Origin of the sequence: Erythrobacter litoralis (assembly GCF_001719165.1) — a bacterium.
Taxonomy (GTDB): domain Bacteria; phylum Pseudomonadota; class Alphaproteobacteria; order Sphingomonadales; family Sphingomonadaceae; genus Erythrobacter; species Erythrobacter litoralis.
In genome coordinates this window covers 616,273-841,965 of sequence record NZ_CP017057.1, presented here as the reverse complement: position 1 = coordinate 841,965, position 225,693 = coordinate 616,273, and the positions used below count along the sequence as shown (strand labels likewise).

The 225,693-nt window shown below is 65.0% G+C and carries 211 protein-coding genes, 4 tRNA genes, 1 pseudogene and 1 riboswitch (2 of these 217 cut by a window edge); of the genes and pseudogenes, 106 read left to right on the top strand and 110 right to left on the bottom strand.

What is annotated here, in order from left to right; genetic code table 11:
• From Ga0102493_RS03970 to Ga0102493_RS16600, 3 genes are all read left to right on the top strand, one after another.
• On the top strand, positions 1-3,036 hold the 3' portion of the coding sequence (locus tag Ga0102493_RS03970; RefSeq protein WP_034904521.1) for an SDR family NAD(P)-dependent oxidoreductase. 624 nt of this gene lie to the left of the window's left edge; only the last 3,036 of its 3,660 coding nucleotides appear in the window; its start codon lies off the left edge, out of view; it ends in the stop codon at positions 3,034-3,036.
• A 127-nt stretch (positions 3,037-3,163) separates the two neighbouring features.
• Complete coding sequence (locus Ga0102493_RS03965) at positions 3,164-3,619, top strand: recombinase family protein (RefSeq protein WP_081845674.1); 456 nt, start codon at positions 3,164-3,166, stop codon at positions 3,617-3,619.
• Positions 3,580-3,672, top strand: coding sequence for a hypothetical protein (locus Ga0102493_RS16600; RefSeq protein WP_418251664.1), 93 nt, complete (start codon positions 3,580-3,582; stop codon positions 3,670-3,672). The genes Ga0102493_RS03965 and Ga0102493_RS16600 overlap by 40 nt, the downstream gene beginning before the upstream one ends.
• A gap of 416 nt (positions 3,673-4,088) precedes the next feature.
• Here the strand turns inward: Ga0102493_RS16600 and Ga0102493_RS03960 are convergent.
• The 3 genes and pseudogenes from Ga0102493_RS03960 to Ga0102493_RS03950 all read right to left on the bottom strand — a co-directional run bounded on the left by Ga0102493_RS03960 (position 4,089) and on the right by Ga0102493_RS03950 (position 7,316).
• Positions 4,089-4,855, bottom strand: a pseudogene (locus tag Ga0102493_RS03960) (IS5 family transposase).
• Positions 4,856-5,934: 1,079 nt separating this feature from the next.
• Positions 5,935-6,618 carry a DUF2490 domain-containing protein gene (locus tag Ga0102493_RS03955; RefSeq protein ID WP_034906033.1) on the bottom strand — a complete coding sequence of 228 codons (684 nt, stop codon included), beginning with the start codon at positions 6,616-6,618 and terminating at the stop codon, positions 5,935-5,937.
• Between the two features lie 95 nt (positions 6,619-6,713).
• Complete coding sequence (locus Ga0102493_RS03950; RefSeq protein WP_034906036.1) at positions 6,714-7,316, bottom strand: phosphoribosyl-AMP cyclohydrolase; 603 nt, start codon at positions 7,314-7,316, stop codon at positions 6,714-6,716.
• A 195-nt stretch (positions 7,317-7,511) separates the two neighbouring features.
• Between Ga0102493_RS03950 and Ga0102493_RS03945 the strand changes: the two genes are divergently transcribed.
• Genes Ga0102493_RS03945 through Ga0102493_RS03930 form a run of 4 tightly spaced genes read left to right on the top strand, consistent with a single transcriptional unit; the run spans position 7,512 to position 11,644 of the window.
• Positions 7,512-8,600: a sensor histidine kinase gene (locus Ga0102493_RS03945; protein ID WP_034906039.1), complete on the top strand. Its 1,089-nt coding sequence runs from the start codon at positions 7,512-7,514 to the stop codon at positions 8,598-8,600.
• Positions 8,597-9,256, top strand: coding sequence for a response regulator (locus tag Ga0102493_RS03940; RefSeq protein ID WP_034906042.1), 660 nt, complete (start codon positions 8,597-8,599; stop codon positions 9,254-9,256). Before Ga0102493_RS03945 ends, Ga0102493_RS03940 begins: the two co-directional genes overlap by 4 nt.
• The gene (locus tag Ga0102493_RS03935; protein ID WP_034906045.1) at positions 9,253-11,202 is read left to right on the top strand and encodes a sensor histidine kinase; all 1,950 of its coding nucleotides are present in this window, start codon (positions 9,253-9,255) and stop codon (positions 11,200-11,202) included. Before Ga0102493_RS03940 ends, Ga0102493_RS03935 begins: the two co-directional genes overlap by 4 nt.
• Positions 11,203-11,212: 10 nt before the next feature.
• The gene (locus Ga0102493_RS03930) at positions 11,213-11,644 is read left to right on the top strand and encodes a response regulator (RefSeq protein ID WP_174544530.1); all 432 of its coding nucleotides are present in this window, start codon (positions 11,213-11,215) and stop codon (positions 11,642-11,644) included.
• Positions 11,645-11,920: 276 nt separating this feature from the next.
• On the opposite strand, the gene Ga0102493_RS03925 is transcribed toward Ga0102493_RS03930, so the two are convergent.
• A tRNA-Ser gene (locus tag Ga0102493_RS03925) sits at positions 11,921-12,011 on the bottom strand.
• A gap of 233 nt (positions 12,012-12,244) precedes the next feature.
• On the opposite strand from Ga0102493_RS03925, the gene Ga0102493_RS03920 reads away from it, so the two are divergent.
• From Ga0102493_RS03920 to Ga0102493_RS03905, 3 genes are all read left to right on the top strand, one after another.
• Positions 12,245-13,345 carry a peptidylprolyl isomerase gene (locus Ga0102493_RS03920; RefSeq protein WP_034906047.1) on the top strand — a complete coding sequence of 367 codons (1,101 nt, stop codon included), beginning with the start codon at positions 12,245-12,247 and terminating at the stop codon, positions 13,343-13,345.
• Complete coding sequence (locus Ga0102493_RS03915; protein ID WP_034906049.1) at positions 13,342-13,656, top strand: DUF1905 domain-containing protein; 315 nt, start codon at positions 13,342-13,344, stop codon at positions 13,654-13,656. Before Ga0102493_RS03920 ends, Ga0102493_RS03915 begins: the two co-directional genes overlap by 4 nt.
• Positions 13,657-13,879: 223 nt before the next feature.
• Complete coding sequence (locus tag Ga0102493_RS03905) at positions 13,880-14,398, top strand: CBS domain-containing protein (RefSeq protein ID WP_034906055.1); 519 nt, start codon at positions 13,880-13,882, stop codon at positions 14,396-14,398.
• Positions 14,399-14,408: 10 nt separating this feature from the next.
• Here the strand turns inward: Ga0102493_RS03905 and Ga0102493_RS03900 are convergent, their stop codons facing one another.
• Positions 14,409-16,499 (bottom strand): RelA/SpoT family protein, encoded by a 2,091-nt coding sequence (locus Ga0102493_RS03900; RefSeq protein WP_034906058.1) that lies wholly within the window; start codon positions 16,497-16,499, stop codon positions 14,409-14,411.
• 51 nt (positions 16,500-16,550) lie between these two features.
• On the bottom strand, positions 16,551-17,408 hold the full coding sequence (gene hemF / locus Ga0102493_RS03895; protein WP_034906061.1) for an oxygen-dependent coproporphyrinogen oxidase: 858 nt from the start codon (positions 17,406-17,408) through the stop codon (positions 16,551-16,553).
• 162 nt (positions 17,409-17,570) lie between these two features.
• On the opposite strand from hemF, the gene pdeM reads away from it, so the two are divergent.
• The 8 genes from pdeM (at position 17,571) to Ga0102493_RS03855 (ending at position 26,989) form a co-directional block, all read left to right on the top strand.
• Entirely contained in the window at positions 17,571-18,275 is a 705-nt protein-coding gene (gene pdeM, locus Ga0102493_RS03890) for a ligase-associated DNA damage response endonuclease PdeM (RefSeq protein WP_034906063.1), read from the top strand.
• 98 nt (positions 18,276-18,373) lie between these two features.
• Positions 18,374-18,892: a translation initiation factor IF-3 gene (gene infC, locus Ga0102493_RS03885; RefSeq protein WP_034906065.1), complete on the top strand. Its 519-nt coding sequence runs from the start codon at positions 18,374-18,376 to the stop codon at positions 18,890-18,892.
• A 408-nt stretch (positions 18,893-19,300) separates the two neighbouring features.
• Positions 19,301-20,446, top strand: a complete 1,146-nt coding sequence (locus tag Ga0102493_RS03880) for a DUF547 domain-containing protein (protein WP_051698376.1) — start codon at positions 19,301-19,303, stop codon at positions 20,444-20,446.
• A 175-nt stretch (positions 20,447-20,621) separates the two neighbouring features.
• On the top strand, positions 20,622-21,764 hold the full coding sequence (locus Ga0102493_RS03875; protein WP_034906066.1) for a DUF547 domain-containing protein: 1,143 nt from the start codon (positions 20,622-20,624) through the stop codon (positions 21,762-21,764).
• 122 nt (positions 21,765-21,886) lie between these two features.
• Positions 21,887-23,083 (top strand): DUF547 domain-containing protein, encoded by a 1,197-nt coding sequence (locus tag Ga0102493_RS03870; protein ID WP_150132414.1) that lies wholly within the window; start codon positions 21,887-21,889, stop codon positions 23,081-23,083.
• Positions 23,084-23,220: 137 nt separating this feature from the next.
• The gene (locus tag Ga0102493_RS03865) at positions 23,221-24,672 is read left to right on the top strand and encodes an SLC13 family permease (protein WP_081845762.1); all 1,452 of its coding nucleotides are present in this window, start codon (positions 23,221-23,223) and stop codon (positions 24,670-24,672) included.
• A gap of 165 nt (positions 24,673-24,837) precedes the next feature.
• Positions 24,838-26,157 (top strand): cystathionine gamma-synthase family protein, encoded by a 1,320-nt coding sequence (locus tag Ga0102493_RS03860; RefSeq protein WP_034906071.1) that lies wholly within the window; start codon positions 24,838-24,840, stop codon positions 26,155-26,157.
• Entirely contained in the window at positions 26,150-26,989 is an 840-nt protein-coding gene (locus Ga0102493_RS03855; RefSeq protein WP_034906074.1) for an SDR family NAD(P)-dependent oxidoreductase, read from the top strand. Before Ga0102493_RS03860 ends, Ga0102493_RS03855 begins: the two co-directional genes overlap by 8 nt.
• A 26-nt stretch (positions 26,990-27,015) precedes the next feature.
• On the opposite strand, the gene Ga0102493_RS03850 is transcribed toward Ga0102493_RS03855, so the two are convergent.
• Positions 27,016-27,549 (bottom strand): J domain-containing protein, encoded by a 534-nt coding sequence (locus Ga0102493_RS03850; protein WP_034906076.1) that lies wholly within the window; start codon positions 27,547-27,549, stop codon positions 27,016-27,018.
• A 194-nt stretch (positions 27,550-27,743) separates the two neighbouring features.
• On the opposite strand from Ga0102493_RS03850, the gene Ga0102493_RS16105 reads away from it, so the two are divergent.
• The gene (locus Ga0102493_RS16105) at positions 27,744-27,884 is read left to right on the top strand and encodes a hypothetical protein (protein WP_161490037.1); all 141 of its coding nucleotides are present in this window, start codon (positions 27,744-27,746) and stop codon (positions 27,882-27,884) included.
• A gap of 64 nt (positions 27,885-27,948) precedes the next feature.
• Here Ga0102493_RS16105 and pal read toward each other — a convergent pair whose 3' ends face one another.
• From pal to hisB, 13 genes are all read right to left on the bottom strand, one after another.
• Positions 27,949-28,476, bottom strand: a complete 528-nt coding sequence (pal, locus tag Ga0102493_RS03845) for a peptidoglycan-associated lipoprotein Pal (RefSeq protein ID WP_034906079.1) — start codon at positions 28,474-28,476, stop codon at positions 27,949-27,951.
• A gap of 67 nt (positions 28,477-28,543) precedes the next feature.
• A complete protein-coding gene (gene tolB, locus Ga0102493_RS03840) occupies positions 28,544-29,965 on the bottom strand; it encodes a Tol-Pal system beta propeller repeat protein TolB (protein WP_034906082.1) in 1,422 nt (473 codons plus the stop codon).
• Positions 29,962-30,771 (bottom strand): hypothetical protein, encoded by an 810-nt coding sequence (locus Ga0102493_RS03835; protein WP_034906085.1) that lies wholly within the window; start codon positions 30,769-30,771, stop codon positions 29,962-29,964. The genes tolB and Ga0102493_RS03835 overlap by 4 nt, the downstream gene beginning before the upstream one ends.
• Before the next feature lie 13 nt (positions 30,772-30,784).
• On the bottom strand, positions 30,785-31,237 hold the full coding sequence (locus Ga0102493_RS03830) for an ExbD/TolR family protein (protein WP_034906088.1): 453 nt from the start codon (positions 31,235-31,237) through the stop codon (positions 30,785-30,787).
• Positions 31,237-31,944, bottom strand: a complete 708-nt coding sequence (gene tolQ, locus Ga0102493_RS03825; protein WP_034906091.1) for a protein TolQ — start codon at positions 31,942-31,944, stop codon at positions 31,237-31,239. The genes Ga0102493_RS03830 and tolQ overlap by 1 nt, the downstream gene beginning before the upstream one ends.
• A gap of 3 nt (positions 31,945-31,947) precedes the next feature.
• Complete coding sequence (locus Ga0102493_RS03820; RefSeq protein WP_034906093.1) at positions 31,948-32,400, bottom strand: YbgC/FadM family acyl-CoA thioesterase; 453 nt, start codon at positions 32,398-32,400, stop codon at positions 31,948-31,950.
• 115 nt (positions 32,401-32,515) lie between these two features.
• Entirely contained in the window at positions 32,516-32,896 is a 381-nt protein-coding gene (locus Ga0102493_RS03815) for a histidine triad nucleotide-binding protein (RefSeq protein WP_034906096.1), read from the bottom strand.
• A gap of 8 nt (positions 32,897-32,904) precedes the next feature.
• Positions 32,905-33,225, bottom strand: coding sequence for a phosphoribosyl-ATP diphosphatase (locus Ga0102493_RS03810; protein ID WP_034906099.1), 321 nt, complete (start codon positions 33,223-33,225; stop codon positions 32,905-32,907).
• Positions 33,226-33,278: 53 nt separating this feature from the next.
• Complete coding sequence (gene hisF / locus Ga0102493_RS03805; RefSeq protein WP_034906102.1) at positions 33,279-34,061, bottom strand: imidazole glycerol phosphate synthase subunit HisF; 783 nt, start codon at positions 34,059-34,061, stop codon at positions 33,279-33,281.
• Positions 34,058-34,345 (bottom strand): hypothetical protein, encoded by a 288-nt coding sequence (locus Ga0102493_RS03800; protein WP_150132413.1) that lies wholly within the window; start codon positions 34,343-34,345, stop codon positions 34,058-34,060. Before Ga0102493_RS03800 ends, hisF begins: the two co-directional genes overlap by 4 nt.
• A 12-nt stretch (positions 34,346-34,357) precedes the next feature.
• Entirely contained in the window at positions 34,358-35,086 is a 729-nt protein-coding gene (hisA, locus tag Ga0102493_RS03795) for a 1-(5-phosphoribosyl)-5-[(5-phosphoribosylamino)methylideneamino]imidazole-4-carboxamide isomerase (RefSeq protein WP_034906107.1), read from the bottom strand.
• Positions 35,083-35,709, bottom strand: a complete 627-nt coding sequence (gene hisH / locus Ga0102493_RS03790) for an imidazole glycerol phosphate synthase subunit HisH (RefSeq protein WP_034906110.1) — start codon at positions 35,707-35,709, stop codon at positions 35,083-35,085. The genes hisA and hisH overlap by 4 nt, the downstream gene beginning before the upstream one ends.
• Positions 35,702-36,325 carry an imidazoleglycerol-phosphate dehydratase HisB gene (gene hisB / locus Ga0102493_RS03785; RefSeq protein WP_034906111.1) on the bottom strand — a complete coding sequence of 208 codons (624 nt, stop codon included), beginning with the start codon at positions 36,323-36,325 and terminating at the stop codon, positions 35,702-35,704. The genes hisH and hisB overlap by 8 nt, the downstream gene beginning before the upstream one ends.
• Before the next feature lie 138 nt (positions 36,326-36,463).
• On the opposite strand from hisB, the gene Ga0102493_RS03780 reads away from it, so the two are divergent.
• The 3 genes from Ga0102493_RS03780 to gmk are packed head-to-tail and all read left to right on the top strand — an operon-like array spanning position 36,464 to position 38,102.
• A complete protein-coding gene (locus tag Ga0102493_RS03780) occupies positions 36,464-36,961 on the top strand; it encodes an SspB family protein (protein WP_034906113.1) in 498 nt (165 codons plus the stop codon).
• 7 nt (positions 36,962-36,968) lie between these two features.
• Entirely contained in the window at positions 36,969-37,394 is a 426-nt protein-coding gene (locus Ga0102493_RS03775) for a hypothetical protein (protein WP_150132412.1), read from the top strand.
• 45 nt (positions 37,395-37,439) lie between these two features.
• Positions 37,440-38,102, top strand: a complete 663-nt coding sequence (gene gmk / locus Ga0102493_RS03770; protein WP_034906114.1) for a guanylate kinase — start codon at positions 37,440-37,442, stop codon at positions 38,100-38,102.
• A gap of 18 nt (positions 38,103-38,120) precedes the next feature.
• Here the strand turns inward: gmk and Ga0102493_RS03765 are convergent, their stop codons facing one another.
• The 4 genes from Ga0102493_RS03765 to Ga0102493_RS03750 all read right to left on the bottom strand — a co-directional run bounded on the left by Ga0102493_RS03765 (position 38,121) and on the right by Ga0102493_RS03750 (position 41,819).
• A complete protein-coding gene (locus tag Ga0102493_RS03765; protein WP_034906118.1) occupies positions 38,121-38,390 on the bottom strand; it encodes an usg protein in 270 nt (89 codons plus the stop codon).
• A gap of 158 nt (positions 38,391-38,548) precedes the next feature.
• A complete protein-coding gene (locus tag Ga0102493_RS03760) occupies positions 38,549-39,364 on the bottom strand; it encodes an SDR family oxidoreductase (protein WP_034906121.1) in 816 nt (271 codons plus the stop codon).
• Positions 39,365-39,376: 12 nt separating this feature from the next.
• On the bottom strand, positions 39,377-40,516 hold the full coding sequence (locus Ga0102493_RS03755) for an acyl-CoA dehydrogenase family protein (RefSeq protein WP_034906122.1): 1,140 nt from the start codon (positions 40,514-40,516) through the stop codon (positions 39,377-39,379).
• A gap of 109 nt (positions 40,517-40,625) precedes the next feature.
• Complete coding sequence (locus Ga0102493_RS03750) at positions 40,626-41,819, bottom strand: acyl-CoA dehydrogenase family protein (protein ID WP_034906125.1); 1,194 nt, start codon at positions 41,817-41,819, stop codon at positions 40,626-40,628.
• Between the two features lie 262 nt (positions 41,820-42,081).
• On the opposite strand from Ga0102493_RS03750, the gene Ga0102493_RS03745 reads away from it, so the two are divergent.
• The 4 genes from Ga0102493_RS03745 to Ga0102493_RS03730 all read left to right on the top strand — a co-directional run bounded on the left by Ga0102493_RS03745 (position 42,082) and on the right by Ga0102493_RS03730 (position 47,348).
• Entirely contained in the window at positions 42,082-43,587 is a 1,506-nt protein-coding gene (locus Ga0102493_RS03745) for an MFS transporter (RefSeq protein ID WP_081845763.1), read from the top strand.
• Positions 43,588-43,690: 103 nt separating this feature from the next.
• Positions 43,691-45,025 carry an acyl-CoA dehydrogenase family protein gene (locus tag Ga0102493_RS03740; RefSeq protein ID WP_034906127.1) on the top strand — a complete coding sequence of 445 codons (1,335 nt, stop codon included), beginning with the start codon at positions 43,691-43,693 and terminating at the stop codon, positions 45,023-45,025.
• Between the two features lie 141 nt (positions 45,026-45,166).
• Positions 45,167-46,255, top strand: coding sequence for a Zn-dependent alcohol dehydrogenase (locus Ga0102493_RS03735; protein ID WP_034906130.1), 1,089 nt, complete (start codon positions 45,167-45,169; stop codon positions 46,253-46,255).
• A gap of 10 nt (positions 46,256-46,265) precedes the next feature.
• Positions 46,266-47,348: a phosphotransferase family protein gene (locus tag Ga0102493_RS03730; protein ID WP_034906133.1), complete on the top strand. Its 1,083-nt coding sequence runs from the start codon at positions 46,266-46,268 to the stop codon at positions 47,346-47,348.
• A 264-nt stretch (positions 47,349-47,612) separates the two neighbouring features.
• Here the strand turns inward: Ga0102493_RS03730 and Ga0102493_RS03725 are convergent, their stop codons facing one another.
• Positions 47,613-50,171 (bottom strand): S8 family peptidase, encoded by a 2,559-nt coding sequence (locus tag Ga0102493_RS03725; protein ID WP_083228515.1) that lies wholly within the window; start codon positions 50,169-50,171, stop codon positions 47,613-47,615.
• Positions 50,172-50,388: 217 nt separating this feature from the next.
• On the opposite strand from Ga0102493_RS03725, the gene dapD reads away from it, so the two are divergent.
• The 3 genes from dapD to Ga0102493_RS03710 all read left to right on the top strand — a co-directional run bounded on the left by dapD (position 50,389) and on the right by Ga0102493_RS03710 (position 51,901).
• Positions 50,389-51,225 (top strand): 2,3,4,5-tetrahydropyridine-2,6-dicarboxylate N-succinyltransferase, encoded by an 837-nt coding sequence (gene dapD, locus Ga0102493_RS03720; protein ID WP_034906135.1) that lies wholly within the window; start codon positions 50,389-50,391, stop codon positions 51,223-51,225.
• 132 nt (positions 51,226-51,357) lie between these two features.
• Complete coding sequence (locus tag Ga0102493_RS03715) at positions 51,358-51,666, top strand: hypothetical protein (RefSeq protein ID WP_051698381.1); 309 nt, start codon at positions 51,358-51,360, stop codon at positions 51,664-51,666.
• A gap of 19 nt (positions 51,667-51,685) precedes the next feature.
• A complete protein-coding gene (locus Ga0102493_RS03710) occupies positions 51,686-51,901 on the top strand; it encodes a hypervirulence associated TUDOR domain-containing protein (protein ID WP_034906137.1) in 216 nt (71 codons plus the stop codon).
• 51 nt (positions 51,902-51,952) lie between these two features.
• Here the strand turns inward: Ga0102493_RS03710 and Ga0102493_RS03705 are convergent, their stop codons facing one another.
• Positions 51,953-53,293 (bottom strand): dipeptidase, encoded by a 1,341-nt coding sequence (locus tag Ga0102493_RS03705; protein WP_034906139.1) that lies wholly within the window; start codon positions 53,291-53,293, stop codon positions 51,953-51,955.
• Between the two features lie 41 nt (positions 53,294-53,334).
• On the opposite strand from Ga0102493_RS03705, the gene Ga0102493_RS03700 reads away from it, so the two are divergent.
• Together Ga0102493_RS03700 and Ga0102493_RS03695 are read left to right on the top strand one after the other, a co-directional pair.
• A complete protein-coding gene (locus tag Ga0102493_RS03700; protein WP_034906140.1) occupies positions 53,335-53,832 on the top strand; it encodes a cupin domain-containing protein in 498 nt (165 codons plus the stop codon).
• Between the two features lie 10 nt (positions 53,833-53,842).
• Positions 53,843-54,076, top strand: coding sequence for a DUF3253 domain-containing protein (locus Ga0102493_RS03695; protein WP_034906143.1), 234 nt, complete (start codon positions 53,843-53,845; stop codon positions 54,074-54,076).
• Between the two features lie 12 nt (positions 54,077-54,088).
• Here Ga0102493_RS03695 and Ga0102493_RS03690 read toward each other — a convergent pair whose 3' ends face one another.
• Together Ga0102493_RS03690 and Ga0102493_RS03685 are read right to left on the bottom strand one after the other, a co-directional pair.
• Positions 54,089-54,337, bottom strand: a complete 249-nt coding sequence (locus Ga0102493_RS03690) for an SWIB/MDM2 domain-containing protein (protein ID WP_081845785.1) — start codon at positions 54,335-54,337, stop codon at positions 54,089-54,091.
• A gap of 30 nt (positions 54,338-54,367) precedes the next feature.
• Positions 54,368-54,955, bottom strand: a complete 588-nt coding sequence (locus Ga0102493_RS03685) for a YbhB/YbcL family Raf kinase inhibitor-like protein (protein ID WP_034906149.1) — start codon at positions 54,953-54,955, stop codon at positions 54,368-54,370.
• Between the two features lie 274 nt (positions 54,956-55,229).
• Between Ga0102493_RS03685 and Ga0102493_RS03680 the strand changes: the two genes are divergently transcribed.
• Positions 55,230-56,699, top strand: a complete 1,470-nt coding sequence (locus Ga0102493_RS03680) for a S41 family peptidase (RefSeq protein WP_034906152.1) — start codon at positions 55,230-55,232, stop codon at positions 56,697-56,699.
• Positions 56,700-56,705: 6 nt separating this feature from the next.
• On the opposite strand, the gene Ga0102493_RS03675 is transcribed toward Ga0102493_RS03680, so the two are convergent.
• From Ga0102493_RS03675 to Ga0102493_RS03655, 5 genes are all read right to left on the bottom strand, one after another.
• A complete protein-coding gene (locus tag Ga0102493_RS03675) occupies positions 56,706-57,104 on the bottom strand; it encodes a response regulator (protein WP_051698427.1) in 399 nt (132 codons plus the stop codon).
• Positions 57,104-58,138 (bottom strand): photosensory HWE-family sensor histidine kinase LovK, encoded by a 1,035-nt coding sequence (lovK, locus tag Ga0102493_RS03670; protein ID WP_051698429.1) that lies wholly within the window; start codon positions 58,136-58,138, stop codon positions 57,104-57,106. Before lovK ends, Ga0102493_RS03675 begins: the two co-directional genes overlap by 1 nt.
• Before the next feature lie 216 nt (positions 58,139-58,354).
• Positions 58,355-58,738 (bottom strand): hypothetical protein, encoded by a 384-nt coding sequence (locus Ga0102493_RS03665; RefSeq protein ID WP_034906158.1) that lies wholly within the window; start codon positions 58,736-58,738, stop codon positions 58,355-58,357.
• Positions 58,735-59,184 carry a COG3650 family protein gene (locus tag Ga0102493_RS03660; RefSeq protein ID WP_034906161.1) on the bottom strand — a complete coding sequence of 150 codons (450 nt, stop codon included), beginning with the start codon at positions 59,182-59,184 and terminating at the stop codon, positions 58,735-58,737. The genes Ga0102493_RS03665 and Ga0102493_RS03660 overlap by 4 nt, the downstream gene beginning before the upstream one ends.
• Positions 59,185-59,294: 110 nt before the next feature.
• Positions 59,295-59,867, bottom strand: a complete 573-nt coding sequence (locus Ga0102493_RS03655) for a fasciclin domain-containing protein (protein ID WP_034906174.1) — start codon at positions 59,865-59,867, stop codon at positions 59,295-59,297.
• Positions 59,868-60,094: 227 nt separating this feature from the next.
• On the opposite strand from Ga0102493_RS03655, the gene Ga0102493_RS03650 reads away from it, so the two are divergent.
• A complete protein-coding gene (locus tag Ga0102493_RS03650) occupies positions 60,095-61,366 on the top strand; it encodes an FAD-binding domain-containing protein (RefSeq protein ID WP_034906178.1) in 1,272 nt (423 codons plus the stop codon).
• A gap of 32 nt (positions 61,367-61,398) precedes the next feature.
• Here the strand turns inward: Ga0102493_RS03650 and Ga0102493_RS03645 are convergent, their stop codons facing one another.
• The 5 genes from Ga0102493_RS03645 to Ga0102493_RS03625 all read right to left on the bottom strand — a co-directional run bounded on the left by Ga0102493_RS03645 (position 61,399) and on the right by Ga0102493_RS03625 (position 63,526).
• Entirely contained in the window at positions 61,399-61,824 is a 426-nt protein-coding gene (locus Ga0102493_RS03645) for a DUF6491 family protein (protein ID WP_150132411.1), read from the bottom strand.
• A gap of 91 nt (positions 61,825-61,915) precedes the next feature.
• On the bottom strand, positions 61,916-62,260 hold the full coding sequence (locus Ga0102493_RS03640) for an HPF/RaiA family ribosome-associated protein (protein WP_034906182.1): 345 nt from the start codon (positions 62,258-62,260) through the stop codon (positions 61,916-61,918).
• A 168-nt stretch (positions 62,261-62,428) separates the two neighbouring features.
• Positions 62,429-62,662, bottom strand: a complete 234-nt coding sequence (locus Ga0102493_RS03635; protein ID WP_034906185.1) for a hypothetical protein — start codon at positions 62,660-62,662, stop codon at positions 62,429-62,431.
• Positions 62,663-62,774: 112 nt separating this feature from the next.
• Complete coding sequence (locus Ga0102493_RS03630) at positions 62,775-62,987, bottom strand: cold-shock protein (protein WP_034906188.1); 213 nt, start codon at positions 62,985-62,987, stop codon at positions 62,775-62,777.
• Positions 62,988-63,283: 296 nt separating this feature from the next.
• On the bottom strand, positions 63,284-63,526 hold the full coding sequence (locus Ga0102493_RS03625; protein WP_034906190.1) for a hypothetical protein: 243 nt from the start codon (positions 63,524-63,526) through the stop codon (positions 63,284-63,286).
• A gap of 261 nt (positions 63,527-63,787) precedes the next feature.
• Here Ga0102493_RS03625 and Ga0102493_RS16225 point away from each other — a divergent pair, with 261 nt between their 5' ends.
• Positions 63,788-63,925: a hypothetical protein gene (locus Ga0102493_RS16225; RefSeq protein WP_169739064.1), complete on the top strand. Its 138-nt coding sequence runs from the start codon at positions 63,788-63,790 to the stop codon at positions 63,923-63,925.
• A 77-nt stretch (positions 63,926-64,002) separates the two neighbouring features.
• Here Ga0102493_RS16225 and Ga0102493_RS03620 read toward each other — a convergent pair whose 3' ends face one another.
• The 4 genes from Ga0102493_RS03620 to thiC form a co-directional block, all read right to left on the bottom strand.
• Positions 64,003-64,530 carry a DUF3833 family protein gene (locus Ga0102493_RS03620; RefSeq protein ID WP_034906192.1) on the bottom strand — a complete coding sequence of 176 codons (528 nt, stop codon included), beginning with the start codon at positions 64,528-64,530 and terminating at the stop codon, positions 64,003-64,005.
• Positions 64,527-65,018: a c-type heme family protein gene (locus tag Ga0102493_RS03615; protein ID WP_051698431.1), complete on the bottom strand. Its 492-nt coding sequence runs from the start codon at positions 65,016-65,018 to the stop codon at positions 64,527-64,529. Before Ga0102493_RS03615 ends, Ga0102493_RS03620 begins: the two co-directional genes overlap by 4 nt.
• Positions 65,019-65,155: 137 nt before the next feature.
• Positions 65,156-65,536: an EthD domain-containing protein gene (locus tag Ga0102493_RS03610; protein ID WP_034906195.1), complete on the bottom strand. Its 381-nt coding sequence runs from the start codon at positions 65,534-65,536 to the stop codon at positions 65,156-65,158.
• A 67-nt stretch (positions 65,537-65,603) separates the two neighbouring features.
• The gene (gene thiC / locus Ga0102493_RS03605; protein ID WP_034906197.1) at positions 65,604-67,484 is read right to left on the bottom strand and encodes a phosphomethylpyrimidine synthase ThiC; all 1,881 of its coding nucleotides are present in this window, start codon (positions 67,482-67,484) and stop codon (positions 65,604-65,606) included.
• 334 nt (positions 67,485-67,818) lie between these two features.
• On the opposite strand from thiC, the gene Ga0102493_RS03600 reads away from it, so the two are divergent.
• Positions 67,819-69,627 carry a patatin-like phospholipase family protein gene (locus Ga0102493_RS03600; protein ID WP_034906199.1) on the top strand — a complete coding sequence of 603 codons (1,809 nt, stop codon included), beginning with the start codon at positions 67,819-67,821 and terminating at the stop codon, positions 69,625-69,627.
• Between the two features lie 19 nt (positions 69,628-69,646).
• Here the strand turns inward: Ga0102493_RS03600 and Ga0102493_RS03595 are convergent, their stop codons facing one another.
• Positions 69,647-70,636, bottom strand: a complete 990-nt coding sequence (locus Ga0102493_RS03595) for an MBL fold metallo-hydrolase (RefSeq protein ID WP_236922287.1) — start codon at positions 70,634-70,636, stop codon at positions 69,647-69,649.
• An 89-nt stretch (positions 70,637-70,725) separates the two neighbouring features.
• On the opposite strand from Ga0102493_RS03595, the gene Ga0102493_RS03590 reads away from it, so the two are divergent.
• Positions 70,726-72,777, top strand: coding sequence for an alpha/beta hydrolase family protein (locus tag Ga0102493_RS03590; protein ID WP_169739065.1), 2,052 nt, complete (start codon positions 70,726-70,728; stop codon positions 72,775-72,777).
• A 106-nt stretch (positions 72,778-72,883) separates the two neighbouring features.
• Positions 72,884-73,651 (top strand): hypothetical protein, encoded by a 768-nt coding sequence (locus Ga0102493_RS03585; RefSeq protein WP_034906203.1) that lies wholly within the window; start codon positions 72,884-72,886, stop codon positions 73,649-73,651.
• An 87-nt stretch (positions 73,652-73,738) separates the two neighbouring features.
• Here Ga0102493_RS03585 and Ga0102493_RS03580 read toward each other — a convergent pair whose 3' ends face one another.
• A complete protein-coding gene (locus Ga0102493_RS03580) occupies positions 73,739-74,830 on the bottom strand; it encodes a MipA/OmpV family protein (RefSeq protein WP_051698383.1) in 1,092 nt (363 codons plus the stop codon).
• Positions 74,831-75,143: 313 nt separating this feature from the next.
• Between Ga0102493_RS03580 and crtY the strand changes: the two genes are divergently transcribed.
• The 7 genes from crtY to Ga0102493_RS03545 all read left to right on the top strand — a co-directional run bounded on the left by crtY (position 75,144) and on the right by Ga0102493_RS03545 (position 83,682).
• Positions 75,144-76,421 (top strand): lycopene beta-cyclase CrtY, encoded by a 1,278-nt coding sequence (gene crtY, locus Ga0102493_RS03575; protein WP_081845767.1) that lies wholly within the window; start codon positions 75,144-75,146, stop codon positions 76,419-76,421.
• A gap of 56 nt (positions 76,422-76,477) precedes the next feature.
• Complete coding sequence (locus Ga0102493_RS03570; protein WP_034906419.1) at positions 76,478-77,989, top strand: phytoene desaturase; 1,512 nt, start codon at positions 76,478-76,480, stop codon at positions 77,987-77,989.
• Between the two features lie 17 nt (positions 77,990-78,006).
• Positions 78,007-78,588, top strand: coding sequence for an LOG family protein (locus tag Ga0102493_RS03565; protein ID WP_034906422.1), 582 nt, complete (start codon positions 78,007-78,009; stop codon positions 78,586-78,588).
• Between the two features lie 16 nt (positions 78,589-78,604).
• Positions 78,605-79,573, top strand: a complete 969-nt coding sequence (locus tag Ga0102493_RS03560) for a phytoene/squalene synthase family protein (RefSeq protein ID WP_034906205.1) — start codon at positions 78,605-78,607, stop codon at positions 79,571-79,573.
• 32 nt (positions 79,574-79,605) lie between these two features.
• Positions 79,606-80,139: a hypothetical protein gene (locus tag Ga0102493_RS03555; RefSeq protein ID WP_034906208.1), complete on the top strand. Its 534-nt coding sequence runs from the start codon at positions 79,606-79,608 to the stop codon at positions 80,137-80,139.
• Complete coding sequence (locus Ga0102493_RS03550) at positions 80,136-82,001, top strand: acetyl/propionyl/methylcrotonyl-CoA carboxylase subunit alpha (RefSeq protein WP_034906424.1); 1,866 nt, start codon at positions 80,136-80,138, stop codon at positions 81,999-82,001. Before Ga0102493_RS03555 ends, Ga0102493_RS03550 begins: the two co-directional genes overlap by 4 nt.
• A 127-nt stretch (positions 82,002-82,128) precedes the next feature.
• Positions 82,129-83,682 carry an acyl-CoA carboxylase subunit beta gene (locus Ga0102493_RS03545; protein WP_034906211.1) on the top strand — a complete coding sequence of 518 codons (1,554 nt, stop codon included), beginning with the start codon at positions 82,129-82,131 and terminating at the stop codon, positions 83,680-83,682.
• A gap of 3 nt (positions 83,683-83,685) precedes the next feature.
• Here the strand turns inward: Ga0102493_RS03545 and Ga0102493_RS03540 are convergent, their stop codons facing one another.
• The gene (locus Ga0102493_RS03540) at positions 83,686-84,954 is read right to left on the bottom strand and encodes a multidrug effflux MFS transporter (RefSeq protein ID WP_034906213.1); all 1,269 of its coding nucleotides are present in this window, start codon (positions 84,952-84,954) and stop codon (positions 83,686-83,688) included.
• 223 nt (positions 84,955-85,177) lie between these two features.
• On the opposite strand from Ga0102493_RS03540, the gene dinB reads away from it, so the two are divergent.
• Entirely contained in the window at positions 85,178-86,269 is a 1,092-nt protein-coding gene (gene dinB / locus Ga0102493_RS03535; RefSeq protein ID WP_034906427.1) for a DNA polymerase IV, read from the top strand.
• Here dinB and Ga0102493_RS03530 read toward each other — a convergent pair.
• The 4 genes from Ga0102493_RS03530 to Ga0102493_RS03515 form a co-directional block, all read right to left on the bottom strand.
• A complete protein-coding gene (locus Ga0102493_RS03530) occupies positions 86,266-86,757 on the bottom strand; it encodes an NUDIX hydrolase (RefSeq protein WP_034906216.1) in 492 nt (163 codons plus the stop codon). The two genes, dinB and Ga0102493_RS03530, sit on opposite strands and share 4 nt — an antisense overlap.
• Positions 86,745-87,368, bottom strand: a complete 624-nt coding sequence (locus tag Ga0102493_RS03525; protein ID WP_034906219.1) for a 6-phosphogluconolactonase — start codon at positions 87,366-87,368, stop codon at positions 86,745-86,747. The genes Ga0102493_RS03530 and Ga0102493_RS03525 overlap by 13 nt, the downstream gene beginning before the upstream one ends.
• A gap of 106 nt (positions 87,369-87,474) precedes the next feature.
• Positions 87,475-87,933 carry a Dps family protein gene (locus Ga0102493_RS03520; protein WP_034906220.1) on the bottom strand — a complete coding sequence of 153 codons (459 nt, stop codon included), beginning with the start codon at positions 87,931-87,933 and terminating at the stop codon, positions 87,475-87,477.
• Positions 87,934-88,090: 157 nt separating this feature from the next.
• Positions 88,091-88,654 carry a hypothetical protein gene (locus tag Ga0102493_RS03515; protein ID WP_034906222.1) on the bottom strand — a complete coding sequence of 188 codons (564 nt, stop codon included), beginning with the start codon at positions 88,652-88,654 and terminating at the stop codon, positions 88,091-88,093.
• 136 nt (positions 88,655-88,790) lie between these two features.
• Between Ga0102493_RS03515 and Ga0102493_RS03510 the strand changes: the two genes are divergently transcribed.
• The 7 genes from Ga0102493_RS03510 to Ga0102493_RS15665 all read left to right on the top strand — a co-directional run bounded on the left by Ga0102493_RS03510 (position 88,791) and on the right by Ga0102493_RS15665 (position 95,696).
• Positions 88,791-89,585, top strand: a complete 795-nt coding sequence (locus Ga0102493_RS03510) for an SDR family oxidoreductase (RefSeq protein WP_034906225.1) — start codon at positions 88,791-88,793, stop codon at positions 89,583-89,585.
• Between the two features lie 105 nt (positions 89,586-89,690).
• Positions 89,691-90,761, top strand: coding sequence for an NAD(P)-dependent alcohol dehydrogenase (locus Ga0102493_RS03505; RefSeq protein WP_034906227.1), 1,071 nt, complete (start codon positions 89,691-89,693; stop codon positions 90,759-90,761).
• Between the two features lie 239 nt (positions 90,762-91,000).
• Positions 91,001-91,999: a DUF6733 family protein gene (locus Ga0102493_RS03500; RefSeq protein WP_051698394.1), complete on the top strand. Its 999-nt coding sequence runs from the start codon at positions 91,001-91,003 to the stop codon at positions 91,997-91,999.
• A 291-nt stretch (positions 92,000-92,290) separates the two neighbouring features.
• Positions 92,291-92,920, top strand: a complete 630-nt coding sequence (locus Ga0102493_RS03495) for a peroxiredoxin (protein ID WP_034906230.1) — start codon at positions 92,291-92,293, stop codon at positions 92,918-92,920.
• A 156-nt stretch (positions 92,921-93,076) separates the two neighbouring features.
• Positions 93,077-94,552: a cytochrome ubiquinol oxidase subunit I gene (locus tag Ga0102493_RS03490; protein ID WP_051698395.1), complete on the top strand. Its 1,476-nt coding sequence runs from the start codon at positions 93,077-93,079 to the stop codon at positions 94,550-94,552.
• Complete coding sequence (gene cydB / locus Ga0102493_RS03485) at positions 94,549-95,556, top strand: cytochrome d ubiquinol oxidase subunit II (RefSeq protein ID WP_034906232.1); 1,008 nt, start codon at positions 94,549-94,551, stop codon at positions 95,554-95,556. Before Ga0102493_RS03490 ends, cydB begins: the two co-directional genes overlap by 4 nt.
• The gene (locus Ga0102493_RS15665; RefSeq protein WP_081845769.1) at positions 95,556-95,696 is read left to right on the top strand and encodes a DUF2474 domain-containing protein; all 141 of its coding nucleotides are present in this window, start codon (positions 95,556-95,558) and stop codon (positions 95,694-95,696) included. Before cydB ends, Ga0102493_RS15665 begins: the two co-directional genes overlap by 1 nt.
• Here Ga0102493_RS15665 and Ga0102493_RS03480 read toward each other — a convergent pair.
• Together Ga0102493_RS03480 and Ga0102493_RS03475 are read right to left on the bottom strand one after the other, a co-directional pair.
• Complete coding sequence (locus Ga0102493_RS03480; RefSeq protein ID WP_199796948.1) at positions 95,693-96,601, bottom strand: TauD/TfdA dioxygenase family protein; 909 nt, start codon at positions 96,599-96,601, stop codon at positions 95,693-95,695. The genes Ga0102493_RS15665 and Ga0102493_RS03480 overlap by 4 nt on opposite strands.
• Positions 96,602-96,797: 196 nt before the next feature.
• Complete coding sequence (locus tag Ga0102493_RS03475) at positions 96,798-97,235, bottom strand: FKBP-type peptidyl-prolyl cis-trans isomerase (protein WP_034906238.1); 438 nt, start codon at positions 97,233-97,235, stop codon at positions 96,798-96,800.
• Positions 97,236-97,485: 250 nt separating this feature from the next.
• On the opposite strand from Ga0102493_RS03475, the gene Ga0102493_RS03470 reads away from it, so the two are divergent.
• From Ga0102493_RS03470 to Ga0102493_RS03445, 6 genes are all read left to right on the top strand, one after another.
• Positions 97,486-98,127, top strand: coding sequence for an NAD(P)-dependent oxidoreductase (locus tag Ga0102493_RS03470; protein ID WP_034906241.1), 642 nt, complete (start codon positions 97,486-97,488; stop codon positions 98,125-98,127).
• A gap of 68 nt (positions 98,128-98,195) precedes the next feature.
• Positions 98,196-99,146 carry a GAF domain-containing protein gene (locus Ga0102493_RS03465; RefSeq protein ID WP_034906243.1) on the top strand — a complete coding sequence of 317 codons (951 nt, stop codon included), beginning with the start codon at positions 98,196-98,198 and terminating at the stop codon, positions 99,144-99,146.
• A 176-nt stretch (positions 99,147-99,322) separates the two neighbouring features.
• Positions 99,323-100,843: an aldehyde dehydrogenase gene (gene adh / locus Ga0102493_RS03460; protein WP_034906437.1), complete on the top strand. Its 1,521-nt coding sequence runs from the start codon at positions 99,323-99,325 to the stop codon at positions 100,841-100,843.
• Between the two features lie 100 nt (positions 100,844-100,943).
• Positions 100,944-102,092: an L-threonine dehydrogenase gene (gene yiaY, locus Ga0102493_RS03455; RefSeq protein WP_034906246.1), complete on the top strand. Its 1,149-nt coding sequence runs from the start codon at positions 100,944-100,946 to the stop codon at positions 102,090-102,092.
• 216 nt (positions 102,093-102,308) lie between these two features.
• The gene (locus tag Ga0102493_RS03450) at positions 102,309-104,738 is read left to right on the top strand and encodes a M1 family metallopeptidase (protein ID WP_034906249.1); all 2,430 of its coding nucleotides are present in this window, start codon (positions 102,309-102,311) and stop codon (positions 104,736-104,738) included.
• Entirely contained in the window at positions 104,738-105,226 is a 489-nt protein-coding gene (locus Ga0102493_RS03445) for a DUF6702 family protein (RefSeq protein WP_034906253.1), read from the top strand. Before Ga0102493_RS03450 ends, Ga0102493_RS03445 begins: the two co-directional genes overlap by 1 nt.
• A 50-nt stretch (positions 105,227-105,276) precedes the next feature.
• Here the strand turns inward: Ga0102493_RS03445 and Ga0102493_RS03440 are convergent, their stop codons facing one another.
• The 7 genes from Ga0102493_RS03440 to Ga0102493_RS03410 all read right to left on the bottom strand — a co-directional run bounded on the left by Ga0102493_RS03440 (position 105,277) and on the right by Ga0102493_RS03410 (position 115,009).
• A complete protein-coding gene (locus Ga0102493_RS03440) occupies positions 105,277-106,248 on the bottom strand; it encodes a CorA family divalent cation transporter (protein ID WP_081845770.1) in 972 nt (323 codons plus the stop codon).
• A gap of 935 nt (positions 106,249-107,183) precedes the next feature.
• Positions 107,184-107,858, bottom strand: a complete 675-nt coding sequence (locus Ga0102493_RS03435; RefSeq protein ID WP_150132410.1) for a hypothetical protein — start codon at positions 107,856-107,858, stop codon at positions 107,184-107,186.
• A 331-nt stretch (positions 107,859-108,189) separates the two neighbouring features.
• Positions 108,190-108,263 (bottom strand) — tRNA-Gly (locus Ga0102493_RS03430).
• Positions 108,264-108,354: 91 nt separating this feature from the next.
• Entirely contained in the window at positions 108,355-109,149 is a 795-nt protein-coding gene (locus Ga0102493_RS03425; protein ID WP_051698397.1) for a mechanosensitive ion channel domain-containing protein, read from the bottom strand.
• 70 nt (positions 109,150-109,219) lie between these two features.
• Positions 109,220-110,668 carry an efflux transporter outer membrane subunit gene (locus tag Ga0102493_RS03420; protein ID WP_034906259.1) on the bottom strand — a complete coding sequence of 483 codons (1,449 nt, stop codon included), beginning with the start codon at positions 110,666-110,668 and terminating at the stop codon, positions 109,220-109,222.
• The gene (locus tag Ga0102493_RS03415; protein ID WP_069297451.1) at positions 110,665-113,841 is read right to left on the bottom strand and encodes an efflux RND transporter permease subunit; all 3,177 of its coding nucleotides are present in this window, start codon (positions 113,839-113,841) and stop codon (positions 110,665-110,667) included. The genes Ga0102493_RS03420 and Ga0102493_RS03415 overlap by 4 nt, the downstream gene beginning before the upstream one ends.
• A 7-nt stretch (positions 113,842-113,848) precedes the next feature.
• Complete coding sequence (locus Ga0102493_RS03410; protein ID WP_069297450.1) at positions 113,849-115,009, bottom strand: efflux RND transporter periplasmic adaptor subunit; 1,161 nt, start codon at positions 115,007-115,009, stop codon at positions 113,849-113,851.
• A 253-nt stretch (positions 115,010-115,262) separates the two neighbouring features.
• Between Ga0102493_RS03410 and Ga0102493_RS03405 the strand changes: the two genes are divergently transcribed.
• From Ga0102493_RS03405 to Ga0102493_RS03395, 3 genes are all read left to right on the top strand, one after another.
• Entirely contained in the window at positions 115,263-116,756 is a 1,494-nt protein-coding gene (locus tag Ga0102493_RS03405; protein WP_034906263.1) for a CoA-acylating methylmalonate-semialdehyde dehydrogenase, read from the top strand.
• Between the two features lie 235 nt (positions 116,757-116,991).
• Complete coding sequence (locus tag Ga0102493_RS03400) at positions 116,992-117,303, top strand: I78 family peptidase inhibitor (RefSeq protein ID WP_034906265.1); 312 nt, start codon at positions 116,992-116,994, stop codon at positions 117,301-117,303.
• The gene (locus tag Ga0102493_RS03395) at positions 117,300-117,698 is read left to right on the top strand and encodes a RidA family protein (protein ID WP_051698400.1); all 399 of its coding nucleotides are present in this window, start codon (positions 117,300-117,302) and stop codon (positions 117,696-117,698) included. Before Ga0102493_RS03400 ends, Ga0102493_RS03395 begins: the two co-directional genes overlap by 4 nt.
• Positions 117,699-117,789: 91 nt before the next feature.
• Here the strand turns inward: Ga0102493_RS03395 and Ga0102493_RS03390 are convergent, their stop codons facing one another.
• Complete coding sequence (locus Ga0102493_RS03390; protein ID WP_051698403.1) at positions 117,790-118,194, bottom strand: hypothetical protein; 405 nt, start codon at positions 118,192-118,194, stop codon at positions 117,790-117,792.
• Positions 118,195-118,301: 107 nt separating this feature from the next.
• Here Ga0102493_RS03390 and Ga0102493_RS03385 point away from each other — a divergent pair, with 107 nt between their 5' ends.
• Genes Ga0102493_RS03385 through mmsB form a run of 5 tightly spaced genes read left to right on the top strand, consistent with a single transcriptional unit; the run spans position 118,302 to position 122,615 of the window.
• Complete coding sequence (locus tag Ga0102493_RS03385; protein WP_034906267.1) at positions 118,302-119,447, top strand: acyl-CoA dehydrogenase family protein; 1,146 nt, start codon at positions 118,302-118,304, stop codon at positions 119,445-119,447.
• 47 nt (positions 119,448-119,494) lie between these two features.
• Positions 119,495-119,872 (top strand): hypothetical protein, encoded by a 378-nt coding sequence (locus Ga0102493_RS03380; protein ID WP_150132409.1) that lies wholly within the window; start codon positions 119,495-119,497, stop codon positions 119,870-119,872.
• 4 nt (positions 119,873-119,876) lie between these two features.
• Complete coding sequence (locus Ga0102493_RS03375) at positions 119,877-120,932, top strand: enoyl-CoA hydratase/isomerase family protein (RefSeq protein ID WP_069297449.1); 1,056 nt, start codon at positions 119,877-119,879, stop codon at positions 120,930-120,932.
• Entirely contained in the window at positions 120,929-121,723 is a 795-nt protein-coding gene (locus Ga0102493_RS03370; RefSeq protein ID WP_034906277.1) for an enoyl-CoA hydratase-related protein, read from the top strand. The genes Ga0102493_RS03375 and Ga0102493_RS03370 overlap by 4 nt, the downstream gene beginning before the upstream one ends.
• A 25-nt stretch (positions 121,724-121,748) precedes the next feature.
• Positions 121,749-122,615: a 3-hydroxyisobutyrate dehydrogenase gene (gene mmsB / locus Ga0102493_RS03365; protein ID WP_034906280.1), complete on the top strand. Its 867-nt coding sequence runs from the start codon at positions 121,749-121,751 to the stop codon at positions 122,613-122,615.
• Here mmsB and Ga0102493_RS03360 read toward each other — a convergent pair.
• Complete coding sequence (locus Ga0102493_RS03360; RefSeq protein WP_034906282.1) at positions 122,602-123,336, bottom strand: Nmad3 family putative nucleotide modification protein; 735 nt, start codon at positions 123,334-123,336, stop codon at positions 122,602-122,604. The two genes, mmsB and Ga0102493_RS03360, sit on opposite strands and share 14 nt — an antisense overlap.
• Positions 123,337-123,427: 91 nt before the next feature.
• On the opposite strand from Ga0102493_RS03360, the gene Ga0102493_RS03355 reads away from it, so the two are divergent.
• Entirely contained in the window at positions 123,428-124,264 is an 837-nt protein-coding gene (locus tag Ga0102493_RS03355) for a glycosyltransferase family protein (RefSeq protein WP_034906285.1), read from the top strand.
• A 28-nt stretch (positions 124,265-124,292) separates the two neighbouring features.
• Positions 124,293-125,663, top strand: coding sequence for a lipopolysaccharide biosynthesis protein (locus tag Ga0102493_RS03350; protein WP_051698405.1), 1,371 nt, complete (start codon positions 124,293-124,295; stop codon positions 125,661-125,663).
• A 4-nt stretch (positions 125,664-125,667) separates the two neighbouring features.
• On the opposite strand, the gene gcvPB is transcribed toward Ga0102493_RS03350, so the two are convergent.
• The 15 genes from gcvPB to Ga0102493_RS03275 all read right to left on the bottom strand — a co-directional run bounded on the left by gcvPB (position 125,668) and on the right by Ga0102493_RS03275 (position 148,153).
• Entirely contained in the window at positions 125,668-127,212 is a 1,545-nt protein-coding gene (gene gcvPB, locus Ga0102493_RS03345; protein WP_034906457.1) for an aminomethyl-transferring glycine dehydrogenase subunit GcvPB, read from the bottom strand.
• 35 nt (positions 127,213-127,247) lie between these two features.
• Positions 127,248-128,621: an aminomethyl-transferring glycine dehydrogenase subunit GcvPA gene (gene gcvPA, locus Ga0102493_RS03340; protein ID WP_034906288.1), complete on the bottom strand. Its 1,374-nt coding sequence runs from the start codon at positions 128,619-128,621 to the stop codon at positions 127,248-127,250.
• 60 nt (positions 128,622-128,681) lie between these two features.
• Entirely contained in the window at positions 128,682-129,053 is a 372-nt protein-coding gene (gcvH, locus tag Ga0102493_RS03335) for a glycine cleavage system protein GcvH (RefSeq protein ID WP_034906290.1), read from the bottom strand.
• A gap of 3 nt (positions 129,054-129,056) precedes the next feature.
• Positions 129,057-130,178 (bottom strand): glycine cleavage system aminomethyltransferase GcvT, encoded by a 1,122-nt coding sequence (gene gcvT, locus Ga0102493_RS03330; RefSeq protein ID WP_034906292.1) that lies wholly within the window; start codon positions 130,176-130,178, stop codon positions 129,057-129,059.
• Positions 130,179-130,359: 181 nt separating this feature from the next.
• Positions 130,360-130,467: riboswitch (glycine riboswitch) on the bottom strand.
• Positions 130,468-130,589: 122 nt separating this feature from the next.
• Positions 130,590-133,232, bottom strand: coding sequence for a methionine synthase (gene metH / locus Ga0102493_RS03325; protein ID WP_034906294.1), 2,643 nt, complete (start codon positions 133,230-133,232; stop codon positions 130,590-130,592).
• A gap of 2 nt (positions 133,233-133,234) precedes the next feature.
• Entirely contained in the window at positions 133,235-134,296 is a 1,062-nt protein-coding gene (locus Ga0102493_RS03320) for a homocysteine S-methyltransferase family protein (protein WP_034906297.1), read from the bottom strand.
• The gene (metF, locus tag Ga0102493_RS03315) at positions 134,293-135,252 is read right to left on the bottom strand and encodes a methylenetetrahydrofolate reductase [NAD(P)H] (RefSeq protein WP_034906300.1); all 960 of its coding nucleotides are present in this window, start codon (positions 135,250-135,252) and stop codon (positions 134,293-134,295) included. Before metF ends, Ga0102493_RS03320 begins: the two co-directional genes overlap by 4 nt.
• A 26-nt stretch (positions 135,253-135,278) precedes the next feature.
• On the bottom strand, positions 135,279-136,304 hold the full coding sequence (locus Ga0102493_RS03310; RefSeq protein WP_051698406.1) for an ArsR/SmtB family transcription factor: 1,026 nt from the start codon (positions 136,302-136,304) through the stop codon (positions 135,279-135,281).
• 83 nt (positions 136,305-136,387) lie between these two features.
• The gene (locus tag Ga0102493_RS03305; RefSeq protein ID WP_034906302.1) at positions 136,388-137,344 is read right to left on the bottom strand and encodes an SDR family NAD(P)-dependent oxidoreductase; all 957 of its coding nucleotides are present in this window, start codon (positions 137,342-137,344) and stop codon (positions 136,388-136,390) included.
• A gap of 86 nt (positions 137,345-137,430) precedes the next feature.
• Positions 137,431-138,474 (bottom strand): phytase, encoded by a 1,044-nt coding sequence (locus Ga0102493_RS03300; protein WP_034906303.1) that lies wholly within the window; start codon positions 138,472-138,474, stop codon positions 137,431-137,433.
• Positions 138,475-138,487: 13 nt separating this feature from the next.
• Entirely contained in the window at positions 138,488-141,343 is a 2,856-nt protein-coding gene (locus Ga0102493_RS03295) for a TonB-dependent receptor (protein ID WP_236922286.1), read from the bottom strand.
• 198 nt (positions 141,344-141,541) lie between these two features.
• The gene (locus Ga0102493_RS03290) at positions 141,542-142,525 is read right to left on the bottom strand and encodes a protochlorophyllide reductase (RefSeq protein WP_034906305.1); all 984 of its coding nucleotides are present in this window, start codon (positions 142,523-142,525) and stop codon (positions 141,542-141,544) included.
• A gap of 92 nt (positions 142,526-142,617) precedes the next feature.
• A complete protein-coding gene (locus tag Ga0102493_RS03285; RefSeq protein WP_081845773.1) occupies positions 142,618-143,994 on the bottom strand; it encodes a TolC family protein in 1,377 nt (458 codons plus the stop codon).
• The gene (locus tag Ga0102493_RS03280; protein ID WP_034906308.1) at positions 143,991-147,101 is read right to left on the bottom strand and encodes an efflux RND transporter permease subunit; all 3,111 of its coding nucleotides are present in this window, start codon (positions 147,099-147,101) and stop codon (positions 143,991-143,993) included. Before Ga0102493_RS03280 ends, Ga0102493_RS03285 begins: the two co-directional genes overlap by 4 nt.
• Positions 147,098-148,153, bottom strand: a complete 1,056-nt coding sequence (locus tag Ga0102493_RS03275) for an efflux RND transporter periplasmic adaptor subunit (protein WP_034906312.1) — start codon at positions 148,151-148,153, stop codon at positions 147,098-147,100. Before Ga0102493_RS03275 ends, Ga0102493_RS03280 begins: the two co-directional genes overlap by 4 nt.
• A 400-nt stretch (positions 148,154-148,553) precedes the next feature.
• Between Ga0102493_RS03275 and Ga0102493_RS03270 the strand changes: the two genes are divergently transcribed.
• Positions 148,554-149,762, top strand: a complete 1,209-nt coding sequence (locus tag Ga0102493_RS03270; RefSeq protein ID WP_034906314.1) for an acyl-CoA dehydrogenase family protein — start codon at positions 148,554-148,556, stop codon at positions 149,760-149,762.
• A 29-nt stretch (positions 149,763-149,791) separates the two neighbouring features.
• The gene (locus Ga0102493_RS03265; protein ID WP_034906317.1) at positions 149,792-150,931 is read left to right on the top strand and encodes an acyl-CoA dehydrogenase family protein; all 1,140 of its coding nucleotides are present in this window, start codon (positions 149,792-149,794) and stop codon (positions 150,929-150,931) included.
• 228 nt (positions 150,932-151,159) lie between these two features.
• Here Ga0102493_RS03265 and Ga0102493_RS03260 read toward each other — a convergent pair whose 3' ends face one another.
• Together Ga0102493_RS03260 and Ga0102493_RS03255 are read right to left on the bottom strand one after the other, a co-directional pair.
• A complete protein-coding gene (locus tag Ga0102493_RS03260; protein WP_034906319.1) occupies positions 151,160-152,569 on the bottom strand; it encodes an FAD-binding oxidoreductase in 1,410 nt (469 codons plus the stop codon).
• Positions 152,569-153,945 (bottom strand): hypothetical protein, encoded by a 1,377-nt coding sequence (locus Ga0102493_RS03255; RefSeq protein ID WP_051698407.1) that lies wholly within the window; start codon positions 153,943-153,945, stop codon positions 152,569-152,571. Before Ga0102493_RS03255 ends, Ga0102493_RS03260 begins: the two co-directional genes overlap by 1 nt.
• Before the next feature lie 127 nt (positions 153,946-154,072).
• Here Ga0102493_RS03255 and Ga0102493_RS03250 point away from each other — a divergent pair, with 127 nt between their 5' ends.
• The 5 genes from Ga0102493_RS03250 (at position 154,073) to Ga0102493_RS03230 (ending at position 158,773) form a co-directional block, all read left to right on the top strand.
• The gene (locus Ga0102493_RS03250) at positions 154,073-154,819 is read left to right on the top strand and encodes a 2-keto-4-pentenoate hydratase (RefSeq protein WP_034906322.1); all 747 of its coding nucleotides are present in this window, start codon (positions 154,073-154,075) and stop codon (positions 154,817-154,819) included.
• Positions 154,820-154,943: 124 nt separating this feature from the next.
• Complete coding sequence (locus Ga0102493_RS03245) at positions 154,944-156,005, top strand: 2,5-dihydroxypyridine 5,6-dioxygenase NicX family protein (RefSeq protein WP_199796949.1); 1,062 nt, start codon at positions 154,944-154,946, stop codon at positions 156,003-156,005.
• Entirely contained in the window at positions 155,956-156,795 is an 840-nt protein-coding gene (locus Ga0102493_RS03240) for an alpha/beta fold hydrolase (RefSeq protein ID WP_081845774.1), read from the top strand. Before Ga0102493_RS03245 ends, Ga0102493_RS03240 begins: the two co-directional genes overlap by 50 nt.
• Positions 156,792-157,769: an MDR family NADP-dependent oxidoreductase gene (locus tag Ga0102493_RS03235; protein ID WP_034906331.1), complete on the top strand. Its 978-nt coding sequence runs from the start codon at positions 156,792-156,794 to the stop codon at positions 157,767-157,769. Before Ga0102493_RS03240 ends, Ga0102493_RS03235 begins: the two co-directional genes overlap by 4 nt.
• The gene (locus Ga0102493_RS03230) at positions 157,766-158,773 is read left to right on the top strand and encodes an NADP-dependent oxidoreductase (RefSeq protein ID WP_051698408.1); all 1,008 of its coding nucleotides are present in this window, start codon (positions 157,766-157,768) and stop codon (positions 158,771-158,773) included. The genes Ga0102493_RS03235 and Ga0102493_RS03230 overlap by 4 nt, the downstream gene beginning before the upstream one ends.
• A gap of 27 nt (positions 158,774-158,800) precedes the next feature.
• Here Ga0102493_RS03230 and Ga0102493_RS03225 read toward each other — a convergent pair whose 3' ends face one another.
• A complete protein-coding gene (locus tag Ga0102493_RS03225; protein WP_051698409.1) occupies positions 158,801-159,637 on the bottom strand; it encodes a fumarylacetoacetate hydrolase family protein in 837 nt (278 codons plus the stop codon).
• Positions 159,638-159,684: 47 nt separating this feature from the next.
• Here Ga0102493_RS03225 and Ga0102493_RS03220 point away from each other — a divergent pair, with 47 nt between their 5' ends.
• Positions 159,685-160,584 (top strand): LysR family transcriptional regulator, encoded by a 900-nt coding sequence (locus Ga0102493_RS03220; RefSeq protein ID WP_034906334.1) that lies wholly within the window; start codon positions 159,685-159,687, stop codon positions 160,582-160,584.
• 7 nt (positions 160,585-160,591) lie between these two features.
• Here the strand turns inward: Ga0102493_RS03220 and Ga0102493_RS15895 are convergent, their stop codons facing one another.
• Positions 160,592-161,794: an acyl-CoA dehydrogenase family protein gene (locus Ga0102493_RS15895; protein WP_034906336.1), complete on the bottom strand. Its 1,203-nt coding sequence runs from the start codon at positions 161,792-161,794 to the stop codon at positions 160,592-160,594.
• 148 nt (positions 161,795-161,942) lie between these two features.
• Here Ga0102493_RS15895 and Ga0102493_RS03210 point away from each other — a divergent pair, with 148 nt between their 5' ends.
• Both Ga0102493_RS03210 and Ga0102493_RS03205 read left to right on the top strand, forming a co-directional pair.
• A complete protein-coding gene (locus Ga0102493_RS03210; RefSeq protein WP_199796950.1) occupies positions 161,943-163,553 on the top strand; it encodes an AMP-binding protein in 1,611 nt (536 codons plus the stop codon).
• Positions 163,550-164,041, top strand: a complete 492-nt coding sequence (locus tag Ga0102493_RS03205; RefSeq protein ID WP_051698412.1) for a nuclear transport factor 2 family protein — start codon at positions 163,550-163,552, stop codon at positions 164,039-164,041. The genes Ga0102493_RS03210 and Ga0102493_RS03205 overlap by 4 nt, the downstream gene beginning before the upstream one ends.
• A gap of 37 nt (positions 164,042-164,078) precedes the next feature.
• Here the strand turns inward: Ga0102493_RS03205 and Ga0102493_RS03200 are convergent, their stop codons facing one another.
• The 7 genes from Ga0102493_RS03200 to Ga0102493_RS03170 form a co-directional block, all read right to left on the bottom strand.
• The gene (locus Ga0102493_RS03200) at positions 164,079-165,002 is read right to left on the bottom strand and encodes an NmrA family NAD(P)-binding protein (RefSeq protein ID WP_051698414.1); all 924 of its coding nucleotides are present in this window, start codon (positions 165,000-165,002) and stop codon (positions 164,079-164,081) included.
• A 65-nt stretch (positions 165,003-165,067) separates the two neighbouring features.
• Positions 165,068-166,303: an acyl-CoA dehydrogenase family protein gene (locus Ga0102493_RS03195; RefSeq protein ID WP_051698416.1), complete on the bottom strand. Its 1,236-nt coding sequence runs from the start codon at positions 166,301-166,303 to the stop codon at positions 165,068-165,070.
• 13 nt (positions 166,304-166,316) lie between these two features.
• Positions 166,317-167,042: a hypothetical protein gene (locus Ga0102493_RS03190; protein WP_034906338.1), complete on the bottom strand. Its 726-nt coding sequence runs from the start codon at positions 167,040-167,042 to the stop codon at positions 166,317-166,319.
• Positions 167,039-167,623, bottom strand: a complete 585-nt coding sequence (locus Ga0102493_RS03185; RefSeq protein WP_051698419.1) for a cytochrome b — start codon at positions 167,621-167,623, stop codon at positions 167,039-167,041. The genes Ga0102493_RS03190 and Ga0102493_RS03185 overlap by 4 nt, the downstream gene beginning before the upstream one ends.
• A gap of 13 nt (positions 167,624-167,636) precedes the next feature.
• Complete coding sequence (locus Ga0102493_RS03180; RefSeq protein ID WP_161490036.1) at positions 167,637-170,093, bottom strand: TonB-dependent receptor; 2,457 nt, start codon at positions 170,091-170,093, stop codon at positions 167,637-167,639.
• A 206-nt stretch (positions 170,094-170,299) separates the two neighbouring features.
• Positions 170,300-170,791, bottom strand: coding sequence for a DUF2141 domain-containing protein (locus Ga0102493_RS03175; protein ID WP_081845780.1), 492 nt, complete (start codon positions 170,789-170,791; stop codon positions 170,300-170,302).
• Positions 170,792-170,890: 99 nt separating this feature from the next.
• Positions 170,891-173,122: a TonB-dependent receptor gene (locus Ga0102493_RS03170; protein ID WP_034906342.1), complete on the bottom strand. Its 2,232-nt coding sequence runs from the start codon at positions 173,120-173,122 to the stop codon at positions 170,891-170,893.
• Between the two features lie 276 nt (positions 173,123-173,398).
• Here Ga0102493_RS03170 and Ga0102493_RS03165 point away from each other — a divergent pair, with 276 nt between their 5' ends.
• Entirely contained in the window at positions 173,399-173,710 is a 312-nt protein-coding gene (locus Ga0102493_RS03165) for a hypothetical protein (RefSeq protein ID WP_034906345.1), read from the top strand.
• 21 nt (positions 173,711-173,731) lie between these two features.
• Here the strand turns inward: Ga0102493_RS03165 and Ga0102493_RS03160 are convergent, their stop codons facing one another.
• Positions 173,732-174,181 (bottom strand): hypothetical protein, encoded by a 450-nt coding sequence (locus Ga0102493_RS03160; RefSeq protein ID WP_150132407.1) that lies wholly within the window; start codon positions 174,179-174,181, stop codon positions 173,732-173,734.
• A 356-nt stretch (positions 174,182-174,537) separates the two neighbouring features.
• Positions 174,538-175,236, bottom strand: coding sequence for a Crp/Fnr family transcriptional regulator (locus Ga0102493_RS03155; protein ID WP_034906351.1), 699 nt, complete (start codon positions 175,234-175,236; stop codon positions 174,538-174,540).
• 138 nt (positions 175,237-175,374) lie between these two features.
• On the opposite strand from Ga0102493_RS03155, the gene Ga0102493_RS03150 reads away from it, so the two are divergent.
• From Ga0102493_RS03150 to Ga0102493_RS03140, 3 genes are all read left to right on the top strand, one after another.
• Positions 175,375-177,096 carry an amidohydrolase gene (locus tag Ga0102493_RS03150; protein WP_199796951.1) on the top strand — a complete coding sequence of 574 codons (1,722 nt, stop codon included), beginning with the start codon at positions 175,375-175,377 and terminating at the stop codon, positions 177,094-177,096.
• A gap of 213 nt (positions 177,097-177,309) precedes the next feature.
• Positions 177,310-178,638 (top strand): TrkH family potassium uptake protein, encoded by a 1,329-nt coding sequence (locus Ga0102493_RS03145; RefSeq protein WP_034906354.1) that lies wholly within the window; start codon positions 177,310-177,312, stop codon positions 178,636-178,638.
• Positions 178,628-179,287: a potassium channel family protein gene (locus Ga0102493_RS03140; RefSeq protein WP_034906357.1), complete on the top strand. Its 660-nt coding sequence runs from the start codon at positions 178,628-178,630 to the stop codon at positions 179,285-179,287. Before Ga0102493_RS03145 ends, Ga0102493_RS03140 begins: the two co-directional genes overlap by 11 nt.
• A 285-nt stretch (positions 179,288-179,572) precedes the next feature.
• On the opposite strand, the gene Ga0102493_RS03135 is transcribed toward Ga0102493_RS03140, so the two are convergent.
• A complete protein-coding gene (locus Ga0102493_RS03135; protein ID WP_034906359.1) occupies positions 179,573-180,919 on the bottom strand; it encodes a tetratricopeptide repeat protein in 1,347 nt (448 codons plus the stop codon).
• Between the two features lie 150 nt (positions 180,920-181,069).
• On the opposite strand from Ga0102493_RS03135, the gene Ga0102493_RS03130 reads away from it, so the two are divergent.
• A complete protein-coding gene (locus tag Ga0102493_RS03130) occupies positions 181,070-181,897 on the top strand; it encodes a hypothetical protein (protein WP_034906361.1) in 828 nt (275 codons plus the stop codon).
• A 220-nt stretch (positions 181,898-182,117) separates the two neighbouring features.
• On the opposite strand, the gene Ga0102493_RS03125 is transcribed toward Ga0102493_RS03130, so the two are convergent.
• Positions 182,118-182,561, bottom strand: coding sequence for a hypothetical protein (locus Ga0102493_RS03125; RefSeq protein ID WP_069297447.1), 444 nt, complete (start codon positions 182,559-182,561; stop codon positions 182,118-182,120).
• A gap of 671 nt (positions 182,562-183,232) precedes the next feature.
• On the opposite strand from Ga0102493_RS03125, the gene Ga0102493_RS03120 reads away from it, so the two are divergent.
• The 3 genes from Ga0102493_RS03120 (at position 183,233) to Ga0102493_RS03110 (ending at position 185,680) form a co-directional block, all read left to right on the top strand.
• Positions 183,233-184,567 (top strand): site-specific DNA-methyltransferase, encoded by a 1,335-nt coding sequence (locus Ga0102493_RS03120; protein WP_034906365.1) that lies wholly within the window; start codon positions 183,233-183,235, stop codon positions 184,565-184,567.
• Positions 184,560-184,985 carry a DUF5681 domain-containing protein gene (locus Ga0102493_RS03115; protein WP_051698423.1) on the top strand — a complete coding sequence of 142 codons (426 nt, stop codon included), beginning with the start codon at positions 184,560-184,562 and terminating at the stop codon, positions 184,983-184,985. The genes Ga0102493_RS03120 and Ga0102493_RS03115 overlap by 8 nt, the downstream gene beginning before the upstream one ends.
• Before the next feature lie 179 nt (positions 184,986-185,164).
• Complete coding sequence (locus Ga0102493_RS03110; protein WP_034906366.1) at positions 185,165-185,680, top strand: hypothetical protein; 516 nt, start codon at positions 185,165-185,167, stop codon at positions 185,678-185,680.
• Between the two features lie 200 nt (positions 185,681-185,880).
• Here Ga0102493_RS03110 and Ga0102493_RS03105 read toward each other — a convergent pair whose 3' ends face one another.
• The 4 genes from Ga0102493_RS03105 to Ga0102493_RS03090 form a co-directional block, all read right to left on the bottom strand.
• On the bottom strand, positions 185,881-188,736 hold the full coding sequence (locus Ga0102493_RS03105; RefSeq protein ID WP_069297446.1) for a Z1 domain-containing protein: 2,856 nt from the start codon (positions 188,734-188,736) through the stop codon (positions 185,881-185,883).
• Positions 188,737-188,749: 13 nt separating this feature from the next.
• Positions 188,750-189,730, bottom strand: coding sequence for a PD-(D/E)XK motif protein (locus Ga0102493_RS03100; protein ID WP_034906368.1), 981 nt, complete (start codon positions 189,728-189,730; stop codon positions 188,750-188,752).
• Positions 189,727-191,154, bottom strand: coding sequence for an ATP-binding protein (locus Ga0102493_RS03095; RefSeq protein ID WP_034906370.1), 1,428 nt, complete (start codon positions 191,152-191,154; stop codon positions 189,727-189,729). The genes Ga0102493_RS03100 and Ga0102493_RS03095 overlap by 4 nt, the downstream gene beginning before the upstream one ends.
• 206 nt (positions 191,155-191,360) lie before the next feature.
• Positions 191,361-192,875: a DNA cytosine methyltransferase gene (locus Ga0102493_RS03090; protein WP_034906373.1), complete on the bottom strand. Its 1,515-nt coding sequence runs from the start codon at positions 192,873-192,875 to the stop codon at positions 191,361-191,363.
• Between the two features lie 41 nt (positions 192,876-192,916).
• Between Ga0102493_RS03090 and Ga0102493_RS15645 the strand changes: the two genes are divergently transcribed.
• On the top strand, positions 192,917-193,336 hold the full coding sequence (locus Ga0102493_RS15645; protein ID WP_081845788.1) for a very short patch repair endonuclease: 420 nt from the start codon (positions 192,917-192,919) through the stop codon (positions 193,334-193,336).
• A gap of 111 nt (positions 193,337-193,447) precedes the next feature.
• Here the strand turns inward: Ga0102493_RS15645 and Ga0102493_RS15890 are convergent, their stop codons facing one another.
• Genes Ga0102493_RS15890 through Ga0102493_RS03080 form a run of 3 tightly spaced genes read right to left on the bottom strand, consistent with a single transcriptional unit; the run spans position 193,448 to position 198,111 of the window.
• Positions 193,448-193,999, bottom strand: a complete 552-nt coding sequence (locus Ga0102493_RS15890; RefSeq protein WP_034906376.1) for a hypothetical protein — start codon at positions 193,997-193,999, stop codon at positions 193,448-193,450.
• A gap of 31 nt (positions 194,000-194,030) precedes the next feature.
• The gene (locus Ga0102493_RS03085) at positions 194,031-197,282 is read right to left on the bottom strand and encodes a DEAD/DEAH box helicase (protein WP_051698435.1); all 3,252 of its coding nucleotides are present in this window, start codon (positions 197,280-197,282) and stop codon (positions 194,031-194,033) included.
• Entirely contained in the window at positions 197,275-198,111 is an 837-nt protein-coding gene (locus tag Ga0102493_RS03080; RefSeq protein ID WP_034906380.1) for a hypothetical protein, read from the bottom strand. The genes Ga0102493_RS03085 and Ga0102493_RS03080 overlap by 8 nt, the downstream gene beginning before the upstream one ends.
• Before the next feature lie 338 nt (positions 198,112-198,449).
• On the opposite strand from Ga0102493_RS03080, the gene Ga0102493_RS15640 reads away from it, so the two are divergent.
• The 5 genes from Ga0102493_RS15640 to Ga0102493_RS03065 all read left to right on the top strand — a co-directional run bounded on the left by Ga0102493_RS15640 (position 198,450) and on the right by Ga0102493_RS03065 (position 203,385).
• On the top strand, positions 198,450-198,623 hold the full coding sequence (locus Ga0102493_RS15640; RefSeq protein WP_081845783.1) for a DUF3489 domain-containing protein: 174 nt from the start codon (positions 198,450-198,452) through the stop codon (positions 198,621-198,623).
• Positions 198,624-198,781: 158 nt separating this feature from the next.
• Positions 198,782-200,284 (top strand): IS21 family transposase, encoded by a 1,503-nt coding sequence (gene istA / locus Ga0102493_RS03075; RefSeq protein ID WP_034901634.1) that lies wholly within the window; start codon positions 198,782-198,784, stop codon positions 200,282-200,284.
• Entirely contained in the window at positions 200,281-201,117 is an 837-nt protein-coding gene (istB, locus tag Ga0102493_RS03070) for an IS21-like element helper ATPase IstB (protein ID WP_034901636.1), read from the top strand. The genes istA and istB overlap by 4 nt, the downstream gene beginning before the upstream one ends.
• Before the next feature lie 221 nt (positions 201,118-201,338).
• On the top strand, positions 201,339-201,704 hold the full coding sequence (locus tag Ga0102493_RS16595; protein ID WP_081845728.1) for a DUF2924 domain-containing protein: 366 nt from the start codon (positions 201,339-201,341) through the stop codon (positions 201,702-201,704).
• 22 nt (positions 201,705-201,726) lie between these two features.
• The gene (locus Ga0102493_RS03065; RefSeq protein ID WP_034905590.1) at positions 201,727-203,385 is read left to right on the top strand and encodes a recombinase family protein; all 1,659 of its coding nucleotides are present in this window, start codon (positions 201,727-201,729) and stop codon (positions 203,383-203,385) included.
• Positions 203,386-203,557: 172 nt separating this feature from the next.
• On the opposite strand, the gene Ga0102493_RS03060 is transcribed toward Ga0102493_RS03065, so the two are convergent.
• A tRNA-Thr gene (locus Ga0102493_RS03060) sits at positions 203,558-203,633 on the bottom strand.
• Positions 203,634-203,674: 41 nt separating this feature from the next.
• A tRNA-Cys gene (locus Ga0102493_RS03055) sits at positions 203,675-203,748 on the bottom strand.
• 191 nt (positions 203,749-203,939) lie between these two features.
• On the opposite strand from Ga0102493_RS03055, the gene Ga0102493_RS03050 reads away from it, so the two are divergent.
• Positions 203,940-204,719 (top strand): acyl-CoA thioesterase, encoded by a 780-nt coding sequence (locus Ga0102493_RS03050; RefSeq protein WP_034905517.1) that lies wholly within the window; start codon positions 203,940-203,942, stop codon positions 204,717-204,719.
• Positions 204,720-204,759: 40 nt separating this feature from the next.
• On the opposite strand, the gene Ga0102493_RS03045 is transcribed toward Ga0102493_RS03050, so the two are convergent.
• From Ga0102493_RS03045 to Ga0102493_RS03015, 7 genes are all read right to left on the bottom strand, one after another.
• Positions 204,760-205,602 carry a crotonase/enoyl-CoA hydratase family protein gene (locus Ga0102493_RS03045; protein ID WP_236922285.1) on the bottom strand — a complete coding sequence of 281 codons (843 nt, stop codon included), beginning with the start codon at positions 205,600-205,602 and terminating at the stop codon, positions 204,760-204,762.
• Positions 205,603-205,681: 79 nt separating this feature from the next.
• The gene (locus tag Ga0102493_RS03040; RefSeq protein WP_051698270.1) at positions 205,682-206,077 is read right to left on the bottom strand and encodes a winged helix-turn-helix domain-containing protein; all 396 of its coding nucleotides are present in this window, start codon (positions 206,075-206,077) and stop codon (positions 205,682-205,684) included.
• On the bottom strand, positions 206,074-206,496 hold the full coding sequence (locus tag Ga0102493_RS03035) for a JAB domain-containing protein (protein WP_034905515.1): 423 nt from the start codon (positions 206,494-206,496) through the stop codon (positions 206,074-206,076). Before Ga0102493_RS03035 ends, Ga0102493_RS03040 begins: the two co-directional genes overlap by 4 nt.
• 10 nt (positions 206,497-206,506) lie before the next feature.
• On the bottom strand, positions 206,507-207,082 hold the full coding sequence (locus Ga0102493_RS03030; protein WP_051698269.1) for a hypothetical protein: 576 nt from the start codon (positions 207,080-207,082) through the stop codon (positions 206,507-206,509).
• Between the two features lie 13 nt (positions 207,083-207,095).
• On the bottom strand, positions 207,096-207,443 hold the full coding sequence (locus Ga0102493_RS03025) for a hypothetical protein (protein ID WP_034905513.1): 348 nt from the start codon (positions 207,441-207,443) through the stop codon (positions 207,096-207,098).
• Positions 207,444-207,473: 30 nt separating this feature from the next.
• Positions 207,474-208,118, bottom strand: a complete 645-nt coding sequence (locus Ga0102493_RS03020; RefSeq protein ID WP_236922284.1) for a helix-turn-helix transcriptional regulator — start codon at positions 208,116-208,118, stop codon at positions 207,474-207,476.
• A gap of 142 nt (positions 208,119-208,260) precedes the next feature.
• On the bottom strand, positions 208,261-209,445 hold the full coding sequence (locus Ga0102493_RS03015) for an LL-diaminopimelate aminotransferase (protein WP_034905511.1): 1,185 nt from the start codon (positions 209,443-209,445) through the stop codon (positions 208,261-208,263).
• Positions 209,446-209,578: 133 nt separating this feature from the next.
• Between Ga0102493_RS03015 and Ga0102493_RS03010 the strand changes: the two genes are divergently transcribed.
• The 8 genes from Ga0102493_RS03010 to Ga0102493_RS02975 all read left to right on the top strand — a co-directional run bounded on the left by Ga0102493_RS03010 (position 209,579) and on the right by Ga0102493_RS02975 (position 217,019).
• The gene (locus Ga0102493_RS03010; RefSeq protein WP_034905508.1) at positions 209,579-211,525 is read left to right on the top strand and encodes a PHA/PHB synthase family protein; all 1,947 of its coding nucleotides are present in this window, start codon (positions 209,579-209,581) and stop codon (positions 211,523-211,525) included.
• Between the two features lie 146 nt (positions 211,526-211,671).
• Positions 211,672-212,514, top strand: a complete 843-nt coding sequence (locus tag Ga0102493_RS03005) for a phasin family protein (RefSeq protein WP_034905507.1) — start codon at positions 211,672-211,674, stop codon at positions 212,512-212,514.
• A gap of 269 nt (positions 212,515-212,783) precedes the next feature.
• A complete protein-coding gene (gene clpS, locus Ga0102493_RS03000; RefSeq protein ID WP_034905581.1) occupies positions 212,784-213,143 on the top strand; it encodes an ATP-dependent Clp protease adapter ClpS in 360 nt (119 codons plus the stop codon).
• 28 nt (positions 213,144-213,171) lie between these two features.
• Positions 213,172-213,681: a DUF427 domain-containing protein gene (locus Ga0102493_RS02995; protein ID WP_034905506.1), complete on the top strand. Its 510-nt coding sequence runs from the start codon at positions 213,172-213,174 to the stop codon at positions 213,679-213,681.
• A 138-nt stretch (positions 213,682-213,819) separates the two neighbouring features.
• A complete protein-coding gene (locus tag Ga0102493_RS02990; RefSeq protein WP_034905505.1) occupies positions 213,820-215,049 on the top strand; it encodes an LptF/LptG family permease in 1,230 nt (409 codons plus the stop codon).
• 15 nt (positions 215,050-215,064) lie between these two features.
• On the top strand, positions 215,065-216,162 hold the full coding sequence (lptG, locus tag Ga0102493_RS02985; RefSeq protein ID WP_034905503.1) for an LPS export ABC transporter permease LptG: 1,098 nt from the start codon (positions 215,065-215,067) through the stop codon (positions 216,160-216,162).
• A gap of 2 nt (positions 216,163-216,164) precedes the next feature.
• Positions 216,165-216,692, top strand: coding sequence for a GNAT family N-acetyltransferase (locus tag Ga0102493_RS02980; RefSeq protein WP_034905501.1), 528 nt, complete (start codon positions 216,165-216,167; stop codon positions 216,690-216,692).
• A gap of 63 nt (positions 216,693-216,755) precedes the next feature.
• Complete coding sequence (locus tag Ga0102493_RS02975; protein ID WP_034905499.1) at positions 216,756-217,019, top strand: hypothetical protein; 264 nt, start codon at positions 216,756-216,758, stop codon at positions 217,017-217,019.
• A gap of 10 nt (positions 217,020-217,029) precedes the next feature.
• Here the strand turns inward: Ga0102493_RS02975 and Ga0102493_RS02970 are convergent, their stop codons facing one another.
• On the bottom strand, positions 217,030-218,124 hold the full coding sequence (locus Ga0102493_RS02970) for a fatty acid desaturase family protein (RefSeq protein ID WP_034905497.1): 1,095 nt from the start codon (positions 218,122-218,124) through the stop codon (positions 217,030-217,032).
• A 148-nt stretch (positions 218,125-218,272) separates the two neighbouring features.
• Here Ga0102493_RS02970 and Ga0102493_RS02965 point away from each other — a divergent pair, with 148 nt between their 5' ends.
• Both Ga0102493_RS02965 and Ga0102493_RS02960 read left to right on the top strand, forming a co-directional pair.
• Positions 218,273-219,478, top strand: coding sequence for a hypothetical protein (locus Ga0102493_RS02965; RefSeq protein ID WP_051698284.1), 1,206 nt, complete (start codon positions 218,273-218,275; stop codon positions 219,476-219,478).
• 284 nt (positions 219,479-219,762) lie between these two features.
• Positions 219,763-220,578, top strand: a complete 816-nt coding sequence (locus Ga0102493_RS02960; RefSeq protein ID WP_034905495.1) for a response regulator — start codon at positions 219,763-219,765, stop codon at positions 220,576-220,578.
• Between the two features lie 31 nt (positions 220,579-220,609).
• Here Ga0102493_RS02960 and gsrP read toward each other — a convergent pair whose 3' ends face one another.
• Positions 220,610-222,304 carry an HWE-family sensor histidine kinase GsrP gene (gene gsrP, locus Ga0102493_RS02955; RefSeq protein ID WP_081845727.1) on the bottom strand — a complete coding sequence of 565 codons (1,695 nt, stop codon included), beginning with the start codon at positions 222,302-222,304 and terminating at the stop codon, positions 220,610-220,612.
• Between the two features lie 191 nt (positions 222,305-222,495).
• Here gsrP and Ga0102493_RS16515 point away from each other — a divergent pair, with 191 nt between their 5' ends.
• A complete protein-coding gene (locus Ga0102493_RS16515) occupies positions 222,496-222,789 on the top strand; it encodes a NepR family anti-sigma factor (protein ID WP_069297444.1) in 294 nt (97 codons plus the stop codon).
• Entirely contained in the window at positions 222,789-223,418 is a 630-nt protein-coding gene (locus Ga0102493_RS02945) for a sigma-70 family RNA polymerase sigma factor (protein ID WP_034905492.1), read from the top strand. The genes Ga0102493_RS16515 and Ga0102493_RS02945 overlap by 1 nt, the downstream gene beginning before the upstream one ends.
• A gap of 96 nt (positions 223,419-223,514) precedes the next feature.
• Here Ga0102493_RS02945 and Ga0102493_RS02940 read toward each other — a convergent pair whose 3' ends face one another.
• Both Ga0102493_RS02940 and Ga0102493_RS02935 read right to left on the bottom strand, forming a co-directional pair.
• Positions 223,515-224,123 carry a superoxide dismutase gene (locus tag Ga0102493_RS02940; protein ID WP_034905490.1) on the bottom strand — a complete coding sequence of 203 codons (609 nt, stop codon included), beginning with the start codon at positions 224,121-224,123 and terminating at the stop codon, positions 223,515-223,517.
• Between the two features lie 112 nt (positions 224,124-224,235).
• Positions 224,236-225,498, bottom strand: coding sequence for a dicarboxylate/amino acid:cation symporter (locus Ga0102493_RS02935; protein WP_069297443.1), 1,263 nt, complete (start codon positions 225,496-225,498; stop codon positions 224,236-224,238).
• A gap of 106 nt (positions 225,499-225,604) precedes the next feature.
• Here Ga0102493_RS02935 and glmM point away from each other — a divergent pair, with 106 nt between their 5' ends.
• Positions 225,605-225,693, top strand: the 5' portion of a protein-coding gene (gene glmM / locus Ga0102493_RS02930; protein WP_034905488.1) for a phosphoglucosamine mutase. It continues 1,249 nt past the right edge of the window; the window shows 89 of its 1,338 coding nt (coding positions 1-89); the start codon lies at positions 225,605-225,607; its stop codon lies off the right edge, out of view.

Genomic DNA, 225,693 nt, shown 5'->3' with positions numbered 1-225,693 from the left:
GGGCCGATCGAAAGCGATCGCATCCGCACCGTTTTCGCGGCGATGGACAAGGTACAGAACCAGCCGGAGAACACGACCGCCGACTATTTCACCGGACGCATGGCGCTGACCCGGCCGGTGAACGGCAAGCTCGACGGCAAGCCGCTGCCCGCCCCCGCCGACATCGCGGGCGCCTGCCTGTTCCTCGCCAGCGAGGAAGCGGGCGGCATCACCGGCGAGGAAATCGACGTGACCCACGGCCTTTCGGCCACCCGCAATTCCTCATCGACCTACATGACCCGTCCCTCGATGCGGTCGCTCGACGGCGCGGGGCTCGCGATTTTCGTGGTCGCGGGCGAGGATTGGGGCGAAGCGCTCGAAAGCGCCAAGGTGCTGATCGGCGCAGGCGCGAGGGTTAGGCTGGGCCTGGCGCGCAATGCCGATGTCGCGCAGGCGAAAGCGCGGCTGAAAGCTCAGGCTATAGGCGAAGAGCTTACCGTCACCCGTTTCGCGCGATCCGAACCGCAAGCGATGGAAGAAGCGCTCGCCGAATTCGAACGCGATGCGGGCGGGCCGATCACCGGTGCGATCGTGCTGCCGGTGAAGCCCGCAGGCCATTTCTCCGGCCCGCTGCTCGGCGCGGAAGACAGAACGGTCGACAACTTCATGGAGACCGAGCTGGTCGGCGCCATTGCGACTGCGCGCAGCCTTGCACGTTACTGGCGCGCGCACGATGACCTGCCTTCCCCGCCGCGCTGCGTCTTCATGACCAATCCGGGCGACGGGGCGGGCAATTGCTTCGCCAACGTGCTTTCGGCCGGGATCACCCAGCTGATCCGCATCTGGCGCAACGAGGAGCGCGTGCAGGCCGACAACGCAGAAACGGGCCACGCAGTGTGGTCGAACCAGATCGTGCGCCACACCAATGCGGAAGGCGAGAACATCCGCTTTGCCGCAGGCCACGCCACCCGCGTCCTGTTCCGCGAACAGCGCATTGCCGAGATCGACCTGAAACTGCCCGCCTCTATCGCCGAGGAAACGGGTGCAAGGAAGGCGATGGTCGGCTTTGCCGAGAACATCACCGGGCTGCATCTCGGCAAGGTTGCCTTCATCACCGGGGGCTCCGCCGGGATCGGCGGGCAGGTCGCGCGCCTGCTGGCACTGGCGGGCGCGAAGGTGATGATGGTCGCAAGGCGCGAAAGCGAGCTCGTCGCCGCGCGCGAGCGGATCGTGGGCGAATTGCAGGACATCGGTTTTGCCGGAGTCGAGCGGCGCGTGAAGATCATGGCCGATGTCGACGTCAGCGACTTTGCCAGCCTCGACAAGGCGATCGATGCTACGCTCGAGGAATTCGGGCGGATCGACTACCTCATCAACAATGCCGGCGTTGCGGGCGCGGAGGACATGGTCGTCGACATGGAGCCCGAGGCGTGGCGCTTCACGCTCGATGCCAACCTCATCTCGAACTACCATCTCATGAGCCGGGTCGTCCCACTGATGAAGGAGCAGGGATCGGGCTACGTCCTCAATGTCTCCTCCTATTTCGGCGGCGAGAAATTCCTCGCGGTCGCCTATCCCAACCGCGCCGATTATGGCCTGTCGAAAGCGGGACAGCGCGCCATGGTCGAGAATTTCTCGGCCTATCTCGGCCCCGAGGTGCAATTCAACGCCATCGCCCCCGGCCCGGTCGATGGCGATCGCCTGTCGGGCACGGGCGGCAAGCCCGGGCTGTTCCAGCGGCGGGCGAAGCTGATCCTCGAGAACAAGCGGTTGAACGCGGTCTATGAAGCGGTGATCGAGGCGATCCGCGGCGGCGCCGAGGCGGAGAAGATCCTCACGCGGCTGTCGCGCAATTCAACGGCCACGCTTTCCCACGATGCCGAGGCGCCCGAAACGCTGCGCAAGCTCGCGCTCGATTTCGCCGCGCAGGGCGACGGGGTGTGCACCTGGGACCAGTATCTTCTGACCGAAGGCATGGCGCAGCGCCTGCTGGTGCGCCTGCAACTGGGCGGTCTGCTGATCGGTTCGAACGAATGGACGCAATATTGCGAGCCGGGCGGTGCGACCTGGCTGAAGCTGGTCCCGCCAGAGGACAAACCATTCCTGCCCGCCGCTCAGGTCGACAAGGTCGCCGATGGCGTCGGCAAGGGGGTGATTTCACAGCTGCATCTCGGCGCCATGCCGACCGAAGCGGAAGTCGCCCAGGCGACCGTCTTCTTCCTCGCCGACCGCGCGGTGTCGGGAGAAACCTTCATGCCATCGGGCGGCCTGCGCGTCGAACGTTCCAACACCGAGCGCGAAATGTTCGGCAGCCCCAAGCCCGACCGGATCGAGAAGATGGCGGGCAAGACCGTGTGGATCATGGGTGGACATCTTGCCGATTATGTCGCGGAGACGATCCGGGTCATGGTCGAGGATTGCAAGGTCGCCCATGTCGTCCTGATCACCGGCAATGCTGCGCGCGAGAAAGCGGTGCGCGAACTGCTTCCCGGGGGGATCGGTGACGACGCGCTTCACGTGCTCGTTGCGGGCGATGCGATCGAACAGGCGATGGACGAGGCGCTCGGCCGCTGGGGCCGGCCGACCACGATCGTCTCCATGCCGCCCGAACCGCTGCCCGAAACGCTGCTCGATGGCGGGAAGGTCCTGCCGACAAAGCAATTCGCCAAGATGGTCGAGGACCAGGTCACCCGGCATTACCGGGTCGCGCGCAAGGCCTCGCTCTACGATCACTGCCAGCTCGTGCTGGTCTCGCCCGACGTACCCTATGGCAGCGACGGGGCCGGCTTCGCGCTCGCCAATTTCGTCAAGACCAGCCTCCACGCCTTTACCGCCACGGTCGCGGTCGAGAACGAGCGGCTGGTCCACGACGTGCCCGTCAACCAGATCAACCTCACCCGCAGGGTCCGCAGCGAGGAACCGCGCGACGAGGAGGAGCACGCCGAGGAGTTGAAGCGCTTCACCCGCGCGGTCCTGTTGGTCGGCGCGCCGCTGCCCGATGCGCAGGATTCGCGCTATCGTGCGCGCATCTATCGGGGGACTTCGATGACGGTGTGATGGCGCAGGCGGGTGTGGCCGCCTTTTCGTTCATCAATGCTCTTCCATCAGGTATCCGCACCGATCGAGGCCAAGGCCGTCGAGAACATCGCGTTCTACCGCTGCGGGCGCTGGATTTCGCGCTACGATGTCGGTTTCGACCCGGCCCGGTTCTCGGCCGATGCAGGCGCCTTTCACGACAGCCAGCAACGTCTTCAACACCGCCAACTCGATGGGGCGCCTCACGCTCAACATGCTGCTGAGCTTCGCGCAGTTCGAGCGAGAGGTCACCGCCGAACGGATCCGCGATAAGATCGCCGCCTCCAAGGCCAAGGGCATGTGGATGGGCGGCATCGTCCCGCTCGGCTACGAGGCCTTCGGCCGGACGCTCACCATAGTGGAGGAGCACGCCGCGCTCATACGCGATCTCTTCCGGGTCTATTGCAGGATCGGCAACGTCCGGCTGCTCAAAGAGCAGCTGAACGATGATGGAGTGAAGGTCCCGGAGCGTTTTTTACCGCGACCGGGCGCAAGATGGGCGGCGTCCCGTTCACCCGCGGACAGATCTACAAGATCCTCTCCAACCCGATTTACATCGGCGTGATCCATCACGAGGGGCAGACGTATGATGGCCACCTAAGCAATCATCGAGCCTGACCTCTGGGCGAAGGTGCAGGAGCAGCTCGCCGCCAACCGGCAGGGTGGGCAGCGGACACCCACGATCAAGGCGCAAAGCCTGCTCGCCGGCGAGGTGTTCGACGAACACAGCGAACCCCCGGTAGCCAGCAACGCCTGCAAGAGCAAGGTTCGCTATCGCTACTACGTCGCTCGCGAGCGGGAGTCGGCTGACACCGCAACAGATCGCATCCGCATCCCAGCCCGAGAGCTCGAGGCGGCGGTGGTCGGGCGCCTGACTGACGCGCTCGACGATCCGCTATCGTTGCTAACCTTGCTCGGAGCAGATCTCGACCGATCCACCATCGAAGGAGCGCGCGCTCAAGCAAGTGCTCTAGCAAAGCGGTTGCGGTCACGAGACAGGGAACTCGTTCGCGACATACTGGAGTCTGCAACGGTTAGGTCGTGGACTCATAATTTCTGGTCCAGAGCCGGATGGCTGCGAGAGCCACGGCTGCGAGGAAGTTGCTAGCGAGTTTGTCGTATCGAGCGGCGATGCGGCGGAAGTGCTTGAGCTTATTGAAGAAGCGCTCGACTGGATTGCGCTGACGATAGAGCTCGACGTCGATCACGCGCTGCTGTTTGCGATAGCGGGGCGTCGGAGTGCAAGTTTGCCCTCCGGCATCTGCGACCAGCGTGAGCAGGGCATTGCTGTCGTACGCGCGATCCCCGATCACAACGGCACCTGGGCTAAGATCGGCGAGCAAGGCACCTGCTGCACGACTGTCATGCTGCTGACCGGGAGAGAGGATCAGGCGAACGGGCAGTCCGCGCTCGTCGACGACCGCATTGATCTTGGTGCTCAATCCGCCACGAGAGCGACCGATGGCGTTATCCGGACCCCCTTTTTTGCCCCCGCGGCGTGTTGATGCGCGTGGATGATCGAACTGTCGATCAAAGCCATCGAACGCGGACTTCGCGCCGCAAGCGCCTCGAATACACGCAGCCACACGCCCGCTTTCGCCCACCGGTTGAAACGATTGTAGACCGTGGTGTGCGGACCGTAGCGCTCGGGCAGATCGCGCCACGGCGATCCGGTTCGCAGCACATAGAAGATCCCATTGAGCACTCGCCGGTCATCCACTCGCGCCACACCGCGCGGACGGTTCGGCAACAAAGGCTCGATGATCGCCCATTCGGCATCCGACAAATCAAAACGCGCCATCTCCAAGGCTCCTTCCGCAAACCTTGAATCAGCCTCTCCCAAAATACGCAAGATCTATGAGTTCAGAACCTAGTACCGAGGGGATTGCACTGACGGTCGCGGCCGACCAACTGCGCCGAGTTCTCTCTGACCCTCTGAGCGAACATAACGAGGCACAGCTTACGCTCGACTGCAAGGTTCGTCTGAAGCGAACGGGCATGGCCATGCGGCTCGTGGAACCCGGCGGTACAAGCGTTCACGACGAGATCGATCGATCGCTGGTCGAATTGCTCGTGCAAGCACGCAAGTGGTGGGAACGCCTTTCTGACGGGAAACAACGATCGCCGCCCTCGCCCGCGAGCAAGTCATCAACGACTCTTGGATCAGCAGGGTCGTCAGGCTCGCCTTCTTGTCGCCGGAGATTGTCGATCGCGTTATCGCTGGAACGCAGCCAACCGCCCTGAACGGCACGGCCCTGACAACGGCCAATCTCCTCCCGGGGTCTTGGAACGAACAAGCGAGGCTCTTGGGCCTCACTTGATCGGCTAAGTTCAGCGATCCCAAGAGCGCAGCGCGACGCGTTGACCTTTCTCGTTGCGGCTAGGCGCCAAGTCCGGTGTGGCGAAAATAGCCTCCAGAGAATTCCGCCCAATCCGGCTACGTATGGGCGAGTTGCGAAATCTCTGACACCGCGGAGCGTCGCGAAACGCCGCGGAATTGCGGGCCTGAGGCGGACCCGCCGCAGATCTGCAGAAAAACTCAGACTAGGTGGCGGAGCAGGAGGGAATGCGAATAGCCCCACACCGATCTGATATCCAACATGAAGTTTTAGCCAATCAGGGAACTTTACCCCGCCCCCTACCCCCGAAATCGGCACGAATTTCTATCGACCTCAGAAGCGCCTCCATGCTTGTCCGCGAAAAAAGCACCGCAGCTTCTGTCATGATAGCGCCACCAGCCGCCCTTCTCCGATCGACTCCTGGCAAAACCTCGGACTGAGCCTTGCGACGAAGGTGTTCAAGGTCGCGAAAATCAGGGGCGCGGTCAGGGCGTGGAGCTGCGATGACGAAAAGGTGGTCTTGCGATGAGGTGAGCACCGATCAGAACGACATGAACACGTTCACGTTCGCGACGTGGTCCATCCGGTTTTCGCCTTCGCGAAACACGGTCTGGTTGAGATAGCCCGGCACCACCTCGATCCCCTTGGCAAGCGGGATCGAGACCCCGGCAAAGTTTCGCCAAATGCTCAACCCGCCGCGTTGAAAGTCGGTGTCGTTCAGCTCGATGAATGGCTCGGTATAGGCAACGAACTTGGTGTTCTCGCTGATCGGCACGCGCAGCTGGACGAAATTGCGAAGCCGCCACGAGGTTCCCTCGCCTTCTTCGAAGGTGCGCTGTTCTAGTCGGGTGCGACTGTCGAGGGTGATGCCGTCGCGATCGATCAGCCTCATGTTCAATTCCTGGTAGTAGCGGTGCTCGTTGACTTCGACCGGGCCGACAGGGTCGGTCAGGATGTAGGCGTAACCCCCGCCGATGCTGACGTCCTCATTGAGGCGGTAGCCCACCAGCATGCGCAACAGCAGCTGGCCCAGGCGGTCCGCATCGTTGGTGAAACGCTCCTGCGCCTCGCCGCGCACGAACCAGTCGCCGTCCTCGTCCACGTCGATCACGATGAACTGGCCAGTCCAGATGTTGAAGTCGTCCTCGGTCGCGGCGGCGGGCGAGGCGGCGAGAGTGGCTGCGCAAAGCGCGATGGCCGGGGGGAGGAACGAGGGGCGGGCCATGGGGCGGCTGCTCCGACATATAGAGGGCGGGAGGGGGCTGAAGTGGCTCCGCCGGTCCAGGCCATGCGCGCAGGACCGGCGGGCCGGATGCGGGCTCAGCCGCCGCTGTAGGGAATGGTCGAGCTGTGGACCGCCATCTTCAGCTTGCCCTCTTCGTCGCGGATGTAGCCGATCGTGTATTCGACCTTGGTTTCCGCACCGCCGGCAGCCGGGGTGAAGTAGTAGTTCCCCATCGCGACCGCCATGTGACAGACATTGTTCATGATCCCGGTGTTCTGCCAGCGGACCTTGCTCCACGGCTTGATCGCGAAGCCCTTGTCCTCGGGGAAGGATTCGTTGCCGCCCACGAAATAGGAAAGCGCGCCGTCGAAGCTGGGGCGGAACTGCTCGACTGCCGCCAGCGTTGGCTTGAACAGGACGAGGCTGAGATCATAGGCGTAGAATTCATCGATGTGATCGGCCGCAGCGGCGCGGTAGTCGCCGCCATCCTGAAAGACCTTGCCGATCTTCACGATGCCGGCGCCCCACTGTTCCTGGCGGGCGATGACCTCTTTCTCGGTGATGCATTCGAGCTGTTCCTCGGTCGGCTGCATGTTGGTGCCCGCACCGATGGGAGCGGTCGCCGCCTGGGCATAGCCCGGCGTGCAGGCGACCAGCGCGGCGCTGGCGGCGGCGATGACAAGGGATGTCGTCTTCATGGCAGTTTCTCCATCTGCACGTGTGTTCATTTGCGCCCGGCAGCGGGGCCACCCGGTTAGAGCGGGGTCTTGCGTCGCAGCGCGCGGTGGAGAGATATGGACTGTCGGACGCCCGCAAATCGGCCATGCGGCGAGCCTTCCAGCCTAGGCCGAATGGCCTATGCGCTTTGCCGGGAAGGCTCTAATCTAGCGGCCATGTCCAACCGCCCCTTCGCGCTTGCATCCGATGGCGAGACGATCGCCGAACTGCGGGAACTCTATCGCGCTGCCGAGGCGCGCGCCGCTCGGCTGCGACTGCTTTCCGCATCCGGCCGCGAACTGGCCGAGGCGGACACCGCTTCGCTCGAAGCGGTCATCCAGCGCTGCGCCGAGCGCTTGGCCTGGTTTACCGGCAGCGGGTCCGCCTTCGTAATGTCCGCCGACAATGCCGAGGGCATCGCGATCAGGGCTCCGGGACCGGGCGGCGCGGTGATCGCGAAGCTGGCGATACCCGGCCTCGACGGGCTTGAGGCGATACCCGATCCAGAGGACCGCGAGGCCTTTCGGATGCAGCTCGAAATGATGGGCTCGACCATCGACCGGATCGAGCGCGAGCGCGAAAGGGCCGAATTGCTCCGCGCTTTGCAGGAACGCGAGCGGCGCCTCGCCCTGCTGCTCGAGAAGGTTTTCACCGCGCAGGAGGAGGAACGCCGCCGGGTGAGCCATGAACTGCACGACGGCGTCGCCCAGACCGCAACCGCGCTGGTGCGCCTGCTCGAGCGGGCCGAGAGCGCAGGCCTCGCCGCCGGTCCTGCCCCCAAGGAGATCGCGCGAAGCCTTGTGGCCGAGCTGCGCCGGGTGATCGCGGGCCTGCGCCCGACGCTGCTCGACGATCTCGGCCTTGCCGCCGCGCTGCAATCGCTGGGCGACGGGCTGGAGCAGGAGGGGTTCGAGGTCCGCCTGGCCCTCGGCGACGCGGACGCGCGGCTTGGCCCCCTCACCGAAACGGCCTTGTTCCGGGTCGCGCAGGAGGCCGTTTCCAACATCCACAAGCACGCCGGCGGGCCGTGCCGGGTGACGATCGAGGCACGGCTGGGCGATGATCCGGTGGTCCTCAGGATCGCGGACCAAGGGCGCGGGCCTTCTAGCGCAACGCGCGATCACGGCGCCTTTTCCGGGCACAATGTCGGCATCGATGTGATGCGCGAGAGGATGGCGGCGCTCGGCGGCACGGTCGACTGGCGCGGCGAGGCGGGGCACGGGGTATCGGTAGAAGCCCGCCTGCCTCGCGGAGCCCCCGGATGAGCGGCGCGCGGGTCCTGATCGTGGACGACCACCAGCTCGCCCGCGAAGGCCTCGGCGCCTTGCTGGCCGGCAAAGGCTACGAAGTGGTCGGCCTCGCCGGAACCGGCGAGCAGGCGGTCGAACTCGCGCGCGATCTCGCGCCCGAAGTGGTGCTGATGGACGTGCGCCTTGGCGAAGGCATCGACGGGCTCGAGGCAACCCGGCAAATCGCCGCGCTCGACCTGCCGGTCAGGGTGCTGATGCTGTCGCTTCACGACATGCCGGGCTATGTCCGCGAGGCGCTCGGCGCGGGCGCGGCAGGCTATGTGCTCAAGGATACCGCGATCGACGACCTGTGCGCCGCGATCGAACAGGTGCTCGCTGGCCAGTCGGCGCTACCGCTGGAGCTTGTCAACGCGGCGCTTCGCGTTGCGCCTGCGACCCGCCAGAGCTTGTCTAACGATCTCGAACAGATTCTGACGAAGCGCGAGCGGGAAGTCGTGGAGCTGGTGGCCGAAGGTCTCACCAACAAGGAAATCGCGCGCCAGCTCGGCATCAGCCCGGCGACGGTCAAGGTCCATGTCGAGCGCCTGATCGGCAAGCTCGGCGTTGCCGACCGGACGCAGGCGGCGGTGCTGGCGGTGCGCTTGAAGGCGGAGCGGGCGGGAGCGAAATGAGCGAAGGACGTTCCGTCTCGTTCACCCGCATCTGGACCGATCGTCCGCTCGCCTTCAAGGGGCTGGTGGTTGTCGCGCTGCCGCTCGCGATCCTGCTCGGTTCGCTGGTCTCGCTCTATCTTGCCAGCAGCGCCGAAACCCGCGCCGAGGATGACGTGCGCCGCGCCTTCGCGATCCAGCGCGACATCTATCAGGTCCACGCCCTGCTGGCCGAGGCGGCGACCGGGGTGCGCGGCTATGCGCTGACCCGCGAGGACCGCTTCCTCGAACCATACCGCACCGCCGAGGTCGAGCTTCCTGCCACGCTGGAGCGGCTCGATGGCGCGATCGAGGACCCGGTGGTGAGCCGCCATTTCGTCGACCTGCTGCGCGTAACGGAGGAAAAGCGCGCCAGCCTCAGGGCCACGGTTGCCCTCGCAAAGGCCGACGAGACGGCTTCGCCCGAAGAGATCGAGCAGGCGCTGATCGCCAACAAGCTGACGCTCGACACGGTGCGGCGCGAGATCGAGAAGATTCAGCGGCGCGAGGCGGTGGTCCTCGACGAGCGGCGCGCGCTGGTCGATGATGTCCGCGACCGGTTCCTCGTGCTGACCGCGGTAAGCGGGCTGGTCGGCCTGCTTGGCAGTCTTGCAGCGGTCTACCTCTTTTCGACCGGGATCGTGAGGCGGGTTAGCAAGCTCGAAGGAAACGCCGAGCTGCTCGCGCGCGGCGAGCGGCTCGTTGAACTGCCCGAGGAAGCGGACGAGATCGGGCGGCTGACCGTGCGGCTGATCAAGGCAAGCGCGCTGTTGCGCAAGCGCGAGGAAGACTTGCGCGCGAGCGAGGAGCGCTTCCGACTCGTGATCGAACGGGTGCGCGACTACGGCATCTTCACGCTCGACCCGCGCGGGACCGTGACGAGCTGGAACCTTGGCGCGGAACGCATCAAGGGATGGCAGGCCGAGGAGATACTCGGCGAGCATTTCAGCCGCTTCTACCCCGAAGAGACCCGCGATTACCTGCCCGCACAGATGCTCGAACGCGCGCGGGCAAATGGCTCGGCCGAGGACGAGGGCTGGCGCGTGCGCAAGGACGGATCGCGCTTCTGGGCCAATGTCATCATCACCGCGCTGCGCGACGAGGCCGGGCAATTGCAAGGCTTTGCCAAGGTGACGCGCGACATGTCCGAACGCCGCCGCAGCGAGGAAGCCCTGAAGCTCGCGCGCGAAGAAGCGATCGCGGCAAACCTCGCCAAGAGCGAGTTCCTCTCGCGCACCAGCCACGAATTGCGCACGCCGCTCAACGCCATTCTCGGGTTCGGTCAGTTGCTCGAGATTGATCTCGAAAGCTTCAGCCCGCCGCATCAGGAAGCGGTCGAGCGGATCACGCGGGCCGGCCGTCACCTGCTCTCGCTCATCAACGATCTGCTGGATATCTCGAGCATCGAGGCAGGCGGCGCCGAGCTCGAACCCGAAACGATCGATGCGGCGAAAGTGCTCGGGGAAGCGCGCGACCTTGCCGAGCCCATCGTGCTGAGTGCCGGGCTGCGCTTCGACCTCGTTCTGCCCGCGAAGCCGCTCTCGCTGACGGCCGACCGGCGTCGGCTCACGCAAGTCATCCTGAACCTCGTCGCCAACGCGGCCAAATACAACACACAAGGGTCTTTCGTCCGGATGGGCGCACAAGCGCAAGGGAATGGCGCGGTGACCTTCTTCGTCGAGGATGACGGTCCGGGCATAGCTCCCGGCAATGTCGCGCGCCTCTTCACCGCGTTCGACCGTCTCGGGCAGAACCAGCGGACCAAGACCGAGGGGACCGGGCTGGGTCTGGCCCTTTCCAAGACGCTCATTCAGTCGATGGGCGGCGAGATCGGCTATACGGCGCTCGAACCGGGAGCCCGCTTCTGGTTCCGGCTCGGCGGCGAGGCGGCCGGGCTTCGGGAAGTGGAAGAAATGCAGGAGCGTTGAAGGAGCGGACATGAAACTGATCGACAGCGAAGAACTTCTTTCCTGCCGGATCCTCGCGATCGACGATGAGGAAGCGAATGTGCGCCTGCTGGCAAATCTCCTCGAGCGCGAGGGTTACCGCGACGTGCATTGCCTGACTGAGCCGACGAAGGCGCTGGAGACCTACATCGCGCTTGCGCCCGACCTCGTCCTGCTCGATCTCATGATGCCGGAAGTCGACGGGTTCCAGCTGCTCGAGGCCTTTTCCCGCCACGATTGCGAGGATGAATTCCGCCCTGTGCTCGTCCTGACCGCCGACACAACGATTCAGGCGCGGCGCAGGGCGCTGGCCCTGGGAGCGAAGGATTTCGTTTCGAAGCCGTTCGACGTGATCGAGGTCGGTCTGCGGATATCGAATTTGCTGGAGACGCGCATGCTCTACGAAAAACTGCGCGCTGCGTAGCGCGCGCGATATCTCGGATCAAGCCAGCGAAAAGCGAACCGCTCTGGTCGCCGATCGAGCAAGTCCGCGTCCCACCCAATTCCGTCATTCCGCAAGGCTTGGCACTCGCCCCAAAGCGGACCGGGAGTTTTATCTTCGGCAGCGCTAAAGGAGGGGATTTGGCGATATCCTGAGTGCTGCCATACGCAAGTTTGCCGCCTGAACGGCCGGCAAGGCAAGTGAGAACGGCGCACTCGGTTAACCAATCAGGCGATTGTTTCTGTGATATAAAATGGTTGGCGGAGCAGGAGGGATTCGAACCCTCGATACGGGGTTGCCGTATACACACTTTCCAGGCGTGCGCCTTCGACCACTCGGCCACTGCTCCGCGCTTGCCATGGGGCAAGGCGCGGCTCCTAGCCATGAACCGCGCGGTTCGCAAGGCGCTCTGAGTGCGCGGGCGATGGGAAGCGCACCGGGTTTGTGGTAAACGAGTCGCTCAGGACGGCGCTGCGCGGAATGGCATTCCCTGCGAACGCCGCCTCGAAAACCCCTTTCCGCCCCCGAAAATGCTTGGAAAGGGGTTTTTGATTGGGCGTGGGCTGTGGCACATCCTTGCCCATGAGAAACGTGCTCCTCCCCGCCGTAGCGGCATTCGCCCTTGCCATGCCGGTCGCCGCTCAGGACGCTCCCGAGGGAGCACCATCGCCCGCCGACATCGTCAACGCCGCGCCGCAGGAGGACTGGGTGGTAATTCCGCCCGAGGACCTGCTGGTGATGACGCTCGCGGCCGACGCCGAGGGGAACGCGCGCAAGGTCGTGATCCAGCTGATGCCGCCGCCTTTTTCGCAAGGCTGGGTCGAGAACATCCGACGGCTCGCGCGCGAGCGCTGGTACGACGGGACGAGCGTCAACCGGGTGCAGGACAATTACGTCGTCCAGTGGGGCGATCCCAATTACGACAACCCCGAGGCGGAGGGGGCCGAAAAGCCGCTGCCCGAGGGGCTGAACGTGATGGGGGAGGATGAATACCCTTCATCCACCATAGACGTGACGCTTGCTACCAATGGCGAAGAGCTCACCGATGAAAACCGTGCGACTTGGGATGATTGGGATTGGTCAAATTCGAGAGACCCGGAATTTCACAATCAAGCTACTGATGTGCGCGCGACCCAAACAGCCGCGACATTTGCTGGGTGGCATCAACGCGACGCTTATGCGGAATGGGTCGAATTCTTCCAAGGGTGGCCTGTCGGTACGGAAGGTGAAAGCGCGGATGCGCCGTGGTGGCCCGTCCACTGCTACGGCATGGTCGGCGTCGGCCGGAACTATTCGCCCGACACCGGCTCGGGCGCGGAGCTCTACACCGTGATCGGCCACGCGCCGCGCCATCTCGATCGCAACATCGCGCTCGTCGGGCGGGTGATCGGGGGGATGGAGCACCTCTCCAGCCTGCCGCGCGGCTCGGGCGCGCTCGGCTTCTACAGCGCCGACGAGCGGGACAAGCGCACGCCGATCCTTTCGGTCCGGATCGCCAGCGACCTGCCCGAGGAGGAACGGCCGCTCTACGAATATCTCTCGACCGAGAGCGAGAGTTTCGAGCGCTATGTCGCGGCCCGCGCCAACCGGCGCGATCCCTTCTTCATCGTGCCGGCAGGCGGCGCGGATATCTGCAACATTCCCGTGCCGGTGCGCGCGTTCGAATACGCGGACGACGAGTGAGCGATAGCCTTGCCGCGACTCTTCCCCTGACGCGCTGGGAGGGCGAGCGGGGCACCTATCACCTCGTCACATTCACCGGCGCCCAAGCCGAGGAACTGGCCGCGCGGGCGATGATGCAACGGCTCGAAACAGGCCGGGCGCGCGGCTTCGGATCGCTCAAGGTGACGGCGCGGATCGGGGCGAGCGAATGGCGCACCTCTATCTTTCCGCAGAAGGGCAAGGCCGAGTGGATACTGCTGGTCTCGCGCACAGTCATCCGCGCCGAAGACCTCGCGCCCGGCGACCCCGCGCACGTCATCCTGACCTTTTGAGGGAACGCAGGCCCAAGTCCCTCATTAACCTATGTATGACGGACCAAGCACCTAGCGCGGGAACGTCCCCGCAACCCCGCCCCGACCATTTTCGCGCGCGCAATCCGCGGGCCGCTTCGGCCGGTCCCTTCGCGCGCTTCTTCCGCCGTCGCGGCGCGCTCGACCTGACCCGCGATGCTTCCGGCCACCGCCGCTATGCCTGGCTGCATGAGGATATGCTGACATGAAAATCGCCGACCGCAAGGAATTCGCCAGCAAGGCGCCGCCGCTTACCGTCCCGCCCGAGACGATGGTCTATGACGCCGTCACCCAGATGGCGGAGAAGAATTTCGGTTCGGTGATCGTCACCGACGGCGATCGGCGCGTGCTCGGCGTGATGACCGAACGCGACATCTTCCGCCGGGTGATCGGCGCAAGCCGTGACCCCAAGACGACCCCGGTGAGCGAGGTGATGACGACCGAAGTGCGCATGGCGCACAAGGACGACAACGTGCTCGACTGGCTGCAGGTCATGTCGAACGAACGCTTTCGCCGCCTGCCGGTGGTGGACGAGGACAACCGCCTCGTCGCGGTGATGAGCCAGGGCGATTTCGTGAGCTATACCTGGCCGCAGCTCCTCACCCAGTTCTCGCAGATGGCGCAGGCAACGCTGACGCCTGCGTTCAACCCGCTGATGATCGTCTTTGGCGGGTTGGTCTATGCGGTGCTGGTGGTGCTGATCGTGGTCGCCTTCATCGGCTAGGAGAACCGGCTTACATCCGTTCGGCCTGCGCGACCGCATCGCTCGCGCGGAGGGCGGAAAGGATGCGGGTCAGGTGGGCGAGATCCTGCACTTCGGCGGCAATTTCATAGCTGGTGAAGGGATGGTCGAGCTGGGTCTGCAGCAGGCTGGTGACGTTGGCCTTGTTCTGAGCGAAGATCCCCGCCATTTCCGCGAGCGTGCCGGGCCGGTCGTAAAGCGTGACGCCGAGCCTGCCGACCGCGCCCTGCGAACGCTTGCCCCATGACAGGTCGAGCCAGTCGGTATCGACGCCATTGGCAAGCTCGAGGCAGTCGATTGCGTGGACCAGCACCGTCTCGCCCTTGCGCCTGATGCCTACGATGCGGTCTCCCGGGACCGGGTGACAGCAGGTCGCAAGCTCGAACGCGACGCCGGGCGTCAGGCCGCGGATCGAGATGACCCGCTCGCGGCTCGGCCATTCCTCGTCCTCCTCCAGATCGGCGGTGCAGCCGGGCACGAGCGCCTCCATCACCTCGCGGTCGCTCAGCTTGGCCGCGCCGATCGCGAACATGAGATCCTCCGGCTCCTCCATCTCGAGCCGTTCCAGCGCGACCTTGATCGCCTTCTTGCCGATCCGTGCCGGGACACGCGCGGCGATCTCGTCGAACAGCTTTTCGCCGATCGAGGCGACTTCGGCGCGTTCCTTCATCCGCACCGAACGGCGGATCGCGGCGCGCGCCTTGCCGGTGACGACGAAACCCAGCCAGGACAATTGCGGCTCGGCATTCGTGCCCTTGATGATCTCGACCACGTCGCCATTATCGAGCGGGGTGCGCAGCGGCATGTGCCTCCCGTTGATCTTCGCGCCGACCGTGGCGAGGCCGAGATCGGTATGCACGGCAAAGGCGAAATCGACCGAGGTCGCGCCCTTGGGCAGCTGGAACAGCGCCCCCTTGGGCGTGAAGGCGAAGATGCGGTCCTGGTAGATCGCCATGCGCGTATGCTCGAGCAGTTCCTCGGCATCGTGGCTCGCATCGACGATCTCGATCAGGTCGCGCAGCCAGCCAACCTGCCCGTCGGCCTTGTCGTGCTGTTTGTAGGCCCAGTGCGCGGCGAGGCCGAATTCGTTGCGCCGGTGCATCTCCCGGGTGCGGATCTGGACTTCGACCCGCATCGAATTCTCGTACATCAGCGAGGTGTGCAAGCTGCGGTAGCCATTGGTCTTGGGTGTTGAGATGTAGTCCTTGAACCGCCCGGGCAAAAATTGCCATGTCGTGTGAAGGACGCCCAGCGCGCGGTAGCAATCCGTTTCGCTGTCGGTGATGACGCGGAACGCCATGATGTCCGTCACCTGCTCGAAGGAGACGTGGCGCTCGCTCATCTTGAGCCAGATCGAATAGGGATGCTTCTCGCGCCCCATCACCTCGACCTTGAGCCCGGCCTCGGCGAGGCATTGCTTTATCCTGAGCGCGATCGCATCGACCTGTCCGCCGTCCTGGCTGCGCAGCTGTTCGAGCCGTTTGGTGATCGTCGTATAGGCTTCGGGCTCCAGCTCGCGGAAGGCGAGCGCCTGCATCTCGCGCATGTATTCGTACATCCCGACGCGCTCGGCGAGCGGGGCGTAGATATCCATCGTCTCGCGCGCGATGCGCTGGCGTTTCTCAGGCTTCTTGATGAAATGGAGCGTGCGCATGTTGTGCAGGCGGTCGGCCAGCTTGACCAGCAGGACGCGGATGTCCTCGGACATGGCGAGCAGGAACTTGCGCAGGTTTTCCGCCGCCCGCTCGTTTTCGGGCATGGCCTCGATCTTGGACAGCTTGGTCACGCCGTCGACCAGCCGCGCGACCTCCGGTCCGAAATGCTGCTCGATATCGTCGATCGTCGCGAGCGTGTCCTCGACCGTGTCGTGAAGCAGCGCGGTTATGATCGTCTCCTGGTCGAGCTGGAGATCGGTCATCAGGCCGGCGACCTCGATCGGATGGCTGAAATAGGGATCGCCGCTCGCGCGCTTCTGGGTGCCGTGTTTCTGCACGGTGTAGACATAGGCACGGTTGAGCGCCGCCTCATCGGCGTCCGGGTCGTAGGTCTTGACCTTCTCGACGAGTTCGTATTGGCGCAGCATCGCTTGCGAATATGTGCCGCGCCTGCGCGCACGGCAAGCGTTAAGGGCGCATCAGCTCCACGTCGCCCTTGGCGGCAGGCTCATCAGAATCGCATCGATATTTCCGCCGGTCTTCAGGCCGAAGATCGTGCCGCGATCGTAGACCAGGTTGAATTCGGCATAACGGCCCCGGTATTCGAGCTGGCGCGCTTCGTCGGAGGCGTCGAAATCCTGTCTCATGCGCTTGCGCACGAGCTTGGGGAAAATGTCGAGGAACGCTTTTCCAACATCCTGCGTGAAGGCGAAATTGCGCTCGAAGCTAGCGTCATCGGTGCATTCGAGGTGGTCGTAGAAGATCCCGCCCACGCCGCGATGGCATTCGCGGTGTGGGATATAGAAATAATCGTCCGCCCATTTCTTGTAGCGTTCGTAATAGGTCGGGTTGTGGGCCATGCAGGCCGCGCGCATCGAGGCGTGGAATTCCTCGGTGTCGTCTTCATAGGGGATCGGCGGATTGAGATCAGCGCCGCCGCCGAACCATGCCTTTTCCGTGGTGAGGAAGCGCGTGTTCATGTGGACCGCAGGGACATGCGGGTTCGCCATGTGCGCGACGAGGCTGATGCCGGTCGCGGTGAAGCCGGGAGCCTCGGCGCTCGCACCGTTGACCTGGCCTGCGAATTCCTTGGAGAAATTGCCGCGCACGGTCGAAACGTTGACCCCGACCTTCTCGAACACCTCGCCCTTCATCAGGCCCTGAACGCCCCCGCCGGGGTCCTCGTTGCCTTCTTCCTCGCGGTCCCAGGGCGTGTACTGGAAGGCGGCATCGGACCCGGCCTCGCGCTCGATCGCCTCGAATTCGGCGCAGATATTGTCGCGCAGCTGCTCGAACCATTCCTTCGCCCGCGCGGTGTGGGCTGCCCAATCGCTCATTCGTGATCCCCGTCCTGTAACCGTGTTTGACATCGAGCATCGACACAGGCGCCCGGCGTGTCAATTGGCTTTGACAGGGATGGAGGGCAATTCGGTGGACGGATGATGGGCCGTACGATCGGGCACTTGCCTTCATGCGGCAGGCGGGGCACAGGAGCGCGCATGGTTCCCGTTTCGTTCGCCCCCCTCGAACTCGCCGGAAAGGAATTCGCCCTCACGAAAAGCGGCGCGCTCTACTGGCCTCGCGAGCGCGCGCTGCTGGTCGCGGACCTGCATCTCGAAAAGGGCAGCTGGTATGCGAGGCACGGCGCGCTGCTGCCGCCCTATGACAGCCGCGAAACTCTCGAGCGGCTGGCCGACGCGGTCAAGGCGACGGGCGCGCGGCGCGTCATCACGCTGGGCGATAATTTCCACGATGACGCGGGGACCGAGCGGCTCGACCCTTACGCCGCTGGCATGCTGGAGGCGCTCACCCGCGCGCTCGACTGGGTGTGGATCACGGGCAATCACGATGCGGGGCAGCACCGATCCTTCGGGGCCGAGCTCGCCGAGGAGATGGAGATTTCCGGAATCGTCCTCAGGCACGAAGCGAAGCCGGGCGAGACGAAGGCGGAACTGTCCGGCCACTTCCACCCCAAGCTGCGCATGAAAGTGCGCGAGCGGCACATCGCGCGACCCTGCGGGGTGGTTAGCCGGTCGGGCGCATCCGAACGCATGATCCTCCCCGCCTTTGGCGCCTATACCGGCGGGATGGATGCGGGCGCGCCGGAAATCCTCGCCGCGCTAAGCCCGGCGCACGAAGTCGACGCGGTGATGGCGGCGAAGGACAGGCTGGTGCGCTTCCCGCTGTTTCGCGCGGCAGCCTAAGACTCCATCTGGCGCAATCGCGCGTTTCCGATTACATTGAAGACTCAACCCAAGGCAGTAACAGGAGAACACACATAGCCCGTCCACCCCGGCGTTCGATGGCCCCGCCCGTCAAAAGCGGCCCTCGCTACGATCAATTCATCCAGGTTCCAAAGGTCCGCGTCATCGACGACGAGGGCGAGAATCTCGGAGTCATGTACACCCGCGAAGCTGTCGAGCAGGCCCAGGAGAAGGGGCTGAACCTCGTCGAAGTGTCCCCCAATGCGGACCCGCCCGTGTGCAAGTTCCTCGATGTCGGCAAATACCGCTACGAAGCCCAGAAAAAGGCCAATGCGGCGCGCAAGACGCAGAAGACTCAGGACATCAAGGAAGTTAAGATGCGTCCGAACATCGACACGCACGACTACGACGTGAAGATGAAGAACGTGAACAAGTTCATCGGCAATGGCGACAAGGTGAAGGTCACGCTCCGCTTCCGCGGGCGCGAAATGGCGCACCAGCATCTCGGCATGGACCTGCTCAGGCGGGTCCAGGAAGACGTCGAGGAGATCGCCAAGGTCGAAGCCTTCCCGCGCCTCGAGGGGCGCCAGATGCTGATGGTGCTCGCGCCCAAATAGGCGCGGGGCCGCCCGGCTTCCGGAACATTCGTCCACGCACCTGCGGCCGCGCGCAAGCGGGCTTCACAGCCGGCACGCGCGCGTCTGCAGGCGTGCGTGGGATCGTGGCATTCGAAGGGCCGGGTCGCCGCCAGACGGAAGGAACTCCGTTCGTCGTCGACGAACGGCTTCACGCCTTCGACAAAGCACAAAATGCACCCGATTGCGGCGCACATCCGTAAGATTTTTCGCGCTATAAGGACTGACAAGGGCGAAGGCGGAAAACTCCATTCCCGCCGATCGCCCGGCGCGCCTGTCAGTCCCCGCTATCAGGCGCGCCCCGGACAAACGTTGCGATGTCCCTGCGCGGGGATGTCGGCATGCAGACAAGGGCCTGACAAGGCCACGAGAAACGAAAGACAGGTAGACGTGACGAGACATCCCCGCCCCGCCCCGCGCTCTCTCACCGCGCTCGCGGCCCTTGCCGCAGCCGCCCTCGGCTCGCCGCTTGCAGCGCAGGCAAGCCTCGCTGTCGAACCCGAATACCGCACCTTCGTGCCCCAGGAAAACCCGAACGAGGACGGGATAGACTATTCGATCTGGACCGAGGCGATGAAGAACCTTGTCGTCTCGATGGGCCCCTCGCTGCGCCAGGGCGCGGGCCGGCCCGACCCCAGCTTCGGATCGCGCCGCCAGTACGGCCATGTCTCGCGCTATCGGCTCGAAGGCAACAGGCTCATGTTCAGCTTTCTCGACGACGCGGTGATCGACAGCTTCACCGAATATCGCCGCGATCTCGAGGCGACCGCCGACAAGATCGACATCCAGAAACTGTCGCGCAACGAACAGCTCGCCTACTGGATCAATCTCCACAATGTCGCCGTGGTCGAACAGATCGCAAGAAGCTGGCCGGTGCGCCAGCCGCGCGAGATCAAGGTCGACGGCGTGCCGCTCGACGAGGCCGGGTTCATCACGGTCGAAGGTGTTGCCCTCAGTCCGCGCGACATACGTGAGAAGATCGTCTATCCCAACTGGCGCGATCCCAAGGTCATCTACGGCTTCTGGCGCGGCGAGATCGGCGGGCCGTCGATCCAGCGCGAGGCCTTCAACGCCGAAAACGTCGCGCGCCTGCTCGAAAAGGGCGCGAGCGAATTCGTCAATTCGCTGCGCGGGACCGAAAAGGCGGGCGACACGCTCGAAGTCTCCGAACTCTACCGCGAGGCAGCACCCTTCTATTTTCCCGATTTCGAGAAGGACGTCCGTGCGCACCTGCGCCAATACGCCAAGCCCGAGGTGATCGCGATCCTCGATGGCACGACGCAATCGCGCGCGACGATCCGCGAATGGGACATCGCCGATCTCGCCGGAGGCGTCCGCGAGCCGACCTACCAGAACATCACGTCCAACGGAGTCGCGGTGACGACCCGCATCCCGCAGAGCATGGCGCGCCTGCTCGCCCAGCGTGAACAGAAGTTCCAGAAGATCATTCGCGAAGGCCGCACCGGAACGGTGACCTTCAGCAATCTCAAGCTGCCCGGAGAGGAAGGCGAAGAGACCGACGGCGAGGTGAAATGAGCGTGCGCGGGGCACGCTCCGCGCAGCAACGAAGCGGCCCCGGTGACCTGCACGGCACGGGCTGGTCCGCCAAGGCCGAAGGCCGCCGGTCCCCCTGCCGGCGGCCTTTGTCGTTTCCGACGTCTTACTATGGATTTTGCGCGGCACACTTCTATCCTGCGCGGCGATGTTACGCATGATCGTTCCGATGCTCGCACTGGCCGCCGCCGCGTTAGGCGCGCCCCCCGCCCTCGCCCAGCCCGCCCTCGCCCAGCCCGCCCTTGCACCGCCCCAGGAGGCACGCTCCGCCCCGGCGAGCGAGGGAGAGGACCGCTTCGACACCTTCGATCCGAAAGCCGAACGGCGCGAACACCGCATCGATTATTCGGTCTGGACCGAGGCGCTCCGGGCCTTCGTGATCGACATGGGGCCGCCGCTCAGGAAGATGCCCTTTGCGGGCGCCGGAACGCTTGGCACTAACATCAGGGTCGGGCACAATTCGATTTACCGCCTCGACGGGGCGATGGTCGGATTTTCGCTGATGGACGTCGAGGTCATGGTGAATATCGGCCAATATCGCCGCGATCTCGAGAAGGTCGCCGACGAACTCGACATCCAGTCGCTCCCTCGCAACGAACAGCTCGCCTATTGGCTCAACCTCCACAATGTCGCGATGATCGAACAGGTCGGCGCGAACTGGCCCGAGCGCCAACCGCGCGAGATCGAACTGGACGGCGTTCCGCTCGATGAAGCGCGCTTCATCACGGTCGAGGGCGTCGCGCTTTCGCCGCGCGACATCCGCGAGAGGATCGTCTTCGCCAACTGGAAAAGCCCGGAGGTATTCTACGGCTTTTGGCGCGGCGAGATCGGCGGCCCGGCGATGCAGCGCACGGCGTTCGACGGGCGCACTGTCGGCCAGCAGCTAGCCGACGCGGCCGGGGAATTCGTCAATTCGCGGCGCGGCACGGAAAAGCGCGGGCGCACGCTTCACGTCTCCGAATACTACGCCGAGATCGCGCGTTACTTCTTCCCCGATTTCGAACCCGACCTGCGCGCGCATCTGGCCGAATATGTCGAGGGCGAGGTTGCCGACATGCTCGCGCGGAGCGAGCGGATCGAGCCGAGCCTCTACGAGCACGACATCGCCGATCTTGCCGGAGGAAGGCGCAACGGCGCCTTCTTCGCCAAAGGGCGGCTCGATCCGGGAGCCGCGGCTCTGCTTGAGCAGCGGGCGCAAAAGCTCCGCTACGTGCGCCGCAAGATGCCGCCGGAAGGGCGGATCTTCTTCAGCAATATCGACCTCCCGGGTGATCCCGATAACAAGAGCGAAGTCGAATAGGCGCCGCGCCAACAGGAATTGATATTCGAGGGCGTTTCCATGTAACATCATGTCATGGCGCGAGCCATGACGGGGCGAACCAAAAGACAGGCTCGTTGGGCCTGCCGATCGAAGGAGTCGCGATGATGAAGAAATCTGCCCTTGCCACCTCCTCCCTTGCTGTCGCTGCTCTGCTGGCGACCGGGCTATCCCCCGCGCTGGCCGAAAACGCCATGACCGCCGCCGCTTTCACGGCGGACCAGGGCGTCGCAGCGCCGGACCCCCTTGCCCGCTTCGTCCCAGCCGCAGACCGGACCGATCACACGATCGACTACCGCCATTGGGACGAGGCGCTGGCCTGGTTCGTCATCCCGATGGGCCCGCCGCTTCGCATCACCCCGCCCCCGAAGGCCGAACCGCGGCTCGGCACGCGCATCACCTATGGTCACACCTCGCGCTTCCGGCTCGAGGGCAATCGCATCGCCTTCTCGATGCTGACCGACGAAGTCCGCGCGGCTCTGACGGAGTATCGTCAGGACCTGGAGCGGGTCGGGACCGAGCTCGACCTCGCCCGTCTCCCGCGCAATGAACAGCTCGCCTATTGGCTCAACCTGCACAATGTCGCGGTGATCGAGGCGCTCGCCCACGAATATCCGCTGCGCACCCCGGCGGAAGGTCGCTTCGGAACGAACGACGAGAGTTTGCAGGACGCCACGCTCGTGACGGTGAAGGGCGTCGCGCTGTCCCCGCGCGACATCCGCGAGAGGATCGTATATCCCAACTGGCGCGATCCCAAGGTCATCTACGGCTTCTGGCGCGGCGAGATCGGCGGGCCGTCGATCCAGCGGCTCGCCTATAGCGGGGCGAATGTCGACACCCTGCTCGATTTCGGGGCGGAGGAATTCGCCAATTCGCTGCGCGGGGTCGATGCCTGGGGCGGGCGCCTGCGCGTCAGCCGGATCTACGACGAGGCAAAGCCCTTCTATTTCGCCGACGAGGACGTCCTGCGCGATCACCTGCGGCAGTACGCGCGCGAGGACGTGCAGGAACTGATCGAGAAAAACGCCCGCGTTTCCTACACCATCTATGACGAGGACATCGCCGACCTGATGTTCGGCAAGGGCGATCCCGACCTCAACGTCCTGTGCACAGTCGACGAAACTTCGATCGGAGCCGCCTGCACCTTGGCGGGCGCGATCCCCGATGCGGCGGCGATGCGGCTGATGGAAGAGCGCGCGCAGAAACTCTATCGCGCGTGGAAGCGCGGCATCCGCACCGGTATGGTGATCTTCGGCGACGGGACGGATGGCGAGTACGGGGAGCCCAAGGAGGTCCGCTGACCGCTCGCGACCCCTTCGCCTCGATCGCACGGCGGGCTTGCCCTTGCCTTCCGGCTCCGCGATGAATGGTCCGCCGCGGGCCGGCGCGCCTGACCAAAGCGACCCGCGCCGCGGCAAGGAGGGGGAGCTTCATGCGAATGGATGCGCGCCGGATCGGTCTCGTCGTCGGCCCGCTCGCCTTCGCGCTGACGGTCTTCGCCCCGCCCCCTGCCGCCATGCAGGCCGAAGCATGGCTGGTCGCCGGGCTCGTCGTCTGGATGGCAAGCTGGTGGATGACCGAGGCGGTGCCGCTCACCATGACCGCGCTGCTCCCGTTCCTCGTGCTGCCCTTCGGCGGCGTTGCGACCGCGGCCGAGACCGCCAGCACCTATTATTCGCCAATCCTTTTCCTGCTGCTGGGCGGCGCCTTCATCGCGCTTTGCATAGAACGCACCGGGCTCCACAAGCGCCTCAGCCTCGCGATCCTGCGCATGGTCGGGGCCGGCGGAGGCAAGACGCAGCTTCTGCTCGCCTTCATGATCGCGGCAGCCCTGCTTTCGATGCTGATCTCGAACACCTCGACGAGCCTCATCATGATGCCGATGGCGCTCGCGGTGCTTGCCGGAGGAGAGGCGCTGCCCAAGGGAAGCGGCCCGGCCCCGACCACAGGCGCGAACGGCGCGCCCGATAAGGAAGGCCTTTCGGGAGCGCTGCCGATGGGCATCGCCTTCGCCTCCTCGATCGGCGGGCTGGGCACGATCGTCGGCTCGCCCACCAATGCCATCGCGATCGGGCTGCTCGATTCCGGCATCGGGATGCGGATCAGTTTCGCGCAATGGACGCTCTATGGCCTGCCCATCGTGATCCTCGGCGTGCCGATCGCGGCCTTCATCATCGCCCGGTTCCAGCACGTGGCGGACCATGACTTCGACGTGGCCGCCGCGCGCGAGGCGATTGCCTGCAAGCCCGGCTGGAGCGCGCCCGAGCTGCGGCTCACGGTGATCGTCGCGCTGACCTTCCTTGCCTGGATGACGCGTCCACTCGTCACGCCCTTCCTGCCCGAGGGATCGTGGGGTGACGGGACCATCGCGGTCATCGCGAGCTTTGCGCTGTTCCTTTTGCCCGATGGGACCGGGCGGCCGCTGCTGGTCTGGCGCGAGGCCGACCGAGCGCCCTGGGGGATCATCTTGATGTTCGGCGGGGGCCTCGCGCTCGCTGCGGGGATGCAGCAATCGGGCCTTGCCCAATGGCTCGGCCAGGCGCTGCTCCCGCTCGAGACCTGGCCGCTTCCGCTGGTCGCGCTGGCGATCGTGGCGATGATCATCGTCGTCACCGAATTCGCGAGCAATGTCGCAACCGCCAGCGCGATCATCCCGGTCGTGGCCGCGCTCACCATTGCCCTTGGCGTGGACCCGATCCTGCTCGCGATGCCGGCCGCGCTCGCTTCGAGCTGGGGTTTCATGCTGCCCGCCGGGACCGGCCCCAATGCGATCGCGTGGAGCACCGGGCGCATCCGGATCGAACGTATGGTCGGAGCCGGCCTCGTGCTCGATCTGGTCGGCGTGGTTCTGATCGTCGCGGGCGTCTGGGCAGTGGCCGCGCTGGTCTAGCCCGCGCCTTGCGCGTCCAAGCCGCGCGCGATAGTTCGTTGTGGCGAGTCCCGTGCAAGGGAGATGCGTTCCTGCGGAGGTTAGGAACGGGCGCCCCGGGCCTCGCACGAAAGAGAGAGAGCTCCTGCCTTCCTGGGAGCGTGAGACAAGGAAGGGAATCCGCACATGACGGACGCCATCGACGCTACCGATACTCCGACTCCGCGCCGCAAGCCGAAGCCCGAGAACACCACCATCGCCGGACGCGAATTGAAACCCTCGACCCTGATGATGGGGCTGGGCTACGATCCGGTGCTTTCCGAAGGCTCATTGAAGGCCCCGATCTTCCTCACCTCGACCTTCGCTTTCGAAAGCGCGGCCGCGGGCAAGCGACATTTCGAAGGCATTACAGGGATGCGCGAAGGCGGTGCCGAAGGCCTCGTCTACTCGCGCTTCAACGGGCCGAACCAGGAAATCCTCGAGGATCGCCTCGCCGTTTGGGACGGGGCGGAAGACGCGCTGACCTTTTCATCGGGGATGACCGCGATCTGCATCCTGATGATGGCCTATGCGAACCAGAATGATGTGATCGTCCATTCCGGGCCGCTCTACGCTGCGTCGGAAGGCTTCGTCGCCAAGGTGCTGAGCCGCTTCGGCGTCACCTATGTCGACTTTCCCGCAGGCGCCAGCCGGGAGACGCTCGATGAGGTCATGGCGAAAGCGAAGCGCCAGGCCGACGAGCAGGGCGGCAAGGTCGCGCTGGTCTATCTCGAAAGCCCCGGCAACCCGACCAATGTGCTGGTCGACATCGAAGCGGTGAAAGAGGCGCGCGATGCCGCTCTCGACGGGCAGGAGACCCCGATCGCGATCGACAACACGTTCCTTGGCCCCCTGTGGCAGCGCCCGCTCGATCACGGCGCGGACATCGTCGCTTATTCGCTGACCAAGTATGTCGGCGGCCATTCGGACCTCGTCGCGGGTTCGATCGCGGGGGCGAAGAAATGGATGGACCCGGTCCGCGCGCTGAGGAACACGATGGGCGGGATCGTCGATCCGAACACCGCCTGGATGCTCCTGCGCAGCCTCGAGACGGTCGAACTGCGCATGCAGCGCGCGGGCGAGAACGCGGCGAGGGTCTGCGCCTTCCTCAAAAGCCATCCCAAGGTCGCAGGGCTCGGCTATCTCGGCATGATCGAGGACGCGCGCCAGCAGGACATCTACGACCGCCATTGCCTCGGCGCGGGTTCGACCTTCTCGCTGTTCCTTGAAGGGGGTGAGGAGGAATGCTTCCGCTTCCTCGACAACCTCACCATCGCCAAGCTCGCCGTCAGCCTCGGTGGGACCGAAACGCTGGCGAGCCATCCGGCGTCGATGACTCACCTTTCGGTTCCGCATGCGCGCAGGCAGCAGCTCGGCATCACCGACAGCCTCGTGCGGATCAGCATCGGGATCGAGGACGCGGACGACCTCATCGCCGATTTCGAGCAGGCTCTCGAACATGTCTGACCCGCGAAAGCCCGTCTTCCTCGTGATCGGGGCGGGCGCAGGGATCGGCGGGCAGGCGGCAAAACGCTTTGCAGCGGGCGGGTATCACGCGGTGCTCGCCCGCCGCTCGGATGAAGAGGGGCTGGCCCGGCTTGTCGCGGAGATCGAGGAAGCCGGCGGCAGCGCCACGCCCATGCTGATGAACGCGGCCGAGGACGGGGCGATCGAGGACCTCGTCGAGCATGTCGAGCGCGACATCGGTCCGATCGAGACGATGATCTACAATCTCGGCGCGCAGATCGGGAACCGCAGCCTTGCCGATACGCCGCACCGAATCTTCGAACTGGGCTGGCGGCTCGCCTGTTTCGGGCTGTTCCGGCTTGCCCATGCGGCCTTTCCCTCGATGGTGGAGCGGGCAAGGCGCGGCGGGCGACACGGCACCTTGCTCGTCACATCGGCCACGGCCGCGATGCGCGGCAATGCCGGGCAGCACAGCCATGCCGCCGCGATGGGGGGGCGGCGGATGCTGTGCCAGACCCTCAACGCCGAATTCGCGCCCAAGGGCATCCACGTCGCCCATGTCCTCGTCGATGGCGCGGTGGACAGCCCCGATACGCTCGGAAAGCTGCTTGGCGACAAGTACGAGGCGTTCAAGGCGAAAAAAGGTCCAGAAGGCGTGATCGATCCCGCCGTGCTGGCCGAGACCTACTGGCATCTCGCACAGCAGCCGCGCAATTGCTGGAGCCACGAAATCGACGTGCGGCCGTGGACCGATGTTCCATGGTGGAACGACAATCCGAACCCGGAGATCGATTCGAAAGGCAAGGGCTTCGCGGGTCCGGAAGCGGATTGATCGGTAGCGCGCCTAGCCGCGCGCCCCTATCCCCGCCACGTGCGCCTTTCCTCGCCGGCGCGCAGTACCTCGTAGGCGACCTGCAGCGCCTGGAATTCGCGTGCGGCCTCTTCATCGCCCGGCTTGACGTCGGGGTGGACCTGCTTGGCGCGCTGGCGATAGGCCTTCTTGATCGTCTCGAATTCGGCATCCGCCTCGAGTCCGAGCAGTTCGAGCGCGCGCATTTCGTCGGCGCTGCGCGATCCGTCGCCCGACCCGGCCCAGCCGTAATGCGCGCTTTCGGCATAGCCTGCGCTCTCGGCCCGCTCGGCCTTGGCGCGGGCTTCCTTCTCCGCCTTCTCGAGGCCCTCGAAATAATCCCATTTCGAATTGTATTCGGCCGCGTGGCGCTGGCAGAAATACCAGCGTTCCGGGCTGTTCGGCGCCTTGGGTGCGGGGCAGTCGCCCTTTTCCTCACAGCCGTGCCGATCGCACAGGCGCACCGTCGTCGCCTCGCGCGAGGCGTCGTAGCCGCGCCAGCGCGGAAAGCCCCAGTCGTTCGAGCGGCGCACGCGGCTCATGCGCGCGCGTCCGGACTGCGGGCGGTCATGACGTTGATCGATGGCATAGGGGCGTCAGTCTAGGGAAGCTGGGCGCGAAAGCAAAGCATGGTAAGCGGGGAACCAGTTTCTATATGAAATGTTGCATTGCGAAAGCCCATTCGGCTGCAATGACATTGAAGGACCCGCAAAGGGCCGCAGGAAGGACGCAAGTGATGAGTCAGCAACTCGCCTTTTCCAGCATCGCATCGGTGCTCGCCATGGCGTGCCTGTGCCTTGCGGCGGGGTCGCTCGAACGCGCCGATGCGCCGACCCTCGAGACGCTCGCAGTGTCTTCGCTCGAAGAGATAGCCTGAAGGCCTGACGGTCCGAGGCGTGCGGCCCGCCCCGCCATGAAGGCGGGACGGGTCCGATTTTCGATCAATTGATCACAACGCTCGCCGCGCGGCGATTGCGCGCCCATGCCTCGGGCGTGGAAGCGAGCGCCACCGGGCGTTCCTTGCCGTAGCTGACAGTGCGGATGCGATCGGGCGAAACGCCGAGGCTGACGAGGTAGTTCTTCGCCGCATTGGCGCGCCGTTCGCCCAGCGCGAGGTTGTATTCGCGTGTGCCTCGCTCGTCGGCATGCCCCTCGATCGTGAAGTTCACCTGCGGATAGCGCGCGAAATACTGCGCCTGCGCCTGCAGCGCGGCGGCATCCTGGCTGTCGATATTGTAGCGATCGGTGTCGAAATAGACCGTGGTCGAGGACCCCACCGCATCGGCGAAATGTTCCTGCGTGCCGACCGTCGGGCCGGTCGGGGTCGGAGCCGGCCGGGTATCGGTCGGGGCCGAGGTTTCGGCAGGAGCAGGTGGCAATTCCTCGGGCGCCTCCTTGGAACAGGCGGCAAGCGCGAGGGAAGACGTGACAAGCGCAGCGGCAGCGCAGCGCGAAAGGGAGATGTTCATTGGTCTGCTCTCCTTGTTTGGCCGGGCATCGTTGGCTGGCCCGGGCAGTCTAACACGAAAAACGCTGTCAGGGACGAATCGGTCCCCATGCCGGATCCGACGCGTCCACCGGCGTCGGCAATCTCCTCTCGTTGCGACCCGTAAGGTCGACTTGCCACAGGGACGAACGGCCGGAATTGCGGGCCGTCCGGAAGAACTGGATGATGCGGCCATTTGGCGCCCAGGTCGGGGCTTCGTCCTGCCAGCCGCGCGTCAGGACGCGCATGCTGCCGCCCGATGGCGTCATGACGGCGACGTTGAAATCGCCGGCGATCCGCGTGAAGGCGATCTGGTCGCCGCGCGGACTCCATTCAGGCGTCGCGCAGCGACCGCCGAAGAAGCTGATGCGGCGCTGGTTCGTACCGTCAGCGTCCATGACATAGCATTGCTGCGCGCCCGACCGGTCGCTTTCGAACACGATCTTGCTGCCGTCGGGCGAATAGGACCCGGCGATGTCGATGCCCGGCGCGCTGGTGAGCCGCTCGGGAGTGCCGCCCGTCACCGGCACGCGGTAGATGTCGGTGTTGCCCGCGACCGCCATCGAATAGAGGATGTGGCGCCCGTCGGGCGACCAGCGCGGGGCGAGCGTCGGATTGGCGTTCTCGGTGACGAGCTGCTGCCGCCCAGAACCGATGTCGTAGACATAGATCCGCGGGTTTCCATCGACATAGGAAAGATAGAGGATCTTCGAATAATCGGGCGAATAGCGCGGGGTGAGCGCGGTCGCGCTGCCCAGCGTGATGAAGCGATGATTGGCCCCGTCCGAATCCATCACCGCAAGGCGCTTGACCCGGTTATCCTTGGGGCCGGTCTCGGCGATATAGGCGATGCGGCTGTCGAAGAACGGGTCCTCGCCCGTCAACCGGGCATAAATGAGGTCCGAGCATTTGTGCGCCGCGCGCCGCCAGTCGGCCGGGCGCACCACCCAGCCTTCGCGGATCAATTCGTCCTTCAGCGCGACATCGTAGAGATAGCAGCCAACCACGAGCTTTTCGTCGTCGCGAGCGCGGACATAGCCGTGGACGAGCATTTCCGCGCCCCGCCCCGACCAGCTGCCCCAGGCGGGCGAGGTGATCTGGGAAAAATCGGGCTGCGGCAGGCTGTCCGGGCCGACCGGCTTGAACAGGCCGTTATTCCTGAGGTTCGCGGTGATGACCCGCGCGATCTCGCGGCCGAGCGCCTCGGTCCCATCGGTGCTGGCAGGGGTCGGCCGGTTGCGATCGGTCGCAAAGGCGGGGATCGCGACACCGATATCGGACCAGTCGCTTTCGTCGGTGACGGTGAAGGTGAGCCCGCCCTCGGCATCCTCGCCCGAGGCCTGCGTACCGGTGGTTTCGACCTCGCCGCCTTCGGCAAGCGGTTCTCCGAGATCGGTGGTCTGGGCGACGAGGGGAGACGGCGCGCAGGCGAGCGCGGCGACAGAGGCTAGAAGCGTGAAAGTTCGGGTCATCGGGAAAGGTTCCTATCGAAACGCGCGCCCCGGATCGACTTCCAGGCTTCGTAATATTCGTCCGGAAGATCGAAGGGCGCGGCGAGTTGCACGGCGCGGATGGCGCGTTCGGCGTGGAGCGCCTGCTGGGCGCGATTAGCGTCGTTGACGCCCCCTTGCCGCAGGACGCGCGGACGGCCCTTGAGGCTGCCGTCCTCGTTGAGGTCGAAGGCGAGTTCGGTGACCAGCAATTCCGCATCGGCCCCGCTCGGCGCAGTCCAGTGGGGGCGGATCTGGCGGACAATCGCCTGAATGATCGAGGCCTTCGCGCTCGCCCCGATCTGCGAAGCGGGGATGCGGGTTTCGTCGGTCGTGGTCGACGAGCCCGCGCCTTCGAGGAAATTCTCGCCGATCCGGCTGCCGCCTGCCGGCTCCTCGCGCGCAGGGCGGCTCGGCGTTCCGCGGGCAGGCTGGCGGTCGGGGCGGCTGCGCTCGCGGCTTGGTGCGGACTCGCGGGCAGCGGTGCGGGTCGGGGTTTGCGGCGCAGGAATTTGCGCGCGGGTTTCGGCAGGCACGGCCTCGGCCTCAGGCGCGGGACTTTCGGCCAATGTCGGCGCGATTGCGGCGCGGCTTTCGGGAACGGGATCGGGAGCGGTCGCCTCAAGCCCGACTTCGCTTGCGAGGCTCACCGTCATGCGTTGACTGACGGGAGGCGGCGGCGACATGCTCCATTGCAGCGCCAGCACCGCGACAAGCAGCGCATGCAGAACCAGCGCGGCCAGAAGGCCGGTGCGGTCCTCGCTGCGGAATGTGGCGGTCTCTCCCATGCTCACCCAATCGCTATGGCGGTGAAACTGAACCGTCGGTGACCAATTCGATGCGGGTGAAGCCCGCGCGGTTCATCTCGCCCATCACCGCCATCACCCGGCCATAATCGAGCCCGCGGTCGCCGCGAAGCACGAGCGTGGGAAGCTTCCCGTCCCCACCCCGGCCTATCGCCGTCAGCGCATCGGGAAAGCCGCCAACGGGCACGGCCTCGTTCTCGAGGTAGATGCGCCCTTCGCCATCGATGCTGACCGTCACGGTGTCGGGCACTTCCTCGACCGGGTTGGCGCGGCTTTCGGGCAGTTCGATCGGCACGCCGACGGCCGGCAGCGTCACCGTCACCATGAAGATGATCAGCAGCACCAGCATGACATCGACCAGCGGCGTGACATTGATCTCAGCCATCGCCGCCCGGCGCGAGCGGCGGCGGCCCTTGCCGCGCGAGGAGGGGGAGAGCGAGACGCCCATCAGGCCTTGTCCAGCTCGCGGCTGAGCCCGGCATGGACCCGGTCGGCAAAGCGCTGCAGCCGCGCCTCGTACTGGTTCACGCGGTTCGAGAAACGGTTGTAGGCGATGACGGCAGGGATCGCAGCGAACAGGCCGATCGCGGTCGCGAACAGCGCCTCGGCAATGCCGGGGGCGACCACGGCGAGCGAAGCGCTCTGCTGCGCGCCGATCTGGAAGAAACTGTTCATGATGCCCCACACCGTCCCGAACAGGCCGACAAAGGGCGCGACCGAGCCCGTGCTCGCGAGGAAACCGAGCCGCCCGGCGAGTTCATCCGCCTCGAACGCGACCTGGCTTTCCATCGCCGCCGCAATCCGTTGGCGCGCGGCATCGGCGTCAAGCTTGCCCGCGCTGGTCGACTTCTTCCATTCCTCGAGCCCGGCCGCCGCGATCCGCGCCGAGGGGATCTCGCGCCGCTGCTGCTTGGTAAGCGTCGCCTCGCGGTCGCGCGTTTCCCAGAATTCCGTCTCGTAATCGCGCGACTTCTTTTCAAGATTGCCGGTGCGCAGGGTGAAGGAGACGATGATCGTCCAGGTCCAGATGCTAGCGAGGATCAGGCCGATCATCACCGCCTGCACGACGATGTCGGCCTGCAGGAACAGCTCGAGCGGGTCGAGCCGGGTGGGCCCGGCCGCCGGGGTGGCGGCAGCAAGCAGGGTGATCGGCACGGCTCAGTTCTCTCCTTGGTCCATGAATTCGCGGAAGGCGCCGCGCCACTGCGCGGGCTGGCGTCGCGGGCGGCCTTCGGGGCTGATGAAACCCACGCGAAGGGTGGCTTCGCACAGGTCCTCTCCATCGCGGCGCGCGACTTGGTGCATCCGGCAGCTTGCCGCGCCGAGTTCGGTGCAGATCGTCTCGATCACCACGTCATCGTCCAGCTTTGCCGGGCGCAGATACTTGAGGTTCACTTCGGAGACCGCATATGCCCCCTCGCCCGCCTCGATCGCGGCGCGCTGGTCGATTTCGAGCAGGCGCAAAAGATCGGAACGCGCGCGTTCGAACCAGCGCAGGTAATTGGCGTGGTAGGTGATGCCCGACAGGTCGGTGTCCTCGTAATAGACCCGCACGGCATAAAGGTGCCGCGCGCCGTCGATCATGCCGCCGGGAGGTGTCGGTTGGGTCATCGGCCTCGCGATTAGCGTTAACGGGATTCGCTGGCCAGAACCATTTGCAGGCCGTGCCTGAACAGCGGCGGAACGCCCTCGGTTCGCGTCCGGCCGCTTCAGTCGCGCGTCCGGATCATCGCTTCCAGATCATCGGGCCGAGCGGTTCGCCGCCGAAGATGTGGACATGGAGATGCGGCACTTCCTGCCCGGCATGGGGGCCGACATTGGCGAGCGCGCGGTAGCCGGGTTCAACAAGCCCCTTTTCGCGCGCGACATGGCCCACCGCCCGAACGAAGCCCGCGATCTCTTCCGCAGAGGCGCTGGCGCTGAAATCGTCCCAGCTGACATAGCGCCCCTTGGGAATCACCAGCGTGTGGTTCTCCGCCTGCGGGTTGATATCCTCGAAGGCGTAGGCCCATTCATCCTCGTAGACCTTGGTCGACGGGATTTCTTCGCGCAGGATTTTCGCGAAGATGTTGTCGTCGTCATAGGGCTTCGTCGCGTCGATCGGCATGGGGTCTCCTACTCCTTGGCGCTCCTGCTGGCCTTTTCCTCGATGCCCGACAGCCCCTCGCGCCGTTCCAGTTCGGCGAGGACATGGTCGAGCGACACGCCGCGCGCTGAGAGCAGGACGAGGAGGTGGAAAATGAGGTCCGCGCTTTCGCCGACCAGTTCCTCGTTGCTGCCCGCCACGCCTGCGATCACCGTCTCGGTCGCTTCCTCGCCCAGCTTCTGCGCGATCTTGGGCAGGCCCTTGGCGTTGAGTTTCGCGACGTAACTTTCGTCCGGCGAAGCGGCCCGGCGGGCGGCGATGGTTTCCTCGAGGCGGTGCAGCGTTTCCATGGCCGCCCCAATGCCCTCAATCGCCCCGCGCGGGCAAGCCCGCATCGCGCATTTCAGTCGCCGCGAGCCGGGAGGCCGGCGTCGCGGAGGGCCTTGTGCGCCTCGGCGATGGAATGCTGGCCGAAATGGAAGATCGAGGCGGCAAGGACCGCGCTCGCATGGCCCTCGCGCACGCCTTCGACTAGATGATCGAGATTGCCGACCCCGCCGCTCGCGATGACGGGGACGCTCACGGCATCGGCGATGGAGCGGGTGAGTTCGAGATCGTAGCCCTTCTTCGTCCCGTCGCCGTCCATGCTGGTGACGAGGAGTTCGCCCGCGCCCAGATCGGCAAGGCGCCGGGCGTGGTCGAGCGCGTCGATGCCGGTGGGATTGCGGCCGCCATGGGTGAAGATCTCCCATTTCGGCGGCTCCTCGCCCGTCGTCGGCACGACGCGGCGCGCATCGACGCTGGCGACGACGCACTGGCTGCCGAATTTCGCGGCGATGTCGCGCACCAGTTCGGGCCGGGCGACCGCTGCCGAATTGACCGCGACCTTGTCAGCACCTGCGAGCAGCAGCGCGCGCGCATCCTCGGGCGTGCGCACCCCGCCGCCCACGGTCAGCGGCATGAAGCACACCTCGGCGGTGCGGCGCACGATATCGAGCAGCGTCCCGCGCCCTTCGTGGCTGGCGGAAATGTCGAGGAAGCACAGCTCGTCCGCGCCCGCGGCATCATAAGCGCGCGCCTGTTCGACCGGATCGCCGGCATCCTTGAGATCGACGAAATTGACGCCCTTGACCACGCGACCCTCGGCCACGTCGAGACAGGGAATGACACGGATGCGGACGGTCATGGAGACTCCTGCGGCGAGGCTGCGACAAAGACGCCGTTCGCAAGGCATTCATCGCCCTCGCACGTCCCGTCGAGCCCGAAGATGAGCAGGTAGGGCCAAAGGAAGCTTGCGAAGAATGCCCCCGCCATGCCGAATGCAAGTCCGTTCGACCCGAAACGCGGGGCCAGGAATTTGGCTACGGCAAGCGCGAGGAGCAGGAAAACGACCACATTGATCAGCGCATATTCGACCGTGCCGACGGTGATCCCGGCAAGAAAGGTGAGCCCGAGGAAAAGGAAACCCATCAGCCGCATGGCTCAGGCGCGCGCCCCCATCGCGATCGCCGCGGCAAGATCGAGCTTGCCCTCGTAGAGCGCGCGGCCCGTGATCACGCCCTCGATACCCTCATGCGCGTGGACCGACAGGATGTGGATGTCGTCGAGCCCGCGGACCCCGCCGCTCGCGATGACGGGAATGTCGACGCTGCGCGCGAGGTCCACGGTCGCGTCGATGTTGACGCCCTTCAGCAGACCGTCACGCCCGATATCGGTGAAAAGCAGCGAGGCGACGCCCGCATCCTCGAACCGCCGGGCGAGATCGACCACGGGCACGTCCGAAACCTCGGCCCAGCCTTCGGTCGCCACCATGCCATCGCGCGCATCCACCGCGACGACGATGCCGCCTTCCCATTCGCGCGCCATGTCCTTGACGAAATCGGGGTCCTTCAAGGCGGCGGAACCCATCACGACCCGCGCCACGCCGAGGTTGAACCAGCCCTCGACCGTCTTGGCATCGCGGATGCCTCCGCCGAGCTGGACGTAGCCCGGAAAGCGTTCGACGATCGCCTCGACTGCGGCGCGGTTTTCAGGGCGCCCGGCAAAGCTGCCGTCAAGATCGACGACGTGGAGATGCTCGGCCCCGGCTTCGGCAAACATCATCGCCTGCGCGGCCGGATCATCGCCATAGGTCGTGGCGCGATCCATGTCGCCTTCGGCAAGGCGCACGACCGCGCCGCCCTTCAGATCGATGGCGGGAAAGACGATCACGGATACCACTCCAGAAAACGGCTCAGTGTCGCAAGGCCATAGGCCTGGCTCTTCTCGGGATGGAACTGCACGCCCACCATGTTGTCCCGCGCGATTGCGGCGACAAGACCCTCGCCGTGATCGGTCAGCGCGGCGACGTCTGCGGCGCGCTCGGCGACGAAATGGTAGGAATGGAGGAAATACGCCTCGCCGCCTTCGAACACCTGATGATCGCGGGCATGGGGCAGGAGGCCGACATCGTTCCAGCCCATGTGCGGCACCTTGATCGCCGGGTCGGCGGGTTCGATCAGCCGGACCTCGCCCGGGATCCAGCCCAGCCCCCTGGTCGTGCCGTGTTCCAGGCCGCGGGTCGCGAGCAATTGCATGCCGACGCAGATGCCGAGGAAGGGCGCACCGCCAACATGAACCCGCTCGGTCATCGCCTCGATCATGTGCGGGACCGCCGTCAGCCCCTTGGCGCAGGCCCTGAACGATCCGACCCCGGGCAGCACGATCCGGTCGGCCGCGCGCACGACATTGGGATCGTCGGTGACCGTAACGTTGGCTCCGACCCGTTTCAGCGCGTTGTGGACCGAATGGAGGTTGCCCGCGCCGTAATCCACGAGGGCCACCACCTCACCCACCGAGCTGCCCCTTCGTGCTCGGGATCGCCTCGCCCTTTCGAGGGTCGCGTTCGACGGCGGTTCGCATGGCCCGGGCGAAACCCTTGTAGAGGCTTTCGCAGATGTGGTGATTGTTGCTGCCGTAGATGAGTTCCATGTGCAGCGTGATCCCCGCGCTCTGGGCGATCGAATGGAACCAGTGTTCGATCAGTTCAGTGTCCCATTCACCGAGCTTTTCCTGCGTGAAGCCCGCCTTCCACACAAGGAAGGGCCGCCCCGAAATGTCGAGAGCGACGCGGCTGAGCGTCTCGTCCATCGGCGAATAGGCATGGCCGTAGCGGCCGATCCCTGCCTTGTCGCCCAATGCCTCGGAAAGCGCCTGGCCGAGCGCAATCGCCGAATCCTCGGTCGTGTGGTGCTGGTCGACGTGGAGGTCGCCTTCGACCTTCATGGTCACGTCGATCAGCGAATGACGGCTGAACTGTTCGACCATGTGATCGAGAAAGCCGATCCCGGTCGACACGTCATAGGCACCCGTCCCGTCGAGATCGACGGTGATGGCGATTTTCGTCTCGGCGGTCTCGCGCGATACCGAGCCGGTGCGCCTTGGCCTGGAGCTGTCGGAAACGCTGGTCATGGCCGCGCTATAGGCATGTCGCCGCCGCACGCAAGTGGGGCTCGCCGCAAGTGGCCCGTGCCGGCCGGGGGCAAAAGCGGGCGGGCGCGCACGAAACGCTTGACCGCGCTGGCAAGGCTCGCCACGATTCACCACGATATGAGCGAAGAAACGCCCGACAGCCTGATCCCCTACGACGAAATCGTGCAGGAAGCGCTGCGCGCCGTCGTCGGTCGCGTGCTGGGCGAGATCGAGCGCGGCGGCGGGAGCCTGCCGGGCAACCACCATTTCTACATCACCTTCAAGACGGCCGCGCACGGCGTTTCGATCCCCCAACACCTGCGCGAACGCTTTCCCGACGAGATGACGATCGTGCTCCAGAACAAGTTCTGGGACCTCGAAGTGCGCGAGGAGGATTTCACGGTCGGGCTTTCTTTCAACCAGATCCCGGCCAAGCTTCAGATCCCCTTTGCGGCGATCACCGCATTCGTAGACCCGGCGGTCGATTTCGGCTTGCAATTCCAGACCTCGGTGGAGGAACTTCCGCACGAGGAACACGATGATGCCGAAAATGACGGTGAGACGGTCGTAACCGATGGGGGCGAGGACGGCGACGGATCGAACGTCGTGACGGTGGATTTCGGAAGGAAGAAATAACGCCGCGATGGCTTTGACCCCATCCCCGCAAGACGCCGATCGGCAGGATCCCGAAGACCCGGACCGGCTCCCCCCCGCCGACGGCCCGAAAGTCCGCCGTGCAAGCCGGGCCATGCCGAGCCCCGACCCCAACACCAACCTGATGATCGCCGACATCGTCGTTCGCGGCGGCAGCCTGTTCCTGAGGCGCAAGCTCAAGGACCGGATGCTGCTGGAGGAATACGATCCAGAACAGGTCGCGAAATTCAAGGACGGCAGGGGATTGCTGCGCACGCTCGGCCTTTTCGGCGCGAGCCGGCTCGCCACGGGATCCATGCCGGGCCTCGCCCTGGTCGCCGGAGGGCTCGCAGCGAAGACGATCTACGACCGCGGGAAGGCGCGCCAGCTCCGCCGACGGCGGGCGCGCAAGGAAAGCGCGTCGCGCGGCTCCTGATCGCTCCCCCTTGATTTACGTGGCCGCTTTGCGGCAACGGGGCGCATGGACAGCCCTTCCCCAGTTTCCCCGATCCAGTCGCCCGCGTTGAGGCGCCGCGGCCTGATGTTCATCCTTTCCTCGCCATCGGGCGCGGGCAAGACGACGCTGTCGCGCATGCTTCTGGAACAGGACCCCGAAATCAAGCTCTCGGTCTCGGTCACCACCCGCCCGCCGCGTCCGGGCGAGGTCGACGGGGTGCATTACCATTTCAGAAGCGATGCCGAATTCGATGCCATGGTCGAGGAGGACGATTTCTACGAATGGGCCCACGTCTTCGGCTATCGCTACGGCACGCCCAAGGGGATCATCCGCGCCGCCTTGAAGGAAGGGCAGGATTTCCTGTTCGACATCGACTGGCAGGGCACGCAGCAGCTTTACCAGAAGGACCAGCAGGACGTGGTCCGGGTGTTCATCCTGCCGCCCTCGATCGAGGAACTGCACCGCCGCCTGCGCAGCCGTGCCACCGACAGCGAAGAGGTGATCCAGAGCCGGATGGAACGCGCCCGGGCCGAAATCAGCCACTGGGACGGCTATGACTACGTCGTCATCAACGATGACGTGCAGCAATGCTTCGGCAAGGTGCGCGAAGTCCTCGATGCCGAACGGATGAAGCGCCAGCGCCAGACCGGGCTCATCCCGTTCGTGCGCGAACTGATGGCCGGCTGACCGCCGCGCCTGCGCATCTCATCCAAGCAGGAATTCCCCGTCGACATGGCGGAATTCGCGCGGGCCGAGGGTATGCTGGTGGGCGATCCGGACCGAATGGATCGCCGCCTCGATCTCGCGTCGCCAGTGGTCGAGGAAGCGGAACAGGATCGGATAATCCGGCGCCTCGTCGTAATCCTGCCAGACGAATTGCTGGATGAGCGAGGGGTAGTCGGGGAAGAAATAGAAGATCTCGGCCGTGAGCAGGCCCTCGCCCCGAAGCTGTCTTTCGAAATCCCTGTCCGCCATGCGCGCTCCTTCGCGTCAGCTTCCTCTCTCATGAGGGATGCTGCCGCGAAAGGAGTGCGCGGTCAATTGTTTCAAGCCCCGGTTTTCCCCCGACATTTCCTTGCCCGGGGAATGCGTGGCGCGTGGCACTCCTTGCGCCGAAGTGCCAAAGCCGTTGCTCAGCCCGCCGGGTCGCTGAAGCTTCCGGGCAGCGCCGCGTTCACGACCCCGCCATCGACGGTCAGCGTCTCGCCCACGACATAATCGCCCGCCCGGCTGCAAAGGTAGATCGCCGCGGCCGCCATGTCCTCGGGGCTGCCGATCCGCTTAGCCGGGATGACGCTGGCCGACGCGTCGGGCGCGTTCTTGGCGGCCTTGTTCATCTCGCTGGCGAAGGCGCCCGGCGCGATCGAGGTGACGATGATATTGTCCTGGATCAGCCGCGCCGCCATGCGCCGGGTGAGCTGGATGACGCCCGCCTTCGAGGCTTGGTAGGCATAGGTCTCCCACGGATTGATCCGCTGCCCGTCGATCGAGGACACGTGGATCACCTTGGCCGGATGATCACCCTTGCCACCCGCTACGAGCAGTTCGTGAAGCTTCTGCGTCAGGAAGAACGGCGTCTTGACGTTGAGGTCCATCGTGCGGTGCCAGCCGGCCTCGGAGAATTCGAGATAGGGCTGGCCCCATGCAGCGCCCGCATTGTTGATGAGAATGTCGAGCCTGTCCTCGCGCTTGGCCATTTCGGCGGCGAGGGATTCGATCCCGTCCATCTGCGACAGGTCTGCGGGGATGCCGATCACCTTGCCCTCGCCGAAGGTCTCGTCGAATTCGGCGATGGTCGCTTCCATCTGCTCGACCTTGCGCGCCGAGATGTAGACGCGCGCCGCACCCGCCGAGAGCAGGCCCTCGACGAACATCTTGCCGATCCCGCGGCTGCCCCCGGTGACGAGCGCGATGCGCCCATCGAGGCTGAAAAGTTCCTGCACGTTCATTGTGTTATCCCCTCAATAGCCCGACATTTCGGCGACGCGGTTCGCGTGGTAATAGGAATCGCCGAGGAATTCGGCGAGCGCCCGGTCGCGCTTCATGAACAGGCCGATGTCGTATTCGTCGGTCATGCCGATGCCGCCATGCATCTGGACGCCTTCCTGCACCGCGAGGCGCGCGGTCTTCGCGACCTTGGCCTTGGCGACCGAGGTCATCATGTCCGCGCTTTCGGCGCCCGCATCGAGCAATTGCTGGGTCTTGATCGTGACCGCACGGGCGATCTCGACTTCGGAATAAAGATGCGCTGCGCGGTGCTGAAGCGCCTGGAATTCGCCGATCAGCTTGCCGAACTGCTTGCGCTGCTTGAGATAGTCGACCGTCCGGTCCATCGCCCCGCGCGCGACGCCGACGCCTTCGGCCGCCGCGCCGATGCGCCCGGCGCGCAGCATGGCATCGAGCACTTCGCGCCCGCCATCGACCTCGCCGATCACCGCATCGCCATCGAGTTCGACGCCGTCGAATTTGGTGTAAGTCGCCATCGAGCTGTCGACGAGGCGCACCGCGTCATGGCTCATGCCCTTGGCATCCTTCGGCACGGCGAAGAGGGTGATCCCCTCCGCCTCGTTGTCAGAGCCCGAGGTGCGCGCGGCGACCACGATCATGTCGGCGCTGCCGCCGTATACGACGAAGCTCTTGGAACCGGTCAGGAGGAAACCATTGCCCGATTTTTCCGCCCGGGTGGTGATGCGCTCGGGCCGGTGCTTGGCCGTCTCGTCCACCGCGACGGCAAAGACGCTGTCGCCCGCGACGAGGCCGGGCAGGTAACGCGCCTTCATGTCGTGCGAACCGTGGCTAAGCGCGGTCGCGGCAAGCACGGAGGAGGTGAGGAACGGCGAAGGGGTGAGATTGCGCCCGATTTCCTCGAGCACGATGCCCGCCTCGACATAGCCCATGCCGAGCCCCCCCTGATCCTCCTCGACGAGGATGCCGGTAAAGCCGAGCTCGGCCATCTGCTTCCACAATCCGTGACCGAAGCCGTCCTTGCAATCGCGGTCGCGCCAGTGGCGCAACTGCTTCTGGATGTTGCCTTCCTCGGCCATGAAGCTGCTGGCGGTGTCGGCCAGCATTGCCTGATCTTCGTCGTGGTAAAGGGGCATGGCGGACGGGTTCCTCTCTGTGTTCTGTGTCTCGTCTGGTTATCCGATGGTCAGCGGGCCGCTCCCGTATCGCCGGAAGCGGCCCGCTCGTCATTCATGGCTGGCCGGATCAGCCGCCCGGCAGTTCGAGAATGCGCTTGGAAACCACGTTGAGCATGACTTCCGAAGTGCCGCCCTCGATCGAGTTCGCCTTGGTCCGCAGCCAGCTCCTCGCCGGCTTGCCGCCGCCGGTGTCCTCGCTCTCCCATTCGAGGCTGCGCGAGCCGCCCGCTGCCATCATCAGCTCGTGGCGGCGCTTGTTGAGCTCGGTCCCGGCATATTTCATCATGTTCGGCTGGGCGGGATGGGCCCTTCCAGCCTTGGCCTCGTCGAGGAATTTCTCGCCCATCGCGGAATAGGCGAGCGCGTCGACGTCGAACATGGCGAGCTCTGCGCGCAGGACGGGGTCGAGATCATCGCCGGTCTTCGCCGCGTGGCGCTTCATCGCCGCGCCGATCGCCGCAGTGCGATCGCCGCCGCCCGCGCCCGAGATCATTTCGCGCTCATGGCCGAGGAGATACTTGGCCACGTCCCAGCCGCGATTGACCTCGCCCACCTGCGCGGGGATGTCCTCGCCATAGGACTTGGGCACGGCGACATCCTCTAGGAAGGTCTCGCAGAAGGGCGAATTGCCGCTGATGAGCTTGATCGGCTTGGTCGAAACACCCTTGGTCGCCATGTCGATCAGCATGAAGGTGATGCCCTGGTACTTGTTCGCCTTGTCCGTACGAACGAGACAGAAGATCCAGTCGGCCTGGTCGGCATAGGACGTCCACACCTTCTGGCCGTTGACCACCCAGTGATCGCCCTTGTCCTCACCATAGGTCTGCAAGGACACGAGGTCGCTGCCCGAACCCGGCTCCGAATAGCCCTGGCACCAGCGGATTTCGCCGTGCGCGATTTCGTTGAGAAAGCGCTGCTTCTGTCCTTCGGTGCCGAAATGGAGCAGCGCCGGGCCGAGCATCCAGATGCCGAAGGAGGAAAGCGGCGGGCGCGCATCGATGCGGGCCATTTCCTCGCGCAGGACCTTGGCCTCGGGAGCCGAAAGGCCCGCGCCGCCATATTCCTTGGGCCATGCGGGAACGGTGTAGCCCTTTTCGACGCAGGCCTCGAACCAGGCTTTCTGCGCATCGTTCTTGAAGCTGGCATTGCGCCCGCCCCAATAGACGTCTTCTTCATCGCGCACGGGTTCGCGCATTTCGGCCGGGCAGTTCGCCTCGAGCCACTTGCGCGTTTCCATGCGGAATTGTTCCAGATCGCTCATGATCCGACTCTCCTCAGCTGTTCGTAAGCTCCCACTTGACCTTTACGTTAGCGTGATTTTCGCGGGGCCTGCAAGCGCTCTTGGCCCGCGGATCGGCCAAGACGCGATGCCGTAGCGTCAGGGCGCGCGCGCCCCATTCGATTGACGAAGCGCCCCCGCCGGGCCACTCTGCCGGGCGAGAGACGAGAGGAAACCGAGGGATGATCGCTGTATCCGGATTCGCCGGAAGCAAGCGCGTGCGCCTTGATGGGGGCAGGCCCGCATGAGCTTCGTGAAGGGCAGGCTGCCGCTCCGGCTCAAGATCGTGCACGGTTCGGGCGCGATCGCCTTTGGAGTGAAGGACGGCGGGTTCTCCTTCTTTCTCCTGCCCTTCTACAACCTCGTGCTGGGGGTCGAGGCCTGGATCGTCTCCGCCGCGCTGGCGACGGCGCTGGTGGTCGATGCTCTGGTCGATCCGCTGATCGGGCATCTTTCCGACCGCACCTATACCCGCTGGGGCCGCCGCCTGCCGTGGCTCTACATCGCGCCGATCCCGCTCGCGCTGATGTGGACCCTGCTGTGGTCGCCGCCCTTCACGGGCGCGCCGTCCTTCATCGAGATCGTCATGCTGGCGGTGGGGGTGCGGCTGCTGCTGTCGGCCTGCGAAGTGCCCTCGGTCAGCCTCGTGCCGGAAATCACCGAGGATTATGTCGAGCGCACCACGCTGTTCCGCTTCCGTTTCCTGTCGGGCTGGTTTGGCGGGCTGCTGATGATGATCCTCACCTTCAGCGTGTTCCTGCCGACACCCGAGGCGCAATTGCAGCCCGAAGGCTATGCCGCCTACGGCATCGCCGGGGCCTGCATCATGGCGGTGTCGGTGATCGGTTCGGCGGCGGGGCAGCACCGGATCGTGGCGAAGCGGCCCGAAAAGCGTCCCCCGCCCTTCTCGCTCACCGGCGCCTTTGCAGAGATCTTCGATGCCTTCCGCGAGCGGGCCTTTCTCATCTTCGCGCTCGGCGGGCTCGCGGCCTATGTCAGCCAGGGCATGACCTTTTCGATGACGCAATATCTCAACCTCTATGTCTGGCAGTTCAGCGAAACGGCCTTCCAGGCATACCCGCTGGTGCTCGGCGCGTCGGTGGTGCTGATGTTCCTGCTGGTCGGTCCGCTGCACAAGCGTTTCGGCAAGCCGGCGAGCGCTGCCGGCGGCGCGATCGCGGCGCTCGCCATCATCGCGGTACCCTATTCGCTGTTCCTGCTCGGCGCGTGGCCCGAAGTCGGCGGGACGCCTTCGACGGTCATGGTCATGGCGTTCTTCCTGTTCGCAAACACGGCGGGCATCGTCTCGATCATCTCGGCGACCTCGATGGTGGCCGAAATCGTCGAGGCGTTCGAGGAACGCACCGGCAAGCGCGCGGAGGCGACCTTCTATTCGGGCAACTGGCTGGTCCAGAAATGCGCGACCGGGGGCGGCATCATGCTGACCGGGCTCGTCATCTCGCTCATCGGCCTCGAACCCGGCACCCCGCAGGCCGAGGTCGAAGCGGGCGTGACCGCCGAACTCGCCCTGCTCTATCTCGGCGCGCTTGCCCTGCTGACCGTGGTTTCCGCCTTCTGGCTCGCCCGTTTCCCTATCACCCGCGAACAGCACGAGGCGCGCGTTGCGGCACGCCATGCCCGCGCCGAGGAGGATGGCGGGGAACCGGATACCGAAGCGCTCGCCGGAGAGCTCCGCCCCGGCCTGCGCGCCGGTGCAAGACCGCCCAAGGAACGCCCCCAGACCGGATAAGGCAAGGCGCCCATCGCAAATAGGAGCTTGGCGCTGGCATTTGCCTCTGCCACGGTTGGACGAGAGATTCGATTGCAAATCAGGACGAGAGAGGAACTCCCCCATGGATTTCGAACCCACCGAACGCCAGGTCTATTGGCGCGACCGCGTGCGCGGTTTCATCGAGCAGCACGTTCGCCCCAATGTCCCGGTCTATGACGAACAGGACCGCGAAGGCGATCGCTGGAAGGTCCTGCCCATCGCCGAGGAGATGAAGGCCAAGGCCAAGGAGCAGGGAATCTGGAACCTGTTCATGCCGCCGCGCAATGACAGCCATCACCATGTCGACGACAGCTTCGAATTCGAAGGTCCGGGCCTTACCAATCTCGAATACGCCCTGTGCGCCGAGGAAATGGGCCGCATCGGCTGGGCATCGGAAGTGTTCAACTGTTCCGCACCCGACACCGGCAACATGGAAGTGTTTCACCGCTACGGCACGCGCGAACAGAAGGAGGAATGGCTCCGCCCGCTGATGAACGGCGAAATCCGTTCCGCCTTCCTGATGACCGAGCCCTACACCGCATCCTCGGACGCGACGAACATCGAGACCCGGATCGAACGGGACGGCGACGAATACGTCATCAACGGGCGCAAGTGGTGGTCTTCGGGCCTCGGCGATCCGCGCTGCAAGGTCGCGATCGTAATGGGCAAGACCGATTTCGAGGCGCAGCGCCACGCCCAGCAGTCCATGATCCTGATGCCGATCGACACGCCCGGCGTGAACATCCTGCGCCACCTGCCCGTCTTCGGCTATGACGATGCCCCGCACGGCCACATGGAAGTCGAGATGAAGGACGTGCGCGTTCCCGCCTCGAACATCCTGCTGGGCGAAGGGCGCGGTTTCGAGATCGCGCAGGGCCGCCTTGGCCCGGGCCGCATCCACCACTGCATGCGCACGATCGGCGTCGCTGAGGAAGCGCTGGAGAAGATGTGCAAGCGCCTGCAGGAACGCGAAGCCTTCGGCAAGCCGATCTACAAGCATTCGGTGTGGGAGGAACGCGTCGCACGCGCCCGCATCGACATCGACATGACCCGCCTGCTCTGCCTGAAAGCGGCCGACATGATGGACAAGGTCGGCAACAAGGCGGCGAAGCAGGAAATCGCGATGATCAAGGTGCAGGCCCCCAACATGGCGCTGCGCATCATCGACGACGCGATCCAGGCCCATGGCGGCGGCGGCGTGTCGGAGGATTACGGCCTCGCCCGCTCCTACGCCAACCAGCGCACCCTGCGCCTCGCCGACGGGCCGGACGAGGTCCACGCCCGATCGATCGCGCGGATGGAATTCGGCAAGCACGCGCCGCAGGAAGGGCCGAGCGCAAATGCGCTGCGTTCCGGCCCTGCCCCGGCCAATGACAGCGACACGATGAGTTCGGGCGACATGGGGGTCGCGCGCTGACACGCGTTCGCCTGTAGGCGTACTGGTTCACGTCGTACATGCGGGGGGCCGCCTTTAGAGGGGTCCCCTGCTCTTCTGCAGCGCCTCACCCCGTGTTGGAAAGGCGCTCGGGCAATCAATTTCAGACGGAGAGGAAAATCCATGGCCAAGGCCGCCATCCTTGAAAAACCGGGCGAAGGCCTCGTCATCGGCGAGGTAGACTATGCCGATCCCGCCCCGCACGAAGTCCTGATCGACACCAAGGCCTGTGGCCTTTGCCATTCGGACCTCCATTTCATCGACGGCGCCTATCCCCACCCGCTCCCCTGCATTCCCGGGCACGAGGCGGCGGGCGTGGTCCGCGCGGTCGGCAGCGAAGTGAAGACAGTGAAGCCGGGCGACCACGTCGTCTCGTGCCTGTCCGCCTTCTGCGGCCATTGCGAATTCTGCGTGACGGGCCGCATGGCGCTATGCCTCGGCGCCGATACGCGCCGGGCGAAGGGGGCTGCACCGCGCATGACGCGAAAGGGCGGCGACCCGGTCAACCAGATGCTCAACCTCTCCGCCTTATCGGAGCAGATGCTGATTCACGAACACGCCTGCGTTTCTATCGACAAGGACATGCCGTTCGACCGCGCCGCGGTGATCGGCTGCGCGGTGACGACCGGCGCGGGGACGATCTTCAACGCGGTCAAGCTGACGCCGGGCGAGAGCGTGGCGGTGATCGGCTGCGGCGGCGTCGGCCTTGCCGCGATCAACGCCGCGAAGATCGCGGGAGCCGCGAAGATCATCGCCGCCGACCCGCTGCCCGAAAAGCGCAAGCTCGCCGAAGTGCTCGGCGCGACCCACACGGTCGACGCCCTGGCCGAGGACGCGGCGATGCAGATCATCGCAATCAGTGGCGGCGGGGTCCATTACGGGATCGAGGCGGTCGGGCGGCAGTCCAGCGCCGATCTCGCGGTCAAGTCGCTGCGCCGCGGCGGGACAGCGGTGATCCTCGGCATGATGCCGCTCGACTGCAAGGTCGGGCTCGGCGCGATGGACCTCCTAGGCGGCAAGAAATTGATGGGCGCGATCATGGGAATGAACCATTTTCCGGTGGACCTGCCGCGCCTCGTCGATTTCTACATGCGCGGGCTTCTGGACCTCGACACGATCATCGCCGAGCGGATTTCGCTCGATGACGTGAATGCAGGCTTCGACAAGTTGCGCGATGGCCATTCTGCGCGCAGCGTGGTGGTGTTCGATTGAGGCTGACACGATGACAGATGCACCGCAGATCGATTTCGACAAGGAAATGGTGGGCACGGTCGAAGTGCCCGAGGCCGACCGGCTCGACCTCGAGGCGCTGACCGCCTGGTTCGAGGCGAATGTCGAGGGGTTCGAAGGACCTATCAGCTACACCAAGTTCAAGGGCGGCCAGTCGAACCCGACCTACAAAATCGAGACGCCCGGGGCGAAATACGTCCTCAGGCGCCAGCCCTTCGGCAAGCTGCTGCCCTCCGCCCACGCGGTGGACCGCGAATACACCGCGATGACCGGGCTTTACCCGACCGGTTTTCCGGTCCCGCGCACCTATGGCCTGTGCGAGGACACCGACGTGATCGGCTCGAAGTTCTTCGTGATGAGCATGGCCGACGGGCGCAGCCTGTGGAACGGGGCGCTGCCGGGCATGTCGCCGGAGGAGCGCCGCGCGATCTACCACGCGCTGATCGACACGATGGCGGACCTGCACATGAACGATCCCGCCGCGATCGGCCTCAGCGATTACGGCAAGCCGACCGATTACTGCGCGCGCCAGATCGCGCGCTGGTCGAAGCAGTACAAGCTGTCCGAAACCGAGCACATGGAGCAAATGGAGCGGCTGATCGAATGGCTGCCCGAGACGATCCCGGCGCAGCACAATTCATCCGTCGTGCACGGCGATTACCGGCTCGACAACGTGATCTTTGACAAGACCGAGCCGAAGATCATCGCCGTGCTCGACTGGGAGTTGTCGACGCTGGGCGATCCGATCGCGGATTTCAGCTATCTCATGCTCAACTGGCACAATCCCGCGGACGGACGCGCGGGTCTGCTGGGGCTCGATCTCGAGGAACTCGGCATTCCGAGCAAAGAGGAGGCGGTGGACCGCTACGTCGCGCGCACGGGCTATCCCGTGCCGCCGATGGACTGGTATTTCGCCTACAACCTGTTCCGCCTCGCCGGCATCATGCAGGGGATCAAGAAGCGGGTGATCGACGGAACCGCTTCCTCCGCCCACGCCAAGGCGATGAGCGACCGCGTCGCGCCGCTGGTCGAGCGCGCGCACGAATTCGCGCTGAAGGCCGGGATGCCTGAATAGGGGCAAGAAAGGGCGCGGGGGCCCCTGGGCAGCCGCTCGCACTTCTGCCGCGATCCTTCATGGCGCGGGTCCCTGCCACGGCTCATCTCGCGATACCCTGCGCAGGCATGGACCTCGGGCCGGATGGCGCTCCGACGCGCGGAGTCCCTCGCGGGCCCGCCGGGCGTATTCCTTTCCGCACGTTTTCGCGCCTTGGTCCGAACCCGCATGAGGTCCCTTCCTGCGCCAAGGACTCGCATTGGGGCCAAAGGCAGAGGCTCTCTCTCAGAACCCCGCGCTGACGCTCACCACCGCGCCGGCATCGGCCGGGGCATCGGCGAAATGGCCCGGCTGGATGCGGTAGAACAGGCTGACCGTCGCATTGCCGAAAGCGCGCGCGCCCCACGGGCCCTGCCCCAAGGCGAAGGGCGTCGCCCAGGCCATCTCGCCCATCACCTCGCGCCCCGCCGGTTCGAGCGAGACCGCCTGCCGCGCGACCACCGGGCTCCGGCTGGCATAGTCCCACCCGGTCGCAAGGTCGAAATCGAGCCCCCCGCCCTCGACCCGCAGGGGCTGGCTGAGCCTGAAGCCGATCCGGTCGGCAGCGCCGAGCGCGCCCGTCTTCGCAAGGTCGAGCGACCATCCCTGCGTCACGAGCGCCGAGCCCTCGCCGAGCAGCGCTCCGGCGCGCGGGCGCGTGATCCCGCCGCGCACGGCGCCCGACAGGCTCCAGCCGGGGGCGACCTCGCCCGCCAGCGCGCCGTCGATGAAGACCGTGTCCGCGCCCGATATGCCGAGAGCGCGGTGAAAATGCGCGCCGAGCAGCGTCTCCTCCTCAGCCAGCCAGGTCGCGGATAGCCGCGCCTCGGCACTCCCGAATCGGCGGTCGGCGGCGAGCGCGATGCTCGTCGTCGCGCGGGTTTCGGGAAGGCCGTAGATCACCTCCTCGGCGCGGCGGTTTTCGCCCAGCCATGCGCGCCCGCGCTCGGCCGAGAGCGTGATGCCCCATGCGCCCAGGCCCTGCCGCGCAGCGACGGCGAGGTCGCTGCTGACGGTGAAGCCTTCGTCGAGCCCGGCCTCGGGCGCGATCTGGAAAGCGGGGCGCGCCGGGGGCTTCCCGGCCCCGCCGCGCGCGCCTCCGCCAAGCCCCCGCGCGAGCCCGAGCGCGCCCTGCCCGAGCGCGAAGCCCGCCTCGAGATCGTCGCCGAGCCGCCCCGTCACGCGCGCGGCGAGGACCCGCGGGCCGTCGGCCTCTTCGGGCGCGAGGCGGAGTTCGCGCGACCATTGCAGGCCCGCCGCACGCTCCGTCTCGCCCAGCGTCAGCGCGAAGGACATTGCCTCGCCCACCGCGGCGCGGGTGAAGCCGGGCCGCTCGACCGCGCCCGCGAGCCGCCGGACCTGCGCCGCGGCGCGGGCGCGCCCGCCGAGGTCGCGGCGATAGGCGCGCTCGTAACGGTCGAGCACCACGCTCGTCAGGCGCATCGCGCCCAGCGCATCACCCATCGCCGCCGAGCCAACCGCGATATCCTCCCCCGCGGCGAGCGCGACCCCGCTCCCGGCAAGCGTAGTCGTCCCCTGCGGCGCGAAGGCCGCCGCGATGTCGAGGATGCCGCGTCCGTAGATCGCATCCACCCCGCCCGTCCCGGCGTCGCGCGCCGAGGTCAGCAGGATCTCGGCAATGTCCGCGCCCGAGAGGTTGGGAAAGGCCTCGGCCAGCAGCGCCACCGCCCCCGACACCTGCGGTGCGGCGAAGCTGGTGCCGGAAAAGAGCGTGACGAATTGCTGCCCGTCGATCGTCTCGATGAAGAGATCGCCATTGTCATAGACACAGCAGATCGCCTCCCCCCGCGCGGCGAGGTAGGAGGCGGCGAAGGACCCGGCGCGGTTGCTGAAGGCGGAGATCGTGCCCGCATCGTCGACCGACCCGACGATGATGACGTTCGCCCCGCCCGCGTCGGCCAGCGCCTGAGCGAAGGGATCGGGTTCGAACGGATCGATGTCGGGGTCGGACCCGTCGCCCCCGTTTCCCGCCGCTACCACGATGACGAGCCCCGCATCCGATGCGCGGCGGACCGCGTCAAACAGCTCGCGCGAGATCCCGCCCCCGCCGAGCGAAAGGTTCACCGCCTTCGCCCCGTTCGCCACCGCGACGTCGATCCCGCGCGCGATGTCGTTGTCAGCGAAGCGGCACGAGAGCGTCGGGTCGGCGAGCGTGTCGCCAGCGCAGGAGCCCGGCAGATCGGCCCGAAGCGCGAGCACCTGCGCCTCGAACGCGATGCCGAGCACGCCGTCGCCATTGCGCGCGGCGGCGGCGACGAGGCTGACATTCGTGCCGTGGTCGTCTTCGGGATCGATCCCGCGGCTTCCGGCGACGTCCTGCGAGGCGGGATGGACGCGGCCGGCGAATTCCGGGCTGTCGGAATCGAGCCCCGAATCCACAACCGCGATCACCTGCCCCTCCCCGGTGAAGCCATCGCGCCACGCGCTGTCCGCGCCGTGGAAAGCCGGCCCGTCGGAACGGCGGAATTCGGCTGTGTCGAAATTGGTCGGCGGCGGCGGTGGTGGCGGGGGAGGGGGAGGCGGCGGCGGAGGGGGCGGGGGCGGCGGGGGAGTGGACACGACACCGCCGCCCCCGCCCCCGCCCCCTCCGCCGCCGCAGGCCGCAAGCGCGGCGCAGGCGAGCGCGGCCAGCGCGCCGCGGCCCGCCTTGCCCGTCGGGGTGCAGCGCCAGCGCACCGGGGCGCGCGGGTCGGGAGTGGGGGCGACCGGGCTGCGACCGATGTCAGGATGGCCGACGTCAGGACGGGCGGTGCCAGGACGGGCGGTGTCAGGACGGGCGGTCATGGAGTCCCCTCTTACGGTTGCGGGGTGGATTTTCGATGAACAGTCTCGCGCGACGGTAGCAGCCTCGCGCGCGCCCGTCGCTCGCCTTTGCCGCCAAACCGGTTGTGTCTCCCGCACAGCCCTCTCCCGGCGCGCGTCGCCCTTAGCGATCCAAGGCGCTTGCCCAGCCCCGCCCGCCCGGCTAGCAGCCCAGCCGACAGCGCGAAGCGGAGGCTCCATGACCGACACTCTCATCACCCAGATCGAGGAAGCGTGGGAACACCGCGCCGACATCACCCCCGGCAGCGAAATCCGCGGCGCGGTGAGCGATGCGCTCGAACTGCTCGACAGCGGGGAGGCGCGCGTCGCCGAGTCCGACGGCAGCGGCGGCTGGAAAGTCAACCAGTGGCTCAAGAAGGCGGTGCTGCTGTCCTTCCGCCTCCAGGACAACCGCCTGATCGAGCACGGTTCGGGCGGGGCGGCAGCCTTCGACAAGGTGCCGAGCAAGTTCGCCGGCTGGGGCGAGCGGCGCTTTCGCGAATGCGGTTTTCGCGTCGTCCCCGGCGCGGTCGCGCGGCGCGGCAGCCATATTGCCAAGGGCGTCGTCCTGATGCCGAGCTTCGTCAATATCGGCGCCTATGTCGACGAAGGCACGATGGTCGACACCTGGGCGACGGTCGGGTCCTGCGCACAGATCGGCAAGAACGTGCACATCTCGGGCGGCGCGGGGATCGGCGGGGTGCTCGAACCGCTGCAGGCCGACCCCGTCATCATCGGCGACGGCGCCTTCATCGGTGCGCGCTCCGAAGTCGCCGAAGGCGTGCGCGTGGGCGAAGGCGCGGTGCTTTCGATGGGCGTCTATCTCGGCGCATCGACCAAGATCGTGAACCGCGAAACCGGCGAAATCCATCGCGGCGAAGTGCCGCCCTATGCCGTCGTCGTTCCCGGCTCGCTCCCCGGCAAGCCCCTGCCCGACGGCAGCCCCGGCCCGTCGCTCTATTGCGCGGTGATCGTCAAGACGGTGGACGCGCAGACCCGCTCCAAGACCGGGATCAACGAGCTCCTGCGCGACTGAGGGCCTTTTTCCCGGGGGCTCCTCCGCCGCCCCGCCAGCCCCTTACGCCGCTGTTGCGTGTCCTCTTTTCGGAACGGGCCAGCCGCGCTTCCGTTGGTTCGATGAGACATTCACCCAAGGGAGGGCAGGCTCATGGCCGATACCGACAACAACAACAACCAAGGCGTCCGTATCGAGGATGACGCCGCACGCGCAGGCGAGACGTCCGGGCGGGCGCGCTGGATCCTCATCATCTCGACCCTGATCGCGATCGTCGCGATGAGCATCGCGTGGATCATCCCCGCTTTGCAGGAAGGCGATGTCGAAAGCGCCGAACTCGCCACCGAGCGCGCCGAGGAATTGCGCGAGGACGGGGTCGAGGAGCAGAACATCCCGGCGGTCCCGACGACGCAGCCGAGCGCGCCCGAATCGACGGTCGAGGAACCGGTCACGGGCGAATGACGCACGAGCGGAGAGAGAGATGAGCAACAGCTTCCAAACCGGCCAGTACGTCAAGTGGAACTGGGGCGATGGCGAAGGCCAGGGACAGGTCGAGGACCGCTTCGAACGCGAGGTGACCCGCACCCTCAAGGGCTCGGAAATCACCAGGAACGGCGATGCCGACAACCCGGCCTACCTCGTCAAGCAGGAGGACGGCGACCGCGTGCTGAAGCGCGGCAGCGAACTCGAGGACTGAGACCGCTCCTGATGGATGCGGGCCGACGCGATGAGGTCTACCGGACCTTGCTCACTCGGCTTTCGGGATGAGCGTTTCGATCGGCGGCTCGTCCCGCACGCTCGCGGCGTAACGCTGCGCCTGGCGCAGGACTCGCACCGCGTTGCGGCTCGCGATCATCTCCAGCTCGGCCTGCGAATAACCCCGACGGGCAAGCTCGGCGAAGAGCGCGGGATATCCGGTCACGTCCTCGAAACCCTCCGGTCCCGTCGGCATGCCGTCGAAATCGCCGCCGATCCCGATCGATTCGATCCCTGCGACCTCGCGGACATGGTCGATATGGTCGGCCATGTGCTCGATCCCGGTGGCGGGTTCGGGATTGGCCGCGTCCCATTCCTCCATCGCGGTCTCGATCCTGAACGGCTGGCCCTGGAACAGCGATTCCTGCCGCGCCTGTTCGGCCGCGCGGGTCGCGAACCACTGGCGGCGTTCCTCGTTGAGATAGCCGGGCAGCGCGACCACCATGACTATCCCGCCATTGTACGGCAGCCGGCGCAGAACGCTGTCGGGCACGTTCCGTGGATGGCCGTTGACGGCGCGCGCGCCCGAATGGCTGAAGATCACCGGAGCCTTCGCCACCTCGAGCGCGTCGACCATCGCCTCCTCGCTGACATGGGAGAGGTCGACAAGCATGCCCAGCCGGTTCATCTCGCGCACCACGTCCATGCCGAATTTGGTGAGGCCGCCATGTTCGGGCGTGTCGGTCGCGCTGTCGGCCCACGGCGTGTTCTTGTTATGGGTGAGCGTCATGTAACGTACGCCGAGATCGTGCATCTGCCTCAGCACGGCAAGGCTCGACCCGATCGAATGACCGCCCTCCATACCCATGAGCGAGGCGATGCGCCCGGCACGAAAGGCGTTTTCGACATCGTCGGCGCTGCGGGCGAAGACGAGTTCGTCATACCGGTCGATCAGGCGGCGCGTGACGTCGATCTGTTCGAGCGTCATCTGCACCGCTTCCGCCTCGCTGAGGGAGGTGGGGACATAGACCGACCAGAACTGCGCGCCGACCCTGCCCTCTGCCAGCCGGGCGAGGTCGGTCTGCATGGTGCGGCCCTGCGGATGGGTTTCCCCGGTCGCGCTGGTGTCGGTAAAGTCGAAATTGGACAATTGGTTGTCGAATCGCGCCCGCAGCTGGATCGGCACGTCGTTGTGCCCGTCGAAGACCGGCGCCATTTCCAGCGCGGCGTTGGCGGTCTCGACCGCGGGATCGAACACTGTCTCGGCGCGCTTCGCCTCGGGCCCGGTGGTCCGCGGCCCCGGATCTGCGGGGCGCGTATCCTGCGCGATGGCCGGCAAGGCGGCCCCTGCAAGCAGAAAGGCAAGGAGCGGGCGGGCGGCGAGTTGCATCATGGCGGGCTCTTTCTCTAGAGGCTGCGCCGAAAGGAATTTCCATGACGCAAGCCGGGTCCGCCCCGATCAATAGCGCCGAGGCGATAATCGAACAATTGCAGCTTCAGCCGCATCCCGAAGGCGGCTGGTACCGCGAGACATGGCGCAGCGGAGCGCAGCCGGGTACGGATGGCGCGCGCGCGGCCGGGACGGCGATCCTGTTCCTGCTGAAAGCGGGCGAGGCCTCGCACTGGCACCGGGTCGATGCCGAGGAACTGTGGATCTGGCAGGCGGGTGATCCGCTCGAACTGGGCCTCGCCGAGGGGGACTTCGCGCAGCCGACGAGCGTGCGGCTGGGTGCCGATGTCGCGAATGGAGAGGCGCCGCAGGGCGTGGTGCCGACCGGGCACTGGCAACGGGCCCGCCCGCTCACGCCCGAAAGCGGCGCGCAGGGCTTCTCGCTCATTTCCTGCGTGGTGGTGCCGGGATTCGATTTCGCGGGCTTCGAACTGGCCCCGCTGGGCTGGGAACCGGGCGAGGGCGCGCCGACAGCGCAGTGACCGCGCGCGCATGACCGCCGAAGCGGCCATTCTAGCGCTGCTGGAAGAGCGCGCCCCCGGCAGGACGATCTGCCCGACCGAGGCCGCGAAAGCGCTCGCCGGGGCGGGCGGCGACTGGCGCGCCCGGATGAACGAGGTCCACATAGGCGTAGATACCCTGCTCGAAGCGGGCGAAATCGCGCTGTCGTGGAAAGGGGAGCCGCTCGGCCAGCGGCGCGGAGCCTATCGCATCGCGCGCCGCTGACCGGTCAGGGCTTCAGCTGAGGTGCTTGGACACCGCCGCCGTCATCTTGAACATCGAGATCTGGTCCTTCCCGATCACCGCGCCAAGCTTGGCGTCGGGATTAATCTGGCGCTTGTCCTTCTGATCCTGAAGGTTGTTCGCCTTGATGTATTCCCAGACCTTCGAGGTGACCTGGGCGCGGGTCATCGGACCCTTGCCGACCACCGCTTCGAGGTCCCCCGAAAGCTGCACCGGTTTCTGTAGCGCGTTATTGCCAGCCATCATCCTTCTCCTTTTATCATGGCAGGTAAGTCAAAAGTCGTCATCCGCCGGGGCGTAGTCGTCGGCGGGTGTCCCGGTGAAAGGCGCGTTGAGGACGGCACAGGCCGTCACCGATCCTGCGAGCGCCTTGATGATGTCCTCGCGCGTGGCGCCGGGCATGGTGGTCAATGGCAGGTCCGTGGCAAAGGCCTGGAACACGTAATGCCGCGTCTCGCCCAGCGGCGGGTTGGGCAACAGCCATTCCGAATTGCCAAGAGCATTCTTGCCCGTGCGCGGCGGGGTTTCGCCTTCAAGCAGCTTGCCCTTCTGCCCGGGCAGGCCCCAGACGAGCCAGTGGCATTGCGGCTCGACCGCGTCACTCGAGGCGTCCTCGGCGACGATCACGATTTCTTGGCTGCCCGGCGGCGGCGCGGTCCATTCGAGCGGCGGGGCGACCGCGTCCTCCTCCTTGGCGGTGAAGCACGGGTCGAGCTGGTCCCCGGCGGCGAAGGCCGGGCTCGACAGCGCAAAGCCGCCCTTCGCGAGCGTGCGCTCGTCCCCCAGCCGCGCGATGGCAAGGCCGCCGTGGCGCGCGCCCGAAGGCAGTTTCGATGCGATCCATTGGGGCAATTCGGTCATGACTCGGTCGCTCTCATTCCTTCCTGCTAGTGCGGTTGCCCCCCCGATAGTAGAGAGGGCCAGGCCTTTTTGCCCCGGTTTCTGCGGAAAACCCGCCGGACCGGGGCTCGAAAAGGGGCCAAGAGCGCACGGGATGCGTCCCGATCGCCGCCGAAACGCCCGCGCCGCCTTGCCCAAGCGCCCCCTTCATTGCATGAAGAAAGCGGATTCGCACCCCCGCGGATCCGTCCAAGCTATCGTTCATGCAGTCCTTTTTTCCGGAGTCGCACATCCCATGAAGATCGGTCGCACCGCGCTTACCGCCACGCTCGCGCTCGCCCTCGCCGCTTGCGGCGGCGGCGGATCGAACCCGCCGCCGACCTCCGGCGGGCCGAGCCCCACGCCGACACCGACCCCGACGACCGCGGCCTGCACCGCGGCGGAGGAAATCGACTACGCCAATGCGGTCCTGAACGAGTGGTATCTCTTCCCCGACCTGCTCGACGACACGGTCGACCCGGCGGCCTTCAACGACGTGCAGGACTTCCTCGACGCACGCGTCGCCCCGGCGCGTGCGCAGGACATCGACCGCGGCTTCACCTTCGCCACCTCGATCGAGGAAGAGAACGAGCTCATCAATTCCGGCTCGAGCGCGGGCTTCGGCGTGCGGCTTGCCTATGACACGGCGAACAACCGCGTCCTCGCGCTCGAAGCCTTTGAGAACGGCAACGGTTTCGCCGCCGGGATCGACCGCGGAACCGAACTGCTGGCGATCGGCACGACGACGACCAATCTCCAGCTCGTCAGCAACCTGATGGCGAGCGGCGGGCCGCAGGCCGTGATCAACGCGCTCGGCCCGTCCGATCCGGGCGTGACGCGCGTCCTGCGCTTCCGCACCGCGGACGGCACGGTGATCGAGCAGAGCGTGGCCAAGAGCGAGTTCTCGCTCGACCCGATTTCGGACCGCTACGGGGTGCAGATCATCCAGGACGGGGCGAAGAAGGTCGGCTATCTCAACCTTCGCACCTTCATCGTGCGCGATGCCTCGGCCCAGCTCGAGGACGCCTTCGACCTCTTCCGCGGTGAGGGCGTCACCGAGCTCATCATCGATTTCCGCTATAATGGCGGCGGGCTGGTGGATGTCGCCGATACGCTCGGCGACCTGCTCGGCCGGGGCCGCGTGGGCGACGTGTGGAGCCGCACCGTGTTGCGCCCGTCGAAATCCGCCGACAACGAAACCGAGTTCTTCGATTTCGAGGACGAAGCGATCCAGCCAACCAAGATCGCCTTCATCGGGCGCGGCGGGACCGCCTCGGCGAGCGAGCTCGTCATCAATTCCATGGTCCCCTATCTCGGCAATAATGTCGCGCTGGTCGGCACCAACACCTTCGGCAAGCCGGTCGGCCAGTTCGGCTTCGATCTCGAGCGGTGCGACCTGCGCGTACGCGCGGTGACGTTCAAGACCGTCAATGCCGACGATGAAGGCGACTATTTCTCGGGCCTCGCATCGACCGTGCCAAACACCTGCGCGGCGCCGGACGACATCTTCGAGCCGCTCGGCGATCCGGCCGAGGATTCGGTCGCAGCCGCGCTCGATTTCCTGGCCGGGCGCAGCTGCAACCCGATTGCCGCACAGTCCGACAAGGGCATTGCCGGGGCTAGCGCGGAAAGCCAGCGCGCGATGGTGCCGCTCGGCGATACGCGGCGCATGCTCCAGCCGCGCAGGCCCAATCCTGCGCAGTTCGAGATTCCGGGTCTTTTCTAGGACGCCTTAATCGATCGGTTCGCCTCGGTCGCGCCCGCCATTGCAGCGGTCGCAGCGGGTAATCGCGGCGGCGATCACGTCGTCGGCGCTCGCGGGCTTGGCGATGAGATCGGCATCGAGCCGGCGGATGCGTTCGTCATGGCGATCGAGATCGCCCGAATGGAGCAAATAGGGAATGCCGAGCCGGCCCAGTTCCTCGGCCACCGGCAGGCAGGTCTCGCCGCCCGCGAGGCTGACATCGAGCACCGCCACATCGACCCCGCCAAGCGTCGCCAGCCGTTCGAGCGCCCCCGCGCAGTTCGACGCGGGCACGGCATCGCAGCCAAGATCCTCGGCCGCGAATTCGAGATCCATGAGGATGATCGGTTCGTCTTCGAGGAGGAGGATCTTGCAGACACCGGCCATCAGATCGCGCGCGCCGGGACCGTGATCGTCGCGGTCAGTCCGCTCTCCTTCCATTCGCGCTCGATCCGCCCGCGCGCCGTGGCGAGCATGCGGTCGACGATCGCGGTGCCGGTCCCGGCCTCTATCCGCCTCGCATCGACTGCCGGGCCGCCGCTTTCCTCCCAGCGGATGACGAGCGTCGTGTCGCCCTCGCCGGATTCCCATGCGACGCGGACCCGGCCATCGGGATCGGTCCAGGCGCCATGCTTCATCGCATTGGCGGCCATTTCATGGAGGATCATGCCGACGATGGAGATGATCGCAAAGGGCATGCGGGCGTTCTCGCCCTCGAGCGTCAGCCGCCCCGATCCCTGGTCGTAGGGAGTGAGCACGGCACGGATCGCTCCGCCGATATCGATGCTGCCCGACGATGCATCGTCGAGCGTGGTTTCGTAGGCGCGGCCCAGCGCCTGGATGCGGGCATTGATCTCCGCCGCCTCGGACTGGATGCCTCGCATCCGTCCGGTAACGTTGACGATACCGGAAATCACCGCGAACATGTTCTTCATCCGGTGCGAAAGCTCGCGCGCCATTTCGCGCGCGTGCTGTTCCTCCGCCCGCGCGGCGCGCACGTCGGACACGTCCCACTGGCTGCCGAAAAAATAGACGAGTTCGCCCGCATCGTTGTAGATCGGGCCGAGATGGAGCGCGTTCCAGAAGGTCGTGCCGTTCTTGCGATAATTGAGCAGTTCGACCACGACCACGTCCTCGTTCGCGATCGCCTCGCGGATGCGGGCGACGGGTTCGGGATCTGTCTTTGGTCCCTGCAGGAAGCGGCAGTTCCGGCCGAGGACCTCCTCTTCCGAATAGCCCGTCAGCTGGCGAAAGGCGCGGTTGGCGAAGACGATTGGATGGTCGGGTGCATGCGGATCTGACAGGCAGATCGCCATGCGGGTCTGGGCCATGGCCTGTTCGAACAGGACCCCCGATGCGCCCGAGAAACGATCCCCCGTCTCGCCGGCACGAAACCGGTCGGGCGCGTCGTCGAAGCGCATGAGCGCCTGCTGGCTCAGCCTGGGTTCGCTTTGGTCGTCAGTGCTCACGTATCTTCCATCCCACGGTCTTGGCGCCGGAGCGAATGTCGGCGCTGTGACCCGAACATAGGTTGCTTTTCTACAACGGCAGATTCGGGTGCTCGGTTCCGATAGGGATCAAGTCATTGATCGGGATACGTTTTTCCTGCGACGCATTCGCATCAAGCACAGCCGGCGTCAGAGATCGCCCCCGCGTGAAAGCAGGAAAGCGAGGAAACCGACCGCGAACAGAGCGTCGATCACCACCGCGCTCGCCACCAGCAGCGATCCGTCCGCGCCGAAACCCTGCGGCGCGAACAGGGCTGCGGTCCCGACCTTGGCGATGACGCCCGCCCACAGCACCGGGGCGAGCCGTTCGGGATCGCGCGCGGCCTGGAGGTAGACGATCCCGAAAGCGAAGACGAACAGCCCGATCAGCCGCGCATCGAAGCTGGCGGCGGGAGATAGCATGCCGAGCAGGCCGACCACGAAATTGAACGCGGCGGCAAGCCACAGGAAGAGCCGCCAGCCCTGCCCCACCGGGCGGCGCCCGATCGGCGCTCCGAGACGGCCTTCGTTCATGGCGCGGCGGGCCCGGTAAAGCCCTGCGTATCGGTGAAGGCGCAGCCCGCAAGGTCGCGCTCTCCCACCTCGGCGATGGCGGTGAAGGGATAGGTGCGATCGCTCATCCCGTCGCTGCATTCGCCCGGCGTGATGGTGACGGTGACGCCATCGCCGCTATCGAGCGTGCCGGTAAAGCCAAGCCCGTTATTCCCGGCGAACCGTTCGACCGCGAAGCGCTGCCCATCGATGTTCTCGGGCGTGGAATAGGCGGCCGCGCCTTCGGCCTGGTCGATCGTCATGCCCCAGAACGGTTCGGTCCCGGTGACTTCGATCACTTCGCCTTCGCCGATCCCGGAAAAGGGTTCGGTATCGCGGTCGATCGCGTCCCCGTCCCCACCCCCGCAGGCGGCGAGCGTGAGGCCAGCGGCGATCCCGACCAGGCCGGCTCGGGGGGCGTGCGACATCGTGTTCTCTCTCCTTGGCGCGGACACCGGTCTAATGGGTCAGCCGCCCATATGCAAAAGGCGGACCCGCGAGGGCCCGCCTTTCCACAATATTCCGGATGAACCGAAGCTTATTCGGGCATCAGCACCGTGTCGATGACGTGGATCACGCCGTTCGAGGCCTCGACATCGGTCGCGGTCACGGTCGCGGTGTTGCCCGCGGCATCGGTGATCATCACCTGCCCGTCGACCAGAGTCGCGGTGAAGGTGCCGCCACCGACCGTCTCGACCACGAGGCCTTCCTCGCCCGCGTCCTCGATCGCGCTGGTCACGGCCGCGGCATCCATCGCGCCTTCAACGACGTGATAGGTGAGGATCGACTTCAGCTTGTCGGTTTCCTCGGTGGTGAGGGCCTCGACCGTGCCCTCGGGCAGCTTGGCGAAGGCTTCGTCGGTCGGCGCGAAGACGGTGAAGGGCCCTTCGCCCGACAGCGTCTCGCCCAGTTCCGCCGCGCCCACGGCGGCGACGAGCGTGGTGAAGTTGCCATCGCCTTCGGCCACTTCGGGGATCGTGCCCGGCGCAGTCGCGTCTTCGGCCATGGCGGTTTCATCGGCCATCATGTCATCGGTTTCGGCGGCTTCCTCGGCGCAGGCGGCAAGGCCCAGCGCAATGGCGGAAGCGAGCGTGATCTTGAGCATTTTCATCGGGGTAGCTCCTTGAATTGCATTCGTGGATGCGCGCTCATCGGCGCGCGGCTAGTGGACGGGCCGGCGCGTCATCCAGCCCCCCTCACCGCGCCAATGCATAAGGTCGCACAGGCGTTCCATCTTTTTGCCACAATTTACCCGCCACGCGCGGTGAATCGCTGCGGTTCGCGCCGGAAACGGCCCGCACGCCGGAACCCGAACGGGGGCGCGCGGTTACAAGCGGCATGGACTGGACCCCGACCCGCGCCCGTGCGCTCGACCGCCTCGCCCGTTTCCTGCCGAGCGCGGGGATCGATTACGCCGAGACCCGCGGCTTCGACGACGGCCCCGTGGGCGAGGCGCCGGGCGAGCGTGGCCGCGCCAATGTCTCGCAATTGTCGCCCTGGCTCCATGCCGGCCTGATCTGCGAGGCCGAGGTGATCGAGGCGGTGCTGCGCCAGCACAGCCCGCGAGAAGCTGCGAGCTTCGTCTCCGAGATATTCTGGCGGGTCTATTTCAAGGGCTGGCTCGAACAGCGGCCGGGCGTGTGGGACAGCTTCCGGAGCACGCGCGAGGCGGCTTTCGACAAGATCGATGCGAATGCGGGCCTGCGCACCGCCTACGAAGAAGCGATCGAAGGGCGCACCGGCATCTCCGCTTTCGATACATGGGCGCACGAACTGGTCAAACACGGATATCTCCACAACCATGCGCGCATGTGGTTCGCGAGCATCTGGATCTTCACGCTGAAGCTCGATTGGGAACTGGGCGCGGATTTCTTCCTGCGGCACCTGCGCGACGGCGATGCGGCCTCGAACACGCTGTCATGGCGCTGGGTCGCGGGACTGCACACGCAGGGCAAGACCTATGCGGCGCGGGCCGACAACATCGCCCGCTACACCGCCAACCGGCCGGGCGGGCCGCTTGCCGCGCAAGACCTCGCCGACGAGGCCGAGCCGCTGACCGAGGCGCGCGAACATGGTCGCCAGCCGCTCGATCTGCCCGGTCCCGTCGCGCCCGAGGCGCTGGCCGAGCCTTATGCGCTTCTCCTCCATGACGAGGCGGCGAGCCATGTCCCGCTCGCCCTGCCCGCCGCGCCTTCGCTGGTGATCGGCGCGGCCCGGCCCGAATCCCGTTCGCCGCGCGGCGTCGGCGGCCCCGCAGCGCAATTCGCGCGCGGGGCGGTGGCCGGCGGGATGGAGGATGCGCGCCGCGCCTTCGAGTGCGAGGGCATTTCGTGGGAGGAAGGGGGCGATCTTGGCGCGATCCTGGCCGAAGCGGGAATGGACCGGGTCGCCTGTCCCTATCTGCCGGCCGGCTGGACGCGCGATGCGCTGATGGAGCAGCTCGGCCCGCTGGCGCGGGACGAGCGGGTGATCTGGCTGCTCGGCGACCTCGCGCGGGCGACATGGCTGCATGCGCGGGCCGGGTTCTTCCGGGTCAAGAAGGAGATCGAACCGATCCTCGGCGAACTCGGCATCACCGGCGCCAATCCGCCCGAAGGCCTGCCGGGCTGAGATCACTCCTTCGCCCCGGCGCGGGTCCCTTCCTAGCCGGGTGCGAGCCTGCGGATCATCTTCACCTGGCAGCGTTGCGGGCCGAGATTGGGGTCGGGCACGATCAGGTCGACTTCCAGCCCGCGGCACACCCGGCCGACGCCAGCGCTGGTGTCGAACGCGATCGAGCGGGCGAAGGCAAGCTCGCCGCAGCGGCTGAACAGTTCGAACAGGAAGGTGTCGCTTGCGCGGACGTCGACATAGATCCGGCTCGCGCCGTCCGGGCCTTCGGGCGCGTTGCGGAAACCGGTGACATTGCGCGGAAAGAAACAGTCGCGCCCGCCCTCCGCGTCCGCTGCGATCGCGCTCGATCCGCGTTCTTCCAACGGCGCGAAGGCGGCGATGACAGCGGCGCAGCAGGCAGCGGCGAGAGCGCGAAAGGCGAGACGGGGAAGGCTGGAATCGCGCATGATTTGCATGCGGTGCATTCTAGCATGGCCGCAGGGCGGCGCTCCGGCAGCTCGCCATGTCTGCGGCACGGATAGGCCGCCCGGGCCCGTTCCGGCGCGCTTACAGCACCTTGTCCGGGCGCGGTTCGTGCCTGTGCTTCTCACCCTTGCCGAAATGCCGTTCGAGCCGCTGGGCGAGCGTGTTCGCGGCCTTGCGCGCGGCGTCGTCGACCTTGGCCGCCTTTTCGGTCACGCCAATCGGCTTGCCGCCGCGCGGGCGGGCCTCGATCGTGCAATGCTTGTCGTCCGCGCCATGCTTGGAGCCGTTCTCGTCGGCTACATGGACCTCGACGCGCGTCAGACGTTCCTCGTAGCGGGCGAGCTTCTGGCGGACCATCTCCTCGATCCGCTCGGCGACATTTTCGGTCCCCATGACGGAACTGTTGGAATTGAACTGGAACTGCATCGCGGCTTTCTCCTCTCTTTTCTCTTGTCGGTCAGCCTATCGGACGACTGCCCTGACCTGCAAGCTGGGAAATGAACCCGGGATTGCCAGAGGAGAGAGTGAGAAAGATCGGGATGCGGACGCGCGCGCCGCGCGATCGGCGCATGCGAAGCGAGCCTTTCGGCAGGCTCAGTCCTGGGAGGCCGCCTCGGCTGCTTCGGCTGCTTCGGCTTCGCGCCGGGCGGTGCGTTCGGCATCGGCCTTCTCGCGTTCGAGAGCCGTCTTGCGGGCCTGTTCGGCAAGGCCGCGCCAGGTCTTTTCCGAGCGCAGTTCGCGCTGGCGGACGTTTTCGAGCTCCGCCTTCTTCGCGGCATCGGCCGCGGCATCGGCGCGTTCGGTGTAGAATTCGTAGGTCTGGGCCATCGAGGGGCCTCCTGTCGGTTGGCGGGACGGCAGCGCGTCCGAAGGGAAAGGGCGATAGAGAGGGGGCGCGCGCAGCCTCGCAATGCGAGACCGCGCGCGCCGGCCCTTCGCCTTAGTCCGCCGCGACGAGGTTGATCGCGCTTTCCTTGCCGTTGCGGCCGACTTCGACCTCGTAATTGAGGCGCTGTTCGCGATCGAGCGTCTGCATGCCGGCGGCATGAACGGCGGTGATGTGGACGAAGCTGTCGCCCGAACCGTCGTCGGGCTGGATGAAGCCATAGCCCTTGTCGGTGTTGAAGAATTTCACGGTGCCAGTCTTGGCCATAAGTCGTTCCTTTCGAAGAACGTTGGTGTTGCCCGCCCCGCAACGCGCGGGGCCGGTTGTGCGTCAAATCGTTCAGGGGAAAGGAAGTCGTCGTCTGGTTTACGCCGGGGGCCAGTTGCGCATGCGCAGTAGGCCAGGCGGCGAGTCAAGCGCGAAGTCCGTCGCAAATTCCGACGTCAGCACACTCTCCATAGCACGGCCCGCGCGTTTTACCTAATCGGATCGTGTCGCAGGTCGCAAAGAGGGCCCCCGGATCGCTCCGGAGGCCCCTTTCGCTCGCTGGTTCGCTTCGCAAATCAGCCCTGCTGTTTCGCGCCGCTGTCGCCGGCGCCCTGTTCCATCTGCAGGTTGGTCGCGTGGGCCTTGCCGCCATCGATCTGGCGCGTATCGTATCCGTAACGCTGATCGGCACGCGGTTCCTGGGCCTGCTGCTGCAGGTCGGACTTGTTGAACGGCAGGGCATCGCCGCCCTTGTCCGGGGTGATCATCCCGGAGCCCTTGCCGGTTTCGTAGGACTTGATCTTGCCATAATGGGTCATGATGATGCTTCCTTTATTGTCCGCACGGGCAGCCGAATCTGGCCGCTTGTGCACGGCGCCAAAAGTCAATTTGAAATAAATGGACCCAAAATACGGTCTTCAGGATTTCATTGATGGACCGGTAGCCCTATTGATATGGCTATTCTGCCATCCATTTCAATGACTGCCCTATGAGTATTTCATCTTTATTTTAAAGTCATTGACGCACCTGTCGCAAGCGCGCAAGGTGCCGCCGGGCATTCCGCCCGATTGGAAAAGATCATGGCCAAGGGCCAGGCGAAGAAGAGCCGCGAATCGCGCAAACCCAAGGCGAACAAGGGTGCGCCGAAAACCAATGCCAGCCAGCCCAGTCTCAAGCCCGGGATGATCAAGGGGCTGGAAAACATGAAGAACAGCTAGAATGGCGGCCTGCGCGCCCTCCGCGGGGCGCGCGCCGTCGCCGATAAAGCTGCGCCTGCCTTGCGCAGGAGCGCGCCTCACGACGTCTTCACGATCTCCTCAGCCAGCACCGCGACAGTCGCGCCGAGCAATTCCACCTTCAGCTCGTTGTAGGCGCTCCGCCCGTCCGGGGCCAAGGTCAGCCGCTGGGTCACGTCGTAATTGCCGTCCATGCGGTACTGGATCGTCAGCAGGTTCCCCTTGGCATAAAGCTCGACCAGCCCGTCGGCGTCGGTCAGCGTGCCCTCCCAGCGCCCCTCGCCCGCCTTCCTGATCTCCCAGCGGCGCGTGCGCGGGGCCTTGTCGCCCTCGGTCACCACCTGCACCAGTTCGAGCACGCCGGGGCGCAGCATCCGTCCGGCGCTCTCGACCCGCACCGGGACCGTGCCGGACAGCAGCTTGGAAAGCTCGCCTCGTCCCACGCTTTCGCCGAGGAAGAACACCATCGGGTCGAAATAGGGCGCCTCGGCGCGCGCGATGGGATCGAAGCCTTCCTGCGGCGTCGAGGCGCAGCCGATCAGCGCGAGCGGGGCCATCACGGCGGCAATGCCTGTGCGCCAACTCATGCGCCTAAGCTCCCGGCGGGCCACGATATGAGCAGCGCGCCGCGCAAGGTTCCGGGCGCGAAGCCGGTCGCGGCATCCTCGGGATAGAGGCTCACGATATGGGCGGCTAGATCGGGGTCGATGTCGCGGCCATGGCAGGTCGAACAGGGTTGTTCGGCCATCGGGATCGCGCTCATGAAATGGACCTTGCCGTCCTCGGCGCGCCAGATGCGCCTGGCCGGCGCGCCGCCTGCCATCGGCGCTTCGGCGAGCGCGTCATATCGTCCCTGCATTTCGCCGGGCACGCTGCCCTCGGGATTGCGGTTGCGCGCGGCGATACGGCGGATTTCGGCCCCGCTTTCCTGCGACGCGGCCTCGGCCAAGGCGGGCGCGACGTCGCGGCACACGCTCACCGCGTTTTTCGGCCCGCCCGCTTCGAGCGCGCTTTGCAATTGCATCCTGAGATCGGCGGCGAAACGCTGCGCGATGGGCGCGGATCGCGCGGCCACGGCGGCTTCGTCGAGCGGTGCGGGCTCCTGCTCGCTCTCATCCGCACAGGCCGCGAGCCCAAGGGCCGCCCCCGCGAGAAGCAAACCACGTCTGATGTTCCGAAACGCTTTCATGATATCTCCCGCCTGCCGCGAGCCTACACGATCACTTCGCTGGCCGCGCTGAAGAAATAGCGACTGCGCTCGAAATGGATGAACCGCGCCTCGTCCGCGGCAAGGATGGCGGCGTGGCGGCGCCCTTCCTCGCTTTCGCCCACGCGGGCGAGCGCCTCTTCGCTGTCGAACCAGATTTCCGCGACGCCGTCATAGTCTTCGCCCTCGCCGCAGGGGATGCCCTGGGCGCTGGCGAAGCGGCGGGCCATGTCGCTCGTCAGCGTGTGCTGCTGGACATAGCGCCGGATGCCGAGCGCCTCGCTCGCCGCCGCGACCAGCGGGGCGTGGGTGCCGCGCCAGTAGCGCTGGAATTCCTCGCGGGTGAGCGCGGGCAGGCGGTGGAGGCAATAGGTGATGCGGATCATGCGCGCTTGCCTTTCCGGGGCGAGGCCGGACCCGGCGGGGGCGAAACCCCGCCGGGTCCTCTCATCCCTATTCGGCCGCGTCTTCGGGCAGATAGAGGCGGCGGCCCTTTTCGTCGTAGAGCCTGCTCATCTCCTCCATGCCCTTCTCCGCCTCCTCGACAGCCTCGGGCGAGGTCGCGGCAAGGAAGCTGTCGGGGTCCGAATTCTGCTTCGCGGCGAAATCGCGCACTTCCTGGCTGATCTTCATCGAGCAGAATTTCGGCCCGCACATCGAGCAGAAATGCGCGGTCTTGGCGCCTTCGGCGGGCAGGGTCTGGTCGTGATATTGCTCGGCCGTGTCGGGGTCGAGGCTGAGGTTGAACTGGTCGCGCCAGCGGAACTCGAACCGCGCCTTGGAAAGCGCATCGTCGCGAACCTGCGCCGCCGGGTGGCCCTTGGCAAGATCCGCCGCGTGGGCGGCGAGCTTGTAGGTCACGACCCCCACCTTTACGTCGTCGCGATCGGGCAGGCCCAGATGCTCCTTGGGCGTGACGTAACAGAGCATCGCGGTGCCGTACCAGCCGATCTGCGCCGCGCCGATGCCGGAGGTGATGTGATCGTATCCCGGCGCAATATCGGTGACGAGCGGACCCAACGTGTAGAACGGCGCCTCGCCGCAGGCGGCGAGCTGCTTTTCCATGTTCTCCTTGATCTTGTGCATGGGAACATGGCCCGGCCCTTCGATCATCACCTGCACGTCCTGTTCCCAGGCGCGCTTGGTCAGTTCGCCCAGAGTGTAGAGTTCGGCGAACTGGGCTTCGTCATTGGCATCCGCGATCGATCCGGGGCGCAGCCCGTCGCCGAGCGAATAGGCGATGTCGTACGCCTTCATGATCTCGGTGATCTCGTCGAAATGCTCGTAGAGGAAGCTTTCCTTGTGATGGGCAAGGCACCATTTCGCCATGATCGAGCCGCCGCGCGACACGATCCCGGTCACGCGCTTCGCCGCCATCGGCACGAAGGGCAGGCGCACGCCCGCATGGATGGTGAAATAGTCGACGCCCTGTTCGGCCTGTTCGATCAGCGTGTCGCGGAAGATTTCCCAGGTCAGGTCCTCGGCGACGCCGCCGACTTTCTCCAGCGCCTGGTAGATCGGCACGGTCCCGATCGGCACGGGCGAGTTCCTGATGATCCATTCGCGGGTGTCGTGGATGTTCCGGCCCGTCGACAGATCCATGATCGTGTCCGCGCCCCAGCGGGTCGCCCAGACCATCTTTTCCACTTCCTGCGCCACGTCCGAGGCCACGGCGGAATTGCCGATATTGGCGTTGATCTTGACGAGGAAATTGCGCCCGATCGCCATCGGTTCGGATTCGGGGTGGTTGATGTTGGACGGGATGATCGCGCGGCCCCGGGCGACTTCGCTGCGAACGAATTCGGGGGTGATGTAATCCGGGATTTCCGCGCCCCAGCTTTCGCCGTCGCGGATCAGGTCCTTGGCGATTTCGCGGCCGAGATTCTCGCGCTCGGCGACATATTCCATCTCGGGCGTGATGATGCCCTGCCTTGCATAATGCATCTGCGAGACATTGCCGCCCGCTTTCGCGCGCAGCGGGCGTTTGACGACATTGGGGAATTGCGCGACGCCGCCCGAACGGTCGGGACCAAGCTGGCCGTTATCCTCGGGCTTGACCTCGCGGCCGTCATATTCCTCGACATCGCCGCGGCCCATGATCCAGTCGCGCCGCAGCGAAGGCAGGCCCGCGTGGATGTCGATATTCGCTTTGGGATCGGTATACGGGCCGGACGTGTCATAGACCCGCACCGGATCCTCGCCCCCTTCGAGCATGATCTCTCGCATGGCGACGCGCACGCCGCTGCCGGTGCGCGCGCCGACATGGATCTTGCGGCTGCCGCGGATCGGGCCGGTGGTGACGCCGATTTCGACGGGTGAATTGATGTCGGCCATGCGAAGCTCTCCTCATGCGCGAAGAGAGCGGTTTCTGGATGCCGACCAGACCACTCCCTCCGCCGATGCTAATCGGTTCAGGTTCGACGGGTCGTGTGGAGCATACCCACACCTCTCAGGCTTTCCGTTCGCCCATCAGCACTCAAGGCGATGATGGTGGAGCTGCCTCCCCGGGGTGATGCGAAAGGTAGAGCCTTTGCTGGCCAGTGTCGAGAGCCAGTGTGCAGCGGCCACTGTGAGGACCTAGCCCGAGATGCACGGGCCGCTCACGACAGCTTTGCACCCGCACGCGGCTGCGCTAGGCAGGAAAGGCGGGCCGAAGGGGAATGCGCCGGTGACGGAAAAGCGGTTTTCGACGGGACCGAAGGCAGGCGATCTTGCGCAGATCGAGGCTTTCGCCGCGCTGAGCGAGACCGCGCTCGCCGCGCTGCGCGATGCGGCGCATCTTGAAAGCGTGAAAGGCGGCGAATTGCTCGTCCGTCACGGCGATGCGGCGGAGACGCTTTATCTCGTCGCCTCCGGGCGGTTTCACGTCCAGCTTCCCGATGGCCGCGTCGTGGCCGAGATCGAGGCGGGCGAGCCGATCGGCGAACTCGCCTTCTTCGCCGGCGGCACGCGCACCGCCGATGTCCGGGCGAGCCGCGACAGCACGGTCTATGCCCTCACCCGCGAGGCCTACCGCAAGGTCTCCGGGCAGCACCGCGAGATCGCCGACACGATTCTCGCCGAGATCGCCCGCCGCCTGGCGCGCACCACCGCCAGTTCCGCCGCCATGCCCGCGCGCCCTGGCCGGGTCGTCGCCCTGCTTCCCGCCGGGGCCACGCGCCTGCCCGAAGGCCTCGCCGAACGGCTCGCCGAAGCGCTCGGGCGCCATGACAGCGTGCGCCTCGTGCGCGAATCCGACTGCCCCGCAGGGCTCGATCCCGGGAGCGAGCGCTTCGGCGACTGGATCGCCGAGCTGGAGGGCAGCGCCGCGCGCATCCTGCTAAGGGCGGGCGAGGCGGAGGACTGGAACCGCGCCGTCGCGCGCAATGCCGACGACCTGATGCTGGTCGCCCCGCTGGCCGAAGGCGGCGGGGCGCTGTCCCCGTTCGAGGAATACGTCCTGCCGCTGTTCCTTGAACACGACCGGATGCTGCTGCTCTGGCGTGAGCGTTCGGCGCAGGAGATCGCGGGTTCGGCGCGCTGGCTCGATCCGCGCGCGGTCAAGCTGCACCATCATGTCGCGCTCGACGATCCTGGCGACATCGCGCGCGTCGCGCGCTTCATGGCGGGCCGCGCCAACGGCATCGTCCTGGCGGGCGGCGGGGCGCTGGGCTGCGCGCATATCGGCGTAATGCAGGCCCTCATCGAAAACGGCGTGCCGATCGATTTCTACGGCGGGACCAGCGCCGGGGCGGCGATGGGCGGCGCGCTCGCACAGGGGCTCACACCGAGCGAGACGCTCGACCAGATGGAGGCGATGTTCATTTCGCGCCGCGCGATGAAGCGGATGACGATTCCCGTCCATTCGCTGCTCGATCCGCGCGTCTTCGATGCGGAATTGCGGGCGCGCTATTCGGAAAAGGACATTGCCGACCTGCCGTTCAACTTCCTCGCCGTCTCGACCAACCTTTCGACCAACAGGGTCCATGTCCATCGCCGCGGCCCCTTGTGGGAGGCAGTGCGCGCGTCCGGTTCGCTGCCGACGATCCTGCCGCCCTTCATCACCGGGGAAGGCGACGTGCTCGTCGATGGCGGCGTGCTCGACAATCTGCCGGTGGAGATCATGCGCGCGGCCAAGGCCGGGCCGAACGTGGTGGTCGCGCTGCGCGCCGATGCCGGGGCGGCGTGGCGGATCGAGGCGCGCTATGGCGACGTGCGCACCCCTGCCCGGCTTGCTCGCGACCTTCTCCTCAGGCGCAGGCCCGAGCGCGCCTTTCCAAGCCTGATCGAGATCATGTCGCGTTCCATGGTGGTGTCTTCGCAGGGTGCGGTCGAAGCCGCGCTTGCAAAGGCCGATGCGCTGGTCGTCCCGCCGATACCGCAGACCATGCAGATCCTCGACTGGCATCTGGGGCGCGAGGTCGCCGAGGCCGCGCGCCGTTTCACCGCCGGGGAGATCGAGCGCCGGGATGATCTTGCCGCGATGAAGGCGCGCTGAGCGGCCTCGGCAGGCCCGGCTAGGACGAAAGGCAGACCCGCATCCCCCGTCGCGCCACAGCAAAGCCCGCAGCATCGACCGCACGGCTCTGGGCGCTGGCGGGATCGCGCAGCGGATTGGTGTGGTTCATGTGGATGAAGCGGACCTTGGCCCGTTCGGCATCGGGCAGGGATGACAGCCGCTCCATGACAGCCTTCGCCCGCGGATGCGGCACCGCGCTCATGTCGCGCTCGCCCAGTTCACCGTCATCCCAGAAGGTCGCGTCGATGAAGGCGTAGTCCACCCCCGCGACGAGCTGCTGGAGGCTGGTCGGGGACTGCGCCTCGAACGTCTCCCAGCTGTCGATGTCGGGCAGGTAGAGCGCGCGCAGGTCCGGCGTCATGATGACGAAGCCGACGGTTTCCGAAAACTCGTCGCGATGGGGCACGCGGATCGGCAGCACGCCGAAATCGTCGGTCAGCACGGTGAAGGCCCCCTCCGCCATTTCGACGAGCGTGATGTTGCCGTTATCGACCAGCTGGCTCCACGGCCCGTTGGCGCGCAGGAAACCCGCCATGCGCGGCATCGCGAAGACCGGCACGCCGCGCGCGCCCGCGGCTTCGGTGCCGAGCCATGCAAGGCCGAAATAATGCCCGATATGCGCGTGGGTAAGGAAGATCCCGTCGATCCCCAGCCCCTGCGCCGGCGGTTCGAGAGAATCGAGCGCGGCAAGCTGCCGGGTGATCGCCGGGGTCGCATCGAACAGGTAGCGTGCCCCTGCCTCGCGGTCGACTAGGGCGAGCGAGGTCGGCAGCAGGGGCTCGCCGGCATCGTTCGCATGGCCGATCTGCGGCGCGCCCGCGTCCTGTCCCGTCCCGAGCACGACGAGTTCGCGCAGGCAGGCCGCCTGCCCGCTCGCGCCGGGTTCCTCCGCCGCCGCGCCGTGCGTCGGCCCGGACAGCGCCAGCGCCATCACCATCGCCAGCGCCAGCGCCAGCGCCGCCGATACGCCCAACCTCGCCCGCATCATCGTCTCCCCCGCCACATTGCGCTTCGAGGCATGAACGTTATGGAGAGGCGCAGCAAGAGAACACCGCAATGAGAGGAGCTCAAGCCCGCATGACCCGCATCACCCGCATCACCCTTTTCGCCGCCGCGCTCACCGCGTCCGTCTCGCTCGCCGCCACGGCAGCCCATGCCCGGCCGATGACGCCGGAGGACGTGGCAAAGATCGAAGCGCTTGGCGCGTTCGCGGTCTCGCCCGACGGCAAGCGCATCGCCTACACCACCGGATCGCGTCCCGACGTCACCGAGGGCGAGGACGATGGCGGCTATCGCGGCGAATTGAAGATCGCGACCGGCCCGGGAGAGGCGCGCGCCTATCTGCCCGCCGATATCAGCCCCGGACAGGTCGCCTTCACTCCCGACGGTTCGATGGTGACCTTCCTCTGGGCAAAGGGCGATGACGACACCGCCGTGTGGGGCGTGCCGGTAGCGGGCGGGACCTATGAAAAGCTTGCCGCGGTGCCGGGGACGGGCGTGCGCTCCTACGAGATCGCGCCCGATGGTTCGACGATCTACATGCTGGCAGGCCCCGGCGAGGACGAACAGCGCACCGCCGAGGCCGAGGGCGGCTTCGACGCGAAGGTCTACGAGGAGGAATTCCGGCCCGCACGCATGTTCGCAGCCCAGCTGGGCGGAGGCCTCGACGAGGCCCCGCGCGAGATCGCCCTGCCCGGCTTTGTCAGCGCTTTCGACGTGTCGCCCGACGGCACGCGCGCTCTCGTCCAGACCGCGCCGACGCCGCTGGTCGACGACAGCTACACCAAGATGCGCGTCAATCTCATCGACCTCGCCAGCGGCGATGTGACTGCAATCGTCGAAACGCCGGGCAAGATCGGCGATGTCGAATGGGCGGGAGACGGTTCGCAATTGTCGCTCATCGCCGGCGTCGACATGAACGATCCGGCGGCGACGACGCTGCATCTCGTCGATGCTTCCTCCGGGACCTACCGCGCGCTCAATGCGGGCGCGGCCGAAGCGGCGGTGGATGCCGAATGGCTCGAAAGCGGGCGGCTCGCCGCGGTCATCCATGTCGGGACCGAGGCGCGATTGAGGCTTTACGATGCCGATGGCAGCGTCGCGCAGGAATACGATCCGGGCGAACTCATCCTCACCCGGATCGAGGCGGCGGGCGGCACATTGGCGGTCGCCGCCGACACGCCACGCCACCCCAGCGAGCTGTTCGTGTGGAAGGACGGCGCCTTCGAACGCTGGACGACGCACAATCCGTGGCTTGCCGAAATCGACTTCGGCACGCAGCGCACCTACACCTACACCGCAGCCGACGGGCAGGAAATCGAAGGCGTGCTGATCGAGCCGGTCGGCGGGGCGCCGGCGGGCGGCGCGCCGACGATCATGAACATTCACGGCGGGCCCGAGGCGCATGAAAGCAATGGCTGGCAGACCGCCTATTCCAAGCCTGGACAGGTCGCGGCGGGACAGGGCTATGCCGTGTTCCTGCCCAATTATCGCGGCTCGACCGGATACGGCGTCGCCTTTGCCAAGCAGCACCAGGGTAATTACACCGACCCCGAATTCCGCGACATCGTCGATGCGAAACGCGCACTGGTCGCCGAAGGCATCGCTGATCCCGACCGCACCGGGATCACCGGCGGTTCCTATGGCGGCTATGCGTCAGGCTGGGGCGCGACCTATTATTCCGACGAATTCGCCGCGAGCGTGATGTTCGTCGGCATCTCCAACCAGGTGTCGAAGTTCGGCACGGGCGACATCCCTTACGAGATGTACAACGTCCACTCGCGCGCCTGGCCGTGGGACGACTGGCTCGGCATGCTCGAAGTCTCGCCGGTCTATCATGTCGACAAGGCGAACACGCCGATCCTCATCATGCACGGCGAAGAGGACACGCGGGTCAATCCGGGCCAGAGCCTTGAGCTTTATCGCAGCCTCAAGGTGAGGAAACCCGAGGTTCCCGTGCGCCTCGTCTTCTACCCGGGCGAAGGCCACGGCAATCAGGGCGCTGCGGCGCGGTACGACTACAATCTGCGGATGATGCGCTGGTTCGACACCTATCTGAAGACCGGCGACCGCCGCGCGCCGCTGCCCGATCCGCGCCCGCAGCTGGCCGAAGGAGCTGCCGGGGCCTAGGTGACTTCCGAATAGGAAAAAGGCCCGCTATCCCGGGCTGACGGGACCCGGCCCGTGCGCAGCACGGCCGGGCCCCCTCACCCGATAACCCCGGAGCCTTCCCGCGATGATTCCTGCCCGCACCCCGCTTGCCCTGCTGGCCGCAGCCCTGCTTCTTGCGGGAAGCGCGTTCGTCGGCCCGGCCGCACTTCATGCGGCACAGGAAACGGGTGCCCATTCCCGGCTGGTCGCGACGATCGCGTCGGACACCATGCGCGACCGGTTGTTCGAAAGGCAGCTCGAAATCGGGTTCCGGGGCCCGCTCGAACAGGACCCCGAGCTTGCCGAAATCGAGATGGAATGCCCCGGCTTCGCCGACGCGCTGGTTGCGGGGCTTACCCCGACCCTGCGCCGCAGCCACGATGTCGATTACGACTGGTTCAGGGACCGCCTGACCGCCCTGTTCGAAAGCGGCATGAGCGAGGACGAAGCTGCGGACGCGGCGGACTTCTTCTCGGGCGAGACCGGTCAGCGCCTCCTGCTCACCATAGCCACGCAGCAATCGGGCACGAATGCCCTGCGCGACATCATGGCCGATGACGACATGACCATCTCGCCACAATCGATGGACAAGGACCGGGCCGACACCGTCCAGCGCGTGCAGGAGGCGATCGGCAAGGAAGAGATGGATGCCATCATTTCCGAACTGGCGCTTGCCGGCTGGTTCCCCGCCTTCGAAGCGCTGCAGCCGCGCATGAGCGCGCTCAATCTCGAACTGGCGAACCTCGACTACACGCCGGAAGAATACGCCGAGATCGATCGCCTGACGGCTGAGATCGCCGAGGCGCATTTCACGCGCTGCGACGCGGCCGACCCTGTCTCCGGACAGGAATAGGGCAGCCCCGGCCCCGGTGACGCCACGGGGCCGGACGTTCGCCCGATCCCCAGAGCGGCAGGATCACGGTCCCCGCGAAGGCACGGTTCAGAAGGTATAACCCACGCCGATCCCGCCGAGGAACTGGTTCGGATCGCCCCGCAGCGAGGTGTAGGGCGTGTCCTCGCCATCGCCGAACAGGCGCGAATAGCCGAACACGCCGTAAATGCTGAATCCCCCGTCAAGCGAATTGCCGCTGAGATCGTAATTCACGATCGCGGTCAGCCCGGCACTGTTGAGCCCGCCATCGGCGCGGAATTGCGGCAGGCCGCTGGCGGCGGCCTGATCGGGGCTGACGGAATAGTAATAGTCGGCGAAACTGTCGTCGACGAATTGCAGGCCCGCCTGCAGGTTGATGACGGTCGCCCGGCCGAGCGGCGTGGTGTAGCCGATATTCGGCTCGATCAGCATCCCGTCATGCGCGCCGAGAATGTCCCAGCGCACCTGCGTCGAAAGGGTCAGGTTGTCGAAACGGTTGAGAACGCGCGGAAAGTTCACCCCCGCATTGGCGCCGACTTCGGCCGCGACATCGAGCTTGCCCGCCGCTTCGACGACCTCGTCCGAAATCCGCGCATTGCGATCGTTGCGGATGCGGAAGGCCGGCCCGAACTGGAAGGTGGTCCCGCCCGGCTGGCCCGGGACCGTGCGCTGCGAAAGCAAATTGAGCGTGATGCCCGGCCCGTTGGGCGTAAGACCGATCCCGCCCAGCCGACCGACGACCAGCGGCAGCGGAAAGGCGATGTAATCGTCCGAACCGGCATAGCTCGGCACCATCCCGACGCCCACGCCCAGCGTCACCCAATTGTTGTCGAAGACCGGTTTCATGCCCTGCATCCCGGTGGGCATCCGGTCCTGCCCGGGGCCCTGCTGCTGACCCTGCGGTTGACCCTGCTGCTGGCCCTGATCCTGGGACCCCTGCGGTTCCTTCGCGCTCCCTTCGCGGCCCTCCGCGAGGTCGAAGGCGTCATGTGCGCTCGCCGAAATCAGCACGGGGCTCGCCGCGACGGGCTCTGCGGCAAGCGCCGGGGCCTCGCGCGTTTCGGCAGCGGTGGAGGTCTTCGCCCCGGCCGGCACGGCGAGGGCGGCGACGAGCGCGAGCGTGCTGGAAAGCGGCGGGAATACGGATCTGGGGGACTTCACGGATAGGACTCCTCGTGGGAAATCGGGGAAAAAGGGGGCGGGGCGCATGGGCCGGTGCCCGCCTTGCAAGGCGGGACTTTCAAAAAGATCCTGTCGGTTCGGCCCTGCCGTGCTGCAAGACCCTGTTCAAGCGGGGCGGTTCTTGGCAATGGTATATCGTGAGTTCGCAAACCCCCGCCTAAGTCATGCAATTCCCGCAATCAATCCGTATCGCGACGACCCGTTCCGCCGCATCGCACCCGCCGCCCTCGCCGCGCGCGGCGCGTGCGTGCGCATTGCTCCCCTCGCCGCCGTGCCCTAGGGCTCAAGAGGCATGAGCGACTCATCCCCTTCCCCCTCCCCCGATCCGATGCAGCCTTCGGGCACCGCCCCGCGCGATGTCGTGCCGCGCGATGTCGTCATCGTCGGCGGCGGGCTTGCCGGGGGCCTCATCGCCCTTGCGCTCACGCGCATGGCGCCTGCCACGAGCTTCACCCTGGTCGAGGCGGGCAAGGTGCTGGGCGGCAATCACCGCTGGAGCTGGTTCGAGACCGATCTCGCCCCGCAAAGCGCGGGATTACTGAACGAATTCCCGTTGAAAAGCTGGGACGAGGGCTATGACATCGCCTTTCCGGGCTATGGCCGGACGCTCGGCACATCCTACCGTTCGCTCGGCTCGGAGGATTTCCACGCCCATCTCGCCGAAGTCCTGCCCGAAGGCAGCGTGATGCTGGGCAAGCGGGTCGCGCAGCTCGACGCGGGCGGCGTGACGCTCGGCGACGGCACGCGCATTGCGGCGAGGCGCGTGATCGACTGTCGCACCTTCAAGCCTTCGGACAAGCTCGCGGGCGGCTGGCAGGTCTTTCTCGGCCATCATATCCGCTGCCACGAACCGCACGGGCTGACCCGGCCCGTCATCATGGACGCGACCGTCGACCAGTGCGCGCCGCATGGCAACGGGGCGGCCTATCGCTTCGTCTATGTCCTGCCATTGAGCGAGGACGAGGTTTTCGTCGAGGACACCTATTACGCCGACCACCCGCGCATGGACCGCGAACAGCTTGCCGGGCGCACCCGCGCCTATGCCCGCGAAAAGGGCTGGCGGGGCGAGGTCATCGGCAGCGAGACCGGCATCCTGCCGGTCATATCGGGCGGCGATTTCGAGCGCGTGATCGAGGATCTGCGCATTCCGGGCGTCGCCATCGCCGGATCGCGCGGCGGGTTTTCGCACCCGCTGACGAGCTACACCCTCCCCTTCGCCGCCGCCAATGCGCGCGACATCGCGCTGCTGCTCGCCGAAAGTCCGGACACCAGCGCCGAGGATCTCGCCTTCTTCTGCGAGGAGCGGGCGCGCCGCCACTGGCGCGAGACGAGCTTCTACCGGATGCTCTCGCGCATGCTGTTCGAAGCCGCCGATCCCGAACGGCGCGTGCAGGTGTTCGAACATTTCTACGGCCTGTCGGGCGATCTCGTCGAACGCTTCTATGCCGGGCAATCAACCTGGCCCGACCGGCTGCGCATCCTCAGCGGCAAGCCGCCCGTAGCTATAAGCCGCGCCATCGCTGCGATGGTTTCCCGCGGAAAGCCTTTCAAGATGGAGAAAACGGCATGAACGCCGAAGCCCCGATCGCACCGAAATCCCCCGCCGGCACCGGGATCGACCCTGCCATGGCCGAACGTTATGCGGGCAAGAAAGCCTGCGTGATCGGGGCCGGTTTCGGCGGCATGGCGCTCGCCATCCGCCTGCAGTCGCACGGCATCGAGACCACCGTGGTCGAAGCCCGCGACAAGCCGGGCGGGCGCGCCTATTTCTGGGAAAAGGACGGCTTCACCTTCGATGCCGGGCCGACCGTCATCACCGACCCGCCCTGCCTCGAGGAATTGTGGCAGCTGACCGGCCATGACATCTCCGAGGATGTCGAGCTGATGAAGGTGATGCCGTTCTACCGCCTCAACTGGCCCGACGGGACCAATTTCGAATATTCGAACGACGAGGAACAGCTCAACGCCGAGATCGCCAAGCTCGAACCCGACGATGTCGTCGGCTACCAGCGGTTCCTCGAATATTCCCAGCGGGTCTACGAGGAAGGCTATCTGAAACTCGGGACCAAGCCGTTCCTCGATTTCAAGACCATGCTGAAAGCCGCGCCCGCGCTTGTCCGCGAACAGGCCTGGCGCAGCGTCTATTCGATGGTGTCGAGCTACATCAAGAACGAGAAACTGCGCGAGGCGTTCAGCTTTCACTCGCTCCTCGTCGGCGGCAACCCGATGAAGACATCGAGCATCTACGCGCTCATCCACAAGCTCGAGAAGGATGGCGGCGTTTGGTGGGCGCGCGGCGGGACCAATCGCCTGATCGCGGGCATGGTGCGCCATTTCGAACGGCTCGGCGGCACGATGCGGGTCGGCGATCCGGTGGTGCAGGTCCACACGATCGGCACCCGCGCGTCCGAGGTCGAAACGAAGTCGGGCTGGAAGGAACGCTTCGACGCGGTCGCTTCCAATGCGGACATCATGCATTCCTACAAGGACCTGCTGTCGGGTTCGCAGCGCGGGCAGAAGATCGCGAAATCGCTCGGCCGCAAGAGCTTCTCGCCCAGCCTCTTCGTGGTCCATTTCGGGCTCGAGGGAACGTGGCCCGGCATCGCGCACCACATGATCCTGTTCGCCAACCGCTACAAGGGCCTGCTCGACGACATCTATTCGAACGGCGTACTGCCGGAGGATTTCGCGATCTACCTCCACCACCCGACCGTCACCGATCCGTCCATGGCGCCGGAAGGCATGAGCACGTTCTACGCGCTCGTCCCCGTCGCCCACATGGGCAAGATGCCGGTCGATTGGGACGAGGTCGGCCCGAAGCTGGAGAAGATGATCCTCGACGAACTCGAACGCCGCCTGATCCCCGACATCCACAGCCGGATTGTCACCAAGTTCAGCTACGCGCCCAAGGATTTCAAGCAGGACCTGTCCGCCCACATGGGCAGCGCCTTCAGCCTCGAGCCGGTCCTGTGGCAGAGCGCCTATCTGCGCGGCCACAACCGCGACGACGTGATCGAGAACTTCTACCTCGTCGGCGCGGGCACGCATCCGGGCGCTGGCATCCCCGGCGTGGTCGGCAGCGCCAAGGCGACCGCGGGCATTGTGCTGGAGGATTTGGCCGCTAAAGCGACCGCATGAATGGAATGAAACGGTCCATGCGAAGGCTCGCGGTCTATTGCGGCTCCGCCAGCCCGGCCGATCCGCGCTATGTCGAACTTGCCGAGGATGTCGGCGCCGCCCTTGCCCAGCGCGGAATCGGTGTCGTCTATGGCGGCGGTCGGCTCGGCCTGATGGGCGCGGTGGCGAAAGGCGCCAAGGCGGCCGGAGGCGAGGTCATCGGCATCATCCCGGAAAGCCTCGTCAAGGCCGAGGTCGCGAACCACGATTGCGACGAGTTGATCGCGGTCTCCGGCATGCACGAGCGCAAGCAGAAATTCACCGACCTCTCCGACGGTTTCGTGACGCTGCCGGGAGGCGTCGGCACGATGGACGAATTGTGGGAAGCGATGAGCTGGGCACAATTGGGCTATCACTCCGACCCGGTCGGCCTGCTCAATGCCTACGGCTTCTACGACCACCTCATCGCCTTCAACACGCACATGGCCAAGGTCGGCTTCGTGCGGAGTGCGCACCAGAACATCCTCATCCATGCGACGCGCCTGCCCGACCTCCTCGAGAAGATGCAGGCCTATGAACCGCACACCCCGATCTTCCGCATGAAGGCCGAGGACCTCTAGGGGGAGCGGGCGCGCGATGGGGGTCGAACCATCCTTCGAACCGACGCGCCGGGAACGGCTGGTCGAACACGCGCGCCTGACGATCAAGCACGGATCGCACAGCTTTTCCGCCGCCTCGCGCCTGTTCGATCGTGACACGCGCGAACGGGCGTGGCTGCTCTATGCCTGGTGCCGGCGCTGCGACGACATCGCCGACAACCAGGTGATGGGCGGCGAGCTGGGCGACCAGTCGGATCTCGCCACGCGGCTCGCCCATATCCGCCGCCTGACCGCGAAAGCCTTCGCCGGGCAACCGACTGGCGACCCTGCCTTCGATGCGCTGGGCGTGGTGGCGAAGGAATGCGGGCTGACGCCGGCCATGGCCGAGGACGTGATCGCCGGATTCCAGCTCGATGCCGAGGACTGGCGCCCCCGGAGCGAGGCGGACATGATGCGCTATTGCTACCACGTGGCGGGCGCGGTCGGCGTGATGATGGCGGTCGTCATGGGCGTGGACCCTGCGGACACCGACACGCTCGACCGGGCGAACGATCTCGGCCTTGCCTTCCAGCTTTCCAACATCGCGCGCGACATCGTCGAGGACGACGCGGCGGGGCGGTGTTACCTGCCCGTCGAATGGCTGGTCGAGCAGGATATCGAACCCGGCCAGCACACCAAGCCGCATCACAGGAAAGAACTCGCCGCCATGGCCGCGCGGCTCGTCGCGCTGGTCGAAAAGCACGAGGCCGCAGCGCGCGTCGGGGCGGAACGCCTGCCCTTCCGCAGCCGCTGGGCGGTGCTGTCCGCCGCGCGCATCTATGGTGCGATCGGGCGCAAGGTGAGGAAGCGCGGGAAGGACGCGTGGAACAGCCGCACCTACGTGCCGCGCTGGGAAAAGGCGGTTTACGGCGCGCGCGCGTTCCTGTCGGCAGCGATCAACCGCGAGAAACACCCGGACGGGCCGATCACGTGGGGGATCGCGGATTTCCGGCCCGATCCGGCTTGAAGCGCGGGGGGCGGTGGCGTAGCGCTGTCGCCATGAGAGGAACCCGCTTACTGGCCGCCACGCTGATCGCGTTCGCCGCCGCGCCGCTCGCCGCCCAGCCCGCTGGAGACGCGCGGGCCGCAGTCACCGCAGAGGTCACTGCCGAAATCACTGCCAAGGTCATTGGCGCCGTCGACGCGTTCTTCGAGGCGCTACGCAATCCCGACAAGACCGCGCTCGCCCGGAGGATGGACCCGCGCGGCACGATCTTCATCCACGACCGCCGCGATCCGGCCGCCCCACGCATCGTCACGCGCGCCGCCGCCGATCATCTCGCGGGATGGGAAAAGAGCCCGCCCGGCACCGACGAATACATGCGTTACGACACCGTGCTGGTCGACGGGGACATGGCTCAGGTCTGGGGTCCCTATGTCTTCCTCGTCGACGGCCAGCCGACCCATTGCGGGATCAATTCGATGAGCCTCGCACGGCTCGCCGAGGGCTGGCGCGTGACCAACACGACCTTCACCATGAGCGCGCTCGACGAGTGCGAGGCGCTCGGCGCACCCGAGGTGCCGGCGAAATGATAACCAAGCTCCTCATCGCGAACCGAGGCGAGATCGCCTGCCGCATCATCCGCACCGCGCGCGCCATGGGCGTGGCGACGGTCGCGGTCTATTCCGACGCAGATGCGAAGGCGCTGCACGTGCGCTCTGCCGACGAGGCCGTGCATATCGGCCCATCGCCCGCGGCCGAGAGCTATCTCGTCGGCGACAAGATCATCGCCGCTGCGAAGGAGACAGGCGCAGAGGCGGTGCATCCCGGCTACGGTTTTCTTTCGGAGAACGCCGCGTTTGCGCAGGCGGTGATCGACGCAGGCCTGATCTGGGTCGGGCCGAAGCCCTCAAGCATCGAGGCGATGGGGCTTAAGGACGCCGCCAAGAAGCTGATGCGAGAGGCGGGCGTGCCGGTCACTCCCGGCTACGAGGGAGAGGACCAGTCGGTCGAGCGGTTGTCGAAAGAGGCGGAGGCCATCGGCTATCCGGTGCTAATCAAGGCGGTCGCGGGCGGCGGCGGCAAGGGGATGCGCAAGGTCGATGCCCCGGCTGACTTCGCCGCCGCGCTCGAATCCTGCCGCCGCGAGGCCAAGGCCAGCTTCGGCAATGATGAAGTGCTGCTGGAGAAGTGGATCACCTCGCCCCGCCATATCGAGGTGCAGGTGTTCGGCGATGCCCACGGCAACGTCGTCCACATGTTCGAGCGCGACTGTAGCTTGCAGCGCCGCCACCAGAAAGTGATCGAGGAAGCCCCCGCCCCCGGCATGGACGAGAGCACCCGCGAAGCGATCTGCGCCGCCGCCGTGCGCGCCGCCAAGGCGGTCGATTACGAGGGCGCAGGCACGATCGAATTCATCGCCGATGCCAGCGAGGGGCTGAGGGCGGACCGCATCTTCTTCATGGAGATGAACACGCGGCTTCAGGTCGAACATCCCGTCACCGAGGAGATCACGGGGGTCGATCTGGTCGAATGGCAGCTGCGCGTCGCAAGCGGCGAGCCGCTGCCGCTGGCGCAGGACGAGCTGTCGATCAACGGCCACGCGATTGAAGCGCGGCTCTATGCGGAAGATCCGGCGAAGGGATTTTTGCCGAGTACGGGGCGGCTCGAAATGTTCTCCATCGATGACGGCTACACCCGGATCGAGACGGGCGTCGAACAGGATGACGAGATCTCGCCCTTCTACGACCCGATGATCGCGAAGCTTGTCGTGCACGGCGAGGACCGCGAGGCGGCCATCTGGCGGCTCGAGGATTGCATCGAGGAATTGCTGGTCTATCCGGTCAAGACCAATGCGCCCTTCCTGCTGCGCGCGCTTACTTCGGACGAGTTCGAGAGCGCGGCGCTCGATACCGGCCTCATCGCTCGCAATCCGGAATGGAGCGAAGCGGTGGAATTGTCGCAAGCCGCGCTCGATCAGGCAGCGATTCCGTTCCTTGCCCGCAACGCCGGGCAGCGCGGACCTGCGTTGACCGGCTACCGCCTCAACGCGGCACCCCAGATGGAGGTCGCGATGATGCTGGGCGATGCGGTCGCCAAGGGCGACGCCTCGCGCCCCTTCGACGGTGTCCTCCAGTTCGACGATGGCGAGACGGTCTGGGTCAACCTGCTCGGCGAAACCTTCGCCCTTGCGCCCTTTGCCAGCCGGGGCAGCGGCGCAGCCTCCGCCGCCGACGGGGCGATCATTGCGCCGATGCCGGGCAAGGTCATCGCGCTCGATGTCGCCGAGGGCGAGGCCGTCACCGCCGGGCAGCGGCTGATGGTGCTCGAGGCGATGAAGATGGAACACGCCCTCACCGCGCCCTTCGACGGGACCGTCACGGCCCTCGAAGCGAGCGTCGGCGGGCAGGTGCAGGTCGAGGCGGTGTTGTGCGTGGTGGAGCCTGAAGCGTGAGGGTAGCTGCTCCGCACCAAACGGTTGCGCAGCAACCGCAAGGGCGCCCATATTCGTTGGCGCCCGCCCGCAGCGCCGTCAGGCGCGAGGATTTCGCACGCCGGATGGCGTGCGGAAAAACAGACTCATGACCTGGGCGAAGGAACTTGAGGAACTGCGGCGCCGCGAGGCTCTCGCGGAGGAAATGGGCGGGCCGGACAAGGTCGCGCGGCAGCATTCGCGCGGCAAGATGGACGCCCGCGCGCGGCTCGCGGCGCTCGTCGACGAAGGCTCCTTCCGCGAGATCGGCAAGATTGCGGGCAAGGGCCATTACGACGCGAACGGTGACCTCGAGAGCGTGACCCCCGCCCCCTTCCTGTTCGGCAAGGCTCTCATCAATGGCCGCCCGGTCGTCGCGACGGCGGACGACTTCACCATCCGCGGCGGCGCGGCGGATGCGGGGATCGCACGCAAGATGGTGCAGGCCGAACAGATGGCGCACGAGCTGCGCCTGCCGATCATCCGCATGATCGACGGGACGGGCGGCGGCGGCTCGGTCAAGACGCTGGAGCAGATCGGCGCGACCTATATCCCCGCCGTGCCCGGCTGGGGCGATGTGGTGACGAACCTCGACACCGTGCCGGTCGTGGCGCTGGCACTTGGCCCCACGGCGGGGCTCGGCGCGGCGCGCACGGTCGCCAGCCACTATTCGATCATGGTGAAGGGCCTTTCGCAGATCTTCGCCGCCGGACCCGCCGTGGTCGAGGCGATGGGCGAGGCCTATCGCGACGGCTCGGGCAATCGTGAGGACGCGAAGGAAGCGCTCGGCGGCAGCGCGATCCACACCCGCAACGGCGTGGTCGATGACGAGGTGGCAAGCGAGGCAGAGGCCTTCGCCCGGGCGCGGCATTTCCTAAGCTTCATGCCCGAACATGTCGGCCAGCTCGCCCGCCGCGCGGAATGCTCCGATCCGGCAGACAGGCGCGAGGAGGCGCTGCTCTCCCTCGTCCCGCACGACCCGAAACAGGTCTATTCGATGCGCCGCGCGCTCGAGATGATCCTCGATTCCGGCACGGTGTTCGAGATCGGCCGGAACTGGGGCCGCGCTGCGATCACCGCGCTTGCCCGGCTCGACGGCTGGCCAGTCGCGGTCGTGGCGAGCGATCCGAGCTATCTCGGCGGGTCTTGGGAGGCGAAGACATCCGAAAAGGTCGAGCGTTTCGTCCGCCTCGCCGACCAGTTCCGCCTGCCGATCGTCCACCTTGTCGACAATCCCGGCTTCATGATCGGGCGCGAGGCGGAAATGGCCGGGACGATCCGCTATGGCGCGCAGGCGATGAACGCGATCTACAAGGCCACCGTCCCGCTAGCGAGCGTGGTGATGCGCCGCGCCTATGGCATTGCGGGCAGCGCGATGAGCAATGCGGAACGCTATCAATACCGCTTCTGCTGGCCGTCGGGCGACTGGGGGAGCCTGCCGATCGCGGGCGGGCTCGAGGTAGCCTACAAGGCCGAACTCGAAGCGGCCGACGACCCGGCGGCAGAACTGGCGGCGATCAGGGAGCGGCTGGCGAAAGTCACCAGCCCGTTTCGCAGCGCCGAACGCTTCAATGTCGAGGATATCATCGACCCGCGCGACACCCGCCCGCTGCTGTGCGAATTCGCGCAGCTGGCGTGGCGCAGGCTCGAAAGCGGGCGCTGAAGGCTAGTCGAACGCCTTAGCCGCGTCCTGGCCGAAGCCCATTTCCGGCTCGGGCGGGCCGAACAGGCGGCCTTTCTCGCTGAACAGGACCAGCGCAAGACAGACGAGGCCCGATGCGAGCAGGGACAGCGCCAGCGGCTGAGCGGTCCCGTCATAGGCATAACCGATCGCTGCGCCCAGCACCGCGGCGACCGTCATCCGCACGAAGCCGTGAACCGAACTCGCCGCGCCCGCGATGGCGAAGAACGGATTCATCGCGATCGATCCGAAATTGCTGCCGATAAAGCCCAACAGCGCCATGTTCACCGCCATCAGCGGCACGAAGACCCACAGGCTCTGTTCGCTCTGGAACGCGACGACGACCTGCACGCTCGACACGGCGATGAAGGCGAACAGCGCGGTGTGGCTGACCCGGCGCGCGCCGAAGCGTTCGACGATGCGCGAATTGGACCAGCTCGCAATCGCCATCGCGCCCGCACAGATGCCGAAGACGATCGGGAAAATGTCGCCCGCGCCGAATGTCTCCGTGATCAATTGCTGCGATGAATTGATGAAGCCGAACAGCGCGCCGAATACCAGCGAGGAGCCGAAGACATATCCCACCACGCTCGGCATGCTGAGCGCGCGGCCCATATTGCGCGCGATGGTGCGGACATGGATCGGCTGGCGGTGTTCCGGCGCCAGCGTTTCCGGCAGGCGCAGCCACGCCCATGTGCCCATCAACATGCCCTGCACCGCCATAGCGAGGAACACGGTGCGCCAGTCGGCGACCAGCAGGATAAGTTCGCCAATGCTCGGCGCGATGGCCGGGACAAGCATGAAGATCACGAAGATGAGGCTCATCATCCGGGCCATCCGGTCACCTCCGACCTTGTCGCGGATGATCGCGGGCGGCAGGGCGACGATCCCCGCAGCGAAGAAGCCCTGCGCGGCGCGGATCGCGACGAGGACGTCATAGGTGGGCGCCAGCGCGCTCGCCAGCGACAGCACGATATAGATGCCGATCGACCCGAGCAGGACGGGCCGCCTTCCGAACCGGTCGGCCAGCGCACCCGGAACGAGCGCGCCGATACCGGCGGTCAGCAGGTAGACCCCGATGATGAACTGACGCTCATTCCCCGGCACGCCGAGATCGAGCGCGAGTTCGTCGAGCGCGGGCAGGATGGCGTCGATGCCGAAGGCCTGCAGGGCCATCAGCAGCGCCATCAGCCAGATCAGCTCTCTTTCGCCCAGGCGGGCAGGCGCGGAAGAAGGTCGGGCAGTCGTCGCCATGCCCGGCCCTTTGCCCGCCGGCTCGCCCGATGACCACTCTTCTTTTCGCATATGCACAAAATCATGATCGGGCAGGAAAGTTCCAATGGGTAGCAAGCGAAAACTTTTCCCCGCACGGCGAGCAGCCTATTCTCCCTGCGTGCCGCACGACCCGCCCGCAACAAATGACGATGGCAGCCCGGACGAGGAATCCGGCGGGCTGCGCAAGATCATCCATGTCGACATGGATGCCTTCTTCGCCAGCGTGGAACAGCGCGACAATCCGCAATTGCGCGGAAAACCCGTCGCGGTCGGCGGGTCGAGCGGGCGCGGCGTGGTCGCGGCCGCAAGCTACGAGGCGCGAAAGTTCGGGGTGAAAAGCGCGATGCCATCGGTCACGGCAAAGCGCCTGTGCCCCGACCTCATCTTCGTCAAGAGCCGCTTCGATGCCTATCGCGAGGCGAGCCGCCAGATCCGCGCCGTGTTCGAGCACCACACGCCGCTGGTCGAACCGCTCTCGCTCGACGAGGCCTATCTCGACGTGACCGAGGACCGATTGGGTATCGGCAGCGCCACCCGCATCGCAGAACTGATCCGCCAGGAAATCCGGGCCAAGACGCAGCTCACCGCGAGCGCCGGGGTCAGCTACAACAAGTTCCTCGCCAAGCTCGCGAGCGACCAGAACAAGCCCGATGGCCTGTGCGTCATCCGTCCGGGCGAAGGGGCGGCGTTCGTCGCGACGCTGCCGATCCGGCGCTTTCACGGCGTGGGTCCGAAGGCCGAGGAAAAGATGAAGCGGCTGGGGATCGAGACGGGCGCGGACCTCGCGGGCAAGGACATCGCGTTCCTGCGCGCGAATTTCGGGTCCTTTGCCGATTACCTGTTCCGCGCCGCACGCGGCATCGACCTTCGCCCCGTGCGACCGCACCGGATCCGCAAATCGGTCGGCGGGGAACGTACCTTTTCGCAGGATATCGACGCGGCAGGCGCGCTGCGCGACACGCTGGAGGAGATCATCGACATCGTGTGGGAGCGGATCGAGCGGGCCGAAGCGCGCGGACGCACGGTGACGCTGAAGCTCAAATACACCGATTTCCGGATCAATACGCGCGCCAAGTCCATCCCGCCTCGCGCCCATTCCCCTCAAGGAGGAGACTGGATCGAGGACAAGGCACGCTTCGCGACCATGTCGCGCGAATTGCTGGAGGAGGCGCTGCCGCTGCCCATGCCGATCCGGCTGATGGGGCTTACGCTCTCCAATCTCGACCGTGGGGGATCAGGACAGGAGGGGGACAGGGAGTCGCCGCGGGACACCGCCCAGCTTTCCCTGCTCTAGCCCGCCCGGGTCCCCCTCGCCTTCCATGCCGCGATCCGTGCGGCGGTGACCTGCCCCAGCGGTTCGGGCAGCGAATGGGTCGGAAAGAAGCGCGCCTCGATCACCTCGCGCTGGTCGGGACGCGGGCGGGCATTGCTGGTCGCGGCGAAGAGATGTGTGCTGTGGGGCAAGCCCGAAACCTGTTCGGCGAGGACTGCGACCGGCACAATCCGGGCAAGCCTGATCCCGAGCTCCTCGGCGATTTCGCGGCGGGCGGCGACCTCGGGCTCCTCATGCGAGCCGATCCCGCCACTCGGCAGCATCCACAGGCGCGGGCCATAGGAATGGCGCAGCAGCAGGATTTCGCCCGAACCGTTGTCGATCACCACCGCGCAGCCTGCGATCGGCGCGCCGCGCCAGCGCCGCCAGTATTGGCGCAGACGGAAGGCAATGGGCAGCAGCGCGCGGTGCAGCGGCGCGGGAAGCAGCCGCTCGATCAGGTGAAGCATGTGACCGCGATGCCATGCGCGCGCGCGCGGGCGAGCAGACGGGCGATCGGAAGGTCGCCCTCGCCCCGCGCCGCCTTTTCGAACACGGCCAGCTTTTCCTCTCCGCGAATGACGAACATCAGCGCGCGCGTTGCGATGAGCGAGGGGATGGTGAGCGTGATCCGGTCGAACGGCGCCTCGGCAGGGAGCGGGTCGGGCGTCAGGCGGCGCACGCGACGCGGGTCATCGGGATCGGGATCGGTGTTCGCGAAGAGCGAGGCGATGTGTCCGTCCGCGCCCATGCCGAGCCAGGTCAGCGCGAAAGGCGGGAGGTCAGCGTCCTCGCCAAGCGTTTCGACCCGCGCCCCCGCAGGCTCGAAGATCGCGCGGATCCTGCCGGTATTCGAGGCGGCGTGATCTTCGGGCACGACCCGGTCGTCTCCGGGCCATATCTCGATCCGGCTCCAGTCGAGATCGCGCCGGGCAAGACGCTCGAAGATGGGAAACGGGGTCGAGCCGCCCGGAACCGTGATCGCGACCGGGTCATTTCCCCTGGCCAGCGCATCGCGCAGGTGCCGCTCGATCCAGTCGGCGATCGCGGCCTCGGCGGCATGGTGGATGAAAACGCTCACGCAGTCTCCCTATCAGAGCGCGCGCCAGCGGATAAGGCCGGCATCCGCAAAAAAGGCCGCTGCCGGCGATGCGGCAGCGGCCCGTTTCGTGAATGATCGGCCGCGATCAGCCGAGGATCGAGGAGAGGAACCACACGCGTTCCTCCGCCATGTCGGTCCAGTCGTCGAGCAGGCCGTCGGTCGCGTTGTCGCCCGCATCTTCGGCGAGGGGCTTCATCTTCTTCAGCCGGTAGACCATCTTCTGATTGTCGTCGCGCAGTTCGGAAATCATCTCGTCGGGCGAAAGCGAGGTTCCGTCCTGGTCCTTGATCTGGGTGTGCTTGGCGATCGAGCCGATCGAGGTCAGTGTTTCGCCGCCCTGCTTGCGCACCCGTTCGCCGATATCGTCGATCTGGTCGCGAATTTCGATCGCCTGTTCGTCGAACAGCAGGTGAAGGTCGCGGAACCGCGGGCCCTTGACGTGCCAGTGGAAATTCTTGGTCTTGGTGAACAGCGCGAAGTGATCGGCGAGAAGCCCGTTGAGTTCGGCGATGAGAGCGGCCTTCGAATTCGATTGGTCAGCCATGAGCGTTTCTCCTTTTCCTGCGATGCGACCCGCGGACCGGGCGTTCGTCTTTGCGAATGAATTGCAAAGAGCTGCATCATTATGTTTCATGGGACCAACGGGCGAAAGCGCAGATCGTTTCGCCAAAAAGATAGGTCGCAGCGATCGTTTAATTCGATCACCAGACCATGTAACGAGCGTTCAATCCGATGAAGAGCGCCGCAACGAACAGCAAGGCGGCAAGCGCCAGCCGCATGGCGCGCAGGGGAAACCGCGCGAGGCGGGCGCCCCCCGCATACCAGCCGAGCGCGATCGCCGCGCCGCCCCCGATGGCTCCGCCGATCACCGTCACAACCGGATAGACCGCCTCGGCGGCGAAGGCGAAGACCGCGAACCGGGCCGCATCGCCGACCTGTCTTGCAAGGACCACGATCGCGATCGCCCCCAATGAACGGGTCGGTTCGGCCGGGCGCTTCACCCGCGCGGGCCATGCCAGTTCGGCCGCGGCAATCGCGAGCGCGAAGGCGACCAGCATTTCGGCCGCGCGGCTCGGCAGGATCGCGGCGAGGCTGGCGCCCGCCCATGCCATCAACGCCGCGCTTGCGGCGGACGCGGCAATTCCAAGAGCGAGCAATGACCCCGACCGCCCGAGCGCATCGGAAAAATGCGCCACGGTCAGCTGGTCTCGCCCGCCGAGCGCGATGGCGAAGACCAGCAGCAGGGTGAAGAGAAAGCTGTCCATGGCGCATCCGGCCTTATCACTCGCGCGCGCGCGCGACAGGCCTTTCCCCGCACAAATCGACAGGTGGCGCGTGCCTCGCTTCGCGCCTAGGCTCGCGCCGACCGACAAGGCGAACAGGGGAGCAAGGGGAGAATGTATGAAGCTTGAAAAGGGCATGGCGGCGGTGGTGACTGGCGGCGCCTCGGGGCTCGGCCGGGCGAGCGCGGCGGCGCTGTCTGAGGCCGGGCTGAAGGTCGCGATCTTCGACATCAACGACGAGGCTGGTGAGGAACACGCCGCCAGCATCGGCGGGACCTTCCACCATGTCGACATCATGGACGAGGCGAGCGTCGAGGAAGGCTTCGCCGCGGCGCGTGCCGCGAACGGGCAGGAACGCGTGACCGTCCACTGCGCCATGGCCTCGAAGCGCGGCAAGACGATCGGCTGGGACAAGGAAACCGGCGGCTACGAGCGGCTTTCGACCGAGGATTACGCCTTCGGGGCCGAGGGCATCCTGGTCGCGAGTTACCGCGTCGCCAGCATTTCCGCGCTCGGCATGGCGAATGCCGATCCGCTCAACGAGGATGGCGAGCGCGGCGCGATCGTGCTGACCGCCAGCGTCGCGGCGCAGGACGGACAGATCGGGCAGGTCATCTACGGTTCGTGCAAGTCGGGGGTGAACGGCCTCGTCCTGCCAATGGCGCGCGACCTGATGGATCTCGGCATCCGGGTGAACTCGGTCATGCCCGGGATCTTCGCGACCCCGCTGATGCTCGGCATGAAGGACCGCAACCCGGCGATGTGGGAGCAGTTGAACGCTTCGGTCCCGTTCCCGAAACGGCTGGGCGAGCCGGAGGAATTCGCCTCGCTGATCCTCGAGATCGCACGCAATTCCTATATCAACGGGCACCAGTTCCGGCTCGACGGGGCGATCCGTATGCCGCCGAAATAGGAAGAGCGAACCGAAGCCGTAAGGCTTTGCAAGCGCGACCGCGCGCCGGCCGGTAGGCCGCCCCCGGAGGCGCAAGCGAAGCGAACAAGCCGCGAGGGAAAACAAATGGCAACGCAGACGAACGAATATCCGACGAAGGCCTATGGCGCGAGCGCACCCGACAGCGGGGTGGGACCGATGGAGATCACCCGCAGGGGCCTGCGCGCAGACGACGTGCTGATAGACATCAGCCATTGCGGCATCTGCCATTCCGATCTCCATTCGGCGCGCAACGACTGGGGCCGCACGACCTATCCGATCGTGCCGGGCCACGAGATCGTCGGCACGGTCGCAGCCATCGGCGAGGCGGTCACGAGGCACGGAGTCGGCGACCGGGTCGCGATCGGATGCATGGTCGATTCGTGCATGGAATGCCGCCATTGCGAGGCCGATCTCGAGCAATACTGCCTCGATGGAGGGATGACCGGGACCTATAACGGCATCGACCGGCGCGACGGAACGCCCACCTATGGCGGCTATTCCGAACGCATCGTCGCGCGCGAGGAATTCGTGCTCAAGGTTCCCGACGCGCTGCCCATGGCCGAAGCCGCGCCGCTGCTGTGCGCCGGGATCACGAGCTACAGTCCCTTGCGCACCTGGAAAGTCGGCCCGGGGAGCCGTGTCGCGGTCGCGGGGCTCGGCGGGCTCGGCCACATGGGCGTGAAGCTTGCCGCGGCGATGGGCGCCGAAGTCACCGTGCTTTCCCGCAGCGAGAGCAAGCGGGACGATGCCGAGAAGCTGGGCGCGCACGCGTTTCTCAACACCACGGACAAGACCGCGATGAAGGCGAAATCGGGCTATTTCGACCTCGTGCTCAACACGATTCCCGTGCGCCATGACGTCACGCCCTATCTTCATTTGCTGCGGGTGGACGGGGTGCAGGTGCTGGTCGGGATGATCGACATGATGCCCGAATTGCACAGCGCCCTGCTGCTGGGCCGCAAGGTGCTGACGGGAAGCGGGATCGGCGGGCTCGCCGAGACGCAGGAGATGCTCGATTTCTGCGCCGAGAAGAACATCCTGCCCGATATCGAGGTGATCGCGATGCAGGACATCGCCGAGGCCTATGACCGGATGGAGGCGAGCGACGTGAAATATCGCTTCGTGATCGACATGGAGAGCCTGCGCGCCGCCTGACCGAACGCGAACGCGCCATTTTCTTGGAGCCGTCCGGACAATTTGCGCAGTAAAACTGCGTGTTGCCTTTGTGCAACGCAACATATGATTTCTGATAGTCACTCGCACAAGGCGCTTGCGAGTCCGGTGTCAAGAATTAGACATGTTGGACGACATGCACGGGCCCGCCTCGAACAGAGGCCCGGCATTCAGGAATCGCAGGCGGAACGCACCAAACCTCTCTAGAAGGAGCGTTCCACATGAAGACCAGGTATATCCACGCGCCGCTCGTCCTCGCGATCGCGGCGGCGTCCGCGCCGGCAATCGCCCAGGAAGATTCGCTCGCCGTCAGCTCGGCGGCCTCAGCCATTGCGATCGACGAATCCACGCTCGAGCTTGCCGAAACACTCGAAGCGATCGCGCCCAGCGCCGATGCGGGCAGCGAGACGATCTCGGCTCCCAACACTGCTGCCGGCACGCTCAGCGTCGCCGATTTCGCACTGACCTCCGCATCGGCGGCCGCTCCCGCCTCGAGCGAGATCGCCGTGACCGCTGCTGCTGCCGCTGCTGCGCAGGGCGAGACGGGCGGCCGTTCGGAAAGCTTCACCGTCACGCTGAACCAAGATGCCTTCTTCGGCTTCTACCCGGCCTTCAACGGCCTGATCCCGGTCAGCGACAATGTCGATTTCAGCTTTTACGGCATCATCTGGACCACTGACGCCTTCGGCACCGGCCTCGGCAGCGACCTGTGGACCGAATTCGGCGTGGGCGCGGCGATCTACACCGGCAACCTCGTGATCAAGCCGCAGATCGGCCTCACCAACGGCGCCCTTCTCTCGGGCGGCGTGCTGGATGCGAACGACGTCCCGACCGGGACCGGCGGCAATTTCGCCGACGGTATCGTCCCCAGCCTGACCATGAACTATTCCGACGACACGTTCGAAGCGGAATTCTACGGCGGCTATTACGCGGCCCTGCGCAATCGCAACGATGATGCCGCGCTCGACTTCCTGCACACCTGGATCAATGCCGGGTACAAGTTCAGCGACAATTTCTCGGCCGGCGCGCATTACGAGCTCCTTAGCAACACCCGGAACACCTTCCCCGGCGGGTCGACCGCGGTCGCGTATCAGTGGCTTGGACCGTATGTGCAATTCTCGACCAGCAACGGCTTCTTCGCTCGCTTCACCGCGGGCGCGGATATCGAGGACGGCAATGACGGCGACTTCTACAAGCTGACCGCCGGCTTCTCGTTCTGATCTCCCTGCGGTCCGGCGCGCCTTCCAGCCATTGGCGCACCGGGCCGTGAGGCACCTTGAGGCGCCGCTCGCATGAATGCGGGCGGCGCCTCTTGCATCGAGGGAGCGATGCAGTCCAGCCATCTGACTTGCAACCTCCTGCAATCGATAGGGACGATTTGCGCGATTCGCATCGGCTATTGCCCAAAATTCCATGGCGAATAAAATCGATTATGCTAATTGTGTAATCGAATTGGCGTCTGCACGGCAGCCGCGCTACGAAAGAGCCTCCACGAAAAGGAGCCAATCACCATGAGTTTGCATATCGGCGATACCGCCCCCGATTTCACGGTCGACACCACTGCCGGCCCGATCACGCTGCACGAATGGGCAAAGGGCAGCTGGGTCTTCTTCTTCAGCCACCCGGCGGATTTCACCCCTGTGTGCACCACCGAGATGGGCATGACCGCCCGGCTCGCCGGGGAATTCGAAAGGCGCAATGTCAAACCGCTCGGCCTGTCCACCGACACGGTCGAAGAGCACCGCGCCTGGATCTGCGATGTCGACGAGACGCAAGGGGTCAGCCTGCAATTCCCGATCGTCGCCGACCCGGATCTGACCATCGCGCGCAGCTATGACATGATCCATCCTGGCCAGAGCGAAACGGCTGCGGTGCGCTCGGTCTTCATCATCGATCCCGACATGAAGATCCGCCTGACAATGACCTATCCGATGAGCGTGGGGCGCAATTTCGACGAGATCTTGCGCGTGATCGACAGCCTTCAGCTCGGCGACCGGGCGCGGATCGCGACTCCGGCCAACTGGACGCCGGGCGGCGAGGTCATCATCCCGCCCTCGATCGGCGACGAGGAAGCGCGCAGGCTTTTCCCGCAGGGCTTCACCACCATCAAGCCCTATCTCAGAACGACCCACGTGAATTGACCCGGATGCCGGACCGGCGCGGGGAACGGACCGACCCGAAAGGCCGTTCCCCGCGTGAAACCGCATGGCGCCCACGATCGTGCCTGCACCGGACTGTGAACGTCACGGGATTGAAAACGGCTTTCGCCATTCGTCTGCCGTCAACGAGGACCGAGAATGTTTGAACAAGCCGACGCGCTTCTGCTCGCCCGCATCCAGTTCGCCTTCACGGTGAGCTTCCACTTCTTCTTCCCCGCCTTCACGATCGGGCTGGCGAGCTACCTCGCCGTGCTCGAAGGGCTGTGGCTCAAGACAGGCAAGGCGCTCTACATGGACCTCTACAAGTTCTGGCTGAAGATCTTCGCGATCAGCTTTGCCATGGGCGTCGTCTCGGGCATCGTGATGAGCTACCAGTTCGGCACCAACTGGTCGGTCTATTCCGACATCGCAGGACCCGTGATCGGCCCGCTGATGGCCTACGAGGTGCTGACCGCCTTCTTCCTCGAGGCGGGGTTCCTCGGCGTCATGCTGTTCGGGATGAACCGCGTCGGGAAAAAGCTCCATTTCGCCGCGACCTGCATGGTCGCTGGCGGCACGTTCCTTTCGGCCTTCTGGATCCTCTCGGTCAACAGCTGGATGCAGACGCCCACCGGGTTCGAGATCGGCGCGAACGGGCAGATGCTGCCCGCCGGAAGCTGGATCGACATCATCTTCAACCCCTCCTTTCCCTATCGCCTCGTCCACACCGTGCTCGCGGCCTATCTCACGACCGCCTTCATCGTCGGCGGGGTCGGCGCGTTCCACCTGCTGCGCGAGCGGGCCGACCGGCGCAGGGGCATCGCCGGCGAGCCCAACATGCATGCGCGCAAGATGTTCTCGATGGCGATGTGGATGGCCGCGCTCGTCGTGCCGGTGCAGATCGTCGCGGGCGATTATCACGGGCTCAACACGCTCGAACACCAGCCGCAGAAGGTCATGGCGATGGAGGGGCATTACAATTCCTATCCCGACGGCGCGCCGCTCTACCTGTTCGGCATTCCCAATGACGAGGAGCAGCGGCTCGATTACGCGGTCGGCATCCCCAAGCTTTCGAGCCTGATCCTCAAGCACGATCTCGATGCGCCCATGGCCGGGCTCGACACGATCCCCGATGACGAACAGCCGCCCACCGCCATCGTGTTCTGGTCGTTCCGGATCATGGTCGCACTCGGCTTTGCGATGCTGGGCGTGGGGCTCTGGAGCCTCGTCGCGCGCTGGCGCGGCAAGCTCTACGACTGGGCGTGGCTGCACCGCGCCGCCGTCGTCATGTCGCCTTCGGGTCTTGCTGCCGTGCTGGCCGGGTGGATCACGACCGAGGTCGGGCGCCAGCCCTATGTCGTCTACGGCGCGCTGCGCACCGCCGATGCGGCAAGCCCGCTTTCGGCGAGCGCGGTCGGCGCCTCGCTCGTCGCCTTCGTCGTGATCTATTTCACCGTGTTCGGCGCGGGCGTGTGGTACATCCTCAAACTGATGGGCAAGCCGCCCCATAGCGGCGAAACCGGGGTCAAGCGCGGCGACCGCGGCCCGATCCGCACCGCGGGTATCGCGCCTGGCCTGTCGCACAATCAGGGCGATAACGGGCAGGTCGGCGTGCTGGCGGAGCCGGCCGAATGACCTACAGCGTCGATCTCACCACCGTCTGGGCGTTCATCATCGCCTTCGCCGTGTTCGCCTATGTCGTGATGGACGGGTTCGACCTGGGCATCGGCATCCTGTTCAAGTTCTTCGAGGCCGGGCGCGAGCGCGACCGGGCGATGAATTCGATCGCGCCGGTCTGGGACGGAAACGAGACCTGGCTGGTGCTGGGCGGCGGCGGCCTGTTCGCTGCGTTTCCGCTGGCCTATGCGGTGATATTGCCCGCGACCTATCCGCTCATCATCGCGATGCTGCTGGGCCTCGTCTTTCGCGGGGTCGCGTTCGAATATCGCTGGCGCGATCCCGGACACCGGCGTTACTGGGACGCGGCCTTCACCGGCGGCAGCATCGTCGCGGCTCTGGCGCAGGGCATGACGCTGGGCGCGTTGTTGCAGGGGATCGAGATCGAGGGCCGTGCCTATGCCGGCGGGCCGTTCGACTGGCTCACGCCCTACACGATCCTGACCGGGCTCGGCACGCTGGCGGGCTATGCCCTGCTGGGCGCGACCTGGCTGGTGTGGAAACTGGACGACGCGGGACAGGACCATGCGCGCAGGCTCGCCAAATGGGCGGCGGCGGCGACGATCGTGCTGATGGGCGCGGTCAGCATCGCCAACGTCTTCCTGAACGAGGAATATGCGACCCGCTGGCTGACCGCGCCGGAAATCTATTACGTCTGGCCGGTCCCGCTGATGACCGGGGCGGTGGCGGTGATGCTGTGGCGGGCGCTGTCGGCCGATCGCCATTCCAAGCCGTTCTGGCTGTCGCTCGCGCTGTTCCTGTTCGGCATGGCGGGCGTCGGGGTCACGCTGTGGCCCAACGTCGCCCCGCCATCGCTCACCATCTGGGACGCAGCCGCGCCCTATTCGAGCCAGCTCTTCATGCTGGTCGGCACGGTCATCACCATGCCGCTCATCATCGGCTACACCGCCTGGGCCTATTGGGTGTTTCGCGGCAAGGTCGGGGATGAAGGATACCACTGATGGGTGAACGGCCCGAGGACATAGAGGCCGATGACAGGCCGCTTTGGCAGCGGCTGGGCTGGCTGGTTCTCATCTGGGGCGCAAGCGTCGCGGTCCTGGGCGCGGTCGCGTGGCTGCTGCGGCTGTGGATCGCGCCCTAGTTCTGCATGGGCGCATGGGCGTCCCAGCGAAAGCCGATCCCCCCGCCCTGCCACACGCCTTCGCCAAGCGGGCTTGGTGCGTGCATGTCGAGATGCGAGGGAAGCCCCGAAACGCTCAGCGGGTGGATGCCCTGCACGGTGGAGCGATGCATGATCCTCAGCCCTTGTTCCTCAACCGAGGCATGGGCCTGGGGCGCGGCGCGATGGGCGACCGCGAGATTGTCGATGAAGACGCAGTCATTCGCCTCGTATTCAAAGGCAAGCGCATAGCCGCGATCGAACCCGTCATTCAGCAGCGCGTTGTAACGCCGGCACAGATCGCCCAGTTCGCGCTCGTCCAACAGCCGCAGCCCTTCGCCATCGGCGCGCCGCTCGATCACGGCGCCCGTCATGCCGAGATGGAGCCAGACGCAGCGCCGCCCGGTCACCGGGTGGGTGTGGACGAGAGGGTGGAGGACGCCCGAATTGGAATTGACCGAAACCAGCCGCGCCCAGCGCTCCTGCTCGGCCGGATCGAGCGCGTCATGCGCATCGCCCTGGTGCGCGAAATGGGTTCCGCCGCCGCGCTCGGCCGGGCGGACGATGTGGTAGCCGGAATGGGAGAATGTCTCGGGCAGGAAGCTGCCGTCATTGTGCCATTGCGGCCCGACGCCGGGAATGCCGTGGCGCCGGTCGTTCGACAGGCGGAAGATGTGGCGATTGCCGCCGGGCGTCGCGGGATGGACCCCGTGGGTCGAATGGAGCCGCCGCCCGCCCCACCAGCAGCTCGCGGCAAGGAACGCCTCGGGATCGATTTCGCGCTCGCTCCTGAAGACGAGAAAGCCGCGCACCGCCATTTCATGCTCGAGCGCGGCGCGCACCGGTTCGCTCGGTGGCCGTTCGGTATCGAGAGCGAGGCCGCGCACGGCGGACCCGATCGCGCCCAGGGGGATGAGTTCAATGCCGGCCCGATCGAGGATCTCGGCGCGGACCGCGGGGTCGGCGTGGATATCGGAATTGGCGGAGGCCAGAAAGCACCCCTTTCGCGTCGGTGATTGGGCCGGGAGGCAGAATCGCGCCTCCCGGCACCGTGCGACATCGATCGCGCATCAATTGCGCAGATCAGGCCGCCTGCTTGATCTCGACCAGCGTCAGGCCGAAAATGAGGTCCTCGCCCGCAAGCGGGTGGTTGCCGTCGGCGGTGACCGATTCTTCCTTCACGTCGGTGATGACGAGCTGGATCGGCTGGCCGTCGTTCTGCTGCGCCGAAAGCGTCATGCCCGGCTGCGGCTGGGCGTCGGGCGGCAGGTTCGCGCGCGGGATCTCGACGATCAGTTCCTCGCGGCGCGGGCCGAAAGCGTGTTCGGCATCGATCGTAACCGTGTCCTCGGCGCCGACTTCCATCTGCGTCAGCGCGCTTTCGATCTGCGGGAAGATCTCGTCATTGCCGAGCGTGAGCGTCTGCGGACCCTGCCCCTCGGTCCCGCCGACGACTCGGCCTTCCTTGGTCTTGACGACATAATCGATCGCGACGGTATCGCCGTTCTTTGCGGTTGCCATTGTATTCAATTCCTTTCGAGAAATTTCGTGTTGTCCGGCAGCCCGAAGCCGGGTGGGTTCGCGCGCACACGCAGGGGCATTCCGTTTCGCGCGCGAGTCTCTCAACCAAGGCCGCCAGTGTCAAATCGCCCGCCCGCCGCCTTTTCGGCACTTCGCGCGGGCTCGCACGTTGGGAAGGCATGATCGGATCGAATGAGACCCGCCGCCCCTCTTCCGCAACCGCGTTCTCCGCAACCGAAGGAGCCCGCCCATGACCGCCCCGATCCTCGTGATGGGTGCGACCTCGGGCATCGGCAAGCTGGCGTTGAAAGAAGCCACGCGGCGCGAAATCCCGGTGCGCGCCTTCGCCCGCAGCGCCGACAGCCTTGAACGGACGCGCCTCGTCGAGCCATTCCCCGGCGACGCGACCGACCGCGAGGATGTCGCCCATGCGCTGAAGGGCGCGCGCGCGGTGATCTATGCGCTCGGCATATCGGAAAGCGTGTCCATGCTGTGGGAGAAGGAGACGCTGTTCTCGACCACCACCGAAATCCTCGTCGAAGCGATGAGCGATGCGCGCGTGCGCCGGCTGGTCGCGGTGACGGGATATGGCGCGGGCCGGTCGAAGGATGCGATGAGCACCGTCGAGAGGCTCGGCCACCGCGCATTTCTTGGCCGGGTCTATGCCGACAAGGACCGGCAGGAACAGATCATCCTCCACAGCGCGCTGCAATACACGATCGTGCGGCCCGTGATCCTGACCGGCGGCCCGCGATCCGGAAGGGCGAAGGTCAAGCGCGATCCGGCGAACTGGTCCAACGGCATCGTCAGCCGCGCCGATGTCGCGGCCTATCTGGTCGACGCGGTGGAGAAGGACCTCGACATCGGGCGCGACGTGGTGCTGGCCCGCTAGCGCGCTCCGCTCGCTTGTGGGCGGCCGCTCGCTCTGATACCTTCCGCCTGCGGGGAGAGGAGAAACGGGTGGAGGACGAGCACGCGCAGCTCGTGCGCGAAGCGATATCATCGAACAGTGCAGGACGCTCAACGCTCGCCGCTTCGTGGTGTCGGTCGGCCCTGCATCACGGGCTCGACCCCGCCAAAGGCCCCGCCGCCGACCGGCTCGATGCGAGCCGTCTCGCGCTTGCCCGCGGCGCACGCGAGGAACTTATCCGCCATGCCGGCCCCGTGCTCGACAGGATCGCCGGAACGCTGGTGCGCGGGGGACGATGCATCCTTCTGACCGATGCCGAAAGCGTGATCCTCGAGGAGCGCATGGCCGAAGGCGACCGCGACATGTTCGACCGCGCGCGCCTGGTGCCGGGCGAATGCTGGTCCGAAGCGGCCGAGGGGACCAACGGGATCGGCACCTGCCTTGCCGACGAAAAACCCGTCATCATCCACCGCGACCAGCATTTCCTTTCCGCCAACGTGCAGGTCAGCTGTCACGGCGTGCCGATATACGATGCCGGCGGGAGCCTTGTCGGCGCGCTTGACGTTTCGACCAATCGCTATGACCACGACCGCGACACCGCGGCGCTCATCATGAGCGTGCTGGCAGGAGCGGCCTCGGAACTGGAACGGCTGCTGTTCGGCGCGGCCTATCGCGATTGCCGGATCGTCCACCTCGACGCAGAAGGCGGCGCGGCGGCGAATGGCGGCGCGCTGGTCGCGGTCGATCGCGACGATCTCGTCATCGGGGCCAATCGCAGCGCACGGCGGCGCGGACTGCTTGCCGGAGTGAGCGCGAAGGACCCGGTCCCGATCGCAGACATTCTCGGCGCTCCCGAAGACAATCCGCTCGCCGCGGCCGAACGCCGGGTGCTGCGCCAGGCTCTCGCCCGCTCGCGCGGGAATGTGGCCGCCGCTGCGCGCGATCTCGGCATCGGGCGGGCGACCTTCTATCGCCGGATGGGGCGCGCCGGGCTCGAATGACCCGTCGCGCGGCTGCCGCGCGCGCTTTTTCATACAGACCTGTCTCAGCGGTGAGACACATGGGCGCCGCCAAGGGCGCCGCTCCCCTTCCGGGCGCCTCCAATTGCGTCATTCTCCTCCTCGTCACCAACGACGCTCCGGGCGAACCGGGGCGCATACCGGGAGGAGAAGACCCCATGGACATGCAGACCAAGGCCGCGATCCTGATGCGGCCTTCGCTGAAAGAGCATTACGACAATTTCATCGGCGGGCGCTGGGTGCCCGCGAAAAGCGGCGCGACTTTCGACAACGTCTCGCCCATCACCGGCAAGGTGATCGGCACGGTCGCGCGCTCGGGCGCCGAGGACATCGAGGCTGCGCTGGACGCCGCCCATGCCGCCCGCGCCGCCTGGGGCGCCACGCCCGTCGCTGAACGCGCGCTGATCCTCACACGCATCGCCGACCGGATGGAGGAAAACCTCGGCCAGCTCGCCGAAGCGGAAACCTGGGACAACGGCAAGCCGATCCGCGAGACGATGGCCGCAGACCTCCCGCTCGCGATCGACCATTTCCGCTATTTCGCCGGCTGCATTCGTGCGCAGGAAGGCAGCATTTCGGAAATCGACGCGAACACCATCGCCTACCACTTTCACGAACCCCTGGGCGTGGTCGGCCAGATCATCCCGTGGAATTTCCCGCTGCTGATGGCGACGTGGAAGCTCGCCCCGGCGCTCGCGGCGGGCAATTGCGTGGTGCTCAAACCCGCCGAACAGACCCCGGCCTCCATCATGATGCTGATGGACCTGGTCGGCGACCTGCTGCCCGACGGCGTGGTCAATGTCGTCAACGGCTTCGGCCTCGAAGCGGGCAAGCCGCTCGCCTCGTCGAAGCGGATCGCGAAGATCGCCTTCACCGGCGAGACGTCGACCGGCCGGCAGATCATGCAATATGCGAGCGAGAACCTGATCCCCGTCACGCTCGAACTCGGCGGCAAGTCGCCCAATATCTTCTTCGACGACGTTATGGCCGAGGACGACGACTATCTCGACAAGGCGATCGAGGGCTTCGTTATGTTCGCGCTGAACCAGGGCGAGGTGTGCACCTGCCCTTCGCGGGCGCTGGTTCAGGAATCGATCTATGACCGCTTCATGGAGCGCGTCCTCGCCCGCGTCGCGGCGCTGAAACAGGATAACCCGCTCGACCCGGCGACGATGGTGGGCGCTCAGGCTTCGGCCGAACAGCAGGCCAAGATCCTGTCCTATCTCGACATCGGCCGGGCCGAGGGCGCCGAGGTGCTCGCAGGCGGCGGCGCGGCGCAGCTGGGCGGCGAATGCGAGGGCGGCTTCTACGTCCAGCCGACCGTTCTGAAAGGCCACAACAAGATGCGCGTCTTTCAGGAGGAGATCTTCGGCCCCGTCGTCTCCGTCGCCACGTTCCGCGACGAGGAGGAGGCGCTGTCGATCGCCAACGACACGCTGTTCGGCCTTGGTGCGGGCGTATGGAGCCGCGACGTCAATCGTTGCTACCGGATGGGCCGCGCCATCGAAGCGGGGCGGGTGTGGACCAATTGCTACCACGCCTATCCCGCCCACGCCGCGTTCGGCGGGTACAAGCAATCGGGCATCGGGCGCGAAACGCACCGCATGATGCTCGACCACTACCAGCAGACCAAGAACATGCTGGTTTCCTACGAGCCGAAGAAGCTCGGTTTCTTCTGAGGAAGAAGAAACGGTCATGACCGGGCGCCTCTCGAGGGTCGCACCGACGCCCGGTCATGGCATCAACAACAGCCAACCCGCAATCGGGAGGAGGATTACCATGTCTACCAGTTTCATTATGCCGAGCATGAACATCATGGGCGAGAACGCTCTCGCCGATGCCGCCGCAACGCTCACCGGACGCGGCTTCGCCAGCGCCCTGATCGTGACCGACGAAGGGCTCGCCCGGCTCGGTGTCGCAGATGACGTTGCGAAAGTGCTCGAGGATGCGGGCATCAAGGCCGCGATCTTCGACGGCGCGCAGCCAAACCCGACCACCGGCAATGTCGAGGACGGGCTTGCCCTCCTGCGCGACCATGAATGCGATCTCGTCGTCTCGCTGGGCGGCGGATCAAGCCATGACTGCGCCAAGGGGATCGCGCTCGTCGCGGCCAATGGCGGGGAAATCGCCGACTATGAAGGCATCGACCGCTCGCCGCTGCCGCAGGTGCCGCTGATGGCGATCAACACCACCGCCGGCACCGCCGCCGAAATGACGCGCTTCTGCATCATCACCGATGTCGAGAGGCACGTGAAGATGGCGATCGTCGACAGGCACGTGACGCCCTTCCTGTCGGTCAACGACCCGGCGATGATGGTCGGCAAGCCCGCTGCGCTCACCGCCGCCACGGGCATGGACGCGCTGACCCATGCGATCGAGGCATATGTCTCGACCGCGGCGACGCCGATCACCGATGGCTGCGCGCTGAAGGCGATGTCGCTCATCGCCGAAAACCTGCGCGATGCGGTCGCCGACGGGACCAATCTCGAAGCGCGCGAGGCGATGGCCTATGCCCAGTTCCTCGCCGGGATGGCGTTCAACAACGCATCGCTGGGCTATGTCCACGCGATGGCGCACCAATTGGGCGGCTTCTACGACCTGCCGCACGGCGTCTGCAACGCGGTGCTGCTGCCGCATGTCGAGACTTTCAATGCGGCGGTTTCCGCTGGACGCCTGCGCGATGTCGCGGCGGCGATGGGGGTCAATGTCTCGAACATGGACGAACGCCAGGGCGCCGAGGCGGCGATCGCGGCGATCCGCCAGCTTTCGGCCGATATCGGGATACCCGCAGGGCTCGCCCAGCTCGGCATGAAGGAGGCCGACATCGCGACGCTCGCCGCGAACGCGATGAACGATGCCTGCGGCTTCACCAATCCCCGCCCTGCCAACCAGCAGGAGATCGAGGCCATTTTCCGCGCTGCCGCCTGACCTCTCCCAAGGCAAGCGCGGTGCGCCCGGCGGTCTTCCCAAGGGACCGCCGGGCGCCCTTGTTTCCGGCGCGCGCGATGGCCTGCTGCGACAGGAGATTGACATTTGAGCGCAGGGCGCGAGGTTCGCGCCCCCGCCCCGCGCGGACGGCGGACGATTCCCTAGCGGGACCTGCGGTCCGCCCTACCGGACCCGATTCGAACGAAGGACCTCGACTTGCGCCTGATTGCCCTTTTGCTCGCCTTCCTCCTCGCCGCCCCCGCCGCCGCACCCGCTTTTGGACAGGGCATCCAGCAGACCAAGGGCGATTTCGAGGACAAGTTCCGCCAGTTGGACGAGGTCCTGCCCGATCCCAATGTCTACCGCAATGCGAGCGGGGCGCCCGGGCACCAGTACTGGCAGCAGCAGGCCGACTACGTGATCCGCGCCGAACTGGACGAGGATAAGCGCCGGCTCGAGGCGGAAGGGACCGTGCGCTACGTCAACAATTCGCCCGACACGCTGCCGTGGATCTGGATGCAGCTCGACCAGAACATCTTCCGCACCGATTCCATGGCGGAGATGACCACGACTTTCGGCGGGCCGGGCCGCCGCGGACCGCGCATCGATGCGGCAAGCGGCGGGGAACCCGCGCGCCTCAGCCTCGAGGAACTGCGCCGCCAGCAGGCGATGGCCGACAACGAATACGGTTACGACATCAAGCGCGTGACCCTCGCCGACGGGACGCCGCTTTCGCACACGATCGTCGGCACGCTGATGCGGATCGACCTGCCCGCCCCGCTCGCGTCCGGCGAGACGGTCGAATTCCAGATCGAATGGGCGTTCAACATCGTCGAGGAAAACACGATCTTCGCGCGCTCGGGCTACGAACATTTTCCGGACGATCCGCGCAAGGGCGGGAACGACATCTTCCTGTTCGCCCAGTGGTTTCCGCGCCTCGTCGCCTATTCGGACTATGAAGGCTGGCACAACAAGGAATTCCTCGGGCGCGGTGAATTCACGCTCGAATTCGGCGATTACGATGTCACCATGACGGTGCCGGACGACCACGTCGTCTCGGCGACGGGCGTGCTTGCGAACCCCGGCGAAGTGCTCACCGCCGCCCAGCGACAGCGGCTCGAAAGCGCCCGCGATGCCGATGCCCCGGTGTTCATCGTCACGCCCGAAGAGGCCGCCGCGAACGAGCGGACCGGGCCTACGGGGACGAAAACCTGGCGTTTCACGGCTGAAAACGTCCGCGATTTCGCCTGGGGATCGAGCCGCAAGTTCATCTGGGACGCGCAGGGCCACCGCCAGCCGGGGGCCGAGAACGAACTCGTCATGGCGATGAGCTTCTGGCCCAAGGAAGGCGGCGAATTGTGGCGCAAATATTCGACCGCCGCCGTGGTCCACACGATGAAGGTCTATTCGCGCTTCAGCTTCGATTATCCCTACCCGTTCGCGCAGAGCGTGAATGGCCCTGTCGGCGGGATGGAATATCCCATGATCACCTTCAACGGGCCGCGCACGACGCTGAACGAGGACGGGACGCGGACCTATTCGCTGTCGGAAAAGGTCTATCTGATCGGCGTCGTCATCCACGAGATCGGGCACATCTATTTCCCGATGACGGTCAATTCCGATGAACGGCAATGGACCTGGATGGACGAAGGCATCAATTCCTTCCTCGACAGCGTCGCGGGCTATGAATGGGACCCGGACCTGCCCTGGACCCGGAGCCTGCCGCGCGACCTCATCCCCTACATGACCTCGAGCGACCAGGTCCCGATCATGACCCAGTCGGACAGCGTGCTGAACCTAGGCCCGAATGCCTATGGCAAGCCGTCGGCGGCCTATCACATCCTGCGCGACACGGTGATCGGGCGCGAGCGGTTCGATTTCGCGCTCAAGGAATACGCCCGCCGCTGGAAGTTCAAGCGGCCGACCCCGGCCGATTTCTTCCGCACGATGGAAGAAGCCTCGGGCACCGATCTCGACTGGTTCTGGCGCGGCTGGTTCTACACCACCGACCATGTCGATATCTCATTGGACGCGATCCACCGCCTGCGGCTCGACACCGAGAACCCCGACATCGACCTCAAGCGCCGCCGCGACGAATTGCTGGGCGAGCCCGAGAAAGTGGGCGTGCGCCTCAACCGCGAACAGGGCGTGCCGATCTGGGTGCTCGAAAACCCGGGAGTGACGGATTTCTACGACGAGAATGACCAGTTCACCGTCACCCCCAAGGACCGCGAGAGCTACGAGAGTTTCCTCGAGGAACTCGAGCCGTGGGAGCGGCAGACCCTCGATCGTGCACTCAAGGAGGATGCGAACTATTATGTCCTCAGCTTCTCGAACCGCGGGGGTCTCGTCATGCCGATCATTCTCGGCCTCACTTTCGAGGACGGCAGCACGCAGCGCATGCAGATCCCGGCGGAAATCTGGCGGCGCAATCCGAAGGAGGTGAGCAAGCTGCTCGTTTTCCCCAAGGGCAAGCGCCTCGCCAGCGTCGTCGTCGATCCGAACTGGGAGACGGCCGACGCGGATATCGAAAACAATCACTATCCGCGCCGGATCATCGAAAGCCGCATCGAAGCGTTCAAGTCGCCCGAAGCGACATCGCGCACGGGCCGCGACCTGATGGCCGAAAGCCAGGGTTCGAACTGATGCGCTGGCTGCTTGCGCTGTGCGCGGCGCTGCTGGTCGCGCTGCCGGCAGCGGCGCACCAGCAGAAGACCGCGATCTCGATCCTGTCGCACAACGAACGCACGGGGCTGCTCGAAGTGGTCCACCGCGTGCCGCTGCACGATGCCGAACATGCGCTGAAAAGACGGGGGATCGCCGCGCCCGACATCATCGGCGACATCCCCGATCGGCGCGCCTTCGTGCGCTATATCGCCGAACGCTTCACCGTCACCCACGAAGGTGAGCCGATCGCCTTCACCCTTCTCGGCAGCGAGATCGACGGGGGCAGCCTCGTCATCTACGAGGAGGCCCCCTCGCCCGGCCCCGGCGCGCGCCTTGCGGTCCGTTCGCTGATCCTGACCGATGTCTGGGCGCGGCAGGAAAACCGGGTGAATATCGGCAGCGGAACCGAGGTCGAGACCCTGATCTTCCGCGCGGGCGACCCGGCGAAGGATGCGACTCTCAGGTAACCTTCGCCCCCAACCCGCCCCCGGAAGGCCGGGCGGGCGCGGGCTGCCGTTCAGTCGTCGAGCCAATGGCGGATCGCAAACCACCCGGCCACTGCGAGCGCAATCGCGCCGCAGAAGGCGACAACCCCCCAGAATGCCCACCCGCGGCCGGCAAAAGGGATGCCCTCGACATTCATCCCGAGCAGGCCGGTGACGAAGGTCAGCGGCAGGAAGATGAACGCGACGACGGCAATGGCGAGCGAGCGGCGATCGACCAGTTCGGCGCGCAGATCGGTAAGCTGTTCATGTAGCAGCGCCGCCCGCTCTCGCACGGCCTCGAGTTCCTCGGCCATGCGGGCGAAGCGGTCCGCCGCATCGCGAAGGTGCAGGCGGTCCTCTTCGCTGATCCAGTCATATTCGAGCCGCGCCATCGCCTGCATCGCATCGCGGTCGGGTGCGACGAACCGGCGCAGCGCGATCGCCTGCGAGCGCAGTTCGGTGATGCGGCGGCGCAGCTCGTAGAGGTCGGCATCGTCGATCTCACTTTCGCAAAGGTCGAGCGCATCGCCGAGATCAGCCACTTCCGGGTCGAGCTCGGCGCTGATCGCCTGCGCCAGCGCCGCGACGAAATCGCCGCCATCGGTAAACCTGCCCGCTCGCATCTGCGTCTCGACCTGGTCCAGCGCGGCAAGCGGGTGGCGCGTGACCGACGTGACCCGCTTCGCCTCGACCCAGACGCGGACCGATACCAGCCGGTCGCTGTCGGTCGTCACCCGCACGCCCGTACCGCGCAGGTTGATCAGCGCACCGCCCTCCATCCCCTCGCAGCGGGGCCGGGTTTCGCTCGCCAGCAGGGCTCCGGCGGCGAGGTCGGGAACGAAGGGCGGAAGATCGTTCCTGCCGGCATTGCCCGCGCCATCGACATGCAGCCATACGAAGTCGCTGCCCCTGTATTCGGCGATTTCCGAGGGGGCGAGCTCGCGCGGGCTGCCGTCTGAAAGCACGAACGCGCGCATCGTGGGCATTGGATCAGGGGCGGTCATGCTCCCGTCTTAGGCAAGCTGCGCGCGCGGGCAAGCCAGATGCCGCCGCCCCTTAGTCGCGGGACGCGGGCTGCGCCATGTCCGGCGAACCCGTTCGCGAAGCAGGCCCTGACGGCCCATCACGAGGAAGGTGCTGGTCCATGGAACCGCGAAACGGGAAGATCGCTGGAGCGGGTGATACCACCACTTCCTATAAAATTCAGACACTTAAATCGAGGGCCTTGTGCCATGAATGGCACAGTCCCTTCCACCAAATCGAAGATCAACGGTCCCTCATTAAGAGGGAATCGAGGCGTGCTGAAGTATACTCTTCTCCAGGGGAAAGGAGCCAGTCAATCTTTGTAACTAGCCGTCAGTGCTCTCAGTATCTCGTCGCCCGTTCGGGTAAGTCGCAGCAACTTGCGACGATTGTCAGTGGGGTCCATTTCTCGATATAACCAACCTACGCCTGGCGTATTGGCTCTATCCGACCGTCTAGAGCCCTCGAGAAGAACCTTATATGTTGTATGAAGCGACTTGTTTATTCGCTCTCCAGCGATGTCGCGTATTTCTGTGAATGTGGCTGGGTGCCCAGATAAATCTGCCATCCCCGCATAGATGAAGAAAGCCAATTGGCCGAGCGTGAGCCGATCTGGCGCTAGCTCTGCAGCTCGGATAAGAGGGACAGCGAAGTCGCGCAAGCGGCTCACGGGTATGTCGGTCACGGTGCGGCCCTTAATTCAGTGTTGAATGAATGAGACGAAACCTTGACTATCTCATCGCGCCGCGACTGGACTCAAATTGAATTTCGAGCAACCTTGAATCTGCATCCTAGATCGCGAGCAAGGATGCGACCTCACATTTTCTTGGCACCGTCCCCTCCGTTAAACCGGAGAGCCCGGGCCCCCGCAGCTTGAGGAAATTTCGTCTCGCGCCCACAATCTGCAGAAAATCACTCACGTTTCGGTTTCGTCTTCACTATGATCGATCTGCGGGAGCGAAAGCTGTCGGTAATCTCTCGTGATCCAGTTCCAGCCAACTCCGTCGGTTCGCTCGTCGAACATCAGCGTGAGATTGAAGAAATGGCAGCCGTGAAAGCTGCAGTCAGGAAAAAAGATTGCGCTTTCCGAATTAGCTGTCGGGTCCGTCTCGATACAATCAGTGAAGAACATCACATTGTTTGTGACCACTGGCCAAGGCTTATTCGCATCGGAGCGTGTTAGAAGCTTGATGGTCCCCGGGCCGATGATCTCGCAATTATGGAAGGTCTTGCCGATCACGAACTTCCGGCCAGCAGGGGCGAGATCGCTAATGAACAATCTCTTGTTGTGATACTCCTTAGCCATCGGATCGAAGGGCGAACTTTCTCCGCTGAGTTTCTCCCTGACCTTAGCCTCCACTCGCCACAGTCGCGTGCGACTCAGGAGCGCCAATGCAGCCGCTGAAATGAAGAAGGTGAAAAGAGCAACGCAGAACCACCCGAAAGCACCGTATTGGCCCAAAGAATCGGCACTTGAAGAAAGCCAGGCTGCGACCGCTGCTAGAACGCCTGCAGGAATTATCGGCCAAATCGCCAGGCCGTTCGCGATACGAGAGACCCACCTATCAAAGAATTCAGATGCTTTTGACATGCCCTTACCATACCAGCCTGGAGCAGCTCGGTGGAGTCATGCCCCCTCAGTAATTGTGGGATAATCTACGAGGCGGTCTTGATCTGACTAAGTCTTATTAATGTCCGCGTGGCCAGAGCGGCTACGGCAAGAAAGTCATATTGAGAACCTCGAAACTAATTATCTCCGCCGCAGCCACTCGGTGTGCCAAAGTCTGCGGAGTATGGCGAGACAAAAAGGGAACACCAGTGCGCCAAACCATGCCAAAATCGTGATCAAACAAGGATTAGAATCGTGCCAAGGAGCGAGGCGAAAAAGGGCACACTAAATATTTGATTTCATTGCTTTTTACTGGAGCGGGTGAAGGGAATCGAACCCTCGTCTTAAGCTTGGGAAGCTTCTGCTCTACCATTGAGCTACACCCGCGCGGCGCTACGCGCAGCGCGCCATGACACGATAATTCCCGCCCGGTCAATATCGCTTTGCGCAGCGCCCGCACCGTGCGCCGCGCAGGGTTTCACTCGCCCGGCGGCGGCGCGAGAGAGAGCACGAAGGAGCCGACCGCCACGGTGATCGCCTTTTCCAGTCCCGCAGCCTCATCGGGCGTGGCTGCGACTTCGAATTCCAGTCTCAACCGCCCGAGATCGCTCGTCGATATGGCCAGGGTGACCCGCTCCTCGTCCCCGCCGGCCTGCCGCAGCGCGTCGTTCGCGCGGCTTTCTATCTCCCCGAGCCGCGCGAACAGGTCCGTCCGGGTTTCGAAGACGATGGCAAAGGCATGGACCGGGCGCCGCCCCTCGCGCGCCAGCACCCGGGCGGGCTGGGTGAAAAGCAGGCTGTGCGGAACCACCACGCCTTGGTCAAGCGCACGGATCGAGCCGTCGCGCCGGTCCATTTCGCGCAGTCGGGTCGAAAGCAGGTTGATGTCGATCACCTCGCCGCGATGGCTCCCGATCTCGATGATGTCCCCGATCGAATAGGCGCGGGTGAAGGTGCGGAAGGCCGAGCCCGAAAGGCACAGGATGAGCTCCTTGGTCGCCACCACGATCGCGACCGCGACCGCAGTCAGCGAAAGCGCGAAGGTCCGCAGCTGCGGAGCCCAGATCATCAGCAGCCCGACGACCGCGATCAGCAGCAGCGCGTTCCTGACATTCGCGGTCCAGCGCCGCGCGACCAGCCGCGGCAGGTTGTCCCGTGCCCTGAACGCTCGCCCGGTGATCAGCCAGGCGCTGAGCAGGACGGCGAGCAGCGCGATCGACGCGAGCACGTCGGGAAGCGAGGATTCAGGGGGAAGAGGCAGGTTGGACAACATGGATTTCGCCGACAGCGGCTGACGCCAGAGCCATGCGGAGTAGCCGCGAGCGCGGCCGCGTGCAAATCCCTCAGCGGGTCCCGGTGCCGGCGGCGACCGCGATGTCGGGCGTGTCCTCGGGCGACCAGCCGCCGCCCAGCGCGCGGTAGAGATCGACGAAGGCAAGGTCGCGCTGGAGCCGGGCGCGTGCCAGCGCGAGCTCGCTCGAGAGAACCAGGCGCTGCGCATCGAGGACCGAGAGATAATTCACCACGCCCCCGCGAAAACGCAGGTTCTGCAGGAACAGCGTGCGCTCGGCGGCGGCGAGCTGATCGGCGAGCGGCTCGATCTGCGCTTCGCCCGCACGGTAGGCATAGACCGCCGCATTGACGTCGAACAGCGCACCCTGCACCGCGCGGCGATAGCCGATCAGCGCCTGGTCGACCTGCGCCCGCGCGGCCCGCACATTGCCGAGATCGCGCCCGAAATTGAGAATTGGCAGGCGCACTTCGGGGCCCCATGAATTGAGCGAAGACGACGCCCCGTCGTCGAACAGCGAGCCGAGCTCGGTCGAGGTCCTTCCGAGCAGACTGCCGAGGCCGATGGTCGGAAAGGGAAAGCGATTGGCGATCGCCACGCCTTCGATGGCGGTCGCGGCGGCCAGCTGCTGTTCGGCGGCGATCACGTCGGGCCTGCGGGCAAGCAACGCGCTCGGGACGCCGAGCGGCAGGTCGTAGGCGCCGATCCCCCGCGCCTGCCGTTCGGCATCGAAGGGTGAAAGTCCGATCTCGGAAGGATAGCGACCGAGCAGCACGGTCAGCAGGTTTTCCGACACCAGCCGCGCCTGCACGACCTGCGGCAGCAGCGAACGCGTGCCGGCGAGCTGGGCGGTGGCCTGCTGGACCTCGCTGTCGGAGACCACGCCCTGCCGGTGAAGCAGTTCGACGAGATCGAGCGCCCGCTCCTGAAGCGCGATGTTGCGCGCGAGGATCGCCTCTTCCGCCTGGATCTCGCGGATCGTCAGGAAGGTCGCGGCAACCTGCTGCACCACCGTCGTCACGATCGCCGCGCGGCTCGCCTCGGTTGCGAGCAATTGCGCGCGGGCGGCCTCGTTCTGGCGGCGGATCCTGCCGAACAGGTCGATCTCCCAGCCGAGCACGAGGCCGAGCGTGAACACCGCGTCATTCGAATTCGCCTGCGGCTGCGCGCCGGTGGAAAGCGAACCGTCCACACGCGGGAAGAAGCCGCTGCGCGCGACCAGCAGGCGGGCGCGGACTTCCTCGATCCGCGCGAAGGCCTGCTGGAGATCGAGATTGTCGTCGAGCGCTTCCTCGATCAGCGGTCGCAGTTCGGGGTCGTCATAAAGCTCGAACCAGGCCGTGTTCGCCGCCGAGCGCGCGTCCCCGCTCGCGAGCTCGACCGCATGGGTTTCGGGCAGGACGAGCGCGGGCCGTTCGTAATCCTTGCCCACGATCGCGCAGCCGCCCAGAGCCGCTCCGAACGCGCAGAGCGCGGCCATCGTCCCCAGGCGCCGCGTCATGCCGCTGCGCCTTCCGGCAACGGCCGGGCGGGGAGCGGGCCGATCTCGGCGTCCTTCTTGGCGAAGAAACGTTCGGTCAGGGTCTGGACGATGACATAGAGCGCCGGGACCACAAGCACGCCGAGAATGGTGGCCGCCAGCATCCCTCCGAACACCACGGTGCCGACCGACTGCTTCGAGGCCGCGCCCGCCCCGCTCGCGAGCAGCAGCGGGATCACGCCCATGATGAAGGCGAAGGAGGTCATCAGGATCGGGCGCAGGCGCTGCGTCGCGGCGAGCCGCGCGGCCTCGGCGATCGGCTTGCCCTCCTCGCGGAACTGCTTGGCGAATTCGACGATCAGGATCGCGTTCTTCGCCGACAGGCCGACCAGGGTGACCACACCGATCTGGCCGTATACGTTGAAGTCGAACCCGCGCAATTGCAGCGCGACAAGCGCGCCCAGAATACCGAAGGGCACCGCGAGCAGCACCGCGACCGGGATCGACCAGCTTTCATAGAGCGCGGCCAGGAACAGGAACACGACCAGCACCGATAGCGCCATGACGATGGTCGCGGAATTGCCGGTCTCGACCTCCTCTGCGGTCACCCCGGACCATTCGTAGCCATAGCCCGGGGGAAGCACGTCCGCCGCGACCCGTTCGAGCGCGGCGACCGCATCGCCCGAGGAATAACCCGGCGCTGGCGCGCCGCTGAGATCGGCCGAGCGATAGAGATTGTAGCGCGCGATGAAGCGCGGCGAGGCGCCTTTCTCGATGCTCACCACTGCGGAAAGCGGGACCATCTGCCCGGTCGTGCGGCTGCGCACGTTGATGAGCCCGAGCCCGTCGATCTCCTCGCGATAATTGCCGTCCGCCTGGACCATCACCTTGTAGTTCTTGCCGTAGCGGGTGAAGTCGTTGACCTGCGACCCGCCGAGCAGCACCCCGAGCGTCTGGTAGACATCGGTCAGCTGAAGCCCCAGCGCCTTGGCCCGCTCGCGGTCGATGGAGAGCTGGTAATTGGGCGTGCCCGCGCTGAAGGTCGTCGAAATGCGCCCGATCTCTTTCTGTCGGCTCGCCTCGGCAAGGAAGGCCTGCGTCACGTCGGCGAGTTCCCTCGGGGTCTGGCCGGCGCGTGCCTGCAGCATCATCGAAAACCCCGACGACGCGCCGAAGCCCGGAAGGGCCGGCGGACCGAATCCGAACAGCAGCGCCTCTGGCGTCGCGTAGCCGAGCATGTTGGCCTTGCGGATCAGGACCGAAGCGGAAGAAGCCGGGCCGCGCTCGTGCCAGGGGGCGAGCTTGGCGATCATAAGGCCGGCATTGGGCGCGGCGGTGCCTGACAGGACGTCGAAGCCCGAGATCGTCATCACCGCCTCGACCCCTTCGAGCCCGCGCAGCTTGTTCGAGAAATCGTCAAGCACCTCGCCGGTGCGCTGCGTGTTCGACGCATCGGGCAGCATCGCCTGGACGAAGAAAGCTCCCACGTCCTCGTCCGGCACGAAGCCGGTCGGCGTGGCCCGGAACAACAGCGCGACACCGCCGATGACGAGCAGCAGGAAGATCGCGACCCGCCTGAGGCTGCTTGTGGTCATGCCGATGAAGCCGTCATAGCGTGCCGTCAGGCGGTCGAACCACGCGTTGAAGCGGGCGAAGAAGCGGGTGAGGATAGTGTCGCTCCCGCCATGCTCAGACCGGGGCTTGAGCAGCAGCCCGCACAGCGCCGGCGTCAATGTCAGCGCGACGACCGAGGAGAACAGGGTCGAGACCGCGATGGTGAGCGCGAATTGCTGATAGAGCTGCCCGCTCACGCCCGGGATGAAGGCCATCGGCACGAACACCGCCGCCACCACCAGCGTCGTCGCGACGATCGGGGCGGAAACCTCGTCCATCGCCTGCCGCGTCGCCTCGCGCGGGGAAAGGCCGAGCTTCTCCATCTTCAGTTCGACCATCTCGACCACCACGATCGCGTCGTCGACCACGATCCCGATCGCCAGCACCATGCCGAACAAGGAGAGCGTGTTGATGGAAAAGCCGAGCCCCTGATACGCGATCAGCGTCGCCAGCAGCGAAACCGGCACGGCGAGCATCGGGATCAACGTCGCGCGCCAGCTCTGCAGGAACAGGAAGACAACAAGCAGCACGAGGATCAGCGCGTCGCGCAGGGTGTTCGCGACCTCGGCGATCGATTCCTCGACGAACAGGCTGCCGTCATAGACGATCTCATAGCCGAAATCGGGCGGGAAACTCGCCTGCATCGTCTCTAGCCTGGCCTTGAGTTCCTCCGCCGTCGCCATCGCATTGGCGCCGGGCGAAAGCGCGACCGCGACGGCCGCGGCGGGGCGGCCGTTAAGCGCGGCTTCCTGGGCATAGCCCTTGGCCCCCAGTTCGACCCGCGCGACATCGCGCAGCCGCACCTGAGAGCCGTCATCGCCACTTCTCAACACGATGTTCTCGAACTGGCTCGCCTCGTTGATGCGGCCCTGCAGTTCGAGCGAATACTGGAACCCGCTGCGCGTCCGGTTCGGCGGCTGGCCGACCGAACCGGGCGCGGCCTGCGCATTCTGTTCGCGCACCGCGGCGACCACGTCCATCGGCGTCAGTCCGAGAGCGGCGAGCCGGTCGGGCCGCAGCCAGATGCGCATCGCGAAAGGCGAACCATAGACCGCCACATCGCCGACTCCTTCGACCCGCTTCAGCTCGTCGACGACGATGTTGTCGAGATAGTTCGATATGAAGGTCCGGTCATAGCTGTTGCCGGGCGAATAGAAGGCGGCATACATCAGCGTGTCCGACGAGGCCTTCTTCACCGACACGCCGATATTGTTGACCTCCGCCGGGAGCTGGGGGGTCACCTGCGAAACCCGGTTCTGCGTCTCGACCGCGGCGATGTCGGGATCGGTCTCGAGCGTGAACTGGACCGTTACGACAGACGTCCCGTCCGCGCCCGATACGGCCCGGATCGACTTCATGCCCGTCACGCCATTGACCTGCGAATCGATCGGGACCGTCACGCCCTCCTCGACCGTCGGCGCGCTCGCGCCGGGATAGACCGAGGTGATCCTGACCGTCGGCGGGGCGATGTCGGGGAACTGCGCCACCGGAAGGCCGGTCAGCGACAGATAGCCGCCGAGAGACAGGATCAGCGCGATGACGATCGCGAAGACCGGGCGGTCGATGAAGAGCTTCGCCATCGCGCGGCTACTTCTTCGCTGCCGCCTGGCCGGCATCGCCCGCTCCGGGCAGCGGGATTTCCGCGCCCATGGGAACGGGCTGGACCTTCGCCCCGGGACGGACCTTGGCGAGGCCCTCGACGATCACCGTTTCGCCGGGCTCGAGGCCCTTCTCTATGATCCAGTCGCCGCTTGCCTGCGCACCGACTTCGACACGGCGCTGTTCGACCGTGTTGTCCTTGCCGACGACCATCACGAAATAGGTCCCGAACTGCTCGGTCACGGCGCGGTCGGGGACGATCACTGCATCCCTTCGTGTCTGGATCTGGATACGAACCCGCCCGAACTGGCCGGGGCGCACCATGCTGCCCGGATTGGGAAAGACCGCCCGCAGGCTATAGCTGCCGGTGGTCGGATCGACCGCGCGATCGGCGAAATCGATCGCGCCGGTCTGCGGCAATTCGGTCCCGTCGGCGAGGATCAGGCGAATCTCGGAAGCCCCGTTGCCGCGCTCCTCCTCGCCGATCCGGGCATAGCGCAGGACCTCCTCCTCGCTCGGGCTGAAATAGACGTCGAGCGAGGATGCATCGGAAATCCGCGCGAGTTCGATCTGTCCGGGCGAGATCAGCTGGCCGACGCTGGCCCCGGCCTTGCCGATCCGGCCCGAAATCGGCGCGCGGACCTTGCCGTAGGACAGGGTCAGCTCGGCATTGGCGAGGCTCGCCTCGGCAGCCCTGACCTGCGCCGCGCTCGCCTTGGCGGTTGCCACGGCGTTGTCGAAGACCTGCCGCGCGATCGCGTCCTCGGCGACGAGCGGCTCGTAGCGCGCGACATCCTCGTTGGCGCGGGCTGCCTGCGCCTGCGAAGCGGCGAGCTGCGCGCGGGCGGCATCGCGCGAAGAGGCGAATTCCTGCGCGTCGATTTCGAACAGGACCTGGCCCGCGCGCACCATCGAGCCTTCGCGGAAATGGCGCGCGATGATGGTCCCGCCGATGCGGGGATAGACCGCGACCTCGCTACCGGCGCGGATTTCGGCGATGTATTCGGTGAAGAGCGGCTTGTCCTGCGCGGCGGCCTGCTGGACCCGGACCGGGACCGGCGGCGGTTCGCCCGGAACCGCGGCGCCGCAGGCGGCAAGAAGCAGAGCAAGAGCAGCCCCCAAGGCCCTGACGGAACCTGAAATCCCCATCCCTTATCCCCCACCGAAGAGATCTTGCACGCAAGTAGACGTTACCCTGCGCGCTCCATTTCGAGCAAATCGGTTCTCGCACCTCTTCTTAATGAACAATTGTTACAATGCAACACGCGGGCCTAGTCTCACCCCCCGTCGCGCGCACGGCCCCTCCCCACTTTTGAGAAGGCCTCTGGCCCTTGCCAGCGCGGCGGCGCGGTTGCATTTGCGCAGCCAACAACAGACGCACACAAGAGAGAGACGATAGCCCATGCGCCAGATCGACCATTTCATTGTCGGCGACAGCCCCGCCCCGGCACGCAAGCACAAGGTTTGGAACCCTTCGACCGGCGAGGTCCAGGCTGAAGTCGCGCTGGGCGATGCGGCGCTGCTGGACCGTGCGGTCGAGGCCGCGAAGAAGGTCCAGCCCGGCTGGGCGGCGACCAACCCGCAGAAACGTGCCCGCGTGATGTTCAAGTTCAAGGAACTGGTCGAGGCGAACATGCAGAGCCTCGCCGAACTGCTGTCGAGCGAGCACGGCAAGGTCGTGGACGATGCCAAGGGCGACGTGCAGCGCGGGCTCGAGGTGATCGAATATGCCTGCGGCATTCCGCAGATCCTGAAAGGCGAATACACGCAAGGGGCGGGCCCCGGGATCGATGTCTATTCGATGCGCCAGCCATTGGGCATCGGCGCTGGCATCACCCCGTTCAATTTCCCCGCGATGATCCCGATGTGGATGTTCGGCATGGCGATCGCGGCCGGGAATGCCTTCATCCTGAAGCCCTCCGAGCGCGATCCGAGCGTGCCGGTGCGGCTTGCCGAACTGTTCCTCGAAGCGGGCGCGCCAGAGGGCCTGTTGCAGGTCGTCCACGGCGACAAGGAAATGGTCGATGCGATCATCGAGCATCCCGACATTCCCGCGATCAGCTTCGTCGGTTCGTCCGACATCGCGCATTACATCTATTCGAACGGCAATGCCCGCAGCAAACGGGTGCAGGCCTTCGGGGGCGCGAAGAACCACGGCATCGTCATGCCCGACGCGGATCTCGACCAGGTGGTGAACGACCTTGCGGGGGCGGCCTTCGGTTCGGCGGGCGAACGCTGCATGGCGCTGCCGGTCGTGGTCCCGGTGGGCGAGGAAACCGCCGAGCGATTGCGGGAAAAGCTGATCCCCGCGATCCATGCCCTCAGGATCGGCGTCTCAAGCGACCCCGATGCCAATTACGGCCCCGTCGTCACGCCCGAACACAAGGCCCGGATCGAGCAATGGGTCGATGTGGCGGAGGAGGAAGGCGCCGAAATCGTCATCGACGGGCGCGGCTTCTCGCTTCAGGGGCACGAGGACGGCTTCTTCGTCGGCCCGACCCTTATCGACCGCGTGACCCCGCAGATGAAGAGCTACCAGGAGGAGATCTTCGGACCCGTCCTGCAGATCGTGCGGGCCAAGGATTTCGAGGAAGCGCTGCGTCTGCCTTCGGAACATCAATACGGAAACGGCGTCGCCCTGTTCACCCGCAATGGCCACGTCGCGCGCGAATTCACGCAAAGGGTCAATGTCGGGATGGTCGGCATCAACGTGCCGATCCCAGTGCCGGTCGCCTATCACAGCTTCGGCGGGTGGAAGCGTTCGGGCTTTGGCGACATCGACCAGTACGGCACCGAAGGCCTCGCTTTCTGGACCAAGAAGAAGAAGGTCACCCAGCGCTGGCCCGACGGCGGCGGGGACGGTTCGAACGCCTTCGTCATCCCGACCATGGGGTGATGCGCTTCCGGTTTGCGGTTCTCACCCCGGCGCTGCTGGCGCTCGCCGCCTGCGGCTCAACGAAGTCGAAGGCCGCGAGGCGCTGCTGATCCTTCCGGGGCCGGACAGCGAGATCGGCGTGATGCCGATGCCCCGCTTTCGCTGCCCGGCCTGACGGGATCACGGACACGTTTCGTCCGGCTCGCGGCTGCGCTATGCACGGCGGCGGTGGACGAGACCGACGAGGAGGTGGAGGATGCGGCCGAAGACCGAAGGAAGCGCGCTGGCGGCGCTGGCGCTTGCGGGGTGTGCAGCGACGGACACCCCGCCCCCAGCTGCCGAGGCTCCGGCAGCGCCAGCCGAACGGACCTGCGAGGCTGCCCCGGCGCAGCGCCACGTCGGACAGAAAGTCACCGCCGAACTCGGCGAGGCGATCCTCGCCGAAAGCGGCGCGCACACCCTGCGCTGGGGCCCTCCGCGCAGCGCGTGGACGATGGATTATCGCCCGGACCGGGTGAACGTGCGCTATGACGACGACATGGTCATCGAGGCGATAACCTGCGGATGAGCGCCAAGGACATGGGCCGCTCCAGGGCCAGCTCCGGCTCGCCCTACGAAAGCGCCTTCGGCTTCTGCCGCGCGGTGCGGACGGGCGAGCGGATCGTCGTCGCCGGGACCGGGCCGATCGAGCCTGACGGAAGCACGACACCGGGCGATGCGGCGGCGCAGGCCGAACGCTGCCTCACCCTCATCGTCAAGGCGATCGAGGACCTCGGCGGTTCGGCAAGGCACGTGGTGCGCACCCGGATGCTGCTGACCGACCCGGCGGACCAGGACGCGGTCGGATCGGTCCACGAGCGCTTTTTCGGCAAGAACCCTCCGGCGGCGACCATGGCGGGGGTGGCCTGGCTGTGCGGCCCCGATTGGAAGGTCGAGATCGAGGCCGAGGCGATCATCGATTGAACCTGCCGGCATGCGCCGCGTGCAAGTTGACGAAAGTCATACCCCTTGCAATTCCCGAAAGTTCCGGCGTTGGATCGGCCCGGCGGCAATCCTACGAGCCAGGCCGGTCCGCTTCGCCCAACCGGTCGGCAAGCAGCGCCATCAGCTGGCGGCGGTGTTGCAGGGCGTTCAACTCCGCACTCGAAACCAGCACGTCGGGTTCGCCATAGCCGTGGTGAAACAGGATCGCGGGCAGGTCCACGCTCAGCCCCGGGAACACCTTCGCCACCTGATCGCGATAGAGGAACATCTTGCCCATCGGCAGGCGGAACACGAAGCGCCGCCAGTCGCTGTGCATCGCGACCCAGCCATAGGTCAGCGCGCAGAGCGAACACGGATAGCTCCCCGGTCGGGCGACCTTGTGCACCGCATCCTTCAGAGCGTTCAGCACGCCTCCATCGGCGTTGTAGATCAGGATGAGGCGGGCGCTTTCTTCGGCGCTAACGTATCGGGCCATGCTGCAGTTACGCGCGAACCCCGCGCGCGGACTAGCAAAATCTGCGGGTCGTCGATGTCGCCCCAGCCCCTTCCCCTGCCCCGGCCTTCTGGCTAATGGCCTAAGCCATGACAGGACAGTTCCAGCTCACCGAAGACCAGCTCGCGATTCAGGACGTCGCGCGCCGCTTCACCGCCGACAACATCACGCCGAACGCCGCGGAATGGGATGAAAAGCACATTTTCCCGCGCGATGTGATCACCCAAAGCGCCGAACTCGGTTTCGGCGCGATCTACGTTTCCGAAGAATCGGGCGGGATCGGCCTCGGGCGATTGGAGGCGGCGCTGATCATGGAGGCGATGGCCTATGGCTGCCCCTCCACATCCGCCTTCATCTCGATCCACAACATGGCCGCGTGGATGATCGACCGCTTCGGATCGCAGGGCGTGAAGGACACGTATCTCGCGCAGCTCATCACGATGGAGCATATCGCGAGCTACTGCCTGACCGAGCCGAGCTCGGGCTCCGACGCCGCCGCGCTCAGGACCACGGCGAAGCGCGACGGCGACGATTACATCCTGAACGGGACCAAGCAGTTCATATCCGGCGCGGGCGAGAACGAGATCTATGTCGCCATGGTCCGCACCGGCGAGGACGGGCCGAAGGGCATCACCTGCATGGTGATCGAAAAGGACATGCCGGGCGTCAGCTTCGGCGCTCCTGAAAAGAAGCTCGGCTGGCATTCGCAGCCGACCGCGCAGCTGATCCTCGAGGACGTGCGCGTTCCGGCCGAAAACGTCGTCGGCGGCGAAGGCGAGGGTTTCCGCATCGCGATGCAGGGGCTCGACGGCGGGCGCCTCAACATCGGCGCGTGTTCGCTAGGGGGCGCGCAGAGGTGCCTTGACGAGGCGATCCGCTACACCAAGGAGCGCAGCCAGTTCGGCCAGCCGGTCGCCGAGTTCCAGAACACCCAGTTCACCCTCGCCGACATGGCGACCGACCTCGAGGCGGCGCGCGCGCTCCTGTATCTCGCGGCGGCCAAGGTGACCGACAACGCCCCCGACAAGACGCGCTTCTCCGCCATGGCGAAGCGGCTTGCGACCGACAGCGGCTCGGCGATCGTCGACCGCGCGCTGCAACTCCACGGCGGCTACGGCTACCTGCAGGACTATCCGGTGGAGCGGTTCTGGCGCGATCTGCGCGTGCATTCGATCCTCGAAGGGACGAACCAGATCATGCGGATGGTCGTCGGGCGGGACCTGCTGCGGCAGTGAATTGGCCGGGGAGACTGCTTGCCGTCGTTACGGCCTATGGCTGCGCCGTGATTGGCGCGGTGCTGGTGTTGATCGGCCTGTTCACCATCACGCAGGGCGTTTCGGATGGAGCGCAGACTTCCGAATTCCTGATCATGCTCGCGTTCTTCGGCTCGATCGCGGCGATCTATGCTCTGCCCGTGGCGGTGCCGACGATCGGCCTCACCGAATGGAAGCGCGTTGGCAGCTGGACCGTTTTCGCCGCAGCCGGACTGGTGCTCGGCCTTTTGCTGACAGCGGCCTTCACCGAAATCCCCTATCGCAGCATCAATTTCGAACTGGCTGGCACGATGATCGCATCGTCGCTGACTGGCGCAATGACCTATTGGCTCGTCGCGTGGAAACTGCTTCCACCACGGCTCCCTCTTCAATCTTCGGCAGGATAACCGAATGACCACCGACGTTCTCACCCGCAAACACGGCCGCATCGGCCACATCTCGCTCAATCGGCCCAAGGCGATCCACGCGCTGACGCTGGAGATGTGCCACGCGATGAGCGCGGCGCTTTCGGAATGGGAGAAAGACGACGAAGTCGAGGCGGTGATCCTCGACCACCATGAGGGGCGCGGGTTCTGTGCGGGCGGGGACATCGCCATGCTGCGCAATTCCGCGCTGAATGATGGCGGCGTGTCGGGGCGCAAGTTCTTCCACGACGAATACCAGTTGAACCACCAGATGTTCACCTACGAAAAGCCCATCGTCGCCTTCATGGACGGCATCACGATGGGCGGCGGGGTCGGCATCTCGCAGCCCGCGAAATTCCGCGTCGCGACCGAGAACACGCGCTTCGCCATGCCCGAATCAGGCATCGGCCTGTTCCCCGATGTCGGCGGCGGCTGGTATCTTGCGCGGATCGGCGGGCGGATCGGCCAGTTCCTCGCGCTGACCGGCGCGCGGCTCGACGGGTCGGAATGCCTGTGGACCGGCATCGCGACACATTACGTCGAACATTCCATGCTGGAGGATATCAAGGCGCGCATCGCCCAGCATCCCGACCGGATCGCAGGCATCCTGTCCGAACCGACCGGAACCCCGCCCGAAGCACGGATCAAGGCGAATGCCGACAAGATCGCCAAGCATTTCGCCTCGGATGCTTACGAGGACATTCTCGCCAGCCTCGACAAGGCGGCGGAAGCGGGCGATGACTGGGCGGCGAAGGAGCGCGACACGCTCGGCACGAAAAGCCCGCAGACCTGCAAGGTCGCGCTGCGCCAGATCGCCCATTCCAATGAACTCACCGATTTCGCGGACAACATGGCGATGGAATACCGCATCGCGAGCCGCGTCCTGCTGCGCCCCGATTTCGCCGAAGGCGTGCGCGCGGTGATCGTGGACAAGACCAACGATCCCAAATGGGACCCCGCAACCCCCGAGGGCGTGAGCGAGGAATTGCTCGACGCGATCTTCGCCCCCCTCCCGCCTGAAGAGGAATGGAAACCGCTATGAGCTACGAGACGATCACCGTCGAGAAGAACGCTGCCGGCAATGCCGGCGTCACCCTGATGACGCTCAACCGGCCCAAGGCGTTGAATGCACTCAACACGCAGGTGCTGGCCGAACTGATCGAGGCCTTTGCGGACTACCAGGCCGACGACACACAGCTGTGCGCGGTGCTGACGGGCTCGGGCGACAAGGCCTTTGCCGCCGGCGCCGACATCAAGGAAATGCACGACAAGGCGGCGGCCGATTTCTACCTCGACGATTTCTTCTCGCCGTGGACATCCGAGATCGTGAAGAAGACCCGCAAGCCGTGGATCGCGGCGGTCAACGGCTTTGCGCTGGGCGGCGGGTGCGAACTGGCGATGATGGCGGATTTCATCATCGCTTCCGAAAACGCGAAATTCGGTCAGCCCGAAATCAAGCTGGGCGTCGCGCCGGGCATGGGCGGATCGCAGCGGCTCACGCGCGCGATCGGCAAGTCCAAGAGCATGGAAATGTGCCTGACGGGCCGGATGATGGGTGCGGAGGAGGCCGAGCGCGCGAACCTCGTCGCCAAGGTCGTGCCGCATGACGATCTTCTGGCCGAGACGCTCAAAACCGCCGCGACCATCGCCTCGATGCCGCCCATGGCCGTGATCGCGAACAAGGAGATGGTGAACTCCGCCTTCGAGATGACGCTCGACCAGGGGCTCATCGTCGAACGGCGCATCTTCCAGATCCTCACCGCGAGCGAGGACAAGGCCGAGGGAATGGCCGCCTTCATCGAAAAGCGTGAAGGGCAATGGAAGGGGCGGTGAAAACCGGCTCAGGGAGAGAGAACACATGAAAATCGCCTTCATCGGCCTCGGCAACATGGGCGGCGGGATGGCCGCGAACCTCGTCAAGGCGGGCCACGAGGTGCGCGCTTTCGACCTCAGCGAAGCGGCGCTCGCCGCCGCGAAAGAGGCCGGGTGCGAAACCTTCGATACCGCGCGGGAAGCCTGCGCCTCCGCCGAGGCGGTGGTCACCATGCTGCCCAATGGGCAAATCGTGAAACAGGTCTATTGGGACGACGTGATCGGCCACGCGCCCGAAGGCGCGGTGATGCTCGATTGTTCGACCATCGATGTCGAAACCGCGCGCGAGGTGATCGAGGTGACCGAGGCGCATAATTACGACATGGTCGATGCGCCGGTTTCCGGCGGGATCGCCGCGGCCAATGCGGGCACGCTCACCTTCATGGTCGGCGGGAGCGAAAAGGCCTTCGAGCGCGCGAAGCCGATCCTCGAGGCCATGGGCAAGGCAGTGATCCACGCGGGCGACGCGGGCAACGGGCAGGCGGCGAAGATCTGCAACAACATGCTGCTCGCGATCCAGATGATCGGCACGGCCGAAGCCTTCGCCATGGCCGAAAAGCTCGGGCTCGATGCGCAGACCTTCTACGACATTTCCAGCGTCTCGTCGGGCCAGTGCTGGTCGATGACGAGCTATTGCCCCGTCCCCGGCGTCGGCCCGGAAAGCCCGGCGGACCGCGACTATGCCCCCGGCTTCGCCGCCGCGCTGATGGTCAAGGACCTGCGCCTCGCGATCGAGGCGGCGGAGAAAGCGGGCGCGAAAACCGAGCTCGGCTCCCACGCCAAGGCGATCTACGAAGCCTTCGCCGACGAGCATGGCGGGCTCGATTTCTCAGGGATAATCAGGACGCTCTGATCTCGGCGATCACGGCTTCGAGCCATTCGCGCGGGGCCTTGCGTCGGCCCGCATCGGCAACGAATTCCTGCCCGCGCGACACGGAGCGCAGCCGCCCGCCCCTGATCCAGCGGTCGGCCCGGTCGTGATAGGTGACCTCGCCCCGCCGCAGCCAGTCCGGGCGGCGCCACAGGCTCGGCGGGCCGCCCGGCACGGTCAGGCGCAGAGCCTCGCTCGCCCGCGCCGCCACGTACCCCTCGCCGCGCCAGATGCAATCGTTCCTAGCATGCATGGCGAGCGCATGGGGGTGGCCGCGATCGACGAATTCCGCCGGAGCGCCGCCTGACAGCGGGATCACTTCGCCCACTTTCAGATAGCCGAAGATGCGGTGATGCGGCTCTCCCCCAGATTCCGCGAACAGGCCGAAGAACACGAACACGTCGCCCACTCCCACGCCCTGCCGTTCGAGATGGGTCTGCGCCGCGCCGCACTGGCCGAACAGGCACTCCCCCTCATCGGTGAACATCGGGTCGTGGTGGCACAGGTCCTCCGCCCCGATCCTCCCCCGGCTCGCCCGTGCGGCGTGGTCGCCCAGGCCAAGGTCGCCATAGGTCGTCGCGCTCGTCCGGCGTTCCCGGTCCCCCGCCGGGATCGGCAGGCTGACGGGCCGCCCCTCCACGATCGGCGACGGCCCGCCGCCAGCGCTCGTGTCGAAGCCCTTGCGGGAAAGGACGATCTTCATCGGCCCAGCCTGCACCGCGACACGAAGTTGCACAAGGATGCACCTGTCTTGCTTGGCTTGCGCGCGCACCCGGTCTAAGGCGCGCGACGAAATGGCAGCTAACCCTGAAGTCACCCAGTCCGTCACTGCGCTCGTCATGGCGGGCAAGCGTTCGGGCGCGCTCGACCCGCTGGCCGAAGCGGCGGGCGTTGCGCAAAAGGCGGTCGTGCCGGTCAACGGCGTGCCGATGATCGAACGCGTCGTGGCGCAGGTCGCCGCCTGCCCGCAGGTGGCCGCGATCTGCATCGTCGCGCACGACAGGGACGAGATCGCGTCGATCCCGCTCATCGCCGGGCTGATGGAGGAAGGCCGGCTCGCCTTCGCCGAAGGCCGGTTCAACATCGTCGACAGCGTGCTTTCGGGCGCGGAAGGCGTCGATTTCCCGCTCCTCATCACCACTGCCGACAATTGCCTCGTCACGCCGGAGGGCTATTCGGAATTCATCGGGAAATGCCTCGCCGAGGACGCACAGGGCGCCGCGGGGCTCGCCACGCGCGAGGCGGTGCAGGAAGCCGACCCGATCGGGCAGAAGCGGTTCTACGAATTTTCCGACGGCGGCTATTCCAACTGCAACATGTACTGGATCGGCAGCCGCCAGGCGCTCGCCGCCGCCGAGATCATGCGCGAAGGCGGGCAGTTCGTGAAATATCCCGGCCGCATCATCAAGGCGTTCGGGCTGATGAACCTCATCCGGTTCCGGCTCGGCTGGGGGTCCAAGGAAAAGCTGTTCGCCCAGATCTCGCGCCGGTTCGGGTTCAAGCTGGTGCCGGTCGTGCTGTCGGACGGCCATTACGCGATCGACGTCGACAACGAACGCACGCTCAACGTGACCGAGAAGATCCTGAAGCGCCGCGAGGGTGATCGGAGCGGGGGCAAACCCGCGGCGTGAGCCGTGCGCGCCCCGTGATCAGGATGCGATGAAGCGCCTCTTCGCCAATATCGGCTGGCTTCTGGGCGGGCGCGGTTTCAACGCCGCGATGAGCCTCGTCTACATCTATCTCGCCACCAATGCACTGGGGATCGAAAGCTTCGGCCATTTCGCGATCATCGTCGCGCTGGGCCAGACGGTGACGGGCCTCGCCAATTTCCAGACCTGGCAGTTCATCGTGCGCTGGGGGGCGAACGGACGCAATGGCGATGGCGAGCCGGTGATGGACCCCGCCAAGGCGGTCGAGGCGACCGGCTTCGCGATCGCGCTCGACCTGCTTTCGGTGGTGATGGGAACCGTGGTCGCTGCGATCCTCGTCTACACCGCGCCGCTCTGGCTGCCGCTGCCGGAGGACCTCTTGTGGGTCGCTTTCGGTTACTGCGTCGTCTCGCTGGCCGCGATCCGCACCACGCCGACGGGCCTTTTGCGGCTGCGATTCCGCTATGCGAGCGCGACTGCGGCCGAGGCGGTGCAGCCGGCCATCCGGGCGGGCGGCGCGGTGCTGGCATGGTTCCTGATGCCCGACGTCCTGGGTTTCATCCTCGCCTGGGCGGCGGCCGAAGTCGCTGTCGCCGTCGCGCTGTGGATCGTCGCCGCGCGCGATGAACCGATCGATCTTTCGGCGCTCAGCCTCACCCGCATCCCGGCGCGCCATCCCGATGCGTGGCGGTTCGTGTGGTCGACCAACATGTCGGGCACGCTGAATATCGCGGGCAAGCAGGTGATCATCCTGTTGGTCGGGACCTTCGGCGGGGCGGCGCTGGCGGGCGGTTTCAGGGTCGCGGCGCAATTGGGACAGGCGCTGGTGACGCTCGCCCAGACGATTTCCAAGGCGATCCTGCCCGAACTCGTCCATGACGAGGAGAACGCGCTGGAAATAGCCCGGCGCATGGCGAACATCGCGGTGATCGCGGGGGTTATCGCGGTCGTGACCGCGCTGCTCGGCGGGCGCTGGGCGCTTGCGACGATCGCGGAGGAGGATTTCAGCGCGTTCTACTGGGCGATGGTGATCCTGAGCATCGCGGGCGCGGTCGAACTGGTCGGGGCGAGCCTTGAATCGCTGCTGGTCTCGGCCGGGCGCGCGGGCACGGCCTTTCTCGTGCGCGCGGTCCCGACCGTGCTGTCGCTTGTCCTGCTCGATGTCGCGATAGACTGGAACGGGGCCAAGGGCGCGGCTTTCGCCGTGCTGGGGGCGAGCAGCCTTGCCGTGATCGGCTTCTACGTCGCGATCCTCAACCTGCGCGAAATCCGCATCCTTGTCGGCGAAACGGCGGATGAAGGCAGCGACGGACCCGGGGATGCGGCTGCCCGAGGATCGGGGTCGGGGGCGGAACCGGACGACGCGCGGCCCCGCCCCTGACGGGTCACGCTTCGTCTTCGCTCCAGGCGAGCTTGGGCTTTCTTGCCGCCGCCGTTTCATCGAGCCTGCGGCGGGGCGCGTAATAGGGCGCGTGCTTCAGCGTCTCGTCGCCCGCCTTGGCGCGCTCGACGAGGCTGCGCAGCGCGGCGATGAACTGGTCGATGTTCGCCTTGCTCTCGGTCTCGGTCGGCTCGACCAGCATCGCGCCGTGGACCACCAGCGGGAAATAGACCGTCATCGGGTGGAAGCCCTCGTCGATCAGCCCCTTGGCAAGATCGAGCGTCGACAGGTCGCCGCCGAAATCGCGGTCCCCGAACAGCGCCTCGTGCATGCACGGGCCGCTGCCCGCAAAGGGTGCGTGGAGGATGTCCTCCATCGAACGCAGGATGTAATTGGCATTCAGCACCGCATCTTCGGCCACCTGTTTCAGCCCGTCCGCGCCATGGCTGAGCATGTAGGTGAGCGCGCGGGTGAACATGCCCATCTGGCCATGGAACGCCGTCATCCGGCCGAAGCTGGGGCCGCGTTCCTCGCGGTTTTCTTCCTCGACGAGGTAATAGTTCTCGCCGTCCTTCTTGACGAAGGGGAGCGGCGCATAGGGCGCGAGCGCTTCGGAAAAGACGACCGGACCAGAGCCCGGCCCGCCGCCGCCATGCGGGGTCGAGAAGGTCTTGTGCAGGTTGATGTGCATCGCATCGACGCCGAGGTCGCCCGGGCGCACCCTGCCGACGATGGCGTTGAAGTTCGCCCCGTCGCAATAGACATATCCGCCCGCAGCGTGGACCGCATCGGCGATTTCGCGGAAGTCCTTTTCGAACAGGCCGCAGGTGTTCGGATTGGTGATCATCACCGCGGCGACGTCACTGCCCCCTTCCCCGCCCTTGCCGAGCCGCTCCTTGATCTTGGCGAGGTCGACACGGCCTTCGGCGGTCGCGGGAATGTCCTCGACCCGGTAACCGGCAAAGGCGGCGGTGGCAGGATTGGTGCCGTGCGCGCTTTCGGGGACGAGCACGACCTCGCGCGCGTCGCCTCGCGCCTCATGCGCCGCGCGGATCGCGAGGATGCCGCACAATTCGCCATGCGCGCCCGCTTTGGGGCTCATCGCGACGCCGGGCATTCCGGTGAGCTTGCACAACCATTCGCCCAGTTCGTGGATGACCTGCAGCGCGCCCTGTACGGTGGATTGCGGGGCGAGCGGGTGGATGTCGGCGAAACCGGGCAGGCGCGCGACCTTTTCATTGAGGCGCGGATTGTGCTTCATCGTGCACGAACCCAGCGGGAAGAAGCCGAGGTCGATGCCGTAGTTCTGGCGGCTGAGGCGCGTGTAATGGCGCACCGTTTCCGGTTCGGTCAGGCCGACGAGGCCGATCGGCTCGCTGCGCTCGAACCCGCCGAGTCGGGTCTTTGCATCGGGGTCCGCTTCGGGCAGGTCGACGCCGGTCACCTCGGCATGGCCGATCTCGAACAGCAGCGGTTCCTCGAGCATCAGCGCGCGGTTGCCGGTCGTGGTCGAGGGGCCGTTGTGCATCCCGTCTTCGGCGACTTCCATCACGGGCTTCCAGCCGGACTTGTTGGGGGCGTTCATCACACGGTCTCCTTGACGAGAGCTTCGAGTTCGGTGGCGAGGGTCTCGATATCCTCTTCGGTCGTCATCTCCGTCACCGCGACGAGCAGCGCGTGTTCGAGCGCCTCGACGCCGGGATAGAGCCGCCCGAGCGAGACCCCGCCGAGCACGCCGCGGTCCGCGAGGTCGCGCACGATCTCGCGGGCGGGCTTGCCGCCGAGCATCAGGGTGAATTCGTTGAAGAAGCTGCTGTTGAGCACCTCGACGCCGGGCACCTGCGCCAGCCTGTCGGCGGCAAGGCAGGCGAGGCGGTGGTTTTCCGCCGCCAGTTCACGCAGGCCCTTTTCCCCGAGCAGCGTCATGTGGACGTTGAAGGCGAGCGCGCACAGCCCGGAATTGGTGCAGATGTTGCTCGTCGCCTTTTCGCGGCGGATATGCTGTTCGCGGGTCGAAAGCGTGAGGACGAAACCGCGCCTGCCTTCGGCATCGGTGGTCTCGCCGCACAGCCGCCCCGGCATCTGGCGGACATGTTTCGGATCGCGCACGGCGAAGAGGCCGAGATAGGGCCCGCCGAACTGCAGGCCGACGCCGATCGACTGGCCTTCGCCGACCACGATGTCCGCGCCCATTTCGCCGGGCGAACGGATCGCCCCCAGCGCCACCGGCTCGGTGTTGACCGCGACCAGCAGCGCGCCCTTTTCATGCGCGGCCTCGGCCACTTTCGAGAGGTCAGAAATCCGCCCCAGAATGTCGGGATATTGCACGACGACGCAGGCGGTGTCCTCGTCGATGCGCGCGATCAGGCCGTCGAGATCGGCCTCGGGCGCGATCGCGGGCGCGCTGTCGGCGATCTCGTCGCCGGTGAACTGGGCCATGGTCTTGACGACCTGCGCATAATGCGGGTGGAGCGCGCCCGACAGGACCGCGCGATTGCGCTTGGTCACGCGGGTTGCCATGGCGACCGCCTCCCAGCACGCGGTCGATCCGTCATAGAGAGAGGCGTTCGCAACCGCGCAGCCATAAAGCCGCGCGACCTGCGTCTGGAATTCGAACAGCATCTGCAGCGTGCCCTGCGCGATTTCCGGCTGGTAGGGCGTGTAGGCGGTGAGGAATTCGCCGCGCTGGATCACCGTGTCGACGCTGGCCGGGACATGGTGTCGATAGGCCCCTGCCCCCAGGAAGAACGGCGCATCGCCTGCCGCCAGGTTCTTCGCCGCGCGGGCCTTCATGTGGCGTTCGACCGCCATCTCGCTCGCATGCATCGGCAGGTCGCGGATCGGCCCGTCGAGCTGCGCCACGGCAGGCACGTCGACGAACAGGTCGTCGATCGATTTCGCGCCGATCTTGGCCAGCATTTCGCTGCGGTCAGTGTCGGTGAGAGGAAGGTAACGCATGATCGTTCGGCCCTGTTGAATGGAGAGGTGGGCGGGTGGAGAAGCTACGCAATCGGCTCCTCAAAGGTTGGCGAGAAATTCCTTGTAGGCGTCCTCGTCCATCAGCCCTTCGAGCTCGCCTTCGTCGGCGACGTTGACGCGGAAGAACCAGCCGTCGTCCTCGGGGCTGGAATTGACGAGGCCGGGTTCGTCCTCGAGCGTGGAGTTGATCTCGGTCACCTCGCCGCTGATCGGCGCGTAGACATCGCTCGCCGCCTTGACGGATTCGACGACGGCGGCTTCCTTGCCCTTCTCGACCTCGTCGCCGACAGTCGGCAGTTCGACAAAGACGATGTCGCCCAGCTGATCCTGGGCATATTCGGTGATGCCGATCGTGGCGCTGTCGCCTTCGACATCGATCCATTCATGTTCATCGGTGAAGTAACGCGGCATCGATCAGCTCCCTCGGTAATAGCGATGCGGGACAAAGGGCATGGGTGAGACTTTCGCGGGCAGGCGCTTGTTCCTGACCTCGATTTCGAGCGCCGTTCCCTCGGCGGCGTATTCCGCGCCGACATAGGCCATGGCGATGGGGCGCTGAAGCGTGGGCGAAAATCCGCCGCTGGTGACTTTCCCGACGAGTTCGTCGCCTGCATAGACCGGGGCGCCTTCGCGGGCGGGCATCCGGCCTTCGACCAACAGGCCGACGCGGGTGCTGGCGCAACCATCGCCCAGCTTCACCGCGCAGGCCTGGTGGCCCATCCAGCCGCCCGTCTCGCGGCGCTTCTTCGACAGGGCAAAGCCAAGGCCCGCGCTGACCGGATCGATCTCGGTGGTGAGGTCGTGGCCGTAGAGCGGCAGTCCCGCTTCGAGGCGGAGGGAATCGCGCGCGCCCAGTCCGGCGGGCTTGACCCGGTCATCGGCAGTGAGCGCATCGGCGAGCTTTTCGGCATGGTCGGCATGGACCGAGATCTCGAACCCGTCCTCGCCGGTATAGCCCGCGCGGGCGATCCATAGCGGCGTGCCGTCCCAGTCGAACGAGCGCGCGCGCATGAAGGTGAGCTCACCCGCGCCGGGGACGAGCGCATCGAGCACCTCGGCCGCCTTCGGTCCCTGCAGCGCAAGCAGCGCCTGGTCCTCGTAATGGGTGAGCGTGATCTCGTCGGGCAGGTGTTCGCGCAGATGGGCGATGTCGTCCCACTTCACCGCGCCGTTGACGACCAGCGCGATATGCGGCCCGGCATTGGTGATCATGAGGTCGTCGATGATGCCGCCCGCCTCGGTCAGCAACAGCGAATAGCGCATCCGCCCTTCGCCGAGCGAGGTGACCGCACCCGGCACCAGCTTTTCCAGTTCGGCCGCCGCGTTCTCGCCGGAGATGGACAGCTGGCCCATGTGCGAGACGTCGAACAGGCTCGCGCTCTGCCGGGTCCATTCGTGCTCGGCGACGATCCCTTCATACTGGATCGGCATTTCATAGCCCGCAAAGGGGACCATGCGCGCACCATGGCCGCGGTGCCACGCATCGAGCGGCAGAGTGCCGAGAGGCTGTTCTTCAGGAGTGTCGTCGTCGCTCAAATCACGTCCCCGTCAGTGGCAGGTCGGCGAACGCCTCAAGGCGCGCCCATGTTCCTGCCCCCTCTGTCGGGAAACCTGAGAGCTTAGCGATGCGCCCGCCCCGATAAGCCCGGACAGGCGCGCCGCATTCCCCTTCGGTGGTGCCGACACGAATGCGCCGACACGCTTTCCAGAGTGCCCATGCCTGTCCGCGGTCCTTTGGCCTGAGAGTTTCCGGGGCGGTTGCTCCTTCGGCGCCATGCCCCTTCGCCTTGCGGCGTCAGGGGCCAGTCTCTCCCGCGAAAGACGCCGGAATCGCTCCCGGCAGGCAGATGTCATGTTGCGCATGCGAAGAGTTTGGTCAATCGCCCACGCATCATTTCACGCTCCATTTTCGACCATGCGAAACATTGATGCGGATAAACGCCATTCTCAGTCGAGATTGGGCCTCAGCCAGCGCTCCGCAGTGGCCAGATCGACCCCGCGCCGCGCGGCGTAATCCTCGAGCTGGTCCTTGCCGATTCGCGCCACGCCGAAATAGGCGCTTTCCGGATGGGCGAAGTAGAAGCCCGAAACCGCCGCGGTCGGATACATGGCGAAACTTTCGGTGAGTTCGAGGCCCACGTTCTCCTCTGCCTTGAGCAGGTCGAACAGGATGGGTTTGAGCGAATGATCCGGGCAGGCGGGATAGCCGGGCGCAGGGCGAATGCCGCGATATTGCTCCTTGATGAGAGCCTCGTTCGTCAACTGCTCGCCCGGGGCATAGCCCCACAGATCGGTGCGGACATGCTGGTGGAGCCGTTCGGCGAAGGCCTCGGCGAACCGGTCCGCGAGCGCTTTTAGAAGGATGTCGGAATAATCGTCCTTGTCCTTCTGGAAGCGGGCGATGTGGGGGTCGATGCCGTGGATGCCGACCGCGAAGCCGCCGATCCAGTCGCCTTCGGAAGAGACGAAATCGGCAAGGCACATGTTCGGCCGCTCGCGGCTTTTCTTCACCTGCTGGCGCAGGAAGGGCAGGCGCACCTCGCCGCTGGAGCCATTGGCGCGCGCCGGATCGTGGATCGTGACGTCGTCGCCTTCACGAACGCACGGCCACAGGCCCGCGACGCCGCGCGCGGTTAGCCATTTTTCGGAGATGATTTTCTCCAGCATGGCGTCGGCATCGGCTTTCAGGCTGCGCGCGGTCTCGCCGACCACATCGTCGTCGAGGATCGCGGGATAATTGCCGTGCAGTTCCCAGGCGCGGAAGAAGGGCGTCCAATCGATGTATTCGGCAAGCTCGGCGAGGTCCCATTCGTCGAATACGTGAAGGCCGGGCTTTTGCGGTGCGATCGGCTTTTCCGGCGCGGGCGAGGCGAAGGCGTTGGCGCGCGCCTCGTCCAGCGAAAGCAGGTCGCTCTGACCCTTGTTCGCGCGCGCGTCGCGCACCTTCTCGTAATCGTTCGCCGTGTCCTCGACGAAGCCGTCGCGCTGCGTGTCCGACAGCAGCCGCGAGGCGACGCCGACCGCGCGGCTCGCGTCGAGCACGTGAATGACGGGGCCTTCATAGGCCGGGTCGATCTTCAGGGCGGTGTGGACCTTGCTGGTGGTCGCCCCGCCGATCAGGAGCGGCATCGTCATGCCGGCGCGCTGCATTTCCTCGGCGACGGTCACCATCTCGTCCAGCGACGGCGTGATGAGGCCCGACAGGCCGATCATGTCGGCCTTGTTGTCGTTGGCGGATTTGAGGATGTCGGACCACGGCACCATGACGCCAAGGTCGATCACGTCATATCCGTTGCACTGCAGGACGACGCCGACGATGTTCTTGCCGATATCGTGCACGTCGCCCTTGACCGTGGCCATGATGACCTTGCCCTTGGCCTTGCGCTCGGATTCGGGAAGGAGGTCCTTTTCCGCCTCGATATAGGGAATGAGATGGGCGACCGCCTTCTTCATGACGCGCGCGGATTTCACCACCTGCGGCAGGAACATCTTGCCGCTGCCGAACAGGTCGCCGACGACGTTCATGCCGTCCATCAGCGGGCCTTCGATCACCTCGATCGGGCGTCCGCCGCGCTGTTCGGTCGCCGCGCGCATTTCCTCGGTATCGTCGACGATATGCGCGTCGATCCCCTTGACCAGCGCGTGTTCGAGGCGTTTTTCGACCGCCCAGCCGCGCCATTCCTCGGCGGCCTTTTCATCCGCGACGCTCTTGCCCTTGTAGCTTTCGGCAAGGTCGATCAGCCGTTCGGTCGCGTCCGGACGGCGGGCGAGGATCACGTCCTCGCACGCATCGCGCAAGGTGGCGTCGATCTGGTCGTAGACGTCCAGTTGCCCCGCATTGACGATCGCCATGTCGAGCCCGGCGGGAATCGCGTGGTAGAGGAAGACCGAATGCATCGCCCGGCGCACGGTCTCGTTGCCGCGAAAGCTGAAGGAGAGGTTGGAGAGGCCGCCCGAGGTCTTGGCGTGGGGGCACTGTTCCTTGATTTCCTTCACCGCCTCGATGAAGTCCAATCCGTAGCGGTCGTGCTCCTCGATGCCGGTCGCGACGGCGAAGATGTTGGGGTCGAAGATGATGTCCTCTGGCGGGAACCCTTCCGCCACCAGCAGGTCGTAGGCGCGCTTGCAGATCTCGACCTTGCGCTGTTTAGTGTCCGCCTGTCCGACCTCGTCGAAGGCCATGACCACCACCGCCGCGCCATAGGCCATGCAGATGCGGGCATGTTCGAGAAAGGCTTCCTCACCCTCCTTCATGCTGATCGAATTGACGATCGGCTTGCCGGACACGCATTTCAGCCCGGCCTCGATCACGTGGAATTTCGAGCTGTCGATCATCACCGGAACGCGCGCGATGTCGGGTTCGGCGGCGATCAGCTTGAGGAAGGTCGTCATTGCCTCGACCGCGTCAAGGAGCCCTTCGTCCATGTTGACGTCGATCACCTGCGCGCCGTTTTCGACCTGCTGGCGCGCGACCTCGACGGCGGTCGCGTAATCGCCCGCCATGATGAGCTTCTTGAACCGGGCCGAGCCGGTCACATTGGTGCGCTCACCGATATTGATGAAGCGCGCGATCGAGCTTTGTTCGTTCATTGTCAGGCAGCAACCACGAAGGATTCGAGCCCCGCCAGCCGCATCGCGACCGCAGGGCTGGGAATGGAGCGGGGGGAGACGCCGTCGACCGCCTTCGCGATCGCGGCGATATGTTCGGGGGTCGACCCGCAGCATCCGCCCAGCACGTTGACCTGGCCGTTCTCCGCCCAGTCAGCGACCAGCCCCGCGGTCGTCTCGGGCGCCTCGTCATATTCGCCCAGCTCGTTGGGCAGGCCCGCATTGGGATAGACCATGAGCAGCGTGTCGGCGAGGCCCGAAAGCACCTTCACATGCGGGCGCAATTGCTCCGCGCCGAACGAACAGTTCAGCCCGATCGTCACAGGTTTCGCGTGCCGGACCGCATTCCAGAAGGCATCGACCGTGTGGCCCGAAAGGTTGCGGCCAGAAAGGTCGGTCAGGGTCATCGAGATCATCACGGGGACTTCGCGGCCCAGTTCGCGCTCGAGCTTTTTCACGGCCATCACGCCCGCCTTGGCGTTGAGCGTGTCGAACACGGTTTCGATCAGGATGAAATCGCAGCCCCCTTCCATCAGCGCGGCAGCCTGTTCGTGATAGACATCGACCAGTTCGTCGAAATCGATCTCGCGAAAACCGGGGTCCTCGACATCGGGGCTGAGCGAGAGCGTCTTGTTGGTCGGCCCGATCGCGCCTGCCACAAAGCGGGGGCGGCCATCCCGGCCCTCATATTCGTCGCACAATTCGCGCGCGATCCTGCCAGAGGCGACATTGATGTCGCGCACCTTGTCTTCGGCCTTGTAATCGGCCTGGCTGATGCGATTGGCGGAGAAGGTGTTGGTCGAAACCACGTCCGATCCCGCGTCGAGGTAATTGCGCGTGATGTCCGCGATCACGTCTGGCCGGGTCAGGGCGAGGATGTCGTTATTGCCCTTCTGGTCGGCGGAAAGGCCGAGATCGCCGGCATAATCCTCTTCGGCAAGCTTGCGGTTCTGGATCTGCGTCCCGAACGCGCCGTCCGATATAAGGACGCGCTTCGCCGCTTCGGCGAGGAAGGACTGGCGGGCCTTGCTTGGCTGGAGGCTCATGCGGCTTCTCCCGTGACGGCGGCTTCGGCCGCTTTTTCGCCGACCGGCCGCTTGCCCAGCATGTGGCAGATCGCATAGGCGAGATCGGGCCGGTTGAGCGTGTAGAAATGCAGGTTACGCACCCCGCCCGCGTAAAGACGGCGGCACAGTTCGGCGGCGACGGTCGCTGCGACGAGCTGGCGCGCGGCGGGCTTTTCGTCGAGCCCTTCGAACAGGCCGTCCATCCAGTCGGGTATGATCGCCCCGCAGGCGCCTGCGAATTTCCTCGCCGTGGCGACATTGGTGACCGGCAGGATGCCCGGGATCACCAGCTTGTCGATCCCGCTCGCGGCGAGCTTGTCGCGATATTCGAAGAACGTTTCGGGCGAGAAGAAGAACTGCGTGATCGCCCGGCTCGCGCCCGCATCGAGCTTGCGCTTCAGGTGGTCGATGCAGGCTTGCGGGCAATCGGCATCGGGATGCGTTTCGGGATAGGCCGCGACCGAAATGTCGAAATCGGCGATTTCCTTGAGCCCCTTCACCAGTTCGGCAGCGCCCGCATAACCTTCGGGATGCGGGGTGAAGGGCGCGCCCGGTTCGCCCGCATCGCCGCGCAGGGCGACGATGTGACGCACGCCCGCTTCCCAGTACTGCTCGGCGACTTCGCGGATTTCCGCCTTGGTCGCGCCGACACAGGTCAGGTGCGCCGCCGCCGGAAGGTGCGCTTCCTTGATGATGCGCGAGACCGTCGCATGGGTCCGCTCTCGCGTGGAGCCGCCCGCGCCGTAGGTGACCGACACGAATTCGGGCGCAAGCACCTTCAATTGTTGCACCGCGTCCCACAATTGCGCTTCCATCTTCTCGGTCTTGGGCGGGAAGAATTCGAAGCTAACGTCCACGTCTCCGGGCAGGCCGGAAAAAAGCGGCGTGTCGAGCGCGGTGCGGTGTTCGTGCAGCTGGTCGAGAGTGGGAGTCATGAATTTCGCCTTTTCGGGGGCTGGTTTCAGGATGAAGCGGCGACTTTGGCGGCGATGCCGGGGGGCTTGGGCGCCTCGCCCCGCGCCGCCTTGCCCTGACCGGCGCCGCGGCGGGTGCCGATCCAGACCTTCACGACGAGCTCGCCGCCCTCGAGCGCGACGGGATCCGTCGGCGCGAACCCGGCGGAGCGCAGCAGGCTCGCCATCTGCGCATCGGTGAAGCCGAGGCGGGCATGCTGGTGGCGGGTGCGAAGTTCCTCGCGGTCGTGGCTGGCGAAATCGACGATCGCGATTCGTCCGCCCGCGCGCGTCACCCGCGCCGCCTCGGCCAGCGGGAGAGCGGGTTCGGTCGCGAAATGGAGCACCTGGTGGAGCACCACCGTATCGAAGCTCGCCTCCTCGAAGGGAAGGTCGGCGAAATCGCCCTGGACGAGATCGACGCGGGCCGCGGGCAGGTGCTGCAGCTTGGCCCGTGCCACGCGCAGCATTTCGAGATTCTTGTCGAGCGCGACGATCCGTTCGGCGTGTTCGCCGAAAACCTCGGCGATGCGGCCCGTGCCCGTGCCGATGTCGAGCAGCGTGCCGAGCGGTGCCTCGCCGAGCGCGCCGAGCAGCGCCTGTTCGACCTTTTCATCGGGACTGTGAAGCGCGCGCAATTCATCCCATTCGCTGGCATGTCTGGCGAAATAGGAATGGGCGATCTCCTCGCGCGAGGATCGGATCGCGGCGAGCTTGCGGCGGTCGGCATCGCACTGGGCGGCGAAGTCGGCGTCCTCGGCCTCGGCCACGGCAAGCAGCGCGTCGAGCGCATCGATGACCGGCGCATCCACGCCTGCCCCGGCCCTGCTGCGCAGGAACACCCAGCTTCCCTCGCGGCGGCGTTCGGCAAGGCCGGCATCGCACAGGATCCCGACATGGCGCGAGACGCGCGGCTGGCTCTGCCCGAGCACCTGCGCCAGCTCGCCCACGGCCAGCTCCATTTCGGAGAGCAGCCGGGCGATGCGCAAGCGGGTCGGATCGGCAAGAGCCTTGAAGAGCGCGTCCATCTGCATCAGGACGAACCATATAAAGATATTTTTATATGTGTAAATCCGCTGGAGCCGCAATTTTCCGCACGGCGGCGCGGCGCAGGGCCTCACCCGGTTTCGGAAAGCAGCCTTTCGTAATGCGTCCGCAGCGTGTCCGTGCCGAATTCGGGCGTCGCCTCGGCCGAATATTCACCGGTTGCGGGATCGAGCAGCAGCATGCTCTCGGTCGCATAATAATGCGCGATGCGGGCATATTCCGATTTCTCGGCAAACCATTCGGAAAAGGGCGCGGCAAGGCCGAGCACGCGTGAGGCGAGCGTGAACATGCCCGGCGGGACCGATTTGAAGGCAGGCTCGCGCCCGGCCAGTTCGCACAGCATCGTGCCCTGCTGCCTGAGGCTGATCGCAGGGCCGGGGCCGCCGATCGGCAGGATCGCGTCCCGCTTTGCCGGATCCGTCACGCACAGCGTGAGGTAGCGGCCGAGATCGGCGTCGCTGATCGGCTTGCAGCGCGTCAGTTCGCCGTCGCCGAAGATCAGGAACGGCTTGCCCTCGCGCACCCGCTTCACCTGCCCCGACAGCGACTTGAAGAAGGCCGTCGGGCGCACGATCGTGTGGGCGAGCGGGCTATCGGTCAGCCGCGCCTCGAACCGCAGCTTTTCGTGCTGGAAAGCCAGTTTCGGGCGCTGAACGCAGATCGCGGACAGCAGGATGAAATGGTCAGCGCCCGCGTGTTCCGCCGCTTCGAGAAGGGCGAGATTGGCCGCATAGTCGACACGGCGCGCATCGCTCGGCGAGCCTGAACGCGACGCGATGCAACTCATCACCGCCTGCGGTTCGGCCTCGGCAAAGACAGCTGCGAGCGCGGCGCTATCGGTCAGGTCGGCGAAATGCACCGCGCACCCCTCGCCTACGAGCGCGGCGGCGGATTCGCGGCCGGACGCGCTGTCCCTCAGCACGCAGGTGACATCGTGCCCTGCCTCCTTCAGCGCGCGCGCCGCGGCGCGGCCGATCGTGCCGCTCGCCCCGGCGACAAGGACCCTGCGCCCGCCATGCTCTTCCATCCCCGTCCGACCCCTCGTGTCCCTTGCGAGGAGCCGTCATGGACAATGCGCGGCGCGCTTGTCAAAGCCGCTCTGAAGGGTGGGGGTCAGGGCGCGGGCGGAACGGCCTCGAGCGCTTCGAGCACCGCGTCCCAGCGCACCAGCTTGAAATTCTGGGCGGAAGCGCCGTTCATGCCGTCCTGCGCGACGAAGAGTCCGCCCGGAAAGGCCGGACCGAAGGCGCGCGGGTCGAGTTCGATCCCGTCGGTTTCCTCGGTGCTGCCGAATGCGCCCGCGCCGATGCGGAACCGGCCGACCGGCTCCATCCCCGGCAGGCGGAAGACGGCATAGGCGTTGTCCCCCTGCGAGGACGCGACGAGGTATCCGCCGTCCCGGCCTTCAGGAGCGATCGCCAGCCCTTCGACATCGGCGACGAGGAGGCGGTTGTCGACTTCCGCCACGAGCCGCTTGTCGCCGGTCTGCATGTCGATCGCCCAGATCCCGGCGGCTTCTTCGCCGATATAGAGCGTTCCCGTTCGCGGATCGGCAATGCAGCCTTCCGGCTGGCTGGGAACGCTTGTCAGCGTTTCGGTCTTGTCGATCAGCTCCTCGCCCTCGAACTGAAGGGCGGTGCGGTAGACAATGCCCTTCTTGGGCGCGCTGAAGACGGTGAAGGAGCCGTCCCCGTCCACTTCGCCCATGCAGATGCCGTAGCCTTCGCCCGGCCCGACCTCGATCCGCGCGATCGGGGTCAGCGCAGCCGTATCCGGATCGAGCCGCGCGACCGAGACATGCGCGGTTTCAAGGTCGCTGCGATCGCTCGACAGGGCCAGGACTCGGCCATCGGGCAATTCGACGAGATCGACATTGTTGAGGCCCGGCGCGGGCATGAACGACAGCTCTCGCCCGGCAAGGTCATAGACATGCAGACCCGCCTTCTTGTCGGTCCCGACGATCAGGCTTTTCGCCGGATCCGCCGGGTTGCGCCAGATCGCCGGGTCGTCGGCCGCGTCCTCGTTCGCGGTGCCGACCGGCTCGGTTTCGGCCACAGCCGTGACGGTGACCGCCGGATCGCCGGTGACGTGGATCGAGGCGCAGGCCGCCGCGATCCCGAGCGAAATCAGCGCAAAGCCGTGAAAGGGTTTCAACATCGTGCGCTCCCTATCAGAAATTCAGCCTCACGCCGCCCTTCATCGTCCAGTTGTAGCGTTCGAACTGGAGGATGTTCTGCCGCCCGCCCAGCCGGTTGAAGGCGTAGAATTCGGCATCGTTGATGTTGATCCAATCGAAATAGACCTGGACCTTGTCGGTGACGCGATATCGGGCCGTGAAATCGAGCTGGAACAGGCTGTCGGTGAAGCGATCGAATTCCGGCCCGTCGGCGTTCACCTCGTCGAGAAAGCCGTCGCGATAGGTCCCGGCAAGGCGCAGGCTGACCGGTCCCTTGTCATAGCCGAGCGCGACGTTGAAGGTGTTCTCGCTGGTGGCCGGCAGCGGGATTTCGCGGAATGTCGGCGCGGCGGTGATGTCGCCGACCTCGCCGTCGGCGACGAGGCCGCTCGCATCGGTGTATGTGTAGTTCGCCTGCACCAGCAGCCCGTCGAGGAAGCCGGGGAGGAAATCGAGCCGCTGGTAGAATCCGAGTTCGATCCCGAAAATCTCCGCCGCAGGCCCGTTGACGAAGGTTTCGCCCTGTTCGTAATCGACCCCGAAGATGCTGCCGGGCTGATCGAGCACCAGCGTGGTGACGTAATTGTCGATGTCCTTGTAGAAGAACGCCGCCGTGATCGCGCCATTGCCGGTCATGTAATATTCGAAGCTCGCATCGAGGTTCCACGCCTCGAACGGCTCCAGCGTGGGGTTGCCGATCACCGCCTCGCGGTTCTCGTCCAGTTCGAAACGCGGTGCGAGCTGTTCGAGATTGGGGCGCACGATGCTGCGATACCCGGCAAAGCGCATCACGAATTCGGGCATCGGCGTGTAGCGGATGTTGAGGCTGGGCAACCAGTGGTCATAGTCGCGCTCGAATTCGACCGGCGTGACGATCACCGTGTCGTCGTCCGCGACCCCGCCGCCGGGCAGGTCCTGCCCTTCCTCGAACAGCGCGGTCTCGAAGCCCGAAAGGCGGTTGTCGGTGCGTTCGTAGCGCACCCCGCCGATGACGAGCCATTGATCGTTCTCGAACCGGCCCAAGAGGTAGCCCGCGAGGATGTCCTCTTCGACCGAATAATCCCCGTTCGCACTGTCGAGCGCGGTGTCTACGGCATTGAGTTCGAAACTCGCGAAATTGTCGCGGAAGAAATCGGTCGCCTGCGTGAGGCCCGGCAGCGGCGCGAGGTTTTCAAGCGTGTTCGACGGCCCTTCGCCGAGCACGTCGGCAAGCGTGTAGTCGTCGCGTTCGTAGAATTCGATCTCGCCGTTGAAGCGCTTTTCCCTCAGCCGCGCCTTGGCCCCGCCCTGGACGGTGAGCGTTCCGGCATCGGTGAACCATTCATAGCCCAGGTCGAGCCTGCCGGAAAATTCCTCGTCTTCGGCATCTGACAGCGCGGTGAATTCGATCTCGTCGAGTTCGTAGAAGGAGGGATCGAAGAAATCGGCGGTGTTGCCGGTCACGTTGAAGCGCGGGCGGCGTTCGTCGGCATAGTCGAACCCGACGCCAAGGCCCGAATCCTCGAATTCTCCGACGAAGATGGTCGGGTCGACCGATCCGTTCTCGCGCTCGGACGATTTCGCCCAGGCGAGCGCATATTCCGCCTTGAGCCCGCCCCACTGGCTCTCACCGCCGAAGGTGACGGTGCGAATGCGCTGGCGTTCGAAGCGGTCCTTGACGTCGCGCTCGACCGCGATCGCGGCTTCGTCATCCGGGTCGGCCGGATCGCGGATGTCGTCGAATACGGGATTGAGGCCGCTGCCAGAGACATTGGCATCGCCGAGATCGAAGGTCAGGCGGCGGCGGAATTCCTGATCGTCGAACTGGCTGAACACGCCGCGCAGGTAAAGTTCCGTCGAGGAGCCGACGCGCGCATCGAAACCGAGCGTCGCGCTGATCCGTTCGCGTTCGACGAGATAGTCGCGGTACTGGACTTCCTCGGCGTAGATCAGACCGTCATCCTCGGTCCAGTCATCGGCCTCGACATTGTCGGTCTGGAATTCGCGGTTGTAATAGCTGATCCCGCCCGAAACGCCGAAATTGTCGGTCAGCTTGGCGGCGAAATCGGCCCCGAGATCGGGGGTCAGGGTGTCGCGCAATTCGTTGTAGCTGCCGCCGAGCTTCACGACATAGAGGTCCTCCTTGCGGTCGAAGGCGCTGGTCGTGTTGATTTCGATCGAGGCGCCGATCGTGTCGGCGTCCATGTCGGGAGTGAGGGATTTCTTGACCTCGATCGATTCGATGATCTCGGACGAGATCACGTCGAGCGCGACCCCGCGAATGTCACCTTCGGGCGAGGGGATGCGCACCCCGTTGACCGAGGTGGCGTTGAGATTGGGGTCGAGCCCGCGCACCGCGACGAAGCGGCCTTCGCCCTGGTCGTTCAACACGTTGATGCCCGGCAGGCGGCGCAGGCTTTCGGCGACGTTCTGGTCGGGAAACTGACCGATCGCGTCGCGGGTGAGGACGTCGGAAACGCCGTCCGCGGCGCGCTTTCTCGAAAGGGCGCTGGCCTGGCTCGCGCCCTGTCCGACGACGAGGATCTGGCTGCCCGACTGGCCGAGCGCGAAATTCACCGTGACCGCGCCGGTTTCGGGCACCGTCACCCGCTGGGACACCGGGTCCGCCCCGACATAGCGCGCGGTGATCGTGTAGGTGCCGGCGGGCACTTCGCCGAAATCGAACGTGCCGCCGCGCTCCGAATTGACCTGCCTTCCGATTTCCTCGATCTCGATCTGCGCGGCGCGCAGGGCGATCGTTTCGGACGCATCGACCACGGTGCCGCGCACCTCGCCGGCGATGGCAGGTGCTGCTGCAATGGCGGCAAAGGCAATGCCGGCAGCGCCGGAAAGCAGGCTGAAACGCATCATCAGATATTCCCCCTTCGATCGGACAGTCCCGTTCGAGAGGGCGCGATAGAGAGGGAATTTGACCCGCGGGCGACCGTCCGGTGACCCTTCCGCGTCTGTTCGGTGACCAGCGCAACACGCCGGTCACATGGCCTTCAATGCGGTATTTTTTTCAGCGACTTGGCGGCGGCGGGAAAAGAGCGGCGGGCGAGCGGAATTTCACGCCGGTTCGCGGACGCGCTGCTCCAGCCCGACGAGCCGCGCGGTAAGGTCCCACAATTCGCGTGCCCGCGCGGCATCGGTGGCCTTTGGCGACAGGCTCTGGGCGAACGCCTCGCGCCCTTCGCGCTGGCGGTTGCCCCAGCTCCAGTGAACGCCCGAGCGCGCAAAGGCCGGGTCGGCGACCACATCCGCGACCCGTTCGCCCGCAAGCGGCTGCGAGACATAGCCTCCGGTGACGTTCTTCTGGAACCACGGGAAGATGCGCTGGAAGGCGCGCGGCGCGTGGCGGAACAGCGGCGTGTCGGCCACGCAGCCGGGATAGAGCGTGGTGAAGACGATGCCGGTGCGGTCATGGAATCGCGCGTGCAGTTCGCGGCTCATCATCATGCAGGCGAGCTTTGAATCCTTGTATGCCTTGCCCGGCTTGAACGGATTGCCGTCGATCATCGCAACCGGATCCTTGAAGCCTGCCTTCAGCCCCTCGAAATCGCCGAGATCGGCGGGCGCGGGTATGGGGATCCTGCCGCCGAACTCCTCGGAATTGGCAGTCACCGTGCCGAGCGTCACGAGCCGGGGATCGCGCGCCCGCCCGAGATCTTCGAGCAGCAGGTTCGCGAGCAGGAAATGACCGAAATAATTGATCGCGACGGAAAGCTCATACCCCTCGGGCGAGCGCAGCGGCGCAGTCAGGCGCGGCATGTAGGTCGCCGCATTGCAGACCAGCGCGTCGAGCGGACGGCCGAGCATGCGGAATTCGCTGACGAAGCCGCGCACCCCCGAAAGCGTGCCGAGATCGAGCTGCATGATCGTGCGGCCTTCGGGGGCAAGGCCGATCTCGCGCGCGGCCGCTTCGGCCTTCGCCGTGTCGCGGCAGGCCATGACGACATGCCATCCGCGCGCCATCAGCGCCCTGGTGGCCCACAGCCCGATGCCCGAAGAGGCCCCCGTGATGATGCAGACAGGTGTTTGACCCGCAATCATGTCCCAAATCCCTCCCGACATGAAACTCCCTGGCGCAGGTAAGCACAGGCAGACCCTTGAGGTAAAGAGAGTCCTGGAAAGGAGAAAGGCGTTCAGCCCGCCTCGGCGGGCGCGCCGATTGCGGTGAAGAGGTCGATATAGGCCTGGGCGAGGCTCGCCTCTGCATCGATCAGCGCCTCGCGGCTGCCGATCAGCTGGCGCTGCACGTCGAGCACGTCGAACAGCGAGGCGAGCCCTTCGCGGTAGAGCGCGTTGGACTGTTCGAACGCCGCCTCGCTCTCGGCGACGGCGGTGGCGAGTTCGTCGCGGCGGTCCTCGGCGCTGCGGATCGCGACCAGCGCGCTTTCGACCTCGGCGAGGTTTTCGAGCAGGACCTGGCGATAATCGGCGAGCGCGGCTTCCAAATCGGCCTCGGCGGCGGCGACCTCCGCACGGCGTCGCCCGCCATCGAGGATCGGCACGCCGAGAACGGCGGCAAGGCCGGCGACCGCCTGCGAGAACAGCCCGTCCACGCTGCCGTCGCCCAATGTGACGAAGCCCGGGAGGCTGAGCGCGGGAAGGAGATCGGCGCGTTCGATCCCGACCCGCGCGGCGGCGGCGGCGATGTCCGCTTCGGCAAGCAGCAGGTCGGGCCGCGCTCGCAGGAGATCGGCGGGGACGCCCACTGCGGGCCCGCGCGCGTAATCGGGGATCTGCTCGCTGCCATCGGCCTCGGGCACTTCGGCGGGCGGCTCCCCGGTCAGCACCGACAGCGCATTGGCCGCGCGCGCGCGGGCGAGCAGCAGCGGTCCGCGCTGGGCGAGCGTGCGCGAAAGGTCGGCGGCGGCGCGGCGGACGTCGAAATTGGAGGACAGGCCCGCTTCCTCGCGCAATTGCACTATCCTCAGGGTCTGCCGCTGGAGATCGGCGGATTGTTCGAGCAGCCGCAGCCGCGCCCCGGTGCGGCGCAGTTCGACGAAGCGGTTGGCGACGGCCGAGGCGAGCAGGCGGCGGCGGTCGGCGAGGAAATATTCCGACGCCTCGACCCCGGCCAGGGCCTCGGCCCGCTCGGCCGAAAGCCGCCCGTTGAGGTCGATCGTCCAGACGCCTCCCAGCCCCGCGCTCGCTTCGTCGAGGAAGGCACCTCCCCCGCCCGCTTCGCTGTCGATCGAGCCGCCCAGGCTGGCATCGCCATCGATCGTGGGCAGGAAATCGGCTTCCTCCGCGCGCAGAACCGCGCGCGCCGCCGCAAGCCGCGCGCGCGCCGCCTCGAGCGTCTGGTTGCGCGCCAGCGCCTCGGCCACCAGCGCATCGAGCTCCGCCTCGTCGAAACCGCGCCACCACGCCTCCTCCAGCCCCGCCGGGGGGCGGGCATCGGCGAAGTAATCCTCGGGCAGCGCGATCGCCGCAGCGGGCTCGACCTCGGGAATTTGCGGTGACGCGCAGGCAGCAAGCAGGCCGAGCGCCGCGCAGGACAGGGCGAACCTCATGCCGGAAGCCCCTCCGGCTCCTTTTCCTCCTCGTCCATCTCGCGGCGATAGCGCGCAAGATCAACGCTGCGCGGCGCCGTGAGCGGGGCGATCAGCGTATAGAGCGCCGGCACGAGGAACAGGGTGAACACCGCCGCGATGCCGAGCCCGCCGAAGATCACCCAGCCGATCGCCTGCCGCGCCTCGGCCCCCGCCCCGCTCGCAAGGATCAGCGGCACCGCGCCCAGCACGGTCGAGATCAGCGTCATCGCGATGGGGCGCAGGCGGATCGCGGCGGCCTCGGCAATCGCATCGCGCACCTCGGCCCCCGCCTCGCGCTTCTGGTCGGCGAATTCGACCATCAGGATGCCGTTCTTAGCCATCAGCCCGATCAGCATGACGAGCCCGATCTGCGAATAGATGTTGAGCGAGGTGCCCGACAGGAACAGCGCATAGATCGCCGCGGCCAGCGCGAAGGGGATCGAGGCGAGGATGACCAGCGGGCTCGCCAGGCTTTCGAACTGGGCGACGAGGACGAGGAACACGATCAACAGCGCAAAGGCATAGGTCAGCAGCAATTCGTTGGAGCTTTCCTCCAATTGCTCGGCCTCTCCCTGCAGGATCATGTCGATGTCCTCGGCCACCGCCTCGCCGGCGAGCCGCTCGATTTCGGCGACCGCATCGGCGAGCGGGGTGCCGGGGGCAATCGCCGCCTCCACCTCGATCGCGCGGCGTTGTTCGGTCCGGTCGAGTTCGGCCGCCACCCCTTCCTCGGTGAAGCGGGTGAGCGCGGAGACGGGAACCAGCGCGCCGCTGCCCGAACGGACATAGAGATTGCCGAGATCGGCCGGATTGGTGATCGCGACCGTTTCGGCGGTGAGGAAGATCGGGATCGCCTGGTCGTCGACATTGAGGTCGACCACTTCGAGCCCGTCGACCATCGCCTGCAGGGTCGTCGCGAGATCCGACAGTTCCACGCCGAGATCGGCGGCGCGCTGGCGGTCGATCGCGATGGAAAGCTGCGGCTGGGTCGGCTGGTAGGAAATCTCGGGATCGGACAGGATATCGGACTGCGTCGCGATGGCATCCGACAGCGCGCGGGCAGAGGCGTAGATGCCCTCGTAATTGTTGCCCGTGAGCGCGACCTCGAGCCCTCCTCCCCCGCCGAAACCGCCCGACAGGGTGCCTCGTCCCCGGGCCGAAGCGCGCGAGCCGGGCAGGCGGTCGAGCGGTTCGCTGATCTCGTCCACGATTTCGGTCTGGCTGCGTGTCCGTTCATCCCAATCGGCGAGATTGGCCGTCACCTGCACCCGGTTGGGATCGTAGCGCCCGACGATGGAAAGCGTGCTCTCGATCTCACCGCTTTCGACATAGGGTTCGAGCACTTGCTCGATCTCGTCCATCTCGCGGTCCATGAAGGCAAGGCCGACGCCGTCCGGCCCGCTCGCCCAGATATAGAAGGTCGCGCGGTCCTCGTCCGGCACCAGTTCCTCGTCGAGCTGGGTGTAGAGGAGCCCTGCGCCGATGACCGCGAGGACCGAAAGGCCCACCGTCACCCATGGCCGCTCGATGGCACGCGCGACCCCGGTGCGATAGCGGTCCGCAAAACGGCTCGCGATGCGATGGAGCCGGGGGTTCGGCTCCGCACCTTCGCCGGCAAGGTCGATCTTGGCGGCGAGCGCGGGCACGAGGCTGACCGCGACGAAGGTCGACAGGATCACCGCAATGGCGAGGACGAAGCCGAATTCGCGGAACAGGCGGCCCGTTTCGGACGGCAGGAAACTGATCGGCACGAACACCGAAACCAGCACCGCCGTCGTCGCGATCACCGCGAAATAGACCTGCCGCGTTCCCAGCACCGCCGATGCCTTGCGCCCCAGCCCCTTCTCCTTCTGCAGGCGCTGCGCGTTCTCCAGCACGACGATGGCATCGTCGACGATGAGCCCGGTGGCGAGCACGATGGCGAGAAGGGTGAGCAGGTTGATCGAGAATCCCAGCAGCCAGATGCCCGAGACGACCCCGACCAGCGCGATGGGGATGGCGGTGCTCGGGATGAGGGTCGGCCGCCAGTGGCCGAAGAACAGCCAGATCGTCACGACCACGACCGCGACGGTAAAGGCCAGTGTGACGATCACCTCGCGCACCGAGGTCGATATGAACACCGCATCGTCGGCGATCACGCGAATGTCGATCTCCTCGAACCGCTGGTCGAGCCGTTCGGTCGCCGCGCGGATCGAGTCCGAAATGGCGATGGTGTTGGAATTGGCCTGCCGGATCACGCCGAGGCCGATCACCGGTTCCCCGTCGAGGCGCACATAGCTGGTCGCATCGGCGGGCGCGAAATAGGTCTCGGCGACATCTGCGATGGTGACTTCGCCCTGGATCGCCACCGCGTCGATCAGTTCCGGGTCCGCCGCCTTGGCTTCGGCGCGGACGAGCAATTGCTGCTGGTCCGAACGGAACGAACCCACGGGCGTGTCGAACGGCGCCTGTTCGAGCGCGGCCGCGACGTCGCTCATCGTCAGCGAATAGCGCGCCAGCCGCGCCGGATCGACCGCGACGCGCAATTGCCGCTCACGCGTGCCGAACGTGTCGATGCTGGCGACGCCGTCTGCGGCGAGCAGTTCGGGAATGATGTCGTTCTCGACGATGCGGGTGAGTTCCATGTCGTCATAGGCATCGCTCGCCACGGCCAGCGTCATGATCGACTGCGCGTCCTCGTCCGCCTTGACGACGCGCACCTGTTCGAGCCGTTCGGGCAGTTCGCGCGTAACCCGGCTGACGGCCTCGCGGATGTCGCTGGCAGCCGCGTCGAGATCGGTGCCGGGGTTGAATTCGACGCGTATGCGGGTGTTGTTTTCCTCGCTCGAGGACCGGATCTGGCGCACTCCATTGACCCGCGCGGCGGCATTTTCGAGCACGGATGTGACTTCGGAATCCATCGTCTCGGGGGCGGCGCCGGGCAGCGTCGCCGATACCGTCACGATGGGCCGGTCGACATTGGGTAGTTCGCGCACTTCGGTGCCGAGAAGCGCGGCAGCTCCCGCGATCACGATCAGCAGGTTCAGCACCATGATGAGCAGCGGCCGCTTGACCGCGAGCACCGGAAGGTCGGTCTTTTCCTTCACTGCGCGCCCGCCGTTTCGACCGGGGCCGCGTCGCGGGTGCGCGGTTCGACCAGTTCGACCGCCTGCCCCTCGCGCACCTTCTGCACGCCTTCGGCGATGACGAGCGCGCCCCGTTCGAGCTGGGCATCGACGAGCGCGAGCCCATCGCGCCGGGCGGCGATGGTGACGGGGACGCGCACCGCCTTGCCGTCCCTGACCGCGAAGACCGAGGAGCCTTCCCCGCCCCACACCACCGCCGCCTCGGGCACGGCTGCGCGCATCCGGCCGCGGTCCCTGTAGCGCACGGTAAAGCTCATGCCGGGGCGGTAGCGATCGCCTTCATTGGCGATCACCGCGCGCACGCGATAGCTGCGCTGGTCTTCGGCGATGGTTGTGCCCACCGCGCGGATCGGGGCGCTGATCGACCGTTCGGGCTGCGAAAAGGGGACGAGTTCGACGCTGGTGCCTTCGGAAAGGCGCTGGAACACCGCCTCGGGCGCGTTGAATTCGACGAACAGGCGGTCGCGCCGGTCGATCTGGGCGATCAGCGTGGTCGGCGTGATGCGGTCGCCGACATCGACCTCGGTAAAGCCGACATGGCCCGCGAAAGGCGCGCGCACGATCCTCTCGGCAAGCGTATCGGCGGCCTGGTCGCGCTCGATCCGGGCGGCGGCGAGCGCGGTCTCGCCCGCCTCGATCTGGCTTTCGGACAAGGCGCCGGTATCCTCGATCCGGCGGTATCGGGCGAGCAATTGCTCGGCTTCCTCGACGCGCACTTCGGCAAGCTTCAGCGCCAGCCGTTCGGCCCGCGCCTCGAGCTCGACCAGAGGCGCTCCCGCGCCCACGTAATCGCCGGGGGAAAAACGCACCGCGACGACCTCGCCGGCGGCCTCGGGATAGAGCTCGGCCGTGCGCGCCGCGCGGGCGGTGCCGATCGCCTCGACGATCGATTCCTCGGGAAGGTATTCGATTTCCTGGGCGACGACCGTGACAGAACGGTCGGGCCGCGAGGCCTCGTCAGCGGAACAGGCCGCGAGCAGCAGACACGCCGCGATAGAAGGTATGATGCGCATGATGTGGGACGAAGCATTTGATCTACGTGAGGTCTTGCAATCCACCGCATGCCCTTTCGGTTCCCATTGCGCGCTTTGCAATCCGGCCTGCGTTGCCATCGGACCGGAGCGGGACAGGGAAAAATGCGGTGGCGCGTCTTGCCGCGATCCCAACCCATCGCGCGCGGTCTCTGCCGCTGAGCCGATGAGCTTGCCGGCGAGGTCGGCGCCTTTTCGACCGTCCGCCGCGCCCGAACAGTCCCACGCAAGGGGGTGAATTTCTCCGAATAGCGCGCGCGATGCAAAACTTGCATTCCGCAAAACCCTGCCCGTCGGCCTAGACTTGTGGCAGGGATAAGGGTGAAGAGCCTCGGGAAGAAACGCCCGAGGGTGAAAAGCCTTTGACGCAGGAGAGACAGACATGAACCTTGAATTCACGCCGGAAGAGCAGGCCTTTCGCGAAGAGGTCCGCGCCTTCATCGAGGAAAACCACCCCAAGCATCTCGAGGGCATGGGCAACCGCGAGGACATGTCGCCCGAAGAGATGACGGCGTGGCACAAGATCCTTGGCAAGAAAGGCTGGTCTGCGCCCGCCTGGCCGGTCGAATATGGCGGGACGGGCTGGACCCCGACCCAGCGTTACATCTGGTCCGAGGAAAACGCGCGCGTCGGCACCTTCATGCCGCTGCCCTTCGGCGTTTCGATGGTCGGCCCCGTGATCTACACCTTCGGCAACGACGAGCAGAAGCAAAGGCACCTGCCGGGCATCCTGAGCGGCGACGTATGGTGGTGCCAGGGCTATTCCGAGCCGGGCGCAGGGTCCGATCTCGCCAGCCTCAAGACGACTGCGGTGCGCGACGGCGATCATTACGTCGTCAACGGCCAGAAGACCTGGACCACGCTCGCCCAGCATGCCGACTGGGGCTTCTTCCTGGTGCGCACCGACACGGAGGCGGCCAAGCCGCAGGAAGGCATCAGCTTCCTTCTCATCGACATGAAATCGCCGGGCGTCGAGGTGAAGCCGATCAAGCTGCTCGACGGCGGGCACGAGGTCAACGAGACATGGCTGACCGATGTCCGCGTCCCGGTCGAGAACCTCGTCGGCGAAGAGAACAAGGGCTGGACCTATGCCAAGTTCCTGCTCGCCCATGAACGCAGCGGCATTGCGGGCGTCGCCCGTTCGAAGCGCGGCGTGGAAAAGCTGCGCGATATCGCCGCATCCGAAACGCTCGATGGAAAGCCGCTGATCCAGGACTATGATTTCGCGCGCAAGATGAGCCAGCTCGAAATCGACCTCGCCGCGCTCGAGATCACCGAATTGCGGACCCTCGCCAACGAACAGGCGGGCAAGGGCCCGGGGCCGGAAAGCTCCATCCTCAAGATCAAGGGCACCGAAATCCAGCAGCGCCTGACCGAGCTCACGCTCGAGGCGGTTGGCACTTACGGAACGCCTCTTTACGGCAATATCGCGAACGTGCCGGGCGATGCAGGGTCGAACCAGTACCCGGTCGGCCCCGACCATGCCCAGCACGCCGCCGCGACCTATTTCAACATGCGCAAGACATCGATCTATGGCGGGTCGAACGAGATCCAGCGCAACATCATCACGAAAATGATCCTCGGCCTTTAAGCGGCCGGGAGACACGGGAGAGCAGACAAGTGAATTTCAATTTCACCGAAGAACAGGACATGGTGCGCGACGGCCTGTCCCGGCTGGTGCGCGAGCAGTATGACTGGGAAACCCGCCGTGCCGCGATCGCCAGCGATAAGGGCTGGCGACCGGAAATTTGGTCGCAGCTGGCCGAGCTCGGCATTCTCGGCATGCCCTTCAGCGAGGAGGAGGGCGGCTTCGGCGGCGGCGCGGTCGATGCGATGATCGTGATGGAGGAATTCGGCAAGGGGCTCGTCGTCGAACCCTTCGTGCCGACCGTCGTGTGCGCGGGCGGTTTCCTCAAGCACGCCGGCACCGCCGCGCAGAAGGAAGAGCATATCGGCGGGATCGTCAATGGCAGCCGCGTCTTCGCCTTCGCCCATGCCGAACCGCGCGGGCGATATGACTATGCCGATCTCGAAACGACCGCGAAGAAGGACGGCGAGGGCTATGTCCTCAGCGGCCACAAGGCGGTCGTGATCGGGGCGCCCTGGGCAAGCCACCTGATCGTCACCGCGCGCACTTCAGGCGAACGGCGCGACCGAGACGGCGTTTCGGTCTTCGTCATCGCCAAGGACACCGCCGGAGTGGTCACGCGCGATTATGAAACGGTCGATGGCCGCCGCGCCTCGGAAGTCTATTTCGAAAACGCGGCGATCCCCGCCGACGCCCTGATCGGCGAAGAAGGCGCCGCCCTGCCGCTGATCGAGCGGGTGACCGACGAAGCCATTGCCGCGTCTTGCGCGGAAGCCTGCGGAGCGATGAAGGTCGCCCATGCGATGACGCTCGAATATTCGAAGCAGCGCAAGCAGTTCGGCGTGCCGATCGGCAAGTTCCAGGTGCTCCAGCATCGCATGGTCGACATGTACACCGCCTACGAACAGTCGGTCTCGCTGACCTATCTCGCCACCCTGCGGCTCGATGCGGAAGAGAGCGAGCGCAAGCGCGCGGTATCGGCGGCGAAGGTCGGCGTCGGGCAGGCAGCGCGGCTGATCGGACAGGAAGCGGTCCAGATCCACGGCGGCAACGGCGTGACCGACGAATATGCGATCGGGCATTATTTCAAGCGGCTGACCATCTTCGAATCCGAATTCGGCGATGTCGACCACCACATGAAGCGCCACGTTTCGCTCGCTTCGCAGCGCTAGGCCTTCCCGCCGGTCGCGAACCGCCGATAAGCGATGGTGCGAAGGTTTCGATCCCGCCGCGCCAACATCCGGCGGCATGCTTCGCATTGGCGGTTCGCGCCGCAGGTCGGCCTTGGCCCGCCGCGCGAACCGGCCGCAGAAGGTCGTGACCGGCCAAGCCCATTGCCCGGGTTCGCCAGCGAACGCCCGCCCTGCAAGCCGGTCGATCCGGGTTGGATCATGAGACCGTCAGGGGCTCGGAACGGTCTTGCCCGGATTGAGGATGCCAAGCGGATCGAGCGCCTGCTTGATCTGCGCCATGACCTTGAGCGAACCTGCACCATGCTCGGTTTCCATGGTCGAAAGCTTGTGAAGGCCGATCCCGTGCTCGCCCGTAGCGGTGCCGCCGAGGCCAATCGCGATCCGGGCGATGGCATCCGACAATGCATGAGCGCGCTTTTCCTCTTCGGGCGATGCGGGATCGAACAGCAGGAGCATGTGGAAATTGCCGTCGCCGACATGGCCGACCAGCGGCGCGACGAGGCCGGCGGCATCCGCTTCTGTTTTCGCCGCGGCGACGGCTTCGGCGAGCCGCGAGATAGGGACGCAGGCATCGGTCGCGAAGGCTTCCGCGCCCGGACGCAGCGACTTGGCCGCGAACCAGGCGTTGTGCCGCGCCTTCCACAAGCGATTGCGATCCTCGGTCTGGGTCGCGAACATCAGGTCGCCGCCGCCGAAATCGTCGACCATCGAGCGCACGGTCTCGACCTGTTCGGCCACGGCCGCGGGCGATCCGTGGAATTCGATGAACAGGGTCGGCGCGGCGCGGAATTCGGTGAGGTCCGAAAAGGCGATGCAGGCGCCCATCTGCACCTCGTCGAGCAATTCGATCCGCGCGAGCGGCAGGCCCAGCTGCATCATGAGCATGACCGCCTCTACCGCGGGGGCGAGCTCGTCGAACTGGACCACCGCGCTCGCGATTTCCTCGGGGATGCCGAAGACGCGCAGCGACAATTCGGTGATGATGCCGAGCGTGCCCTCGGACCCGACGAACAGCCGCGTGAGGTCATAGCCTGCCGCAGACTTGCGCGCGCGCGTGCCGGTGCGGATGATCTCGCCGGTGGCGGTGACGACGGTGAGGCCGAGCGTGACCTCGCGCATGGTGCCGTAGCGCACGGCGTTGGTCCCGCTGGCGCGGGTCGCGGCCATTCCGCCGAGCGTCGCGTTGGCGCCGGGATCGAGCGGGAAGAACAGGCCCTGATCGCGCAGTTCCTCGTTCAGGGCCTCGCGCGTGACGCCGGCCTCGACCCGAACGTCGAGATCGCCCTGGTTGATCTCCAGCACCCGGTTCATCTGCGTGAGGTCGATCGACAGACCCCCGTGCACCGCAGCGAGCTGCCCTTCGAGGCTGCTGCCCGCGCCGTGGGCGATGACCGGCAGGCCGTGCTGCGCGCACAATGCGACGGCCGCCGCGACATCCTCGGTCGAGGCAGCGAACAGCACCGCGTCGGGGATGCCCCCGCCCACCATGCCCTCGATCGCGCCGTGCTGTTCGCGGATCGCCTGCCCAAGCTGGAGCCGGTCGCGGAAACGGCCTTCCAGCGCGGCGAGCGCGGCGGCAGGCTCGGCGCGGCCCGGATCCTGGGCGGCGGTCGCCATTACGCGGTTTCCGCCTGTTCGGCCTTGAGCTGGCTGTAGCGCCGCGGATCGAGCTTTTGCAGGACGCCGTCGATGCCGGGCTTGTTGAAGCCCTTGTAGCCGTCATTGCGCTCGATGTTTTCAAGATGCGTGATGATCGCCCCCTCGGTGCGGATGCGCTCGGCCTCGTCGGCGGGCAGGTGCCCCTCGGCCTCCAGCGCATCGACCCGCGCCGGATCAACCGGCGCCCAGTCGCCATGGGTCAGTTCCTGGTAGAGATGCGGCATGTCCGAGAACGGCGGCATCATGCGGATGCCGAGTGCCGCCATCTGGTCGCGCATGGCCTGCTGGTCGTAGAAACAGGCGACGTGGTTCAATCCCTGTTCGAGGATGCTCTCGCCATGCAGGGCGCAGAGAATGCCCGCGCGCCGGTGCTTGTCGAGCGGGGGCAGGTCCTCATGCGCGAAATCGAGCGCGACTTCGTGCGGGGCGAGATCGACGTCGGCGAAGATGGTCGATCCGATCACCGGCTGTTCGAGCACCTGGCTGCCCCACCCGGCCATGTCGCCGGCATAGAGCATTTCGCGCAGTTCGTAGCCGAGCTTTTCGAGGATCGCGATGGTGTGCCTGTAGTGGGTCCGGCTGCTGTCATAGGTGTGGTGGTCGATATTGGCCCAGCCCACGCCGACCGCGTCCTGCCGCGCCTTCTGGATCTGTGCGGCGTTGCAGCGCGCCTGCCAGTATTCGCGTTCCGACAGCAGCCACAGCGCACAGGCCCGGTGCTGGCTGCCGAGTTCGGCAATCGCCGAATCGACCAGCGCCTCGGTATGGGCAAGGCCTTCCTCGACCGTGTCGAACTGTCGGCGCCGGGCGCGGAACCGCTGCAGCGTCACGCGCGCGGCGCGGCGTTCGTCGGCATCGTCCTCGACCGGAACGAAGGCAGGCGAGCCATTGCGCTCGAGCACGCCGAGGCTGGTCCCCTCGGACGGGAAGGCCATCACCCGGCGCAGCGGGGCGAGCGGTTCGCCCTCGATTACGGCATCGAGGGCGTGCGCCTTCACGAACTGGTCGACCGATTCGACCCTGAGCCACACGGTCTGCGCCTCTCCTTCGAGAAAGGGCGGGAAGAGCCCGGCGGGATTGCGCCATACACCGGCCTCCGCCTCGGCCCAGCCGGCCGCCTCCATCGCCTCGCGCGTTGCGGCATCGGTGAAGACGACATGATCGACGAGATCGCGCAGCCTGATCGCCGCCCCCTCCATCAGCGCCGTCTCGAGCGCCTGCGCCGCACCGTTCGCCGCAAGGTTCGCGGTGAGCCATTCGCGCAGGGCCGCCTCGGCATCGGGCTGCGGCATCCATTCGCGGTCGCGATAGGCAAGGTGGCTGTTGATGCCCATGATCAATCTCCTCGTGCTGGGTGCGGAGACTACCACCATCATCGCGCTCGCGCACATTCGGCCCTCGCCAGCGGTCATCCCTTTTTTGCATGACCTCCACCCCATCGCAGGCGAGTAGGCTTAAGCCATGAAACCGGCGGATATCGAACGATGGAGCGAGGCGCTCGCCCCGCAGCGGCTGATCGGCGGAACGGTGCCCGACCCGCCCGGTCCGATTTCGCTCGAGGCGGGATACCTGCTGGCCGCGAAAGGGGCGGACACGCTCGGCAGCCCGGCAGGCTGGAAGATCGGCGCGACGAGCGCGGGGGCGATGGAATTCCTGAAGGTAAGCGAGCCGATCATGGGCAGGCTCTTTTCGCAGCGCATTTGGCACGACGGCGAAAGGGCCGACCTTTCTGGCGACCGCCCGGCCGAAGCCGAGCCGGAGATCGCCTTTCTCCTTGCGCACCCGCTGGAGGCGGGAGACGACCCGCTTGCCGCTATCGGCGAGGCGCGCGCGGCAGCCGAAATCGTGCGCCCCTCGCATGACGAACCCTTCCGCCTCGGCGCAGGTTTCATCGTCGCGGACAACGCCGCCGGGCTCGGCGCGCTCATCGGACCGCCGATCCCGCTCGGGCGGCTGTCCGAGCCCGAAACGATCGCGGTGACCATCGAAGTGAGGGGCGGCGGACGCTGCACGGGAAGCGCGGATGCGGTCCTGGGCAACCCGCTGGAGGCGCTTCGCTGGCTCGCCGCGCGGCTCGGGCGGATACCCGCCGGTTCATGGGTCTTGAGCGGGGCGATGGCCCGCGCGATCCCGCTCGACAGCCCTGCGGGCGAGGGCGAGCTTACCCTCGATGCGGGCGAGTTCGGCAAGGCGCGCCTCGCCTATTGACCCGCCCCCCGCCGACCACGAATTTTTCTTATGGGTCCGGCCCGGCTTTTGAATGGTCGCCGCCCTGCACTTCTGCCTAGTCTGCCCGGTGGAAACAGGCAGCCGCTGACAGAGCGCGACTTACATGGGGACCCGAGAGATGCTGGTGGACCGGATCGAGGCCAAGTGGATCGACACTTTCGAAGCCGCCTTCAGGCTGTGCGAAGTCGCGCCGGGCGATGAGGTCACGATCCTTTCCGAAACGCAGAGCCGGGCAATCAACACGCATCTTGCCGAACTCGCGCTGCTCCGGCTCGGGGCGAAACCGTTCCACATCGTGATGCCGACGCCCGCCCAGTCCGCCCCGGTCCCGGTGCGCTCGACCGGTTCATCCGTGGCACTGCAGAACGTGCGTCCCGTCCTCGAGGCGCTGAAGGCCTCGAAACTGGTGGTCGACCTGACGGTCGAGGGACTGATGCATGCCGACGAGACGCCGGAAATCCTCGGTGGGGGCAGCCGCATCCTCTACATCTCGAACGAACACCCCGAGGCGCTCGAACGCATGGCGCCCGATGCCAGCCTCATCCCGCGCGTGCTCAAGGGCCGCGAAATGATGCAGGCGGCCAGGACGATGCATGTCACCAGCGCCGCGGGAACGGAGCTTTCCATCGGGCTCGAAGGCGCGCGGATCGGGGGCAATCTCGGCGCAGTAACCCAGCCCGGAACGCTCGCGACCTGGCCGGGCGGCATCTGTTCGTGCTTCCCCGCGCGCAGCACCGTGACGGGCGTGCTCGTCCTCGACGAAGGCGACATCAATATCACCTTCAAGCGCTATCTGGAAAAGCCGATCCGGCTGGTGATCGAGAAGGACTATGTCACCGCGGTCGAAGGCACCGGCGCCGATGCCGACCTGATGCGCGCCTATTTCGAAGCCTGGGACGATCCGGAGGCCTACGGCACGAGCCATGTCGGCTGGGGCATGAACCCCGGCGCGCGCTGGGAATCGCTGCTGCTCTATGACAAGGGCGACGTGAACGGGATCGAATCGCGCGCCTTTGCGGGCAATTTCCTTTTCTCCACCGGGGCCAATCCATTCGCCAATCGCCACACGCTCGGCCATTTCGACCTGCCCGTGCGCGGCTGCACGATCACGCTCGATGATACGCCGGTCGTGGTCGAGGGCAAGCTCGTGCCCGAACTGGCCTGACCGGCCCGGGATGGAGCGGATCGGCGACATCGCGGTAAGGGTGACGGGCGAAGGCCCGACGGTCCTGTTCCTGCACGGGATCGGGGGCAATTCGCTGAACTGGCGCGCGCAGATCGACGAATTCGGGCGTGATTTCAAGGCCGCGGCATGGGACGCGCGCGGCTATGGCGAAAGCGGCGGCGCGGTCCGATGCTTCGAGCAATTCGCCGACGATGCCGCTGCCGTGATCGCGGCGCTGGGATCCCCGGCCCATGTCGTGGGCCTGTCGATGGGCGGACGGATTGCGCTCGACCTGGTCAGGCGACACCGTTCCCTCGTTCGCAGCCTGACGCTCGCCAACACCAGCGCAGGATCGAGCGAGACGGCCTCTCCCGAAAAGGTCGAGGCGTTCCTTGCGCTGCGCCTGAAACCGCTGGTCGAGGACGGCCTCACCCCCGCCGACATCGCCGAACGGATCGTCGAAGGGGTCGAGGGGCCGAACATTTCCCCCGCGGCGCGCGAGGCGCTGATCGACAGCCACCGCCGCCTCCACAAGGACGGCTATATCGCGGCGATGCGCGCGGTCACCGGCTTCACCGCCTTTCCCGATTTCGCCGCCATCGACGTTCCGACTCTGGTCCTCACCGCAAGCGAGGACCGCGTCGCCCCGCCCGCGCACGCCAGACTGATGGCGGGCCGAATTCCCGGCGCGCGTTTCGCCGAGATCGAGGGTTCGGGCCACATCTCCAATATCGAAGCGCCCGAAGCCTTCAACGCCGCGCTGCGCGATTTTCTCGAGGCGCACGGATGAAGGCGCTCACTCTCCTTCGCTATCCCGAGGGCGCGCCCCGGCCGGAGGATTTCGAGCTTGTCGAGCTGGCCGACCCGGTGCCCGGGCCCGGCGAAGTGCTGGTCAAGGTCACGCATCTTTCGATGGACCCGCTGCCGCGCGTGCGGATGCAGGCGAAGCCGGTGATGGGTCCGCCGATGCGGATCGGCGCCCCGGTCGAGGGACGCGGGGTGGGGCGGGTGATTGATTCGAACGATCCCACCTTTGCCGAGGGCGACATGGTGCTCGGCGAACTGGGCTGGCAGGGCCTCGCCGTGCTGCCCGGCGCCAAGCTCACCAAGGTCAGGGGCGGCCAGCCGCACCAGCACCTGGGTGCACTCGGGCCGACCGGGTTTGCCGCCTGGTTCGTGGTCGAGAGCCTCGCTCCGCGCGGGGGCGAGACCCTGCTCGTCGCCCCCGCGGCAGGCGCCGTGGGCAGCCTGGTCTGCCAGATCGCCGCCGCCCGCACGGCGGACCTGCAGCTGGTGGGCACCGCGATCGGGGCGGAGCAGGCGGACTATCTCGACGGGATCGGGGTGACGCCGATGGCAGCGGACGCGGACTGGCCCGGCCCGGGCGGAATCGACCTCTTCGTCGATGGCGTCGGCGGGGCGTTCCACGACCGGATGCTCGCCGCGCTCAATCCGCGCGCGCGTGTGCTGCTTCTCGGATTCGTCTCCGCCTATGGCGAAGAGGGCCCGCCGCGCTACGGCAATGCCGGGGCCGTGCTGCTGAAACGGGCGCGGATGGAGGGCTTCCTGCTCGCCGACCACATGACCGACACCCCCGCCGTCGAGGCTGCGCGAAAGCAGCTTGCGGCCTGGCTCGAGGACGGCACGGTGCGCCCCGCCGAGCGATTGCACCACGGGCTCGCGAGCGCGGCCGCAGCATTTTCGGGCCTGTTCACCCACAGCCCGCCGGGCAAGCAGATCGTTGAACTGGAGGACAAGGCATGAGCGAAGAAAACTGGATCAAGCAAGCCCCCGAATTGCCGCAGACCATGCCGGCCGCAGTTCTGACCGGATATGGCGATCCCGACATGTTCAGGATCGAGCACGTTCCCCTGCCCTCGCCCGCTCCTCACAACGAAGTACTGATCGAGGTGAAGGCGGCGGGCGTCAATCCGTTCGAAGCCAAGATGCGGCGCGGCTGGCTGGCGGGCCTGTTCCCGCTGCCCCTGCCCCATGTCCTCGGGACAGACCTTGCGGGCGTGGTCGTGCGCAAGGGCTTCGACGTGTCCGAACTGGAAGTCGGCGACCGGGTCTACGGCCTCGTCGATCCGATGCGCCAGGGCAGCTATGCGGGCTATGTCGCAGCGCCCAGCTATCTCGTGCGGCGGATGCCTGCGAATCTCGATTTCGCGGAAGCAGCGGCAGTGCCGATGGCTGCCTGTACCGCCTGGTACGGGCTTGTCGACATGGCCGGGATAGGTCCGGGCAGCCGGGTGCTCATCCAGGCCGCGTCGGGCGGGGTCGGGGCCTTCGCAGTGCAGATCGCCAAGGCGCGCGGCGCGTGGGTCGCAGCGACGTGCTCGGCTGCCAATCGCGCCTTCGTCGAGAGCCTCGGGGCGGACCTTGTCATCGACTACGCCACGCAGGCCATGTCCGAGGCGGTCTCGGATCTCGACGTCGTGCTCAACTGCATCGGCGGGGAGACCGCGCTCGAAAGCTACAAGGTGATCAGGCGCGGCGGGCAATTGCTGATCGTCCTGCGCGGCGACCAGGTCGAACTGGAGGCTCGCCAGCGGATGATGGAGGAATATGGCGTCGTCACGCGCGAGGTCGCATTCTCCGCCCAGCCGCAGATCCTCGACGAACTGCGTCCCCTGATCGAGCAGGGCAAGATCAAGGTCAACCTCGAGAAGCGCCTGCCGCTCACCGAGGTCGCCGAAGCGCACCGCCTGCTCGACGAGGGCGGACGGCGCGGCAAGCTGGTGCTGGACATCGAGGGAGCCGGATGAGGCCACCGGATGAGGTTGGGCGCCCGGCTATCCCCTCACCGGTCCGGTCACCTGCTGGCGCAGGCGACCCAGCCCGGTGATTTCGGTCTCGACCACGTCTCCGCGGGTGAGCCAGCGCGGAGGCGTCATGCCCACCCCCGATCCGCCGGGCGAACCGGTCGCGATTACGTCGCCCGGCCCCAGCGGCATGAAACGGGCGGCATGATGGACGAGTTCGACCGGGGAGAAATGCATGTCGGCAGTGCTCGCATCCTGTCGCAGTTCGCCATTGACCCGGCAGCGCACCGCGAGATCGCGCGCCTGGCTGACCGAGATCGCCTCGATCGAGGTGAACCACGGCCCGAGCGGAGCCATGCCCGGCCCGCCCTTGGCAAGCGGCAGCGTCTCCGGCCGGACGAGGTCGCGCAGCGTGTAGTCCTGCACGATAACCCATCCCGCGATGGCGGCTTCAGCCTCGGCTCGCGATGGATCGAACACCTCTTGTCCGATGACGATGCCGAGTTCGGCTTCATAGTCGAGACGGACCGATGCGGGATGTACCGGCAGGTCACTGAAAGGCGCAGCGATGCTGCGCACATTCTTGAGGAACAGGCGGGGTTCGGGCGGCAGCGCGCGGCCCTGTTCGGCGGCGTGGGCGCGGTAGTTGAGCCCGACGCCGACGATCGTGCGCGCACTGACGGGAGGCAGCAGGCGCTCCCACTCGATTTCCTCCGCGGCGCCGAAGCTTTCGCCGGGACGGTCGGCGAGACTGGCGAAAGGCCAGTCGCCGCCGCCCGGAATCCCGGTGCGGCGCCACGTCCCCGCCTCGGGATCGACCAAAGCGAGTTCGCAGCCGCCCGCTCTTGCCACTCTTGCTACGCGCATGGGGCGCCCCTACGCTTTTCGCCCTGCCACCGCGAAAGGAACCGCTGATGCTGGAATCCCGCCGATTGCGTCACTTCCTGGCGGTCTACGAACTCGGCTCGATCGGTCGCGCCTGCGAGAAATTGCTGCTGACCCAGCCCGCCCTTTCCAAGAGCATCCGCCAGCTCGAGGACGAACTGGGCGTGCGCCTGTTCGACCGCACCCCGATGGGCGTGGTTCCGACCGTGTTCGGCAACGCCCTCGCCCGGCATGCCAAGTCGATCGAGGTCCAGTTCCGCAATGCAGAAGCGCAGATCCAGAGCCTCAAGGGCAAGGCGCAGGGGCACGTCACCGTCGGGATCGGACCCTCGGTCGCGCGCAACATCCTGCCGGTTGCGACCCGCACCCTGCACAAGCTCCAGCCCGACATCGCGCTGACCGTGATCGAAGGGCTGGTCGACGACCTCCTCCCGCGCCTGCGCCGGGGGGAACTCGACCTCATGATCGGATCCTGGCCGCCGATCGCCGATCCCATGTTCATCACCGAAACCGTGCTCGTCGACCGGCTCGAAGTCGTGGCGCGGGCGGGCCACCCGCTTGCGGGCAGGCCGGTGCTGCGCAGCGAACTGCTGAACTACCCCTGGGCGCTGCCGCCCGCCTCGCAGAAATGGCGCCAGTCGCTCGATGACCTCTTCCTCGAGCGCGCCCTTGATCCGCCGAAGGCGCAGGTCGTCTCCAATTCGGCGGGCTATCTCGAGGCTCTGATCCGGTCTTCCGACCACATCTCCTTTCTGCCGCGCCAGCTGCTCGATCTCGAAAACGACGAAGGTCTGGTCACTCTCGACGTGGAAATGGAGACGCTTGAGCCGGAAATCACGATGACCCTGCGCGAGCGCGCCCTGCTCGATGCCTCGATCTGCGAAGTGGTCCAGGTCCTGCGCAGCATCGGTGCGGACTTCACCGGCTGACAGCGCCTCACCCATCGGCGGTGAGCGCCTGCGCGATGCCCAGATAGAGCACGTCACGGGTGAAATCGCACGACCAGCCGATCCACGCATCGTTGAGATAGCGTCCGGCATCGTATTCACTGGTGATGCCGTAGCCGCCCAGCACCTGCACTGCGAGTTCGGCATTGCGGATCGCCATGTCGACCGCGGTCGCCTTGGCCATCGGGGCGAGCAGCATGCCCGCGCGCATCGGATCGCCCGCGCAGGCGGCGGCGGCCTGCCAGACGTGAAGCCGGGCGGTCTCGATGTTGATGCCCATTTCGGCCAGCTTCAGCGCGACCGCCTGGTGCTGCATGATCGGGCGCCCGGTCGACTTGCGATCGGCGGCATAGGCCCTGGCATGATCGAACGCCGCGCGGGCGAGACCGACGAAGCAGGCGGCAAGGCAGATCGGCATTTCTGGGACCTGTGCGAAAGTCATCGCTGCCCCGCCGCGCTGGCCGATCAGTGCGTCGGCGGGGAGCTTCACATCGTCGAGCACCAGTTCGGCATGATTGGTCAGCGGCCAGCCGATCAGCTTGGTCTTGCGCCCGACCTCGAGGCCGGGCGTGCCGGCGGGGACGTGGAAGATCGACAGGCCCGAGAACACCGGCTGTTCGGGATCGGTCCGGGCAAGGATGAAATAGGCATCGGCCGCGCCCGCATTGGTGATGAAGGCCGACTTGCGCCCTGACAGGACCCAGCCTGCGTCGGTCTCGCGTGCAGACAGCTTCGGTCCGAAGGCGGCATCGGGGCCTGCCATCATCAGTTCCGATCCCGCGACGTCCGGTTCCGACTGCGCCCCTGCGAGCACCATTGCCGGGGTCTCGGCAAAGCGCTTCACGAATGCCTCGCCCGACGCGCCGCCCGCGCGCGCCGCCATAAGCGGCATGCAGGCGGTGAGCGCGAAATAGTCGCCCGCGATGCCGACATCGGCGGCGCCGAGTTCCTCCAGCACCAGCACCGCATCGAGGCACGAGCCGCCCAGGCCGCCCATTTCCTCGGGCACGAACATCTTGGTGAAGCCGAGCGCGGCGCCTTCCTCGAAGATCGGCTTCACATGCGGCCAGGGATCGTCCGGCGCACCCTCTTGCTTGATCCGCTCCACCAGCGGGCGAATGTGGCGATCGGCAAAGCCGCGCGCGGTATTCCTGAGCTGTTCCTGTTCGTCGGTCGGGGTAAAGCCGATCATCGCGGATCCTCCTGCTGGCGGCGATGGTGCGGCCTCGGGGCGTGAGGGCCAAGCGCATTTCGGCGGCGCTGCCCATAAGAATTGGTTTGGAGCCCCGGACACCTTTTTCATTCCTCGCCCCTCGCCCCGCCCCACTACGCTTGCAATCGTGGAGCACAAAACCGACTCTTTCGTCAGCGAACGACTGCCCGATGCGAGCCAGTGGCCGCGATTCCTGTTCGACCGGCCCGAACTCGAATATCCCGACCGCTTCAATGCCGCGGTCGATCTGCTCGACGGGGCCTGTGCCAAGGGCGAGGGTGACAGGATCGCGGTCGTCAACGACGCGGGCGAGTGGACCTATTGCGAGCTCAAGCAATTGTCGGACCGGATCGCCCGCCTGCTGGTCGAGGACGGCAAGCTCGTGCCCGGCAACCGTGTGCTGCTGCGCGGGCCGAACAGCTACACGCTGATTGCCTGCTGGTTCGCGGTGCTGAAGGCGGGCGGAGTCGCGGTGACGACCATGCCGATGCTGCGCGCGGGCGAACTCGCCCCGATCCTTGCGAAAGCGCGGGTGAGCCATGCGCTGGTCGACAGCCGGACCCTGCAGGACTGGCGACAGGCCGCCGATGCCGCGGACGGCCTGCGCTGGACCGCGACCTTCGACGGCGATGCCGGGACCGGCGCGCTCGAAACGCTGGTCGCGGAGGGAAGCGGCGATTTCACTCCCCATATCGGACCGGGCGATGCCCCGGCGCTCATCGCCTTCACATCGGGGACCACGGGCATGCCCAAGGGCTGCGTTCACGATCACCGTGCCCTGCTCGCACCCGCAGACACCTATGCCCGCCATATCCTCAAGCCCGAACCGGGCCTGAGATGGTGCGGCTCGCCGCCGGTCGCCTTCACCTTCGGGCTCGGCGCGCTGGTGCTGTTCCCGTTCCGGTTCCTCGGCACCTCGGTGACGCTGGAAGCCGGGAGCCCGCCCAACCTTCTCGCCGCCATCGCCCGGCACAAGGTCGACATGCTGTTCACCGCGCCGACCGCCTACAAGGCGATGCTGCCACATCTCGCAGGTGCCGACATCGCTTCGTTGCGGACCTGCGTTTCGGCGGGCGAGCACCTGCCGCCCGCGATCTTCGAAGCGTGGGAAAAAGCGACGGGCCACCGGCTCGTCAATGGGATCGGCGCGACCGAGATGATGCACATCTTCATCTCGGCGGCGGGCGACGACATCCGCCACGGCGCGACGGGCAAGGTGGTTCCGGGCTACGAGGCCTGCGTGCTCGACGAAAACGACAATCCGCTGAGCGAGGGCGAAGGCCGCCTCGCGGTGCGCGGCCCGACCGGGTGCCGTTATCTCGACGATGCGCGCCAGGCGAATTACGTCGTCGATGGCTGGAATGTCACCGGCGACACCTACCGCGTCGATGCGGCGGGCTATTTCCACTACGTCTCGCGCTCGGACGATATCATCGTGTCCTCCGGCTACAACATCGCCGCACCCGAGGTCGAGAACGCGCTCCTCACCCACGAAGCTGTCGCCGAATGCGCGGTCGTCGGCACGCCCGATCCCGACCGGGGAATGATCGTGAAGGCATTCGTGGTCTGCACCTGCGGCGAAGGCGATGCCGGCCTTGCGAAGGCGCTGCAGGACCACGTCAAGGCGACCATCGCGCCCTACAAGTATCCGCGCGCGGTCGAATTCGTGCCCGAACTGCCCAAGACGCTGACCGGCAAGGTCCAGCGCTATCGCCTCAGGGAAAAGGAAGTGTCATGACACTCGCACAGGAAAGCGTGCGCCAGGCGCTGTATCGTTACGCTCGCGGTGCGGACCGGCTCGATCCGGATCTCATCAGGGGAGCGTTCTGGCCCGATGCGCGGGTTACGCTGGGGACGATCTACGATGGCAATACGGCAGGATTCGTCGAGGTGGCGATCGGCTTCATGAGCATGTTCGCGGCAACGCGTCATGACATCGGCAACATGCTGATGGCCGATGACGGCGATAGCATCGGCTACGAGGCCTATGTGCGCGCATGGCACTGGCAGGCGGACAAAGGCACCGAACTCGAAGTCATGGGCCGCTATATCGGCCGCGCCGAGCAGCGCGGCGGGGAATGGCGGCTGGCAGAGCACGGTGAATTGATGGACTGGGGTGCGGAGCGCCCGGTCGACGATTCCTGGTTCAAGGGCAATGCCGAGCTCGAAAAGGGCGAACGCAGCCGCGCCGACGGGTCGTATCGCTGGCTCACGGGGCTTGCCTGAAGAGGGCGGACGCCCGCGCCGCGGACGCCCTGCTCCTTTACGAAACCTTCTTCATGACCCCGGGCGTCGCGACCTTTTGCGATCGCGTTGCGGCCTCCCCCGTGAAACGATCGCGGTAATCCTCCACGAAATCACGCATCGTCCGCGCGGGCCGGCCGAGCAGCCGGGGCAAGGTGTCCGTCATCGGCGCGTTCTTCCCATAGCGGGTCAGCGCATAGACGATCGTCATGAACAGCAGCGTGTCCCAGGTGACGCGCGGGCCGACGCGGAGCCAGAACTGCGGGATCCACGGATTTGCATAGGTGATCTTGCGGCCGAGAACCTCGGTGAAGATATCGGCCACCTGATAGAAATCGAGCTTTTCCGGCCCGGTCACGACATAGGCCTGGTTCCGGTGTTCCTCCGGCGATTCCATCACCTTGAGCGCAAGTTCGGCGACGTCACGTGAATCGATGAAGCTCGTGACGCCCTTGCCAGCGGGAATGTAGATCTGGTCGTACTTTGCAATATCGACCGCGTGGGTGGTGATGTCGCGGCACAGGTTCTGCGAAAAGAACGCGGCGCGCAGGAGCGTATAGGATACCCCGCTCGCCTCGATCGCGCGTTCGACCTTGTAATGCGGCACGACCTTGGTGTCGCCCGCGGTCGGGACCGAGACATAGACGATATGCTCGACCCCGGCATCCGCCATCGCCTCGACGAAGGGCAGCATCCAGGTCTCGACCGTGCGCGGATGCGGAAGGGGGTAGAGCAGGAAGACGCTCGTCACGCCTTCCAGTGCGGCCGGCCAGGTCGTGCGGTCGGCAAAGTTGAAATGCACGCGCGGGACGTGCGTGCCGTACAGCCGGTCGATCTTCTCCGGCGTGTGCGCGGCGACCTTGTAGGGCAGCGTCTCCTGCGCGGCGAGCATCCGCACGAGTTCGGTGCCGACATTTCCGTTGGGTCCGGTAACGAGGATCATCGCACTCTCCGTTTCAAAAGACCCCCGCATCGCCCAGCATCGGGCGACCGGGCGCAGCTAGGGGTTCAATGGCCGGGCGGGGGGCCGCCGGCAGCGGCCATGCGCATGGCCTGGATTATGTTGAGACGCAGCACGTCGCGCGTGCCGTCGCAGCTGTCGCCGATCCAGGCGTCGTTGAGCATCCGGGCGGCCGGATATTCTCGCGTGATGCCATAGGAACCGAGAATCTTCATCGCCCGCTCGGCACAGCGGATCGCGGTGTCGACGGCCATCGTCTTGGCTGCGGGCGCATAAAGCATTCCGGCGCGCGGATCGCCCGTGTCCGCAGCCGCCGCCGCGCGCCAGACCATCAGCCGCGCAGCCTCGATTTCGACCGCCATGTCGGCGAGCTTGAGCGAGACGGCCTGGTGCTCGATGATCGGCTGTCCCCAGCTCACGCGCTCATGCGCATAGGCAAAGGCAAGATCGAAGGCCGCCCGCGCGAGGCCGACGAAGGTCGCAGCAAAGCCCGAGGCGAGGTAGGGCAGGATGCGGAAGAAGATCATTCCGGCGTCGCTGCCCTCCCCTCCGACGCGACGGCCGGCGGGGATCCGCACGTCTTCCAGAATGACCTCGGCCTGACACGCGGTTTCCCAGCCCGACAGGCGCGTGCGCCGACCGACCTTGAGCCCGGGCGTGTCCGCCGGCACGAAGAACATCGCCGTGCTTTCGCGCGCCGGCTTCGACAGATCGGTGCGCGCCATCACGAAATATCCACGCGCAGCCCCCGCATTCGTCGAAAATCCGGACTTGGCGCCGTTGAGGACATATTCGTCGCCCTCGCGCCTCGCCGTGCTCTTCAGGCCGATGCGCGGATCGGGCGAAGGGCAGAAGCTGTCGGCCCCGGCAACGTCGGGTTCGCTCGAGGCGCTGGCGAGCACGAAATCGTCGGCGGCCGCGATTTCCGGCAGCCAGGCCTCGCGCTGCGCGTCGGTTCCGCCATGCAGGATGATCAGCGGCGCGGTGGCCGAGATGTTGAGATAGGTCGACGCGATCCCGTGATCCGCCGCACCGAGCTCTTCCATGATCAGCACGTGATCGAGCGCGCTGCCCCCGACCCCGCCATGTTCTTCGGGAATGAGCAGGTTGGTGAAGCCCAGTTCGGCTGCGCGCAGGAATACGGGCCGGACTTCCTGCCACGGATCGATCCCGTCCTCGGCCCGCCGGATACGCTCAGCGCAAGGAGCGATGTGCGAGGCTGCGAAATCGCGCGCGGTCTGCTGGAGCATCCGCTGTTCGTCGGTGAGTTCGAAACCTATCACTGCCGTTCTCCTGCTAGCGCCCGCCCGGCGAAAGGGCCCCGCGCCCGTCGCCCGGCGCCGCATGCGGCCGCGCGGTGTGGCGCCAAACCGCGGCGGCAATGCCGAGCGCGCTAGCCAGAAGCAGGGGGCCGCCGCTGAATTCGAGAGCGAAATGAACCTGAGCAAAGAAGGTCAGGCACAGGCCGTGGAGGAAATAGGGGATCGCGGTCCAGCGCGGCAGCAGCGGCGAGCGCCACAGCACCAGCGCGGTCAGCGCCGCGCCGAACAGGAGAGCGAAGGCCGAGACGATGAGAAAAGGCAGCGCCAGCGGTCCGAAGATCGCGCTGTCGGCGATCGCGATCACCGCCTCGTTGCCCTCGCGATAGAGCCGAGCCAGCATCGGCGCGGTCAGCGCGACGATCCCCGCGATCGGCAGGAACAGCCCGTTGCCGATGATGCTCAGCACCATGCCCCAGAAGGCGAGCCGTTCCTCCGGCGTATCGCGCAGGAAGGCCCACAGCGCCATCCAGGCGAAGATCTGCAGCGTGAGATTCGAAAGCAGGATCGCCCAGGTCAGCGCATGCGTCGGAGCGAGCGAGACCTCGACGAAGGCCGCGACGTCGAGCCCGTGCCCGTCGACCGGGTTTGGGCCTCGCAGGGCCAGGCCGGCGACGGTCATCACGCCCGATACGACCAGGAGGGCGATGCCGAGCCTGATGCGGGTAACATCCCTGGCCGCCGGCTTCGCCCCCGCCGTCATGTCCGGCTCTTGGCCGGGGTATTGAGGACCCCTGCGTCGTGATCTTCGCGGCGCCCGAACCACATCCGCGCGAGCAGGTTCTCCCCGCGGGCATGATGGTATGCGACCGCAGCCACGTGCAGGGCGACGAGCGCCAGCAGGACGCTGCTGAACAGGACGTGCCCGGCATAGGGCGGTAGGCTCTCGAAGCTTGCGGGAAGCGTCACGGCCGCCCCTTCGAGCAGCGGGAAGAGTTCGCCCATCTGCGCCATGCCTAGACCGGTCGACAGCATCGCGATCACCACAAGATAGAGCGCCCAGTGGTTGAACCGCGCGACCCAGCGCAGCGCGCCTTTCCCATGCGGCGAGACGGGCGCTTTGGTGACGGCGCGGGCAATCAGGCGCAGCGCCATCAGCACGAGGATCGCGAGGCCCGATGCCATGTGCAGGCGCAGGATTTCCGCCTTGGCGGGGTCGGCATTGGCGAGCGGCTCCAGCAGCAGGGCACCCGCCGCGAGATTGCCCGCCACCAGCAGCGCCACCAGCCAGTGCAGTGCCACGACCAGCGGGTGATAGCGCGTCACGCCCGTTTCCTGTCGCATTCGCCGTCTCCTGTCAGAACCGAACGTCCACCTCTAGGCCCCATTCGCGCGGTTCGCCGATGCCGCCGAAGGCCGTGCCGTTCCCGGCAAGGGTATCCTGCATGTTAGTGAAGAAGCGTTCGTCGGTGACATTGGTGAAGAAAAACGAGATCTCGAGATCGCGCGAGGGCGTCACGTAGCTCGCCCGGACGTTGAGGATGTCGAACCCGTCCTCGATCTCCAGCGGATCGGCCTCGAGCTGGTAGGAGAAGCTCGAGCGGCCACTGAAATCCGCGCGGAAGAGCAGCGCGCCCAGATCGTCGGGCAGCGGCTGGGTGTATTGCGCGCCCATCGCATAGGTCCATTCCGGCGTCAGCGGCAGCGGCGTGTCGAGCGTGATGTTCGCCACCTGGTCGCTGAGGCGGGTGTATTCCGCATCGATGTAGCCCAATGATCCGTAGACCGTGATCCGTTCGCCAAGGCTCGCATTGGCTTCGAGTTCGAAGCCCCGGATTTCGGCATCGCCGGCATTGCGGGTCTCGAACAGGCCGCTGATCGGCGTGAAGACGAGCAGCTGGATGTCCTCGTAATCCGACTGGAAGGCGGCCGCGTTGATCCTGAGGTCGCCATTGAAAAGCAGGGTCTTGATCCCCGCTTCATAGGTGGTTGCGATTTCAGGATCGTAGGGCAGGATTTCGGCATTGCTCGGCCGGCCGGTAAAGCCGCCCGACTTGAAGCCCTGCGCATAGCTTGCATAGACCGTGACTTCGGGAATGACGCGGTAATTGATCCCGAATTTCGGGGTGAAGGCGTCGAAGGTCGCGGATACCTGGGTAAAAGGCAGCGCCTCGCGGGTGGTTCCGGGCGGCGGCATCACGAAGGGCGGCAGCACCGTCGTCACCCCGTCAGTGTTGTCGAGCACCGAATTGAAGCTCTGGTCCTTGGTCTCCTCGGTCCAGCGTGCGCCGCCGAAGAGTTCGAGCTCGTCGGTGATGAACCAGGATGCCTGGCCGAACAGGGCGAAGGATTCGACCTCCAGCCCGATGTCGTTGCGGCTGCGCAGGCAGCGGTTCTCGAGCCGGGGCGCAGTCGTGCCGGTGCACAGCTCGATCTGGTTGGCGATGTCTTCGCGGAAGTAATAGGCGCCCAGGAGGAAATCGATCGAGTCGCCGAAATTGCCAGCCAGCTGCAATTCCTGGCTGAACTGTTCCTGGTCGAGCGCGCTGCGATTGTCATACAGCACGTAGCCGGTGCCGTCGAAATCGTTGAAGGTCTGCTCTTCATAGCTGCGCCACGCGGTGATCGAGCGCAGGATCAGGTTGTCCGCAAGATCGGCACGCACGTTGAGCGAGATGCCGCCATTGTCGTTGTCGTTGATCGCGGGGACCGATGCGAAATTGAGGCTGAGATCGGTCGACCGGTCCGCACCCACGTCGCTGGGCAGGGGAACGCCGGTCGGCGATACGCCGGGAATGAACATCGGGCCAGAGGGCGGCATTCCACCGGGAGGGCCACCGGGCGGGCCGCCCGGCGGGCCACCGGGCGGGCCGCCCGGCGGGCCACCGGGAGGACCACCGGGAGGGCCACCGGGAGGGCCGCCAGGGGGCGCTCCGGGCACGGTGATCCCGGCCATCGGGTTGAAGCCCAGCAGCACCTGATGCGAGGGCGATCCGCGCCCGGCGGTGTAATCGCCGATCAGGTTGACCTCGAGCCGGTCGCTAGCCTGCCAGCGAAAGCGCATTCGCCCGCCGTAATCCTCGATGTCGCCGAAGGTCTCGCCCGTGTAGACGTTCTCGCCGAACCCGGTCTGGTTGCGGGTGAACGCCGTGGCGCGAACCGCCGCATTGTCACTCAGCGGAACATTGACCGATCCTGCAAGATCGAACCGGTCGCGTGCGCCGACGATCAGGCGGGCGCGGCCCGAAACCTCGTCGAAATCGGGTTTGGCGGTGACGACGCTGATCGCCCCGCCGATCGTGTTGCGTCCGAACAGCGTGCCCTGCGGGCCGCGCAGGACCTCGATCCGCTCGATGTCGAGCAGGTTGAGCGAGGACGCCTGCAGGCGGGCGATGTAGACTTCGTCGATATAGACGCCGACGCCGGGATCGACCGCGATCGAATTGTCGAGCTGGCCGACACCGCGGATGAAGAAACCGCCGTCATCGCCGCCATTGGGGCCGGCCGTTACCGACACGTTGGGCGCGAAGCTGACTGCCTCGCTGACCGTGTTGATCGAGCGCGCCTCCACTTCCTCTGCCGAGAGCGCGGTGATCGAGATCGGCACGTCCTGCAGGTTCTGCTCGCGCCGCTGGGCGGTCACGATGATACCCTGGTCCCTGGCCGGTTCGCCGCTTTCGGCGTCGGGACCGGCCTGAGCGCCTGCCGCCTGCGCGGCGGCTGCAGGGTCATCGGCAGGGTCGAGGGAATTCGCGAAAGCCGGTGTCAGGCATGAACTCGCCATCAGACCGAATGCAGCAAGTTTCAGTGTCACGTTCATCTCCCCCCGAGCTGTGGCAACCAAGCCGGTGTTCCCAAAAGGCGGCCCGTCCCGGGTCATTGCGGGCATTGAGCGCCAGAATCGTTTCGAACCGTGGCCGGTCCCCACCGGCGTGTTCCAGATAGTTTCAAATGAATGACACGGTGCGAGGCACTCTTCGGAACGAAATCGCGGGCTGAGGTCATGACCTCTAGTTGTGGCTACATCCCCTGGAACCGAAGCGTGATCGCGGTCTGACCTGCGACTTCGAAGAGGGCCGGCTTGAAACGCGGCGGCCCCATCAGGCGCGGATTGTTCGACATCGCCACCGCCTCCTTGGGCATGCCGATGAAATTCGTGTCGAGCTTGCCGTTGCCGTTCGCGTCGTGGAAAGCCGACACCGCATAGGTCCCGTCGGAGACCCCCTCGAAGGTCGCCGTCTTCGCGGTCGCGGGAAGGACGATGCGCTTCACCGGCTCGCCCTTTTCGCAATTGGGAAACTTCGCGTCCCGATCCCACAGGCATACGACGAGCGCGCCTTCCGGATCCTTCACTCCTTCGAGCGTGACGGCCACGTCGCCGGCCGAAACCGGGGCAGTGATACCGAAGAGGGCGAGCGCGATGAACGGGGGGCGCATGGGTCTTTCCTTTTGTAGATCCGGCGGAACAGATTGAGCCGTCAGGCTAAAGCGCACCGAGCCGGCGCGGCCCATAGAAAGCCCCACCCTTCCCGTGACTAGTATTCATGAGGCGCGGAGCGACGAGAGCGGGGCCGAGCCACCGACAATCGTGTTCGCCGCGGGCTTTGCGCCTCAGAAAGCGACACGCGCCTGGATCGTGAAGCTGCGCAGCGGGTCGGGCAGGTGAACCCGGTCCGCAGGCCCGAGCCCGATCGGAAAGGTCGGAAAGATCAGCGAAGACGTGCGCTCCTCGAACAGGTTGCGGACGAGAAGGGCAAGTTGCCAGCCACGATCGATATCGCCGAACCCGACCCTGATGTCGGTCTTGGAGAAGGCGTCCTGAACCGTCAGCGGATCACCGAATTCGCGGAACTGCACATCCGACTGGAAATTGAGCGTCGCATTGGCGAAGACCCTGAGCGTGTCGGAAACCGGCCTGTCGAAATCGGCCGCCACGTTCCCCGTCCATTCGGGCGCATTCTCAAGCGGATCGCCTGAACGGTCCTGCGCGCAGCCGCCCGGCGCGTTCGCATCCGGGTTGTCGACGGTGCATGGCCCGTTCGGAAAGCTGGTGTAGAACGCATCGAGATAGGCCACCGCCGCCGACAGGGTCAGGCCGTCGACAGGCGAGAAACCACCTTCGATCTCGACCCCGCGGGTGCGCGCCCCGGCGGCGTTCGAGGTGATGAATTCCGCCGTATCGATGTTGAGCGCAGACCGTTGCAGGTCGCTGTAATCGGTCGTGTAGGCGATCACGTTGAGGAACCCGCGAACCTCGGGGAATTGCGCCTTGATGCCGATTTCGAACAGGTCGGAAAATTCGGGTTCGAGAAAGAAGGTCGCTTCCGTCACGCCCTGGAACTCGGAGAACGCCCCGCCTTTCTCGCCGCGCGCATAGCGGACATAGGCCGTGAGATTGCGGTCGGGCGTCCAGTTCAGCGAAGCCGACGGCGCAAAGGAGCTTTCGGAGAATTCCCCATCGAGAAAGATCGGGGTGACACGGGGCAGCACTCCGGGCGGCGGTACGGGTGCGCCTGGGGGCACGATGAAGCTGGTGGTGGTGCCTTCGACTTCGGCCTCCTTGCTGATCCGGGTCCAGCGCAATCCCGCACCCAGCGAAAACTGGTCCGCAAAGCGCCAGTTCGCCTGGACGAAAGCGGAGAGCACGTCGGTCTGCTGGTCGAAGCGCCGCTCGACGATCTGGTCGGGCGTGCGCGGCGAGAAGGGCGGCGGAAAATCGAAGATCTGCGCCCGATCGACGAGCGATTCGCTCCATTCGTAATAGCCGCCGATGACGTAATCGAACGCGCCGTCAGTCGGGGACAGCAGCCGCACTTCCTGCGACCACTGGGTGAATTCCTCGGCGTTCTCGGCCACCAGCCGCGTCGGGCTCTGCCCCTGGATGTTGAAGGCCTGCGCGAAATCATAGCCCGAATAGCCGGTGATTGCGGTCAGGGTGTGATCGCCGAGTCCGATATCGATCTGGAGCACGCCGTTCAGCGCGTCGGCGTTGTCGCGCTCGGGCGACAGGGTGTCGTCCGAATTCTTGACGTAATCCGGACGCTCGCCCCCGCGTACGAGTTCGAAAGGCGATCCGATGATGTCGACTTCGGAATATTCGAGCTTGCCGAAGATCTCGACATTGTCCGCCGGTTCCCACAGCATCGAGACGCGCCCGACGAAATTTTCGGTCTGCGGCTCGGCCCGGTCGAGCGTCTCGTTGAAGAGCCAGCCGTTTTCGTCGGCATAGCGCGCGGCGATGCGGATCGCGAGGGTGTCGGTCAGCGGGCCATTGACGATCGCGGTCGTGTTCAGGCTTTCGGTGCGCACCTCGTATTCGGCGAAGGCTTCGGCCGAAAGCTCCTGCGTCGGGCGGGCCGTGGTGATCGAGATCGCGCCAGCGCCGGTGTTGCGTCCGAACAGCGCGCCCTGCGGTCCGCGCAGCACCTCCAGCCGCTCGATGTCGAGGAAGGGCTGGTTGTACTGGCGGTTGCGCCCGCCATAGATGCCATCGACGAACAGCGCGACCGACTGCTCGAAGGAGAAGCTGTTTCCGGTCGTGCCGATACCGCGGATCGTGATCTGCTTGTTCGCGGGCGTTTCATTGATGACGAGGTTGGGCACGCGCGCCGTGATGTCGTTGAAATCGTTGATGCCTGCGTTCTGGAGTTCAAGACCGGTCTTGGCGATGATCGAGATCGGCACGTCGATCAGGCGTTGCTCGCGCTTCTGGGCAGTAACGATGATCTCGTTGCCGGCGGCATCCGACTGCGGACCGGTTGCGGCGTCCTGCGCCATGGCCTCCTGCGCGATGACGGAAGTGCCGACCACCAGGCCGGTCGCGAAAAGCGAAAGTCTTTGCATCCTGTCTTCCCCCCTCGGGAGTTTACGGGGGATCGTGGTGGCCGTGGTCTCCCCAGGACCCGGTCGCCGTTCCCCCAAAGATGCAAACGTCCACGCACGCCGCCCCGGGCGGTAATCACTAATGCCGCCGCGGGCATGAAAAGAATTTACGTGAGGGCTCGGCCGGCCTGCGCGCCATGTCGCGCCGGTTATGGCACTGGCAGCGAAAATGACCTTCTCAGCGGGCCGGATCGCCAGCAAAATCAGGGCATCCGATCACCGGGAGGACCCACCGACATGATTTCCACCATCGTTCGCTTCAAACTCGCGCCGGGCGAAACCCACGAGGAGGCGCTGGAGGAAATCAAGAAGACGATACCGATCTATCAGGCGGCCGCACCGGCGCTTATCCGCAAGGCGATCCACCTCGATGCCGAGGCAGGGGTCGGGCGCAGCATCTATCTCTGGGCCGATCGCGCATCGGCCGAGGCGTTCTTCGCCCGGGCGAGCGAGATGATAAAGGCCAAGACCGGTCACGCGCCGGACGTCGAATATCTCGACTGCGACATAGTGGTCGACAACCAGTCAGGCGATGTAATCTTCAATTGATCGCGCTGCGACCGGCGCCCCTCACCCTCGTTCGCGAAGCGCTGCGAGAACGACGAGAGGCGTCGCCGCCCAGCCCACCAAAATGCCGTACACGATCTTGAACCAGAGCACGCGCGCATAGGACCAGTCCTCGATCCATATCGCGCTCAGGACGGCAACGCTGGCCGGGACGAACAGGACCGAAAGCAACACTGCGAGAACGATCCCGCGAAGTACCGGATGATGCGGCAAGGGAAGCGGGCCGCCGCTGCCGGGCGCGCCTGCGCGCGAGGTGCCGCGACGCCGCTTTCGAAAAATCAGCGTGAGCGCGATCGTCGTCATCAATGTCAGCATGAAGGTGGTGGGCACCAGATCGAAGGCGAGCCCGCTCATCCCCCACAGGGAAACGGTCGCCTGTCCTCCGAAAAGCAGCCATACGAAGGCCGCCGAAACAAGCGCGTTGGGCACGGTCGAAATCATCGTTTCGCGCATCACGATGGCGCGTTCGGATTCGACTGTAGGGGCGGAGTGCTGGCTGGCTTTCGGGTGCATGGCGCAAGGCTATTTGCGGCGGGACATGCCCCCTCATGCAAAACGCCGCGGCACCCCCGAAAAAAGGCTATGACCCTGCGCGGGCTTTCGCCGGCCAATGTCCGCTAGACCGCTTGCAGGCCGGCGATTGTCCCGCCCGCACACCGCGCGGGGCCTCGCTTGCGCGCCGCCGGGCACTGTCGGCGAGGGTCCATTTGCCCCGACCGATGCGGGATGCCCGCGAGCCGCTGATCAAGCGTGGGCGGGCACTGCGTTCAGCCCCTCCTCAGGCAAGTGACCTTGCCCGATTGCCCGGCCTAGTCATCGCCATGGACAAAGGCGGCCAGTGCGGCGGGGTTGCGGACCAGCAGCCGGTTGTAGCGTGTTTCGATCCAGCCTGCGGCGCGCAGCTCCCCCAATGCGGTATTGGCCAGGTTGCGCGAGACATTTGCCATCTCCGCGATCTGAGACTGGGTGACGCATATGCCGCTCTCACCGACCCGGCCGTCCATCGGATCGGGCGAGGCGATGCGCAGGATCACCGCGGCGATCCGGCGGTTCGACGAGGGGATAAGCAACTCGGCCGCAATACGCGTGGCCAGGTCGTGCCCCCACATCGCCAGGCGTCCGACATGGCGCAGGATGAGAGGACCGCGCTCCGCCATCTGGTCGATCGCGGCGCCGGACACCCGCACAAGCCGCGCGGGTTCGGCGGCGCGGAATTCCATATTCCGCGGCTCGCCCTTGAGCATCGGGCCGACCCCGAACCACGTCCCGGGGTTCATGATGTTGACCAGCCGCGGCGCGAGCAGCGGCGGCCCGATGGTGATCGCCAGCGTTCCGGTGACCAGGCCGTAAAAGCAGCGGCCCTCGTCCCCCTCCCGATAGACGGCCTCGCCGCGCTCGACAGTGATGGTCCGCGCGTTCGCCAGCCAGATCTTGCGGAACGGGGCCGGAAAGCCGGCGAGCCAGCCGATCTCGTGCAAGACCCGTTCTGGATCGTCCCCGTCAGCCATGTGCCCCGCTCCCCGTCAGCCATGTGCCCCGCCATGTCCCCCCTCATCCCGCCCAAGTGTATACTGGTTTGTCGAGAATCGGGCAATCTGCGCCATCCGCACGTGATATGTCGCCCTGACAACAGGAGGGACATCATCATGCGCACGGGTTTTCTGCTTTCCGCCGGTCTGGCGGTCGCTCTGTCGGGCTGTTCGGGACTCAGCGCCGGTGGAGACGACGATCCGGCGGGGGCCGACATGATCATTCACGGCGGTCCGATCCTGACCATGGCAAGCGCAGTCCCGACCTATGTCGAAGCAGTGGTGGTCGACGAGGGCAAGATCGTCTTTGTGGGCAAAGAAGCGGAAGCGATGAAGCTGAAGGTCGACGGCACTGAGCTGAAGGACCTCGAGGGAAAGGTGATGATGCCCGGCTTCATCGATCCCCACAGCCACTTCATCGACTCGCTCGTGCTCGGCGACCGCATCAATGTCTCGGCCCCGCCAGCCGGCCCGGCCGCGGATGTCGATGCGATCGTCGCCGAGCTGAAGAAGGGCGCGACAGCCAAGGGCCTGAAGCCGGGCGAACTGCTGCTCGGCTATGGCTATGACGAAAACCTGATGCCGGACGGAAAGGTGCTGAGCCGCGACATTCTCGACGCTGCCTTCCCCGACAATCCGGTCGGCATCGTGCATGTCTCGATGCACGGTGCGGTGATGAACTCCAAGGCGATGGAGAAATTCGGCTACACCGACGGCATGCCGACGCCCGAGGGAGGGGTCATCCTGCGCAAGGCTGACGGCAAGGCACTGCAGGGACTGGTGATGGAGGCGGCCTATATTCCGATGATCACCAAGCTGCCGATCCCGAGCGAAGCGGACGAGGTAGAGGCCGCGCGCAAGGGACAGATGATTTATGCCGCCGCAGGCGTCACCACCGCCCAAGAAGGCGCAACGCATGTCGCCCCACTGGCCCAGCTCAAGCGCATCGCCGAGAAGGGCGGCTTTTTCATCGACGTCGTGGCCTATCCCTTCGTCACGGATCTCGAAGCGATCCTGAAGGACAATGCGCCCGCCACGTTCGGCAGCTACACCAACCGTTTCAAGATCGGCGGCTGCAAGATTACCGCCGACGGGTCACCCCAGGGACGCACTGCCTGGTTCACCACGCCCTACCTGCAGGGCGGGCCGGCCGGTGAAGCCGATTACACCGGCGGCCCTGGCATCCCGACCGACTTGATGAAGAAGACGATGCGGTTCTGCTACGACAACAACCTGCAGGTGCTGCTGCACGCCAATGGCGATGCCGCCATCGATTACTTGATCAAGCTGCACCGCGAGGCGGCCGGTGACGATCCGGCGGGTGATCGCCGGACGGTATGCATCCATTGCCAGTTCATCAGGCCCGACCAGATCGCCGAATTCAGGGAGCTCAACCTGATCCCGGCGCTCTTCACCGATCACACCTTCTTCTTCGGCGACACCCATGTCGCCAATCGCGGCATCGAGCAGGCCGCCTTCATCAGCCCGATGAAGGCGGCGCTGGCGGCGGGTCTCAAGCCCACCAATCACACGGATGCCTTCGTGGTTCCGTTGAACCAGATGCTGACGGTTTGGACGGCGGTGAACCGTCCGCTGCGCTCGGGCGAGACGCTGGGCGCGGACCAGAGGATCACGCCCTATGAGGCGCTTCAGGCGATCACCGTCAACGCCGCCTACCAGTATCGTGAGGAAGCCACCAAGGGCAGCATCGCGCCCGGCAAGCTTGCCGATCTGGTCATACTTTCGGCCGATCCGCTCAAGGTCGACCCCATGGCAATCCGCGACATAACGATCGAGGAGACGATCAAGGAAGGCGAGACCATCTACGAGCGCACGTAGCCGGCTGGAGCGAACGGATTGCATCGGCCCCTGAACGCCGGATGATCGGTTTTGCCGCGCTTGTAGTCGCGGGGTCTCTCCGTAAATCCCCGATCGACGTAATGAACGCCGAGGCACCACCCATGGCCGCGATTACGAGAAATCTGCTCTTCAGGTTTCGGCTCCGAAGCGGAGATGTTGCCATCCTTCTCTAGGAAGGCCAATGGACTGGCGATGAAGGCGCTGTCCGATCCGATCAGGCTGATCCCGCTGCTTTTCCTCGGGGCGATCGCGATCGGGACAGTCATTCTCAGCCTGCCGGTGGCGACGGCCGACGGCAAGGGGGCGTCTCTCACAACCGCGCTCTTCACTGCGACATCGGCGGTGGCGGTGACGGGGCTGATCGTGGAGGATACGCCGACCTATTGGTCGCCCTTCGGGCAAGGGGCGATCCTCCTCATGTTCCAGATCGGCGGACTCGGCATCATGACCGCGGCGACGCTTCTGGGCCTTATGGCCGGGCGCGGCTTTGGTCTGCGCGACCGGATGGCGACCCATGTCGAACGCAGTCGGCTCAACCTGCTCGGAACGTCGTCGGTGCTCAAGCTGATCCTCGGCATCACCGTCACCGTCGAGGCAATCGTCGCCGTCATCCTCGCGCTCCGCTTTGCGCTAGCCTGGGATATGGCACCGCTCGAAGCCGCCTGGCACGGCTTGTTCCACGCAGTGAGCGCGTTCAACAATGCTGGCTTCTCGACCTTCAGCACAGGCCTTTCGGGCTTCACCGGCGATGCTCTGATCCTTGCGCCGATTGCGATCACGGTGATGATCTCGGCGCTCGGCTTTCCCGTCATGGAAGACTGGCGCGGGCACGGTTTCCGCTGGAGGCGCTGGACCCTCCATTCGAAGATGACGGTGACGGGTACGATCGGCCTGCTCGCCTTTGGCTTTCTCGCGCTGCTGGTGATGGAATGGAGCAACCCGGAAACGCTGGGGAGCCTTCCTGTGTGGGACAAGCTGGTCAACGCCGCGTTCCATTCGGTCATGCCGCGCACGGCCGGATTCAACAGCCTCGACCTGGGCTCCTTCCACGAGGAAAGCCTCGTCGTGAACTACGTCCTCATGTTCATCGGCGGTGGGAGCGCGGGGACCGCAGGGGGCATCAAGATCACGACCTTCATGGTCCTGATCGCCATCGTGCTGGCCGAAGTGCTCCGGCGTCGCGATGCCGCGATGTTCGGGCGGCGCTTCGGCCATGCGCTCGAACGCCAGGCGCTTACCGTCGCCTCGATCGCGCTCTTGCTGGTCCTCGCCGCGACGATGTTCATCACCTCGGTCACGCGTCTGCCTTTGCAGGACGTTCTGTTTGAGACGATCTCGGCCTTCGCCACCGTCGGCCTGTCGACCGGGATCACCGCCGATCTGCCGCCCTCGGCCCTGGTCGTTCTGGTGGTCCTGATGTTTGTCGGGCGCGTCGGCACGATCACTGCTGCCACCGCGCTCGCGCTCGATGCGCGCGATCTGCCCTATCGTTACCCCGAGGAGAATCCCATTGTCGGCTGAACGACGCCAACCCGTCATCGTCATCGGTCTCGGCCGCTTCGGCAGCGCGGTCGCCTGCACGCTGGAACGCATGGGCCACGAGGTGCTCGGTGTCGATACCGACCCCGATACCGTGCGCGCACACAAGGACGTGCTTACCCAGGCGGTCGAGGCGGACAGCACCGACACCGACACCTTGCGCAGCCTCGGCGCTGCGGAGTTCGAGACCGGTGTCGTCGCCATCGGCAGCGCGATCGAGGCAAGCCTTCTCACCGTCCTCGCGCTGGTTGATCTCGGGCTACCGAACATCTGGGCCAAGGCCAACACTGAGCGCCATGGCCGCATACTCGAGCGCACCGGGGCGCATCACGTCGTCTTTCCCGAACAGAAGATGGGCGAACGCGTCGCGCATCTCGTCAACGAACGCCTCCTCGACTTCATCAGCTTCGGGGACGAGTTCGCGATCGCGCGATTGAAGGCGCCCGAGCCGATCGTGGGCCTGCCGCTGATAACGAGCCAGTGCCGCAAAAAGCACGACGTGACTGTGGTCGGTGTCAAGCGTGCTGGCGAGGACTTCATCCACGCCGTGCCCGACACGATCATCTTCCCCGGCGACGAACTCGTGGTGTCGGGCCGCATCGAGAAAATCGAACGTTTCTCGGCCATCTGACAGCCAGCGACATGGCGGATCGCCGGAATGTCCTGCTCCAGCCAGTTTCGTTCATAAGCGACAACATGGCGTGCGCCGAACACCGGACGGGCGGACTGCAAGAAATGTTCGCCCAGACCTGCCTTTCAGCTGATGCCCCGGGAGCCGATCGACTATCTTATTGAAATGGCGCCACCAATGCCGATTTCGCGAACCGCAGAGGGCACGCGGCAGTTCGCGTCGCCCGAAGAAGCGCCATGCCGGACCGCACGCGGACACTCTCTGCCACAATTCCCGACGCGCGGCTCAGCCTTCGGATATGCGCCGGCAGACCGGGGTCTTGCGCTCTTCCTTGCAGATGCTCGGCACACCGCGTTCACGCCAGTAACTGACGAGACCGAGTTCCTCCGCAATGTCGGCGAAGCGTTCGGTGCTGCGCGCATCCTTCGCATTGGGCTGAAACAGGACGACCGAATTGTCGAATGCACCGCTGCGAGCCGCCTCCTCGGCAATCGTCAATGCCTGATCCGTCAGGTCGAGTTCCTGAAGAAAGTAATAGGCGATCCACGGCGGCAGGGCTTTGTCGGCCCGGACCGCAGCGGCGAAACGCTCCCGGCTGGTTGGACTGTCCTCGTCTATGGCTGCGGCGAAGCGGCGGAAGACCTCCTCGTTCCCGAACGGGAGATCGTCGAGAAAGACCTTCATCGCCGGTCCGTCACCCCGCTTGGCCATCGCCGCGAACTTCCCGAACCAGACGATCGGCGCACGCAGGCCAAGGCCGGACCAGATATAATCGAGCTGCGCCTCCGCCCCCTTAAGATCGCCCAGGTGCAGCGTGTTCATCGCTTTCTCGCTCAACACCGGCGGCGATTGCGGGGCGACCTCCAGCGCCCGCTCGGTCAGCGCGTCCACCTCCTCGAACATCCCGGCATTGCGGAAATGCCCCACAAACCAGATCAGCAGATCGGAATTGCGCGGATCGGCTTGCAGCGCCTCGCGGTAGAGCCGCTCGGCCTCCGCCCAGTCGCGCTTCCGGTAGGCCGCCGAAACCAGCAGGGTGCGAATGTCGGCGAGGTCCGGCTTCAGCGTGAGCGCGCGATTGGCGGCGCTGACCGCCTCGGCCGCGGCTCGCTCTTCCGAAATCGCGGGATCGTAGGTCGGATAGACGGCCCATGACCGGGCCAACCCGGCCCAGGCTTCCGCGAAGTTCTCGTCCCGTTCGACCGCCTGAGTGAAAAGCTTAATCGAACGCGCCACCGGTTCGCGGCCACGTTGCGAGTAGAGCGCAGTACCGCGCTCGAACAGGTCCACAGCCTCGCCGTCGGGGGAAAGATCGGCCTGCGCGCGCGGCACCATCGCGATCGTGCCAAGACCGATGACGATCGCCAGCACGAGCAGGGCAGCGACCAGGACACTTCGGCGTCCGAAAACCGAACCGGCAGCACCACCACGTTCCTCATCGGGTGCGCGACTTTCAAGCCATCGGTCGAGCTCACGGGCATAGGCGAATACGGTGCTGCGGGCATCGTGCTGCTGGCGGTGAACGGGCAATGCCTCGGTGGCTTCCCAACGACGCGCGCTGCGTTCGCTGACGCCCAGATGAGCAGCGATGCGCTTCCAGCCTATCAGCCTTGCTGCCTCGGCGTCTGTCACTCATCCTCCTATTGCCCGGTCGCTGCCTGCAAGGGGCGGCGGCAACAGCGGCCATCAGCGGACATCCGGCCGTTGCCGATCATGCCGACTGGCGGAACGGACGGCAAGGTGCTGACCTGCAAGCACCGTCAGCCAGCCAAGGAGCCATCCATGCTGCCCTTCCCACGCGCTCATTATTGGGTTCTCACCCTTCTGATCGCTACGTTCGCAGCGTTCTGGCCGAGCTACTTCATGGTCTTTACCGATGCATCTTTCGCGCATCACCTGCACGGCATTACCGCGACCTTGTGGATGGTCCTCATCATCACCCAGAGCTACACGATCCACAACGGGCACTTTCGTGCGCATGGCGTGGCCGGTCTTCTGAGCCTGCCGCTCATCCCCTTGTTCACCGCTGGCGGGCTGCTTGCCACGCAGGTGACGGTGGTAGAGGTGACGCCGTTCCGCGAGATGTTCGGATTGAACCTCGCATTCGCCGATCTTGTCGCATCGGTCTTCGTGCCGTTTTCGTTCTTCATGGCCCTGCGTCATCGCCGGACGCCCGACCTGCATGCGCGCTATCTTCTCGCCACCATCTTCCCGCTGATCGGGCCGGTCCTGTCCCGCCTGCTGGCCAGTTACGTCCCGGGGTTCAGGATCCGTGCCGCAGAGGAGCTATACAAGTTCGGCCATGCTGCCGATGCGAGCTTCCTGCTGACCGTCCTGGTCCTCGGGTGGCTTGTCATGCGCGATGCGCGGGCCGGAAAGCCGGTGCTGCCCTTCACGCTCGGCCTGATCGCGGTTCTTGGCATGTTCGCATACAAGCTTGTCGGCTTCACGGCCTGGTGGCAGCCGACCGCCGAAGCGCTCGCCAGCGTGCCCGCGTGGCTCGTTTTCGTCGCCGGGCTGGCGCTCGGCAGCGCCGCGAGCTCGTTCGGCTGGCGCCATCCCGCACCAAACGAGGACCTCGGCTTCACGCCCGGAGTGCAAACCGCGTGACTTCGCGGCCGCGCTCGCGTGTCTTCACGCAAGCGTTGAAAAGGCGATGTCTCCGTCGCATCGACGAAAGACCCACGCCTCACCGGCCCGCGCCGCCCGAACGGCGCCCCCCTTTCTTCCGGAAGATAGGAAACGCCTTCCGAATGATATTCGGTGCCCAGAGTGCTGCCCTCGACCCTTTCGGACGGTGCGAGTGCCGAAAGATCCCCTTGCCGAAGCCTCATTCCTTCCGCGGTTCCGATACTGATGGTCGGCGTGGGGGCCGGCAGCTTTTGCAGCGAAGGAGATCTTCCTCGTCTTGCGGGATACGGTCGCAATTGGCGAAGAAATCGCCGAAGTAGAGCTCGCCCCTATCCGTTCCCATGACGAAGCGGGTCGCACTGCGCCGCCCTTGCGCCGAAGGCGATTTAAAGGTTGTGACGGCGCGGTCTGCGAAGGGCTGCGCTTGCAGGGGGATGCCGGGAATCGTCGCCAGCGGGCCTGCGAACTGAATGGTCGCGCGGGATCGGTCCATCGAGGACGGGATCACGATCGCTTCGACCTCTGCGTGCCGGCGACATTGATACTGGTCATCGAGCGATGCAGGGGCAGGTGACGCGACGCAGGCGGCGATCAGGGACGACAGGCGCATCAGGATGCGTGCGAGACGCTTCTGACGGCCCACGCGCGAGGCACCGGGGGCGGGTTCTTCGTACCCTGCGTCCGCGATGCCGTGCGAGAACGGACGAGCGCGTCGGCCCTGCTCGCAGCCGCCCGCTGCGCATCGACCGGCTGCAGCCGCGCAAGCACCGGGCTCGCCCCGCGGCGCTGGCGCCGTGCGCGATTGGCCTCCCGCTGCGCTTCGCTCACCCGCGCCGCGCCTGGGCTCCCGTCCGCCGCGCGAGGTCGCGGACGCGCACGCGGTTGCCGTTATGATTTCTGGGGGCACCAGCAGGACCAAAGAGTGCCGCCGGGAACCGATGTATCCCGCAAAAACGGCCGAATTTCAGGGCTTCCGGGAATGTCTGGAAACAGATGCGTGGTGCGCGACGCAGTCCTGAGCGGACTGTGCTCTGGCGTTTTTTCCCTGCTTTGCAGGGAATTTGCAAAGAACCAAGCTGCTCCAGACACTTCTCACGCTATTGTCTCAAATGAAAACAGTCACTTGGAAGCTCATTTCCCTGGGAACCCGTGCAGGGAATTTATGGGAAAAGCAGGGAATTGGCTTCGCAGGAGCCTTTGGTCGGCAATGAACGGAAAATGAACATTCCAGGAACTTTCTGGCATCCGAACCTAGGCCGATTAAAAATCTGGCAGTAAAATCGAGTCGCACACCAACGATTGGGATGGCGACCGATGAATGACCTTCAGATTGAAACTCTTCCTCCTTCAGACCTGAAGTTGGACCCTGCGAACGCTCGCACTCACAGCGACAAGCAGATCGCACAGATTGCGACATCGATTGAGCGCTTCGGTTTCAACAACCCCATTCTCATAGACTCAAGCAGGAAGGTCGTAGCCGGTCACGGAAGGCTCAGGGCTGCTCGAATACTCGGTCTGGTTTCGGTCCCGACAATCAGGCTTGATCATCTCACCCCTGCCCAAGTCAGGGCCTATGCCATCGCAGATAACCGGCTGGCGGAACTCGCGGGTTGGGACCGGGAGATCCTCGCGATCGAACTTCAGGGACTGCTTGATACCGAGCTTGAATTCGAGATCACAGATATCGGTTTCGAGATGGCCGAGATAGATTTGTTGCTCGAGCCGGACGATCAAGATGATGCGATCGATGATCAGATCCCCGAGCCGCTCGCTGGTATGCCTCAGGCTAAACTCGGGGACCTCTGGCAGCTTGGCGATCATCTGCTCCTTTGTGGCGATGCACTCGATGAAGTTTCATATCGGCGACTGCTGCAGGATCGTAAGGCCAATGTCACGTTCACAGACCCGCCGTACAATGTGCCGGTCCAGGGACATGTCTCCGGACTAGGCAAGACCAGGCATCGCGAATTTGTGCAGGCCTCGGGGGAAATGTCTGACGCCCAGTTTCGCGAATTCCTCTCGAGGTCCTGTCAATTGATGAGCCGCTTCAGCGAACTCGGTGCTATCCAATTCGTATGCATGGACTGGCGGCATATCGAAAGCCTGATTGAGGCCGGCAAATCGACGAGGCTGGAGCTCAAGAATATCTGTGTCTGGGTAAAGCCCAATGGTGGCATGGGCAGCCTGTACCGATCCCGCCACGAGCTGGTCGCAGTGTTCAAATCGGGGAACGCAAGGCACCGAAACAACGTCCAGCTGGGCATGCATGGCCGCTACAGAACTAATGTGTGGGAATATGAAGGTGTAAACAGCTTCCAGCGCGGCCGCGACGAGAAGCTTGCAATGCACCCCACGGTCAAACCGGTTGCCATGGTAGCTGACGCAATACTGGATTGTTCCGCAAGGAAGGACATAGTGCTTGATCCCTTCTGTGGTTCGGGCAGCACCATCATCGCTGCAGAAAGAACTGGCCGGCGCTGCAGGGCGATCGAGCTCGACCCGATCTACGTCGATGTGTGCCTGAAACGCTTCTGGCAAGTGACCGGCAAGGTGCCCATCAACGTGGAGACCGGCAATCCATTCAACGTCGATGAAGCTTCCGAACCTTCTAACGCGACCGCGTGGACAAAGGGGGCTCTCCATGGCTGACAGTGATGAGAACAAGGGCGCATATGAGGTCGGTTATGGCAAACCGCCCAAGCACACCCGATTTCAGCCCGGTCGCTCGGGAAACCCCAGAGGCAAGCGCAAGGGAACCAAGGGCCTCAAGACACTCATGCAGGAGAACCTCCAGAAGAAGACGACGATCAAGATGGCTGGAGAAACGAGGAAGGTTGCAGTGACAGAAGCAATGATCATGCGCTTGATCGACCTCGCTCTTCGCGGTCCACCAAGTGTTGCCATGCAGGCATTCAAGGAGCTAGCAGACTTCTTTCAGCAGGATGACCTACCGCCTCCTGCAGACCTGACTGTCCTAACCGACGAAGAACTTGAAGATTTTACGAAATTGCTATCGAAGGTGCATGGCGTGGATTTCGACAGCGATCTCGATTGTCACCAGAGCTAGATGCCGTTGACTCTTACCCTACCAAATTCTCCAGATCTCAAGAGGCCTCTGTGCCACGAGAAATCAATCAGTAATTCTTTACAAATCCGGCCTACTCGAATTCAATACTTTCTGAGCCGACGGCAAGGTGCCCTGCGTCCTGAGGTAAACTGCTGCACATTCATGCCAGGAGATTTCAGATGCCAGATATTTCCAGTTTGTCCGATAAGCAGCTGACGAACCTCGAGAAGAACTATCTAGCGAACGGTGTTGAAGTGGGCGGGCCCTACAGCTTGGCCGAGGTCCGTCTGGAGAGTTTGAGACGGACGCCCAGCGCCCTTGATCCGGTGGCCGTAGCCAAGGCGATTGTCGAACTTGCGAGGGCCTCTGAGGACAATCTGACGACCTACGGAGAATTGTGGAACCGGATCAGCCCCGGCCAGCCATGGAAAGGCAACGCCACCCAGAAAGCCGTAGCCAATGCATTGACCAGGGTCGTAGCTTACTGCGTCACTCACAAGATGCCGATCATAACTGTGCTGGTTGTCCGTACCGATCAGCGCGACCTGTCGGAACTTGCGGTCGAGAATATCTGTCGCGAGGCGCAAGAGCTTGGCGTCGATACTGGCCCTGACCCAAAAGCATTCATCGAAGCACAAAGAGTGGCAGCCATGGCTCTGGCAGATTTTCCTCGCTCCGAGAGACCGGCAACCTGACCCGAACCGCATCCTGGGAAAATGAACAAACGGGGAGCACTTGCCCCGCATTGCAATAAGGCAGGACATCAAGGAACCGCCTCACGAACCAGCGTGTGAAGTGATTTTATGTTAAAAGGGGGTCGATCTCCCGATATCGCAGTCGCAGAGGATCGGCTGGAACGAGTTGTCAATTACGGCGGCCAATTCCCACGTTTCGATCAACCTGCATTTGCGACCACGACCTCGCTGCTTTTGTGCTGCTCCCTTACACCAAACTTCGCGAGAGTGTCATGATGGCTGTTGTTAGGAAGGTGGAAAGCGAACCCGAAAGTTGCATTGTGAGCTATCATGCCCGTCGCGGCGATCTCCTTATTCTTGTCGATTACCGGATAGATCAGCATCGCTCCCCTTCGCGGCTTCTTAAGGGCCTTTACGAGATCTCCTGCCTCGCCATCGGCCTTTCCGCCCGAGATATAGTTGGCGACTGGACGGTGTCTCGGCTCAGAGAATACCCCGTACCTAGTCGCGTCGACTCTTGCGCGGTGGGCAACTGAAAAGCTGTGGCCGCCTATATCGATGTTGCCTTGCGGTGACCGCACAAGCTGAGGAACGATGATGGCAATGTCATCGATTTCCGGGTCGATGATTCTGCCTTCGAGAAACTCGATCAATGCTCCCACCGGGCTTTGACTTGTTGATGGCCATTGCAGCGAGCGCAAGAGCTCGATGACGTAGGTCTTCGGAGATATAGCCACATATGCATCGAATGCACTGCCATCGAATTCCAGATTCCGCTTTCCTTCACCAAAGTCGCAAGTCTCGAGGAAATTTACAAAGCTTTCGAAGTTGTTCTTCTGACTGGATCCAATTTTTGGAGCGACGCCCTTCTCGAGGTATCTCCCACCAAGGTTCTCATACTCCAGTTTCGCATTGAACATCTTGTTCTTTGCAGTGGGGAGCAAGAGATGGCTGGAGACCAGCGGAGGAATCTGCTTCGGGGTGATCTTTTCGTCGAGTTTGGCATATCGCTCGAGTTCCTTGCGGAAGTCGATCTCGTCCAGCGACATGGCCGAAAAAGCTTCGTAGAGATTCAGGGTCTCTTTTCCGAAACTCTCATCCGTCCCAATATACAGCCTAACGAGGTCGTTGTAGCCGCTCCTGTACCCGAACCAGCGACCGAACTGCATCATAGTGTCGGCTACCGAAGAGGTGCGCCTGAAGTAGCTCACTGTTAGGCCCTCGATTGTATAACCCCTGGACAGTTTTGCACCCCCAATCACAATCTTCCAGACATTCTGAGCCTCGAAGTTTGGCTCGTCGTCCTTGTGGTCGCCGTTGAGAATTATGCAGGGGCCCCCGTCAGCGAAGACACGTGCGTAACATGTACCGATGTGTTTCCTGAGATCCTCAAAATCGGACGGGAACGGCAGGTCTGGAGCTTCCTTTTGACTGACAATTCGGACGTCGTTTTCGAACAAGTCCTTCAATCGCCTCAAGCCAGGGCCGGACCGATAACCCCCGTTGGCAATGGTATCATTGACAAGTTCTGCCACTTCGTCGTGGACGATTTTGAACGGTGAATGATGAACCAGCATGGTATGATGCCGGAATCGAAGTTCCTTGTCTTCTTGCTCTCTGTACAGTTTCAGCGCACCCGCGAGGAGATAGCTGTCGATGGCTTTGAGAAGATTTTCCTCCTTCTCGTCAGCGCCCTCTACCGATCTGATATATGGGTGGGTTTGAGGACTGAACTGCTCATCGCCATCGTCGACGTAGGACTTAAGAAACTCCTGCGGCCCCATGTAGCTGTCGGGTTTGGGCAGACTTAGAACATAGTCCTTCGGGAAGAGATCTTCAGCATCTGCCGGATTGATGAAGACGTTCGCGTACGGCGTTGCCGTGTATCCCACATATTGGGCTCTGGGCAGCAAACCCAGCAACTCGACAATTCTGCCGTTGGTCGCCGTCCGCTTTTGTCTTCCAGCCAGAGTTGGATGCAAGGTATTTATGGATGCCTGATCGGACTCGTCATCGATGATGAGAGCAGGAATGTCCTCCAATTTCGATTTGATCTTCTTCAGGTCTGAAATGACCTTCTTCATTATTGGTGGGCTCTTCTTGATAACAATCAGGCGAGCCTTGGAAGGGTGGAGGTTGTCTGGGTGGAAGAAGGGTTTGCCTAGGTCCCGTCGTTCAAACTCGAGTGCATCGATACCCCGTTTGAGTTCCTTGTAGTCGTACTTTGGGCCGGTCAGTCGCTGCCAGTCAAAGTAGCCCAATTCGGAAGGTCGCGCTCCATGCCTCAGGAACTTGTCCGTATCTGCGATGCCGTCATAGTCATCGTCGACCATCTCGAAACCGACCACATCCCGATCCAGACGAAATTGCGTCTGGTCTCTCAAGATGTTGATGGTTCCGCCAAGGACAATGATCAGCCGATATCCCGCGTCCGCAGCCCTAGCAATCACACCGGCGAAGTTTGATGTCTTGCCGCTCTGCACATAGCCCACCACTAGACCTTTTGTCTGATAGGCCTCCTTGCGGGTCGGGTCTGACAGCCTACTTACGATCTCTCTTGAAGCAATTTCCAGCGCCTTTGCGCTCTTCTCCGGGAAGTTCTGCCTCTCCGTAAGCTGCTCTAGATACTCGTCCATGTAGTAGCTATGGCCTGCTTCGATTTCTGTAGTGTACCACTGCTCATGTTCTTCGGCGATGATTGTCGGGTCCAGCAAGGGAGAGCACGGAAAGGCAGCATTGATTGCCTCGCAAAGACCTTCATCGATGCCCAGAACGCGATAAAGGACTCGCCTTCTCTGTTGGGAGCCCGCGATGGTGCCCTCCATCCAGTTCTGGTGGTCCAGATAATCCCAGTGATTGACAAACTTCCGGAATATCCTGGTCAGACGGTCATTCGCGCCTGCAGCGGCCAATAGCGGCTGCAGTTGGCTGACGGGGAACAAGCCGGCCTCAAGGCCGCGTGCCATGGCGTTGCCCGCGAGTGACTTTTCCAGAGATAGCGGAATCGGCTTCATTGACGCGAACGAAGCGTCAAGAAGATCCTCCCAATCGTTCAAACTGGGACCCGTTTCATTTGAGTTTTGCATGGATCTTCCCGTCGCTGACAGGGCTTCCCATCCCTGTGACATCTATAGAGTATTCAAGTCCCGTTATTCTGCCGTCCTTCTGATGGGCGGAGAGCAGCTCCAAGGATTTGGGAATAAGTCTGGGGAAGCTGTCATTTACCTCCATCAACGCCGGTTCGCTTCTCAACTGATACAGTGGACTACCTTCATCGACCCCATCTTCGATTTCCTTTGGCAACCACTTGGCCAGTTTCTCGTTGAAGGTTTGAAGCAGACTTTGATCTCCCAGGTGACCGCGGATTATCGATACCAAGGTTGTTACCGCCAAGGACTTGTCGTTCGGAGTTTCGACAAGCTGGATCGACAGCAGGAAGAGCTTTTTCCCCGGTGACTCCTGCAATTGATCGATCCTGGAAATCTTGTGCTCGCGACCGGCCGATCTTGTCGTCTTGACCTCCAGTTCCGCGTCATCAAATCTGTAATCGTGGGCGTCTTTCTTGGGCCCCATCCAGCATTTGACTGCATCCTCTCCGAATTCGTCGATCAGCTGCTTGAGAACCCAGAGTTCACCTATCAGTCCGACCCGGGATTCCTCGGTTATCGATCCCTCGCTGCTGAAAAGCCTGTTGAAGGACCCGATAGTATCCAGAAGTGCAGCGTATGCGGAAGCTCCGTCCACTACATTGTCGGCTACCGTCTTCGAAAAATTGAAGAACTCGACGAAAAGATCTTTGTCATCGACTTCGAGACGTAGGTATTGCTTTCCCCCATGCGTGACCCTCTGCACCATAACAAATTTGAATTTGGCTAGCTCCGGAGTGGGATCGTTGGGATGGAGGACCACATTGAGCACCATCATATCCCTTTTTGGATCTACCGAGAGAACCAGCTGCGAACCGGGGTCCAGCTGGTATGTAATCGGGCCTGATCCGGTGAGGTCAGCCGCCACTTGCGACCAGTCGAGAAGGGCGGTGACACCACTCATTGATCGGCATCTCCAACTGCGCTCAGTAGAATTTGATTGCAGGCATCAAGCCACTGCTGATGCCCCTTGGTTATTCGCTTCTTGTCAATGTCACCGGAAGCCAGAAGAAATAGCAGGGCCTTGACCAACGGGGCGTCGTTCGCGGAAGCCCTTTTACCGTTCAGGACTGCTCTTCGATATTCCTTGTTCAACAGGATCCGCTGGCGTTCTGGATCTACTTTGAAGAAGAGGCTCTTGGGCAGCTTTGCCCATGTGAACTCGACTTCCCTGTATGAACCAGATTCGTCCTTGAAGGCTTTTCTGGATTTTGAACGGACAGCTGGAGGAACTCCAGATCCGATGACTAGGGGGAAATCTGTCTCTTTGCTTCCGGCATCCCGGTAAGCGCTTTGTGCATCAGCCAGGTATTGAGTGAACTTCTTGTCCCCGGACTCCGACTTTCGCACCTCCTCAGGAAAGGTTCTTGGCACATCGATTTGCGACTTTTGTACGTTGACCGAGAAGGCGTGATCGTACTCGGGTGGTAGATCGACCTGTACACGTGCAAGACTCATGTGAGGCTCCGCCTGTGCGTTCAGAACCCAGTTCCAGCCTCCGGCCTGTATGAGCCTGTCGTTTCTGTAGAAGTAGAAACCTTGCCGTTCTGCAACTTTGCCTTTGCCGAGGCGAAAACCAGGGTCCCGCGACTTGGCCGGCCATATATGTGCCTTCATCGTCAGAGATCCGATGTCGCTGAGGTTGACGATGAACTCCTTCGGGTAGCCGGGAGAACCTGTTGCCTTGTAGCTGAACGGGTTGAGTGCAACCACCGGCGTTTCAATGCCGGTATCTCCAGTCACCTGAACAACTGCGCCGATCTTCAAATTCAGGCCTCGTTCGAGAAAGCGATGAAATACCAGCCCTAGGTGTTCGGAAAGCCGCGAAGAAGCATCACTTATGGCCTTATCGGGTTCTCCTGGAAGACGAGAAAAATCATACAGATCTTCCCAGACAATGATCGTGCCACAGTCATCGACATCCATCCCCAGCCAATCGGAAGACAGAACCTGACCGACCTCTGCAGGATCTATCTCCTCGCAATGCCAGTCGCTATCGATGGACGAATTGGTCCACCTCATTGCATGAACCTTCCCGCCCTGCCTCGTGATGGCAGTCATGGCAGAGCATTGGCTGATTGAAGCCAATTTCATACCCATGCCGAATTTGCCCAGATCTTCTCTGTCGTGAAGATTTTCCGACCCAAATTTCATAGCCGCAAGAAGTTCGTCCCGCGACATTCCATGGCCATCGTCGGCGACCATCAGTCCCGTTACAATTTTTTCGTTTCGCACAAAGCGGATCAGAATACTGTCCGCTTTCGCGTCGATTGAATTGTCGACCAGATCAGAAACGGCTTCCTCGAGGGAATAGCCGATGCGAGCCATTGCTTCGCGGGTCCTCTTCGGATCCGGCAACAGCTTGTGTCGCTTGATGCTTCTCGACTTTGAAAAAGAGAAACTGAAATTGATTGGCAAGAGACCCCCGGAAATTGCTTCGGAGAATGTCCCGTCACATCACCAAAATCAATGGCCGTATGCTAAAAATATAGAGAAGATATGCACTTGCAGCGAACGGCGAGCAGCGAGATTGATTAAGCAGCCTTCACCTGCCCGTTATCCTTCGACAACAGACGTCCGAGTACTTTTGCAATCTGCCTCGCGAGCAAGGGCGGGACCGCATTGCCGACCTGGACATATTGAGAGGTTCGGTTTCCGAGGAAAATATAGTCGTCCGGGAAACTCTGGAGCCGTGCCGCCTCACGCACTGTGAGGCTCCGGCACTGTGTGGGATCCGGATGGATGAAGTAATGGCCGTCCTTCGATATATGGCTGGTGATTGTCGATGAAGGCTTTGTCTCGACCTGAACTTTGAAGCGATCGGCGAACTTTCCCGTGCTCCAGCTTTGATGATCAGGAGCCAGCGCTTCGGGGAAGTCCCGGGACGACGGGGCACGCCCTTCGAGTTCGGCAAAGGTAGAACAGAAGGCGTAGCGGGCAAGATCGGAGCGCATATGCCCCCGCGTATCATGATTGGGTGGGCCCTTAAGGCGAGGATCACGGAGGCCACTTGCGTAATCAGAACCTGGTTTTGCGCCATAGTCCGCCGACGTTCGCCTCGCGTCGTTGCGGCCAAGTATCTCTTTCCCGTGTACCTCAAGTCGAGCGCGGAGTTTCGAGCAGCGTGGTGCTGCCTTTGCCGCTATAGAGAAGGCCTCGGCAACAGCCTCTTTCCAGAGTTCGAAGCTGTCTTCGCCACGGCTTAATCCGCTTCGCAGCGAAGGGAGGTCATTTAGCGCCTCGCCAACAGTCACGAATTCGTCCGACTTGGTGAGGCAGGCATTCGTGGAAGCGAAGCAGTCTGCAACATCAGTTCTGAGGCCCAGCAGGATGACGCGGTGCCTCGCCTGGGGGACGCCGTACTCCTCGGCCCGCAGAACATATCCGGCCTTGTCCGGATCGGGCGAAAGCGAGAAAAGTTCGTAGCTGCCCTTGCCCGCCGCGTTCATCAGGTCACGCCTGACTAGCTCGAAGATCTTGCCGCCGGAAAGGGAGGACGAGAGGATCCCCTTCACGTTCTCCATCACAAATGCGCGCGGCCGGACCTTCTCGAGGATGCGAATGTACTCTCGAAACAGAAAATGACGGTGGTCCTGTTCCGCAACATATTCGATGTTGCCAGCGTTTCTGGATCTTCCGGCCAGCGAATAAGCCTGACACGGCGGCCCCCCTATGACCACGAAGTTGTCCGTGTCATCTTCGAGAAGAGCATCCAGCCGTTTGTCGAGCTCCCGGTCATGTTCGGGATTTCCGAGCTCGAGCATGGCGGTTTCGTCTTCCGCTTTCGCCCAGGCCCCCTGATGTCGATTGATCAGCTCCTCTTCCGAGAGTTCACCATTGGCAAATCGGAAATAGTCGTCGCGACCGGAGTCGTTGAGATTACGGAAGAAGCTTCGAAGGCGAAGAGTTCGAAACGCCCCCGGATCCTTCTCTACAGAAAGCGCAACTTTGAATTGGGTATCGCCAGCCTCGCAGGTCGAGAAACCTTCTGCGAGGCCGCCGGGGCCGGCGAAGAGATCTATCGTGCGGAAGACCGAATTTGATGTCATGAGGGTTTCTTACCAGGTCTTTGCTCGGCTACCAGGTCAAAATGGCAGATATCGTCTCAAAAGAAGCGAGATCGAGGATGATGGCGGGCATCCGCTCGGGCAACACGAAGCCCGAGCTTCTCGTCAGAAAATATCTGCATGCGGTGGGATTCCGCTACTCCCTGAGGAAAAGGAGGGATCTTCCCTGCCAGCCAGACATAGTCCTGCCAAGATACCGGGCAGCAGTTTTCGTTCACGGCTGCTTCTGGCACCGCCATCAGGATTGTCGCTATGCGACCACCCCGAAATCGAATGCTGAATTTTGGAGCGAGAAGTTCCGAGCAAATGTCGAGAGGGACAACCGCTGCGAGGCAGACCTCACCAGAATGGGTTGGAGGGTCAACACAGTCTGGGAATGCGAGCTCAAGGAGGATGCTCAAGCCAGATTGGCGGACCTAACCGAATGGCTACGAAAACAATAGGCTCGGCGAGGGCCGAAAATCGCCTATCGGAAGGATCACAACTGATTTTATGTTAAGTGGAATGAGGTGTCGGCCACTCTCTGAGATAAGGTGAGGCCCCCGGGGCAAGTCCTAAAGAGGCGCCCAGCCAAACTCCTGTTCGATTGCCGCCCGATATTCAGTAACGATCTGAGCGGGAGCTCTTCGTATGTATTCTTCAGCACGGGCCCTAACTGCTGACGAGGTGCCATGCAAATAGCCCAACGCATCGCTGAGCGAAGGTACCACTCCCCTGCTATCTTTTTCGAGGCCTGGCTTCAGAGCAGTCCAGATAACTGCCTCAATACCCCGTTGGGAAGCCCAATCACCAACTTGGTTTGTTTCTTTGTGGCGAGAGCAACGTGAATTGCTCCACAGACCGATCGAAGAATTGAAGTTCCTTTCCGAGATGCCTTCTCGCTCGGCCAACGCTTCCACCCCGCGATCGATGGACGAGACGTTCAGCTCGGCCCAAAGGACGGTGAGGGGCTTCGCGCCTTCGGTTATTGCCAAGGTCAATCGCCCATCAGCGGAAACGCGCGAAAATTCAATCTGAAGTTCCGGCCCATCGCCAAGCCAGTTTCCTGCCAAAGGCAAATTACGTGGACTCCAGATAAGCGAACCCCAGCCTAAGCAGGCAATCATAAAATCGTTTCCACTTAGCCCTTCTCCAAAATCAAATATTTCCGGTCATTTCGTCAGACATTCCATCGAACCGATGCTTCCATGCCTCATGAGTCTGGACGCGCCCGAGGAGCCCTTTATTGTCGGTGGCGAAGAATAATATTTCAACATCGTTGAATCCCTTGCGAACGAGCGTGCCGAGACATTCGACTAGCTGGCGATCAAGGGTTTCTTGTTGTTCGAAGGGATCAACGTCTTCGATCATGTGGCCAATTAGACCGATGGCAAAGGAAATGCCTCGCTGGACTATCGTGCCCGAAAGCTCCCGCGCACGCGGACAAGTCTTCTTGGTGAAGGCTTCGTCATCCGGTGCTCCTCCGAGGATTAGCTCGATATCGCGAAGGGTCTTTCCATCTACCCAGGCGATCAAAGCCTCGAGAAGAAGGTCAAGATCATCGTTTGTTAGCTCGGCGGCCTTGCTCTTCCCGCAGGCAGTCAGGATGCTGCGCGTGATGTCGGCCAGGAGCGCGCTCCGGGCGCTCGAGTCTTCTTGAAACCACTTTATCATCCACTTCAGCCAATCGCTGACGGTGGTGGGCAGCGATCCGACGTCGGCAGTGATCCTAGCCTTAAGGTCAATCAGCAGCTTTGCAGACAATCCGCTTTGCGATGACAGGACCGCAATGTTTTGATCGACGCCATCAATCTCTTCATTTGTGATGGCTTGCCTCAATGCCTCGACCTTGGCGTCAAATTCTTTTGTTGCTTCCTTTTGCTTCGCTGCGAAGGCACCGAGCGATTTGCGCAAATCGAAGAGGTGCGTTGCTTCGCTCGCCTCATCTGCGTTGCGCAGGACGGCCATTCGATTGATCGTGTAATTGACATCGGGATCAGTCATCTGACCTTGCGTCACGCGATCGAGGACGATTTCGAGCGGATCGGCGACGGTCACACAGTGATCATCCTCGGGCAGAACAGCCTGAAGTTTCTCTACGACTTTCATGTCGAGCGGCTTATCTCCGACAAAAGAGATAATTGGCTCTGGAATGAGGAGTACCAAGCCGTTGGCAAGATGACCTGCTCGCCCCGCCCTAGCGGCGGCGTTCAGAATCTCGTGTGCTTCGAGGCTTTCTCGACCACCTTTCTCAGTGTCGGCACGCTTGTCTCCCGCCAGAATTGCAAGCTGGGCTGGCAAATTGAGGCCCTGAGCCAAAGTCGGAGTGGCAACAATAACCTGGGCACCGTTGTGCCGCTTGAACATGCGCTCGGCGATGTCTCGCTCAAGTCTTAGCATGGCCGAATTGTGAGGAACCGCTGAAGCTGGCCCAGAGAGCAAGGAATGACTCAGGTCGCCGAGTTCGGCCTTGAGGGCATCCCACCGTTCCTGCTCGACCGGGCTGATGTCAATCTGAAGCGGCAAGATACCTGAAATGTCATTCGCAACGGAAATGGCATCGCGCTTTGTGTTGACGAACACGATTGTCTTGAGGCCGCGCGCGGCGGCAGCAGCGGCAAGTTCGACTGCAACCTGATTAGCATTCGGTGTGAGCTGAAGTGGTCCGTATTTCAAATGTCCGCCAAGCTTTACCTGACTTTCGAGAAGCTGGGTCGTGATACAGTGAACAGTCGATTCCTCTTGAGACAGCCAGTTATGCTGGAGCCCCCATATCGCGTAGGGAGTTGCGGTGAGTTCCCGTGACGCAGGAGCCCGCAAGTCTTTCGCTTCCTTCTTCTTTTTCTTGTCCTCGGTATCCTGAATTTTAAGCGCACGATCGCAGGCATCATCAAGCTGCTCGGCGTCATAAATGATAACACCTCTTGCCTGACGGCTCGGCTTCCAGAGCAAATCCACCGAAACTGCCTGCCTGCCAGTGAGCTCCTGGAGCCAGAGCGCTAATTCATCACCGTTCTTGAGCATCGCGGACAGGAAGAGAAGATCAGCATCCGGCGCGACATGGCTAAAGCCGAGCACGCACAGCATTGCATCGAGAGCGCGGCGAATTTTTCCCGTCTCGGGGCTCAACAAATGGCACTCGTCAAAGACGAGCAATCCCACGTCCTTGAAGGCATCAGGAGCAAACGAAAGCATGGCCAGACACCGTTCGGGCGTCATGACCTCAATGTCCTGAAATACCGCGTCTTCCTGCATAAGCAGGTCAAAATCACTTGATACGACCGAGCCGAAGAGCTCGCTCGGGAACATCTCCTGTAGGTCCTCTGTCAACTGATCGACGAGTGCGTGCGTCGGCGCAAGAAAGGCAACCTTCTTGCCGCGTGCCAGCACGCCTGCAATCTTCAAAGACGAGACTGTCGTTTTGCCAGCACCAGTCGGAAGGATGACGACCGAAGAGACACCTGTCTGGTGAAAGCCCCTCTCGATAGCTTCTCGGTGATTGGACCAGACATAGGGGAACTTTTCTGCACGGAATCGGAGCCATTGCTCCCAGACTTCAGCGTTCGAACCTGATGGAGCCAAGACATTCAGCAAGCTGGCGTCGGCGATCGACCCCGCAACGGCGAGCAAGAGGGAAGCGAGATGGTACGGCCCTGGAAATGTAACGATCAGGCCTTCGGGTGCACTGGCCGCTAGGCCATCATCAGACGATGCGAGAGCGAGCACGCGCTGGAATGCGTGTAGCGGGCCATCGAACCTCCCACCTGTCTGCTCGGGAACGGGCACGCGAAGCATTTGCGCGGCGAGCATTTCAATGCCCGTGGAAAGAGCCTCCAGTAAAGCCGCGAGCGCGCGATCGTCCAAGTCAAAGTAGGCGCTGGGCCGACGCCATCTCGCCGCGCGTTCCAGAATTTGAGTGAGCCGCCCCTTTGCAAGGTCTACGATGTGCTCCGAGAGGATCGTTGCCTCGTAGCTCTGTCCGGCCCGCCCCGTCTTGATATTGGCAGCAGCCTCATTGGCATCGGCATATTGCTCGGAGGCCAAGAACAGGACCGCCGCTGCCAAAGTGGGGTCAAGACGATCACGATCGATGCTGGGCGGCAACTCTTCATCGGCGATTGCGGCCGCCTGCTTTCTGGCAAGGATTTGCTGGGCTGTTCCTGCAACGAAGGCCGCCGCTGCGCGGGACGGCCCTTCCGGTTGCAGCGAAACAACCAGCTCATAGGTGTCGGCAATCCGTTCGAGGCTCCAAACACCCTCGTTTTGATCTTCCTCTGCTCCAGCCCCCCTGAGGCGGATCGATGCCAGTTCCGCATAGTGTGTGGTCAGGATTGCGGGGAGCTCATCAGGGTCGAGGCCTGGTAGCTCGGGTGCAGATCGCAGCAGACTGGCAGTAGCAGCGTCAAACACCGGCCTCTCCCTCACCTAGAGTTTCGATGTAGGCGATTGCCAGCCCTGCGAGTTGGTCAAACCAGTCCCGCAATTCTGGGGGAACGACTAGACACGCACCCAGTCGCTGAGCTTGATCGATATCGCCGATCTCATTGTAACCTGCGAAAAGCTCCTTGCGGCCATCTTCGCTGTCGAGTGCAGTCGTGACTGCGAAGGCCGCCCGATAGCGCCGCTTGGTTCGATCAGTGACAGCCGCAGCAAGCTGGGCCGCCGCTCCGTCGTCAATGCCTGCTCTGCCAAGCAAAGCAGTCGCGGCGGCGATGATCTCTGCGCTTCTCTTGTTATCTTGGCGATCCCGAAAGGCTGGAATCACCTTGTATTTAAAGGTCGAAACGGGATCGTCAGAGCACTTGTCCTCGAAGACCGTGGTCCAGTCGATCTGCGTTTTATTGCCCGACAACTCCAGCATCAGTCCATCGAGCCCTTGTGATGTGGCGCTCACATGAGGGTCTTTCATGTAGGCGGATTTCCCATACACCTGACGCGCAGCAATCCACGAGATTGCCTCGAAGATGAAGCCGTCCCGCTGCCAACGCGGATAGCCTATCCGCGGTGTTTGCTTCTCCTCCTGAACCGTCAGCTTGATCTTCGCCTCGGCACTCAATTCAGGGGTGGTGAAGGCGGGAGTCGCGGGCAGAAGCTGGGTGAGAATATGACTGGCCTGCGCGGCTTGCCCCATAGCAATAATCGCGATCAAACCTGCAAGTTGGTTGTCATCATCAACTTGCCAGCGTTCGCCCGTACAATCAGCGTCGATCTCACACTCGGCAGTATTTAAGGGAGGCATATTATTCCTCTGATCCCCATCTGGATTGGCCCGAGCTGGTCGCCGAGATTTATCAAACTCATCGCCCCACTAAGCTATTAAAACATATTTCAAAATATGAATTTTCGCTCTGGACTGGCAACCCTGATGTGGGGTGTATCAAGCGCAGCCTAATCTTCTCTGGCTCGATGAACCAAAAAATGCGCCACAAATTCATTCGACTTCCCGAGCAAAGCGAGCACTGGTGCTTGCACTGAATCGCGGCGCCGCAAGGCGGCTGCAGCCCCGACGCCTGATGCGTGACGGGGCCTTGGGTGGTGGGGCGACTATTGGGTCGCTCCGAAACAGGAGAACCACCCATGCCAAAGACAACGACGACGAAGCAAACGACCAAGACCGAGAAGGTTGTCGAACTGCTGAAGCGCTCCAAAGGCGCATCGCTCGAGGAACTCACCAAAGCAACCGGCTGGCTACCTCACACGACCCGCGCGGCGATGACAGGCCTTCGAAATGTCGCGCGACAATCAGGATGAGAAAGCGCGACAATCAAGATGAGAATCCGGTGTGGGGGAACCGGCGCAGGGCGTAGCCCGTAGCCGGTTCCCCCACACCGGGGCGCCCTTTGCTGGGCTGCCGAGATGATCGCGGTGTCAGGTATGGTTGGGTTTTCCTTCTGCGGAGGACCTGCCGTGTGCCTGGCCGTCACATAACCGATCATCAGATGAGGCTGTTCATGACATTGAGGAAAGATCACTCGGTAGCGCAGGCTGCGGTGAAGGCCGGGATGAGTCCCGCGACGGGCTATCGGCTGTTGCAGGATCCGCAGCGGCCGTTGCAGACGAAAGCGCCGCGCGGGCGGCGGCGTCCCGATCCGCTGGCAGGATACTTTGACGAGGAGGTCGTGCCGTTGCTGGAAGCAGCGCCCGGGCTTCGTCCGATCGCGATCTTCGAGGAGCTGCGCCGCCGGCATGGCAGCCTGCCGTTTGCGCGCCGGACGCTCGAGCGACGGATCAGGGCCTGGCGTGCGCTGCATGGGCCCGAACGCGAGGTCATCTTCCGGCAGTTGCATGAGCCTGGCAGACTTGGCCTGTCGGACTTTACCGATATGGGCGATTTTGATGTCACGGTCGCCGGCGTGCCGCTTGAGCACATGCTCTATCACTTCCGGCTGACCTATGGCGGGTTCGAGCACTGCCATGTGATCCTGGGCGGCGAGAGCTTTGTTGCCTTGGCCGAGGGGCTGCAGAATGCCTTGTGGTCAGCGGGCGGCGCACCGCGGCTTCACCGGACGGACAGCCTGTCGGCGGCGTTCCGCAATCTTGCTGCTGATGCCCGGGCTGATCTGACCACGCGATATGATGCGCTGTGCCAGCATTACGGGATGGAGCCGACCCGCAACAACACAGGGGTGGCCCATGAGAACGGTTCGATCGAGAGCTCTCATGGCCATATCAAGGCTGCGGTGAGGGATGCCTTGCTGCTGAGGGGAAGCAGCGACTTTGCCGATCTGGCGGCGTATCGCTGCTTCATCGATGAGGTCGTGACCGCGCGCAACCGGCGTCATGCTCCCTCGATCGATGCCGAGCGCCGCACCTTGCAGCCGCTGCCTGACACGCGCACGAGTGATTACGAGGAGGTGCTGGTCGCGGTCACCTCATCGGGCGGCTTCACCTTGCGCAAGGTGTTCTACACCGTGCCCTCGCGGCTGATCGGACACAAGCTGCGCGCGCGGCTTTACGATGACCGGATCGACCTGTTCCTGGGCGGCACCCAGCTGATGACCCTGGTGCGCGGCCGCGCTGGCGACAATGGCAAGCATGGTCATATCGTCGATTACCGGCATGTGATCCACTCGCTCAGGCGCAAGCCGATGGCGCTCATGGGGCTGGTCTATCGCGACAGCCTGTTCCCCCGCGAAGCCTACCGGCGGATGTTCGAGCATCTGCTGGAGCAAGAAGGCGAGCGCTCGGCTTGCAGGATCACCGTTGATCTGCTGGCCATGGCGCACGAGCGGGCCTGCGAGGCTGAACTTGCCGGACTGCTCGAAGCCGATCTTGCCGCGCGACGATGCCCTGACATCGGCGCCCTGCGAAGCCGGTTCTCCCCCGATCCCGCTCAGCTGCCCGCGGTCACGGTCAAGCTCGGCGGGCTTGCATCCTATGACAGCCTGATCGGATGGGGAGAGGCGGCATGAGCACAGGTCCGATGATCGATGCCCAGCGCCTCAGCCTGATGCTGAACGAGCTGCGCTTGCCGGCAATCAAGCATATCTGGGGCGACTTTGCCGCGCGCGCAGACAAGGAAGGCTGGCCTGCGGCCCGGCTTCTGGCCGCGCTCGCCGAGCATGAGATCGCCGAACGGGATCGGCGGCGGACCGAGCGGCATCTGGCCGAAGCCAAGCTCCCTGCCGGAAAGACCCTCGATACCTTCGCGTTCGATGCCGTGCCAATGGTCTCCAAGGCGCAGGTCATGGCGATGTGCGCCGGCGACGGATGGCTCGAGCAGGGTGCCAACCTCATCCTGTTCGGCCCTCCTGGTGGCGGCAAGACCCATCTGGCCGCTGCCATCGGCCTCGCGCTGGTCGAGAATGGTTGGCGCGTCCTGTTCACGCGCACGTCCGATCTGGTGCAGCGGCTCCAGATCGCCCGGCGCGAACTGGCGCTCGAATCCGCGCTGGCAAAGCTCGACAAGTATCATCTGCTGGTGCTCGACGACTTCGCTTACGTCAGCCGGGACCAGGCCGAAACCTCGGTCCTGTTCGAACTGATCAGCGCCCGCTACGAACGTCGCTCGCTGCTGATCACCGCCAACCAGCCCTTCGGCGACTGGAACAGTGTCTTCCCGGATCCGGCCATGACGCTCGCCGCGGTGGATCGTCTGGTCCATCACGCAACAATCTTCGAGATGAACGTCGAAAGCTACCGGCGACGAACCGCCGAAGCGCGTCGCTCAGGCCCAGGCCGACCAGCGACCTACACGACGCCCAAGGTCCTCGAAGCCGTCCGCGACAATCAGGACGACAAATAGCCCTTGCCAGCGACAATCAGAATGCGCACAAACTGTCGCGCCGCGACAATCAACTTCTCATCCTGATCGTCGCGCAACTCTCACCTTGAATGTCGCGCTACATTCGAAAGAAGGGGCATACCGTCGAGCGCGCAACGATAGATGGCGTGAGCCGCTACTCGATCACGACCGGCACCTGACGCGTGGTGAAGCTAAAGGAACGACTGGCCACCCTCACCCAAATGGGACGATCAGAACTTCGGAAGGAATGGGAGCGGGTCTGCAAGCAGCCTGCTCCCAACCTATCGGCCGACCTGCTCCGCCTCGGGATCGCCTATCGGCTTCAGGAGAAGGCTCACAGGGGTCTCTCGCGCGCCTCTCTCTCCGAGTTGCACACGACTGCGCCTGCCCGACCGGCCATCAAGCCCGGTACACGTCTTGTCCGCAGCTGGAATGGCAGGACCATCTCAGTCTTGGTAGAAGAAGACGGGTTCGTGTTCGACGACAGGAACTATCCGTCGCTTTCGGCCATCGCCCGTGAGGTAACTGGAACACACTGGTCCGGCCCGCGCTTCTTCGGACTTCGCGGGCAGGCAGCCAGTGGCTAGCCAAGGCAACGTCGGAGCTGGCGTGAAAGTGCGCTGCGCCATCTACACGCGCAAATCCACCGAAGAAGGACTGGAACAGGAGTTCAACAGCCTCGATGCCCAGTACGAGGCCTGCGCTGCCTATGTCATGAGCCAGCGCCACGAGGGATGGGAACTCGTGAAGGAGCGCTACGATGATGGAGGTTTCTCTGGAGGCACGATGGAACGACCAGGCCTCCAGCGATTGCTTGCCGATGTTGCTGCAGGGAAGGTCCAGGTCATCGTTCTTTACAAGATCGATCGTCTGACCCGCAGCCTGTCGGACTTCTCGCGGATCGTCGAAGTCCTGGATGAGGCAGGTGCCAGCTTCGTGTCCGTGACCCAGTCGTTCAATACGACGACCAGCATGGGTCGGCTGATGCTCAACGTGTTGCTGTCATTCGCCCAGTTCGAACGCGAGGTGACCGGTGAACGCATCCGCGACAAGATTGCGGCATCCAAGAAGAAAGGCAAGTGGATGGGCGGTCCTGTGCCGCTTGGCTACGAAGTGCAGGATCGCAAACTGGTCATAAACGAGAAGGAAGCCGCCACGGTTCGACATATCTTCGAGCGGTATGCGGAACTCGGCACCGGGCAGCTGCTGCTGGAAGAACTGCGCGAACAGAGGATCCGGACCAAGCGGCGCGTCTACCGCGACGGAACTGTTCGGGGAGATATCCCCTTCACACGCGGCTCACTGTTCCATCTGCTTAAGAACCGCATCTACAGGGGCGAGATGGTGCACAAGGGCAAGGCGAACCCTGGGGAGCATGAGGCAATCATCGATGAGGAGCTCTGGGAGCGGGTCCAGCTTCGCATTGGCGAGAACACCGTCGAGAGGAAGCTGCGCCGAACTTCGAAGGAGGCCAGCCTATTGGCCGGAATTATCTGCGATGGACTTGGACGAAGGATGAGTCCGAGCCACACGGTCCGAAAGGGCAAGCGCTACCGCTACTACGTGACGCATGCAGCGGAGATCGTCGACGACACGCCCGCCTGGCGTTTGGCGGCGCACGACATCGAGAAGAACGTGGTCGGCAAACTGGCCGATTTCCTCTCGAACCAGAGGACCATCCGCAAGTTGGTCGGGACCGATGATGCCGGGAAGCTGGCCGCTGCCATCACGCATTGCAGGCACACGGCAGAGCAGCTGTGGTCCAGTACCTACCATCGGCGCACCAGGGTTCCTGCACTCGTCGAGAAGGTCGAGATCGGGAACGATGCGATCAGTATTGCGCTGTCCTTATCCGGCTTCTCGGACCTTCTCGGGATGGATGTCGACACGCAGCGATTGCCTGCACTCACTGCTCCGGTATGCCGCGTCCGCAAGGGCAAGGAAATTAAGCTCGTCATTGGCGACGGATGCGGGGTTGAACGCGATGAGACGATGGTATCCCTGCTGCGCGAGGCACTTGCGATCAGGGAGGAAGTACTGTCAGCACCAGATCTGACCATCGCCAAGATCGCAGCATCGAGCGGTCGCTGCCGCAAGCGGATGAGCCGGCTGTTCCGTCTCTCGTGGATCGCGCCTGAGATCATCGATGCGATCCTCGCAGGGAAGCAGCCGCCGGCGCTCAATACAAAGGCATTCCTTACCACCGACTTGCCGATAGACTGGTCGGATCAAAAGACCGCTCTGGGGTTCCGGCTACAAGACAAGTGAGGTCTGCAAAAAGGCCTCCTGAGATTGGGGCCGGAAATCCCGCCTGAACACCCCACTCCGCCAGTCTCGCGACCTCACCGGAAAAGATGACCCCGCCAAAGCGCGCGGAAATGCGGGCTTCACAGGCCCTACCACGCGGCCCGTCCGGAAGTCTGGCGATTTGGGGAGTGAGTGGTGCCGCTTACGTGACTCGAACACGTGACCCCATCATTACGAATGATGTGCTCTACCAACTGAGCTAAAGCGGCACTCGCCAGGCGCGAAGTCCGGGGTGGACTTGCACCGGATATGGAGGCCCGAGCCGGAATCGAACCGGCGTATACGGATTTGCAGTCCGCTGCGTCACCACTCCGCCATCGGGCCGGACTGCCCTTCGCAAACCGCAGCTCGCTCGGACAGAGCGCGGCACCTAGCGATTCGCCGCGGCAAAGGCAATCCGCCTTTCGCGCCCCGATGCATCGCACGTCGCGCTGGAGCCTGCGCGAGGGTGGCATATCGACCTTACGCAACGTCACTCTGGACCCTCGCGCCCGGCCGGGGCAGAGGCGTGACCCATGACGATCGCAAGCCTGCTCGAACCCGTGGACGGGACACCCGGTCCGCGCCGCCTTTCCCATGCTGCCGACTGGATGCAGGGGCGTACCCTTTACGGCGGGGCCTCCGCGCTTGTCGCCTTCACCATGGCGCGGCGTGCCTTTCCGGATCTTCCGCCGCTGCGCGCAGCGCAGATCGGCTTCGTCGCGCCGGTGGGCGAAGAGATCGAGCTCGGCGTGGAGATGGTGCGCGAAGGGCGCAACGTCACGCAGGTGCGCAGCGAGATCCATGCCGGGGGCAAACTGGCGCTCACCGCTTTCTGGCTGTTCGCAGCCGAGCGCGAGGCGAATGCGGTGCGCCCCTCGGACCCTCCCGCCGACTGGCCCGGGCCGCCGCAGGAAAACGCACAGGCGATGAAGGGCGAGGGCCCGGCTTTCATCCAGAACAATTTCGAACTGCGTTTCGGCCAGGCGAGGGACGCTGACCACGGCGCGACGATCCGGCGCTGGGCGCGGCTGACCGAGCAACACGAACTCGATCCGGTGAGCAGGCTGGTGCTGATGGGCGACGTCATGCCGCCGGGTGCGATGCGGATCATGCAGAGGGTCGGCCCGATCAGTTCGATCAACTGGTCGTTCAACGTGCTCGATCCCGAATCGCGCTCCAAGGACGGGTGGTATCTTGCGGAGAATGCCAGCCAGCACGCGGGCGCGGGCTATTCTTCCGAGCGCCTCAGGATGTGGGACAGCGATGGTCGCCAGGTCCTCGACGGCCTGCAATGCGTTGCGGTGTTCGGGTAGGGATTGTCTGCGATGGGCCTAAGACCTCAACCCCCGGGCCCTACACGTCCTCGAAGTTCGGCTTGCGCTTCTGCATCGCCGCCATCACCGCCTCGACCTGGTTCGGCGTGCGCATGATCGCGTCCTGCTCGACGCTTTCGGCAAGCAGGATCGCGTCGGTGTCGCCCTCGACCATCGTCTCCTGGAGACGTTTGGCCGCGCGGATCGCCTGCGGGTTGCGGTTGGCGATCGTCTCGGCGAGTTCGAGCGCGCGGGCAAGCGGCTCCTCGCTCGTTTCGGTCGCCAGGCCGAGCATCTGCGCCTCGGCGCCGGTGAATTCGCGATTGGTGTAGATCAGCTCGCGCAGCACGTCGTCACGCACGAGGCCGCGCCACAGCGCATAGCCGCCCATGTCGGGCACAAGGCCCCATTTCAATTCCATGATCGACATGCGGGTTTCGGGATGAGCGATACGGATATCCGCCCCGCTCGCGATCTGGAGGCCGCCGCCGAAGCACACGCCGTGCACCGCGGCGATCACCGGGACGGCAAGCTTGCGCCACTGCATCGCCACCTGCTGGAACGTGTTGACATTGCCGTGGGTGCGCTCGGTCAGCGGCGCTGCATCCGACGAAGGCGTGCGGGTGAAGCTCGACGTATCGAGCCCGGCGCAGAACGCCCTGCCCTCGCCCGAGAGGACCACCACGCGCATGCCTTTCATTTCCTCGAGCCGCTGGCCCGCCGCGATGATCGCCTCGAACATTTCGGGGTCGAGCGCGTTCATCTTGTCCGCGCGGTTGAGCCGGACATGGGCGACCCCGCTCTCGGACAGGTCGATCGCGATGCGCTCGGCCGGGAAATCCACATCGGCGGGGGCGGTGGTCTGGGTTGCGGTCTGGGTCACGTATGCCTCGAATCTGCTGCCTTGATATTGTTTGAGAAGGTGCAGGAAGGACCCGAGCCTGTCCAGCGCCGCGATGGGTTCAGGCTGACCGCGCCGCACTCAGGCCGAAAGCGCGCGGAACGGCCGCGGCATCGAGGAAATAGCCCCCTCCCGAATGCTCGGCGATCATCCGCGCAAGACCGAAAGGGGCAAGCTTTGCCCTTATCCGCGAGACATGAACGGCAAGGCTGCCGGTTTCGGGATCGACGCGCGCAGGCGATCTGTCGCCGAAAGAGCGCTTCCCCGTGACGCGCCTGCCGGGCTGTTCGGCGAGCCGCCAAAGCAGCTCGAATTCGCGCGGATGAAACTGCAGCCAGCTATCCTCTACCCGCCCGTCGCGGTGGTGCAGGTCGAGCGTGACCTCGCCCGCTTCGCGAAAGCGCGGGATCAGGGTGTCGCTGTCGGGAAACAGATATGCCGGCTCATCATCGTTCACAGCAGGCCCCCTGCTCGCATGGAAAAGACCGCCTCACGCGTGATCACGAGATGATCGAGCAGCTCGATATCAAGCGCCGCCCCCACGGCCTGCAGGCGCCTTGTCGCGGCGATATCGATTTGCGATGGTCGGCAATGCCCGGAAGGATGGTTGTGGGCCACCACGATGCCCGCGGTTCCCAGTTCGAGCGCGCGGGCGAACAATTCGCGCATGCGCAACGATAGCGAAGGACCGCAGCCGGTGCCGAAGCCGGCATCGCCGAGATAGGCGTTGCGCCGGTCGAGAAAGATCGCGTGGAACCGCTCGTCCCGGTCCTGCGCGGCGATCAGGTGCCGGCGCAGGTGATCGATCATCGCCGCGACATGCGCCTCGCGCGGGTCGGCGTTCGGGACGACTTGCCTGAGGGCCGGACTGCGCATCGACGCCTCGTCATCGCCTCGCGTCGCCGCGAGCTTCGCCGCGGCCCGGCATTACGCCTGCCATTGTCCGCCCCCACTCCCCGATCCGGGCGATGAGAGGGAGAGGCCGCCCGCCGGGCCCGGTGCGCCAGCTGCGATATGCGCCGTGTTCGCGGGTCCGCAGGGCGTGCCGGACGAGCCCGGCGCCGAGCAGCAGGAGCTGAAACCAGCCGGGCGCGACCACCATGGTCGCATAGGCGACGGGCGACACCGCATCGGCCAGCGCGCGGGCGATATGGGCACCGATGGCGAGCAATTGGGTGCCCGCCAGCCACAGCGTCCAGTTGCGATTGGCATAGAGTGCGATCAGCAGCCATACGGCGCCGGCCGCGATGTCCTTGCCCGCGAGGAAGGGATCGACGTCGAGCAGGACGTAACCGCCGAAAACCAGCTTGTGGAGGCGTCCGAACACTTCGAAGATTACGATCCACGTCGCCGCGACCGCCTTTTCCGGACCACCGCCCCATATGAACGCGGCAAAGCACAGCCCGAAGGCGAGAATGTCCTGCGCAAGGTGGCGGTAGTCGGAAAAGAACGGGTCGAGCATTGCGGCCTACAGGTCAGGCGTCGGCGTGGATCGCCGCCACCGGCTCATCGGCGAGTTCAAGCGCCTCGGGCACGCGTTCGGTCGGGATGTCGTCATCGCCCATCGTTTCGCGGGCGACCTTGTTCAGTTCTTCGTGAACGCGCAAGAGGCTGTTCGACATCGCCAGCGCCTGGCCTTCGGCCTGGGCGAGCCGCATGAGCGCGCGCTGGCCCGTCGTCACCTCGACGCCGGGGTTCTGGCGCGCGGCCAGCATCGCCTGGCGCAGGCGGGCGCAGGCGATCATTGATTCGTCGGCGAGCGCTTCGGCCTCGCGGAGCAGTTTCTTGAGCTTGAGTGCATCGGTGCGGATACGGTCGGTCATGGTCCAGTCTCCGAACCCGTCCCGTGCTCCTCAGGACAGGCCCTGTTCATCCACGGGGATGGAAGCCCGTCCGTCCAGCGCCTCGGTGATCGTGACCGCCGCCGTCACCGTCAGGACGACTGCCGCAAGGCAGCCGAAAGCGATGCCGACAATGGCCGCGAGCCGAAACAGGACGGCGTTCTCGCCATCGAGCAACCCGGGGACGACCTGCGGCTCCTTCGGTTTGAGCCATGGCGCCTGTTCCATCAGCGGCATGACATCGCTCATCACGAGCTCGCCGTGGTCGACCCGATCCGGTTCATCCGCGTCCTGGGCCGGGCCGGCCATCTGACTTTTCCTGTATGAAGCTTCGCTAAAGCCCTTCAGATTTACTGCATCTGCGAAGGGGGCGCCAGTTTCCGCGCCCCTTTTCGCGCCCGCGTCTTCCCCTGCAGGATTCGAGTCGCCCTCACCCGTCTCGGGCAGGCTCGCGCGGTAGCGTTCGACGAGATCACCGAGATTTTCCGCACTGTAGATATCCTTCAGGGCCCGGATATGCTGGTTCACCCGCGTTTCCGAAACGCCCAGTTCCTGCGCGATGACTTTAATGGGAACGCGGCGATCTATGCGCTCCATCACGGCCTGCTGCCTTTCGGTCAGCGGTCGCTCGGGTCGCCCTTGCATGCGGTCCTCCATATCCTGGCTAACGTCCCGGCTATAGCACCTAACCGACGTTATGGCTGCACCACCTGCCCGGGGGACGAACCTGGGTGGCCGCAAGCGCGGGCAGCCTTCCCGACGAAGCCGATTTCGGCAAGGCTTTTCGGCGCGAACACGCTCACGCCCCGACCTGCGAGAGATAGCGTTTGACGTTGCGCGCCGCCTGACGCAGGCGCTGTTCGTTCTCGACCATGGCGATGCGCACGAATCCTTCGCCCTTCTCGCCGTAGCCGACGCCTGGCGCGACCGCGACCTTGGCCTCGGTCAGCAGGCGCTTGGAAAATTCGAGGCTCCCCAGATGCGCGAGTGCCGGCGGCAGCGGGGCCCAGGCGAACATCGAAGCGGCGGGGGGCGGGATGTCCCAGCCCGCGCGGCCAAAGGCTTCGACCATCACGTCGCGACGCTTGCGGTAAAGGTCGCGGTTCTGCTCGACGATGTCCTGCGGGCCGTTGAGCGCGGCGCAGGCCGCCGCCTGGATCGGCGTGAAGGCGCCGTAATCGAGATAGGATTTCACCCGCGTCATCGCCGCGATCATAGCCTTGTTGCCGACCGCAAAGCCCATCCGCCAGCCTGCCATCGAATAGGTCTTGGACATCGAGGTGAATTCGACCGCGACGTCCTTCGCCCCTTTGACCTGCATGATCGAGGGCGTCGGGTTGCCGTCGAAATAGAGTTCGGAATAGGCAAGGTCGGACAGCAACCAGACCTCGTTCTCGCGCGCCCAGGCGACGAGCCTTTCGTAGAACGCGAGATCGACAGTCTCCGCCGTCGGGTTGGAGGGATAACTAACCACCAGCACGGTCGGGCGCGGCACGGTGAAATGCATCGCGGATTCGAGCGCGCGCCAGTAATCTTCGTCCGGCGTGGTCGGGACCGATCGGATCGTCGCGCCGGCGATGATGAATCCGAAAGTGTGAATTGGGTAGGACGGGTTGGGCGCAAGCACAACGTCGCCCGGCGCGGTGATCGCATTGGCGAGGCTGGCGAGCCCTTCCTTGGAACCCATCGTGACGACCACCTCGGTCTCCGGATCGAGTTCCACTCCGAAGCGGCGGGCATAATAATTTGCCTGTGCGCGGCGCAGGCCTGGAATGCCCTTGGACTGCGAATAGCCGTGCGCGTCAGGTTTGGCCGCGACTTCGCACAGCTTGTCGATGACGTGCTGCGGAGGAGGCTGGTCGGGATTGCCCATGCCCAGATCGATGATGTCCTCGCCCGCCGTGCGCGCCGCGTGCCGCATCGCGTTCACTTCGGCGATGACATAGGGAGGCAGCCGCTTTATGCGGTAGAATTGATCGTTCATTGCTTATCCGGGCATTCAAGCTGCGTTTTGCCGCATTGCGGGGGCAAGATTCAGCCTAGGGCATTATCGGTCGAAGTGGAAAGCCGTTTTCGCTAGGATGGGTTTCCACGCGCTCACAAGGACCTTGGCACCCATGGCCGATCATGACCAGACCCCCGATCCCGGCTCGGATGCCGTGCAGGCCTTTCTCGACATGCAGGGGGAGGCAATGCGCGAGATGTTCGCGGGTGCCTTCGGCGGGATGACCGCGCACGATTCCGGGCAGGGTGCGGGTCTTGCCGCGATGTTCCCGCAGGTCGCCGATGCGGGCGAGCTTGCCGACTGGGCGAAAGCGAGCTCCGAATTGCAGCGCATGTGGCTCGATTTCGCGGCGCATCAGGCGCGCGAATCGGCGGAAAAGTTCAGCGCGGGGGCAAGCCCGCTGGACCCGGCGCAATGGATGGTTTTCTCGCAGAGCATGCTCAACCAGATGCCGAAAGGCCTCTTCGAGGTGCAGGGCAAGCTCGCCGAGGAGACGCTGCAATTATGGCAGGGAATGACGGCAAGCTTCATGGGAGGAGCAACCGGCGGCGCGCCCGCCAGCGATGCCGAACGCGAACTTGACCTTCCGCGCAGGGACCGGCGTTTCGCCGACCCCGCATGGCGCGAGCATCCGGCCTTCGCGCTGCTGCACCAGACCTACCTGATGCTGGCCGACTATTTCAAAGGATCGGTCCGGGCGATGGACGGGATCGACCGGGAAAAGCGGCGGCAGCTCGAATTCGCGGTGAACGCGCTCGCCGAGGCGATGAGCCCGGGCAATTTCCTGCTCACCAACCCGGTCGTGATGAAACGCACGCTCGAAACCCGCGGGCAGAACCTCGTGCGGGGGATGCAGCATCTCATCAACGACCTGAAGCGCGGGCAATTGACTCACACCGACCCCGATGCCTTCACGCTGGGCGAAAACCTCGCCGCGACGCCGGGCAAGGTGGTTCACGAAACGCCGCTCTACCAGCTGATCCAGTATTCGCCCTCGACCGAGGAGGTCTACGAGGTTCCGCTGTTGGTCTTCCCGCCATGGATCAACCGCTTCTACATCCTCGACCTGACGCCCAAGAAGAGCTTCATCAAATGGGCGGTCGACCAGGGGATCACGATGTTCGTGGTCAGCTGGAAATCGGCCGATGAAAGCCTCGCCGACGTGGTTTGGGACGATTACATCCGCGCCCAGATCGAGGCGATCGACCTCATCCGCGATCGGCTGAAGGTGCCGAACGTCCACACGATCGGCTATTGCGTTGCCGGCACGACGCTTGCCGCGACGCTCGCGATTCTTGCGCGACGGGGCGAAGCGGACAAGGTGAAGACCGCGACCTTCTTCACCGCGCAGGTCGATTTCGAAAAGTCGGGCGACCTCAAGCATTTCATCGATGACAGCCAGCTCGAGATGATCGGCAAGCTCTCTCCGCAGGGCTATCTCGACGGGCGCTATCTCGCCGCGACTTTCAACGCGCTGCGGGGCAAGGACCTGATCTGGAACTACGTCGTCAACAATTACCTGCTGGGCGAGGATTACCCGGCCTTCGACCTGCTCCACTGGAACGGTGACGTCACCAACCTGCCGGCGCGCTGGCACAATGAATATCTGCGCGACCTCTACCGCGACAACAAGCTGGTCGTGCCCGACGCGCTTTGCGCCGACGGCACGCCGATCGACCTTACACAGGTCACCACTCCGACCTTCGTGCAGGCGGGGCGCGAGGACCACATCGCTCCGGCGGAGAGCGTGTGGCGGATCACCGATCATTTCGCGGGGCCCATCGAATTCCTGCTGGCGGGTTCGGGGCACATTGCGGGCGTGGTGAACCCGCCTTGGGCGAACAAGTACCAGTACTGGCTGGGCGACAGCTCGGCCCCCTCGCTCAAGGCGTTCATCGAAAGCGCCGAGGAACATCCGGGAAGCTGGTGGCCGCACTGGCTCGAATGGCTGGAGCGCGAGGCACCGGACAAGGTCAAGGCGACTGGTAAGCGCAAGCCGGGCGGGCGCAGCGACGAGGTGATCGAGGACGCGCCGGGGCGCTACGTCAAGACGCGCTGAGGATTCGCGGCGTCCAGCACCTTGGCAAGCCGCGAATTCGGTCCTGATCACCGGGGCTTGCCGCCTTTATTGTGCGCTGCACAAAATCGCTTGACTTCGCGCATGCAACGCCTATTTTGTGCGGTGCAACATGACGCGAGGGATTTATGGCTGACACCGCAACCCCGGCCGGCACCAAGTCGAAGATCGATGCCGCCGCCGAAAAGGCCTACGAAGAAGCCGCTGCGAAAACGGCGCCCAAGACTGCAAGCACCAAGGCCGTCTCCGAGGCGGTCAAGGCCGATGCGCCGAAGGCCGAACCGAAGGTCGAGACGGTGAAGGAAGCCGTCGCAGCGCCCGCCGAGCCCGTTCCTGCGACGAAGGCACCGGTGAAGAAGGCCGCCGCGAAGAAGGCTCCTGCCAAGAAGACCACGGCGAAGAAGGCTACGGCCAAGGCTTCGCCCCCCAAGGCGGCTCCTGCCAAGAAGGCGCCCGCCATGAAGACCGCTCCGGCGGCAGCGAAGACCAAGACCGATACCAACCCCGTAACCAAGCTCAAGGATACCATCATGGCCACCGCCAAGAACACCGATTTCACCGCCACCGTGAAGGATTTCGCGGCCGACATGCAGGAGCGCGTCAAGACCGCTTACGGCAAGACCGGCGAACTCGCCGGCGAAGTCGGCGAATTCAGCAAGGCCAATCTCGACGCGATGGTCGAGAGCGGCAAGATCTTCTTCACCGGCGCGCAGGACCTCGTCCGCGACAATGTCGAGACCGGCAAGACCGTCGTCGAGACGATGACCGAAGACGCCAAGAAGATGGCCTCGATCAAGTCGCCGACCGAACTCATGCAGTTCCAGGGCGAGATCGCCCGCCGCAATTTCGATGCGGTCGTCTCGTTCGGCTCGCAGCGCACCGAAGCGTGGCTGAAGCTCTACAACGACGCCTTCGCGCCGATCTCGAACCGCGTCAGCGTCGCCACGGAAAAGCTGACCAAGGCCGCATAAGCGCACCTTTTCAAGTTCCTGGACCGGACCTCTCCTCTCTCTCCCAAACCGGTCCAAGAAAGCGCACCTTAGGGTGCTGGGCCGGACAGACCTCTCGCGTCTGTCCGGCCCATTGCATTTCGCAGGTCCCGCTCGAGGACATGCGCGAAATGTCCATCTTGCGTCCGCGCAAACGAATCCCATAATGGACGGTGATGATGGGTCCCCCGCAATTCCCTGTGCGCAAGCGCGTGCCCGAAGACATCCTGCCCGCGGGCGGGTGTATCGCCGTGCATGCGGCCCTTCGCGGAGCGGGCGATGACGATCCGGGCAAGGGCACGCCGGGCGACGGCGACAGCGAAGTCGGCATCGCGACCAAGACCCGCACCAAGCCCAAGAAGCCGAGCCAGTACAAGGTACTGATGCTGAACGACGATTACACCCCGATGGAATTCGTGGTGATGGTGCTGAAGCGCTTCTTCGGCATGGATCTCGAACAGGCGACCCGCGTCATGCTCCACGTCCACCAGAAGGGCGTGGGCGTTTGCGGCATCTTCACCTACGAGGTCGCCGAAACCAAGGTGAACCAGGTCATGGACTTCGCCCGCCAGAACCAGCACCCGCTGCAATGCACTCTCGAAAAGGCGTGAAGCGCGCGTTCGCATCGAGTCGGGCGCTTTGAGGCAGCCCCACCACCCCGAACCCGATCCGGTCGGTCCCGGCCAGGAAAGCGTGTGGGACTATCCCCGCCCCGCCATCGCCGAGCCGACTTCGCGCCACGTCCAGGTGATCCATCGCGGCATCACACTTGCCGACAGCCGGAACGCTTGGCGTACGCTGGAGACAAGCCACCCCCCGACCTATTACATCCCGCCCGAGGATGTCGCGACCGACTGTCTTGCGGCCAATCCCTCGCGCAGGTCGCTGTGCGAATGGAAGGGGCAGGCGCGCTATTTCGACGTGGTGATCGGCGACCAACGGATCGATGCGGCGGCGTGGTCCTATCCCGACCCTTCGGCGAGTTTTGCCGGGATCGCGGACTATTTCGCCTTCTATCCCGACCCGTTCGATGCCTGCCTGATCGACGGCGAAAAGATCATTCCCCAGCCCGGCCAGTTCTATGGTGGATGGATCAGCCGCTACGAGGCAGGACCTTTCAAGGGCGGCCCGGGCAGCAGGTTCTGGTAGCACGCCGCCGCGGCCCTGGCGCAAACGGGGCATGACCGCGCGGACAATTGACGCTATGGGCGCTGGGAAGCGAGAGGAATCCGCCCCGCGCGAACGAGCGGGGAGCGCAAGCCCGGCAAGAAGGCCCGACCACCCGAAGTGTTCAATTTCATCCCCAGCATCGACCGCTACGTCTTTCGGCTGACGATCGTGCCGATGCTCGGCGTGTTCGCGCTCGCCGCTTCGCTGCTGCTGCTCGACAAGATGCTGCGCCTGTTCGATTTCGTCGCGGTCGAGGGCGGGCCGGTCGCGGTCGTGTTCAAGATGCTGGGCGCGCTGATCCCGGAATATGCCAGCCTTGCGATCCCGCTGGGATTGCTGCTCGGCGTGCTGCTCGCCTTCCGCAAGCTGGCGACGTCCTCCGAACTCGACGTGATGCGCGCGGTGGGCCTGTCCTACAATCGCCTTCTGCGCGTGCCCTATGCGATCACGCTGGTCCTCGTCGCGGTCAATATCGCGCTCGTTTTCTACATCCAGCCGGTCAGCCGTTATTATTACGAACAGATGGAATACGACCTGCGATCCGGAGCGCTCGGGGCCTCGATCAAGGTCGGCGAATTCACCACGCTCGCCGACCGGATGGCGCTCAGGATCGAGGAGAGCGAAGATGACGGGCGGCGGCTGATGGGCATTTTCGCCCGCGTGTCGAATGCGCGCGGCCAGGTGCTTTCGATCAGCGCGCGCGAGGGGGCATTCCTCGCTACGAGCGACGATCCCGACACGATCATCCTGCGCCTGACCGAAGGGACGATCGTTCAGGACACCGGTAGCGAGACGCCGCGCGTGCTGTCCTTCAGCCGCCACGACCTGCCGATCGACCTGCCCGCGATCGAGGAATTCCGCGCCCGCGGCAACGAGACACGCGAATTCATCCTGCCCGAGCTCTTGCGGATCGGCTGGAACCCCGAGGCCGCCCCGAGCCAGCGCGATGCGAGCCAGGCCTCGTTCAATTTCCGGCTGGTCGAGATCGTGATGATGCTGCTGATGCCGCTGCTCGCGGTGGCGCTGGCGATCCCGCCGAAACGATCATCGAGCGCGCTCGGCGTTTTCGTCTCGATCGTGATGGTGGTCGCCTATCACAAGGTCAACGAATATGGCGAAGATATCGCAGCACTCGGCCGGGTCGATCCGATCCTTGCCTTGTGGGGGCCGTTCGTGGTTTTCGCCGCGCTGATCGTCTGGATGTATTACCGTGTCGCCTATGTCCCCGGCGGACAGGCGATCGGCGCGCTGGAAACCGTCTTCGCCAAGCTGACCAAGCGGATCGGAAAGCTTTTCAAGCGCCGCGACCGCGCAGGCCGCGAGCAACGTCTCGCGCCGGCGGAATAGGACGGCAGGCAATCCATGCAGCTCGATTTCTTCCCGTCGCGCACGCTTACGCTCTATCTGGCGCGGCTCTTCATCGTGCGCATCCTCGCAGTGCTTTTCATGCTGGTCGTGGTGCTGATGGCGCTCGACCTGCTGGGCGCGACCGGCAAGATCCTCGCGGTCGAAGGCAACGGGCAGGCTGAGGTGCTCAGATATGTGAGCCTGCGCGTGCCGCAGCTCATCAGCCGGTTCCTGCCCTATTCGGTGCTGCTTGCGACTCTCATCACCCTCGTCACGCTCAACCAGAACAGCGAGGTGGTTGCGATGAAGGCGGCGGGGCTTTCCGCACACCAGGTGCTCGCCCCGCTGCTGCTGACCGCGGCGCTGGTCGCTGCCGTCAGCTTCGCCTTCAACGAGCGGATCGTGACCCGTGCCAATGCGACCCTGAAAGCCTGGGAGGCGGCCGAATATGCCGCGATCCCCGACGAGAGCGGGGTGCGCGCCAATGTCTATCTCACCGACGGGACCAACATCCTCACCGCCTCATCGCTGGTCGGCACGGGAGAGGATATCGAGTTCGACGATGTCACCTGGTACGAACGCGCACCCGGCGGGATCATCAGCGAATTCGTGCGCGCGAGCCGGGCGACCTATGCGGCGCCGGGCTGGCGCCTCGAAAACGCCGAGCGTTTCGATGTCGGCACCGCCGAGACCGAGGAACTGGGCGAACTGGTGGTGGGCAAGGCGCTGAGCCCGGAACGGATCGCTCTCGATGCGGTCGATCCGGATTCGCTCGGCTTCCTCGAACTTCGCCGGACGATCGACGCCTTCGATGCCGCCGGGCGGCGGACGAGTGAGATGAAGGCGAGCTGGTGGCACCGCATATCGGGGCCGCTCTCGGCGCTGCTCATGCCGCTGCTCGGTTCGGTCGCTGCCTTCGGGCTTGCCCGGTCGGGCCAGCTGTTCGTGCGCGCGATCATCGGCATGGCGCTCGGCTTTGCGTATTTCGTGGTCGACAACGCAGCGCTCGCGATGGGTTCGTTCGGCGGCTACCCTCCCTTCCTTGCCGCCTGGGCGCCGTTCTTGCTGTTCCTGCTGCTGGGCGAAACCGTGCTCGTGCGGACCGAGGAATAGGCATGGGCGGGCAGAAGGACTGGTCGCTGCGCCTGGCGCGGATCGAGGATGCCGAGGCGATGCCGGAGATCGAGTCGCGCGCGGGACGGATGTTCGAAGAGGTCGAGGGGCTATCCGGGATCGCGGGGCAGCACACGGTCCCGCTCGAGAGGCTGCGGCGCTATATCCGCAAGGGTCATTGCCTCGTCGCGCACGAGGAGGGCCGGATCATCGGCTTCATCGTCACCGAACCTTTCGGGCGCGAACTGCATGTGTGGGAATTCGACGTCGATCCCGACCATCAGCGGCGCGGGATCGGGGCGGGGCTGCTGCGGGCCTGCATGATCGATGCGCACAATTCCGGCTTCAAGGCGATCACTCTGACGACTTTCCGCGACGTGCCGTGGAACGCACCGTTCTACGAACGGCTCGGCTTCGAGGAAGTCACCGCGCTCGACGCCCATCCGCGGCTCGCGGGGGAACTGGCGCTGGAGGCCGATCACGGCCTGCCGGCAGAGCGCCGCTGTGCGATGATCCGTTTCCTCGACTGAGCGAGCGTTTGGCGGGACTCCAGCGTTTCGGGTATGAACCGATCCGAAAGAGAGGACTTTCCCATGAAACGCACCGCGATTTCAGCCGCCGCCCTCACGCTCGCGCTTGCCGCCTGCAACGACCAGCCGGACGAGGCCCTGCCGCCCGAAGGGGAACTCGAAGGCGCCCTCCCCTCCGTCGAGACGGTGCCGGAGAATGAAGCAGAGCCCGAGCTGGAGACGATCGGCGAACCCGAAGCGCAGACGATGGAAAGCGGCGCGAACCCGCCCGGCACCGAAACGCCGCCGGCAGGTTCCAAATTGCAGAAGGCCGATCCCGACTACTGAGCACAGTGCCTCAGCGGCGGATCATCGTGCTTTTCGCGATACGCCCGACCAGCGTCAGCATCCCCGGATGGTTCGCGCCTTCATAGGTCGAACCCGTTCCCAGTTCGCGCGCGAGGCGGCGGTGCGCCTCGGGCAGGTCGTGATAGGGCATCGAGGGCATCAGGTGATGGAGCGCATGGTAGCGCAGGCCAACCGGGGCCCAGATTTCGGCGGCAAGACCCGGCGGCGGCACGTTGACGCTGTCGAGGAACTGGGCGGTCACCGTCATCGCCTCGCCCTCGTTCTCCCACAGATGGGCAACCAGCGTGCGCAGCTGGTTGAGCAGCGCGGTGAAGGAGACGATGGCAAGTGCGATGACGAGCGGCCGCCAGCCGATCGCGAAACTGCCCGCGATGACTGCAATCGCCCAAAGGCTCGCGCCTGTTTCCTGCCAGCGCACGCGCTTCGCGAAATCGCCCGTGGGGGGCTTGCGCCGGAAATCGGGATTGATCGAAAGCGAGGAAAACCGCTCCCACGTGAACTTTCGAACCGCCGGGATCACCGCGCCCAGCGGCACCAGCAGCGCGAAGCGCACCAGCAGCGCGATCGGCGCGAGCAGCGCGACGATCACGAAAAGCGGCAGGCTCCATGGCTTCATCAGAGCGAGCGGAAGATATTCGGGGTCCTCGACCGTACCGTATTGCGTGCGCTTGTGGTGGATCGTGTGGACGCCTTCATACATGAAACTGGGCGTCAGCAGCGGAATGCCGACCATCAGGTTCCAGCCGAGCCGGAAACCGGGCAGCGCATCGCGGTGGATGTGGGTCAATTCGTGAATGAACATCAGCGCACGGTAGAGCGCGAGCGAGGCGACCAGCCCTGCGATTATCGCCACGGCGAGGCTGTCGGTCAGGATCGCGAGCGCGATGCCGCCATATCCGGCCAGCGCCGAGGCCAGCATGTCTGGCCAATAGATGCCCGGCTTCGCCTCTCCCAGACCCTTCGTCAGATCGCGGGCGGCGCGCAGCATCGCCTTGTCGTCCGCGGCCATGTAGTCCGCACGCGTAGCGCGCGGCGTGGCCGCTTGGGCTTGCCTCGGGGGCGAAAGGGGCTGTTCCATGTTCATCGTCGAACGTTCCGGCTGTTTACGCCTTACCCCATAGGGGGCGAGGCTATCAAACGGGTTATGTTGGCAAGAGTGATCGGGCGGGTTGCATGACTTGTCCCTTCGCCGCACAGGTGCATTGATCTCAGGCAAATACGGGAAGGGCCGCGTGACGGACGCTCAGATAGGTATCGCGGAAGCCAGCGGCAAGCGCGGACGGGCGCGCTTCGTCGATATCGGCCGGGCCTTCGCCGCACAGGTGCCGCATGCCGTGCCGCAATTGCGCTCCGAACAGCTCGAACTCGTCGATCCGGCCAGGAACCCCTTTTTCGGTCATGCCCGCGCCCAGCTATTCGTCGCGACGCGCGGCGGGCGCGATGTCGGGCGGATTTCCGCCCATATCGACGAACTCGCGCTCCAAATGCCCGCCGAGCAGGGCTTTGGCCCCGGCGCCGGGATGTTCGGCTATTTCGATGCCGAGGACGAGGCAATCTCCCATGCCCTGCTGAGCGCGGCTGAAGGCTGGCTGGCGAAGGAAGGCATGACCCGCGCGCTCGGCCCGATTTCGATGTCGATCTGGGAGGAACCGGGCCTGCTCGTGCGCGGCGGCGACCATCCCCCGCGCATCATGATGGGCCACCACCCGGAACATTACGCCGCCTGGATCGAGAGCGCGGGGTATGCCCGGGTCAAGACGCTCCACACCTACCAGCTCGACATTCCGCGCGGCTTTCCGCCGATCGTGCAGCGGATCGTCCAGTCGGGCGAGCGCAATCCGCGCATCTCCGTTCGCCATGTCAACAAAGCGCGCTGGGACGAGGAAGCGGAAACCGTGCTCGGCATCCTCAACGATGCATGGTCGGACAATTGGGGCTTCGTCCCGTTCACCCCGCAGGAGGTCGCCCATGCCGGCAGGAAGCTGAAACCGATCATCCGCGAGGATCTGAACATGATCGCCGAGCTCGATGGCAAGCCGGTCGCGTTCATGCTCACCTTTCCCGACATAAACGACGTGCTGGCGCGGACCGGTGGCAGGCTGTTTCCCTTCGGCTGGCTGCAGATGATGCGCTGGCTGCGGCACCCGGCGGGCTCCGACATGCGAGTGCCGCTCATGGGCGTGCTCAAGGAGCTGCACAATTCGCGGCTGGCAAGCCAGCTCGCCTTCATGATGATCAGCGCGATCCGCGACAATGCTTATGAAACCTATGGCTCGACGCTCGGGGAGATCGGCTGGATCCTCGACGACAATCGCGGGATGGTCGCCATCGCCGATGCAATCGAGAGCGAGATCAACCGCGAATACGCGATCTATGAAAAGCCGCTCGGCGGCGGCAATCCGGGGCCTGAGGCGAAAAAAAGGCCTCCACCCGGTTAAGGGTGGAGGCCTCGGGATCGTATCACCAGCCGCTTGGACGGGAGGGGGGTCTCGGCGGTGACAAGAGCTAAATGCGCGGTCAAAAGACCGGTTCCAGCATTTCCCAACTTTTTTTAAGGTCGCTCGCCGCGCGATGGATCAAAGGGTCTGAAGGGCCCGGTTTCGGGCCTTTCGGGAGCCTTGCCGGACAGCCGGGGGCGACTGTGGCCGCGCAAACCGCTATGGCCCCGAATCACCTGACCGAAACCGGTTTTAGACACGCCTTTTCCCAAGGGGAGACATACATGTCCCTGAGCGAGCAAGTTGCCGCCAACCTTCCGTTCCTGCGCCGCTATGCCCGCGCTCTTACCGGCTCGCAGGCGACCGGTGATGCCTTCGTGCGCGCCACTCTCGAAGCCGCTCTCGCCGATTCGGACCTCAAGCAATCGCTCGAAGGCGGCCGGATCCCGCTCTACCGCGCGTTCAACAAGGTGTGGTCGACCGGCTTTCTCGATGTCGCCGCGACCGATCGTGCGTCGGGGGCAAGCGGGGGCGGCGAGCATGAGACCGGTGCACAGGATCGCCTGAGCGCGATCACGCCGCTCAACCGACAGGCGCTGCTGCTTACCACGCTGGAGGATTTCACCCCGGCACAGGCCGGCCAGATCATGGATCTCGAAACCGGCGAAGTCGAACAGCTGGTGGCCGAGGCGATCGCCGAAATCGACCGCGAACAGGCGACCAGCGTGCTCATCATCGAGGACGAGCCGCTCATCTCGATGCAGCTCGAAGACCTCGTCTCCTCGCTGGGCCACGAAATCGCCGGGACCGCGGCGACCCGTACGCAGGCGCAGGAAGCGGTGGCGGAAAAGACCCCGGGCCTCGTTCTTGCCGACATCCAGCTGGCCGACGGATCATCGGGGCTCGATGCGGTGGACGATATTCTTGCCATCACCAGCGTGCCGGTGATCTTCATCACCGCCTATCCCGAACGCCTGCTGACGGGCGACCGGCCCGAGCCGACCTATCTGGTGACCAAGCCGTTCCAGGAACAGACCGTGCGCGCGGCGATCAGCCAGGCGCTTTTCTTCGGATCGAGCCGCCCGCTCGAGGACGGCTGAAGCGAGGCTGCGGGGCCGGCGCGCGCGGGTCTCAGGGCTGCTTCGCGCGCGGCGCGCCATCGCGAATGCGGAAATCGCCGCGGCGGCGGATCGGCACGCGCATCACGCAGCGCACGCCATCGGGCTCGAAATCGAGCGTCACCTTGTGGCGCAGTTCGTGGGCGACGATCTTCTCGATCAGTTCCGTGCCGAAGCCGCGCTTGCGCGTTTCGGCCACGGGCGGCCCGCCCGTCTCGCGCCATTCGACTTCGGCAAGCCGCTCGCCGATCAGTTTCCAGCGGATCGAGACGCGCCCGCCCGGTACGCTGAGCGCCCCGTATTTCGCAGCGTTGGTGCCCAATTCGTGGATCGCGAGGCCGAAACTGAGCGCGTCGTTGGGCGCAAGCTGCGCGGGCGGCCCCTCGATTGTCACCGCTTCGTCGCTCAGCGAGCGGAAATGCTGCAATTCGGCATCGACCACCGCTTCGATCGGAGTGGTGCTCCAGTCCGTCCCAGTGAGCAGGTCATGCGTCGCCGACAGCGCCCTGATGCGTCCTTCGAGGCTGTCGGCGAAATCATCAAGGCTGGTCGACCGGCGGCGCGTCAGCGAGAGGATCGAAAGGACATTGGCAAGCGTGTTCTTGACCCGGTGATTGAGTTCGCGGCTCAGCGAATTGCGGATCGAATGCTGCTCCTCGAAAAAGGCGAGCCGCGCCTGGTCCTCGAACGCCTGCTGGGTCAGCAGCCGGGCGAGCAGCATCAGCAGGCTCGCGACGGCCAGACCGAACAGCAGCGTCACCATCGAAAGCGGGGCGAGCGCCTGCGCCTCGGCCGCCTCGACCACCAGCAACAATTCGCGATTGGCGATCGTGACGGGCTGCTCCATGCGCTGCACCTGACGCGCGCCCGACGAATGGGCGACGAGCAGGTTGTCGGTCCTTGCATCGCCGTCATAGAGCCGCACGCCGAGATCGGCCGGCGCGGCCTGGTCGATCGCCGAGCTCAGGAACTGGTCCGCATCGAACGGCGAATAGACGAAGCCTGAGAGGCTGCGTTCGCTGTCGCGCATGGTGGGATCGCCGGCGAAGACCGGCATCACGATGAGGAAGCCGGGAGCCGTGCCCACCCCTTCCTGCGCCAGCACGATCCTGCCCGAGGCGGTCGGGCGCACAGTGCGGCGCGCTTCCTCGAGCGCGGCGGCGCGCACGTCTTCGGAATACATGTCGAAACCGATCGCGCGGCGATTGCGTTCGGTGTCGGGCCAGATGTAGCGCACCGTGGCTCGCTTGCCCTGACCGCCCGCAGCCGCTTGCGCGTCCTCGACCGCGATCCAGCCGATGCCCTCGGCTCCGCGATAATCGAGGTCGATGCGCAATTCGCTGACGAACTGGCGAAACGTGCGCGGGCTCACCTCCTCGAGGCTGGAGAACAGCGCGGCCCCGGCGCGCAGATAGGACGAAAAACTGGTTCCGCGCCGGTCGAGCGCGGAGGCGATGGACTGCGCATATTCGCGCATCTGCGCCTTTTCGCGGGCCCGCGCATTGCTCTCGATCGCGAAGACGCTGAGCGCGGTGATCGCGGCGATGGCGAGGAAGATCGCGACGGGAATCGCACGCGGATAGCTCACCAGCCAGCGCCGCGCGCGGCTCGCCTGCGGCGGCGGAGCGGACAGGGATCCAGCCTGCACCGCGCCGGATGCTGCCTCGCTCGGCGCCGATGCGCCCGGATGTGCGCCTGAAGAGTTCATTGGGAAAGCATTTGCCTTGGTGTGTGGACGGAACCAAACACCTCGCGCTACGTTCCCACAGCACGCGCCTCCCAGGTGCCAGCGGTTCTCCCGTTGTGGCATGGGAACCACAAATGGCGGTGGGGGACCGCACGGATTGCGCAAGCTCGGCAGAACGCGCCGAACGGGATCGAGGACAGACAGAAACGCTTATGGCGTCACAGGAAACATCAAGAGAAGCAGGGGCACGCGCTGGCGCCAGTGGCACCGCGAAAGACGCCCCGGACCCGGGCAAGCCCGCCAAGGCTGCGACCGGCAGCGGCGACAAGGCCGACCAGCCCGATTGGAGTCACGGCCTCAGGCAGCTTTACGATTCGGTGGTCGAGGAAGACCTGCCCGACAGTTTCAGGGCGCTGCTCGACAAGCTGGACGAAAGCGACCCGGACGAGATCGCCGAGAGCGACGACCCATCCGACCAGCCCCCGTCACGGGGGAGCGGAGCATAATGGCCGAGAAGAAAAAAAAGCAGACGATCGAACGCACCCCCGCTCAGCGGGCCGACTTCAAGCGCGAGCTTACCGAGGTCGTGCCGCATCTGCGCGCCTTTGCGCGCGGCCTGTGCGGGCGGCCCGATATGGCCGATGATCTCGTGCAGGAAACCCTGCTCAAGGCATGGGCTGCGCAGGACCGGTTCGAACCCGGCACTTCGATGCGGGCCTGGACCTTCGTGATCCTGAGGAACGCCTATCTCACCGACATGCGTCGCAATCGTTTCCGCGGCGAATATGACGAGGGCGTCGCCGAACGCATCCTAACCGCGCCTGCGGGCCAGGAGGAACCGCTCCACCTGTCCGACATGCACCGCGCGCTGCTCACCCTCCCGCCCGAAAGGCGCGAGGCGCTTCTGCTTGTGGGCGCTGGCGGCTTTTCCTATGAAGAGGCCGCACAGATCTGCGGCTGCGCAGTCGGCACGATCAAGAGCCGGGTGGGCCGCGCCCGCGCCGCGCTCAATTCCATGCTCGCCGATGGCGACATCCCCCAGCGATCGATCGATGATGCGACCGCGCACCGCGCGATCCTCGAGGAACTCGACGATGTCGCCGCGGGCAAGGGCGTCGCCGCGGCCAAGGGCTGATCGCGGCGACCGCTCGCGAAAACATCGCCGCACATGAAAAAGGCCCGCCGCACACGAAGTGCGGCGGGCCTTTTCATTGGCGTTCGCCTATCGGGTTCAGCCGTAGGTCCAGGTCGATCCGCGCTCGAGATTCTCGCTCGCGAACTTCCAGTTCAGCTTGCCGTCGACCACCGCGTCGAGATAGCTCGGACGCTTGTTCTGGTGATCGAGATAATAGGCGTGCTCCCACACGTCGATCGTCAGCAGCGGATTGAATTCGCTGTCGGCGAGCGTGTCGGCATCGTGCGATTCCTCGATCGAGAGCTTGCCGCCCTTTTCCGCGAGCCACACCCAGCCGGATGCGAAATGGCCCGCGCCGCGTTCCTTCAGCGCCTTCTTCAATTCGTCCATCGAACCGAAAGCCTCGTCGATCTTGGCCTTGAGTTCGGCAGAAGGCTCGCCGCCGTCGGGCGAGAGCGAATTCCAGTAGAAGGCGTGATTCCAGGTCTGCGCGGAATTGTTGAACAGCCCCGCGCTGCTGCCGCGCGCCGCGGCGATCACGGCTTCGAGCGGCTTGCCGTCATGATCGGTGCCCTCAATCGCGGCATTGGTCTTGTCGACATAGGCCTGGTGGTGCTTGCCGTGATGGAACGACAGCGTCTCGGCCGAAATCGCCGGGTCGAGCGCGTCGGGGGCATAGGGAAGCGGACTCAATTGGAAAGCCATAAATCCTCCGGTTGGTTTCAATGAATGAACTGGTTGCCAGGTCGTAGCATCAACGCACGGGCGCGCGAAGGGTTGCAAAATGAGGGTTGCGGATCGTGCCGCCCGGCTTGCATCACTTGCCGGTCCTGTCGACCGCGCTCGTGACGGCGAGGTTCATCGTCACATTGGCGAGCGTGCGCATGATGTCGGGCAGCATCTCGACCGCGACCAGCAGCGCGAGCGGCTCGATCGGCACGCCCATGGCGAGCGCGATGGGACCGATCGAGATCACGAAGCTGATCGATCCGGGCAGGCTTACCGATCCGACGGAGATGACAAGCGCGACGAGGATGCCTGCAATCGCAGCGACGGGAGTGATCTCGACGCCCGCAAGCGCGGCGACATAGAGCGCGACGGCCATGTTCATCGCGGGACTGGTCGCGCGGAAGATCGCGACGGCCAGCGGCAGGACGAACTCCGCCGTCGCCGCGCGCAGGCCCAGTCGCGAGGCCGAATCGAGCATCGCGGGGAGGCTGGCGAGCGAGCTCTGGGTCGAAACCGCCACGGCCTGTGCGGGCAGCGCCGCCCGCGCGAAACGCCACGGGGAAATCCCGCCCAGCACCGCGGCGAGAACATAGGCCAGCACCAGCACGAAGCCGCCCATGGCCGAAACCACGAGAATGTAATGGGCCAGCGCCGCGAAGGCCCCGCTCCCGCTGCGCAGGCCTACTCCGAAAGCGAGCGCGAAGACGCCCGCGGGGGCCACCCACAGCACCCAGCCGATGATCAGCAGCATGGCATTGGCTAGCGCATGGAAGAAACCGAGCAGCCGCTCGCCCTGCTCCTCGGGCAGGCGGGTGACGGCGAGAGCGAACAGCGCGAAGAAGATCGTCAGCGGCAGCATGGCGGTCTCGGCCGCGGCGGCGATGATATTGGGCGCGACCAGGCTTGCGAGAAAGTCGAGAATGCCCGGCACTTCCTGTGCTTGCCCCGCCCCTTCCGCAAGGAAGCCCGCGGCGCTCGGCGGGATCGGGACGATTTCGAGCAGCAGCGGCAACATGACCGCGGTGAACACGCCGCCGGCGATCAGCACGCCGAAGACCAGCATGAGGAAACGGCGCGCGGCAGCCCCCGCGCTTGCCGCGCGGACCATCTGCGATAGGCCCAGCACCAGCAGCGAGGCGACGAGCGGGATGATCGTCATCTGCAGCGCGCGCAGCCACACGGTGCCGACCAGCGCGATCGCATCGCGCAGCCAGAGCGCAAGCCCGCTTGCCGCCAGCACGACGCCTGCCGCCAGCCCCGCGACCAGCGCCGCGAAGGTCAGCACCACCGGCAAACGGATCGTCACCAGATCATAGGTTCGCCCGCCCCCGGGCCTTGTTGCATCGCTCAAGGAAATCCGTCCGCTTTCAAGGTTGCTGCCCTTCCCTTCCCGCGATAACCGCGCCATGACCCGCTTGGCAATCGATCGACACCGCAAGGGAGGGGGCAAGCCCCGCATGGGACGCAGGTTTTTCGGAACGGACGGGATCCGCGGACGCACCAATGGCGGCATCATGACCGCCGCGACGGCGATGCGTGTCGGCCA

Excerpts from the sequence above, each read along its gene's own strand:
- Ga0102493_RS03965 (WP_081845674.1), top strand. The coding sequence starts at position 3,164 with ATGTCGGTTTCGACCCGGCCCGGTTCTCGGCCGATGCAGGCGCCTTTC.
- Ga0102493_RS03955 (WP_034906033.1), bottom strand. The coding sequence starts at position 6,618 with ATGGCCCGCCCCTCGTTCCTCCCCCCGGCCATCGCGCTTTGCGCAGCC.
- Ga0102493_RS03950 (WP_034906036.1), bottom strand. The coding sequence starts at position 7,316 with ATGAAGACGACATCCCTTGTCATCGCCGCCGCCAGCGCCGCGCTGGTC.
- Ga0102493_RS03945 (WP_034906039.1), top strand. The coding sequence starts at position 7,512 with ATGTCCAACCGCCCCTTCGCGCTTGCATCCGATGGCGAGACGATCGCC.
- Ga0102493_RS03940 (WP_034906042.1), top strand. The coding sequence starts at position 8,597 with ATGAGCGGCGCGCGGGTCCTGATCGTGGACGACCACCAGCTCGCCCGC.
- Ga0102493_RS03935 (WP_034906045.1), top strand. The coding sequence starts at position 9,253 with ATGAGCGAAGGACGTTCCGTCTCGTTCACCCGCATCTGGACCGATCGT.
- Ga0102493_RS03930 (WP_174544530.1), top strand. The coding sequence starts at position 11,213 with ATGAAACTGATCGACAGCGAAGAACTTCTTTCCTGCCGGATCCTCGCG.
- Ga0102493_RS03920 (WP_034906047.1), top strand. The coding sequence starts at position 12,245 with ATGAGAAACGTGCTCCTCCCCGCCGTAGCGGCATTCGCCCTTGCCATG.
- Ga0102493_RS03905 (WP_034906055.1), top strand. The coding sequence starts at position 13,880 with ATGAAAATCGCCGACCGCAAGGAATTCGCCAGCAAGGCGCCGCCGCTT.
- Ga0102493_RS03900 (WP_034906058.1), bottom strand. The coding sequence starts at position 16,499 with ATGCTGCGCCAATACGAACTCGTCGAGAAGGTCAAGACCTACGACCCG.
- hemF (WP_034906061.1), bottom strand. The coding sequence starts at position 17,408 with ATGAGCGATTGGGCAGCCCACACCGCGCGGGCGAAGGAATGGTTCGAG.
- pdeM (WP_034906063.1), top strand. The coding sequence starts at position 17,571 with ATGGTTCCCGTTTCGTTCGCCCCCCTCGAACTCGCCGGAAAGGAATTC.
- infC (WP_034906065.1), top strand. The coding sequence starts at position 18,374 with ATGGCCCCGCCCGTCAAAAGCGGCCCTCGCTACGATCAATTCATCCAG.
- Ga0102493_RS03875 (WP_034906066.1), top strand. The coding sequence starts at position 20,622 with ATGATCGTTCCGATGCTCGCACTGGCCGCCGCCGCGTTAGGCGCGCCC.
- Ga0102493_RS03870 (WP_150132414.1), top strand. The coding sequence starts at position 21,887 with ATGATGAAGAAATCTGCCCTTGCCACCTCCTCCCTTGCTGTCGCTGCT.
- Ga0102493_RS03865 (WP_081845762.1), top strand. The coding sequence starts at position 23,221 with ATGGATGCGCGCCGGATCGGTCTCGTCGTCGGCCCGCTCGCCTTCGCG.
- Ga0102493_RS03860 (WP_034906071.1), top strand. The coding sequence starts at position 24,838 with ATGACGGACGCCATCGACGCTACCGATACTCCGACTCCGCGCCGCAAG.
- Ga0102493_RS03855 (WP_034906074.1), top strand. The coding sequence starts at position 26,150 with ATGTCTGACCCGCGAAAGCCCGTCTTCCTCGTGATCGGGGCGGGCGCA.
- Ga0102493_RS03850 (WP_034906076.1), bottom strand. The coding sequence starts at position 27,549 with ATGAGCCGCGTGCGCCGCTCGAACGACTGGGGCTTTCCGCGCTGGCGC.
- Ga0102493_RS16105 (WP_161490037.1), top strand. The coding sequence starts at position 27,744 with ATGAGTCAGCAACTCGCCTTTTCCAGCATCGCATCGGTGCTCGCCATG.
- pal (WP_034906079.1), bottom strand. The coding sequence starts at position 28,476 with ATGAACATCTCCCTTTCGCGCTGCGCTGCCGCTGCGCTTGTCACGTCT.
- tolB (WP_034906082.1), bottom strand. The coding sequence starts at position 29,965 with ATGACCCGAACTTTCACGCTTCTAGCCTCTGTCGCCGCGCTCGCCTGC.
- Ga0102493_RS03835 (WP_034906085.1), bottom strand. The coding sequence starts at position 30,771 with ATGGGAGAGACCGCCACATTCCGCAGCGAGGACCGCACCGGCCTTCTG.
- Ga0102493_RS03830 (WP_034906088.1), bottom strand. The coding sequence starts at position 31,237 with ATGGGCGTCTCGCTCTCCCCCTCCTCGCGCGGCAAGGGCCGCCGCCGC.
- Ga0102493_RS03820 (WP_034906093.1), bottom strand. The coding sequence starts at position 32,400 with ATGACCCAACCGACACCTCCCGGCGGCATGATCGACGGCGCGCGGCAC.
- Ga0102493_RS03815 (WP_034906096.1), bottom strand. The coding sequence starts at position 32,896 with ATGCCGATCGACGCGACGAAGCCCTATGACGACGACAACATCTTCGCG.
- Ga0102493_RS03810 (WP_034906099.1), bottom strand. The coding sequence starts at position 33,225 with ATGGAAACGCTGCACCGCCTCGAGGAAACCATCGCCGCCCGCCGGGCC.
- hisF (WP_034906102.1), bottom strand. The coding sequence starts at position 34,061 with ATGACCGTCCGCATCCGTGTCATTCCCTGTCTCGACGTGGCCGAGGGT.
- Ga0102493_RS03800 (WP_150132413.1), bottom strand. The coding sequence starts at position 34,345 with ATGGGTTTCCTTTTCCTCGGGCTCACCTTTCTTGCCGGGATCACCGTC.
- hisB (WP_034906111.1), bottom strand. The coding sequence starts at position 36,325 with ATGACCAGCGTTTCCGACAGCTCCAGGCCAAGGCGCACCGGCTCGGTA.
- Ga0102493_RS03780 (WP_034906113.1), top strand. The coding sequence starts at position 36,464 with ATGAGCGAAGAAACGCCCGACAGCCTGATCCCCTACGACGAAATCGTG.
- Ga0102493_RS03775 (WP_150132412.1), top strand. The coding sequence starts at position 36,969 with ATGGCTTTGACCCCATCCCCGCAAGACGCCGATCGGCAGGATCCCGAA.
- gmk (WP_034906114.1), top strand. The coding sequence starts at position 37,440 with ATGGACAGCCCTTCCCCAGTTTCCCCGATCCAGTCGCCCGCGTTGAGG.
- Ga0102493_RS03765 (WP_034906118.1), bottom strand. The coding sequence starts at position 38,390 with ATGGCGGACAGGGATTTCGAAAGACAGCTTCGGGGCGAGGGCCTGCTC.
- Ga0102493_RS03760 (WP_034906121.1), bottom strand. The coding sequence starts at position 39,364 with ATGAACGTGCAGGAACTTTTCAGCCTCGATGGGCGCATCGCGCTCGTC.
- Ga0102493_RS03755 (WP_034906122.1), bottom strand. The coding sequence starts at position 40,516 with ATGCCCCTTTACCACGACGAAGATCAGGCAATGCTGGCCGACACCGCC.
- Ga0102493_RS03750 (WP_034906125.1), bottom strand. The coding sequence starts at position 41,819 with ATGAGCGATCTGGAACAATTCCGCATGGAAACGCGCAAGTGGCTCGAG.
- Ga0102493_RS03745 (WP_081845763.1), top strand. The coding sequence starts at position 42,082 with ATGAGCTTCGTGAAGGGCAGGCTGCCGCTCCGGCTCAAGATCGTGCAC.
- Ga0102493_RS03740 (WP_034906127.1), top strand. The coding sequence starts at position 43,691 with ATGGATTTCGAACCCACCGAACGCCAGGTCTATTGGCGCGACCGCGTG.
- Ga0102493_RS03735 (WP_034906130.1), top strand. The coding sequence starts at position 45,167 with ATGGCCAAGGCCGCCATCCTTGAAAAACCGGGCGAAGGCCTCGTCATC.
- Ga0102493_RS03730 (WP_034906133.1), top strand. The coding sequence starts at position 46,266 with ATGACAGATGCACCGCAGATCGATTTCGACAAGGAAATGGTGGGCACG.
- Ga0102493_RS03725 (WP_083228515.1), bottom strand. The coding sequence starts at position 50,171 with ATGACCGCCCGTCCTGACACCGCCCGTCCTGGCACCGCCCGTCCTGAC.
- dapD (WP_034906135.1), top strand. The coding sequence starts at position 50,389 with ATGACCGACACTCTCATCACCCAGATCGAGGAAGCGTGGGAACACCGC.
- Ga0102493_RS03715 (WP_051698381.1), top strand. The coding sequence starts at position 51,358 with ATGGCCGATACCGACAACAACAACAACCAAGGCGTCCGTATCGAGGAT.
- Ga0102493_RS03710 (WP_034906137.1), top strand. The coding sequence starts at position 51,686 with ATGAGCAACAGCTTCCAAACCGGCCAGTACGTCAAGTGGAACTGGGGC.
- Ga0102493_RS03705 (WP_034906139.1), bottom strand. The coding sequence starts at position 53,293 with ATGATGCAACTCGCCGCCCGCCCGCTCCTTGCCTTTCTGCTTGCAGGG.
- Ga0102493_RS03700 (WP_034906140.1), top strand. The coding sequence starts at position 53,335 with ATGACGCAAGCCGGGTCCGCCCCGATCAATAGCGCCGAGGCGATAATC.
- Ga0102493_RS03695 (WP_034906143.1), top strand. The coding sequence starts at position 53,843 with ATGACCGCCGAAGCGGCCATTCTAGCGCTGCTGGAAGAGCGCGCCCCC.
- Ga0102493_RS03690 (WP_081845785.1), bottom strand. The coding sequence starts at position 54,337 with ATGGCTGGCAATAACGCGCTACAGAAACCGGTGCAGCTTTCGGGGGAC.
- Ga0102493_RS03685 (WP_034906149.1), bottom strand. The coding sequence starts at position 54,955 with ATGACCGAATTGCCCCAATGGATCGCATCGAAACTGCCTTCGGGCGCG.
- Ga0102493_RS03680 (WP_034906152.1), top strand. The coding sequence starts at position 55,230 with ATGAAGATCGGTCGCACCGCGCTTACCGCCACGCTCGCGCTCGCCCTC.
- Ga0102493_RS03675 (WP_051698427.1), bottom strand. The coding sequence starts at position 57,104 with ATGGCCGGTGTCTGCAAGATCCTCCTCCTCGAAGACGAACCGATCATC.
- lovK (WP_051698429.1), bottom strand. The coding sequence starts at position 58,138 with ATGCGCTTCGACGACGCGCCCGACCGGTTTCGTGCCGGCGAGACGGGG.
- Ga0102493_RS03665 (WP_034906158.1), bottom strand. The coding sequence starts at position 58,738 with ATGAACGAAGGCCGTCTCGGAGCGCCGATCGGGCGCCGCCCGGTGGGG.
- Ga0102493_RS03660 (WP_034906161.1), bottom strand. The coding sequence starts at position 59,184 with ATGTCGCACGCCCCCCGAGCCGGCCTGGTCGGGATCGCCGCTGGCCTC.
- Ga0102493_RS03655 (WP_034906174.1), bottom strand. The coding sequence starts at position 59,867 with ATGAAAATGCTCAAGATCACGCTCGCTTCCGCCATTGCGCTGGGCCTT.
- Ga0102493_RS03650 (WP_034906178.1), top strand. The coding sequence starts at position 60,095 with ATGGACTGGACCCCGACCCGCGCCCGTGCGCTCGACCGCCTCGCCCGT.
- Ga0102493_RS03645 (WP_150132411.1), bottom strand. The coding sequence starts at position 61,824 with ATGCAAATCATGCGCGATTCCAGCCTTCCCCGTCTCGCCTTTCGCGCT.
- Ga0102493_RS03640 (WP_034906182.1), bottom strand. The coding sequence starts at position 62,260 with ATGCAGTTCCAGTTCAATTCCAACAGTTCCGTCATGGGGACCGAAAAT.
- Ga0102493_RS03635 (WP_034906185.1), bottom strand. The coding sequence starts at position 62,662 with ATGGCCCAGACCTACGAATTCTACACCGAACGCGCCGATGCCGCGGCC.
- Ga0102493_RS03630 (WP_034906188.1), bottom strand. The coding sequence starts at position 62,987 with ATGGCCAAGACTGGCACCGTGAAATTCTTCAACACCGACAAGGGCTAT.
- Ga0102493_RS03625 (WP_034906190.1), bottom strand. The coding sequence starts at position 63,526 with ATGACCCATTATGGCAAGATCAAGTCCTACGAAACCGGCAAGGGCTCC.
- Ga0102493_RS16225 (WP_169739064.1), top strand. The coding sequence starts at position 63,788 with ATGGCCAAGGGCCAGGCGAAGAAGAGCCGCGAATCGCGCAAACCCAAG.
- Ga0102493_RS03620 (WP_034906192.1), bottom strand. The coding sequence starts at position 64,530 with ATGAGTTGGCGCACAGGCATTGCCGCCGTGATGGCCCCGCTCGCGCTG.
- Ga0102493_RS03610 (WP_034906195.1), bottom strand. The coding sequence starts at position 65,536 with ATGATCCGCATCACCTATTGCCTCCACCGCCTGCCCGCGCTCACCCGC.
- thiC (WP_034906197.1), bottom strand. The coding sequence starts at position 67,484 with ATGGCCGACATCAATTCACCCGTCGAAATCGGCGTCACCACCGGCCCG.
- Ga0102493_RS03595 (WP_236922287.1), bottom strand. The coding sequence starts at position 70,636 with ATGATGCGGGCGAGGTTGGGCGTATCGGCGGCGCTGGCGCTGGCGCTG.
- Ga0102493_RS03590 (WP_169739065.1), top strand. The coding sequence starts at position 70,726 with ATGACCCGCATCACCCGCATCACCCTTTTCGCCGCCGCGCTCACCGCG.
- Ga0102493_RS03585 (WP_034906203.1), top strand. The coding sequence starts at position 72,884 with ATGATTCCTGCCCGCACCCCGCTTGCCCTGCTGGCCGCAGCCCTGCTT.
- crtY (WP_081845767.1), top strand. The coding sequence starts at position 75,144 with ATGAGCGACTCATCCCCTTCCCCCTCCCCCGATCCGATGCAGCCTTCG.
- Ga0102493_RS03570 (WP_034906419.1), top strand. The coding sequence starts at position 76,478 with ATGGCCGAACGTTATGCGGGCAAGAAAGCCTGCGTGATCGGGGCCGGT.
- Ga0102493_RS03565 (WP_034906422.1), top strand. The coding sequence starts at position 78,007 with ATGCGAAGGCTCGCGGTCTATTGCGGCTCCGCCAGCCCGGCCGATCCG.
- Ga0102493_RS03560 (WP_034906205.1), top strand. The coding sequence starts at position 78,605 with ATGGGGGTCGAACCATCCTTCGAACCGACGCGCCGGGAACGGCTGGTC.
- Ga0102493_RS03555 (WP_034906208.1), top strand. The coding sequence starts at position 79,606 with ATGAGAGGAACCCGCTTACTGGCCGCCACGCTGATCGCGTTCGCCGCC.
- Ga0102493_RS03550 (WP_034906424.1), top strand. The coding sequence starts at position 80,136 with ATGATAACCAAGCTCCTCATCGCGAACCGAGGCGAGATCGCCTGCCGC.
- Ga0102493_RS03545 (WP_034906211.1), top strand. The coding sequence starts at position 82,129 with ATGACCTGGGCGAAGGAACTTGAGGAACTGCGGCGCCGCGAGGCTCTC.
- Ga0102493_RS03540 (WP_034906213.1), bottom strand. The coding sequence starts at position 84,954 with ATGGCGACGACTGCCCGACCTTCTTCCGCGCCTGCCCGCCTGGGCGAA.
- dinB (WP_034906427.1), top strand. The coding sequence starts at position 85,178 with ATGGATGCCTTCTTCGCCAGCGTGGAACAGCGCGACAATCCGCAATTG.
- Ga0102493_RS03530 (WP_034906216.1), bottom strand. The coding sequence starts at position 86,757 with ATGCTTCACCTGATCGAGCGGCTGCTTCCCGCGCCGCTGCACCGCGCG.
- Ga0102493_RS03520 (WP_034906220.1), bottom strand. The coding sequence starts at position 87,933 with ATGGCTGACCAATCGAATTCGAAGGCCGCTCTCATCGCCGAACTCAAC.
- Ga0102493_RS03515 (WP_034906222.1), bottom strand. The coding sequence starts at position 88,654 with ATGGACAGCTTTCTCTTCACCCTGCTGCTGGTCTTCGCCATCGCGCTC.
- Ga0102493_RS03510 (WP_034906225.1), top strand. The coding sequence starts at position 88,791 with ATGAAGCTTGAAAAGGGCATGGCGGCGGTGGTGACTGGCGGCGCCTCG.
- Ga0102493_RS03505 (WP_034906227.1), top strand. The coding sequence starts at position 89,691 with ATGGCAACGCAGACGAACGAATATCCGACGAAGGCCTATGGCGCGAGC.
- Ga0102493_RS03500 (WP_051698394.1), top strand. The coding sequence starts at position 91,001 with ATGAAGACCAGGTATATCCACGCGCCGCTCGTCCTCGCGATCGCGGCG.
- Ga0102493_RS03495 (WP_034906230.1), top strand. The coding sequence starts at position 92,291 with ATGAGTTTGCATATCGGCGATACCGCCCCCGATTTCACGGTCGACACC.
- Ga0102493_RS03490 (WP_051698395.1), top strand. The coding sequence starts at position 93,077 with ATGTTTGAACAAGCCGACGCGCTTCTGCTCGCCCGCATCCAGTTCGCC.
- cydB (WP_034906232.1), top strand. The coding sequence starts at position 94,549 with ATGACCTACAGCGTCGATCTCACCACCGTCTGGGCGTTCATCATCGCC.
- Ga0102493_RS15665 (WP_081845769.1), top strand. The coding sequence starts at position 95,556 with ATGGGTGAACGGCCCGAGGACATAGAGGCCGATGACAGGCCGCTTTGG.
- Ga0102493_RS03475 (WP_034906238.1), bottom strand. The coding sequence starts at position 97,235 with ATGGCAACCGCAAAGAACGGCGATACCGTCGCGATCGATTATGTCGTC.
- Ga0102493_RS03470 (WP_034906241.1), top strand. The coding sequence starts at position 97,486 with ATGACCGCCCCGATCCTCGTGATGGGTGCGACCTCGGGCATCGGCAAG.
- adh (WP_034906437.1), top strand. The coding sequence starts at position 99,323 with ATGGACATGCAGACCAAGGCCGCGATCCTGATGCGGCCTTCGCTGAAA.
- yiaY (WP_034906246.1), top strand. The coding sequence starts at position 100,944 with ATGTCTACCAGTTTCATTATGCCGAGCATGAACATCATGGGCGAGAAC.
- Ga0102493_RS03445 (WP_034906253.1), top strand. The coding sequence starts at position 104,738 with ATGCGCTGGCTGCTTGCGCTGTGCGCGGCGCTGCTGGTCGCGCTGCCG.
- Ga0102493_RS03440 (WP_081845770.1), bottom strand. The coding sequence starts at position 106,248 with ATGACCGCCCCTGATCCAATGCCCACGATGCGCGCGTTCGTGCTTTCA.
- Ga0102493_RS03435 (WP_150132410.1), bottom strand. The coding sequence starts at position 107,858 with ATGTCAAAAGCATCTGAATTCTTTGATAGGTGGGTCTCTCGTATCGCG.
- Ga0102493_RS03425 (WP_051698397.1), bottom strand. The coding sequence starts at position 109,149 with ATGTTGTCCAACCTGCCTCTTCCCCCTGAATCCTCGCTTCCCGACGTG.
- Ga0102493_RS03420 (WP_034906259.1), bottom strand. The coding sequence starts at position 110,668 with ATGACGCGGCGCCTGGGGACGATGGCCGCGCTCTGCGCGTTCGGAGCG.
- Ga0102493_RS03415 (WP_069297451.1), bottom strand. The coding sequence starts at position 113,841 with ATGGCGAAGCTCTTCATCGACCGCCCGGTCTTCGCGATCGTCATCGCG.
- Ga0102493_RS03410 (WP_069297450.1), bottom strand. The coding sequence starts at position 115,009 with ATGGGGATTTCAGGTTCCGTCAGGGCCTTGGGGGCTGCTCTTGCTCTG.
- Ga0102493_RS03405 (WP_034906263.1), top strand. The coding sequence starts at position 115,263 with ATGCGCCAGATCGACCATTTCATTGTCGGCGACAGCCCCGCCCCGGCA.
- Ga0102493_RS03400 (WP_034906265.1), top strand. The coding sequence starts at position 116,992 with ATGCGGCCGAAGACCGAAGGAAGCGCGCTGGCGGCGCTGGCGCTTGCG.
- Ga0102493_RS03395 (WP_051698400.1), top strand. The coding sequence starts at position 117,300 with ATGAGCGCCAAGGACATGGGCCGCTCCAGGGCCAGCTCCGGCTCGCCC.
- Ga0102493_RS03390 (WP_051698403.1), bottom strand. The coding sequence starts at position 118,194 with ATGGCCCGATACGTTAGCGCCGAAGAAAGCGCCCGCCTCATCCTGATC.
- Ga0102493_RS03385 (WP_034906267.1), top strand. The coding sequence starts at position 118,302 with ATGACAGGACAGTTCCAGCTCACCGAAGACCAGCTCGCGATTCAGGAC.
- Ga0102493_RS03375 (WP_069297449.1), top strand. The coding sequence starts at position 119,877 with ATGACCACCGACGTTCTCACCCGCAAACACGGCCGCATCGGCCACATC.
- Ga0102493_RS03370 (WP_034906277.1), top strand. The coding sequence starts at position 120,929 with ATGAGCTACGAGACGATCACCGTCGAGAAGAACGCTGCCGGCAATGCC.
- mmsB (WP_034906280.1), top strand. The coding sequence starts at position 121,749 with ATGAAAATCGCCTTCATCGGCCTCGGCAACATGGGCGGCGGGATGGCC.
- Ga0102493_RS03360 (WP_034906282.1), bottom strand. The coding sequence starts at position 123,336 with ATGAAGATCGTCCTTTCCCGCAAGGGCTTCGACACGAGCGCTGGCGGC.
- Ga0102493_RS03355 (WP_034906285.1), top strand. The coding sequence starts at position 123,428 with ATGGCAGCTAACCCTGAAGTCACCCAGTCCGTCACTGCGCTCGTCATG.
- Ga0102493_RS03350 (WP_051698405.1), top strand. The coding sequence starts at position 124,293 with ATGAAGCGCCTCTTCGCCAATATCGGCTGGCTTCTGGGCGGGCGCGGT.
- gcvPB (WP_034906457.1), bottom strand. The coding sequence starts at position 127,212 with ATGGAAGTCGCCGAAGACGGGATGCACAACGGCCCCTCGACCACGACC.
- gcvPA (WP_034906288.1), bottom strand. The coding sequence starts at position 128,621 with ATGCGTTACCTTCCTCTCACCGACACTGACCGCAGCGAAATGCTGGCC.
- gcvH (WP_034906290.1), bottom strand. The coding sequence starts at position 129,053 with ATGCCGCGTTACTTCACCGATGAACATGAATGGATCGATGTCGAAGGC.
- metH (WP_034906294.1), bottom strand. The coding sequence starts at position 133,232 with ATGAACGAACAAAGCTCGATCGCGCGCTTCATCAATATCGGTGAGCGC.
- Ga0102493_RS03320 (WP_034906297.1), bottom strand. The coding sequence starts at position 134,296 with ATGAGCCTCCAGCCAAGCAAGGCCCGCCAGTCCTTCCTCGCCGAAGCG.
- metF (WP_034906300.1), bottom strand. The coding sequence starts at position 135,252 with ATGACTCCCACTCTCGACCAGCTGCACGAACACCGCACCGCGCTCGAC.
- Ga0102493_RS03310 (WP_051698406.1), bottom strand. The coding sequence starts at position 136,304 with ATGCAGATGGACGCGCTCTTCAAGGCTCTTGCCGATCCGACCCGCTTG.
- Ga0102493_RS03305 (WP_034906302.1), bottom strand. The coding sequence starts at position 137,344 with ATGGAAGAGCATGGCGGGCGCAGGGTCCTTGTCGCCGGGGCGAGCGGC.
- Ga0102493_RS03300 (WP_034906303.1), bottom strand. The coding sequence starts at position 138,474 with ATGTTGAAACCCTTTCACGGCTTTGCGCTGATTTCGCTCGGGATCGCG.
- Ga0102493_RS03295 (WP_236922286.1), bottom strand. The coding sequence starts at position 141,343 with ATGATGCGTTTCAGCCTGCTTTCCGGCGCTGCCGGCATTGCCTTTGCC.
- Ga0102493_RS03290 (WP_034906305.1), bottom strand. The coding sequence starts at position 142,525 with ATGATTGCGGGTCAAACACCTGTCTGCATCATCACGGGGGCCTCTTCG.
- Ga0102493_RS03285 (WP_081845773.1), bottom strand. The coding sequence starts at position 143,994 with ATGAGGTTCGCCCTGTCCTGCGCGGCGCTCGGCCTGCTTGCTGCCTGC.
- Ga0102493_RS03275 (WP_034906312.1), bottom strand. The coding sequence starts at position 148,153 with ATGCGCATCATACCTTCTATCGCGGCGTGTCTGCTGCTCGCGGCCTGT.
- Ga0102493_RS03270 (WP_034906314.1), top strand. The coding sequence starts at position 148,554 with ATGAACCTTGAATTCACGCCGGAAGAGCAGGCCTTTCGCGAAGAGGTC.
- Ga0102493_RS03260 (WP_034906319.1), bottom strand. The coding sequence starts at position 152,569 with ATGGCGACCGCCGCCCAGGATCCGGGCCGCGCCGAGCCTGCCGCCGCG.
- Ga0102493_RS03255 (WP_051698407.1), bottom strand. The coding sequence starts at position 153,945 with ATGGGCATCAACAGCCACCTTGCCTATCGCGACCGCGAATGGATGCCG.
- Ga0102493_RS03250 (WP_034906322.1), top strand. The coding sequence starts at position 154,073 with ATGAAACCGGCGGATATCGAACGATGGAGCGAGGCGCTCGCCCCGCAG.
- Ga0102493_RS03245 (WP_199796949.1), top strand. The coding sequence starts at position 154,944 with ATGGGGACCCGAGAGATGCTGGTGGACCGGATCGAGGCCAAGTGGATC.
- Ga0102493_RS03240 (WP_081845774.1), top strand. The coding sequence starts at position 155,956 with ATGATACGCCGGTCGTGGTCGAGGGCAAGCTCGTGCCCGAACTGGCCT.
- Ga0102493_RS03235 (WP_034906331.1), top strand. The coding sequence starts at position 156,792 with ATGAAGGCGCTCACTCTCCTTCGCTATCCCGAGGGCGCGCCCCGGCCG.
- Ga0102493_RS03230 (WP_051698408.1), top strand. The coding sequence starts at position 157,766 with ATGAGCGAAGAAAACTGGATCAAGCAAGCCCCCGAATTGCCGCAGACC.
- Ga0102493_RS03225 (WP_051698409.1), bottom strand. The coding sequence starts at position 159,637 with ATGCGCGTAGCAAGAGTGGCAAGAGCGGGCGGCTGCGAACTCGCTTTG.
- Ga0102493_RS03220 (WP_034906334.1), top strand. The coding sequence starts at position 159,685 with ATGCTGGAATCCCGCCGATTGCGTCACTTCCTGGCGGTCTACGAACTC.
- Ga0102493_RS15895 (WP_034906336.1), bottom strand. The coding sequence starts at position 161,794 with ATGATCGGCTTTACCCCGACCGACGAACAGGAACAGCTCAGGAATACC.
- Ga0102493_RS03205 (WP_051698412.1), top strand. The coding sequence starts at position 163,550 with ATGACACTCGCACAGGAAAGCGTGCGCCAGGCGCTGTATCGTTACGCT.
- Ga0102493_RS03200 (WP_051698414.1), bottom strand. The coding sequence starts at position 165,002 with ATGATCCTCGTTACCGGACCCAACGGAAATGTCGGCACCGAACTCGTG.
- Ga0102493_RS03190 (WP_034906338.1), bottom strand. The coding sequence starts at position 167,042 with ATGACGGCGGGGGCGAAGCCGGCGGCCAGGGATGTTACCCGCATCAGG.
- Ga0102493_RS03185 (WP_051698419.1), bottom strand. The coding sequence starts at position 167,623 with ATGCGACAGGAAACGGGCGTGACGCGCTATCACCCGCTGGTCGTGGCA.
- Ga0102493_RS03175 (WP_081845780.1), bottom strand. The coding sequence starts at position 170,791 with ATGGGCCGCGCCGGCTCGGTGCGCTTTAGCCTGACGGCTCAATCTGTT.
- Ga0102493_RS03170 (WP_034906342.1), bottom strand. The coding sequence starts at position 173,122 with ATGCAAAGACTTTCGCTTTTCGCGACCGGCCTGGTGGTCGGCACTTCC.
- Ga0102493_RS03165 (WP_034906345.1), top strand. The coding sequence starts at position 173,399 with ATGATTTCCACCATCGTTCGCTTCAAACTCGCGCCGGGCGAAACCCAC.
- Ga0102493_RS03160 (WP_150132407.1), bottom strand. The coding sequence starts at position 174,181 with ATGCGCGAAACGATGATTTCGACCGTGCCCAACGCGCTTGTTTCGGCG.
- Ga0102493_RS03155 (WP_034906351.1), bottom strand. The coding sequence starts at position 175,236 with ATGGCTGACGGGGACGATCCAGAACGGGTCTTGCACGAGATCGGCTGG.
- Ga0102493_RS03150 (WP_199796951.1), top strand. The coding sequence starts at position 175,375 with ATGCGCACGGGTTTTCTGCTTTCCGCCGGTCTGGCGGTCGCTCTGTCG.
- Ga0102493_RS03145 (WP_034906354.1), top strand. The coding sequence starts at position 177,310 with ATGAAGGCGCTGTCCGATCCGATCAGGCTGATCCCGCTGCTTTTCCTC.
- Ga0102493_RS03130 (WP_034906361.1), top strand. The coding sequence starts at position 181,070 with ATGCTGCCCTTCCCACGCGCTCATTATTGGGTTCTCACCCTTCTGATC.
- Ga0102493_RS03120 (WP_034906365.1), top strand. The coding sequence starts at position 183,233 with ATGAATGACCTTCAGATTGAAACTCTTCCTCCTTCAGACCTGAAGTTG.
- Ga0102493_RS03115 (WP_051698423.1), top strand. The coding sequence starts at position 184,560 with ATGGCTGACAGTGATGAGAACAAGGGCGCATATGAGGTCGGTTATGGC.
- Ga0102493_RS03110 (WP_034906366.1), top strand. The coding sequence starts at position 185,165 with ATGCCAGATATTTCCAGTTTGTCCGATAAGCAGCTGACGAACCTCGAG.
- Ga0102493_RS03100 (WP_034906368.1), bottom strand. The coding sequence starts at position 189,730 with ATGAGTGGTGTCACCGCCCTTCTCGACTGGTCGCAAGTGGCGGCTGAC.
- Ga0102493_RS03095 (WP_034906370.1), bottom strand. The coding sequence starts at position 191,154 with ATGGCTCGCATCGGCTATTCCCTCGAGGAAGCCGTTTCTGATCTGGTC.
- Ga0102493_RS03090 (WP_034906373.1), bottom strand. The coding sequence starts at position 192,875 with ATGACATCAAATTCGGTCTTCCGCACGATAGATCTCTTCGCCGGCCCC.
- Ga0102493_RS15645 (WP_081845788.1), top strand. The coding sequence starts at position 192,917 with ATGGCAGATATCGTCTCAAAAGAAGCGAGATCGAGGATGATGGCGGGC.
- Ga0102493_RS15890 (WP_034906376.1), bottom strand. The coding sequence starts at position 193,999 with ATGATTGCCTGCTTAGGCTGGGGTTCGCTTATCTGGAGTCCACGTAAT.
- Ga0102493_RS03080 (WP_034906380.1), bottom strand. The coding sequence starts at position 198,111 with ATGCCTCCCTTAAATACTGCCGAGTGTGAGATCGACGCTGATTGTACG.
- Ga0102493_RS15640 (WP_081845783.1), top strand. The coding sequence starts at position 198,450 with ATGCCAAAGACAACGACGACGAAGCAAACGACCAAGACCGAGAAGGTT.
- istB (WP_034901636.1), top strand. The coding sequence starts at position 200,281 with ATGAGCACAGGTCCGATGATCGATGCCCAGCGCCTCAGCCTGATGCTG.
- Ga0102493_RS16595 (WP_081845728.1), top strand. The coding sequence starts at position 201,339 with ATGGGACGATCAGAACTTCGGAAGGAATGGGAGCGGGTCTGCAAGCAG.
- Ga0102493_RS03050 (WP_034905517.1), top strand. The coding sequence starts at position 203,940 with ATGACGATCGCAAGCCTGCTCGAACCCGTGGACGGGACACCCGGTCCG.
- Ga0102493_RS03035 (WP_034905515.1), bottom strand. The coding sequence starts at position 206,496 with ATGCGCAGTCCGGCCCTCAGGCAAGTCGTCCCGAACGCCGACCCGCGC.
- Ga0102493_RS03030 (WP_051698269.1), bottom strand. The coding sequence starts at position 207,082 with ATGCTCGACCCGTTCTTTTCCGACTACCGCCACCTTGCGCAGGACATT.
- Ga0102493_RS03025 (WP_034905513.1), bottom strand. The coding sequence starts at position 207,443 with ATGACCGACCGTATCCGCACCGATGCACTCAAGCTCAAGAAACTGCTC.
- Ga0102493_RS03020 (WP_236922284.1), bottom strand. The coding sequence starts at position 208,118 with ATGGAGGACCGCATGCAAGGGCGACCCGAGCGACCGCTGACCGAAAGG.
- Ga0102493_RS03015 (WP_034905511.1), bottom strand. The coding sequence starts at position 209,445 with ATGAACGATCAATTCTACCGCATAAAGCGGCTGCCTCCCTATGTCATC.
- Ga0102493_RS03010 (WP_034905508.1), top strand. The coding sequence starts at position 209,579 with ATGGCCGATCATGACCAGACCCCCGATCCCGGCTCGGATGCCGTGCAG.
- Ga0102493_RS03005 (WP_034905507.1), top strand. The coding sequence starts at position 211,672 with ATGGCTGACACCGCAACCCCGGCCGGCACCAAGTCGAAGATCGATGCC.
- lptG (WP_034905503.1), top strand. The coding sequence starts at position 215,065 with ATGCAGCTCGATTTCTTCCCGTCGCGCACGCTTACGCTCTATCTGGCG.
- Ga0102493_RS02980 (WP_034905501.1), top strand. The coding sequence starts at position 216,165 with ATGGGCGGGCAGAAGGACTGGTCGCTGCGCCTGGCGCGGATCGAGGAT.
- Ga0102493_RS02975 (WP_034905499.1), top strand. The coding sequence starts at position 216,756 with ATGAAACGCACCGCGATTTCAGCCGCCGCCCTCACGCTCGCGCTTGCC.
- Ga0102493_RS02970 (WP_034905497.1), bottom strand. The coding sequence starts at position 218,124 with ATGAACATGGAACAGCCCCTTTCGCCCCCGAGGCAAGCCCAAGCGGCC.
- Ga0102493_RS02960 (WP_034905495.1), top strand. The coding sequence starts at position 219,763 with ATGTCCCTGAGCGAGCAAGTTGCCGCCAACCTTCCGTTCCTGCGCCGC.
- gsrP (WP_081845727.1), bottom strand. The coding sequence starts at position 222,304 with ATGAACTCTTCAGGCGCACATCCGGGCGCATCGGCGCCGAGCGAGGCA.
- Ga0102493_RS16515 (WP_069297444.1), top strand. The coding sequence starts at position 222,496 with ATGGCGTCACAGGAAACATCAAGAGAAGCAGGGGCACGCGCTGGCGCC.
- Ga0102493_RS02945 (WP_034905492.1), top strand. The coding sequence starts at position 222,789 with ATGGCCGAGAAGAAAAAAAAGCAGACGATCGAACGCACCCCCGCTCAG.
- Ga0102493_RS02940 (WP_034905490.1), bottom strand. The coding sequence starts at position 224,123 with ATGGCTTTCCAATTGAGTCCGCTTCCCTATGCCCCCGACGCGCTCGAC.